The sequence below is a fragment of the Wolbachia endosymbiont of Aedes albopictus genome (assembly GCF_024804185.1).
GTDB lineage: Bacteria > Pseudomonadota > Alphaproteobacteria > Rickettsiales > Anaplasmataceae > Wolbachia > Wolbachia pipientis_B.
In genome coordinates this window covers 807400-1038085 of sequence record NZ_CP101657.1, presented here as the reverse complement: position 1 = coordinate 1038085, position 230686 = coordinate 807400, and the positions used below count along the sequence as shown (strand labels likewise).

Genomic DNA, 230686 nt, shown 5'->3' with positions numbered 1-230686 from the left:
AGTGACAACACGCGATCTTTCACTTTCTGCTCAATTTGAACATACGCTCGGAGTAACTAAAGATGGTGCTGAAATATTCACATTATCACCTAAAAATTGGCACTTCCCACCATATAATTAGATTTTTTTAAACTCTGCTATACTGCAACTATACTTGGATCTTGAAGAAAGCTAATCCTTAATTTGCGATATAGCAACTAGTCCAATTAATGCACAGAAAATCATGTAAAAACTAGCTGAAGTTTCCTGTCCTGTAACCTTGATAATTGTTGTGCATATAAATGGTGCAAGGCCACCAAAAAATCCCGAAGCTATATTTCTTGATAAACCAAATCCACTGTATCGTACCCTTGTTGGGAATAATTCACACATAAATGCACTAACAGGCCCAAGCGATGCAGCTATTGGGATTATAAAAAGAACGTGCGCCATTATGGTGAGCAAATTATCACCACTTAGTATCATTGAAAAAACTGGATAACTTACTACTATAAAAGTCACAAATGCAAATTTCATGACTTTTGCTCTTCCTATTTTATCAGAAAGCATTGCAAACAGTATTGTTAACCCTCCAAGTGCGACCTGATTCAATATTTCCACTGTGTGATTAAATTGAGTGTTTATTGTTGATGTAAGCACATTGAAAAACACTAGATATATATAAAGAGATGAATTTTCAACTATATCGACTCCTACTGATATCAGAAAAGGTTTTCTATAGCCATTTAATAGTTCTTTTAACGGCAATTCAGATCGTTTTTCTTGTCTTTTATACTCTGGGCTTTCATCAAGTATATATCTCATATATATGCTGATTAATCCCATTGCTAAACTAAAAATGAAAGGTAATCTCCACCCCCAAGATTCAAAATCAGATACTTTCTTGCATATGAGTACCGCTATCAGGCTTAATATTGAACCAAGAATTGCACTTAATACCTCAATGCTGCCAAAAAATCCTTTTTTGTTTTTAGGAGCGTGTTCTATTAAAAATGGTGCATTTCCTGCTTCTCCTCCAAGAGATATACCCTGCAATAACCTTAAACAAACTACCAGCATTGACGCTAGTATTCCAATGCTTTGATAACCTGGAACAAAAGCAATTAATACGGTTGACAGAGTCATCAATATAATAGAAAGAAATAGGGCAATTTTTCTGCCATATTTATCACCGATGTAACCAAATATAGCAGCACCTATTGGTCTTATCAAGAAACCTACTGCAAAAACTCCAAAAGCCTTAAGTATGCTGACTAATTTATCATCTGATGGAAAAAACACATCTCCGATTATGCTTATTAGGTGACTGAAAAGCATGTGGTCATACCACAATAAAGTGTTACAAATCAAACTTGAAAATATTACTTTTGTTATTTGCTGCATAATTTTCTGTAGTTTGTTTAGTATTTAGTAATATACATTACTTTTTTTTATATAATAGAAAAATTTAAACATTATATTAGTAATAGTATCTTATTAAATCTTAATATTTTTATATCATTGACTATATTCAAGTATTTTTATATTATTGCCTATATATTTCCATATGTTTTAGTGGGAAGCCATTTTTATTTGTATGCACAGAGTCTCTTGATGGAGCACTATGACACACACTCCAGTTTTGTTAAAAGAGATGCTATCACAACTTTCACCACAAGATGGTGGTATATACGTGGATGCCACATTTGGAGCTGGAGGATATAGCAAAGCAATATTGGAGTCAGCTGATTGCAAAGTACATGCAATTGATAGAGATGAAACGGTAACTAAGTTTTATGATGATTTAAGTGTTAGATATCCCGATAGAATAAAACTATTCATTGAGAAGTTTAGTAATATTAAAAGTATACTAAGCAGCGTTGAGCCATCTCCTGTCATCCCAGTACTTGATACTGGAAAAAATAACTGGTCACGCGCTGGAATGACATCAAACGGAGTGGATGGGGTGGTCTTTGACATCGGAGTTTCATCTATGCAGCTTGATAACGGAGATAGAGGGTTCTCATTTTTACATAATGGTCCACTCGATATGAGCATGGATAATTCTTCTTATATAAACGCTTCAACGTTTGTTAACGCTTTACGCGAAGAAGAAATTGCAAATACTATATATAACTACGGAGGAGAGCATCATTCTCGCAAAATTGCAAGAGCAATAATAAATGCACGGAAGAAGAAAACTATCAAAACTACATTTGAACTTGCGGATATTGTACGTTCCGTGGTATTTCGTGGAAAAAGCAAAATTGATCCTGCAACCAGAACATTTCAGGCAATCAGAATATGGGTAAACGATGAGCTGGGAGAACTTGAAAAGGGTATTAAAGCTGCATCTGAGATTTTAAGTGAGAATGGCAAATTAATTGTCGTCACCTTTCATTCCTTAGAAGATCGTATAGTCAAAACTTTTTTTAAAGATTTATGTGCTACTGATTGCAAGACATTCTCTCTTCTAAATAAAAAAGTGATCAAAGCAAGTATAGAAGAAGTAAGTGCAAATCCGCGTTCACGCTCAGCAAAACTAAGAGCTATACAGAAGTTGTCATGAGAACTTTCTGCATCATCTCAATAGTTATGTTTTTTCTTAGCATTGTAGGACTATTTAAGATAAAACTACATGTTCAGTCATTAAATAGAGAGCTAATAAAAATAAAAAGTGAAATTAGTTTAGTACAAAGTGATATAAAAGTTTTACAAGCAGAGTGGAGCTATTTGAATAATCCAAAAAGACTTGCAAGCCTTGTAAAGAAATACCTAAAAAATAACTCTTTAATACTGGCTAGCCAGGTTAAAAATCTTGACTCTTTAAATGGCCGCAGTGTGTTAGCACAACTTAAAACCCAGAGTTAAATTGGTTATACTAAGCTTTATCTTTTACAGATAAGCACACCACAATAAACTTTACTTTAGTATGAAATTGCTTGCGTAAGATTTTGGCAGCCTCTTAACATTTTTTGGCATTTCAATTACGTATTTAACGTTGCGTTTTTTTGCGTAGAATATTGCTTTTTCAAGAGAATCAAACTTTAATACAATCTGTTTTTTTGGATCTTTTGAGCCAATCCATCCCATTAAAGGTTCAATGTAGTAAGAACCAGATTCAATTTTCAGGTGCCAGAGATTTGTATTACCTAAACCAGATTGTGTTGCAGTTTTTGTTGGTTTATAAATCCTAAAAACTACTTTATCATCAATGCCCATAGTTCTTGTTAAATAAGCTTAAATATATATCTAAATAAATCCTTTCACAAACAATTAGTATGAAAGAATGAAGTTTGAAATAAATATTTTTATGTTATATTATTATTAAATTACATTAAAAGGATTAGCTGAATAGGAGTAATCGATGACACAACAAGAAATAGTAACAATTAATGCAGAGTTACGTGATATAACAAAAACAAAAGCGATGCATTCTCTAAGGAAGAAAGGAAACATCCCTGGAATCATATATGGAAAGGGCCATGATAATATAAATTTAACATTGTCTGCAAAGGAATTCACGAAGCAATATAAATCAGGCTCTCTTTCTGCACATTTGATAGAGCTGAATGTTTCGGGCAAAAAGGAATATGCTCTTGTTCGCGATATCCAATTGCATGTAGTAAAGGATACTGTGCAACATGTTGATTTTCAATTTGTTGATAAAGGCAGCGAAATTAAAATAGACATACCTCTATCATTTGTGAATGAAAGTAAAGCTCCAGGGATCAAGTTAGGTGGAGTGCTTAATGTTTTGTGTCGTTCTATTGCTGTTAAATGCTCTCCTGATAAAATACCTCAGGTTATTGAAGTTGATTTATCTGGTAAAATGATTGGCCAGTCTATACATATTAATGATGTAAAATTACCAGAAGGTGTTAAGTTTGTAGCTCATGAAGAAGAAAATTTTACTATTGTTACAATTTCTGCTGCCGATAGTGACGTTGAAAAACCTCAAGCAGAAACAGAGGAATAGTGCATCTGATAGTTGGACTTGGTAACCCTGGTAGTCAATATGAGTTAACTCATCATAATACCGGCTTCATCGTAGTTGATAAAATTTACAAATATTGGAATTTCCAGTCGTTTTCTAAAAAAGCCGATTATCTAATAACCTCTGGCATAATTAATGATAATAAAATCATGTTAATAAAGCCTTATTCATTTATGAATAATTCAGGCATCCCTGTTGCAAAAATACGAAACTTTTACAAATTATCGCTAGATAATATCGTTGTCATACACGATGACGCTGATTTGGAAATTGGAAGAATAAAAATAAAGAAAGGTGGTAGCTCTGCTGGCCATAATGGACTTAAATCCATAGATAGTTTTATTGGCAACGATTATTGGCGCTTGAGATTTGGAGTGGGTAGACCTGAAGATGAAAAAAGCTTAGCAGATTATGTATTATCAAAATTTTCAAATTTTGATAACGTTACTCCCTTAGTGGAAAAAATAGCAAAAAATATACACTTAATGCTGCAAGGAGATAATACAGCTTTTATCAATTTGATTGCATAATATTACGAAACACAAAACTAAATTTCGCACAATTAAAATAACAGACTTCTTGCACAAGCCACAACTGTCATTCAGTAGAAACGAAAAAACTTGCTTGACAAACTCCGCCAGCCCCCTTATTATAACAATAAGGGTATTTATGACTCAAAACTTGTTTTTGACCTGCAGGCTCAATGACAAAATTCAGTAAAAAACTCAGAGTATTTATTGGCGGATTACATAAAATTATAGCGGCTGCATGTCTTTTTTATTTTTTCTAAATTCAGCCAAATCGCGCTTATTTTAAGCGTTAGCACATTATTACAGCGCCACTTACAGTAATATAGAGTCAAAACTCGCACCACGGGGCTTCTTTTGCCTTTTTTTTTTGTTTGGTAAATTTCTTAAACATTTATAGCTAAACGACAACCGTCATCCCGCAGCGGGATCTCTTGTTAGCACCGCGGCGGTATGACGGTTCGTGGCGGAATGACGGTTAAGCAATTCGTCATCCCGCAGCGGGATCTCTTGTTAGCGCCGCGGCGGTATGACGGTTCGCGGTGGCATGACGATAACTTCGTCATCCCGCTACTTGTTAGCGGGATCTCTTGTTAGCGGATGAGATACCGCGAATGAATCGCAGTATGACGGTTCACGGTGGTATGACGGTTAAGCAATTCGTCATACCGCTACTTGTTAGCAGGATCTATGCTAAGAGATACCGCGAATGAACCGCGGTATGACGGTCTGCTGCTTGTTAGCGGCTAAGAGATACCGCGGCGGAATGACGGTTCGTGGTGGTATAGCAATTCGTCATCCCGCTACTTGTTAGCGGGATCTATGCTAAGAGATACCGCGAATGAACCGCGGTATGACGGTCTGCGGTGGAATGACGGTTCGCGGCGGAATGACGGTTAAGCAATTCGTCATCCCGCAGCGGGATCTCTTGTTAGCGGATGAGATACCGCGAATGAATCGCGGTATGACGGTCTGCTGCTTGTTAGCGGCTAAGAGATACCGTGGCGGAATGACGGTTCGTGGTGGTATAGCAATTCGTCATCCCGCTACTTGTTAGCGGGATCTATGCTAAGAGATACCGCGAATGAACCGCGGTATGACGGTTTGCGGTGGAATGACGGTTCGCGGCGGTATGACGGTTAAGCAATTCGTCATACCGCTACTTGTTAGCAGGATCTATGCTAAGAGATACCGCGGCGATATGACGTAGGGAAACGTCTTATTTTACCCTAATCGTTTATAACCTTTGGCACTACAAAATACCCATGTTCAGGTTTTGTATTGGACAATATCTCTTCTTTAATGTTTTGAGAATTTATAACATCATCGCGTACATGAATGTCCTTGTCTATACTGCCATAACGCATAGGAGAAACACCTTCGGTATTAACTTGCAATAAAGTATCATGTATCCAATCCAGCATTGTCAGTTCTTTGGAGTAGTGATCAATCTCGTCATTTGATAACTTAATCCTTACAAGCTGTACAATTTTAAGCATTTCTTCCTTGGTAATTGTTATTTTTCTCTTATTTGCAAATTCTATTAGTGAAGTAATAACGTCTTCTGTTGACTTAGCTGGCATCTTTACCTCCTTGGATGAAGTGAGTTAAAATATCTACGACCGAAACAACTTCTATTTTACCAGTTTTTTCAAGTTTGTGAAGTATAGTATCCGTAATCACTAATTTATCTAAAGAAGAGGAAGAAATTTTTTCAGCTGCACTTCCTGAAAGCACGCCATGTGTGATGCATGAAATTACGGACTTTGCTCCGCAATTTTTTAAAGCAAGGGCTGCATTACACAATGTTCCACCAGAGTCAACTATATCATCAACAATGACACAATTTTTATTCGCAACTTCTCCTATTATGTTCATTACTTGAGATGTGCCTGCTTTCTCCCTATATTTATCTACTACAATAATCTTATCACTTAACCCTATCTTGTACTTTTCCTCTAAAGTCTTTGCAAAAGCACGTGCTCTGCCAATTGCTCCAACATCAGGTGCAACAATTGCTAAATTTTCCGTGTGTATACAGTCAACAAATGCTTCAAAGCAGTTCAAATTAGTTATCGGTACATCAAAGAATCCTTCAATTTGACTTGAGTGCAAATCAATCACTGCAACACTACTTGCGCCTGCAGTTTGAATAAGATTTGCAACTAATTTGGCACTTAAAGCAGATTGCATATTATTGTTTTTGATAATTCTATCTTGCCTGCTATATCCATAATAAGGAATAATTACTACTATCCTTTTGGCTCCTAATCTATTTACTGCATCAATTATAAGCAGAAGCTCCATAAGGTTATCATTCACAGGGGGAGAAAGAGATTGTACTATGTATACTTCTTGATTATATAGATCATTTGCTACTTCCACATTTGCCTCGCCATCGGTAAACTTTGATATCCAAGCAGAGGATGGTTGAGCATCTAGCCGGTTAACTACTGATTCCCCTAATTCTTTACTAGCGTTACCTATTATTATCTTCATAACACACTAATTGAGTTTTTAAGATTATACAGAAATTATGAAATAATTGAAATGTAAGTTTCTTTATTTAGCATTCTTGTCGGCAAATTAGGTACCTATTGTACAATGACCTGTCATTTTCACGCATTGTTTCAATGTATGTTCCACCTGAAGTAAGTAAAATAGCGAGGTTTAAATGGCATTAAGATCAAAATTATTGGATGAAAAAGTGATTCACTAATAATGAGAATTGGTATTAGCTATAGAAAACTTGTATAGATTTTTTCTACTTCTGTGATATCATAAGCCTGTAATAATAAAATAAGCAAATATGGATAAGTCAGCGTATGAGATCATAGAACATGAGTATGATGTGGTAGTAGTAGGTGCAGGTGGAGCAGGGCTCAGAGCAACGCTTGGGATGGCTGCAACTAATTTTTCAGTTGCCTGCATTTCTAAAATTTTCCCTACACGAAGTCATACAGTTGCAGCACAAGGCGGAATTAGTGCAGCTTTAGGTAATATTGGTGAAGACGATTGGCGCTGGCATGCATATGACACAATAAAAGGTTCAGACTGGCTTGGTGATCAAGATGCAATAGAATATATGTGTAAAAACGCTGCTAAAGCTGTTATTGAACTTGAAAATTTTGGCGTACCTTTTTCTCGTACAGAAGATGGCAAAATATACCAGCGCTCTTTTGGTGGAATGACAACTCACTTTGGTAAAGGAAAATCAGCGCAGCGCACTTGTGCGGCAGCAGACAAAACTGGGCACGCAATCCTTCACACTCTATATCAGCAGTGTCTTAAATTCAACGCTGAATTTTTTGTTGAATACTTTGTGATTGATTTAATTATGGATAGCGAAACCGGAGCATGCTGCGGAGTTCTTGCTTGGTCGCTATGCGACGGTACATTACATAAATTTCGCGCACATTCGGTGGTGCTAGCAACAGGTGGATATGGACGTGTTTATTTTTCTGCAACAAGTGCGCATACCTGCACAGGCGATGGTAATGGCATGGTGGTGAGAGCTGGGTTACCACTTGAAGATATGGAATTTGTACAATTTCATCCAACAGGAATATATGGCTCAGGGTGCTTGATGACAGAAGGGTGCCGTGGAGAAGGGGGGTACCTCGTTAATTCTCAGGGCGAAAAGTTTATGGAACGTTACGCACCAAAAGCAAAAGATTTAGCTTCCCGTGATGTGGTAAGTCGTGCAATAACAATTGAAATTAGAGAGGGAAGGGGGGTTGGACCGAAAAAAGATCATATGTATTTAACTATAGCACATCTTGATCCGGAAGTAATAAAACTCAGATTGCCTGGCATCAGCGAAACCGCAAGAACTTTTGCTGGAGTTGATGTCACTAAAGATCCAATACCGGTCATTCCGACTGTTCACTATAACATGGGTGGCATTCTAACCAATTATTATGGAGAAGTGATCACGCTGAAGCAAGGTAAGGAAGAAGTGGTAGATGGACTATTTGCAATTGGAGAAGCTGCGTGTGTCTCTGTGCACGGTGCAAATCGACTTGGTTCTAACTCGCTTCTTGATCTTGTGGTTTTTGGTAGAGCTGCAGCACTCAAAGCAAAAGAGAAATTAAAATCCTGTACATCACATAAAAAATTGAGCTCAGATTGTACAGATTGGATAATAGATAGGTTTAATAAAATGCGATTTGCTTCTGGGAAACTCAAAGTAGCAAAAATACGCAGCGAAATGCAGAACACTATGCAAAAGTACGCATCAGTGTTCCGTGTTGCTGAAGTTTTAGAAGAAGGTAAAAAAGCTATAAAAAAGGTAGCAAAAATGATGCCTGATATTTCACTTGAAGATCGCAGTATGATATGGAACAGTGATTTAGTTGAAGCACTGGAGCTTGCTAACATGATCCAACAAGCGGTTATTACCATGGAATGCGCAGCTAATCGAGAGGAGAGTAGAGGTGCTCATGCTCGTGAAGATTTTCCTGAGCGTGATGACAAAAACTGGATGAAACACACCATAGCGTGGCTTGAAGAAAAGAAAGGGCAGATCAATGTAAAAATTGATTATAAAAAAGTGGCTGAAAAAACTCTTAGCGATGAAATTGACTTCATCGCTCCAGAAAAGAGGGTTTACTAGTTACACTATCCCTACACAATTTTTCAACGAGTTCATTATTGATATGGCACTCATTTAGTGCCTGGAGGACTCTCAGTATGTTCTGGTTGATTTGACGGCTCTTGTACTCTAGCATTAAAAGCATTTTCCAACTTTAAGTAAACAGGGTAACACATTGCACAAACCGCTATGGTCACTGATAAAGCGGCTGCAGCTATCATGTTTCCTGCTAAAGCACTAAATACTGTTGCAAAAATCAAACCTCCGAGTATCCATTTTACTGGGAGACTTATATTCTTACGAGCATTCTTCTTAGAAAAATGCTCTTCAAGTTCTTCCTGTGTTTCCGTGCCAGGGCTAACACCTGTTATATCTTTGATTCTTTTTGTAGTCTGATAATATTTTTGCTTATGATGCTCTTTAGGTATTGTTATATGGTCACTTTTATTCTCAGCACCATTTTGTAACAATTCTGCACAAAATTCAGCAGTATAATAATGTTTTGTAGGCCTTGATCTAACCCACCTAGAAAAGTCTTTTAACTTACTAGGTATCTTCTCTGTTTGTCTAATTAAAGCAACTTGCACTGGATATTTATCATCTTTATTTTGGGCGTTTATAGCCTTATGCAATTCTTCTGAAGATATTACTCCTTTTTTTTCAAAATCTAATATTAACTTCAAATATTTGATTTTATATTCCCCTTTAAGTAAAGCAATGTGGTGTAAGGCATTATTTTTATTTGCACCTTCAAGGCTAATATCTGCCCCTTTTTGCAATAACTCTTCAAAACGTTCTTTATCATTATCTTTAATTGCTAAATGTAACGGATAATCACTATTACTATTTGGAGTGTTTACAGTATGTGCTACAATTTCTTTAACTTTTGCTTCTGTCTTAGTTTTTATTTCCTGCTTTAGCTCAGCCTTTTCAGCTAATTTCTCTAAAAATTTACGATAGTATTTATTTTGCCCCTTAGACAATTTTTTTAAGCTTTCCTCAGGTAATTCTAACTGATCATGGCTGGCTCCATGCTCTAACAATTTTGTAAGAAACTTAAGTGTGTTATCGTTACTTCGAATTGTATGAGATTCATGTTTTTCTTTTGTTATCTTGTCAATTAGTGCCACCTGAAGAGCGTCCTGATTTTTACTGTCAACAAGTTGTGCTAGATCTTCCTCGGTGACCGTTTTTATTAGGGTACCCAGAAACTTGCATTTCTGTTTCTTTTTGAGCGATGCAATAAGGTGTAAAATATTATTTCCTTTTTTATCTTTTATGCTGCTAATATCTGTGCAATCTTTGAGATATTTTTTAAATTTCCTGTTATTTCCATTTTTGATCGCTTTTAGTAATAGAGCATTGTTATTTGTTATTTCGTTGCTTATTTCTACTTTATGATCACCTTCAACATCGCTACCGTAGCCACTTTCTGCTTCACTATCTTCACTATTCCTACGATCATTTTGGTTGTGGGTAAAACAATATCTGCTATTATAAGTAATTTCTGAAATTACTTGTCCTATTTCCTCTTTTTTTATAGGGTCTAGTTCTTTCGATATTTTTCTATTCAATACCGGAAGAAAGCATTGGACATAATACCTATAATATTTTTCTTGTTCTCTAAGTGATTCTTCTAATTTAGTTAATACTTCAGAGCTAGCACCTTCCTTGAATAACCTTTTACACTCCTTGAGAGCTCCATCTTGACCTCTTGGTTTTTCACGCTTATGCTCTTCTTTTTTTACCTTTCTCTCTATAATGCCATACAATTGCTCGTCTTTTCTATCCTGCTCTCGCTTTTTATTTTTATCTATGCATTCGTCTAATTTATCTGCATTAGTAGCTAGTGCGCTTAGATCTATACCCATACTAAAACCTCAATATTAAAAGCTATTTAAGTTGTCAGCACTAAACTAACAACCAAGAAGTTTGACTTTTAAATTGAGCTAAACGTTGTATATGTGATCAAAATATAGGTGGAAAGGCAGAAAACTAGTTTCTATTAGAAAATCTGTTATCATAGTCAAATCCTCACTTGAACAGTTGTCTACTATTTTAACCATTTTGTCTTAAAAAATAATAAATATAGCTAAACTGCAAAACGTGCTACTGGCTAAAATATAGCTAAACTGACTGAGATTTACCGACAATTTGAAAAACCGTAATCCCGCTACTTGTTAGCGGGATCTAGAGATACCGCGAATGAATCGCGGTATGACGTGTTAGCTATAGGATAAGAAACTATAGCTGCAAATATCCAAATTGATGTTTTTATCAGTCTTCCAGACTTGGTTTTTCTTTTAGTTTTTTAAGTCTTTCTTTATTTAGTATGGAGCTTATCTCTTCTACACTTTTATCAATATCATCATTGATTATTACATAATCATATTTATCACGTTTGCTTATCTCTTTTTGAGCTTCGGCTAATCTGCGCTCTATTTCGCTCGCATCATCACTATTACGCTTTTGCAAACGCAACCTAAGCTCTTCCATTGAAGGGGGAAGTATAAAAACACTCACAACTTTTTTTCTCATGAGCTTGAATAAGTGAAATGCTCCTTGCCAGTCTATGCTTAGTAAAACGCTTATTCCACTGCTCAGGTTTTGCTCTATAAAATCTTTTGGTATACCATAAAAATTCTCAAAAACTTTGGCGTATTCAAGCATCTGACCAGCTTCGCATAACTCGTGAAATTTTTCTTCGGTAACGAAAAAATAGTCTTTTCCATTTATTTCGCCGGAGCGAGGCTTGCGCGTAGTCATAGAAACAGACCTAACTAAATTAGTTGATCGCTCAAGTAATTTTGCTGATATAGTAGTTTTTCCAGCTCCAGAAGGGGAGGATAGAACCAATAATACGCCCTCACTTTTTACGGTCATTTTTCTTTGCATTTTTTAACATGGCGCTTTTTTGATCAGAGTTTAAAAAGCTAGAACCTTCTAAATTAGAATTTGATAAGTTGGTGCCAATGAGAGAAGAGTTATCAAAGACAGTATAGCGCAAATCGGTCTTTTCAAAATTTGCCTTATTCAAATTAACGTTTACAAACTTTGCTCTACTCAATGTTGAATTAGAAAAATCAGCATTTTCCAAATTCATATTCTTAAATTCAAAGTAAGAATAATTTACATCAAATTTTTCACCCTGTGATATTTTCTCTTGCAAATCTCCAATTGAAGTTATAGCGTTTTCTAACCCTGCAAGTTTTTTCTGCCCTTGATTGTCAATCAAAATTGAATTATCAAACTTGCAATCTGTTAAATGAGCATCAGCAACTGAACTTTTATATATGCTTGAAGAGTGAAAAGACATATCACTAATTGTTAAATTGCTCAAATTGCTAAGAAAAAAGCTAGTTTTCCTAAAGGCATTAGCGTGAAGCAAAGAAGATCTGAAATCGCTTTCAATAAAATTTGAATTAGTTACTTTTAAATTGGACCAGCTCGAATTATCAGCTAATAAATTAAAGAATGTTGAATTTTCTATTTCACTGGAATCAATATTATGGTGAGAAAGTGTACTGTTATAAACTTGAGAGTCTTGGATTTTTATCTTATACATTGAAGTTGTAGAAAGGTTTGAATCTTCTATCTTTGCAGAAGTGAATAGTGAATGGTCAAAAAATGAGCCATTCATGTTAGAATTCGCAACTTTAGTATTATGAAACTTTCCGTGACGAATGTCAGCATTAGAGACATTAACTTGATGCAGTTCACTAAAACTAAAATCAATATTGGATAAATCAGCATCCTGAAGACTTGCTTCAGAAACATATACATGTTTTATCTTGGAACCATTTAGTATAGATTGAACAAAACTTGAATTATCGTCATTCACATAGGAAATTTGTGTGTTGCTTAAATTAGCTTCGTCGAAGTTACTGTTAATTATGATAGAAGAATTAAGGCAGGCATCGGAAAGATTGCTACCTGTAAAGTCTGATTCTTTTAACTCTGCACCATATATGTTAGCATTTTTTAATGAAGAAAATTGTATCTTTAATTTATATGCATCCACTCCAAAGAAACTTGCATTATCAAGGTTATTTTTCTGCATAACAGTATCGTTTATTTCACTATCATTAAAATTTACGTAGCTAACATTCGAGTTTGATAAGTTGGAGAGATTCATTTTCACATTCGAGAAATTAGTATGCAAACCAATTACGTTGTGCATACTTACTTTTTTGAGATCGGAACTGATAAAATCAGCATAACTAACATTAGACTGATCAAATACGATATCTGTTAAGTTTGCAGAAACAAATTTTGTAAAACTTAAATTTGTACCCTTTATTTTAATGCCATGTAAATTAGCATTGGAGAAATTAGCACCACGTAAATCAACATCAATGAAAGACACGTCGGATAAATCAGTATTAGAAAAATCAGCACCAATCAGACTTACTCCATCAAAAACAGATCCACTTAGGTACAATTGGCTAAAATTAGCTCCATTTAAGTTAGAGCCAAAACCTTTCTTAAAATCTTCTGGCACGCACTCTTTGTGGCACTGCACCAAAAATTCAGCAAAGTCTTTTTTACTGTAAGATACGTATTTTGCATCATGTAGAGCGTTTAAAAAATCACTAATCTGATTCTTTTCATCATTTGTTTCATTTCCATAACATAAATGACCAACTAAAATTAATATCAAAAATCTAATCATCTTGCTTATCGCACTGCGACTCATTGTTTTCTTTCGTTTTCACAGCCCAATCGTACATTGCTGAGCTTTCTTTATTGTCTATTTTTCTATCCTCCAAAAGGTGTGGCATCATTTCGGCAATCGCATTTATTATATTGATCTGCTTTTTTTCGATTGCTATATCAATTGGGGATTGAAAATTATTATTAACTACTCTAAGATCAGCACCTTGTAATAAGAGAAAGCGCACTATTTCTACCTCACCTTGTTTAACTGAATAAATGAGAGGAGTATCACCCAATTTATTTCTAAACCTTAGTATCTCTTGAGTTGTTAATCCAATTTTTTCTAGCTTACTCATTATTCCTCTTAAGCAAGGTAAGTTATTTTTCTTAATACAGTAAAAAAATTGCTTACTGTAATCATCAATAAATACAGTTGTAGGAAGATGCTCATTAAGGCTATCATATTGTCGTTTATATATTGACTTGCTTTGTATATCTTTATGACCCCATTCTTTTATTGTTTCTCTGTTTAGCTTTGTCCATTTTTGTAAATTTTTCTTTTCACTTTGCTCTTCTTCATCTTTTTTAGTTATAGGTTTTACTCTATTGCGGTTCTTAGAATTATTGTTTGTTTCTTTCACTTTTTTTTCTTCAAACTGATTCTCTACTTTTTCTTTTTTTCCCTCTAATAATTGACTTGCATCACTTTTTGAAAGTTCATTATCTTTTATATCAATCTTCTGATCAGCTTGTAGATTTTTTTCCGGGTCAGTTGTATTCTCATTTAAATCAGCACTTAAAGGCAAAGGCTCTGGTTTCAAATCTTTATTCACTTCTTTATTGGCCACATTTGGTAAATTTCGAGCAAATTCGCCTGTACTTTCTTCTAGCTGGTCATTTGGCAAATCTTTATCAATCCTTTCACCTTCACTTATAGTTTTTTCAACCACGGAAGCTTTGTTCTCATTTTGTTTCAGCTTCTCTTTATCGGTTACTCTTTTGCTCTCAGCCTCCTGTGTTTGTTTAGCATCGACGTTGCTTTTCAACTCATCTTTTTGATTTGTGCTATCTTGCTTCCTTACACCTACATTTTCGTTTTTATGAACTGATTCAATTTTCTTTTCTTCAAATTGCTCTACAGCAAATAGGCTCAGTGATCCCAATACAACAACTAATAATACAAAGTATAAAATACTCTTCATAAATATTCCAAAGCATAAGCTTAATTAAGATGATACTATAATCAAATGATTAATCTACAGTAAAAAATGCCTTAGATAAAAAACCAATAGATTTCTTGCATTACTTTTTCTGGGTAAGATCAATTGTTTCTTAAACCTCTCCCCTAAAAGAATACACTGTAGAAGGAGGAGTTTCTTCTCCCAAGAAAGCTACACATTAAACCTAAAGTGCATTATATCACCATCTTGTACGATATAATCTCTGCCTTCGAAGCGAATTTTTCCTGCGTCTTTGCAAGCTAATTCACTTCCATACTTTATGTAGTCTGCAAAGCTTATCGTCTCTGCTTTTATAAAGCCTTTCTCAAAATCAGTGTGGATTACACCTGCTGCCTTATCAGCTGTTGATCCTATTTTTACTGGCCATGCCCGTGCTTCTTTGGGGCCCACAGTAAAGAAAGTTATCATACTCAGCACTTCATACATAATATGCGCTACTCCATCAAGGCCTGATTCTTGTAAGCCAAATTCTGATAAAAAACTCTGTTTTTCCTCTTCACTATCAAGATTTGCAATATCTGCTTCAAGTTTTGCTGAAATGCAATAAAATTTGCTTTTATTTTCCTCCGCCATTCTCTCTACCTTTTTAGATAATTCATTGCCAGTTATAACATTTGTATCTTCAACATTGCAAACGTACATAACGGGCTTTGTTGTCAGCAATTGAAGCGATTTCATCTCATCTCCATCGATATGTCTTGCAGGTTTACCTGACTTTAAAGTAGCTAAAACTTCCTGCATTAAATCAAGTTGTCTCTTTAGCTCTTTATCACCTTGCTTTGCTTTCTTTTCCAATTGAGGAAGCCTTTTTTCTATGCTATCAATATCAGCTAGGATTAATTCCATTTCTACCACTTCAGCATCTGATATTGGATCTATTTTACTGTGTACATGGCTGATATCGTCATCCGTAAAGCACCTGAGTAGATGAACGATGGCATCAACTTCTCTGATATGGCTTAAAAATTTATTGCCGAGCCCTTCACCTTTGCTCGCACCCTTTACCAGGCCTGCAATATCCACAACTTCTAATTGGTTATAGATTGTCTTCTCTGAACCGGCAATTGCTGCGATTTGTTTCAAACGCTGATCCTTTATCGAAATCCTGCCTATATTTGGCTCGATTGTGCAAAAAGGATAATTTGCAGCTTCGGCTGCACTTGACTCTGTAAGTGCATTAAATAAGGTTGATTTTCCTATGTTTGGTAACCCAACTATACCGCAGTTAAAGCTCATATTTGCTATTTAAAGCCATAATTATTGCATAATTTAAAAATTTTTGCTATACTTAATTAGTTACTTATTAATAATTTCATTGATATAGTAATATATAGCTTAAGTAAGGTAAAAATTATGGCTGCATCTAGGAAACGGAAACTACCAAGTGATTTTCATTATGTTGAAAATACAAAAAGGTTCAAGATCTCAGAGCAAGAAATAGCTCCTTTGAGTAGCAAGCCTTACCCTGGCAACTTTCACATAGGGCGAGCAATTGGTAATGGAAGCTGTTTTTTTGACTCGTTCAGACAAAGTCTAGAACAACAGACAGGAGAGCAAGTTACTGTCGAAAAATTAAGAAATGATTGTAAAGAATTTGCGCAAAACAACCCGCCAGAGTGGTTCATAAATGCAATTACCAATAGTTATGATAATAGTGGCCAGCGCCGTAGTGAAACTGTAGATAATTATACAGCAAACATTATGCATAACGATAGGTGGGGTGATCCTGAAGTTGAAGGCAGAATACTTTGCGGGAAGTATGATGTAAAATTGCATGTTATAGAGAACCAGACTGTTGATAACCAAGATCTGTCTTTGCATCAATTAATAGATGATTCAGGCTCAAAAAATGCAGGTGAATACAATAAAGTTAATTATGACGACAGTAGTGTTTTGCATGTAATAAACAAAGGCTATGCTCATTTCGAGCCATTGCTTGATATAAACAAAAGTTTAGCAAAACAAGAACAAGAAGATTTCCTATTAGCAAAAAAACTTCAGGTAGATGAGATCTTGGAATATTGTAACCTTTCAAAGGATATCTCTGAGAGAGCAGAGGTTGAGAAGAGACTTGATGAGTTATTGGCAGAAAATGCTGATGGAAAAATTTGTGATGTTGTAGAACAGTGCGTTAGTGATATAAAGCAGCACATAGAGCGTTCTGAAGAGCAAAACCCTTCAAGTTTACTAAGTTCAAGATGTGGTACGGAATCGATGGCAGAACAACCATTTCATCCACAACAAATACTTGTAAAATAAATCTTCATAGCCCTGTATATTTTTATATAGGGCTTTTTGCTTGCATTTCATATAATATGAACTGCAGCATATACTAACTAAATGCAAGTTGACCATGAAACTAGTTTAATTATCGATGCCATAGAGGAATTTGGTGGTGAGGCTAGGCTTGTCGGCGGGTGTGTGAGAGACTCAATTTTGCAGCGTGACATTCACGACATTGACCTCGCTACCAATCTTCTGCCTGATCAAGCAATTAAAGCATTAAAACTCCGTAATATAAAAACTATTCCAACTGGCTTAAAACATGGAACTATCACTGCAATCTTAAATCAGAGGTCTTTTGAAATTACAACACTAAGACATGATGTGAAATGTGATGGCAGGCATGCGAGAGTAGAATTTACTAATAATTGGCAAACAGATGCTTCAAGGCGTGACTTTACATTTAACGCTCTATATGCAGATAAGCATGGCCATATATATGACTACTTTGGTGGTACCCAGGACTTAAAAGCGCAAAGATTAAACTTTATAGGCAACGCTGAAGATAGAATTAAAGAAGACTATCTACGTATTTTAAGAGCATTTCGTTTTCATGCAAAAATATGTGTCGGAGATTTGAGTGATGAAATACTAAGCGTATGCAAAAAGCATTCGCATATGATCCAAAACCTCTCTGGAGAGAGAATAAGAGATGAAATACTTAAATTGCTGGAGTGCAATGATCCTTTTCCAACACTTAAGAGTATGCAAGAATCTGATGTTTTGCAAAAGATTATCCCAAAAGAAGTAAAATGCGAAATTCTATCTTCGTCATTTCTTTTCGGCACTGATGCGCTAGTAAAATTAGCGTTACTCCTTAGGACTACTAAAAAAAATGACAGGCTAAGTCTTGGAGAATATGTAAGCAAGTTTCTACGTCTTTCGAAAAAGCAAAAGAAAAAGCTGTCGTTTTTACTATCCAACAATATCAAAACAGAACTCTCAGAAAAAGAGCAAAAAAAATACATATCTTTATTTGGTAGAGAATTATATTGTGATTTAGTGAAAATTTGTGGTGTTGAATCTGGAACAAATGTTGATGAATACATCTCATTTGCTAAGGTGTTTGATATCACGAAATTTCCTTTATCTGGCAATGATTTAATAAGTATAGGTCACCAGCCAGGAAAAAGTTTAGGTAGGAGCTTGGAGTTGCTAAAACAACATTGGGAAGACAGCTCCTACACTTTAACAAAAGAGGAGCTGGTGCTTTATATTAAGAGCCTACTCTAACTTGCTTTCCGACTGTTCAATGAATGTATGCTTACAGTATTAGTGTGACTCATCGAGAAATTAGGTGTGTATTCTTTTTTAGCTTTTTCTGTTAATTGGTATTCGTTTACTCCTCCTTGAGTTTGATTACACATTCCCTGATCTGTAGATAAAAATTTATCTCTTATGCTTGATGTCAGTTGTAACTCTTGAATCTTATCTGAAAAAAATCTCATTCTAGCTTCTATTAGCTTTTTCACAACAATTTCTTTAAGTAATTTTACTGAGTCGTTATTATTATTATTTTCGCTATTAAAGCTGTGCAAAATAGAGTTTACAATCTTATCTACCCCTTGTTTGTTAAGTTCTAATTCTTTTGCGCATTTTCTAACAGAAGGTGACAACTTGGTTTTTAACGTATAATGTTTATTGACAACTTCTTTAACCTTGGCTTCTATGATCTCCCTTGCGGATTGTTTCAAATTACTTTCTAATAATTCAAGCAGCTTACTGCTTTTAAATTTGCCATCATCTTGATTTGATAGAGACTTTATAGTTTCATTAAGCACGTTATGGCAAAAGTGTTTCTCTTTAAATTCAGGAAAACCTTTTTTTAACTCCTCGTTTTTCCCAGATAAAAAGTTATTGAGACCCTTATCCCTAGAAAGCTTATTGGGCAAGTTTCGTAATTTTGAAAGAGTTGATTCAGTAGTTGATTTTGCAGTAGATACTGTACTCACTGCACCTGCCTTTTTAGCCAATTGACCTCCTTTTGCTTCCTGTAGTTTCTTAGTGTCAGCTTTCAATTGACCTTCTAAATCAATCTCAAATTGTTGTTTAGATTCCTGAGCACTTTGTAATTGCTTCCCCAAGTTCTCCATTTCACCCAATTGAGCAGTCAATGTATTCACTCTTAATCGTAGAGCTTCGTTTTCATGACCTAAGCCACTGACTTTATTTTCTAATTCAGTATTTTTGTCTTTAGCCTGCCACAATTTATCAGTCTGTGATTTAAGTAAAGCCACTAATTTGCTAGCTTGCCATTGTTGATTCAATTCAATTAATTTATCCTCCTTGTCCTTTAACCTACTCTTAAGTTCTATTATTTGTGCTTGCAGACTTTCATTATCTTTCCTAGTAGCTTCAATTTCGTCTCCTTGCTCTCTTATTATCATGTATTGATCAAATATAGTTTTCTGTTGTTCATCAACTTTATCCTGCATTGCTTTTTTATCTTGTTTGTATTTGGTTAGTTCCTCTTCTCGTTCGCCTGCATCTTCTGTAAGTCCCTTATAACTCTTTTCAAATCCTTCAATTGCAGATTGTAATTCTCTATTTTCTTCTTTTAAGGAAGCATTTTGTAAACGTTCAAGTTCTAATTCCTGATTTATGCCCTCCAGCTGTTCTTTTAATGCTTCATCATCTTCCTCTGTTATCAATGCTACTCCATCAGTCTGAACCCCTCCATCTTTGTTTATCACTACACTTTGGCTCTCTTTCTCTACAACTTCAGGTTTTAAGTCAACTTGAACACTTCCATCTATTGTCTTAAAAGCATCAGTTTGAACTTCATTGTTTGCAGTAGTTTTATCGTAGTACAAAATATTTTCTGCCCATCTGTTCCATCTCTTGGGCAATATTCGTCCAATCGTTTTTAGGTATAACCAAGCAAATACAGTAGACCAGCTGTATTTTTTTTTCCTTTCGTTTAATATTAATTTCATAATTAACCTTATTATTAATATTTAGCATAAAGTTACCTTATTTTTTAACTTTAATTTACAGAAAATTTTAACAGTAATAAAGTTATATATATTAGTATAAATGTTAAACAAATGCTAACGCAGGTGTCAAATTATGGTAAAGTCTTTGCCCGCCTAATACACTTTAAGCAGAAATGTACATGTCTGCAAGTACAGCATTTGCTTTTTCTATCGCTCTTGCTAACATTTCCTGTTCATTGTTCTGATTTTTCACATTGATTACCTGAGCAGCTAAGTTTGCAGGAAAAGTGACCAAACTGACTTCCCATAATTCTACTTGTTTTAACACTCTAGCTCCGCTTTTATGATCAACATCATACTCTATAGGTATATAGCCGATGGAAAGTCCATTGATTACTCCAGTTTTGAGCATTAAGTACGCTTCCTTTGCTTTTTGGATGCCCAAAAGTAAGTGTGCAGTTATATACAGGCCAACATCATTTTCGCAAATATCTATAATATTACCTATAGGTTCACCAGGATTGTGCTGCCAAAGGAGTTTTATTTTATTTCTGTTTAAATTTTCCTTAAATGCTCCGGGTAAGATCAGGTCATTTTGTTTATCAACTATATTAAAAACGCTAGCATAACCAGAAAATACACCGTTTTCTCCTATGCTTTTTATTGACAATGGTGAATAGAGAAATTTCTTATTCATAAAGCCTCCTGTAATATTGGGAATTTTGTTTGCATAATGCACTGCAATGTCAAATCTATTATATGCAGTTCTCTAAAAAGGGGAAGCACTTTTCTTAGTTACTAAAAACGCTAATAACTGGAATCCAGATTGGACACTGGGTTATAAAATTCTACGTCATACCGCCACGAACCGTCATTCCGCCGCAGACCGTCATTCCGCGATTCATTCGCGGTATCTCATCCGCTAACAAGTAGAGGGATGACGAATTGCTTAACCGTCATGCCAACGCGAACCGTCATACCGCCGCGGTATCTCATCCGCTAATACATAGCGGAACGACGGTTGTCGTTTAGCTACAAATATTAAGAAATTTACCAAACGAAAAAAAAGGCAAAAGAAGCCCCGTGGTGCGAGTTTTGACCCTATATTACTGTAAGTGGCGCTGTAATAATGTGCTAACGCTTAAAATAAGCGCGATTTGGCTGAACGTAGAAAAAATAAAAAAGACATGCAGCCGCTATAATTTTATGTAATCCGCCAATAAATACTCTGAGTTTTTTACTGAATTTTATCATTGAGCCTGCAGGTCAAAAACAAGTTTTGAGTCATAAATACCCTTAATACTACAATAAGGGGGCTGGCGGAGTTTGTCAAGTAAGTTTTTTAGCCCTGTCTCCTTGCTATAATGTTCATATCGATAGAAAAGCAAAAGAATAGAATGAAATATCAAGCGATATCCTCTATAATTAAATTTTTTGAATGAAGAGATGACGATTCGTGTAGGAATTAATGGTCTGGGTAGAATAGGCAGAGGCGTATTGCGTGCTATTTTCGAAATAGAAGAATATAGCAAACAAATAGAAGTTGTAGCTGTGAATGGATCGCTCAGTGCAAAGCAGCATGCACATTTGATTAAATATGATTCTGTTCATGGCAAATTCAGTGGTGATATTGACTTTAATGAGTCTCAAAATTGGCTATCTATAAATGGCAGAAAATTTTCTTTATATAGAGAACGGAGCCCTGAAAATATTCCTTGGAATGTTGATGTAATACTTGAATGTACTGGTGCATTTAACAAGCGTGAAGAAGCAATAAGGCACAATGCAGAGAAAGTGATTGTCTCTGCTCCAGTTCCAGATGCTGATGTAACTATAGTTTATGGTGTGAATAATGATATGCTCAAAAAAGAGCATAAAGTAATATCAGCAGGTTCTTGCACTACAAATTGCCTGGCTCCAATTGTGAAAGTCCTACACTCTAATCTAGGTATAAAAAGTGGCTTTATGACTACTATACACGCCTATACGAATGATCAAAATATTCTTGATGGTAATCATAAAGATTTGCGCAGAGCAAGGGCTTGCGGATTATCTATGGTGCCAACTACAACTGGGGCAGCAAAAACAATTGGTTCTATAATTCCTGAATTAAAGGGAAAGCTAGATGGCACTGCCGTCAGAGTTCCGGTTAGCAATGTTTCTATGGTTGATTTTAAATTTACGACTGATAAGAAAGTGACTGTTAAAGAAATAAATGAAATGTTTAAGGATGCAGCTCTCTCCTCTACGTCATTCCAGCGCGTGACGCTGGAATCTAATTTCTGGATCCCAGTGTCAGCTACTCGGATGACATCAGAGGGTACTAGGATGACAGAGGGTTATCCAATGTCAAATGTACTTTCTATATGCACGGAACCTTTAGTTTCAATAGACTTTGTGCATAACCCTTATAGCGCAGTTGTGGATTTAGCTGGTACATATGTTACAGGCGACATCTGTAGAGTTGCAGCGTGGTATGACAATGAGTGGGCTTTTTCGCTGAGAATGTTAGACATAGCATTATTGAGTCATAGTAAAGTATGAATGGAAACCCAAACAAATATGCTTCATTTTTTGAGCACTTTGCGGAACTCAGAAAAAGAGTTATCTTTTGCTTTCTATTTTTTTGCGTTGCTTTTGGTTTTTGTTATTACTTTAAGGAAAATATATACCGTTTTTTACTTGCACCTTTAATAGAAGCAACAAAAGATAGCGAAGGTTTCTCTTTAATTTACACAGACTTAACAGAGGCATTTTTTGTGTATCTTAGAGTTGCTGTAATGAGTGCACTTTTGCTCTCTTTTCCTGTGTTTGCATGGCAATTCTATATGTTCTTAGCACCTGGGTTATATAAAAGTGAAAGGGCAGTGTTGTTGCCATACTTAATTGCAACACCGGTTTTATTTGTAACGGGAGCTACTGTAGTTTATTACTATATATTTCCTTTAGCCTGGAAGTTTTTTATCAACTTCGAACACAGTGGTAAATCCTTCGATATACCGATAGAGTTTATGCCATCAGTTAGCGAATATTTAGACCTCGTTCTCCAATTTATGTTTGCATTTGGCACTGCATTTCAAATTCCAGTCATACTCACATTGATGGTGAGAGTAGGGTTACTCACTACACAAAGTTTGTCAAATAAACGCAGAATCGCGATAGTAGTAATTTTTATTATCGCTGCAATCTTAACTCCACCTGATGTGTTAAGCCAAGTAGGGCTTGCAATACCAATGCTGATTTTATATGAATTGTCCATTCTAATATGTAGGTATATTGAGAAGAAGGCAAAGGATTCTGATAAATAAAAAGCCATTATAGCTGTCATTCTAAGAAAATTACATAATATATATTATGGAAAATAAAATCACATAATATAAGAAGCAAGGTTTTCCTACGTCATACCGCGATTCATTCGCGGTATCTCGGCATAGATTCCGCTAACTAGTAGCGGAATGACGAATTTGTCGTTTTTCAAATTGTCGGTAAATCTAAGTCAGTTTAGCTATATAAAACATAGTATAAAAAGAGCTATTTCAGCAAAGTTTCAAACAAATAAAGTTCATTAGCCTCACAATTGGCGCTTTACAAGTTAACGAATTATTATAACTTCTACCAAGATAATAATATAAGTAAGGTTTGGTAGTGAGGTATCAAAATGGGAAAATACACCAACGCATGGTTTTATGAGAAGACTGACCCAAATCATCACGATTGTGCAAATGATGGCACTTGCGGGCAATCTATAACGGATTTTAGGATTGGTAATTCTGATATTTCTCTACGATAACTATAGAAGAACGATCGCACAGATACCTAAGTTGCCTGACGGAAACTCTATTACATACTATAATAATTTATATAAAACTGCACAATCAAAAAACTTTGGTGAGAATACAAAATACGTAAGATTACAAGATGTGCTGCCTAATCAATTTAATTTTGAACACGGAAAGTTGAATTGCGTAATACATTATGACAATGTATCGCAACAAGAGCAGGAGCAAATGAAGCTCGATATTAAAAATGCTTATGAAGCATATAAAGCAAAGTTTTGTATTGCTAGTAATATTCAAGTTACTGTGCATACCTATATTTTTAATAATAGAGATGATTATAGGAGCTATGGCACTTTGGTTCCTGGGTTTTCACGGAGTCAATCTTCGTTCAATATTTCTGGTGGGATGACGAACGGAGAAAGCGTATTACTCTATAAAAGTGTTCATACGGACAACACTTTAGCCCATGAATTCGGTCATGTGTTTCAATTTAAGCTTTCCGAAGCAAAAGTAAGAAAATTGGACTTTGTAAATGATCAGCTGATGGCAAATGCAATTGGACTTGAGGTAGAAGAAAAAAATTATAAAGCTATTTGCAAGCAGATGGGTGTAGATGAATATGAAGATCGTGGATGGATATTTATATTTAAATACAAAGGCACCACTTATAGAGCGGAACACAGAGGTTACCTTTCAGCAGAAGAAGAAAAACTTCAATTTATCAAAGACATTAAGAACTCTCATGAATCGCTCGTTAGTGAATGTGATGGATTGGGGAGTGAGAATACAACTTTAGTGATTTACGTTGATAAAAATAAGGAGACAAGTCAAATGCTTTTTCGTAATCCAGACAAGAATATATCAAAATGGTTAGATAAGACACTCATAAGCAGAAGTAAACCTGAAGAAGATGTGGATGACACAGCAGGAAAAGAGCCTGAACCAGAATCAGCCGAAGAGGATACTCAGCAACCCAGTAATTTCTTATCCAATATTTTTTCAGCAATTAAATCCATTATTGATTCTATCTCGTTACTCTTTTCATGGCTATTTGGGTCTAAAGAGGAAAAATCTGATGACAATCTTTCTTTGTTTAAGCTCGATGCTAATGAGTTAGATCACGATGTCAAGCCTGATGCCAATGAGTTAGGTCACGATGTTAGAGATCACTTATCAGACAATTATAACCATTACAACTCATCTGATGGGCTAATGTAATATAGCTAATTTACAACCACTCCCCTACCCTTTTTAGTTGTTCATCAAATATAGAGAGGTTAAAGGAAGTGGTATTACTTAAATAATTAGATAAAAAATTAGGTGGATCATTCTGAAATTCTTGCATTTTTGTCCATAATTTTGTTAAACAACTTCCCTTTTGGTCATGTCGAACCAAATTTCTTTTTCACACCACCTTTTAAGCCACCGATGACAGCTTCGTTGGTTTTTGTCATAATGCGATCAAACACTCCCAATAACCTCTTTAATAGGTTTGGAGTTAGCGAAGAGATAAGATCAACAGATACGTTATTGTTTTTGTCATCACCACTTGCTTTATAGTCTATTGAAACGATTCCCCTACTTTTCCCGCCAGTAAGAAATTTCCCAATTATAGGAATTTTTAACAAAGATTTATTAATTGAATATGCTGGTATTACCTGTCCTTTAACTTGGAATTTATAATTTCTAATGTCGAGCTTACCGCTAGTGCTAATGCCTAATTCCGCCCCTTCAAGCCAAGATTCTTCAATTTCGACAGAGCCATCTTTGTATGAGAAAGGTACATTACATTTATAAAAGTATACACCTTCATCCTTTATAGCATTCACAATACCAGGAAGCGAAGACATCGATAATAAAGTAGTGAGTAGTGGAGCATCTTTGATATAAAAATTACTAATAGATAACATGCCATAATGTTCTTCATTTTCTCTTTGAGGAGATAGATAAAGAGAAAGTTTACCATTTTTGACTGATTTACTAATGCCTAAGGAACGCGAAAGTATACCTGCATTATCCGCATATATTTCGAGCCCTATTCCACTGTGTTCCGCTAGTATGTTGCTGCTATCTTCTAGAAACTGTCCTGTAAATTGACTTCCATTGCAATTACCTTTAGTACAGGTTACATTCAGCTTAGCATTTTTGATAACGACGCCTTCTTTCATAATTACATTGTCAACATTCATACTAATTTCTATATCTTTGTTTAATCCATTATTGTTTTTGCCAAGCAAGCCTAAAATATCACTCAAATTGATTTTCTCACCATAAATAGTTATGGCATTTTTTTCTTTATCTGATTCAATTTCTATACTAAAATCATTATCAGGCAATTTAAAATTACTAGAATTTAAATATAAATTTCCATTTCCTACTCTTCCGCTGAATTTTATATCTAGGTCATCTCCTATAACATCTAATCTGTCTATTAACAATTCATCGGCACCTTTTAATTTTACAGAGAACAAAACTTTATTGTGATCTTCAAAACGATTTTTCCACCCAAAATAACTTGAACGTGATTCAAGCTCTAATAAATCCATATTACCATTAACATATCCCGTCTTATCTTGATTTATCACCGATTCTATATTTGTATTGACATAGCCACCTATATTTTCATCAAAATCAAGTATTTGAGCGGGTAAATCTCCGGTCAAATTCCAGGCAAAACTTTCATTCCTATTGCTACTTTTCAGGTCAAATAATAGCTGTGTGTTATTCACCATACCACTACCATTTAAATCTATAAAGTCACTGCCAAAACTAAGCTTAATGTCATATTTACCAAGACTTGCATTATAGACGGCCAAATTGTCAATTTCAGAATGAAAATTTGCTGAGAAGTCTACTTTTTTGTCATCAGCATTTAGATTAAAAATGCGAAAATTAAATATAGATTTTGCCATTCCACTTACTTTATCCCTTTCAATCTTCACCACATCATCCAGCTTAAATCTTATAGGCTCATATAAACCATACGCATCACTTACAGCTTGGCCATTAATGGTTAGAACTGAATTTTCCTTATTGAGAGATTTCATTTCAATATCACCACCATTAATAGTGAAATTTTGAAACTTAGCGCTATTTACAGTAATCTCAAGATCGTTATTCTTGATAATCAAATCACCCTTTAGTTCCTTTACTTGCTCAAAATCTTCATCAAATTTTACGCTACCATTTTCTATATCAGCAACAATTACAATGTCTGACAGATCGTCATTAACCAAATTGTTAATTTTGCCATTGAAACTTACAATGGTATTTGAAACATCCCCATTAATATTATCACAATACCAGCTTTTAAATTTACTATTCACTACACCATCTGGTACATAAGTACATAAATCCTTTGCAGCAAACTTGCTAATATTAATTCTAAGCAAAGCATGACTTGTACTAAAGTTCATCTTGCCTATTAAAGAGAGATACGTATCATTTAACTTAAAATGGAAGTTTTTTACACTAATAATTCCATCACTATATGTTAAATTTATATTTACATTAGTTAAGGCCAAATTTTTGTTCAAATAATTTTCTGTATTCAATACGTATATATTTCCATCTACAATTTCATCCTTTTTATTAATTTTCACTGAGAAGCTTCCTTTGAATCCTATATTTTTGTCCAAATTGTAGCTTTTAACTAATGTAGAAAACTCGCTCAATAGTCCCAATTTTAGATCATAAAATGTCCCGTACACATTTAACAAATTGTTGCGATTTTTTACCGTAATTGATAAATCGTCCAACAATCCCTTTCCATCTTTTGTATTCACATGAATATCTAAAACATTAAAATCTTCCCCCTTCCCTATATATAATTTATCAATAAAAAATTCATCTTCTGTGCTTTTATCAATAGCGATGTTAGTAAATTCAATTTTTGAATCCGCATTTAAGTCAAAAAAAAATTCCCTTATTGTTTTTACTGAGTTTTGCAGATTAAAATTTACTGCTTTAAAGTCAGCTTCTTTCTGATTGATACATACATGCACATTATCAGCTGAAACCTGAGAGAGATTTGTGCTGGCTTTAAATAAGGAACTTAACTTAAAATGTACAAAAAGCTCAGGAACTTTTATAGTAAAATTAGGGTTTGCTATTGCCAAATCTGTAATGACTAAGTACGGATCCTTGCCATCTTTCTGCCAAACAACTGAGGTATTCTCCATATTAACGCTTGAGCCAACAAATATTTTTGATATTTTATGTTTAACATAAAAATTAATATAATTAATATTGATTTCTAAAGGCTTAAAAAAAATAAAGAAGCACAATATGAACAATAAAACTACGGAAAATAATATAGTAATTTTTTTAAGCATCGATTATTGCTTTTCTTGCTAAACTATCAGCCTCCTCATTATATTTATTGCCACTGTGTGCTTTAACCCACTTCCAATCAATTTCGTGTTGTGAAGCAACGTTATCTAGCTCTTTCCACAATTCCATATTTTTTACTGATTTTTTATTACTTGTTTTCCAGCCATTCACTTTCCACTTATTTATCCACTCTGTTATGCCATGCTTAATATAAAGACTATCCGTATATAAATTAATATTACAAGAAAATTTTAACGCTTTCAGCCCATTGATCACCGCTGTTAACTCCATTTTATTGTTTGTGGTATTTTCTTCTTTACCATAAATGTCCTTTCTATAATCTTGAAATAATATGATAGCTGCCCATCCTCCCGCTCCAGGATTACCAGAACACGCTCCATCCGTGTATATTATCACTTCCTTTTTGCTCATCTTTAACTGTAATGAATTAATAAAGTATATAGTTGCTTCTATGAAAGCACAATTTCTAAAGGTAGTTTAAGCTGCACCTTTAAATTTTATTATAGAAACAAAAAAAAGTGTGACAACGAGCATTACTAAAAGGAAAAGTAAAAAATAGTTTTTATGCTTCTGCCGTTCTTTCATAACTAAAATAAATCAATAGAACAAAAAATAATACTGGCGAATAGGGAAAATAGATAAGAAATTGAATAAGAAAACATTTGTTTCTGTGAGTTGTGGTTCTTGAATCTGAGAATTGATATAGCGTACCAAATAAAGATGCAACCTGCAAAAATTGCCATGCTTAGATAAAGTAAAGCCTTTTTCAAAAATAGAGCTGGAAGCAAGCTGGTTAATACCAGCAACACACTATAAATTAATATATATTTTCTTGTTTTTTCCGGACCATAAACAATATTGAACATTGGAATCGATGCACTTGCATAGTCTTCAGACTTATTTAAAGATAGGGCCCAAAAGTGTGGTGGAGTCCACATAAAAATTACTAAAAATAAAATGAAACTTTCCCAACTGACAGAATTAGTCACAGCTGCCCAGCCAATCATTGGAGGAAAAGCACCCGCTGCACCACCGATAACGATATTCTGCGGAGTACGCCTTTTTAGCCAAATTGTATATACGAAAACGTAAAATAATATGCTAACTGCAAGCAAAGCAGCAGAAATATAGTTTACTGCTATTGCCATGATAAATACTGACAATATTCCAAGAGTTATACCAAATTCAAGCGCACTTTCTGCAAGAACTCTGCCTGAGGGTATAGGGCGGTTTTTTGTCCTTTTCATGAGCAGATCTATGTCTCTGTCATACCACATATTTATAGCACCTGCAGATCCTGAGCCAAGAGCAACACATATAATAGATATTAGTGCTAGAAAAGGGTGCATACTACCTGGTGCAGTAACCATACCAGCAACTGCAGTAAATACCACAAGGTACATTATCCTTGGCTTCAGCAAACGCCAAAAATCCAGTATTGTTGATTCAACATTTAGCAAAACACTTGTGTACATTCTATTTTATCACTGGTGGTTTTTCGAAAGTATGAAAAGGTGGTGGTGAAGATACCGTCCATTCCAAGGTGTCACCTTCGCAAGGATTATCTCCAGCTTTTTTGCCCCATTTAAAGAGATGTATAACTATAAACACAAAAAACATAACTGAAACAAAGGACATATATGAGCCAATTGAGGATATATAATTCCAAGGGATAAACGCATCAGGATAATCAGGTATACGCCTTGGCATGCCAGCTAATCCTAAGAAATGTTGAGGTAAAAAAGTGATATTGGTACTAATAAAAGTAAGCCAAAAGTGGATTTGACCTAAGCGCTCATTATATTGTTTACCCGACATTTTACCAATCCAATAATAAAAGCCAGCAAAAGCTCCAAATAATGCAGCAAGTGACATGACATAATGGAAGTGAGAAACAACATAGTAGGTATCATGCAGAAGCTTATCTATTCCACCATGAGAAAGAATTATTCCCGTTATGCCACCGCCAACAAACATGAAAATAAAACCTAGTGCAAATAGCATAGGGGTCTTAAACTCAATTGCTCCACCCCACATAGTTGCAATCCAGCTAAAGACTTTTACACCAGTTATAACACCGATAAAAATTGTGGTAGTGCTAAAAAATGCAGCAGCGTCAGCACTAAGCCCAACAGTGAACATATGATGAGCCCAAACCATAAAGCCAAATACTGCTATACCTATCATTGCATAAACCATCCCTATGTAACCAAATACAGGTCTGTGAGAAAAAGTTGATACAACCTGACTTATGATGCCAAATGCAGGAAAAATAATTACGTAAACTTCTGGATGACCAAAAAACCAAAATAGATGTTGAAATAACACAGGATCTCCGCCACCGGCAGGATCAAAAAAGGAAGTACCAACATTGCGATCAGTAAGAAGCATAGTTATAGCACCGGCAAGCACTGGTAAAGCAACAATCAACATAAATGCTGTTAGCAAGACAGACCAAACAAACAGTGGCATCTTAGTTAATGACATGCCTTTTGCGCGCATGTTAAATATAGTAACTATAAAGTTGATCGCCCCAACAATTGACGACATACCAGCAACATGAAGTGCAAGTATAGCAATGTCAACTCCTGCACTTGGATGGGACATTACCTGTGATAAAGGTGGATATAAGGTCCAACCTGTACCTGGGCCTTCACCAATAAACACTGAGAGAATGAGCAAAATAAAAGATGACACTAATAACCAAAAACTTAAATTATTCATACGAGGAAATGCCATATCTGGTGCGCCAATCATAAGAGGTACAAACCAGTTACCAAATCCTCCCATGAGGGCTGGCATTATCATAAAAAACACCATTATCAACGCATGCCCTGTAACCATTACGTTATATAATTGATAATTATTGTTAAGTATATTAATGTGCATTAGCTGAGTGCGAATAATCACCGATAATAATCCACCAATAATTCCAGCTAATATGGAAAAAATAATGTACAGTGTCCCTATGTCTTTATGATTAGTGGAAAATAACCAACGCTTTATGCCCTTTGGTACGTCACTCATATCTATACTCCAAATTTAACTCACTAATTTTCTATTTTCAATCCACTTATTAAAATCTTCTTTGCTTACTGCTTCAACAACAATTGGCATAAATCCATGGCCTTGACCACACAATTCATAGCACTGCCCGTAATAAATACCAGACTTTTTGATATTAAACCACGCCTCATTCAGCCTACCTGGTATCGCATCAATTTTTACACCAAAAGCCGGTACTCCCCAGCTGTGTATCACATCTCCTGCTGTAACTTGTAAACGAACATTAGTATTAATGGGTAAAACGATGTTGTTATCAACAGAGAATAGCTTTAAATCTCTTTCGATAAAGTCTTCTTTTCCCTTAATATAACTATCAAATGACACACCTTGATATTCTGGATATTGGTAACTCCAATACCATTGATGGCCAATAACTTTCAGTGTTATATCAGCTTTCGGTATTTCTTCCTGTAGCTTCAGTAATTTAGCGTTTTCAAAAGCTAATATACCAACAATAATCGTTGGTATAACAAACCAAACAATTTCTAAAAGGACATTATGGTTAGTTTGGCTTACGTTTGCCACTTTGCTTTTACGAAAGCGAAATACTACATAAGCAAGCAGCGCCCACACAAAAAGCATTATTGCAACCATCACAACCATTACAAACGAATGTGACCTAACTACAGCCTCCATTACTTCAGTTGCAGGAGCAGGAAATCCAAATTGCCAGGAAGTAGGAGCAGAGGCAACAGATATATTTGAGTAAAATATTATCAATAGTGCAAATAACTTCACCATATCTTTTGTTTGTTTGCTATAAAACTAAATGATATACTGTATAATAGTATATATAAACTTACTATGCAAATAGAGATTAGTGATGGTTAATAATTTTTTAGCATTCAATAAGTATAATAGTACAATACTAATTTGAGGGAAAAGCATTTACATAAATCTATTGTAAGTAAAAATATTATAATATTTTAAATTAAGTATTTACTTTAAGTAAATTCTATAATAAGTTTAATAGTGTCTGTTACTGCTAATAACCCTCTAGCCTCACACCTAAAAGCAGTAACAGACACTATTAAACTTTATGACAAGTTTATAATTTGCAAGATCAAAATCTTACAAGTTCCTTTATTTTATTATACATTGCAGTTTGTTAATTAACTTTTAATGCCTATGGTAGCATTACAGCTTGGACCAAAAGTTTATGCATTATAGAAAATAATTATAAAAAACACACTATATTTGTATACCATACAAACTTTTTTCATTCTGCATAGCTAAGTTACTAGATTCTGTAAACAAAATCTTTAGAGAAGCCAAATGGGCAAAGTTTCATGAAGGTCTTTCGCCAAAACAAGGCAAAATACGCTAAAATTCCTGATTTGACAAAAAAATATTCAATTATGGACATTTTATAAATATGTTCACCTTCTTTTCTATTACATTTTTGCCCACAGAACCTAGAAAATTTTGAAATTTATATGCATAATTAGACAAGTAGTTTTTAACACATAACTCAAAAGACGGCGTGGTGTATGTTGCAAAGAGTTAGGGAATCATGGACAATAGAAAATTTTATGTTTCTAGGAGAAATAGGAATCAACAATGATTATGGAGATTATTAGGTTTAGGAAATTGTACTTATGAAAGTGCTAGGCATTCTGCCGGTAAATATGTTAAACAATAAGCAAGCACTGATGGAGTGGAAAGTTTTTGGTTTGTTCTAAAGCATGGTACATTTTATCACTTCAGTGTTAAATATTTAAATCGCTACGTAGATGAATTTTCAACCGGCATAATACGTTTACATGGACTTTAATGAATGTTTTAACACATATGGTCCGAAGTTCGGAAAAGGACCACATATTTTGAGCCAACTATATGAATGAAAAGAAAGTTAAAATAAATGCTTCTTTTAACGAATTAATGCTTGCTAGTGTAGGGAAAAAACCAAATAAAGAAGAAGAAACAAATAAAGTTGTTTTGCCTGTAAAGTCTCCTCTTCGTTATCCTGGTGGTAAGAGTCGTGCTGTTTCCCAAATCATTAATAAATATATTCCAAAAGGGTTACCTAAGCTTTGCTCTCCTTTTATAGGCGGAGGATCAATAGAGTTAGCGTTAGCCAGCATAGGAACAAAAGTTTATGGTTATGACGCCTTTGAACCATTAGTAAGATTTTGGCAGGTGCTTTTAAAAGATGCTTCTTACCTTGCAGAGGTGGTGCGGAAGTATCAAAATATGACATCCATCATGTTTTATAACTTACAAAAAACATTTTTCACCTTGAAAGATAGAGTTGAAATTGCTGCAGCATTTTTTGCATTAAATCGCTCATCTTTCAGCGGTACAACATTGTCGGGCGGTATGTCCCCAGGACAGCCACGTTTTACACCAAGTTCAATAGAAAGATTGGCAAAGTTCTCAATTAAAAATCTTACTGTGAATTCAGCTGACTTTAAAAAAAGTATTCCTAAACACGCAAATGATTTTTTATATTGTGATCCTCCCTATCTAATTGATCAAAAACTATATGGAAAAAGAGGTGATCAACACACAGATTTTGATCATAAAGGACTTGCCAAACTTTTAGCGACTCGTGATGGATGGATTTTGTCGTACAATGATTGCGAAGAAATACGGGATATGTATACAGGGTATCGTATTATTACACCCAAGTGGACTTATGGGATGGGTAACTCTAAAAAATCAAATGAGGTTTTAATCTTGAGCAAAGACTATAGGAAGATAGCATGAAGCAAAACATAAACGGAAAGGCGTTTGAGTATACATTAGCTACAGCATTTTATCAAATAACAAAAGCAAAGATTCAAGAAAATTCTTCTTTTGAGGTAGCTAAAAATTGCTATAGAAGTTTAGAAGATTTACATAAATATATATTAGAAAAAGCCTCCAGTGAGGCAGCAATGTTTTTGCAAGCGCATGATGCTAGAGTAACAAATGCACGTTTTATTTTGCTTCAAGATGACGGTGTTGGAATACAGGGTGATGTTCGAGATATTGTGATTGAAGTCCCTAAAGGTCAAATTGGAATTTCAGCTAAATACAATCACGCTGCAATAAAACATTCTCGACTTTCAGATAAAATTGATTTTGGTGAAGAATGGACAGATCATCCATGTGGCGAAAAATATTTTAAGACTATTCAGCCTGTATTTATGCAATTAAGAGAAATGCGTGCTCAGAATATGCTATTTAGAGATATTCAAGGAAAAGAAACAAGAATTTATTTGCCAGTTTTAACAGCGTTTGAGGATGAGCTTAAACGGCTATGTGAAAGTTTTAGAGGTGTATTTGTTGAAAAATTTTTCAGATATTTACTTGGGCGTCATGATTTTTATAAGATTATGTTAAAAATAGCATGTAAAAGAAAAACAGTCTCTTTGCAGTCCGTCAATATTGGCGGCACATTAGAATACGGTTCAAAATGGAAAATACCTGAAAGAATAAGAGTAATAAAAAGAAAGTCTGGCTCGTCAAGTACAATAGAAGTAATGTTTGAGGGTGGATGGACTATTTCTTTTAGGCTTCATAATGCAAGTAGCAAAACAGAGCCTTCTTTAAAATTCGATATTCAATTTATAGGGATTGCAAGTAGTGTAGGGCTACATATTATTGATATTGTCTAACCATATACCTAAATTTTATTACGGCACTTTCACTACTACTTTAACGAGTGAGCTACCTTTCTATAAAAGACCTATCAACTGTTGCAATTATAGGCGTAAACAAGAATGATAAAAGAGTACGGGATTGAGTAACTATGTACACTTCTGCTGGCATACCAGGGTATAGGTATACATTTTTAAATTGAGCAAGCTCTGACTTTGGTATCACTACACGCACTGAATAATAACGCCCTAGTCTTGGATCATCAAGAGCATCAGGAGAAATATGGCTTACTATACCACTAATTAAACTTAAACGACGTGCACTGTAAGCACTCAGCCGGACTTTAACCTTTAGCCCTTCTAGCCCATCAATAGAGACTATGTTGCTATCTTTCTTTTGTGCTGACAGTACCTCTTCTATGTTTCTAGTTTGAATTTTAGCATCTATTATTAAGTCATCATCCGATGGCACTACGCTCATGATTGGAACTCCAGATTGTATAACACCACCTTCAGTATGGTATCTTATATCTGTGACTATCCCATCTTGAGGCGATTTAATTATTGTACGTGCTAATGAATCTTCAGCAACCATCAGCCTCTCTTTCAAGTCTGCAATAGACGTACTAACTTCCTTAAGTTCAGCGTTTGCTCTTTCTTGAGAATCATTTCTCACGTTTATAATTTCTAATTCGTTCTCTCCAATTTTTTGCTGCGCTTGAGATATTGCAGAACGGTAATGTCCAACTCTGCCTTCAATTTCAGCAAACTGTTTTTCTAAAGCTAAAATGTGTGGTTTGCTTATATGACCACTATCAAGTAATTGTCTTTTTGTTTCCAACTCCTCAGTTATCAAGTCATATTGCTTATGAGCTGCATTTAGTTGAAAGTTTAGCCCCGCTAATTCATCATTTAACTGCTTTATACGTTGTTGCAGTATGTCTGTTTTTCCCAATATGCTCTTTCTCTGAGAGTTGAATAACTTTACTTGATTCTTTATCACTTTATTTACAAGTTCATCGTGAGATAATTTTTTAACCTCATCAGGAAACTCGAGCGTGTCTAAATCTCCTCTGATTGCAATAAGCCTTGCTTCTGTTGCTAAAAATGATAAGAGCTTCTCTTTGATAATACTTAAATTCGCCTTCTCGTTAACATCAATCAACAAAACTAGAGGCTCATCTTTTTTAACTGCTTGGCTCTCTTTGACTAAAATTTTGCTTATTATTCCTCCGCCCAAGTGTTGAACTATTTTTCTATTTGAAGATACAATAACTTCTCCACTTGCATGCACCGCACCGTCAATTGGAGCTATAGCCGACCAAATACCACCTATCCCAAAAAAGATGAGTATTACTACCAGACCAAAAAATAGTGGTCCCCATGTTACTCTCAGAACTTCATTTACGTTATTACTTTCGCGTTTTAAAATAAAATTTATCACCGCATCAATCAATGCAAACGTCTTATCCAAAAATTTTGGGTACTTCTTCTTTTTATTTCTTGCTCCTTGCATATTTATATTATCACTATGGCCAATCAGGCCTGTCAAAGAAAATCCAGCGCTAAGCTTTTTCAACTTACTTATCATAATACTACTGTGAATTTGTGTTAACTCAAGATAACACACAAAAACAAAGAATCTATAATTTAGGCATTCCATTTAGACTGCAGAGCACCAGAATAAACTATTTAGTAACAATTCCTGCATCAACTATGTTTTTAAAATTTTTTGACGTTTAACTTTATTATAACTTTTCCTTTATTTTGTGAATACCTGAGTTACTTATATTATGTAAGAAATCTATTGCCAACCAGTCAATATTCTGTTAGGAATTAAGATGATATAAAGTTATTATGTTTAAATTGGAAAGCAGAAAGTTCCTGATTACTGGCGCATCAGGCGGAATAGGGCAAGCAATTGTAAAAATTATGCACAAAGCCAGAGCAACTTTATGTATTTCTGGCACAAAAAAAGAAGTGCTCGAAGAAGTTGCTAAACAATATGAAAAAAATATGCATATACTCCCTTGTGACTTATCAAACGCTGAGGAAGTAAATCAACTAGTAAATAGAGCAAGTGAGTTGATGGAAGGCTTTGACGGGCTTGTATGCAATGCGGGCATTACGCGAGACAGTTTATTATTGAGGATGACAGATGAAGCATGGCAAAAAGTAATTGATATTAACTTGAGCTCTACATTTAAGCTGAGTAGAGAAGCATGTAAGAGACTAATTAAGAATAATTGGGGAAGAATTATAAATATTTCCTCAATAATAGGGCTGACAGGAAACGCCGGGCAAGCAAATTATGCAGCGTCTAAAGCTGGAATAATAGCTATGAGCAAATCTATAGCAAAAGAAGTTGCAAGTCGTAATATAACAGTAAATTGTATTGCTCCTGGGTTTATAGATACTAAAATGACTGAAGTTTTAAATGAAGGACAAAAGGGAAAAATATTAGATAATATTCCAATGAAAAGAATGGGAACAGGGGAAGAAATAGCAGCAGGGGTCTTATTTTTAGCAAGTGATGAAGCAAAATATATAACAGGGCATGTGCTTAACATTAATGGTGGGTTATTTATGTAGCAACACTTATGTATGGACAAATTATAATTTTTACTTTAAAATAAAAATATGTGTAGGTTTGCGTTTGCGTTAATTTATTATTTAAAGGCAAGAAAATGAGCTCTATAATAAAAAGATTTTTTAGTGTTTTTTGTGTAGTATTACTTTTCTCTTTCTCAGGTTATGCAGCTACCACTGATCCTGATATGGATGACACAACTAAAGTAATATGCAATATTATTGGTTACGTTTGGGGAATAGGCGGTCCACTTATGACGGTAGTAATAATCGGTGCAGCTTTGCTTGCAATATTTGGCAGGATGCCGTGGCCAGCCCTCTTTGCTCTAGGCATGTTCTGTGGTGTATTTTTTGGTGCTAAAACTATCATAATGAAAATTATGCCCAACGTAAGTAATGAAGCAAAAGCTATGTTAGAAAAGTGTGGAAAATAATCCATAAAAGTACGGAAATGCTTTTTTGTTATCCATTAAATCGCTTCATATCTTCAACTTGCAACAAATAAGGGCTATCTTTTGGTAAAGTTTTAACAGCTAGCTCAGCATATTTTGTAAATTGCTTTAAGTCACCTTCAATACAAGCCTTTTTTGTTAAGGCAAAATAATGCATTGCCGTATCAGCTTCACATTTATATGCAATGCTTAAATATTTCCAGACAAAAGCGTTATTTGGTTCTACATTCAAAATCTGCTCCAGGTAAAAAATCGCCTTTTTTGCATCACCGTGTAATAATAAAGTATGAGATAATGCAAGTTTCACTAAATAACTGTTTTTCTCAGATAAATACCTAAGCGATTCCTCATACATTTTTATTGCTTCACTTAAATTTCCGGCCTTGTATAGCATTTCTGCTTTTAATTCATATAGGTATGGGTCATTGCGTGATTCTTGAATCAATGAATTAACTTTAGCAATAGCCTCTTCTATCTTTCCTTGCCTATAGCAAACTATAGCATTTACATACTCAGAATTATTTTCATATTTATTAGATAACACATGAATAGGAGCAAAGAAAGAGTCTAGCTTTGCAACCACACGCTCAAACTTTAGTAACTTATCCGCAAAAATTGGTTTTACGTTGTTTTTGACCTTATAATTTCGTACAGCAAATATGCGTTTCTCACTAAGTGGGTGAGTGCGGAAATATTCCTCGGTGTTCTCATGCTCAATACTTTTAAAATAATCAAAAATCTCTTTCATACCTGAATTATCATAGCCAGATTCATCAAGGTACCTTAAAGCATAGCTATCTGCTACACTTTCTTGCTCTTGAGAATAGTTAAAAAATAGCCTTGAGCTGAGTGCTACACCACTAAGCAAAATTGCACCAGCAACCTGAGGGTTAATGATAATACTAGAAACTAATCCTACCATATAACTAATCATTGCTATCGATTGAAAATAACCCATAGCACTACTCATTTGCAATATATGACCAGCAGATATGTGAGCAATCTCATGTGCTAATATACCAAGCAGGACATAAGGTTTAGCCGAGTATTGTAAAAGTCCTAAATGAATGAAAATACTGTTATTGTTAATTACAAAAGCATTAATCGAATTATCATTAATTATAAAAACTTTCATTCGGTCACTATCAATGTTTGCAGCAAAAAATAAAGGTTGCGCTAGCTCTTTCACTATTGCTTCCACTTCACTATCTCTAATAATGTTAATAGAGTAAGCATTATTATAATATGCAAAAAAGAACAATAAGGTCAAAAACTTAGCAATTCTAAACATGGAAATTCTGTGCTTGCATAATTTATAGGAATTCTATATTTTAACACTTAAATTATACAAATTTATAAACGCTAGTTTAATTTTTTAACGTAACTAATAAGTTTGTCGATGGTAGTTAACTTAATTTTATGTTGTTCAGCAAATTTAAGTAACTGAGGTAAGCGCATCATAGAGCCATCATCATTCACTAATTCACAAATAACTGCTGAATGATCAAACCCTACTAACTTCGCCATTTCAACACTCGCTTCAGTATGACCAGCACGTTGTGCCACCCCACCTTTATGTGCAATTACAGGAAAAACATGACCTGGAGTTATGATGTCATCCTGAGTGCCATCCTTGTTGATAGCAGCATGTATAGTTTTCGTTCTATCCTCTGCTGAAACACCGGTTGTAATACCATAACGTGCATCAATTGATGTAGTAAATGCGGTATGATTTTCACCAATATTTTTCTTTTCCATGAAATTAAGGCCCAACCTCTTCATGTGAAATTTAGTCATTGCTAAGCACACAACCCCTGTACCGTATCTAACCATAAAAGCCACATGTTCTGGTTTTACTTTTTCAGCTAAGACAACCAAATCACCTTCATTTTCTCTACTTTCATCATCAACTAAAATGAATAATTTACCGGAACGAGCATCCTCTAATACATCTTCCATAGAAGAAATACCGGGTAGACTCATTGAAGCATAAGTGGCCTGTACCATAATAATTTACTTAAATTCAATCTTAGCTATTTTATACAATTTCTCTCCATTTGGCACTGTCACTTCCACATACTCACCTACTTTTTTGCCGATTAAGGCACTCCCGAGTGGTGAACTAGTAGATATTAACTGCTTTGAAACATCAGCTTCATATTCGCCTACAACCTTATAAACATATTCCACTTCACCGTTATTATCACTTAACATGCTTAATGTCACAGTTGCACCAAACATTACTAAATCACCAGACAAATTTTTTACTTCTATTACTTCCGCATGTGAGAGCTTACTTTCTATCTCCATTATACGGCCTTCAATAAAACCTAACCTTTCCCGTGCTGCATGATACTCTGCGTTTTCAGACAAATCACCTTGATCACGAGCATCAGAAATAGCCTGTATCACAGAAGGTTTTTCTTCCTTTAATTTTTCAAGTTCGGCTTGCATATTCTCAAAACCTTCCCTCGTCATAGGAAATTTATTAATAATGGATGAAGCCATAATCACCGCCTAAATGCAATTAAATTGAGTAACGAAATTACTCACAATGTTAAAAATATCATCTTTTATATCATCTCTCATGTCATTTGACAACTTTTTTAAAACCCCAGGGTGTACAGTATGAAAATAATTAATAAGATCATGTTCAAATTTATTAATGTAACTTATTTGTATTTTACTTAACTGATTATATAGGTTAGAAAAAATATACATCAGCACTACTTGCTCTTCTATTGACATAGGTAAATGTTGTTTTTGCTTTAATAACTCGACAAGATATTTACCCTTATTCAAGGATAATTGAACACTAGCATCAAGATCAGAACCAAATTTTGCAAAATCTTCTAATTCCCTATACTGAGCTAAGCTTAGCTTTATAGAACTAGCAACTTTCTTCACAGACTTTAGTTGTGCAGCAGAACCAACCCGTGAAACTGACAAACCTATATTTACTGCAGGTCGAAATCCTTTATAAAATAATTCAGACTCAAGAAAGATCTGCCCATCGGTAATTGAAATAACATTTGTTGGCACATATGCAGATACATCACCAGCTTGAGTTTCGACAATTGGCAAAGCAGTTAAAGACCCCTGCCCTTTTTTATCAGACATTTTAGCAGCTCTTTCAAGCAAACGAGAATGTACATAGAATATATCCCCAGGGTAAGCTTCACGACCAGGAGGACGTCTGAGCAATAAAGACATCTGCCTGTATGCCACAGCATGCTTAGATAAATCATCATATATAATCAAACAATGCATTCCATTGTCACGGAAAAATTCCCCAATAGTGCAACCAGCATAAGGTGCTAAAAATTGCATAGGCGCGCAGTCAGATGCACTAGCCACAACTACAGTTGTATACTCTAATGCTCCGCTTTCTTTCAGCTTATTTACCACTTTTGCTACTGTTGAAATTTTTTGTCCAATAGCAACATAAACACAGTAGATTTTTTGATTTTCGTTTACCTCATCGTTAATCTTCTTCTGATTGATAATAGTATCAAGCGCAATAGTAGTTTTACCAATTTGTCTATCGCCAATAATTAATTCACGCTGCCCTCTACCTATTGGAATTAGCAAATCTATAATTTTAATTCCTGTTTGCAGTGGCTCATGCACAGACTTACGATCAATAATGCCTGGGGCTTTAGATTCTATATCCATTCTGTTTTTGGCTCTAATTTCCCCACCGTTGTCTATAGGATGGCCCAACGCATTTACAACTCTCCCTAACAATTCATGCCCTACAGGCACCTGCACAACATCACCACTACATTTTACAACGTCCCCTTCTTTCACATCACGGTCACTACCAAGCACAACTATTCCAGCCGTATCATGATCTAAATCAAGAACTATTCCTTCTACACCGCTTGCAAAAAATACCTTTTCACCGAATTTTGCTTTTTCCAGTCCATAAACCAATGCAATACCATCTGTTACTGAAATTACTTCACCTATATTTTCCCGCTTTATAGGATTATCAAACGTCTCAACTTTTTCCCTTATTACACTTGCTATCTCAGAAACATTCATACTGTTCTTCATACAAAATTCCTTACTTTTAATATTTCCATTTTACTTAAGTCAACTAACCTATCCAAGTAACTTTTTAGCGAAGCATCGATCAAATTAAAACCATACCTAACTACGAAGCCACCTAGTATAGAAGGGTCAACCACATTGCTTACTTTTATTATTTTACCAAGAAAGCTCAAAGATTCAGTAATTATTTTTATATCAGATTCCTTTAAAGCTTCTGCTGACTTTATAGTAATTTCGAATTCATTTTCATTTTCTTTTGCAAGACTTAAGAATTTTTCTAATATAAGGATCAATAAACTAGAGCGTTTGTTTGCAAATATAACCATAATAAATTTTACTAAATTTTCACTCAAGTGCTCATTTATAGAAAGCATCACTTCTTTTTTGTGTGCAAAAGAAATCATAGGATGAGATAGGTACACAAAAATATCATGTTGATCCTTAAAAAAAGCCAATAAAAATTCTACTTCTTTCCTTATAATACCTAACCTGCTTTCTGAGACATGAAATAGCACTCTAGCGTAAGATGAAACTAAATTATTGTATTGGGTCTTTTTCATATTAAATCCAGTAAATCTAAATTAATTCAGCTACAAATCTTTCATTCTTCAATCCAAGCATTTTTTATATAAACAGGTCTTCTCTTTAAGGAAAGAAAATATAAATCATATCTGACTGAATAATCTAAAAAACTAAGGTTTTTACTTAAGAAATACTTAGAAGAATTTATAATAGACTGACATTGAAGATGAGATATCGGTATTTCTTTTCCAAGTAAACTTGTTTTAACTTCTATAAAAATCAGCTCCTTTTTTTTAGATACAATTAAGTCAATTTCACCGAACTTACAATGGTAACGGCGTTTTATAACATTATACCATTTCAGTTTTAAATATACTAAAACTAATAACTCGCCAAAGTAACCTACAAAGTAGCGTAACCTACTTACCACAAGAAGAACAATTATGACAACAATTAACTTTGTGTAACTACTTTGCCTCCTTCTTTATTTTTACTATAAACCTTACCTCTTGCTGCAATATCCCTATCAACCAGTTCTATCACTGCCATTGAAGCGCAATCACCCTTTCGAGTGCTAAATTTTATTATTCTAGAATACCCACCTTTACGATCTTGATAACGGCTGGCTAAGACGTTTAATAACTTATCAACTGCTAACTTACTATTATGAAGGCGTGAAAGCAAAAGTCTTCTACCATGTAAAGTATTCTTATTCTTAGCAATTGTAATAAACTTTTCGACATATGGACGAAGTTCCTTAGCTTTTGGTAAAGTAGTTACAATCTGCTCATGGTTAATTAATGAGACAGATAGATTCTTTAACGTCGATAATCTATGTTCAGTGCAACGAGATAGTTTACGTTTTTTTATTCCATGTTTCATATATCACCTAATCTTCATCAGTATGTTGTTTAGCCAACTCATCTATATCCTTAGGCGGCCAGTTTAGCACATTCATACCCAAAGACAAACCAAAATTAGCCAAAACTGCCTTAATCTCATTCAAAGACTTCCTGCCAAAATTAGCAGTTCTTAACATTTCACCTTCTGTCTTTTGCACAAGATCACCTATATAAGTGATGTTTTCGTTTTTCAGACAGTTATGAGACCTGACAGATAATTCCATTTCATCTACCTTACGCAATAAGACAGGATCATAACCCAAATCTTTAGCACCACTAGACGAAGAAACCTGCGATTTTTTATAACTTACATCAGAACTAATAAAGGGCTGAAGTTGCTCCTGTAATATTCTTGCAGCAGAATCAACAGCTTGACTCGGAGAGATTGTACCATCAGTTTCAATTGACAATATCAGCTTATCCTTATCAGTCACTTGGCCAACACGACTATTCTCTACCCTGCATGAAACCCTGTTGACAGGGCTATACAAAGCATTAACTGGAATAAAACCAATTAAATCCTGTTCACTCATAAGCTTCAAAAGTTCATTTTCTTTATACTTAGTTACAGGAAGATAACCTTTTCCGCTAGCCACATATATGGTCATGTTAAGCTCTACATTTTGCCCCAGCGTACATATTAACAAATCTTTATTAATAATAGAGCATTGATCATCAGTTTCTATCATCCCAGCTACTACCTGGCAAGGCCCTTTAGCGTTTAAATTTAAGCATTTATTAGAAGCACCATTTAATTTACACCTCAACATGCCCATATTTAATACTATATCAGTTACATCTTCTCTTACCCCTTGAATTGAAGTAAACTCATGAGTTATACCTTCAATTTTCATTCCATAAACAGCACTACCTTTAAGAGAAGATAACATTACACGTCTTAATGCATTACCTAATGTTAAAGCAAAACCACTTTCCAACGGTTCTAGGATTATATCACTTTTTTCACTTGAATCATCTGATATTACCTTAACTGAACTAGGTTTAATCAATTTATCTAAATTGCTACAGAGAGAAACATCATTATTATAATACATAAAACAACCTTTTCAAATATCCTATACTCTTCTTTTTTTTCTTAACCTGCACCCATTATGAGGAATTGCGGTTTTATCTGCAATTGAAGTCACAGTCAACCCACAGCTCTGAAGTGCTTTAACCGCAGCTTCGGTACCAAAGCCAGGACCACGAATTATTACAGAGACAACCTTCATACCAAATCTCTCCATTGCATTCTTCGCAGCAGCCTCCGCAGCCTTACCTGCAGCATAAGGTGTTGATTTTCTCGAACCTGAAAAACCACATGCACCCACAGAAGTTTGACATAGCGTATTACCATGAACATCAGTTACATTTGCAAAAGTATTATTAAAAGTTGCACGAATATGAACAACACCAGTAATAAACTCCTTTGTACTCTTACCAACCGTTTTGACTTTTTTCATTAAAACTCACAATAATAAATTTTATTTTTTCCCAGCAATAGGCAACCGAGATCTACCTTTACGAGTCTTAGCATTAGTATGAGTCCTTTGCCCTCTCACAGGTAAACCTTTTCTATGTCTCACTCCTCTATAGCATCCCATTTCCACTAAAGATTTTATGTTCATAGCCACTTCTTTTCTGAGCTCACCTTCTATAACATAATTTTGTCTAATGAAACTGCTGATCTTTTCTATATCTTCATCTCGTAATTCTGAAACACGTTTGCGCTTATCAACTTCGCAAGCGTGACAAATTACATTCGCAGTAGCAATACCTATACCATATATATAAGTTAATGCAAAAGGAACACATTTCCTCACTGGAATATTTATGCCTGCAATACGTGCCACTGGTACCTCGATACTTTATTAATAACAACTCTTAATTTATACCATAAAACAACTCAGAGTCAAACCAAATTACAAGAAATTTTACTTTCAATCTCTTGCGTTACCTCATCAACACTTAAATTAGCGTCAATTGTTAATAATTTGCCTTTATAATACTCGCGTAAACCTTTCATTTGAAGGTGATATTCACTTATTCTCTTATTAATTACAGACATATCAGCATCATCAATTCTTTTCTCTAACCTCGTACTTTTACATTTAGCACAAGTAGTACTCTTAAAAGAAGATACACTATATATGCTTTTACAGTCCAAACACGCGAGACGATTTTTTAATCTATCGATTGCAATATTATCGTCAAGCTGCAGCTCAATTACAATATCAACATCCCTATTATATTTTTCTTGCAAAACTTGAGTCAAAAAATGAGCCTGGTTTAAATTTCTCGGAAAACCATCTAATAAGCAATTATCATCCATTAATGCAAGCTGGTCACGCAATAATCCACATATAATTCCATCTTGAATTAAATTACCAGATTCCACGGTACCCTTTATTTTTTTACCTAACTCACTGCCATCAGATATAATATTCCTTAATAAATCCCCCACTGAAATTAATTTAAAATTATATTTTGCTATTAACAAGCTTGACTGAGTACCTTTACCAGAACCTGGAGGACCAAAAATCGTAATGATCATCTTACTTTCCTCGTTTTAGACTCATATTTCTTTATCCAGCTATCGTACCTATTCGAAAAAATATAAGATTGTATTTGCATAATAGTATCAGTAATAACGTTCACTATAATCAGTAAACTCGTCCCACCAAAAATAAATGGTATATCATAATAATATCTCATAATTTCAGGTACAGTACATATGACTACCAAATACGCAGAGCCAATGAATGTCAACTTAAAAACTATATCTTGAAGGTAATCAGAAGTATGTTTCCCAGGCCTTCTACCAGGTATAAAACCACCATTTTTTTTAAGAAAATCTGCGTTTTCCTCTGGATTAAATATAAAATTGGTATAGAAAAAATTAAAAAATACTATCAGCACCAAATAGGCTACAATATATACTACTTTATTTGCCATAAAGTAATTTAAAATAAAATCAGAAAAAGCGTGCCCCTTATAGAAATTTGCAATTGAAATAGGTGTCAATAAAATTGCATTAGCAAAAATGGTTGGTACTACACCAGATAAATTAATCTTCAATGGAATATAAGTAAAATCGTCATTATGTAATCTTTTAAATTGCTTTTTAGGATGTTGAACAATAACCTTTCTATAAGAAGACTCTACAAAAATGACTAAGACTAGCAGCAAAAAAAACAATACCAAAACAAAAAGGATAATAAATAACGATACGCTACCGTTTTTATTTAACGTTAACAGAGATGACAAAGCGCTGTGTAACTCTGATATTATGCCCGTGAAAATGATCAATGAGATACCATTGCCTATACCGCTAGCACTGATTCGTTCACCAAGCCATATTAAAAGCATAGTTCCACCTAAAAGGCTGAAAACACCTATTATACGAAACATAACACCAGGTTCGATTACAACCAATACCCCTTCCCTATTCATCCCTTCCAATCCAACCAAAATTGGAATTGATTGAAACACACAAATTACTATGGTCAGATAGCGTATATAAGAATTCATCTTTCTACGGCCTGATTCTCCATCATTCTTAACTTCCTTCATTCCTTTAATGGCAGAAGAAAGCAACTGAATAATGATAGAAGCCATTATATATGGCATAACGTTTAATGCTAGAATTGTCATTCTAGCTAATGCACCACCAGAAAATAAATTAAATACTCCAAAAACACCTGAGCCCTCTTTGGGAAATATATCATTAATTATATCAAGATTAATTCCAGGAATAGGCACATAAGTACCCAAGCGATAGCAAATTAAAGCTATTAGCGTAAAAAATATACGTTTTAATAAATGTCCTTTATATAACAACGTAGGATCCAAGCTATTAAATGCGGATTTATTGCCCATGATTTACGATAGTATTTCCACACTACCACCAACTGAAGCTACAGATTTTTTTGCAGCTTCTGACGCAAAATCAACATGAAACACAAATTTTTCGCTCAACTTACCTTTATTAAGAAGTTTAATTTTATCCTTAATAGACTTTATAAAACCTAATCTATACAGCCTCTCCTTATCTATAACAGAGTCTTTCACTATTTTTTTAGCTTCCATTAAGCGCTGTATATCGCCAACATTAATTATAGAGTATATGTTCCTACGTATAGGCTTAAAACCTCTTTTAGGCAAACGAGTATATATAGACTGTTGTCCACCCTCAAAACCATTTATGGAAACTCCACTTCTAGCCTTCTGCCCTTTATGCCCTCTACCGGATGTTTTACCTTTACCACAACCGATACCTCTACCCAGCAACTTAGGCTTCTTTTTCTTAGATAACTTAGTAAATATAGAGTTTAATTTTACAGCATTATTCATACTTTACCTGTTTCCAACTATCTCGCTAATCTTTTTGCCTCTTTTGCTTGCTACCTGACGAGGAGATAACATGCTATCAAAAGCCTTAAATACCGCACATATAACGTTATGAGGATTATTTGATCTAGTGGATTTAGCTACCACATCCTTTATACCTAACACCTCAAAAACTGATCTAATCGCTCCACCAGCAATAATACCTGTTCCAGCTCTTGCGGTTCTTAAAACTATCTCACCAGAACAAAATTTAGCTTTAATATCATGATGCAAAGTTCTACCTTCACGCAAGTACACTCTAATCATCGATTTCTTTGCAGCATTTACAGCTTTGTCTCTTGCTTCAGCAACTTCTGCGTGCTTACCTATTCCACATCCTACTCTACCCTTTTCGTCGCCAACAACAACCAAAATTGAAAATGAAAATCTTCTACCACCTTTGGTAACCGTTGTCACCCTTCGTACCGAGACTAAAAGCTCTGATAAATCATTATTATTTTGTAAATTCTTTATAGCCATATATTCAAAACCTTCTAAAATTCAAATCCAGAACTTCTTAAAGCCTCAGCAAATTGAGAAACTAACCCTGTATATTTATACGCTCCACGATCAAACGTAAGCTGCTGCTCTAATCTCATGCCAGACAGACGCTCAACCACTAAAGAAGAAACCTGTTTTATAGTTTCAGCGTTGACTTTCCCTTTAAATATATCCTTAATTTTAGCATCCAAAGTAGAAGCCGAAGTGAGAGTTACTCCTTTTACATCATTAATTAACTGGACATAAAAATGCCTATTAGATTTAAATATGGATATACGTAAACGTTCAGCGCTCTTATAAAGCTTTGCTCTATTACGTAACTTCCTTTTTTCAGAATTACTTAAAAAATTATACGATCTTTTCATTTTAATTACTTCTTTTTACTTACAACCTTACGCAGCATAAATTTGCCTTTTATTACAACACCCTTACCTTTATAAGGATCGTACTTCCTAATCCTGCATATATCGGATGCCACCATATAGACTTTTTGCTTATCCATACCACTCACTACTAAATGAGTTGGCTTTATGCACTTAATCTCAACATCTTTAGGCACTTTATATTTAACATTATGGCTATAACCAAGATACAAAGTCAAATACTTACCATCATACTCTGCCTTATACCCCACACCGTTAATCTCAAGATTAACAGAAAAACCATCAACCATGCCGTTAATGATATTATTAATATTACTCCTATAAGTGCCCCACATAGGCTTTATTTCATCATAATCATCTTTATCTTGATCCACAGAAAGGAGTAGCTGATTATCAACAATTCGGCACACAACATCACTGATTAAGCTAACTTCTTTTTCAGCCTTAGCGCTCTTTATTAACATCCTACCATTATTATATTCAACTGAAACACCAGCAGGAATATTGATAGGAGCAGCACCTATACGAGACATGAATTTCTCCTATTATTTAAAACACACGACACAAAACTTCTCCACCAACCTTTAACTTATGTGCATTATAATCAGTCATCACTCCTTTGGGTGTCGATATAATAAAAATACCAAGACCATTATATGCTTTAGAAATGTCCTTATACTTAGAATAACAACGACAACCAGGCTTTGACACCCTAACTATGTCACTAATTACAGGTAACTTCTCATAATACTTCAATTTTACAATGAAAGAAGGTAAATTACCTACAACTTGCTTTTCATAATCAAGGATATACCCTTCCTCTTTTAAAATCTCCAATATAGAAGAATTCATCTTAGAAAATAATACCCTTGTTGTTCTATGCATTGCCAATTGAGCATTACGTATCCTTGTTAAAAAATCACCAATACTATCAGATAACGCCACAATATACTCCTTATAGTTATATTTACCAACTAGACTTTGTAACTCCTGGAACTTGCCCAAAAGAACATAAATCACGCAAAATAATTCTACATAAACCAAATTTTCTATATACTCCTCTTGGTCTCCCAGTTAAAGCACACCTATTTCTAATTTTGGTTTTAGAAGAATTTCTAGGCAATTTTTTAATTAATTTATTTTGAGCTGTAAACCTTTCTACAATAGATAAATTCTTATCATTTATTATAGATTTCAATTTCTCTCTTTTTTCTTTATATTGATCGCACAGCTTTATTCTGCGAAGATTTCTTTCTATCATAGATTTTTTTGCCATATATTTCTCCTCTCAATTAATCAAAAAAAGGAAATTTAAGAGCCAGTAATAATTCCTTTGCTTCCTTATCACTAACTGCACTTGTTATAATATTAATATCCATACCTCTAATTTTACTTATTTTATCATAGTCTATTTCTAAAAACGAGATATGTTCCTTTATACCAAAGGAAAAATTACCATTACCGTCAAATTGCTTCACACTAAATCCTCTAAAATCTTTTTCCCTTGGCAAAGCAATATATATCAATCTTTCTAAAAACTCATACATTTTATCTCTACGCAAAGTTACTTTGCAACCTACTGTAGCACCTTTTCTGATCTTGAAGCCAGAAATAGATTTTTTTGCAAAAGTTGATAAAGGCTTCTGCCCAGCAATCGAATATAGGCTATCAAGTGGTTCATTTATTGCTTTACTATCTGTAGCAGCATCTCCAACGCCCATATTGATACACACCTTGACAAGTTTAGGCACTTGCATTATATTGCCGTAATTAAACTTATCCTTTAAGGACTTTGCTATGCTATCTTTATACAATTCTTTAAACATATCAACCTAATCTATCACTTCTCCAGAAACTTTTGCAAAACGCACTTTTCTACCGTCTATAACCTTAAACCCCACTCTAGTTGGAGTTTTATATTTAGGGTCCAATGTTGCAACGTTGGATATATCAATAGCTAACTCTTTATTTAATATACCACCACTACTACCAGCTTTTGGTTTAGTGTGTCTCTTATGTACATTTACCCCAGAAACAATTATTTTCTTTTTAGCATCACATGCCACAACTTTAATCACTTTACCAATTTTTCCCTTATCTCTACCAGTTAAAACTATAACGTCGTCACCACTTTTTATTTTAGCACTCATTATAAAACCTCAACAGCTAATGACATTATCTTCATAAAAGAACCAGATGATAACTTTTTTACCGGACCAAATACCCGAGTGCCAAGTGGTTCACCTTGATCGTTAATCAAAACTACAGCATTGCTAGAAAAACGAATTACAGAACCATCAGATTTTCTAATAGGGCTTTTCACCCTCACCACAACTGCTCTATATACTTTTCCCTTCTCAACCTTTCCTCTTGGAATAATAGATTTAGTAGATACAATAACTGTGTCACCTATAGATGCAGACTTTCTACCACCCAATAAACCAATACAAAGCACTGCACGCGCACCGGAATTATCAGCTACTTCCAACAATGTATTTTTTTGAATCATATAAATATCCTATTCAATGTGAGCTATTAACAACAACCCATTTTTTAGTAGTAGAAATAGGCTTGTGTTCTTGTATTAAAACCTTATCCCCTTCTTTACAACTATTATTCTTATCATGTGCTGTATACTTCTTGTATTTTTTTATAACCTTTTTATATAGCTCATCCTTATACACTTGTAATACCGAAACCTTTACAGTCTTATCACACTTAGCCTTAGTTACAGTACCACAAAAAACCTTTTTAGGCATTCTTTTCCTCTCTTCTTCTTTTATTTAATGTAGTTAGAATACGAGCTATGCTCTTTCTTATTAAGCTAAAACGCGAAATATTGTTGCACTGCCCCAACTTCTTTTGAAAAACCAAATTAACAAACTCTTTTCTCAAACTCACAAGAATTTCATGCAATTCTTGTGAAGACCTTAATTCAATGTCAGCTATATCCATTGCAACTCCATTTAATTATGATTAGATACAAATTTACACTTCATAGGAAGCTTAGCGGTTGCCTTTTCAAGCGCCAATCTTGCTAAATGCATGGGAACATCACTGCTAATTTCAAACAACATTCTACCGGGCTTAGCTTTAAACACCCAAAATTCAACACTACCTTTTCCCTTACCCATACGTACATCCGCTGGCTTTTTACTAACAGGAGTGTCAGGAAAAATCCTTATCCAGACTTTACCAGAACGTTTTAAAGTTCTAGATATTACACGCCTTGCAGTTTCAATATGTTTAGATTGAATCCTACCAGCTTCTATAGCCTTTAGACCATAATCTCCAAAAGATAGCGTACTACCACCTTTCGTGTTACCCTTAATTCGTCCTTTAAATACTTTTTTATATTTACTTTTTTTGGGAACAAACATCTCAATATACCTTAATTACCAATATAAACCCAAACCTTAACTCCTATAATACCATATATAGTTTTTGCTTCACAAAAAGCATAATCTATATTAGCACGTAAAGTATGTAAAGGCAAACGACCTTCTTTATACCATTCAGTACGAGCTATCTCAGCTCCGCCAAGGCGCCCAGAACAACTTACTTTAATACCTCTAGCACCCATCCTTAAACAACTTTGAATAGCTTTTTTCATCGCTCTTCTAAATGAACCCCTTTTTTCTAACTGCTGCGCAATGCTGTTTGATATTAAAGTTGCATCTATTTCAGACCTTTTAACTCCTACTACATTCACTTCCACATTATTTTTTACTTTTTCAGCTATTTTTTGCTTTATCTTCTCAATATCTGAGCCTTTCTTACCTATTATCACTCCAGGTCTAGAAGAATGTATTATTACAGACACCAAATCAATCGTACGCTCTATAATTACTTTAGAAACACCAGCATGCTTAAAAGATTCATTGATATAACTGCGAATAGATAAATCTTGATGCAACCCTTGTTTATAACCCTTCTCAGCATACCAAACAGATGACCAAGTATTAATTATTTTTAACCTAAATCCTTTAGGATTAACGTTTCCCATACTTTTGCACTTTCCTTATTAATTTTCTATTTTTATGAATCATATAATTTCCCCCAATTTTACAGTTATATTACTATAACGTTTACTAACTCTATTAGCTCTACCCATAGCTTTTGGACACACCCTGCGCAAAGTAAGAGACTTACCTATTGAAATTTCTTTTATATATAAATTATCGATATCCAATCCATAATTATATTGAGCATTAGCAATCGCAGAATTTAATACCTTCCTTATAAGACCCGCAGCCTTCTTTTCACAAAATCTTAATTGCACAGTGGCAAAAGAAACTTTTTTATTACGTACTAAACCAGCAACCAAATTCAATTTACGAGGAGTTGATTTTAAAACCCTAGAACCAGCTTTAACTATTACATCTCTGTTTTTCATATCAATTACCTTCTTGTCGCCTTTTTATCACCACTATGCCCAGTAAATTTACGAGTGGGCGAAAATTCACCAAACTTATGACCTATCATATTCTGATCATTAACATTAACAGGAATGTAATCCTTACCATTATAAACAGCAAACTTTAAACCTAAACAATTAGGAAGAATTACAGAAGCCCTGGAATGAACTTTTATAGCCATGTTAACAAACCCCTTGTTTAAAGCATTATTCACCGACTTTAATATAGAAGGATGACAAAAAGGAGGCTTCCACGCAGATCTACTCATAAACTAACCTTTCAATTGTTTTATATACTTATCACTAGATTTATTTTTCCTCCGAGTTTTCTTTCCTTTTGTTGCAACACCCCAAGGAGTAACAGGATGACGACCACCAGAGGTTTTTCCTTCCCCACCTCCATGAGGATGGTCAACCGGATTCATTGCAACCCCACGCACAGTAGGTCTAATTCCAAGCCACCTACTTCTTCCAGCTTTACCCAGCTTTCTATTCTTATGATCAGGGTTAGATACTACACCAATAGTAGCCTTGCAAGAAGATAAAATCAACCTAATTTGACCAGACCTAAGTCGTAATAAAACATATTGGCCATCACGACCAACGATTTGTGCATAACAACCAGCAGCTCTAGCAATCGCAGCACCATTACCTGGCTTCAGCTCAACATTATGAACGAAAGAACCAACAGGTATATACTTGAGTAGCAAACAATTACCTGGCAAAATATCAGCATCATTTCCAGCTGTAACAATATCACCAGGTTTCATACCTTGAGGAGCTAATATATAAGATTTAATATCATCTTCCTTATATGATATTAACGCTAAAAACCCACTTCTATTTGGATCATACTCTATTTTTTCAACTATACCCTGACCACTTCTATTACGCTTAAAATCTATAACTCTATACTTCTTTTTGTGACCACCACCCCTATGACGAGTTGTAATCCTACCATAATTATTTCTTCCACCACTGGACTTTTTACCGGATGTAAGAGACTTTTCTGGCTCATCTTTTGATAAACCAACTTTACTTACTAACACAGTCCCACGAGAAGACGGAGTAACAGGATTAAAAAATTTCATACCCATATTAAACGCTCATTATATCTAATTTTTGACCATCTATCAAAGAAAAATAAACTTTCTTTTTCTGTTTTTCACAACCAATCACACCCCTGAAACGCCTATATTTAGGCTTAATTCTAACAACATTTATAGAAGAAATTTTAACATCAAATAGAGACTCTATTGCCAACTTTATTTGACGCTTATTTACATTTATAAAAACATACAAAGAATATTTATTAAACTTCTCCCTTAAAAAAGAGGCCTTTTCTGTAATTATAGGAGATTTTATTATATTATTATATTTGATCATAACAATCTACCTTCAAGATGCTTTAAAGTATCCTTTGTCAACATTACACATTCGTGATTCAATATATCAAAAACATTTAACCCAATAGGTTTGATTAAGTCTACATAATGCAAGTTTCTAACAACACGCAACAAATCATCTCCATAATCACCAACTATCAAAAAGGAGGAAAATTTAAAATTTTTAATACATTTACACATTTCAGACGTTTTCTTCACATCAATATTTAAATTATCCAGAATAATTACTTGATTATTTAAATACTTTAAAGATAAAGCAATTTTTAAACCAAATTTGCGTACCTTCTTATTAAGAGAATAACTATGACTCCTCACAACAGGGCCAAAAATAACCCCACCACCTCTAAATTGAGGAGATCGCAAGCTCCCTTGTCTTGCCCTACCGGTACGTTTTTGACCATAAGGCTTAGCTGTTGTACCAGAGACATCACTGATACCTTTTGTTTTATGAGTACCAGCTCTTCTCTTCGCTAATTGCCATCTCACTATATCATGCAAAACACTCAATTTTTGCTTAGCAGAAAATATCAAAGGATTGAGCTGAGCAGTACCTACATTATTATTAGATAGATTAACTAAATTACATTCCATAACTAACTTACCAAATTACTAGCATCATCATTTACATCTAGAAGTAACCCTACCGGAAAAGGAACATCTTTATGTAAAGGTTTTTTAACTGCATCTCTTACAAAAACATAGGAATTTTTAAACCCAGGAACATTATTACCCTTCACAGCAATTATACTATTTTCATAATCAATGGATAATATCTTCATATTTTGTACAGTTATTCTGCTGTTACCTAAATGACCAGCCATTTTCTTTCCTTTGAATACTCTACCAGGATCCTGACATTGACCAGTGGAACCTTGTGATCTGTGAGCAATAGAAACACCATGAGATGCCCTAAGACCACTGAAGTTATGCCGCTTCATCACACCAGCAAATCCTTTACCTATAGAATAACCTGTAATATCAAGATATTGACCAACCACAAAATGATTGATTCCCACTTTTTTACCACATTCTATTCCCGACAGGTCATTTAATCTACTTTCGTATAACTTACACTTATTATTTACACCCTTTTTCTTTAAATATTCCAACTGAGGTTTTGCTATATTTTTAAAATCTCCTGTGCCTAAAATGACTGAATTATAGCCACATTTATCTTGTCCTTTTATATCAACAATATGAGTTTCGCTGAGATGCAATAAAGTTACAGCCATGCGTCTATTGTCAGAGTATATAGCAGTATGACCAATATTCGTCATTAATAAACCAATTCTCCTCAGTGAATTTACTCTCTTCATTTCCTTCTCCTAAACCTTAACTTCCTTGACTTTTAAATCCACTTCTACGCCAGCAGAAAAAGATAAACCTGTAAGCATCTGCATCATAGTAGGAGTAAGATCATGTAAAACAATCAAACGCCTAGAAGTCCTCATTTCAAACTGTTCACGAGATTTTTTATCAACGTGAGGAGATCTATTAACAATAAATTTAGAATCTTTTCTTGGCAACGCAATCGGACCAGATAATTTTGCATTGGACCGCTTTAATTCATCAACAAATTTTCGAACACACTCCTCCAACAAAGAACAATCGAAAGCCTTAATGTTAATATATATATCTTGCTTCATCTTAGTTACTACACTCACTCCAAAATTTCAGAAACAACACCAGAACCAACAGTTCTACCGCCTTCTCTTATCGCAAAACGCAATCCCTTATCCATTGCTATCGGTACTTGCAATTCTACTTCTACACTCACATTATCTCCTGGCATTACCATCTCCTTCCCTTCTAGCAATTTTATGCTCCCAGTTACATCCGTTGTCCTTAAATAAAACTGTGGCTGGTAATTCGCAAAAAATGGTGTATGCCTTCCTCCTTCCTCTTTCTTTAATATATAAACCTCCGCCCTAAACTTTCTATGCGGCGTTATCGTCCCCGGTTTTGCTAATACTTGCCCTCTCTCCACTTCTTCTCTTTTTGTTCCTCTGAGCAATATTCCTACATTGAGTCCTGCACTCCCCTTATCTAGCAACTTCTTAAACATTTCTACACCTGTGCATATCGTCTTTTGCGTCGCTTTCAGACCTATTATCTCTATCTCTTCTCCCGTCTTTATCTCCCCCTTCTCTATCCTTCCTGTTACCACCGTTCCTCGCCCCGATATCGAAAATACATCCTCGATTGGCAATAAAAATGGTAAATCCACAGGCCTTGGTGGAACTGCCACATATTCATCTAACTTTTCCATCAATTTATCTATTGATTTCTTTCCATATTCGCTGCTGTCATCCTCCAGCGCTTTCAATGCAGACCCCACTACCACAGGCACTTCATCCCCTGGAAATCCGTATTTATTCAGCAATTCCCTCACTTCCATCTCTACCAAATCTATCATATCAGCATCAGCAACATCAGCTTTATTTATATACACCACGATATATCCAACACCTACCTGCTTCGCTAGCAATATATGCTCTCTCGTTTGTGGCATTGGCCCATCAACCCCCGACACTACCAATATTGCCGCATCCATCTGTGCTGCACCTACTATCATGTTCTTTACATAGTCAGCATGTCCAGGACAATCAACGTGTGCATAATGCCTTTTTTCCGTCTGATACTCAACATGCGCTGTTGCTATCGTTATCCCCCTTTTCCTTTCTTCTGGCGCCTTATCTATCTGATCGTACGCTACAAAATTTCCATAATGCTTTGTTATCGCCGCTGTTAACGTCGTCTTCCCATGATCCACATGTCCTATTGTTCCCACATTTACATGCGGCTTTCCAAATGCTTCCACTACTGCTGTCATAATTTAAACTTTTCTACCTAAAATACAAATACATCAATAAATAGTATGTTGATTTTATAAAAATACAACAAAAAAAAAGAGCGGATAGTGGGAATCGAACCCACGTCACTAGCTTGGAAGGCTAGAGCTCTACCATTGAGCTATACCCGCACAATGGAGGAGGTAGGATTCGAACCTACGTACGCTCACGCGGACAGATTTACAGTCTGTTACCTTTAACCACTCGGTCACTCCTCCACAAAAATTTGTTAAGAGAACGCTATTTTAGTACCTTAACTCAAGCCTTTATTGTATTTAATACTAAACACCTAAAATTAAAAAATCAAGCAATAAAACCTGCCTTAATTAAAATCATGCAGATTTCATTTTATACAACACAATATTGTCAATAAAACGTCTAAACAAATAATGCGAATCATGCGTACCTGGCGCTTCTTCTGGATGATATTGCACAGAAAAGACTGAGTAATCCTTCATCACTATTCCCTCTACACTATTATCGAATAGAGAAATGTGAGTAATTTCAACATTACTTGGAAGAGAAGCTGAATCAACAACAAAACCATGATTTTGGCTAGTGATCTCAACTTTTCCACTAATTACATCATAAACTGGATGGTTACTCCCTCGGTGACCAATATCCATCTTGATGGTCTTTGCTCCCAAAGTAATCGCAAGTAATTGATGACCCATGCATATGCCAAAAATTGGTATTTCAGATTTTATAATAATGTCTATTTCTGAAACTACACTTTCTCCTATTTCTTGCGGATCACCAGGACCATTTGAAAGCACTATACCATCTGGATTCATACTCAACACTTTTTGAGCAAAACCTGTGCTTGGTCTGATTAATTCAACTGTACAACCAAGTTCTGTTAAGCGTGAAACTATACTGATTTTTACGCCAAAATCAACGATTACAACCCTATATTTTGCATTAAGGTCACCTTTAAAATTACTATGCAAGCTGACTTTATTGGTTATTTCTATCCCATTTACAGATTTGTATTCCTTCAATTTGTCCAACGCATGCGCCTTACTCGATGAGCATATCATTCCATTTTTAGATCCATGTTTTCTCAAATGTCTCGTTAAAGCTCTAGTATCAACTCCTGATATCCCAATCACGTTATTTTTCTCTAACCAATCATTTAAACTGATATATGAAGAAGGGTGGGACATAGAAGAAAGTTCACACATAACCACACCACTTGCAAAAATTTTCTCTCCTTCATTATCTTTATGATTTATTCCAATGTTACCAATATGAGGAAAAGTGAACGTTATAATTTGATCGGCAAAAGAAGGATCAGTTATAGTATGCTGATAACCGGTCATACCAGTGGTAAAACAGACCTCACCTATGCACTTGCCTTTTTTACCCACTGATTTTCCCCAAAAGCATTTACCATCTTGTAAAATTAAAACTGCGTCCTGCACTTCATTATCTATTTAACTGATTCAAAACAGTATACAAGAATTTTAAATAATACGTAACTCTTTCTAAAATTCCAAATTTAACCACGAGGTAGCGAAGAATAACATAAAAAAACTTTTAACGCGCCCTTTCATATGTTGACTCTCTCTGTATTTTATATTAGATGTAGGTAAATCATAAGTAAAGTGGAGGGTAACAATGAACACTAGTACAAATCAACCTAAAAAAATAAATGAGAAGTGGCTATTTATAGGAGTTGGCTCATTGTTCCTTGCAGTAATGCTACCATCAATTTTTCTTTTAGCAAAAATAGCTACAATATTTATTATGATCTCAACTGCAACAATAGCAATAAAAATTGCCTCAAAAGCAATATCAAATGTCTTAGAGAATAAAGATAATCAATCAACACAAAATAAAATTATAAATCTAGCTATTGGAGCAGTGTCCGTACTTGCAGGTGGGCTATCATTACTTATTACAGCAAAAGCTGGCGTAATTGCATTATGTTCAACTATAGCTATTTTAGCTCTATATGAATATGCTAAAGATGAAAAAATAGGTAAGTATATAAATAATAAACTAGATGAAATAGCTAACAATACGACTGAGTTCATTGTGAGCGGCATTGAAAAACTTATTCCAACAAAGCCGCCAGGGATAGATAACAGCCTAAACTGTCTCCGTTCAGCAGAGTGATTTAAGAAACAATAGATAGAGGGTTTTGAAAAGGGTTTAGCCTTCTTTTTATGTCCGTCTTGAAGAACTTCTTGTACAATTAGTTTCTCTTGAGAAAATGAATCTAACATTTTAACACTCCCTTTAACTCTTACATAATATATTGAAAAATAATTAACCTAACTTATAACTTGCAGCTTTATCAGCCTATTAGGCAGAATTATTAAAGAATTAGTTGAATAGGTATTATGATTCAATTTAACTCCATCCACAAGTTCTCCGTTTGTTACTCCAGTTGCAATAAACACTGATTCACCTTTTGCCATATCTTTTACGGTGTAGACTTTTTCTGGGTCATCAATATTCAAATTTTTTGCTCTTTCTCTTAACTGATCTGTGTCAAATATTAATCTTCCCTCCATCTGTCCGCCGATTGAGCTTAGCGCTGCAGCCGCAAGCACTCCCTCTGGTGCCCCTCCTATTCCGATATACATGTCGTGATTGCCATTTACTAGTGAAACTACAGCCGCAACATCGCCATCATCTATTAGTTTAATTTTTGCTCCTAACTTCCTGATTTTTACTATTAATTCATTGTGCCTTTCACGTTTAAGTATAGTTACTGTAAGATCATTTACTTTACATCCTTTTGCCTTGGCTAAATTGTCTAGATTCTTCTCAATGCTATTTTTTAGTGAGACTACACCCTCTGGAAGATTTTTTCCCACTGCTATCTTTTCCATATAAACATCAGGTGCATGTAAAAAATTACCTTCTTTCGTTGCAGCAAGAACGGACATTGCCCCTGATTTGTAATGAGCACAAATCGTAGTGCCCTCAAGTGGGTCAACAGCGATGTCAATCTCAGGACCATTTCCTGTACCAACCTTTTCCCCAATATATAGCATAGGAGCTTCGTCTCTCTCCCCCTCGCCAATTACGATAGTACCATTTATTTCCATTGAACTTAATACTGTACGCATTGCATCAACTGCAACCTGATCGGCCTTTTTTTCATCACCGAAGCCTGCTAGTTTATATGCAGCAAGTGCTGCAGCTTCAGTCACTTTCACTAATTTATAAGCTAAATCTTCCATCATTTGCTCGAGAATCATAAATAAAGAATCCAATATATATCATGCCACTTTAGACTGCAATATGTCTTGACTGGTTGTGGGAAAGTTGCTGTAATAAACTAACATGTAGTAGTAGGTTTAGTTATGGTATATAGTAATGATGATATTAGAGAGTTGTATCGAAAGATAGCTACAATTGTAAAATATGATGATAAGGGAATTGCTAGTCTTAAAGATTTGCAAAAGGAACTAAAGTGGAAAGAAGTTAATTTCCAAGATGAATGTGAAGGAGGCAATTTATTAGGAGACTTACTTCTAAAAGATGCAACCAAAAATAACAACATACGCGTTAAGGATTTTCTCCTCCAAAATGGGTGTAAACCCCTTCAACAAGAGCAAATAACCGCAGCAATAAACAAGGAAGAAGAAGGGCAAAATACACCTGATATAGGAGAAAATAAAGCAGACAGCAATGAAGTAGATTCTAGTAACTCCAGAGATGCTCAATTTTCTGTGCCAAATGAAAAAGAAGCTAAATATAAAAAAAGCAAGGACAATTTTTACACCTCATTAACAAAAGATGTTATTGGAGTTGTTATTACAGGATTATTCATTGCTGCTGCTGTAATGGTTCCATTTGTGGCTGGTGCAGCAATTTGCGGTATTATAGCTGCTTTGGTTGCAGTATGTACCGGATTGCATATAAACAATTCTACATTACCAAGCTATAGAGAAATGGAAAAAAATAAAGTTGAACACGTAAGTTCAAAAATTGCACAAACATTGTGATTTGAGAAAAATCTCCACTAGGAAGGGTGTCATGCCAGTGCTCCTTTTTTTGTCATCCGAGTAGCCCCTTTTTTGTCATTCCAGTGCCTATTTCTTTGTCATCCCAGTGCCCAGACACTGGGATCCAGGTTGCTCACAAGCAAACTAGCATAGAAAGTGGTTACAACGTTTTCGATGAGATTATATGGAAAACTGGATTCCAGACTGGAATGACACCCTACTTAACCGTTATTCCGCCGCAGACCGTCATACCGCGATTCATTCGCGGTATCTCTCAACATAGATCCCGCTAACACGTAGCGGGATGACGATTGTCATCCCAGCGCCTCTATGATGTCATCCAAGTGCCCTGACTACTTGGATCCAGGAAACTTAACTTTAAATAAGTGGCTGCATAATAAAGACTAGATTCCAGCGTCACGCGCTGGAATGACACCCTACTTAACCGTCATACCGCGATTCATTCGCGGTATCTCTTAGCCGCTAACACGTAGCGGGATGACGAAGATGCCACCGCGAACCGTCATTCCGCCGCAGCGCTAACAAGAGATACCGCTGCGGGATGACGAATTGCTTAACCGTCATGCCGCCACGAACCGTCATACCGCGATTCATTCGCGGTATCTCATCCGCTAACAAGAGATCCCGCTGCGGGATGACGGTTGTCGTTTAGTTATAAATATTAAGAAATTTACCAAATAAAAAAAAAGGCAAAAGAAGCCCCGAGTAGCGAGTTTTGACTCTATATTACTGTAAGTGGCGCTGCAATAATGTGCTGACGCTTAGTTTAAGCGCGATTTGGCTGAATGTAGAAAAAATAAAAAAGACATGCAGCCGCTATAATTTTATGTAATCCGCCAATAAATACTCTGAGTTTTTTACTGAATTTTGTCATTGAGCCTGCAGGTCAAAAACAAGTTTTGAGTCATAAATACCCTTAATACTACAATAAGGGGGCTGGCGGAGTTTGTCAAGTAAGTTTTTCGTTTAATTTTTCGTCCTGTTTCTACGGGTTGCATACCACTTAGCTAACATGAGTTTTGTTTTGACTTTTTGTGTTAATTTTGCAGAATATTAAGATTATCATTTAAATAAAATACATGACGAAAGAGGATTGGGAAGCGGTAATTGGGCTTGAGGTGCATGCTCAAGTTTCTTCTAATACGAAGCTATTTTCTAGCTCATCAACGGAGTTTGGTGCTGAGCATAACACTCAAGTTTCTCTAGTTGATGCGGCAATGCCAGGTACGCTGCCAATACTAAATTATTACTGCATAGAGCAAACAATACGCACCGGTCTTGCACTTTCTGCAGAAATTAATAAGTGTTCTTACTTTGATCGGAAAAATTATTTTTATCCTGATTTACCGCAAGGTTACCAGATAACCCAATTTTTTGAGCCAATAGTTAAAAATGGTAGAGTATTTATCAACGACAATGAAAAGGAAATAAGAATTGCGAGAATTCATTTAGAGCAAGATGCAGGAAAGAGCGTTCATGAGGAAAGCAAAACTTATGTGGATTTAAATCGTGCAGGGGTTGCTTTAATGGAAATTGTTTCAGAACCAGATCTCCGTTCATCTGCAGAAGCTGCAGAATGCATGAAAAAATTGAGGCAGATTTTGCGTTACACTGGTTCGTGTGATGGTGATATGGAAAAGGGATCACTTCGTTGTGATGCAAATGTTTCTGTTCGCCTAAAAGGCAGTAGTACATTTGGCACTCGTTGTGAAATAAAAAATCTGAACTCGATACGTTATATTGTGCAAGCTATAGACTATGAAATACAAAGACAAATTGAAATTTTAGAAAGTGGAGAAGAAATAAGTCAAGATACCTTATTGTTTGATGTCGCTTTGGGAAAAACAAAAGTGATGAGAAGCAAAGAGGATGCAAGCGACTATAGATACTTCCCTGAGCCTGATTTATTACCTGTTGAGGTAAGCCAGGAGAAAATTGATTTAATTCAATCATCTTTGCCCGAGTTGCCAGATCAAAAAAAGCTGCGATACATTGAGGAATTAGGTATCAATGAATACGATGCAAACGTCATTACTTCCGATAAGGCGATTGCTGATTACTTTGAGGAATTGATAAAAAAACATGATTCAAAGCTCGCGGTCACCTGGTTAACTGTAGAGCTTTTCGGTCGTTTAAATAAAGCAAATATTGATATTGTGAGCTCCCCAATCAAAGCAAATGCTTTGTCCGAACTCTTGGATTTTATCGTTGATGAAACAATCTCTGCTAAACTTGGTAAACAAGTTTTTGATATTATGTTTGAAACTGGAAAGCCTGCATCCCTTATTATAGAAGAGCAGGATCTCAAGCAAATAACTGACAAATGTCAAATTTCAGAGGTAATAGATAAAATCATCAATAGTAACCAAGATAAAGTTCAAGAATACAAAAGCGGTAAAACAAGATTATACGGATTCTTTGTTGGCGAAGTTATGAAATCCACTAAGGGAAAAGCCAGCCCTGATATTGTGAACTTGGTTTTGAGTGAAAGATTAGGATAAAAACAGGGGTAATGTATCTAGAAGATGATTCTATTTGGGGGGTCAAACGCATTTACCATGGTATTACCTTTCAAGAGTTATTGATCGTAATATCTCTAATGTCTAAGATGGGTAAAGAATGTTCTTTCTCTATAGACACAGAGAAAAAATCAGCTAAGGATTTTGATGATATTGTTCTTCGGTATGAACAAGATGGGAAAATAGTACATAGATTCATACAAGTCAAGCATAAGAAAGGTAGGCACAAAAAAATCAGCATAGGTGACTTATTAACACCGGGAAAGAATGGTGCTTTTGGCTTAATAAAATATCTCATTGCTTATTTAAAGATCAAAAGTAGTGGAGAGTTTGAGGGTGAAATAGAAGATTTTGTTGTTGTTACAAATGCTGATTTTGATTTCATAGATTTGACGCAATGCGGAGTGAGAAAACTCAGGATGATGTCGAGTGGAAAGAATAAAGAAAAGGAAATCTCAGTTATAAGGATAGACACACAAGATGAGTTTCTGGATATAGGTAATGGTGCAAGATATAAATTTGATAGTAGTATTATCCCATACTTGCAGGAGAATAAGAATTTTATAAAGCGTGAGGTAGGTAGAGAAGTCAGCGATAAAGAAATAGAAGACTTTTTAAATAAATTAGTATTTGCAGTCAATTTGCCAAGCGGAACTGAACTTAGTGAAATTATTAAGAGTGAATTGGGCAAGGAATTCAGCAATACTGATGCAAGTCACTTCTACAGCCGTTACCAGGAAGAAGTGCTGATTTTGCTGGAAAAAGAAGAAGAGGAGTTTCTATCATATGAGAAAGCAAAAGCTCTTCTTGAAGAAATAAGAGAGGAAGTCTTAAAAACACCTATTTGGCATAATGTGATGGACCCAATAGATAATTTTGTTGGGAGGGGTGACAAATTAAATGCTGTACATTGTGGACTTCAAAAAAGTGCGAGACAGATAATTGTTATTAGAGGTCCAAGTGGGGTAGGTAAAACTGAATTTGTAAAAAAATATGCTTACGACCATAAGGAATGTTATGATGGCAATGTTATATTTATAGATGCTAGGGACTCTAAAAGTATAAAAGAGTCTTTCTTGGAGCTAGCTGAAGATAAAAGGCTAGGGATTTCTGCTACAGATGAGCGTGGAAGCACAAAGGCGATAAAAAATATTGTTGAAGAGATATATACTTTTTTTGCGGGAAGAAGGAGCCTGTTTATTTTTGATAATGCTAGAGGATATAAGGATATTAGTAAGTTTTTACCACCCTTTTTGTATTCACAGCATCCTAATTGGAGAAAACCTTATATTTTAATCACTTCCTGCAGTGAAAAGTGGAAAGTAAGTAAAGCAGCAGGAAAGATAGAAGAAATATGGTTAGATAAATTCGAGGAAACAGAGGCTTTACAATTTGTTGAGAGGGCCTTGAATGTAGAAAGTGATTTCTGTGGTGGAAAAGAAAAAAGGTTAATAGAAGAGTCTTTTCCATTGGCTTTGGGACTAGCGGTTGCATATATTCAAAATGAAGATGGGGAGTTCCAATCAAAGAAACTAAGTAATTACTTAGAAGAGTATCAGCAGCAAAGAAGAAAATCGTTCGAAGAAGCAAAAGAGTTATTTATAAGGGAAAAAATTACAAAAGTGACACTAGTCATATTCGAGAAGCTTTAGCAACATGGAATATGACACGTAACAAGATAGAGAACAACAGGAGATATGAAAAACAATCTACAGACGTTTGGGATATCATGGCTTATTTTGCTCCTGACAAGATTCGTATAGAAGAAATTTTTTCCAAATTAATAGCAGATGATAAAGAAAAGTTATGGAGTGCTGTTGAGCTACTCAATAAATATAAAATGGTTAATTTGGAAGCAGGTATAGCGAATATTCACGAACTAGTGCAGGAAATAACTAGATTAAAGCTACAAAAGGCAGGCAAAGAAGAAGAAATTTTAAGAAGAGCTCTAGAATTGATAAATAGTGGTAGAGTAGTGAAGAGTACAAGCCATGTTACATCTGTTTGGGGATATGCAAGCAACCATGGTAGGTTGATTGATGATTTTTACTTTAACTCATCTTATATACATAGAGAAACGTTTTTTATAAAGGAAAGCACACCTTTACACTTGCTTGCTGAAAGTGGTGATTGTAAAGCAATTAATGCAATAATAGCACATATAGAAAAACATTACCCGAATAAACTGGGAGAAATTGTTAATGTTGAGAACAATCACGGTCAAACTCCATTACATATCGCTGCTGAAAATGGAAAATTGGATGTAACACAGCACCTGGTTAGCAAAGGTGCTGATATTAATGCTAAAGATAGTGTTTATGGTTCGACTCCATTCCACGCAGCTGCTAAGTGTGGAAGTGTGAACATAATAAAGTATTTTATTGGTAAGGGTATTAATATTAACGTTAAGAGCGGGTATGGGTATACACCGTTACACTTTGCTGCTGAGGCTGGTAGTTTTGACGCAGTAAAATATCTAATCAGAATAGGTGCTGATATTAATGCTGAAAACAAATTTAACAGAACTCCATTACATATCGCTGCTGAAGCTGGAAAATTGGCTGTAGTGGAATATCTAATCAAAGAAAGCACTTATGTTAATGCTAAAGACGAATATTGCAATACTCCGTTACACCTTGCTGCTTATAGTGGGGAATTGGGTATAGTGAAGCACCTTATTAGTAATGGTGCTGATGTTAATGCTAAAGACAAATATGGCAGGACTCCATTACACCTTGCTGCTATGATGAGAAAAGTTGATATAGTGAAAACACTGCTAAAACACAATGCAGACATTAACGCTAGAGATGATGATAAACTGACAGCATTACATTATGCTGGTTATCGTAACAAACTTGTGGAATTGCTTTTAGCTCATGGTGCATCCTTATAACTATTGAAATTTTGCATTTAATTTATAGCTCAGCCTCTGTCAGGGCATAGGATGACAAAAGTGGGCTTTAATAGCTGTAGTACTATAGCTGTTATACTCCAAAAGTAAGTATTAGATATAATAAATAGAAGAAATTAGATAGAATGATTAAAGGGGCAAGGATATAAAGGTTTAACTTGAAATAACCTGATAAAATTTGAATCACACTTCCAAGTGCTGGCACCCACGAAAGTAATAAAGTTGCAAAAATTAGCAAATTTTTTGTAACTTTTGGCATTGTATATTCGTTTTCTAATTTGTGGTATGATTTTCGTATAGAGATTGTTATTCTACCTAAATACCAGTTAACTATTCCACCAAGGCTTGATCCTAGTACTCCAAAGAACAACATCAGTAGTAGATTGTGATGTGATCTAAAGTACAGCATAGCTTCAAACATAAAGCCTTGGTGTATAGGCAAGATTAACGATGATAATAGGCTGTCTTTAAACAGCAGAAAGTAATCTTCCATATAAGTTTACCAAGTTGTTGTACCATCTTCATTGTCAGAAATTGTAATCCCCTTTTGTTTCAACTGATCCCTTATTTTGTCTGCAGTATCGTAATTTTTATTTTTTTTTGCAATTTTTCTTAAATCTATCAATCTTTCTATTTCTTGATGACTCACACCAGCAGCAAACCACTCTTGATAACTTGACTCAAGAAGACCAATAAATCTGGCACTCTTAACAAAACTCTCAGTTAATTTAAGCTTTTCACTTTCATTACTCATTTTGTTGATTTTTGCAGCCATTTCATGTAATATAGCTAGAGCTTCAGGAATGTTTAAGTCGTTTTTTAAAGCGTCTATAAAATCTTTAGAAATCTCTGCGTTACTTTCATCAATATTTGTTGTATCTAAACCACGTGATAATCGATAAAATTTATTTAAGGTTTCCTGTGCATCAGAAATAACGTTTTCTGTCCAATCAAGTGGTTTTCTGTAGTGAGTTTTGAGCAGTGCATAGCGTATTACTTCACCCTTTATTCCACTATCTAGCAAATCCCTTACTTTGACTATATTAAATAAGGACTTGCTCATTTTTTCTTCGTTTATTGTAAGGAAGCCGTTATGTATCCAGTATTTTGCAAACATTGATCCAGCAAATGCAGACTTACTCTGTGCAATTTCATTTTCATGGTGAGGAAATTGTAAATCTATGCCGCCACCATGAATATCAAAATCTTTGCCAAGATAAGCATATGACATTGCTGAGCATTCTATATGCCATCCAGGCCTGCCCTCTCCCCATGGGCTATCCCAATAACTTGAAAGTTTGTAGTCAATATCACTTGCAGGCTTCCACAGTACAAAATCTCCAGGGTGCTTTTTATTTTCATTAACTTCAACTCTGCTACCTGGAACCAATTCATCAGTTTTTTCTCCTGATAAAGCACCATATTCATGGTAAGATTCTATATTAAAATACACGTGTTTGTCAGATTCGTAAGCGTGGCCTGATTGCAGTAAATGTTCAATTAATTCTATAATATAATCTACGTTTTCTGTTGCTTTTGGCTCGTGTGTTGGCTCTTTACAATTTATACTTTCCATATCATCATGAAAAGCTTTAATGTAATATGTCGTTATACTTTCTGTGTTGCTATTTTTCTCGCTTGCTGCATTAATTATCTTATCATCAATGTCGGTTATGTTACGCACATAGGTAACTTTGCCATAACAAAACTTAAGTAGCTGAAATAACACATCATACACAACAACAGACCGTGCATTGCCTATATGTGCTGTGTCATATACTGTTGGTCCGCAAACATACATTTTCACATGATCTTTATCGATTGGTGTAAAAAGTTCCTTTTTTTTTGTTAAGGTGTTGTAAAGCCTAACCATATACGAAGCTTTTGAGAAAAGAAAATGCCCCAATGATAAGTTGTGGCCCTTTGACTACTACAACAAGAGTAAGCAATAGTCCACACAATGATATTAAAATTCCCAATATGGATAGAAAACCATCTTTACTCATAATACCAAGTGAAATAAGAGTCGTACCAATTGCAGGAATAAAGTTGGTAAGAGGTAATGGAAGAGCTATTGATAATGCACAAAGCAACATTACAAAAGCTAAAATTTTTTCGCCAGGCCCATAGAAAATAAAAGACATTCTTGGTTTCATGAACTTTTCTATTTTTTTTAATGCTGGAGAAGTTTTCTCCACCACAAGAGCTAGTGTTGAACGCTGAAAAGATCTTCTTTCCAACCAATGCGGCATCCAAGGAGAATCAAATCCAAATAAAAGCTGCAGCGAGAATAAGATTAAAGGTATAGAAAGAATAGTTGTATAACCAGGTGGAACCGGTATAGGCACCGATAGCGGCAAGGAGAAGATGATTATTAAAATACCAAAACCTCGCTCATGCAAAGCTGTTTTAATGTCAAATAAAGTTACTTTATCGCTATCATTGTTATTGGTATCTGCAACCTCTTTTAGAATATCAGAAGCTAGTTTATCACTTTTAGTCAACTTATCATTTTTTGACATGAAAAACCCTTGATAAAAATAATTCTTAACACAATTATTGTTTTATTTCAATATGCATTACTCATTTCGCGCTAGTACTTCATTCTTTTGTTAAAGTGTTGTAAAACTTTTAAGAAGAGAAAGTGCTCCGGTTATAAGTTGTGGTCCTTTGACTATTACAACAAGGGTAAGCAACAACGCACACAATGATACTAAAACTCCCAATATGGATAGAAACCCGTCTTTACTCATAATACCAAGTGAAATAAGAGTTGTGCCAATTGCAGGAAGGAAGTGAGTAAAAGGTAATGGAAGAGCTATTATGATTGCACAAAGCAACATCATAAAAGCCAAAATCTTCTCACCAGGCCCATAGAAAATGAAAGACATTCTTGGCTTCATGAATTTTTCTATTTTTTCTAATACAGAGGAAGTTTTCTCTACCACAAGAGCTAGTGTTGAACGCTGAAAAGACTTTCTTTCTAGCCAACTGGGCATCCAAGGAGAATCAAATCCAAATAAAAGCTGCAGCGAGAATAAGATTAAAGGTATAGAAAGAATAGTTGTATAACCAGGTGGAACCGGTATAGGCACCGATAGCGGCAAGGAGAAGATGATTATCAAAATACCAAAACCTCGCTCATGCAAAGCTGTTTTAATGTCAAACAAAGTTACTTTATCGCTATCATTGTTATTGGTATCTGCAACCTCTTTTAGAATATCAGAAGCTAGTTTTTTATCTTTAGTTAGTTTCTCACTTTTTTGCACAATTATCCTTTAATAAAATATTCCTCCTAAGCTAACATAGTTGTTGCTGTATTTCAATATTTGTTATTTATTTCATACCAACACTTCATCTCTTTCATTTTTTAACCTGACTAAGTTTTTAAACAGATGACATGCACTAAGGTGCATGTCACGAAGTATGAGGACGCTAACGATCCGGTTCATTAGACGATAATTTTTCTGAGTCCTTAAGCTCCTGTTTAAGGTTTTTGATGCCTTTTCCTAAATCACCCATAACTTGCGGTAATCTGCCTGCACCAAACAGAACTAAAATTATTATTAAGACTAGAAACAATTGCCATGGTCCTAAACTCATTTTCACCTCCATTTAAAATATTGACCTTTAAATGTTAAAACTTGACTGAAGTCAAGCAACACATAGATTATATCACCTTTATTTAATTATAAATCAAGGTTTTTTAATTATTTTATAACAACTCCAAACTAGATTGTTTTCTTGCAGCGAATAAGTGGAAACTTTTCGCTTAACTATAGAGTAGAGGAGAGCTCACTAAAAAACTTTGCTAGCGTATCATCTCTAGGCCTATGGTATATATCGCTAGAAACCCCTGATTGAATAATTTTACCATTTTTCATTACATAGATAAAATCTGCAACTTTCAATGCTTCTTGCGGGTCATGAGTTACCATTAGCACAGGGATATTTTTACTTCTAAAAAGGGACAATATATGTTGTCTTATTCGGCACTTGAGCAGTATATCCAAATTAGAAAATGGTTCATCTAACAACACAACATCAGGGTTTTGTGCCATCACTCTTGCTATTGCAACTAATTGTTGTTGTCCTCCAGATAAGGCGTTAGGGTACATATTTTCATATTTTTCTATATTGAGTAACTTCAAGATTTCCAATGCAATTAGGTGCTTTTCTCTCTTGGAAGAGCTGCGGATAGCAAAGGTTATATTTTCTACTACTGTTTTGTGAGGAAATAATGCAGAATGCTGAAAAATCAATCCGATATTTCTATGCTCTATAGCGACTGATGCCTTATTGCTTGCAACTAACCTATCATTTATAAAAATAATTCCAGATTTTGGATTTTCTATCCCTGCAATTAATTTCAAAATTGTTGACTTGCCACAGCCAGAATGCCCCAATAAACATGCAACACTTCCTTTTTTTACTTTAATGTTTATATTGCTTAAAGCAAAGTCGTCTTGATTGTTATAGAAATAACCAATATTGTTAACTAGCATTAATCTTACTTAAACCATGTTATTAAATATAATAGCATTATACTCAAGAAGTACAGAAATGTTTTTTGTCGTCATAAATTGGTTATGCAAGAAATCTAGAAAAGAGAAGGATTTTTTGCTATAACTTTACATAAATGGTAGGAAACACGGGACTATAGCTCAGCAGGATAGAGCGTTGGACTCCTAATCCGAAGGTCGTGCGTTCGAATCGCACTAGTCCCACCACATTAAATTTCATGGAGATTTTTTTTCACAAATACACACACCTATCCAGTGTCAAGCACTGGAATCTCGGTAACCCATACGTCATACCGCCGCGGTATCTCGGCAATAGATCCCGCTGCGGGATGACGAATTGCTTAACCTTCATACCGCCACGAACCGTCATATCAACTATGTTTTTTTTAAATTTTTTGAATTTAGTTTTATTACAACTCTTGTTTATAATTTTGTATTTTTATTCAATTAGAAAATGCATTTTTGACAATAAACACCCTAATTTATCATAGAAAAATTTTATATCAAACAACAGTTACTGCTTAGATTTTATGGTTAACGAATATGTGCTTTAAGTGTGTGTGGACGCACATATTCGTTAACTTATTTTCTATGCAGATTTTTTAATTCACATTAACTGCTTCTTTAAGCCTGGCATTAGCAATAACCATAATTTTACGCATTAGAGCTTACCATCTTCTTCTTACCACTTTCAATGAGCTTGGAATAAAAGGCACCAAGTGCAGATTTGGACTTTGCAGCAGCCATTGCAGCCGTAAAAAGCTTAGTACGAACATTGCTTCTACCGCCTGTTATTCTTCGATAACCAATAGCTTTTCCACTTTCTTTTGGATGCGGTGCAACTCCAGCAAGACTTGCTACTTCTTTTCTGTTTAAGTAGCCAAGCTCCGGCATCAGACACACAAAATCTTGTGATAACTTTGGACCTATTCCTGGCACTGTTCTCAGAATTTTTTGGCGCTTCTGTAACTCTAGATTTTTATCAATGATTTTTTGTATGGCATTATTGAGCTTATTTATCTGACTGTTAAAAAAGTCAATGGTTTTTTGGCAACTTTTTTTTGTGTAGTCATTTTCAGGTGCTTCCAACCTACATTTCTCTTGGGCTCTCATTTGTGTAAGGTCATCACGACGTTGACAAAGTGCAATCAAAGTTGATTGTTCTTTAGAAGTAGGGAGAAAGAGTTCTATGGCGCATACTGAGCAAGAGCCATTGCATCTGATTTATCAGACTTTGCTAAAGTTCCGTGAGACAAGATAAAGCTTTTTACTTTACGGGTATTAGCTCGATGTACAGCGATATTCTTGTCAATAAGAAAATGCGATAAACCAAGCTCATATTTTCCTGTATTTTCTAAAGTTACTAAAGAATTAGGTAAGATACCTGAAAACTTTTTAAACAATTGTTGCCAACCAGAAGCATTATTATCAAATTCGACAACACTCTTCTGTGTGTGAACCGCAACAACATTTTTAAATTTTCCGATGTCAATACCAATAAAGTTTTGATAAGATGTAACCATATTAACAACCTCGATAGTTTATTGATTTAAGATTGTAAACGGGTGCATACATATGTCCCATGCAACTATTCAAACGTATCGAGGGATAGGGCTAGTGTACCTTGATATAGACGGTTGTTATAACACCAACGCCGCGCACACGCCCGTGATAGCTCTATTCCTATAGTGAGTAGAGTTATCTTCCCTCTTGTTTCTTTTATAACATATTTTTAACTTACAACCGCCGCGGCGCTAACACGTAGCGGGATGACGGCAGTCCTACGTCATACCGTCACGGTATCTCATCCGCTAACACATAGCGGGATGATGGTTTCTCAAATCGTCGTTAGCTATATGTAATTTATTCGGGAGATTTGCTAAGCGGTAAGATTTCTCCTGATACGCTGCAATCTTCAGAAGCTAACTCCACAAATTTGTCTGTTAGTTTATCAGGTGACACCAATTCAGATCCAGGAAATGCTTGCTCACTACCCACAGGTCCTTTCGTGTATACAGCATTTACACATAATTTTGTATGTTTTGTCTCAGATGCATATATCTGCACCATTATTTCTAGTGCAACTTTACTTGCAGCATACGGCATCCAATATGGATAAGAGGAAGGAGAAAGTGTCACCTCTGAGGTCATGAATATCACTCTTCCAGCATTAGACTTCTTTAGCATTGGATCTAAGTTTTTTAGTAAGTACCAATTGGCAGTAAAATTTGTATTCATTACGTTCTGTAGCTCTTCAATCTCACAGTCGTGAATGGGGTTCAGTTTGCCTGAAATTCCAGTACACGCAACTAATATATCAAGTGCTCCAGATTCTGATAATTTCAGGCTTTCTATCATGTTTGTCAGTATCTTTACATTCTCAAAGTCTAAAAGATCAAGCTGAATTAGTTTCACAGAGCCTTCTTTAAATTCTTCAAGCTCTTCAATTTCATTATATAGTGGCTTGAGATTATCAAGAGATCTTGAAATCAGAATCACACATGCACCTTCTCTTATAAACCTTTTTGCAACAGCAGAACCTATCTTACCTGAAGCTCCGGTGATTAAAGCTACTTTACCTTCTAACTTACCCATTTCTTTCTCCTTAGCGAGATTCATTGAAATATTTGAGCTGAAAATTAAATTTTGCTCCATATATAAAAATCAAACTTAGCATATAAAAAAATAATAATGACACTACCATACCACCTAAACTCCCATATATCAAATTCAGTTGGTCAAAGGAAGCTTTTAAATATTGCTTGAAAGCTGAAGCGGAAATTGTCCAAAGAATAACAGCCACACAAGATCCAGGAAAGACGTCTGATAAATTTTGTTTTATGTTTGGCAACATAAAATATAGCCAAGAGACTACTGTGAAAAGTACAAATTCAATGAGGAGATATTTAGTATAACTAATCCCCTGATAGGAAAAATCAATTAGCATTGGCACTAATGTAGAGAACACTATAGTTAGAGTTACAATAAGTGTGATCACTAAAAATTGTAATATACTGAGCACTCTTCTCAAGATATAAGGTGGAGAAACCGGAACTTTATAGGCTTTATTCAATATCGTTCTAAATCCTTCAATTGTCGATGAAGCGGTCCAAACAGCACCTACAATTGCTAAAGTTAGTAAGCTTTGTGGCGGGCCTGATATTATCTCCCTAATGCGCGGCATTAAAGATGCTAGGATATCCTGTGGCATGTTATCAACAATAAATGCCCAGCCGACGTTATATTGGTCTAAGAAATTTGCGAATGTTGATGCCACAGCCATTAAAACGATGAGAAAAGGAAATATTGATAACAGAATTAAAAATGATAAATACCCTGCATGCTCCACTCCATCATTATGAATTGTGTCAATCAAAGCACGATAAAGGCAATAAACGATGCTGTAAAATTTCTGTAGCACTGTAATATAAACGAACCAAGAAAAGTATTCTAAATGAAATAAAGGATACTTTTAAGCAAAAAATCCTCACCATTTACTTAAATTTAATCAAAGTGAACGTTGTATGCATCATGGGTTTTAAAATTAGTTGTTTTAGATGTTAATCTTGCTGCTATAATCCCTAATCCTTCGGTCTTTTTATGATTTTTATATGAAATATAACTCGTGTCCTGGATAGCTAATACCAATTCTCACTGCACAACAAACAGATAGACAATAATGGAAAAAAAGCCATACTAAACTAAGTGTAATAGCGAGGTATAAATGGCATTAAGATCAAAATTATTGGATGAAAAAGTAGTGGAATCCTTACTTTTACCCACAAATGTAAAAAGTGAGTAAGCTAAATAATTTAGGATCAAAATGATAGAAACAAGTACAAGCGTGCAATATACAGATGGCTTAGGGGATAAATGGCTGGAAAGAGAGTTAAAACACATTAATTTGGGAGATATAAGGCTTAAAAAAAGACTTATAAAAACAAGTTATTGCATAGAGGGTAAGGCATCTGGTTCAATTAATCAAAGCTGTAGTGGATGGAAAGAAGCTAAGGGTGCATATAGATTATTTAGCAATGAAAAGCTTGAAGATAAGGAAATTTATTCTTCCCATTGTAAAGAAACTAAGGAAAGAATAAAAGGAAACCAGTTGGTCTTTTCAGTTCAAGATACAAGTTATTTGGATTTTGACTCTCATATAAAGACCAAGAGACTAGGGAGTATTTCTAAAGCTTATACAAAGCATAAAATGGGTTTACTGTTGCATAGTGCCTTAATAGTCAGCAAAGAAGGATTACCTTTAGGTCTATCTTCCCAACAATGTTGGGCGCGTTCTATTAGGGAAGAAGAAACGGCACAAGAAAAAGCAAACAGAAAATACCGTACCTCCATAGAAGAAAAAGAAAGTTATAAGTGGATAACAGCTCTCAAAGAAACTATAAACAACCTTCCTCCAAATGTACAACTTGTTACCCTTGGTGATAGGGAAGCAGACATCTTCAAATTTTTATGGGTGGCTGAGACGTTAGGTAGTTTTTATGTAATCCGCAATCGAGCTAATAGAAGATTTATCTGTACTGAAGTCGGAAAAACAGATTTGCAAACACGCATCACTCAACTGCCAGTAAAAAAGAAAATTTCTCTAGAAGTTACTAAAGGTGGAAACCAGAGATCAAGGAAAGCTAATATTGAAGTTAAGTATATGAAAGCCTATCAGATCTTCTTCCATTTATGGGTCAAAAGATACAATACATAAAATAAGTCCCTGTATATGTGGTAAGTGCAAAAGCTCCTGATGGATTGGAAGCTGTCGACTGGACTCTACTAACTAATGTACCATACTTTAGATGCCATAGAAAAGATAAATTGGTATAAGCTAAGATGGAAAATTGAAGAGTATTTTAGGATTTTAAAATCAGGATGTAAGATAGAAAGCTCTCGCTTAGCTACAAAAGAAAGATTACAGAAGTTAATTGCTATAAAAAGTATAATCGCGTTTAAAATTTTATATTTGACAAAAGTGGCTTTATCAAATCCCATGGAAATTTGTACTAAAATTTTAAGCAACGAAGAGTGGAAGGTCCTTTACATGCGTGAGTATTGGGTAGCAACATTACCCGAAGAACCTCCAAACATAAAACAAGCTATTATTTGGTTAGGAAAATTGGGTGGATTTATGAATAGAAAAAGTGATAATTTACCAGGGTCTATGACTCTATGGCGGGGCTATGAAAACCTTAAGGAGAGCATAGTTATGCTTCACATAATGACCTCTCAAAATTGTGGGTAAAAGTAAGAGCTCAATCCTGTTGAGAGGTTTTGGTTATATATAAAACAGAACATTTTGTGCAATAAAATATACGATACAATTACCCTGCTTGAGCGCACTTTGTGTAAATTTGTTACCTCTCTTACCCACTCCATAATTAAACAACTCTGCAATGTCTCCTATTTGTCCTCCTAATAATGAGAATTGGTATAAGATAGTTGAGTATTCTTTAGCTCTTTCAACAGTTTTAATTATATGACTGTCTAATATCTTTCTTTCAGAAATGGCATCGTTTTGGAAAAATCTATAAGCTGCTTTACTTTGATGCCAATCTTCACAAGCTTGATTTATTGAACGCTCAGGCGATTCAGCAAAACTATTGACTATTTTTAGAAGCCTTTTACTTAATCTTATATCACCAAAATTAACAATTCCAAATTCACTTTCTGCCCATTCGCCAGTTGAAGTATTTATAGTTCTTTTCATCATATATTCCATTTTTAGACCACAGATCTATTTATAATAGAAAGTTGAACTAGTAAAATAGCAGCTTTTTCCCCATTTTAGATTTATGGGTAATAGTAAGTTGTTAGCGGGATCTAGAGATACCGCGGCGGTATGACGTAGGACTGCTGTCATGCAAGTAGCTGACACTGGAATCCAGAAAAAAAGGATGATGTCATCCCAGTGCTTGACACTGGGATCCAGCCTTTATCATGCAATTTCATCATATAAATCTTTCCATTCCTGATGTGTCTGTATATAAACATAATAACTTTTCATATATAGGAAATAAATTTACTGGATCCCAGTGTCTGGGCACTGGGATGACACCATTTGCTGTGCAATTTACCTTCAAAAATGGTATCCGTTCAGCGGAGTGGCAGAATCAGGTAGACAAGGTGATCTAAAAAGATAATCATAGAGCAAAAGTGAGATAATATGGTAAACCTTTTAGAACTTTGCAAAAATTTACAGCAAAAAATAGAAAGGTTAGAAGCAAAAATAGAAAGATTGGAAAAAGAGAATGAAAGTTTAAAAGCAGAAAATAAGGCTTTAAAGATAGAAAATGCTGAGTTGAGAGAAAGACTAGGTTTAAGCTCAAAAAATTCATCAATACCAAGTTCCAAAGAGTTGTATAAAATAAAAAAGAATAAGCCAAAAAGCGAAAGGAATGTTGGCGTTCAGGTTGGACACGATGGCAATTATCGCGCTAAAATGAACGCGGATGAGGTGATAAAAGTAGAGTTGTCATCTACTTGCGAATGTGGAGGGGAGATTGCAATATGCAAAAAACCATATATTCACCAAAAAGTTGATCTTCCGGACATTAAGCCTTATGTAGTAGAGTATCAGCTAGAGCATGGCCGTTGTCGGAAGTGCGGAAAAAGAAGAAGCAGCAAATTACCAGAAGGTGTTACATCAGATACGTTTGGACCAAGGGTTAAGTCAATAATTGCAGCGTTCAGCGGGTTTTACAAAAATTCAAAACGCGAAATAGCGAGTATCGTAAATGATATCTTCAATTTGAATATAAGTGTTGGCAGCATATCAAACAGTGAACACAGAGTTGCATCAAAATGCGAAAAAACATATGAGCAAATCGAACAAGAAATAAGCAAAAGTGAGGTTTTGCATATCGATTAAACCATTCACTATTACAAAGGAAAACTTGGCTGGGTTTGCAAGCAACACGGCAAGTTTTGTAAAATTCAAGAGGAATGAAAGTTTTACAAAATAGTAAATTCTGCAATCGCAATAGCTTAGTAGTGACCGACAGATATGCAGCATATAATTATTTTGCTGATAAATATAGGCAAATCTTCTGGGCACATTTATCAAGAGATTTTGAAAGGTTAGCACATAGTTGGAACATTGAAGTCAAAGTTCTAGGCTGTTACTTAAGAAATGTAGCTACTGAATTATTTGCACTGAAAAAAGCTTTACTAAAAAATGAGATAGACGTTTTAAGATTTGCCAGACGCGCAAGAAAATTGCGAAAGCGTACACGATGTTACTTGAAGGAAATATCACGTTTACCTGAAGCAATTGGAGCTTCTCGAGTTGCAAAAAATATTTTGAAATCTGAAAGAATGATGTGGAAATTTTTAGATGACGCAGAAAACATTCCGCTGACAAATAACCATGCTGAACAACAGATACGACATTATTTCGCTTACCGTAAAAATTCATATTTTACACAATCACAGCGAGGAAACACATTCCTCGAGCGAATAATTTCGTTATACTTAACATGGAAACAAAAGGAGCTAAATCCTTTCCAAAACCTTCTATCTATTGTTTCTTAAACCACTCTCCTGAACGGATACCAAAAATGAATGTTCGTACAGCTATGTGTCAGCTACTTGCATGACACCCTCTGTTGTATGTCACGTACTGGAATAACAGGAAAGTCTAATGATGCTTGGTAAGTCTAAGTTAGGTTCTTAGTTTCTCAAAAAAATCCTTTAACAAAAAAGAGCATTCTGTTTCTAATATCCCACCATAAACTTCAGGTATATGGCTGCAAAATTGAAATATTTTAGCACCATTTTCAATTCCTCCACCTTTTGGATTATAAGCTCCAAAGTACAATCGTTTAATCCTGGCAAAGGAAATGGCTTGAGCACACATCGGACATGGTTCTAATGTTACGTACATCTCAACATCACAAAGCATAGAAGTTGAGAGCAACTCACATGCCTGCTTGATCGCTAACATCTCTGCATGTGCAGTTGGATCATTGGATATATTGTGTGCAGAAGAAACAACATTGCTTCCACTAACTATTACAGCACCTATGGGAACCTCATCATTTTTCTGAGCAAGTTTGGCTTGCTCTATGGCAAGCTCCATATATTGATACTTAAACACTTGTTATTTATAACAGATACAATTTTCTTTTTTTAATTTTTCTATCCCCCGTAAGTCGTAAATTTTACTACTTGGGTTTGACTCAACAACTTCCTCACAAGGCGATATATAGCCTTCATCACTTAGCTCATTACATTCATAAGGAGTAACGTTAGTCAAAGATGTATTATGTGAGCCTGTATAATTATGCTCACTTTGAATTCTAGTTAATTGCTTTGAATGATAATTATCTGTTCCCCGTTTTAAATGTTCTTTTATTTCTTCTACTGATTTGAATTGATTTGCTTCTCTTACACCATATTTTTCTTCTATATCCAGTATTACATCTACTATTGTTTTATCCTCCAGTTTATCTAGTTCTTCTTCGCTGACATTGTCAACACCTATGTATTCTAATAATTCTTTTACATACTCATATAAAGATACAAAATCCTTTAACACCTAACCTTCTCTATTAGTTTTATTTATCAAATTTTTATGTTTTTACCAACCGCTGCTTCAATAAATGATACAAAAAGAGGATGAGGAGAAAACGGCTTTGATTGAAACTCTGGATGAAACTGCACACCAATAAACCACGGATGACTTTCTAACTCCACTGCCTCTATACATGTTCCATCTTCTGATATGCCACTGCATAGCAGCCCATTTTTTTCCAAATCATCTTTATAATCTGAATTGATTATGTATCTATGCCTGTGTCTTTCTGAAATAGTAGTGTTACTATATGCATCCATCATTTTAGAGCTTGCATTTATATTACATTTGTATGCTCCAAGTCTCATGGTTCCACCAAGATCGTCATCTTGATCGCCAGCTAACTTAACGATTGGATGTTTACAGTTATGAAATTCTTCAGAGTGTGCATCTTCAAGCTTAACAACATTACGAGCAAACTCAATAATTGCAAGCTGCATACCAAGGCAAATTCCGAAAAATGGGATATTATTTGTACGGGCATAATTTATTGCTAATATTTTACCCTCTACTCCGTCATCACCAAACCCCCCTGGGACAAGAATTGCATGAGAATTCTGTAACTTCTCCCCTATAAGCTTTTCATTTATAGGTTTTTCTTCCTTCTCTCTTGAGTTAACCCAATTTATCCTTACTTTGACTTTATTACTAATCGCACCATGATTTAATGCTTCAACCAGTGATTTATACGCATCAGGGAATTCGGTGTATTTTCCCACTATAGACACAGTAACTTCCTGTGTTGGTTGCCTTATGGAATGCACTATTTGATCCCATTCAATCAAGCTTGGTTTTGGCTCACTTAAATGAAAGTGCTCCAAAATTTGCGTATCAAGCCCACATTGGCTATACAACACCGGTAACTCATATATATGACTCACATCAGGAGCAGGTATCACATTGGACAAAGAAACATTGCAAAGCTTAGCTATTTTCTCTCTCTGATTATCGAAAATTTCTTTCTCACTGCGGCATAATATAATATCTGGTTGCAACCCCGCGGAATTTAACTCTCGAACTGAATGCTGCGTTGGTTTTGTCTTTAATTCTTGCGCTGCGGTAAGATATGGTATTAAAGTTAAGTGAATAAGGATAACTCTTTGTTTTCCTAATGTATAGTTAACTTGGCGTATAGCCTCCAAAAATGGTTGGCTTTCAATATCACCTACAGTTCCGCCTATTTCACATATTACAAAATCCAAACCTTCCGTACCATTAAAAATGAACGATTTAATTAAGTCTGTCACATGAGGAATGACTTGCACAGTTTTGCCCAGATAATCACCACGCCTCTCTTTCTTCAACAACTCATGATATATCTTACCAGTTGTTATATTGTCATCTTTTGTTGCTTTAATTCCAGTAAAACGCTCATAATGCCCAAGATCCAAATCAGTTTCAGCACCATCCTCGGTAACAAATACCTCTCCGTGCTGAGTTGGGTTCATTGTCCCAGGATCAATGTTGAGATACGGGTCAAGTTTTCTGATACGGATCTTAAAACCATAAGCTTGAAGAAGCGCACCAACGCTTGAAGCAACTAAGCCTTTACCAAGCGACGATACAACTCCACCTGTGACAAAGATAAATTTAGCTTCCTTCATTAATTTTCAAATGGAACAGAAGTAGGTTCACTTTCTTGCTTTTTTTCTAATATAATTTTCTCTGCAATCGATTTTTTATGTACGTCTTTTGAATATAATCCTGACAATAGCAATGTGTTTATAATAAACAATCCAGCAACAATAGCCGTTATTCTGCTGAGCGGGTTTTCAGAAGATTTCACTGGAATCATCGAATTGACTCCCTGTTGTACATTACTAAAACCACTTAACGAACTACTCCCAGGCGGCTGCAAGAGCACTAAAATTACTAACACAACAACCAATATTATTTGAAATATACTTAATACCGCTACTGACATTATAGATAGGGCTGAAAATAAAAATCTTAGCAGTACAAAGTACGTAAGTCAAGAACATCTGTCACCCAAGTAGCTTGAAATCTAAGTATGTATTTACTGCCTACCTTATTTTGATTAACATATGTATAAGACTTTGGGCTTAATATGTATCACATTTTAAAATACAAAGATTATGAACCAAAAATAGATGAAAGTGTTTTCATCGCAGGTGGTTCGCATATCATAGGCAAGGTTGAAATAGGAAGAAATGCGAGCATCTGGTTTAATTGTGTGGTCAGAGGGGATGTTGGATCAATAAAAATAGGTGATGGAACAAATATTCAAGATGGAACGGTAATTCATGTGGATAGAAACCCAGGTGGTGACACAATTATTGGCAGCATGGTAACAGTGGGACATTTTTGTATGTTACACGCATGCACGGTGCATGATAAAGCGTTTATTGGTATGGACTCTACCGTGATGGACCATGCAGTTGTGGAGTCTGAAGCTATGGTAGCTGCTGGCTCACTAGTGACACATGGAAAAGTAATAAAAAGTGGGGAAATATGGGCTGGTAGGCCAGCAAAATTCTTCAAAAAAATGTCAAATGAAGAAATTAAACATATTACACAATCAGCACAAAATTATATTATGCTAATGAAAGAATATAAAAATTAAAGTTCGCGTGAGGCTAATTTATACTACCAACCCTATTGAGGAACTGCATAGACAGATTAGAAAATTCACTAAAACTAAGTACTAGCTTGTACAAACAGGTATATTGTGCTACAAAAAAGGCAGAGCAAAATGGACTATCCTAATTGGGCTTTAGCTATATATCAACTTGATATTTTCTTTCCTGGTAGATTGAAAATTGAGTTGAGTTAAAAATGCGGTTTGACACACTTTTTTGAACATTCCCTTATTGCCTGTTTTTATAATTTTGAATTGATTCCTTAGGTTATGCAAGAGGTCTATTGAGCAAATCCAATAATATCCTTGATTTCTTTTATATTATGGGTTGCAATTTCTGCTGCTTTCTCTGTGCCTTTTTTTAATATTTCATGTAAATGGAATTGGTCTTTTAAAAGATCATTCATCCCCTCACGTATGGGTGATATAACACTGATAATTAAATCAGCTAACTCTTTTTTAAAGTGTTTCATGTCATGTTTGTTCACTTCTTCACACACTTTTTCCATATTTAAATTACTAAGCACTGAATAAATGTTTATCAAATTGCTTATTTCTGGTCGGCACTCTAAAGTAGCAAAGCCTAGAATTGAATCTGTTTTTGCTTTTTCTATTTTTTTAACAATTAAGTCATCTGTATCATCAAGGTTAATGCACGAATGTTCTGAAGGGTCAGATTTACTCATCTTGCTTGTACCATCTCTTAAGCTCATTATTCTTGATGTGCAATCCAAAGTTAAGATTTCAGGTACGATGAAATAGTCCAGTTTATAATGATTGTTAAAAGCTGATGCAATATCACGTGCAAGCTCCAAATGCTGTTTTTGATCATCACCAACAGGAACGTATTTAGTTTGATACAACAATATATCTGCAGCCATAAGTACTGGATAACTATATAATCCAAGAGAGGCTTTTTGTTTATCGCCGCCAGCTTTATCTTTAAATTGAGTCATGCGATTAAGCCAACCAATTGGTGTATAGCACCCAAGCAGCCAGCCCAGTTCTGCATGACCACTAACCGTGGACTGATTAAAAATAATGGACTTTTCTGGATCTATTCCACATGCAATATAAGCTGCTGCTGTTTTGAAAATATTACTTTTTAATTCACTTGCGGGAAGCTTATTTGCTGTGATTGCATGCAGGTCGACAATACAAAAAAGAGATTTGTATTTATCCTGTAAGTCTATCCACTGTTTGATTGCACCAAGATAATTACCTAAATGTAGTACGCCACTTGGCTGGATACCTGAAAAAACAACAGACTCATTATATAGTTTCCTGTCATCCAAGTAGCTGACACTGGGATCCATATTTCTTTTTTTCTCGATTTCAGCGTCATGCGCTGGAATGACACCAAAGTTGGTTGTTGGTTTTTTGCTTAAACAATGGTTATGTAAAAAATCTAACCTCTGACGTTTACGCATTTCCATCAGATTTCTTAGAAAGAATAACCATTGCAGGACGAAGCAACCTATTTTTGATAGTATAACCAGTTTGTAGTATTTCTACAATGGTGCCAGGCTCTTTTTCATTGTCTTCTCTTTCCACAACAGCTTGGTGTAAATTACTATCAAAAAGCTCACCAAGTGGATCTACTTCCTCTATTCCATGTTTTTTTAGATCATTTATAATTTTTTGATAAGCTACTTTAATCCCCTCATGAACAGGATCACCATCTTTCAAGTTTTCCATTACTTTTTTTAAATTGTCGCACGAGTCGATCATATCACGTGCAAATTTTGTGACTGCATAGTCACTTGCATCGCTAATTTGCTTTTGCATTATACGTTTGACGTTTTCATTATCTGCAACAGCACGGCGTAAATGATCTTCAAGCTGAGCTGCACGTTCTTTTAATGTATTGAGATCTTCATTTAAATCATCAGTTTGCTTATGGTTATCACTTTGTTGGTCGTCACCTTTCTGCCTACTTACCATATCAGCAAACTTCTTCTTTTTCTCTTTACTGCTATCTGACATATTATTACCCTTAAGAATCTAATAAATATATAGCAATTAATTCGAAAATATCAAGCGCCAGCTACATTCGTCTTTCTATGCTCGCATTTAAAAAGTCAATTAAAGTAGTTTTATAAAAAGAATCAGAAAAAGTACTAATATCATTTTGTGCCATATTAATGTAGTGTCTAGCTTTTTCCATAGAAAGCTGAATGGCATTATGGTGATTAATATAGTGTAATGCTTGATCAAAATTGTGTCTAGCTGAAGAAAAGCATTTTTCCCAGAATTTTTGCTCTGCTGGACTGCCCTTTTCGTATGCTATAATAGCAGGTAAGGTGACTTTACCTTCGAAAAAGTCCTTTCCGACTTGTTTTCCAGAAGTGCCTTGATTAGCAGTATAATCGAGCATATCATCAACTATTTGAAATGCCATACCAAAATTAAAACCAAAATTCTTTAGCCTCTCTGTTTCGTCATTTGTTGCACCAGATACTGTAGATGCAGCTTCACAGCATGCAGAAAATAAAGATGCTGTCTTTTCTCCAATGATATCAAAATAATTTTCTCTGACTGTGTAGGGGTCAAAATGTGTTGTCATCTGCTTTATTTCACCCTTCACAAGTAAATGCGATGCTTTAGATAAAATAGAGAGGATATTTAAATTTCCACACTCTATAAGCCATCCAAATGCTAGAGTCAACAATAGATCACCAACTAAAATGCTTGATTTATTTCCCCAAATCTTATTCGCTGTTTTAACTCCATGGCGTGCCTCACTTTCATCGAGCACATCATCATGAAGTAAAGTAGCATTGTGTATAAACTCTACCGATGCAGCAATGTTGATCCTATCCTCCCCAGAATAGTTTAGCATTTTACATATAATAAAAACTAGTTTAGGCCTTATTTTTTTTCCACCTGAACTAACAAGATGAGATATAATATCAGTAGCAAGCTTAGCACCTTCACCATTGATATTTTTAAAGATAAAGTCCTTCATAGCTGATAAATCAGAAGATACGACATCGTCTAATTTACCATTATTTGTTAAATCAGTATTTAGCATTTTAAAGAGACTTATGCTTCTTATCCCTGTGCTTTCTCGTTCTCTACTTTCTTCTTTTCTGTTTTCTTTGGTTCTGTTTCTAAAGTTACTATGCCTTTTTTGATGAACCATAGTACTCTTTCAGTTGCTTGCGCGCCTACGCTTAGCCAATGTTTTAATCTATCAGCCTTCACCACAACACGATTTTTATTGTCTTTTGGTAACATTGGATCATATTGTCCTATTTTCTCAATAAAACGCCCATCTCTTGGTGCTCGTGAATCAGCTACAACTATCCTATAAAAAGGGCGTTTCTTTGCGCCAAACCTTGCCAACCTTATTTTAACTGCCATATTAACCTTTATTCATATATTAGTCACAATTTTATACAATGAGCCGTTTTAAGTCAAATGAATTATACAACTTTTGCACCTTATAATATAATTACCAATAATGTAGGGCAGCACCGGGCACTGGAATCTAGTTTGCATCATGCAGCCACTTAGTAAGTTTCTGTGTCCAAGTTCGGAGCACTGGATGCGTTAAACAGGTTCTTATAAGGATTTAATTCTTATCCGGCTATATATCATCAAGTATAGCGTGATTAACTTCGACTTTATACTTTGATTCCAGATAGCTAATTAATTGCTCTTTTAGCGATATCATCACACGTTTTCCGATGTCAAGCGTGTTTAATTTACCATTTGATGAATGCATTTCTTTTAGAACACCTATTATAATTTCATTATTGTATTGAATAGGGTCTGTCACTGAACCAGTTGTTTTCATATTGAAAATCTCTTCTACAAAAGAAAAGGGGTAGTTTTGTTCATTGCGGTGCATCTGCTGACCTTTAACTAATTCCATACCTTGAATTTCTTCCAAATCTGTTTTTTCTCTTAGTTGAACTACAACCTCTTGCCCAATTTTAAACATTCTTTCTTTTATAAACTCACTACGCCAAAGCTCTACCGCTAATGCCCTGCCTTCTTCAAAACTTTGCAATTTGGGTGGAACGATATCAATGATTTTTACACTAACAACAGCGTCCCCAACGCCCTTGAAATAACCTTTCTGATCCTTTTCTCGCGAAAAAATGAAAGAAATCAAATCACTAGAATTTCCTACGTTATTACTGCTTTGATCTTTTCCACTCGCATCTACTGGACCAATAGTTTGTATAGGTAAACTATATTCACTCAATATTTCTTCAATTGCTGAACCATTGTATATCTTATAGTTCACTTGGTTTATGAAATCATTGACTCTTTCAAAAGACTTTTGGTTAGTTAGAACTGACTTTATGTCTTTTTTTAAATCAACTAAGTCTTCATCAGAGATTTGATGCGCACTTTCCACTTTTATTATGTGCCAACCAAAACTGCTTGCTAAAACTTCACTTACCTCACCTACTTTAAGAGCAAACACCTTCTCTCTCACGTCTTCTGGTAAAAAATCCTTAGTTATATTATTTACTCTAGTTTCCTCAAGTTTTGCTTTGCCAAACTCTCCTACTATCTGTTCAAAGCTTGTTTTACCCTCCTCAAATGCTCTTCTTGCTGTCTCAGCTTCTTCTTTGGTAGAAAATATTACATTGAATACATCTCTTTGATCTTTTAGTTCCTGTTGTTCTATTATACCATCAACTTCTTCATTTGAGATCTTGATTTGATCTTCAAAATACTTTTGGCCTAGGGAAATATATTGCGCAGTTCGATACTCAGGATAATAAAAATGGGATTTATTTCTTTCGTACAAATCAAGTAAGGCTTGATCATCTGGTTCAGGAATGTTTGTAACTGCATCTTCAGTTATTTTAACAATATCAACCACTCTAGTTTGGTAGCGACTTTTGTATATCTGCTCATCAACTCTCTCGCCAAAAGTTACCGGATAATTATCTTTAAATAACGAAGTCATGAACATCATTGCAGGCAGAACTTTCTCTAGCTTTGCTATATACTCTTTCTCTGTCATATGCAGGTCATTTAGCGTTTCATGGAATTTATTTTTGTCAAATTCGCCTTTATCATTTTGAAAGTATTTGGTATTTTTAATATGGTTTTTTATAGACTCTTCTCCAACTGTCAATCCCAGCTCACTAATTAGGTTAAACAATAGTTTTTGCTCTATAAGTGCGTTAAGCAAATCATATTTCAGCTTTTTTACTTGTTCTCTACTCGCATCAGATCCAGAAATTCGCCTTTCATAATTTTGATATAGTGATTTATACTCATCTGACGTTATAACTTCTTTTCCAACCCTAGCTACCTCTTCTTTTTCATCATCACCTGATAAAAGGTTGCCAATTCCCATGAAGACTAACAAGCAAGCTAAAAGGACAACGGTTACTTTAGTGAAAAAATTTTTAACATTCATTTTAAACTCAGTTAATTAATGGTTAATTATAGAATAGTGATAATTTAATTCTTGTAAACCTGTTGCTTTATTAGCTAATATATATAATATTACAATATATTAACTTAAAATTTAACTCTTTTCTTAAATAGAAACATATGTTTGATTGAGTTATACTATACCTTAAGAAAGGAAAATATTTTTTTGAATCGTTTAAAATATGCTTAAACGTAAGCGCATTTAATTAACTTAAGAGGTGGGAAGTGACAAACAAAAAGTTATTGAATGACAAAATTAATGCTTTTTTAGTTTTAATAGCTTATATTTTAGCTCTGTATAACAGTAAGGGATACTTTAAATGGGAGATGCTTTTTTGATGTCAATGGAATCTTCTAAGGGCAATAACGATAGAAATAAACAGTTTCTAATGCAAATAGCTGCTTGGTTAGTAGACAACACTGGTTTAACTTTTAATCAAATAGCACAATGCTGTAGGTTGGCCCTTGAAGAAGTGCAAGACATAGCTGATGAGGAAATAGAAGTTGAAAAATATAACCCTATTATTTCTGGGGTAATTACTGAAAAAGAAATCGATGATTGCAAAAAAAATTCAAACCGTGTACCAAATTTGATTATAAAAAATATAAAAAAAAGGAGTAAAGCGATTGGTAGCATTTTTGGCTTTACCTCTACGGCAAGGCATAGAGATAAACCTGATACGATTTATTATTTAGTAAAAAAATTTCCTATCTTAGACAATAACGTTATAGCTAAATTAATTAGTACAACAAATTACACAGTTGAGCAGGTAAGAGATGGATCTCATCATAACATGCAAAATATAAAACCCCAAGATCCTGTACTACTTGGCTTATGTAGTCAAGAAAATTTAGAAGCAGAAGTGGAAAAAGCAAAAGTAGAAGAAGAGAAGCAAGAAAGGTTAAAAAATATAAAGAATAGCTATTGAAAATCCTTAAATTTTTGTGCTTTGTTAACATTAAATTAACTTGACTTGCTAGTGTTTATTAGTATAATGTAAGTAAAGTACGGGGTTTAATGATAATTAAGCTTAATACGCACTAAAACTAGTTCAGCCTAATTTATTATCTTATAGTCACATTTTAGGTTAGTAAGCATCAATTAAAATTTTTGGAGGATTATGACAACAATCAATGAAGATGTTTTGGCAAAAGGAAAGGTTACAGCTCAACCTGAAAAAAGTGAGCAAATTCACAATAACGATACAGTAAAACAGATGGTCAATGAAGGTACTGAGAAAAACAGAAAAACATTAGATCTGAGCGAATTAAAAGAGAAAACAGCAGAAGAATTGTTAGAGTTAGCTGAAGAAAGAAAAATTTCAACTAACGGTAAAAGCAATGGTAGAATGCTAAAGCAGGAAATGATATTCAGTTTAATGAAGAAAATGAGCGAAGAAGGAGGCATAACCACAGGGAGTGGAATAGTGGAAATATTGCCTGATGGTTTCGGTTTCTTACGTTCAGCAAGTGCAAATTATGCTCCAAGTACCGATGATGTTTATATTTCTAACGGGCAAATAAAGAAGTTTAATTTACGTACAGGAGATATGGCATGTGGAGAAATAAGGCCACCTGGTGATAAAGAAAGATATTTTACTTTAACTAAGGTTCAAAGTATAAACTCTACTGAAGTCAATGAATTAAGAAAGTACGTCCATTTTGATAATTTGCTTCCTCTTTATCCTGAGGAAAGCATAGTACTTGAGTGTAATAGTGGTGATGATAAAAAAGGCTTAAGCATGCGTGCTATAGATATAGTAGCTCCTCTTGGAAAAGGGCAAAGAGCGTTAGTAGTTGCTCCACCTCGCACAGGAAAAACTGTATTGCTTCAGCAAATGGCTAACTCTATAGCTATAAATCACCCTGAAATAGAATTAATAGTGTTGCTTATAGATGAAAGGCCTGAAGAAGTAACAGATATGATACGTTCTGTAAAAGGTGAGGTAGTAAGTTCTACGTTTGATGAGCCTGCTTACCGTCACGTACAGCTTGCTGAAATAGTAATAGAGAAAGCTAAAAGAATGGTTGAGCATAAAAAAGATGTGGTAATTCTACTTGACAATATTACTAGACTTGCACGTGCTTATAATGCTGTTATTCCTTCATCTGGAAAAGTTCTAACTGGCGGTGTAGATTCAAACGCACTGCAGAGACCAAAACGCTTTTTTGGAGCAGCTCGTAATATTGAGAATGGGGGTTCTTTAACTATAATCGCCACAGCTCTTATAGAGACTGGCTCAAAAATGGATGAAGTTATTTTTGAAGAGTTTAAAGGTACAGGAAATGCTGAGATCATACTTGATAGAAAACTTTCTGATAAACGTATATTTCCAGCTATTGATATTACAAAATCCGGAACAAGGAAGGAAGAGCTATTAGTTGATAAGGCTATACTAAATAAAATATGGGTGTTGCGTAGAATACTTAATCCTATGGGACCTGTTGAAGCAATGGAATTTTTACGTGACAAACTACTTTTAACAAAGAACAATGCTGACTTTTTTAACTCCATGAATCACTAAAAGTAAGCCAGTTATGATGGATATGCTGAGTAAAAAGTAAAACGCTCTTATAGCTAAAATAATTGTATCCGTTCAGGCAATGGCAAACTTAGGGAGCGTTAAATAAACCATACGCGTCAAGTTAAGAAGCAAAGGTAAGAAAATTCAATGAACTTAAGGTGGATACTCTAGTCTTTCTATATCTGCCTTTCACAGAAAATTGTGACCAGTTTGTGATAAGTTTTTTCAGGAAAATTCTCAAATTATTAATTTTGCTGCTTAACGCTAAAAACAAGTAACCGTTCACGGATTGTGAGAATGAATAAAGAACTAAGCAGTCGTAACTTTTGGAAGGGATTTTGGCCATTGAGACGTGATGTCAAAAATATCGACAACATTCTTTCCATAAATCTTTCTCCACGTTCCAACCAGGTGAAAAAGCTGTTTTTACGATAGCCGTCTAATTTGCCGTTCTGCAAGGTTGTTGATTGACTTCAGGCTTTCGTAAAAACTTCCACACCATATCCTCGGCCTTAACATCTTAATGGCCATTCTCAAACCATTCTCATCATTTCATGAAAAAACCCTTCTTTCGCATTAGTTGTGTAGCATCTTTTAATATTAACAAGGCCTATAATAGTGCAGCACTGCCTTACGTATTGCCAATCCAAATTCTACTTGCTGTAAAATAACACAATCTGCTACATCGCTGCTAATCTCAATCCCTCTATTTATTGGCCCTGGGTGCATAACAATCCCATCTGGTTTTGCGTATGATAGTTTTTGTGAATCAAGTCCATACAAATGAAAATATTCTTTCTCTGAAGGAACAAAACAACTATTATTCATGCGCTCTTTCTGTAGCCTCAAAAGTATAATTACGTCAGCATCCTTTATACCTTCAATTAATGAATAATGGACTGAATCCACTTCAGGAAAATGCTTACAAATCAAAGTTGGTGGTGCGACCAAGCTTATCTCTGCTCCAAACATTTTTAGCAACCTTATATTTGACCTTGCAACTCTGCTGTGCAGAATATCTCCACATATCACAACTTTGAGATCCTTTATTTGCTTTTTATGACTGCTAACTACAAGATAATCTGCAAGAGCTTGAGTTGGGTGTTCACTGCTTCCATCGCCTGCGTTGATTAGCGAGCAGCTAACATTCTTAGCCAGCATATTAACAATACCGCTATTTTTTTGCCTGATTATTATATAGTCAGGATTCATTGCATTTAATGTTTTGATCATGTCTTTTAGATCTTCTCCCTTGTTAATAGAAGAAGATCTTATTGGCAAAGTTACAACATTTGCTCCAAGGCTTTTTGCTGCTATTTCAAAAGACGCAAGTGTACGCGTTGAATCTTCAAAGAATAAATTTATTACTGTCTTATTTTCCAAGATATGACTATTTGCAGCTTCTTTTTTAAGGTACTGGTTAGCCAACTTAGTTATATTTTCTACATCATCAACTGTAAGGTCTGAGATGTTTAACAAATTCCTTCTCTTGTGCATAGTTTCCTTTTCAACTACTTGAACCTATTCTACTTTCTTATTATTGTTTTTCAATAGACCTCTTGTGCAGCAATTGTTTTGGTGAAAGAACAGAAAAAGATAGTAAAGTCAAAATTAAGTTAGAAAGAAGAAAAAGTTCAGCGAGTCAAGAGTAAGGTATATTAGCATAAATCTTTCATCCCAGTGTTCAGTGGCACTGGGGATTACTTCCACTTACACTCATCCGCTATCATAACAGCCTCAAGGAGGTGTTTTTCAAGTTCACTTAGAGGCAAATCACTTTGTAAATAATTCCCCCAAGACTTTAGTATATCGGAAGTTTCAACGCCTTCAATAATAGGGTATTCTTGGTTTTTTTTAGCGTATAGCTCTTGAGCCTGTTTGCTTACTAAAAATTCCAGCAAAGCTATAGCATTTTCTCTGTTTTTTGTGTTTTTTGTTACTGCTGCGCCGCTAACGTTCACCATTACGCCATGATCGTTACGATTAGGAAAAAAAGCCCCTAGTTTGTCTGCAACATTCTTTTTATTTTTATGTTCTAATGAAAGAATTCTTGCAAAATAATAACTATTTACTATTGCAACATCTCCTTCACCAGCAGCTACAGCATAAACTTGGTCAGTATCACCACCACTTGGTTTTCTTGCCATATTACTCACAATTCCACTTACCCATTCTTTCGTCTTTTCAAAACCATTATTTGCAATCATAAAAGCAATCAATGACCGGTTATATGGACTTGTAGAAGAACGCACTAATATTTTTCCTTTCCATTTTTCATTTGCTAAATCTTCATAAGTACTTAAGTCCTTAGGATCTACTGACTCTTTATTGTAAACCAATATCCTAGCTCTTTTTGTAAGACCAAACCAATAATCTTCACTGTCTCTAAATTTTGCAGGTATAACACTTTTTAAAACCTCTGAATCCACTTGAGATAAAAGCCCTCTTTTTTTTGCTAGAATTAAGTTCACTGCATCTGCAGTTAAAAATAAGTCCGCTTCACCGCCATTTTCCATGCGTGAAAGTAGCTGAGAATAATCATCAATGATGTAACGTACTTTAATGCCTGTATTTTTTGTAAATTCATCAAATAAAGTACGTACTAATTCTTCTTTGCGCGATGAATAGACATTCACTACTTGTGAATTGTCAGTTCCGCTGTTTTTATACAAAAAAGTAATGACTATTAATACAACTGCTATTAAGGATGTGAATATAAAGGCTTTTTTCATATTGGATAAAAAATAACTTCTTTCAGTTAAAGATACTCAAATAGCGCAATCTTAGCAAGTGTAAAATTCGTTAGATGTAGCTAATATAATTTGGATTTACCGAAGTCAATGTATGAAATAATCGAAATTGTCATTCCAGCGTGTGACGCTAGGCCATAAAATCTACTTGACAAGCCTCGCCAGCCCCCTTATTATGATAGTGAAGGTATTCAGTTATCTTCATCTGTGCAGATTAAACAGCAAGAAAACAACGTAGTTGGCGTCTTATTTTTAATTTTTTGCACTATGTGCACCTTATGTCTTCACAACATTTCTAGGTTTTTACCTATATAAGCTGAAACGCGCTTATAAGTCGTTTAAGACAGTATAGTACGCCAATTTGCAGGATTAGAGAGTGACAACTAGCTAACGCGGGGTTTCTTTTGCCTTTTTTTCTGCTTAGTAAATTTCTTAAACATTTAAACTAAGGTGAGTTGCGTTTAAAAGCAGCTAAATTGGAGTGTTTAAGATTTAAAAAACGCCAAATACTGAAAATAGACAATGAACAGGTCTTCTTTTGCCTTTTTTTCTGCTTAGTAAATTTCTTAAACATTTATAGCTAAACGACAACCGTCATCCCTGTAAAGGTCAAGTATCCCGCTACGTGTTAGCGGATGAGATACCGCGGCGGTATGACGGTCTGCGGTGGAACGACGGTTCGTGGCGGTATGACGGTTAAGCAATTCGTCATCCCGCTACTCGTTAGCTGGATCTCTTGTTAGCGGATGAGATACCGCGAATGAATCGCGGTATGACGGTTCGTGATGGTATAACGGTTGGCGGTGGAATGACGGTTAAGCAATTCGTCATCCCGCTACTTGTTAGCGGCTAAGAGATACCGTGAATAAATCACGGTATGACGGTCTGTGGCGGTATGACGGTTAAGTAGGGTGTCATTCCTGTCTGGAATCCAGAAATTTTGCTTATAACTGAGCTGATGAGCTAAAGGTAGTTGTCTTACGCTAAAACAAACGTTTTTCATTAAGTTGCATAGAAGCTGGATCCAAGTAGTCAGGGCACTGGGATGACACTCTCTTGGATGGAAAGCTACTTTCATGACATCATTCTTTTTCCTGGATCCAAGTAGTCAGGCTACTCGGATGACATCTTTCAACATTATATTATGAACTTTCTAAAATTCATTGAGTTATGCTTTAAAACGGTAATGCCGGGGTGTGAGTATAACAATTATCAGTATATAAAAGTCATAGCAGATAGGCTTGAAGCAGCAAGTGCTGGTGAAGTGAGGCGAATAATATTCAATATGCCCCCACGTTCAATGAAGTCCATGTGTGTGAGTGTTGCGTGGCCTGCATGGATACTGGGAAACCAACCAACTGCGAGAATAATAGTTGCAAGTTATTCTCAGCGGCTCAGCGAAAAGCACTCGCTCGACACCAGGTGCGTGATGCATTCTAGTTGGTATAGAGTGCTATTTCCAGAGGTAGAACTATCCAAAGACCAGAACACCAAATATAAATTTCAAACAGTGCAGAGAGGGTACAGAATCGCAACATCAGTTGGTGGAACACTAACTGGTGAAGGTGGTGATTTTATCATCGTTGATGATCCGCTTAGTTCTACTCAAGCTTTGAGCGAAACGTTTAGAAAATGTGCAATAAACTGGTTCGATCAGACTTTAGTAACTAGGCTCAATGACAGGAAAAAAGGAGTCATTGTTCTTGTAATGCACAGACTACATCAGGAGGATTTAACTGAGCATCTTCTCTCAAAACCGAGAAACATATGGCACCATATTTGTTTGCCAATGGTGTCTGAAAATAACGAGATTATCTACTCAATCAGAAAGCCAATACCTCTTGTCCCCGTCATCCGAGTAACTGCAAATAAGTACACCAGTACAGCATCACGCGCTGCATCTGCAAGGATTTTATATTTAAGAAAGGAAGGTCAGTTGCTATATCCCCTAGATGAAGGAAAAGAAGAAATTGAGATGATAAAGGCTGAGCTTGGTAGTTACGCTTTTGCTGCCCAATATCAACAAAACCCTCTGCCACTTTCAAGTGGTATAATTAAACGAGAGTGGCTGAAGCGCTATAAAAATGTTCCTGATAATCTCTCGCATGTAACACAAAGTTGGGACACTGCGGTTTCAATAAGCGATTCTAGCGGCTTTAGCGTTTGTACCACCTGGGCAAAAGCGGATAATAAATTCTATTTACTTGATGTATATCGTGCAAAGCTTGAGTATCCAAAACTTAAAGAACAAGTTCTGTCACTAGCTGTAAGGTGGAAGCCACATGCAATTTTAATCGAAGCAAAAACGAGTGGTCAGCAATTGATTCAAGAGCTAAAGACAAATAGTGACCTACCTGTTATCGAGATAGTGCCACATAGCGGTAAACTTGCTCGATTCTACCAAATTGTGCCAATAATAGAGTCTGGTAAGGTTTTTCTGCCACACCAAGCAGTATGGCTCAACGATTTTGAGTATGAAATTTTTATGTTTCCGGAAGCTCGCCACGACGACCAAGTGGATAGTACCGTGCAATATCTGCAGTGGGTGAGAGATAGTAGCTCTAGGGTCGCAGCTTTACGGGCATTGTGATTTGAGCCTAAATTCTCAATGGTAAATCAAGAAGCAACTGCAATAACGTTAGGGATATAATTGTTCCACTTTCCAATTGCTTTCTTCAATAAGAGTATATCTAAACCTAGTGTGTCTCCTATATTCACCTTCTTGCCAAAATTCAATTACTTTTGGGACTACGCAAAATCCCACCCAAAAGTTAGGACGAGGAACTTGTGTGTTGTAAAATTCCTTCTCCTTCAATTTGATGGCTTGCTCAAAATCTTGCCAATTTTTCAGAACGCTCGATTGTTTTGAGCACCATGCGCTAATTTGACTATCGCGCGCTCGAGAAGAGAAGTATTCGTTAGTTCTTTCATCGTTTAGAAGTTTAACATCTCCTTCAATTCGTACTTGCCTAGCAAATTCTATCCAATGAAACACTAACGCAGCTTTGGGGTTCTCAGTCAATTCTTTCCCTTTTTTACTGTTTACGTTAGTGAAAAACACAAAACCTTCTTTACTATATTCCTTTAGTAATACTACTCTTGCAGATGGAATGCAGTCTTTGCTACAAGTTGCTAGCGTCATTGCAGTTGATGAAACTGCTTTATACCACTTTGAAAATAAATCAAACGGATCTTTTTCAGGTGAGAATGTCATATCTAAAAATAAAATCTTAATTCTGGCACGCATTGCAAAAATAAGTGCTACGGCCATTTTGTCGTATAAGTGTTATGATATTGTTGCAGATCTTGCAAGGTTTTTGAACTTTACCATATACGTAAAAGTTATTTTGAAAGTATCCAGCAGATCCAGATGGCTGTGCATAATCTTTCAGTGTTGAACCGCCTGCAGCAATTGCATCACTCAGAGTATTTTTTATTTCAGCAGCAAGTTTTTCGCACTCTCTATAGGTCAAGTCTTTTGCTGACCTGAGTGGTGATATGCGGGCTCTAAACAAACTTTCAGAAGCATATATATTGCCTACGCCAACTATTAATTTATTATCTATTAATGCTGATTTGATATTCACTTTTTTGTTTTTCAGTAACTCCTGTAAATAGTTTCCACTGAATTCATCCGTGAGGGGCTCTATTCCGAAACCGTCAAAAAAATTTATTTCTTGTTCTTTGCTTAAAATAATAACTAGTCCAAATCTTCTTGGATCATTAAAGATTATTGAAGTATTATCGGAAAATAAAAATACCACGTGATCGTGCTTATTCCGGGCTTGAGCATATATAAGCTTTCCGCTCATGCCAAGATGTATGATGACAGCCATACTATCATCTGTATTCCAGATTATATACTTACCTCTACGCTTGATATCGTTTATAACTTTGCCCTTTAGCAAATCATCAATATTTTTTGTTATTGGTACACGTAAATTCCAATTATTGACTGTAACATTGCTAATTTGCTTGTTTTTGATTTTATCAAGCAAAAAGTTAGAGATTACTTCCACTTCCGGTAGTTCTGGCATCTTGTCTACTCTGTTGCTGTTTTTTTCTTTTTACAATATTTTGCTTTAAAGCATTTGCCAATCTTTTTCTCTCTTCTTCTTTTTCCTTATTCCTTTTTGTGTTATTCATTATCATAATATATAAGACTGCCGTTGTAGCTCAGGTGGTAGAGTACGTCATTGGTAATGACGAGGTCCCAAGTTCGAATCTTGGTAACGGCACACTCTTACAATATCGCATGCCGCATAAAGAAAACGTAACCGTTCACAGATTTTCGCTTAACTCTTTAATCTCACTAATGGAAAGACCAGTGCACTCAACAATAATGTTGATGTCAACACTATTAGCCAGCATTGCTTTTGCGATTTCAATTTTTCCTTCTTTTCTACCTTCTTCTCTACCTTTCTCCATACCTTTCTCCATACCTTCTTCAAGTTTGTATTCAAGAATGGCTTCCTCTTTGTACAGATCCATTATTCTTTCTTCATATGCCGTTAGATCTTTTTCACTCCAGTGAAACTTGTCTAATTCATCATATGCTCGCTTTATTATTGGTGCTTCTTTCGCAATCTTTTTTAGATCTTTTTCAGTGGTCTCTTCTGCATGTTTAAAAAAGAAACACCAACGCTCTACTGTGCTTGTTAATTGCTCTACTTTATTTTTAGGGAATTTGGGCAGTTCAATAAATACAAACTGAAAATCCTGTAAGTCATGCTCATTAGTCTCCTCATCTCTTATGGTATGGCTAGATATGTAATTGGACTTGTCAGGAAATAAAACACAATTTGATATTGCAATAAAGAAAATCTTTTGTAAATTAGCGTACTTACCAACTTGTCTTGAGTAAGCTTTTGCAGCGTAATATTGAGCGCGCTTTTCAAAACCTTTATCACGAGTGAGATGCATTTCAACCACAAATCTGTTGCCAACAGAGTCCTGACAGAGAACATCAACTATACTTTGTCTCTCGGAGGCAATTTCAGGATTCAAAATGGTGCTGATAAATTCTATTTCTTGTATAGTATTAACTTCAGTACAGCCTAAAATATCGTTCAAAAAATGGATAAGAATGTTCTTATTTTTTTCAGTGCCAAAGATTTTCTTGAATGTTAGGTCCAATTTTGGATCGAGGAATTTAGAAAAAGCCATAATAAATTAACTTAAAAAGTATTAAAAATTATACACTATTACTAACAATTATTCAACCATATTTTTAAAGACTGCTAGTTCAAGCAATTTTCTATATTTATTTTAAATTAAAAAAGCTCAAGTGAAAGAACGTGCTCTTCCTAAAGTTACAAAGGAAGATTATCATGCTTTTTCCATATCCTTTCTACTTTCTTGTTTTTGAGTAGCTCTAATGCTTTGTGAAAGTGATGCCTTGTTTTACTTGGCACTATAATGTCATCAATGTATCCATGTGATGCAGCAAAAAATGGATTAGCAAATTTCTCTTTATATTCTTTGATTAATGTTTGCTGGTCTTTTTCATGCCTAAATATAATTTCAACTGCACTTTCAGGGCCCATTACAGCTATTTCAGCAGTTGGCCAAGCATAATTTATGTCACCTTTTAGATGCTTTGAATTCATAACAATGTACGCACCACCATACGCTTTTCTGGTGATCAAACTAATTTTCGGCACGGTTGCTTCAGCGTAAGCGTAAAGTAGTTTCGCTCCGTGTTGTATTATATTATTGTATTCTTGATTTGTACCCGGCAGAAATCCTGGAACATCAATAAGTGTGATGATCGGAATGTTAAATGCGTCACAAAACCTCACAAACCTTGCAGCTTTTCTTGAAGAATCAATATCCAAACATCCTGCAAGGTGCATAGGTTGATTTGCAACAATACCAACAGTGTTTCCTTCAATCCTACTAAAACCAATTATAATATTACGAGCAAAATCAGGTTTTAGTTCAAAGAATTTCTTCTCATCGCACACCTTTTCAATAAGTTCATACATATCATAAGGAGTATTAGGATTGCTAGGAATCAGAGTATTTAAAGATACATCAATATCATTAACTGAATCACAGGTTGATTTAGGTTTCGGTGATTCTTGATTATTTGCTGGTAAGAAAGTAAAGAATTCACGCATTTTTAGCAGCATTTCAACATCATTATTGAATGCAAAATCCGCTACTCCTGTTTTGCTTGTATGAATTTTTGCTCCACCAAGGTCTTCGAAACTTACATCTTCGTAGGTAACCTTTTTTACTACATCTGGTCCGGTTATAAACATATATGAACTGTTTTTCACCATGAAAGTAAAGTCAGTTAATGCTGGGGAATAAACTGCACCACCAGCACATGGCCCCATGATTAAAGAGATTTGTGGTATAACACCCGATGCATTTACGTTTCTTTGAAAAATTTCTCCATAACCAGCAAGAGAATTTACTCCCTCCTGAATTCTAGCTCCACCAGAGTCATTTAGCCCAATGACAGGAACTCTAGCATTAATTGCCATATCCATAATTTTGCATATTTTTTTTGCATGTGACGCACCAAGTGACCCACCAAAGACAGTAAAATCTTGCGAGTAAACGAAAACTTTTCTGCCATAAATAGTACCATGACCAATCACTACTCCATCACCTAAAAAATTAGCATTTTGCATGCCAAAATCAGCTGCGTGATGCTTCACGAATTTATCGTATTCCTCAAACGAACCTTCATCGAGTAATACACTGAGCCTTTCTCTAGCAGTTAATTTCCCTTTTTCGTGTTGTTTATTGATTCTGTTAGAACCGCCTCCTTTTTCAGCTTCTAGTGCTTTGGTTTTTAGATTTTCTAGTATTTCAAAGTCTTGCATACAATAAAGTAGTTTTCAAATTAGTTGTAGACTTTATTAAGTTTACAAACTCTACTACTATACACATACACTATTGCATGTGGCAACAGTGTATGTGTATAACAATTATTAAAACTTTAACCTTAACGTTGGTGATTAAAATGAGAACACTTTGATATACTAACTTCCTCCAGAACACTAAATGGCTCACTTTGTTTCCCTTTTCTCTCTTCGACAAAACTTTTAGCAGCTTCAACAACCTTGCTTATACGAGGTTCTTTTTCTAGCTCTTTTAGGTACTTTGAGAAGATTTCACAACTTTTATCATCCATATGTACTATTATTTTGCCAAAGCTTGAGGCATTTTCTGGTTTGTCAGCCTTTTCAGAAGATAGAGTCATTACAATCTTTTCACTGTTGCTTATTGGAAAAGTCATCTGTAAGCTGCCCTTTATATCATGATATTTTCCATCTTGTATTCGTATTACATCATCTCCTTCCCCGATCTTTAATACTCCATCTAAATTTTGAAATTCTGGATTACTCAGGAATTTTGCAGGAGTCACAATGCTTGCTTCTGGACACTGTATACAATAAAGTTTATTATCTCTTTCTACTATAATATCTTTTATCACATTTTCTTCTCCATCTTTTTCAATGCTGTCACATACAATTTGTTTTAGGCTCGATAAATAGTTGCTACGTTTTTCTATCAAATCTGGTGGTAAGAATTGCAAAGGTTCCTCACTCACATAAGTGCCTGTTAAAACTAGATCGGATATTTTTGATGAAAGAAGATCTAGTTGATATCTCCCATCAGTGGACAACTCGCACTTCTTTTGCCCGTTCATATAATATACCAGAGTATCTATTATTGATAAATCTTCGAAGAATATATATTCCGGCATGCCAAACATGATCTTTTGACTTTCTCCAAGTTCTACAGATTTTATCCATTCCTCTATCATTTGTTCCCTAGTCAGTTGCTTAGCAATAAATAACCTAGAAGCTTGATATATAGCTTCCAATACATTCGAGATATTTTCTTTCATACGTTCATCAACTTGTTCATATATTGTTCCATCTAATGGAAGTTCCGACATTACTTCTGAACCTTCAAGTTCATCTTCTATATCCTGTTCACCTTGGCACGTTTCGTATAATTCACTATTCTCTTCTGTTATAGGCAATTCAGGTAATGAAGTTGTATCAAGCATATCATCTTCAAGATGAGTACGATTAATAGGAGTAGAAGCACGAGTATGATACCCCTCATCTGTCACATTATGCTTTTGTATATCTTGAACTTTCATATATCCCCCTACCTGACATAATAAAACAAGAAATTCTAATTATAGTATGCTCGCGTGATCTATAAAGTCAATAGTTAAATTGAAAAATTTTAGTTATAATCTACTTTACATAGAAGATGCCCTTAAATTATGCTAAAAATCGCTATAGTAGGTCTACCAAATGCTGGAAAATCGACCCTTTTTAACAGATTGGTGGGAAGAAAAGCGGCAGTGGTAAGTAATATTCCAGGAGTGACAAGGGATAGACGTGAGGGAATAGGGAGAATTAGCGATTTGGAGTTTAAAGTTATAGATACAGGAGGATGGAACGACCAAACTAATTTTTCACTACAAGTTATTGAACAAATAGAATTTTCTCTATCCAATTCAAACATCATTTTCTTTCTTGTTGATGCAAAAGTGCAAAATGAGCGAAACAAAGAATTTGCAAAGTGGCTAAAGAGAAAAATGAATAAACCTGTAATCCTCATAGCAAATAAATGTGAGAGTCATAAATCCGAAAATGTTGATTATTTGCAGTTTTTTGATTTTCTTGGCCCGGTGTATATCTCTGCCGAACATAATCTTGGTATGGTTGATCTTTATGATGCGTTGGCTAGTGTTATTGAAAATATCAGTGCAAATAGTCCTCCTTTCGGTGTCATTCCAGTGCTTGACACTGGAATCCAGAAAAAAAATAGTATGGATCCCAGTGTCAAACACTGGGATGACAATAAGAGCTCTAATGAGTCCGGTAAATTAAGAATTTCGATAATCGGTCGCCCAAACGTAGGCAAGTCAACTTTTTTAAACAGCTTACTTACAGAAAACAGACTAATAACAAGTTCAGAGCCAGGCACCACACGTGATTCTGTAGATATTATATATGATCATAATGGGGAGCTAATTACTCTCATTGATACTGCAGGAATCCGCAGAAAGGCGAATGTTATAGATAACTTAGAATCAAGATTTGTTGAAAAAAGCTTAGAATCAATCAAGCGCTCTCATGTGGTAGTTTTAATGCTAGACTCCTTAGTTGGTATTGAGCAGCAGGATTTATCAATTGGTGAAGCTGCAATTAAGGGAGGGAAAGGGACTATTGTTGTTTTAAATAAGTGGGATTTAATAGGTAAGGATGACAGAAGTAAGTTAATAAAATTTGTCAAACAACAGGAAGTGACTCGGTTATTCTTGGAAGTGCCAATTGTAACAATTTCTGCATTGAAAGGCATGCGCTGCGGCGATGTGATAGATAAGTGTCTTGAAGTGAGTGAATCTTTAAACAAGAAAGTCAGCACTGCAAAACTGAATAAGTGGCTAATTGATGCTTTAGATAGGCACTCTCACCCGCTTGTAAAAGGCAAAGCAGTTAAAATGAAGTATATCGCTCAAATTGGTACTAAACCTCCAGCTTTTTCTTTGATATGTAACATACCTGAAAGTGTTGATGAAAGTTACAAACGCTATTTAATTAATGACCTTAGAAAAAATTTCTTTGCTGAAGGCGTGCCAGTCAGATTACTTTTGAAAAAAAATAAAAATCCCTATGCAAAATGAATATTCTACTTTATACTTTCAGGGATAATTTACTTAAAGTCGTGTGTGATAACTCGAGAATTCCTACAATCTTTCTGCTATCAAGTGTTTTTGCTCTAATTTTTGCATATGTGCTAGAATATTTTTTCAACATGCTGCCATGCAAGTTATGTACATACGAGCGGGTAGTTTACTATGTTGCAGGGTTACTTGCAGTAATATGCATGCTTAAAGACAACAAAATTCTAATCTATGCAATGTTTTGTAGCTACCTCATAGGTGCAGTAATATCTTTTTATCATGTAGGCCTTGAACTCCACTTATTTCATGATGTTTTAGGTTGTACAGAGCAAGCAAGTGGTAACGTTAGTATAGAAGAGCTCAGAAATAATCTACTAAATCCTAATTACTCTCCATCTTGTGACATACCTCATTACGTTCTAGGTGTTTCCTTAGCAACATGGAATTTAATTTATCTCATAGCAGCTCTGTTCGTATCAGGTAAGGTGTATTGTGGAGAAAGAAAGAAATCTAAATAATTTAAGGTGCAGCAACAATCAGTTCTTGCAACAGGCAATTAGAGTAAATCATGCTGGGGAATATGGAGCTATTTGCATTTATTCTGGTCAAAAATTTATTCTTAAAAAATCTTCTATAATCAATGAAATAATTGAAATGGAAGAGCAGGAAAAAAAGCATTTTCACTATTTTAATGAGAAAATTAAAGAGCAAAAAGTTCGTCCTACTGTTTTGTTGCCAGTTTGGCGTGTTTTAGGAGTATCACTTGGCGTTGCAACTGCCATTATGGGCAAAAAAGCTGCTATGGCTTGCACTGCTGCAGTTGAAGAAGTTATAGGGGAGCACTACAAAGAGCAAGTTTCACATTTAGAAGATGGGGAATTAAGAGAAACTATAAGTAAATTCCGCGATGAGGAGCTAGAACACAGAGATATTGCAATTCAGCACAATGCTGAAAGCGCATTTGGCTACAACATTTTATCTTCATTCATAAAAACAGGCTGCAAAGCTGCTATTTACTTGTCCAAGTTAATTTAACTAAGCAGCTTTCTTAAAGTGTTTTTAATGTTATGATGACAACAGAAACCAGAAAGAAATTCAAGTGTAACAATTATTTTATAACTATATTACTGAGTTGATAAGTATAAAAAGTAGCTAGAAAATAAACATTTTTGATGAGATTATATGGAAAACTGGATTCCAGACTGGGATGACAAGAAGAGGGTACTTGGATAAGAGGCATTGCCCTTCTGGTAGCACAATGTTCGTACAGTTGTGGGTCAGGCTATAGGATGACAGAAGTTGACTTTATTAGCTATAGGTGGTATGACACTTAGTCAATTTAAGTAAGCAGATGATCTTAGCTACAAAAGTATTTTTTACCTCATTTGTTTTTGGATTTATTCTTTTTCCCTATTTTATAAAGCTTCTAAAAAAAATAAGTAAAGATGGGCAACCAATTAGATCATGTGGACCAGAAAGTCATTTAATAACAAAAAAGAATGTACCACCTATGGGAGGAATAATAATACTGATTTCTTCTTTATTACCAATTTTACTCTGGGCTCAGTTAACACCAGAAATTTTGCTGCTGATATTGATAACTCTATTTTTTGCTCTACTTGGATTTATTGATGATTATTTAAAATTGAAGACAAATCACTATCGAGGTTTAAGTGCAAAAACCAAAATACTTATTCAGTTTATTGTAACTCTGGTTAGTATGTCTATACTTAAGCTATACTCTGCTGAAGGTTTTACAAAAACGTCCCTATTTAAAGGAGTAATAATTGATTTTGGCTATCTATATGTCCCATTTGCTGCGTTTGTAATTGTCGGCTCTGCTAATGCTGTGAATCTCACAGATGGTTTGGATGGCCTTGCTGCAACTCAAGTCATCACTTCCTTTGCTTTTTTGGGGCTAATTGCATATATAACTCAAGCAGATATGAATATTACTTTATTCTGCATTGCATTTATAGGAGCTATTTTAAGTTTCTTGTGGTTTAACACACATCCAGCAAAAATATTTATGGGTGATGTTGGTAGCTTGTCGGTAGGTGCAGCTTTAGGATTAACTAGTGTCCTAATTAAAAGAGAAATGCTTTTTGCCGTTATTGGAATAATCTTTGTAATAGAGACTCTATCTGTTATTATTCAGATATCACATTTTAAATATACAAAGTTTAAATATGGAGAAGGAAAAAGAGTTTTTCTTATGGCACCAATACACCATCACTTTGAGAAAAAGGGATGGTCAGAAAATGTAATCGTTATGAAACTTTGGATAATTTCTATTATCTGTTCAGTTTTTACTATAACTTTCTTATTATAAAAACCTATGAAATACCCAGACTTTACATTAGAAAATAAATTATCAGGAGTGATAGCAGGAGTGGATGAAGTTGGAAGAGGCCCGCTAGCTGGTCCAGTAATATCCGCAGCCGTAGTGTTTATTGATAGAAATACAACTATTGATGGAATCAACGACTCGAAAAAGTTGACTCCTCAATGTAGGCAAGTCCTATATGAAAAAATAACATCCGTTGCAAAATTTGGTATAGGAATGGCAAGCGTAGAAGAAGTAAATTCATACAATATCTTGCAAGCAACAAAACTTTCAATGAAACGTGCGTTGATAGATCTGGACCTAGAATTAGATTATGTGCTAGTTGATGGTAATCAACCACCTGAAGTGAAATGGCAAGTGAAATCCATAGTAAATGGTGATAATTTGAGTACATCAATTGCAGCAGCTTCAATCGTTGCAAAAGTTACAAGAGATCGGCTTATGCAAGAATTGCACAATAAGCATCCTGAATATAATTGGTATAAAAATAAAGGATATGGGACAAAAGAGCACCTTAACGCTATTGGCCTTTATGGAATTACAGAACATCATAGAAAAAACTTTGCACCCATATCTCGGGCATTATAGCCTTTAATCACTTACCTTTTTTGAAAGGCATGTTTTCATTAAATAGGCAAACTGTACTTGATCCGTTCCTTAAGGTAAACACTGAACTCACCCTTTCGATTATCAGGTAGTTGTCAGCTGTACGGAAGTTTACTAAAGACTCATACCCTGCGGAATCAACCATAAAAACTGCCGGGAAATCAGAGTTTATTTTATTGAATTGTAAATATGTAAATTTTCCGTCATCAAAAACCTTAATAGGTACTATTGACTGACTGCCTTTAACGTGCGAGATGGAATAATTAAAATTTAAGCCCTTCTTTACAATTTCAATGTCGTTTGTATCAGGAATAATGGTATGACTAGCTTGTTCGAAGATATCGCCGTTATTTGTTGTGTAAATCTCATCACTGCTAAATAGTGGATAAAGAAACCTTACTTCATATGCTAATTTTGGATCATCTAGTCCAGTTGCTTCTTCAGCATGAAGTTCAAAGTAATAAACTCTTTTATTGGTAATTATAGTTGCGTTAGTATCGGCAATATCATCTATAGGCTTAATAAACAATCTGTTACCTTGAGGAAGGAGTTGCCAACCAGTTGAATCACCCATTGAAAGGTTTTGTATTACCTCCCCTGGTTCAAACAATATGCTGGATTGATAACCATAAAAACCCGTATACTTATGTATAGCTTGTGGGTTATAATTTATTACCTTTATGTGATTATCTCCAGCTATTGAACGTGGCTCCTGTTTTGCAAGTGCATCACTACCACAAAAAAACAACAGTACGGCAAACAGTAAACCAATCATAATATCGAAATAAATTAATCTTCATTTTATCATTGATAGACATACACTGCAACTGTTAAGCTGTACTATAAACCCCAATTATAGGTTAGCAAGGGGTAGAAAAGGCAAGAAATAAGGGAAACTCCTTAAATACTTTAGAACTACAGGAGGCTTCACCTGAACGGATATACTTGGAATCCTGCTATTTTCACTTCGTAAACATACCAAGAATTCTGTCCATTATTCCACCCATATTTGCTTCAGCTTGAGTATACTCTATTTTACCACCGTGCAAGATTAGTTTAATATCTGATCCAGGTGATATATTAACAAATTTACTGCCAACAACTCCACTGCTAGTGATCAGAGCTGAGCTATCAACTGGCAACTTTATATCCCGGCTTACGCACATATCGATTCGTGCTATGTAGGTAGCTTTGTCAAGTGACACACCAGTTATGCTTCCAACGTCCACACCAGAGATCTTGACACTATCACCAACTCCTATACCGTTAGCGTTAGCAAAAAGACCATATATTTTATAGCAATCCTTATAGTTTTTCTTTATGTAAGATAGCTTATCAATAGCAAAGAAAATCAGAAAAATAGTAAAAATTAATACAAATAATCCAGCGGTTATTTCAAGTATATTTGACCTTCGCATCTTTAGTTATCAGGACTCCAGCTTTTATAGTAATTTTTCACTTTTTGGTTTGGATAGTATGCATCTTTTGTACCCGTTAAATTAGGAGTATGTTTTACTTTTCTTTTTTTATTATTAACTGGTACTACATTATCAGTATAGTGAAGCCATATATGCCATTCCGGAGGCACTGTTGTAGGCTCAGAAACACTGCTATACATAACCCACCTTTTTCCTTTACTTGATTCATAGTAAGAATTTCCATTTTCATCTCTTCCTACAAATTTATCTTCTCTTCGTAATAGGCGTTTTATTGCGTTACAAATTTTAGATAACATAAGAGTATTAAAACAAAAAGTATTATATATACTAATACTTTAACGATATATTAACAACAATTTAATGCAATTACCAATTTTACAAGTTATTATACCAATAATTGCATCAATGTTTTGCTTTCTTACCAAGAAACACAAGGTATCTTGGTTTATTTCTTTTATTGCAACAACAATCACTCTTATCATTTCATCGATACTACTCGTTAAAACATATAAAGGCGAGATTATAACTTATCACCTTGGAAATTGGGCTCCTCCGCATGGAATAGAGTTAAGAATCGACGTGTTAAACTCCTTGATTCTAACTTTGGTGAATTTTATAGCGCTGATTAGCGTGCTTTATAGCTTTTATATTAACGAAAAAGAAATTAGCAAAAACAAAATCACTGGTTTTTACTCTCTATTTCTACTGTGCTTAAGCGGACTGCTCGGGATTCTAGTAACAAACGACATATTCAATCTTTATGTTTTTTTGGAAATTTCATCTCTTTCTTCTTATGTATTAGTTTCAATGGGGAGAGATAAAAAAGCCTTGGTTGCAGCATTTGAATATCTAATTAGTGGCACTATAGGGGCAACGTTTTACTTGTTTGGTGTTGGGCTTTTGTACTCCATGACAGGAACGCTCAATATGTCTGACATGGCTGAAAGAATAGTTCCATTATACGATAACAACATCATAAAACTTGGTACATTGTTCATTTTTGTTGGTCTCTCAATTAAAATGGCACTGTTTCCATTAAGCAGGTGGCTGATTAATGCATATAGTGAGGCGCCAAGTTTCATTAGCATATTCTTTTCAGGCACAGTGACAAAAGTGATGATATATGTTTTCATTAGGATCTTCTATACTGTTTTCCATCAGAATTTCTTCTTATTTAAACCATCACTAAGCAACGTGATAATTATCCTCGCACTTTGCGCTGTTATATTTGGGTCAATATCTGCAATAACTGCAAAAGATATAAGAAGACTGCTTGCTAATTCTAGTGTCAGCCAAATTGGTTATATAATTTTAGCACTGAGTTTTAACTCAAAAACAGGCGTATTTGCAGCAATTCTTCACATAGTAAACCACAGCATAATAAAAACATCTTTATTCATGGCTGCAGGATGTGCTTCTTACAAATTTGATACAACAAAAATAGAGAATTTATCGGGACTCAAGAAATCAATGCCTTATACAGCACTTGCGTTTATTCTACTTAGTTTAGCATTAGTCGGTGTGCCGCTAACAAATGGCTTTGTAAGCAAATGGTATATAATGAAAGCAGTTATAGAATCTCGCGCGTGGATTTCCCTGATAGCTTTTGCTGCCGGTTCTTTTCTTGCACTAATATACATGTGGAAGATGGTAGAGAAAATGTATTTTGAAAATAGTGCAGCATCAAGCGCTGGAATGACACTAGGCAAAATTAATGATGTGCCATTTCCTATGCTTTTCTGTCTATTGTTCATGGCAGCTTTAACAATAGTAACTGGAATATATAGCACTCCAATTCGGTTAGTAGTTGAGAAGTTGGTTTTTTGATTTTTATCTTTGTTTCATATTTTACTATACTTTAAGGTTATAAGTGTGGATAGGCTGAAGAAGATTCATTGGTTATTAGTCATTAACGTGATAGCGCTGTTTTGCATTGGCATTGCTGTTCAATACTCTTCTGCTGGAGGGAAGTGGGTACCATTTGCAATTCACCAAATAGTCATATTTTCCTTCTTTTTCCTACTCGCTATAGCTATGTCATTCATAGAGTTAGATTTTTATTTGGAGCACGCCTACTTTTTTTATATAGCAGCAGCGATTTCGCTATTAGCAGTAAATTTTTTTGGCTCGCACATAATGGGTGCGACGAGGTGGATAAGAATTGGATCAATTAGTTTGCAACCATCAGAATTTGCAAAAGTAGGCTTAATACTTGCACTTGCTCGTTATTTTGATAAGCAAAGTGTGTATAAAATGATGGAATTTAAAAGATTGCTTAAGGCGGTAATAATTATTTTCTTGCCTGTATTCTTGGTGTTAAAGCAACCTAATTTAGGCACAGCTGTGATAATGTTGTTTATAGGAGCATCAATTATATTCACAGCAGTAATAAAAAGAGCTCATTTAGTAATTTGTGGGACGCTTGGCATTTTTGCAGTACCTGCTATTTGGCCTTTTTTACGTCCTTATCACAAGCAAAGGATATTGTCGTTTTTGGATTCATCAGTGGATCCACTTGGAATAGGTTATAATGCACAGCAATCTCAGATAGCTATTGGTTCAGGAGGTTTGCTTGGTAAGGGCTTTGTTAACGGAAGTCAAACTCAACTTGGATTTTTGCCGGAAAAGCGTACAGATTTTGCTTTTGCAGTGCTGAGTGAGGAGTGGGGCTTTTTAGGTAGCATGGCTTTAATTTTGCTTTATACCTCATTACTTGGCATAATTTTCTCTACCGCTTATAGGTCGAAAAATTATTTTTCTAAGTCAGTATCTATCGGCATTTTCGCCTTTTTTAGCGCTCATTTTTTTATAAACATTGGAATGTCAATAGGCCTCTTGCCTGTGATAGGAGATCCACTGCCATTTCTTTCCTATGGAGGAAGTACAACTGCTGCAAGCTTGATATGCATAGGATTATTGCTGGCAATAAAAGCAGATGAACAACAAAATGCTTGTATTTTACCTATGCTAAAGTAAAATTAAACTTTACTTAATAGTTTTTATGCTAGATGAAATGCGTGAGGAATGTGGGGTATTTGGCATAAGTTGCAACCAAAGTGCTGCTTTTAACTCTATACTTGCTCTCCACGCTTTGCAGCATAGAGGTCAAGAGTCTTTTGGCGTAGTAACCAGTAACAACGATAAGCTGCACTCTTATCACTTTCAAGGTCAAGTGAGCAGCGTATTTGATGATATAGATGAAATAAAGAAATCCTTACCTGGAGATTGTGCAATAGGTCATGTTCGATACTCAACAAGTGGTAATAAATTTGGAGTGCAGCCCATGTTTAGCAAAAGTGGCAAATTTGGGGATTTCGCCATAGCACATAATGGTAATTTAATTAATATTTCTCCGATACGCGAACAATTGATTAAACAAGAGTGCGTTTTTCAGTCAGATATTGATACAGAAGTAGTAGTGCATCTGACAGCAAGAGGTGAAAAAGATAGCTTTTTAGAGAGTTTTATATATGCATTAAAGCAAATACAAGGTGCTTATTCTTTTGTGGCAATCAATCAAGAAGTAGTTATTGGAGTACGTGATCCATCTGGAATCAGGCCTCTTGTTTTAGGAAAGTTAAACGGTTCTTACGTTCTTGCATCTGAAACTTGTGCTCTTGATATAATAAATGCAGAGTTTGTTAGAGAAATAGAACCAGGCGAATTAGTTACCATCAGTTCGGATAGTAAGCTAGCCTCAATGTTTCCTTTCCCAGAGCAAAAATCAAGTTTTTGTATTTTTGAATACGTTTACTTTTCGAGACCAGACAGCATAATGGAGAATAGGTCCATATATGATATAAGAAAAGAAATAGGAAGAATACTTGCAGAAGAGAGCCCACCAAAAAACAATGTAGATATGGTTGTACCAATACCTGATTCTGGAATACCTGCAGCTATTGGATATGCAAAGCATTCAGGATTACCTATGGAACTGGGGATAATTCGTAATCATTACATAGGAAGAACTTTTATACAACCAACCGCTGAAGTACGTAAAGTTAGAATAAAATTAAAATTCAATGCTAATAAGCACACTTTGAAAGGTAAAAACATAATTTTAATAGATGATAGTATAGTCCGTGGTAGTACGTTAACAAATATAATAGTTATGCTAAAGGATGCAGGAGTAAAAGAGATTCACCTCAAAATTTCAAGCCCACCAATTAAGCATTCTTGTTTTTATGGAATAGATACGCCAGAGTGCAAAGATTTAATTGCTGCAAATAAATCTGTAGAGGAAATTAAGGAAGTTATAGGAGTAGATAGCCTAGCCTTCTTGAGTATTGATGGACTATATCAGGCTGTTAAAGGAGAGGTGCGTAACAATGCTACACCACAATATTGCGATGCTTGTTTCACTGGTGATTATCCGATTGGCAAATAGTCTACGCAAGATCTTAAATTTGGAAAATCTTAAACCGCCAAAATTTCTCTTGGCCTTTACTAATTCCGATTCTCGGAGTGCAAACATAATCTGGTTTAAGGTGAGATTCATAAACACAAAATTCGTGCCTTATAGTAAGGTCTTGCTTATTATGTTCTTTTGTAATGTTTAATCTTTTGCACAATATTCCTGGTCCGCCTAAGTTTGCTTCAAGCGGTTCAATGAGCTTTAATCCCCGTATTAACACTGCCGCTGGGAACTCTTCTGCTTCTGTTACAATATTTAAACAGTAATACATTCCATATATAAAATACACGTATGAAAACCCCGGCATACCAAACATTACTGAGGTTCGGTTAGTATAGCCTCTTGCCGCGTGACAAGCTGGGTCATTCATTCCTATATAGGCTTCAACTTCGGTTATTATTCCACTAAAGTTAGAAAATTTAAGGACTTTTCCCAATAACTCTCCAGCTACAGTTAAGGTCGGCCGCTCGTAGAAATTTCTTGGTAGTATTATGTTGCTCATTATAAGAGTATAAGTTACTTGCAGGTGCAAGCAACTTATACTAATTATTACTTTTGTTTTTTCTTACTTACTCATTTGAGCAGCAGGAGCTTGATGCTTTTGTGTTGTGCTCTCTGTTACATCTGTTGAAAGTTGCTCCAAGATTTTACTTCTTCAGAACTTTGTTGTAATTGTGTTTGTGGCAATTGTGATGCTAATGCTTCATATAAAGGCTGTGCTTCATATTGCCTTCCTATTTTCACATTGTTTGCAGTTAGCTGCTCTTTAGTAACACCATTACTCTCAATCAGGTCTATCTGAGCATTATCGTGAATATTAATTTTACATTCTTTTCCATCAACATACCACTTTAAAGTCATTTCATATAATTCACTAATTACTTCATAAACTCTTTCCCCATTATCATTAATATAGCAACATGCCCCTCTCTTTTTTTCTTGATTAGGATGACAAAATGTAATTGTTTTGACCTTATACTTTTTACATATATCACCACTTAGAAGTTTAGCTATATCTACCCCTTCTTTACTAACATTCAACACAACTCTCACGGAAGGGTAAACAACATTCCCTTCTTATATGTTAAGAACAAGTCTTTATAAATATCAAAATAGTGATATTAAAGACACACAGAGAAGAGGAGCCGTTTCCCTTCTTGGTCATAAGGACCGCGGTGGAGCAAGGTTCTCTTCTCTGTTTATTATACTGAAGTTCCGAACAACTGATTGAGTTTTTAGGCTCGTATATAAGGGTGGAAAATACAGTATATATTGTTTATCAACATCTACGGAGGAATTATGAATTCATCAAACATTATTGCTGGCATTGATGTTAGCAAAAGTAAATTAGATATCCACATTCACCCACTTGAGCATTATAAAATATTTGAAAACAATGTACAATCCATTGATGAAATACTGGACTTTTTACGTTTGCATAATGTAACCAAAGTTGGTCTTGAGGCAACTGGTGGATACGAAAAATTATGTGCCTATACTTTACTAAGCAATGGTTTTGAGGTGTACGTCATTCAACCAAGGTGGGTGAGAGACTATGCTAAAAGCCTTGGTATTACTACAAAAACTGATAAAATAGACTGCAGTATCATTTTACGTTATATTAATAATACAGACATGCGTGTTATTCCTTTAAAAGTTAGTAATATTGACTGTTTAAAGCAAAAATTATCTCGCAGAAATCAACTAGTGGAAATGGCAAAGATACAAAAAACTCAAGCTCATCAGATAACTGATGTATCCATCATTAAACAAATAGAAGAGTTGCTTGTAATTTTACAAAATCAAATTCAAATCTTGGAAGATGAAATGATGGCATTAGTTGATCAAAGTCAAGAGCTTAAAAAAAATACATATCAATAACTAGTATACCAGGTGCCGGTAAAACCTTGGCTATTACTATGATCTGTTACATGCCAGAACTAGGAACTCTTAAGCATAAAGAAATATCTAGCCTTTCTGGAGTTGCGCCATTTAATCGAGACAGCGGTTTTAGTAAAGGAAAAAGGTGTATTCAAGGCGGTAGATCGCAAATTAGAACAGTTTTGTATATGTGTATTCTTAGTGCACAAAGGTACAATTCTTATATAAAAATCTTCTTTGATAGGCTATGTGATCAATACAAAAAACCATATAAAGTTGCTTCTACTGCTGCCATGAGAAAATTACTTATTCTTGCTAACTCTTTAGTAAGAGATGGTAGAGTGTTCACTGAGGAATATAGTCCTAATTCTACTTTTATCTAGTACTAGCGTAGCTGTGAATAAATACGTCCACACAAACTTTAAGTATTTATTCACAGCTACATCAATTTTTCTATTGACTTTTAACACAACTGCTCTTTTGCCCTCTTTTATCATTATGGCCCCTATGGTATTATTTTTCATACCTTCAGATATCTCTGATTTAATTTGGTCAGCAATTTTGCCTACAATCTCTTTGCAGTGATACTGAGATTCTCCTTTCTTCGGAGAAAAAGGTTTTTGATTTGTGGTATTGGTAGAAGGGTTGTTCTGTAATGCAAAAAACTTATTACATTCTTCATCGCTTTCTAACTCGACATTTTACGCTTATTCTTGTCTGGTGTTGATTTAGGTATATCCTGAGTGCTCAAATCGCTAGAAAGTCCTTTTGTTTCATCAGAATTACCGCTCTCCTTTGCTTTATTACTTAGAAGGGTAATATGCTCTTCTGGCTTTTTCTTATCCGGTTTTAAAGTTGTATCATCAGAAGGAAGTTTCTCCACCATAGGTAAATGAGGACTTTTAACTTTATCCTTATTGCGAAAAACTGGAATGCTTTCCCAGAGCTTTTTCCAGAGTTCTGTAATCTTGCCTAACATATACCCTCCATTATTGTTAACACATAATGCTAGCGTACGAGCATTATATCAATTAGTCAACATAAATTATGGCAAAGCTTCTAATGTTGAAAGTTCAAATGCTCCTTTGCTTGATCAGTTAAAACGCGCCCTCTTGGTGTCCGCTTTACAAAACTAATTTTGATTAAATAAGGTTCCACTGTTTCCTCGATATTGCCGGCATCTTCAGATAGCGCAATAGATATAGTGTCAATCCCAACAGGGCCTGAAGTGTTGAATAAAAATCTTAGATAATGCATATCTAATTTATTTAATCCCATTTTATCTACACCCAATTTTAGCAATACAGAATCAGCGACTTCATAAGTGATTTTTTTATCGTCTTTTACTTCAACAAAATCCCTTATTCTCCTAAGTAATCTCAAAGCAATTCTTGGAGTGCCACGCGCACGGCAGGCAATTTCCTGTGCGGCATTCTCTTCAATTGCAGCAGAAAGAACTCTTGCACCTCTTTTTATAATATTAACCAGCTCCTCAAAAGAATAAAATTCAAGATGCAAAGGGATACCAAAACGATCCCTCAGCGGCGCGGAAAGTAATCCAAGCCGTGTTGTTGCTCCGATTAATGTAAATGGTGGTAGATCTATCCTTAAAGTGCGAGTAGATGGCCCTTCACCTAATAATATGTCCAGGCAAAAATCTTCCATAGCGGTATATAAAACTTCTTCAATGTTGCGATTTAATCTATGGATTTCGTCGATAAATAGGACATCTTTTGCATTTAAAGTGGTAAGCACTGCAGCCAAGTCCCCAGCTTTACTAAGTAAAGGACCAGAAGTTGCGCGGAAGCTGACCCTTAATTCTTTAGAAACAATTTGTGCTAAAGTTGTTTTGCCAAGTCCTGGGGGACCATACAATAAAACGTGATCTAAAGCTTCAGTTCTCGTCTTTGCAGCATTTATAAATACTTTTAAATTTTGTATTAAGTCTTTTTGTCCGACAAAATCATCAAGTTGCTCAGGCCTGATGTTGATATTGCGCGCATCTTCAGCATATTCTTTACTGCACGATATTGATTTCATAATGTTGAGAGCTCCTTAAGCGCCATGCGAATAATATCCTTGGTGTCCAGATTTGACGATTCGTCTTGTATTTTTTTTATCGTATCATAAGCTTTCATTTTTTCATACCCAAGATTGATCAATGCTGAAAGGGCATCTTCATTCATTGGATGAAAATTATTGTTATTTATTTCTAATTTACTCACTTTGCCACTTAATTCAGTGATGATTCGATTTATGAGTTTTTGGCCCAGGCCACTCATCTTGAGTGCTACTTTATCCTCATTCATAATTGCCAAAAACAGCTGTTCTGGAGTTAATTTACTCAAAATTGACATTGCAGTTTTATAGCTAACACCGCTCACTTTAACAAGCAACCTCAAGCACTGCTGTTCTTCTTTGCTTATAAAACCATATAGCTGAGCGACATTTTCTCTGTTATTTGCATAGGTTTCGATAAGTAATTTAACTCTACTTCCGATGGAACATGCATTTAAAGTTTTGGCTGAAAGATACACCATATAGCCAACATCATTCACATTCAGGATTATGTGGTCACTGCGCACTTCATCAACTATTCCGCTTAGATTTCCTATCATTTTTAGCACTGTATAGGGTTCAGTTTAAATACTCCTGGATCTTAGGTCAAGCAAACTGACCTTACCCAGAAAAAGTGGAGAGAAAGTTTGAATATTTTTTTTACGAAAAGAATAAAAAGTTCAGGAAAGCAATAGTTAATAGTAGAAAGTCTACGTTGTTTGTTATAAAAAATTTCTATATATTCAAATATAGCAGTTCTAATATACTGTTTAGAGTGCTTAGAAGTCTATTGGTAACTCCCTTTTTAAAGAACTGAAAAAGCTTTCTACAACAGAATTGTCGTAACAACAACCCTTATGACTCATCTATGTTTTTTATGGTTAGGAGATATTGGTAACTTTGTGAAGTATATTGTAAACCTTGGTCACTATGTAACATTAGATTTTTGGCAGGTTTACGCTTGTTAACAGCCATACCAATTGCTTATTTATTGAGCTACTCATTAACTATCATACGTGAATATAGATCCTGCCAAATATAGCCATCCCTCCTTGGTTCTTATATAAGTGATATCAGTTGCCCATACTTTATTTGGCTGATCAACAATAAAATTCTGGTCTAATATGTTGGGTACTACAATTCTATTATCTGTCTGCTGTTTCTTAGTTTTAAATTTTCTTCTTAGCATAGCCCTCATGCCGTTCTTTCGCATGATACTTTGCACTGTTTTCAAGTTACAACTTTTACCTAAAGCTTTTAATTCAGCATGAATTTTAGGAGCTCCATATCTACATTTAGAAGCTTTGTTTGAATATCTGCTTTTATTTGCTAATTCTCTGCTGCTTATTTTTCTTGCAGCCCACTTATAGTAGCCACTAGCAGATACATTCAAAACCCTACATAATTCCTGTACTTTATAACGTTTGCTGTGCTCTTTTATAAAAAAGTATTTTACTCTTTGTGACTGGCAAAATATCCCAGGGCTTTTTTTAAAATGTCTCTTTCCCTTGTTACTCTTGCTAACTCTCTTTGTAAATCAAATCTCTCTTTGTTGTAAGGAGATATGTTGCTTCTACCTGGAAATGCATCTGCTGCCGACTTTTTTTCGTTGTGTTTCTTCATCCATTTTCCTAATAAACTATCCTTTATTCCTAGATCCCTTGCTACTTTTTTGTAATTGTTTGACCTGCCTTTCTTTGTTCATTTGCCAGTTTAACAGCTTCTAATTTGAATTCTGCCGTATATTCTCTTGCCATCTCCAAAATTTTATTTTACCAGAAAAAAACTCCTTTCTCTCCACTTTTTCTGGGTAAGGTCAAATAAGGTTTAGTGATAAAAAGGTTGAACATTCCTTCAGAATTGTGTATAATTATTAATGCTTTTTAGGTACTCTTACTATGGCTCTTTCCAAGTTTCTCGATCCCAAAAATGATGTCGCCTTTCGCCGTATCTTTGGTACTGAAAAGAATAAAGATATTCTCATTCACTTTCTCAATGATATTCTGGGCTTTACTGGCAAAAATGCAATACAGGATATAGAGTTTTTAAGTACTATTCAAGACCCTGATATTGCCTCTAAAAAATAAAGTATTGTTGATGTTCTCTGTAGAGATTCTTCAGGTATTCAGTACGTTTGCGAGATGCAGGTCGCTAAAACCAAAGGCTTCGAAAAACGTGCCTAATACTATGCAGCTAAAGCCTATTCAAGACAAGCTGATAAAGGTGATCAATACTAAGGAAATTATCTTCATTGCTATAGCAGATTGTATCCTGTTTCCGGATAAGTCTGAGTATAAATCAAAGCATACTATTCGCGACGAAGACACTAATGAGCATGATCTAAAAGATTTTTACTTTATATTTATTGAATTGCCAAAATTTTCAAAAACCAAAGAAGATCAGCTTTCAAATATAGTCGAAAAATGGATATACTTCTTTAAGTATGCAGATGAGACTAGTGAAGAAGAGCTGGAAAAAATAATAGGTAGTGATGTAATAATTAAAAAGGCCTATGAAGAGCTAAATAGATTTAACTGGTCAGAAAAAGAATTTATTGCCTATGAACAGGAAATAAAACGTATTCTTGATGAACAGGCTGTTCTCGCTCAAAAACTTGATGATGCTACTGAAAAAGGTAGAGAAGAAGGCATTCAAATCGGTCATGAAAAAGGCAGAGCGGAAGGCAAGGAGGAAGGCATCCAAATTGGTCAAGAAAAAGGCAGAAAAGAGAGGGAAATTGAAGTTGCAAAGAATTTACTTAAAGCAGGAGTTTCTATTGATATCATAGCTCAAACTACTGGTCTTATGTTTGATGAAGTTAAAGACTTAAGCTTTTAGATGAACATCTTTGTACTAGATAAAGACCCAGCAATTGCAGCACAAATGTTATGCGATAAGCACATAGTGAAAATGCCATTAGAAACTGCTCAATTGCTTAGTAGTGTTTTTTCAATCGCATTAGAAGCGCCAAATCCTTTTGTCAGTATCACAAACCAAAATATAGAAGTTCCATATAAACTTACTCACAAAAACCATCCTTGCTCTTTATGGGCTAGACAGTCGAAAGGGAATTTTTATTGGTTGATAGGATATGGAAAAGAATTGTGTAAAGAGTATACGTGGCGATACAAAAGAAAACATAAGTCAAAGAAAGTAATAGATTGGTGTAATAATAACAAGGATTTACTCATTTTTCAATCAGCTGATATACAAACTTTTACACAAGCACTGCCTGATCGATATAAATGCAGTAGTCCTATACAAGCCTATAGAGAGTATTACCTAAAGGAAAAGATAAGGTTTGCTAAGTGGGAAAAGGGCAGAGAAGCACCGGATTGGATAATAGGGAATCATTGCACTACGGTTATCAGCCAATAACCACAGAAGTCATCCTCATCGGACATGAAAAAAGCAGCGAAGAGGGCGAAAAACAGGCTAAAATAGCTGTGGCAAAGGAAATGCTTGCTGATAAAATGAGTATTAATACTATTGCTAGATTAACAGGATTGCCCATCAGCGAAGTTGAAAAATTGAAAAAGTAATTCAAGTATCTTAATAAATAATTAGTCTGCTAATGTTATCCTTTATCCTTAATTTATAAGGATTAGAGGCAAAGGTATGGCTAAAGGAAATAGTGCTCTATTAATATTTGACTTCGATAACACTATTACTAATGGGCACATGCATGGTACTTTTTCTGGTAGACATTTCGGAGTTAAAAAAAGTGATTATAATTCTGCTGCGGAAGGTGCAGTGACTGATGCCGATATAAGAAAATTTATAGAGAATGAAGGTGGAATAAAAAATAAAGAGAAGCTAAAATCTGTATTACAATCTGCACTTTCAAAGGGAATAGAAGTGAGTATTGCATCATTCACAGGATATCCAAATGCTGTGAAAAGGGTTGTAGAGAATCATTTGGGTTTATCTAAAGAACAAGCAGACAGTGTTTCTATATTTGGCCACTTTCCAAAACATTATGATTTCCAGCTACCAGAGAGAGGGCAGCGAGACCAATTCGGAAAAAATTTGCATATCTGTAAAGCAATTGTAAAGTACAAAGATAAAAATGGTAGGTTGCCAAAAACTGTCATGCTGGTTGATGATGATAAAACAAATATTGAAAAGATTAATGAGTTTGTTGAATCAGTGAGCAAAAGAGAGGGATGGCTTAAAGAAAATGGGCTGAGTATTGAAGATATAAACAATATTAAATTTAAAGGTGTTCAAGTACCTCAACAAGACAAAGATGCTCATTATCTAGAAAGAGTACAGAAGTTTGTCAATGCTAACTTAGTACAAGAACCAATTTATGAAAATTTGAAGAAAGAAGAACCTATATACCAAAATCTTCAAGATATTCAGAAACAATTATCTGAAGAAAAGCCACCACAATTACCTCCTAAACCTGGGTTTAATACAAAAACCGCACCTCCATTGCCTCCTAAACCTGAGAATTCAAAAGCTAAACCAGCATTACCTCCTAAAAAAAGGAAGCTAAACAAAGTACATACTGCTAATGGTGTAGCTGCCAATAGTAAAAATGAAGAACAAATATATACTCAAAACATCTCCGTACCCGTAGTAAAGGAAACCGAAGTACATTTTCCTTACTGTAGCGAACTAGATCTAGAAACTCCTATGCAAAGACTGCGTGACTCTTTTCAAAAAGATGATTTGCCTGAAAAGGCAATACATGCCATTTACAGTTTATTTAAAGAGAAAGTAATTAAGGCAATAAGAGAACGAGGCGATAGGGTAATTGAAAAAAGTGAAGTTCTTTATATTGAATCACGTCATCGTCACAACAATGATAACAAAATAACCGATGACTCTTTCACTCAAATTATGGCCCAAATTCAGGAAAAAAAGAAAGAAATCAAAGATCTTGCTAGTAATTATCAAGGAGAAGATATCCAGCTAAGGAAAGAAATATCAGAGTTATTAAATGTTAATCTGCAAAAGACGAATATAAACCCAAATTACGTAACCATAAACCAGTCTGAAGTGCAACAAGCAGCTGCATCTCCTAGAAGGTATATAAAAATTACACAAGATAAAAATACAGGAAATAATACTTCTGAAAGAGATAAAAGAGAAAAAGGTAAAAAAACTGATTTAGGAAGCACAATATTAAATTATATACCATATAGAAACAATAATAGAACTGAAAACTCTACTGCCACAAAGGAAAATAGAACAGAAAGTGCAAAACCAAGTCTCACAAAGGAATTCTTGTTTAGAGTTGGTACTATTGCAATTGGTTTCCTTTTTGGAGGGCCAATTGGTGTTGCAATTGCTTTAGGTATTGTAGCTGTTGATATCATATCAAATGGTAAACTTATTCAAGGGGCAGAAAAAGTACTGGGTGCAGGCTATGATGCATTAAGTGCTGTGGGGAAAAAAATGTTAAATGTAGGGAAGGCAACATTCTCAAAGATTAAGGAAGCTCAAGGGCTGTCAAAAAGAGATATAGAAGTAAGTGACCCTAACCATTCTCCCAAATCTCATGTAACTTCGGAAGGTGAACCAAAAGCTAAAAGTCAAGTCAAAGCTGAGTTAAAAAGAAGAGCAAGTGCAGCAAGTCAAGAGCAAAGTGCTAAGCAGCAGATAAGCCAGTATAGATAGGTAAATCCATGTTAGAGAAAGCTAACCACACTGACAGAAAAGGTCTATTTTGCTATAAATTTACCATGAGTTTTTCCAATTACTCTCAAATGAATTAGTGTTAATTTAATATAAAATATTACTAAAAACTTAAATTATATAACCATCTCCAACAACCAAAACCAGCAAGCTTTTATTCTGACATCGGCTGTGAATATGCACAAAGATTCAAAACTTTCAATGATCTTACCTCTTATGAATTCAGGAGCTTTGACTTGAACGGACACGGAACAGATAGCTCAGAAAGGATTATATCGTTCAGAAAGGATGAAACTTCTTGTTCAAATATATCATCGCATTCTAATCTATCATAGTATTCTACGTTTAATCTATTACTGTACTCTCCTTTTTCAATTTTATTTAGAATCTTTTTATTATCAAAAAAAGCAATATTATTGAATTTATCTTTAACTTCCTTATTAGCTATATCAAAGCTACTGGTTAAAGCAATAGATGCTTGATGAGTTGTTAACCCTTCAAGAAATCCAACATTAGGGCCAAAAAAATTAAACTCGTCTTCTGCAGTTTTACAAATCATCACAGAATGTCCAGGTTTATATTCCATATTTTCTTTTGATTCTTCTCCCACATACCTACATGAAACTAATTTCAATCTCCCTCTTACTGATTTTCTTGAAGATTTTCTTTTTAAATGAAGCATCCATATTTTTCTCTCGTCTCCAACGTTCATATTATTCAGAACTTTTTTTAACCTCTCTTGATTTATGCTACACTGTCCAGTACTGGTGTCTCTTTTAAGAATATTTTTATGATCTTTGATTGATAAAGTGCTAAAAGGAAGACGTTTATATAGATCACAACCTTGTAGTTGTATAGTATTTGAATGATTAAGTAATGTGATAGGACTGCCTGTTGATGGTGTTGACTCTAGTTTATTTAATAATCCTATAGATTTCTCACTTAGTTTTCCTTTCTCTTTTTCGTACTGCTCTGAATTAGGGTTAAAATTAGGGAACACACGAAGAAAGTTTTTTTGACTTGAAACAGCGTTTGTCAAAGTAGCAATATTACACAAGTAATCACATACTCCTTTATCAATCGAAGAACCAATTTTATTAGCTAGCCCTTTATAAATTTCTTCATATCTTTCTTTATCGGTTATATAGCTGCCTTTTATTAAATCACCCTGGCTAAAGTGAACTGCTTCTCTTATTTCGCTAAAATCATAATTCATATCTTTTAAACTTAGTCCATAACGTTGTTGAAAGTCTTCTTCGATTGAACGAATATAGCTCATCATTTCTTGTACATAATCTATGATTTTGGCCGTCTCAACTGTGCTTTGAGGGTAAAACTTTGGGATATGCTTTTCTTGAACAAACTTTCTTAACGCGACATCACTTTTGTCATCTAAGCTGAAAAATTCCTTAGCTATATAACTAGTTTGTTCATTATCTCTAATACGGGTCACTGTACTCAAATCATAACCAACATCTTTTAAATTTCGTCCATAACATTGTTGAAAGTCTTCTTCGATTGAATGAATATAGCTTATCATTTTTTGTACATAATCTATGATTTTGGCCGTCTCAACTGTGTTTTGAGGGTAAAACTTTGGGATGTACTTTTCTTGAACAAACTTTCTTAACGCGACATCACTTTTGTCATCTAAGCTGAAAAATTCCTTAGCTACATAATTTTTCATTTCATCATTACTCATACTACCAATCTCACTCAAATGCTACATAATCAACAGTAACATCAACATATTAAAATACACTAAAGTGACTTTCTTGGAAAAAGTAGAGAGAAATCTCGAGAAACTCAATTTTAAAGCTAACCATGTACCGAATAGGTATATTTTTATTATGAATCTTCCATTATTTTTCTTCTATTGCCAAACAGATTATTATTGATTTCTTAGTTAATTATATTGAAATATCAAATAATATAACTACCTTCGGCAACGCAAAACCACCGGCCGCGAGAACAGTTTGTCTTGGAATCAGTTGGTCTCTTGTGCTACTCTAAATCTGTGTTCATTGTATCATAGTCCAATAAATCCGATGTAGATAAAGAAACATCAGATTGTGAGTTAGATTCATCAGCTTCTTCTCCGTTAGACCCAAACAACCATGAAAAAAACCCACCGAAAAATGATATAATTAATGAAAAAGGCTTTGTAATTATACTAAATAAATTACCAAAAAAGGAGCTCGGCTGTTCTTCCTCCTCTGAATTTCCTTCATTACTATCTGGGTGTAATTGAACATTATCTCCTTGCCCTTCCTTCTGTTGCGTACCAGCATCTTTCTGTAGACCTTTTGCATTACCTGAAGAGCTCGGCTGTTCTTCTGTTTGTGTAGGCTCTTTGGAAGCAGGCTCCACACTTGTTCCTTCTCCCGCACCCCCTTTTTTATTATCATCTGGCTGTTGCGCACCAGCATCTTTCTGTGGATCTCCTTCATTACCTGTCGATGACTCACCACCATCATCAGTTCTTTCTACGGCTTCTTTTAGTAGAGTTTTTATTTCTTCTGTTCTAGCCAAATCTAAAGGAGTATTTCCATCTCTATCTTTTGCATTAATATCAATTCCTTCTACTTTTATTAAAGCACTTACTATCTCTGTATGACCATTTTGAACAGCTAAATGTAAAGGAGTATCTTTTCTATCATTTTGTGCATTAACATTTGCCCCTTTTTCTAATAGATCTTTTACTTCTCTCAACTTGCCAAGCCTAGCAGCCAGATGTAGAGAACTCTTGCAATATTCAGCTTCTTTTTTTTGTAATAGAGCTAATACACCGCGTTCTCGAGAATAATCGCCATTATCAATATGTGCTCCATTATCTAATAGAATTTCGACTATACTAAAATGTTTATTTTCAGCAGCCCAGTATAAAGGAGTAAAAAAATCTTCAACTACATTAACATCTGCTCCTTCACTTACTAGATGTTTTACTTCACTAATGTTGCCACTTTTAACAGCCTCAAGTAAAGCAGCATTTCTTAATAGAGCTTTTATTTCTTCGTTAGTAGTTAAATTGAAAGGAGTATCTCCATGGTGATCTTTTACGCTAATATCTGCTCTATTACTTAACAGAACTTTTACTAACTATGCGTGATTTTCTTTAGCAGCCAAGTGTAAAGGAGCCTTTCCATTTTTATCTTGTGCATTAACGTTAACTTTTGCCTCTAATAGAATTTGTGTTACCTCTATACTGCCTACGTCGGCAGCCCAATGTAAAGGAATCCTTCCATATTCATCTTCAGCATTAATATCTGCTCCTGCTTTTATTAAAGCATTTGCTACACCCTTATTACGTTCTATGGCAGCCCAATGTAAAGATGTTCTTCCATCTTGATCTTTTATGTTAATATCTGCTCCTGCCTTTATTAAAGCATTTGCTACACCCTTATTACGTTCTATGGCAGCCCAATGTAAAGGTGTTCTTCCATCTTGATCTTTTATGTTAATATCTCCTCCTGCCTTTATTAAAGCATTTGCTATATCTTCATTGTGTTTTTTGGCAGCATAATGTAAAGGAGTCATTCCATCTTGATCTATTACATTGACGTTTACTCCTTGATTTATTAAATCGTCTACTTCCTTAACCTTAACATCTTTAATAGCTAAACACAAATCTTCTATTTCATTTTGTGTTTTTGTCAGAGCAATCATCAATGTAGTGTGACTTCCTTTGTGATCTCTATAATGAGCAAGATCTAAAGGAGTCTTTCCTGAACTATCTTTTGCATAAACATTAATTCCTCTTGCTTTTAGTAGCGCATCTACTGCTTTTTCATTATTCTTTTCAACAGCTAAATGTAAAGGAGTCTGTCCATCTTTATTTTTCTCGTTAACATTGACTCCATCATTTATCAGGCGCCTTACTTCATCAATTTTACCATTTTCAATAGATATAAATAAATCAGTATTGCTCATTCCATACTTCCTTGTAAAATCTATTGTTACAGTAAAATTACTAACGTTTTATGAATGATTTTATCAAGAAAAAGTATTGGAAAAATTAAGAATGTTTTTTGCAAAAAGGACAAAGAGCTTTATTCTATTAAAAATATACAATTATCATAAATTCCCCTGTTATTTCCAAATGGATTGCTATTAATTTAGAAAAATATATTATTAAAAATCGAAATAATCTAACCATTTCCAGCGCTCAAAACCAAGGACGGTGAGAGCTTTTTGTTTTGGAATGGGTTGGTCCGCGCTATTACCATCAATTTTTCTCAAGAGTTACTGCAGCTACAATAAGTACGTTTATCATCACAGTGTGGCGTTAAATCCGGATAGAATGTAATTATAGCGTTACGTTCTCTTACAAATACTGATTGATATCTGCCACCTTCCATCTCATATAAGCACCCTCCGTCTTTTCGTAATTCTTTAAACGCTTTGGTTGCATAAACTAAAATATCATCAGCATGAAGGTTATATGCATATCCCTTCTCACAATTAACTTTTATATTTCCACCTCTACCTAAATATTTTACCCCCAATGTATAAACTGGCGGCTCAATATCCGTTTTATTGCATGGGGCATCATACCAAATTGCTCCTGCCCACTTATTCCCCTGAGCTTCAAGATACCTTCCAACAAAATGCATACCTCCTAACTTGGATTTGTCTGGCTCATCACAAAAAACATGTCTAAACCCTACAGTCTCTCCGTTTTCTCCTCTTCTAGCAAATTTACTTCCTTTGCCAGCAAACCAAATTTGAGTTAGCTCGTCTTTAAATAGCCCTAGGTCCGCATTCGGTGTAATCACTTGATGATCAAGCTTATCATATATTCCTTTCACTACTCCTTGATATTCTGGAGAGTCAAGTAAAGATCTGAAATCCTTTTCGCTTGGATATGATCCCCAATCTCCGCAAATTTTCAATACATCTCTATCAAACTCAGTCAATTTCGGAGGATCAGGAATATACTTTGGTTGTGAAGGATTCGTTCTGAAAAATGGTTCAAAATCGTCCTCAACGCTCTTTTGTATATGGCTATCAGTAAAGTAATGACCATTAACATAAGAAGTCAACCCTATTATCGGTATCATCAAGCATAAGACTATTTTAGATTTTCTTGATATCATGCAATACGACTCCACAAAAAAAAACAGAATACTAGCAATAACTTAACAAAGCTTAAACCAAGTGTCAAATAGTACCTCCTATCATTCAGTCAGCTAAAGCCCCTTACCAGCAGAAACATATATAAAATCTACCAGTACTGTTCTTAAGAAAATATGCTCATAATTATACTAGCTAATTGCGAAAAAGACTTTAAGTGGAAGTATATAAGTAAGATATTAACTACTAATAAAGATATACAAATATATAAAAGTTGTTCCTGTTTCTTTTGCCAGTTAGCAAAAAGCTTATCCAGTAAATCGCTGTTCTTGTTTTTTAGCTCCACCAGCCCATCAATTGCGGCATTACTGCTTTTGTTATCATTTTTCAGAGAATTAATTAGAACATCTATCATAAAAGAAAAATTACTTTTATACTCATCAAGTTCCATACTTAATCTGCTTCCAAAAATGAACTCTATCACCTTAGTAAAAATGCTCTTGAAACCCATACTATAGTATACAAAATATTTTTGTATACAGAATAAATTTAAAGTTGACAAATACTTAAATGAATATCACTGTGGCAAAAAAGGGCTCATGAATAATTGAATGTGTATAATAACGTGAGTATAATCAGTTCTGTCGCATTTATAAATCCTGGCAGTAGCAATAATAGCCTTAGCAGAACCGCGCTTCTTTTTCACATGCTCGTAAAAACTTCTCAGGTAAAGACTATACCGTATAGCAACCCAGGTACACTGCATTAAAGAAGTACGTGCCATTTTTGGTCCATGTTTGGTAATTTTTCCAATAGTACATTGCTGATTGGATTGGGAAACTGATGGCACAACTCCAAAATAAGCAGTGAGCTTTTCAGGATTGCCACAATACTTGTATCTCTGCAGGACTACCATGCTTGAAGTTTTGTGTAAGGAAAAAGGTAGAAACATTAAAAATATGGTTGAATAATTGATAGTAATGGTGTATAATTATTAATACTTTTAAGCATTTTGACCATGGCTCTTTCGAAGTTTCTCGATCCAAAATTGGCCCTGACCTTTAAAAAAATCTTCGGTACTGAAAAAAATAAGAATATTCTTATCCATTTTCTCAATGATATCTTGGCCTTCACTGGTGTTAACACAATACAAGAAGTTCAGTTTCTCAGCACCATCATGAATCCTGAAATTGCCTCTGATAAACAAAGTATAGTCGATGTTCTCTGCAAAGATTCCCATGGAAATAAATATATCGCGGAAATGCAGCTCGCTAAGGACAAGAACTTTGAAAAGCGTGCTCAACTATATGCTGCCAAAGCTTACTCAAGACAATCAGGCAATTACATTGATTTTAAGAAAGTATTCTTTATCGCTATTTCTAATAGTACGCTATTTCCCTCCCTCTCTCTATTCTCCTTCTAATCCATAGTTAGCGTTCATAGCTGTACGAACATTCATTTTTGAAGACAGCAAATGGTCAGTGCTTGACACTGGAATCCAGGGAAAAGAATGATGTCATTCCAGTGCTCCTTTCTCGTCATCCCAGTAGCCTTCTTTTCCTGTCATCCCAGTGCCTTGACTACTTGGATCCAGAAAACTTAACTTTAAATAAGTGGCTGCATAATAAAGACTAGATTCCAGACTGGAATGACACCCTACTTAACCGTCATACCACGATTCATTCGCGGTATCTCATCCGCTAACAAGAGATCCCGCTGCGGGATGACGAATTGCTTAACCGTCATACCACCGCAGACCGTCATACCGCCACGAACCGTCATTCCGCCACAGACCGTCATACCGCGATTCATTCGCGGTATCTCTTAACATAGATCCCGCTAACACGTAGCGGGATGACGGTTGTCGGTGAACCTAAGTTACTTTAGCTGTAAACATTAAGAAATTTACCAAGCGAAAAAAAGGCAAAAGAAGCCCCGTGGTGCGAGTTTTGACCCTATATTACTGTAAGTGGCGCTGTAATAATGTGCTAACGCTTAAAATAAGCGCGATTTGGCTGAATGTAGAAAAAATAAAAAAGACATGCAGCCGCTATAATTTTATGTAATCCGCCAATAAATACTCTGAGTTTTTTACTGAATTTTGTCATTGAGCCTGCAGGTCAAAAACAAGTTTTGAGTCATAAATACCCTTACTATCATAATAAGGGGGCTGGTGAAGTTTGTCAAGCAAGTTTTTTCGTTTCTGCGGGCTACTTGAATAACGGCTACAATGTTCGTACAATTGTGCGTCATGCGCTGACCCATTTGTTGTGCTTAACAAAAACAAATGTTCGTACAGTACACTGCTACGAACATTACCTATAAAGAGAAACCTCTACTCCTTATTCTTTGCTCTTCCTGCACGCTTACGTTCATTTGGATCAAGGAATTTCTTGCGTAAACGTATAGATTTTGGAGTTACTTCCACCAATTCATCATCATCTATATACGCTATCATATCCTCCAGTGTCATTATCTTTGGAGGAGTGAGTTTTATGGCTTCATCACTACCTGAAGCTCTTACGTTTGTTAATTGCTTACCTTTTAACACGTTTATCTCCAAATCATTGTCACGGCTATGCTGGCCGACAACCATGCCACAATATACCTTATCCTGTGGCTTGATAAACATAATTCCCCTGTCTTGCAAATTGAAAATTGCATACGCCACAGCCTCACCCTTATCTGTAGAAATTAAAACTCCATTGCGCCTTCCAGAAATTGAACCTTTATGTGGAGCATAACTATGAAATAAACGGTTAATTATGCCTGTGCCCCGAGAATCAGTTAAAAACTCTCCTTGATAACCAATTAATCCTCTTGATGGCACTAAAAACGTTAATCTTGTCCTGCCATTACCAGAAGGTCTCATGTCAGTCACTTCACCTTTTCGGAAGCTGAGTTTTTCCATGATGATTCCACTATATTCATCATCTACATCAATTACTACTTCCTCTATAGGTTCAAGTTTTTTGCCATCTTCTTCCTTAAATAGCACGCGAGGACGTGAAACCGAAAGCTCAAAACCTTCTCTCCTCATATTTTCAATTAACACTCCAAGCTGCAACTCACCACGTCCACCCACTTCAAATGCTTCGCCACTTGGTGCCAAAGTTACAGTAATTGCAACGTTTGTTTCTGCTTCTGCATATAAACGATCTTTTATAACAGTTGAGGTAAGTTTTGTTCCCTCTTGCCCAGCAAAAGGTGAGTCATTAACGCTTATAGTAATTGCCATTGTTGGCGGATCAACTGGAGTTGAGCTCACTGCAGTTGTAACCTCTGGTGCTGCTATAGTGTCAGAAACTGAAGCTTTCTCAAGTCCTGCAATTGCAATTATGTCTCCCGCCACAGCTTGTTCTACTGGGATACGTTTCAAGCCAGAAAATGAGAGCAACTTAGTTAATCTCCCTCGTTCAATTACTTTACCGTCCAGATCAAGTACCTTAAGATCTGAATTGACTTTTGCAACGCCCTGATAAACCTTTCCTGTCAATATTCTGCCAAGAAACTTATCAGACTCAAGTAGAGTGACCAACATAGCAAAAGGGGCATTTTGATCATAAACAGAAGGTTTTATATAATCTATAACCGTTGAAAATAATGGGCTTAAATCTTTCCTTTCATCAGAAAGCTCCTTAGCACACCAGCCATTTCTACCTGAAGCATACAACACTGGAAAATCTAGCTGCTCGTTGGTTGCATCAAGGTTAAAAAATAACTCATATATTTCATTTAATACTTCATCAATTCTGCTGTCTGGTCGGTCGACCTTATTGATTATCACAATTGGCTTCAAATTTGCTTTTAGTGCTTTTGACAACACAAATTTAGTTTGTGGCATTGGCCCTTCTGCAGCGTCAACCAGCAGCAACACACCATCTGCCATGCACAATACCCTTTCTACTTCTCCGCCAAAGTCCGCGTGCCCTGGCGTATCAATAATATTGATCTTTTCATCGCCCCACATTATTGATGTGCATTTTGCAAGTATTGTAATTCCGCGTTCACGCTCTTGGTCACCACTATCCATCACTCGTTCTTGAACTTCTTGATTCTCACGAAACGTGCCACTTTGTTTTAACATGTTATCGAGTAAAGTAGTTTTCCCGTGGTCAACGTGTGCGATTATTGCTATATTTCGGATCGATTTAAATTCGTTCATTTTCTATCATTTCAAAATTAATTTAGTAATAAGTATACATAAAATACACTTGGAGTAAATAACTAAAGCTGTGCTGTGTTTCCAAGATATTATAGGATTACTTTGTTAAATATTCTCTACTCCCAGGTTTTGTTATGGGTAGTTGTTTTAATTCACTTGGAAGTTCTTCCTCGCTGTAGTTTTTGATGTTCAGTTCAATCAAAGGTATGACAGGAAAAGGCAGTTTCGTTTCACTATTCCTCTTTATTAGAGAAGCTTCAGCAATAACTTTACCTCCCTCCCCTTCTACACATTTCACTGCTTCAAGTGAAGATTTACCTGTGGTTATCACATCCTCGATAAGTAATATTTTCTCACCCTTTTTGATCTTAAATCCACGGCGTAATTCAAACTTGCCATTAACGCGCTCACAAAACATTGTCTTTATTCCAAGCTGCCTGCCAATCTCATAACCCACAATTATTCCACCAATTGCAGGAGATAGTATTAAATCTATGGAGCTATTTAATTCTTTTTTTATTTTATCTGCTAATAATGCACAAACTTTCATGGCTCTGCTTGGATTTTCAAAAATCTTCGCACACTGTATGTATGTGTCACTATGCAGTCCGGATGATAAAACAAAATGCCCATGCAAAATTGCCTCTGCTTCTTTAAATTCTTTTATTATTAGGTTATTTTCGTCTAATATCATTTTTTAAGTTCACTATTACATTCTTTATTAATTATCTGAGTGATACAAATATCAGACCACACGTTTATTGCAGTTTCAAACATATCGATGATTGTATAAATAGGCAAAATCAGTCCCATAATATGCAGAGGAACATTCATCGATATGAGATAACTAGTTGCCATAAAATAGCACCCCATCGGCACTCCAGCGTTACCAATTGCTGCACTAGTTGCTAAAAAAATCCATATCAACATTTCGCTTAAGGAAAATACGTATCCGTTCATTTCTGCAACAAACATCACAGTGATTAGTATAAATGCAGCACATGCATTCATATTAATTGTTGTGCATATTGGTAAAATAAAAGACGATAATTTCTTTGGCACCTTTAGCTTGTTCTGCACACAGTCTATGGTTGTAGGCAGCGTTGCACTGGATGATTTAGAAAAAAACGCAAGTGTAAGTGCCGGCATAACCCCTTTCAGCGTTTGAATTGGTGATATGCCTTTATACCACATAAGTAGAGGTAAAATCAGAAATGCCTGCACAAAATTTGCAGACATTATGCAAGTAAAGTACCAAAAAAGACTATAGAACTTGCTACCACCTTTTAATTCGTGCAAAAAACATGTAATAAAAGACCACACAGCAAGTGGAACAAGCTTTAGTAACCCCTGAGCAATTTTAAGTAACGTATCGAAAAGTGCAGAGAATATTTGATGTAATATGTCCTGCTTTTCTTTTGAAAGTGAAACAATAGCTCCACCCATCAAAAAAGCAATCAATATGCTACCAATAACGTTATTTTCAAGAAAAACTTGCACAAAATTCGAAGGAATGAGTGATTTTAAGTATGAAAAGTAACTGTAATTGTTATTATCCAAACTTCCTATCGTGTTACATATGAAATTTTTTTTCACTGGGTCTATTAGCAGGTAAAACAATAATGCAACAAACGCAGCTATAATAGTTGTAAGCAGCGTATAAAATAGTGTTTTCTTAACTAAGGTTTTAATTTCGATTGAGTCTTTGAGCCCGGAAATTGTGGAAACTATTGATAAAAAAACTAAAGGTAAGCTTATTAATTTCAACAAACTAACAAATATGTCACTAAACAGCTTTGCTATTTCAAATATAATCTCACTGTTTAAATAGTAAGCAATTATTGCAAACAGCATAGAAAAGAGTATTGCAAACTTGCGCATTGAAAATAAAACTTCAAAGTAACATTATACAACAATTTTGCTATTTGGGAATCAGGTTGATATACAAAGTCTTGCAAGTTAGACAAATTGACTGAGACTTCTTAATTTAAATTTAGGTGCACTTAGCCCATTCTGGTGATAATAAATTGGAATAGATAAGGTATGATAACTAACTTTTCTGTGAGTATATAGTTTTGCCAGACACAACAGTACGTACCACGTGCCCTTTTACTTTGCGCCCATCGAAAGGGGAATTCTTTGATTTACTAGCAAAGTTGTCAGTTTTAATTTCCCATTCATGATTGAGGTCAACTAAAATTAAATCTGCAGCAAGGTTTTTTTGTATACGACCACGTGGTATGTCTATTATATCTGCAGGCTTATATGTCAATTTTGCAAGCACATCAAGTAGACCGATTTGCCCACTGTGGTAAAGTTCAAGTGAAAGGGGCAGCATTGTTTCAAGGCCAACAATACCAAATGCAGCATTTTCAAGTGGAAGATCTTTAGAATTACGATCATGCGGAGCGTGATCGGTTGCAATGCAATCAATCACACCTGTCTTTAAACCTTCAATCATAGCTAAACGATCTTCTTCAGTGCGAAGCGGCGGGTTCATTTTTGCAATTGCTCCATGTTGTTTTACTATATTTTCAGTCAAAGTGAAGTGATGAGGGGTTACTTCACATGTAACATTTAATCCCAAATCTTTCGCACGTTTAATAGCATCAAGTGAATCTTTTGAAGAGACATGTAAAATATGGTAGTGCACATTTTCCATATCTTTCATGAGCAGTATATCGCGACTTACTATAACCGATTCTGACGCACTCAAGATTCCCTTTACTCCCAATTCTTCAGAAATTTTACCTTCATTGATTGCACCACCTGCTGATAAATTTAAATCTTCTGCATGTTGAGCAATAGGAACACCCAGCATACTTGAATAAAGCAGCGCCTGTCTCATAATCATTGGGTTCATAACTGGCATGCCATCATCAGTGAACCCAACCGCACCTGCTTCCTTTAAAAGTGCCATTTCAGTCAATTTTTCTTCCGAAGTGGTGATTTTAGCGTAAAATTCAACGTTTACATGTGAAGTTTCAAGTGCTCTATATTTCAAATATTTAGCCAAAACAACGCTATCAATTGCTGGAATAGTGTTCGGCTGACAAACTACAGTTGTAACGCCTCCCGCAGCTGCAGATTTGCTGCCTGTATATATAGTTTCTTTATGTTCTTGGCCTGGTTCACGAAAATGTACGTGAATGTCAATAAGGCCTGGCATTAGAACAAGCCCTTTACAGTCTATTGTTTCATCGACCCCACTTGTTGAAAATAATGATTCACCAAAGTCAATAATTTTATCCCCTTCAGTCAATAATGAACCTTTTATATCAAGTTTAGTTTCCGTGTCGATAATACGAGCATTAGTATACGCAATTTTATAGCCCTCCCTTTGCCCTGTTTGCAATAAATTCCAAGTTTGAGTCATTATATTTGAGTATCGATTATAAAATAAATCTAAAGTTTTTTTAACAAAACACAACCAAATAAAAACGCAGACTAAAGTTGCGAGAGCTGTCTTGAATTAAAATTGTCCCAAAAATTTGGCTCTTATAACCGAGTTACTTCAGTTTTAACGTTAATGTGTGAAACTCTTAGCTCTGTTGGAGGATTTTCTAGCTGAACATCTAACTTATTCTGTATGTTAAATAAACAAATCAAAGCTGAATCAAAATTTTCATCACACTGCTTCGCTTCATGCATACCATCGATTATTTCCTCTAATTCTTCCACATCATCCATTTCTTGCGGCGCACTTTTTAATATCGCTTTTATTTGGTTTAAATTTTGACGAATTTTCTCCTGATATCCAGCAATTCTCTCTTGATATATATCAATCATTTTTTGACATGCGTTGCCTCTAAATGGATGTTCTTTTTTCTCTTTTATGTAAGAACTTTGAAAGTCTTTACAGTTAAGGATTGCTTCTCTATGTTTTTTTATGTCATTAATTGCGCTGACTATCGACTTATCTATTTTCTTCAAATTTTCTTCCCGTTCTTCTCTTTTAACTATACTTTTGGATTCATTTTTCATTTGGTTCATTTTGTCATACAGGTTTCTGCATTCTTTGTAAGATACCATTGGTTGTAATATTCCTTCTTCTACACCTTTATTGTAAAAATTTTTCAACTCATTACTTGATAGTATTGTTATAGCATCTTCCCTTTTACCTTGTGATTTAGGATACTTTTTATTCAATGAACTAACATGATTTAACAAGAAATCTTTAACTAGCCCTTCTCTTTTTACTTCGGATAATTTTTCTAGTGTTTCTATATATTTCAGAACTTCCGCAAAGAGCTGTCCACCAGATGGAGCAAATCCTTGAAGTGGTTTACTCTGAGCTTTATAAAAATCGGTTTGTAAAAAATCTTCAGCTTGTTTTTTTATTACTGAAAGTTCATTGAAGGCTTTTTCTGGATTGATTTTTCTCAAAATGCTAATAGTTTTTCTAATCGCTTTTTCTCTCTTTTTATTATCTTGCTTTTCATTTAATATCAGATGTTCAGTTTTGGTAAAAGCATCACCTTGATCACTCTTTGCAATGTTACAAACGATGTTTTTTACAACTTTTTCAGTTGCTGCATAATCTATTTCTTTTGCAAAGCAGTCAACAAATGATTGCCAAACTTTTTTATTAACAAGCTTACTTGTCTTATTTTCAAAATCTTCTCTACTTTTGAATCCTAAAATAGTATAGAGATTTTTTTCAACTATTGGTTCGGCATGTTGTTTTGCCACTTTACCTTTTATATTGAATGGAAATTTACTAATCTTAGTTGTACCCATAATGTTACCTCAATATTAACGCCATCTATAAAAGTATAAAGATTTAATATTTAATTTTTAATTAATGCCAGCATTACTAGCACAGCTAACTACGGGGGCATTATGCTATAGCTGACCCAAGAAAGATTTCCCTACGTCATACCGCGATTCATTCGCGGTATCTCAGCATAGATTCCGCTAACGAGTAGCGGAATGACGAATTTGTTGTTTTTCAAATTGTAGGTAAACCTAAGCCACTTTAGCTATAGCATCAATAGTAAGCGTCAATTAACACTTTAACTTCTTACTTGTCATCAGTAATATTGTTTATATAAAAAATATAATTTTTTATGCCTGAACTTGGGAATATATTGCTATTGGTAGCCTGCTTATTGTCTTTGACATATTTGTTTTTACCTCTTAGTTCTTGTCGGTTTATTACCACTGCCATATTTTTTTGTGTATCAACATCAATGGCTATTTTGATCTACTGCCACATTACAAATGATTTCTCACTCGAAAACGTATTTTACCACTCACACACAACAAAACCTTTGATCTATAAGATTTGTGGAGTTTGGGGAAATAAAGAAGGGTCTATGTTGCTTTGGACATTAGTGCTTACCTTTTACCTATTTCTGATGGGTATTTTTACTGATAACGATAGTAAATTGAAGAAAGTATCCTTGATCACCCAAGGCTTGATTTGCTTTTGTTTTTTACTGTTCACTTTACTTGAATCCAGCCCCTTCACTAAAATGCCAAGCGTTGAAAAAGATGGATTGGGTTTTAATCCGATATTGCAAGATATAGGCCTTGCTATTCATCCACCGATATTATATTTGGGGTACCTTGGATTTAGCGTTCCTTTTTCGCTCTCTATAGCTGGATTAATTGCAAATACTGAAGGAAATGTTTGGGCTAAAATTGTCAGGCCTTGGGTACTTATTTCTTGGTCGCTGCTCACTTTAGGCATCAGCTTGGGTAGCTGGTGGGCATATCGCGAACTTGGGTGGGGTGGATTTTGGTTTTGGGATCCAGTGGAAAACGTTTCTTTGATGCCGTGGCTAATTGCAGTGGCGCTGACACATTTGTTGCTCGTTGTACGAAATTTCAATACTTTAAGGAATTTCGCTATCTTACTTACGCTTATAACTTTTATATTGAGTGTAACTGGAACATTTCTAGTCCGCTCAGGAATACTCACCTCAGTGCACACGTTTGCAGATGACCCAAGGTATGGACTATATATATTAGCTCTACTTGGTATAATCACAGCCAGTAGCTTAGTAATATTTGTAGTGTTTACGAGAAAGAATCACACATCTGCGATGTCATTCCAATGCTTGACACTGGAATCCAGAAAGAAATCTGCTACTCAAGTGACAGAGGGTAGAAGATTCTTTTCACGCCTTACGATGATGCTGATGAACAATTTATTATTCATCACTGCCTTTTTCATCGTGTTCGTTGGCACTTTATACCCTACAGTGCTTGGGTATTTAACCGGTGAATTAATTTCAGTTGGAGCACCATATTACAATTCTTTATTTAATCCTATCGCACTGGCTATTCTAGTGCTCACCATAATCGGGCAATACTGCCGTTGGCAGGGAAATAGTCTATTGCCAATATTCCGCGAATATAGATTTTCATTCTGCAGTGCTGCAGCTATTTTGCCGTTTATCTTTCACATGGAGCTAATAATTGTGCTATCAATTACTATCTCCATAGCATTATTAATCTTTGTTTTAGAAGCATACAGTAAAAGAATTCGTTTATTTAAGAGCGAATCAATTTTATTAGCAAGAAGAGTTTCTAAATCCTACTATGCAATGATGCTCGCTCATGCTGGAGTGGCAATTCTAGTGCTTGGTATAGCTTATTCAGTTGGTTGGCAGGAGAAAAAAGAAAATTACTTAAAAATAGGGGATAGCATAACAGTCAATAAATTTAAAGTTACTTTGCAAAATATTGAGCTAATAAAAGAAAAAAATTTCCATGCAGTGAGAGGTATAATGGATATCAGGAATTTGCTGAATAACAAGATATTGGGTGAAGTAACTCCTGAATATAGATTTTACCTTGCGGAAGGTCAAAAAAATGTTGAAAGCAGTATCTACCACAATTTGCTTTCTGATATTTATGTTGTAATTGGAGAGATTGATAAGAGTAAGAGCAAAATTGCAGCTAAAGTGCACTATAAACCTGGAATGTCTATAATCTGGCTTGGATCCTTTCTCATCGCTTTTGGTTCGCTCCTTGCCGCTTTTCCTTTATTGAGAAGATTTTCATAGGACTCCTTTATACTATAACGAAAAAACTTCCTTGACAAACTCTACCAACCCCCTTATTGTAGTATTAAGGGTATTTATGACTCAAAACTTGTTTTTGATCCGCGCGGGTTCAATGACAAAATTCAGTAAAAAACTCAGAGTATTTATTGGCGGATTACATAAAATTATAGCGGCTGCATGTCTTTTTTATTTTTTCTACATTCAGCCAAATCGCGCTTATTTTAAGCGTTAGCACATTATTACAGCGCCACTTACAGTAATATAGAGTCAAAACTCGCACCACGGGGCTTCTTTTGCCTTTTTTTTCGTTTGGTAAATTTCTTAAACATTTATAGCTAAACGACAACCGTCATCCCTGTAAAGGTCAAGTATCCCGCTACGTGTTAGCGGATGAGATACCGCGGCGGTATGACGGTTCGCGGTGGAATGACGGTTCGTGGCGGTATGAAGGTTAAGCAATTCGTCATCCCGCTGGTTGTTAGCGGCTAAGAGATACCGCGGCGGTATGACGTAGAATTTTATACACTCACCAATTCAGTGCACAATCAATTTTTCTGGATCCCAGTGTCACGCACTGGGATGACACCATTATAGAACGAAACAGTGTCAGCTACTTGGATGACAGAGAAGTCCAACCACAAAATAAACTAGTGAATTTTTTGAAAAGTATATAAAATTCAAGTTTAAGTAAATAGCATGGCACTTAGACTCATTCCAGATAACCTCAATATCAAGTTTAGTAAATATAGGGATTTGACTGCATTAATTAGCATTATTCTTATCATCTTTTCAATGCTCATTGTTGTGTTACGTGGAGTGAACTTAGGCATAGACTTTGCAGGCGGAATTTTGATAGAGATAAAATCTTCAGATGAGAATCACTCTATTCTCGATGCATTAAAAGAAAATGGTTTTACAGTGCAGAGTTCAAAAGCGGGTGATAATTTAGTCATGCATTTTAAAGATGAAGGAGATGAAGATAAAATCAAAAAGATAAAAAGCATACTAGAAGAAAAGCTGGGGAGCTCAATAAGTTATCGTAAAATAGACTATGTTGGCCCACAAATAAGCTCAACACAAATATTTGAAGGAATGTTATCCATGTTGATCGCGATTGTTGGAATATTTTTTTATGTTTGGTTTAGATTTAATTGGCAATGTGGATTCAGTGGAATAACAGCACTGATTCATGACGTGGTTTTAACTGTTGGTTTTATTAGCCTAACTGGCATTGAGTTTAATATTTCATCAGTTGCAGCTCTCCTCACTGTCATTGGTTATTCAATCAATAACTCAGTAATTATATATGATCGGATTCGAGAGTATTGCAAAAGTGGTAAAAGTGGGCAGATGAGTGAGATGGTAGATGCAAGTATCAACGCTACATTATTTCGCACTATATTAACCTCGGGTACAACCCTTCTTGCTGCTCTTCCTTTGGCATTAATCTGCACAGATGCAGTGAAAGACTTCAGCTTGATCATTTTTTTTGGTATTTTGATTGGCACTTGTTCTGCAATATTTATTTCTGCTCCTATATTGACCTACAGAGCTTTAGATTGTAGAAGTGTTTAGTCGCGGTATAATATCAACTTATTATCTCTTATAGTGAAATGAAAATACCTTAAAAAGCTCATTCCAAGTAGTGAATGAGACATAGAATGAGTGTTAACGCTCGCCTGTACATCATTAACTAAAAAATTTCCTATTTTAACCTGAGGAATGTGAATAACACCAGCTTTTATTTGACCTTTCGCAGTTTCATATATTTTAAAATCCTGAACGTTTTGTAAGTTAATACCAACATGTAATGCGTCTTTTTGTGATAGAACAATATCGGTTGCTCCGGTATCAAGCAAAAACGTTATATTGCGATCATTGACCTGAGCCTGAATATAAAAGTGTCCATCGTATGATTTCGTAAATTCGATACTTCCACTATTCTGACCACTATTTTGAATTCTCCCTTTATATGGTAAAAAAGTACTGAGAAATCTGTCGCTTAGTTTGTCCCTTTGCGAATCAATAAGCATTGAAGTGGCGGCTATTATTAGTAACCAAATAACTAGATTTTTCACCGCGTTCATATTGTTAAAATTTGAAGCTATTAAAATAAATTTTAAAGATTAGCGTTAAAAGTTATTATTAAAAGTAAGTAAATTTTATTGTTTTAGTACAATATTTAATATACACTTTAAAAAGATATGTTTGATTTAATTTCATGTCAGAAGCAAAAAGTTTAATTTTAGCAGCTATCCTTTCCATGTTGATCATGGTATCTTGGCGCATTATTTATGATAATTTTTTTAGTACAAACCAAAACCAGCCATTGATTGAAAATATTGAACATATCGAATCTTTTAACGACCTTGCTCCTATAATATACCAAAATTGTTCTGAAATTATTAATTCTACTCGAGAACAGAGAGTTAGTTTAACTAATAACATGATTAAAGGATCAATTCCTTTGAAAGGTGCAAGGTTTGATGACTTAATCTTAACTAACTACCACTTAGAACCGAGTTCTTCTTCTCCACAAGTGGTGTTACTGTCACCTGCAGAATCAAAAGATGTATATTTCGCAGAATTTGGGTGGCTCGATCCGAATGAAAAGATTAAAGTTCCAGATTCTAAAACAGTCTGGCAAGCAGATAAACTCAATCAAAAAGAGGTCAATTTATTTTGGGATAATGAAAATGGCATTTTATTTAGAATGAAAATTAGCCTTGACGATAACTACATGTTTAAAGTTGAGCAAATTATTGAAAACAATACAAAAGATAATGTAGCTTTGGTTCCTTATGGTAGAATTAACCGTAAACGTGACAATATCAACGAATCTTATTGGATATCCCATGAAGGAGTACTGGGTGCATTTGATAATAAACTAGAGGAGTGGACATATAAGGATATTTCCAAAAAACATTTAATAAAAGCAAGCACGAGTGAAAAAAATTGGTTTGGTTTTGCTGATAAATACTGGCTTACAGCCATCATACCTGAGAAATCTGATAAAATAAATGTAAGCATTAAACACACGAACGTTAATAATACTGATAAATTCCAAGTAGATTTTGTCAAACCTTACAAGAGCATACTTCCTGGCGCAAGTGTTTCTAATGTGAATTATTTTTTTGCTGGAGCAAAAAAGTTGAATTTACTGGATTCTTATAAGGATACTCTCAATATACCTTTATTTGATAAAGCTGTAGATTTTGGTGTTCTTTATTTTATAACCAAGCCAGTGTTTTTACTGCTTGAATATTTTAACTTCGTTTTAAAAAATTTTGGCTTAGCAATATTATTGCTGACTTTAGTAATCAAAATTTTGATGCTTCCCTTATCTAATAGATCATATATTTCGATGTTCAAGGTGAAAAGCCTGCAGCCTGAATTAACTCGTATAAAAGAGTTGTATAAAAATGACAGCTTAAAGCAGCACAAAGAGACAATTGCGTTGTTCAAGAGAAACAATGTAAACCCAATGTCGAGCATTTTTCCCATGCTAATACAAATACCGGTATTTTTTGCTCTATATAAAGTATTATTTGTTACTATAGAGATGAGGCATGCTCCTTTTTTTTTATGGATTAAGGATCTTTCAGCTCCTGACCCAACGAACATCTTTACATTATTTGGGTTGTTTAATTATAACTTTCCTATTTCTATAGGCATTTTACCTATAATTTTCGGTGCCACCATGATAATTCAGCAGAAGCTAAGTGAGAAAGATCAAACCAGTAAAGATGATATTCAAGTAAATGTTATGAAGTTTTTACCTTACATTTCTGTCTTTATTTTTTCTTCTTTTCCTGCCGGCCTGGTAATATATTGGATATTTAGTAATATTATAACTTTGATTCAACAATCATTAATAAAGTTGCTTTTAACAAGAAAAGTGGGGATGAATGTCGAAAATACTAATAGTTAATTCAATTTACCACACTGAAATAGCGAACCTTTTGCTTGAAGGTGCAGTCGATAGATTAAAAGAAAGTCATGCAAGCTATGACATAATTGAAGTTCCTGGTGCATTTGAGATACCAGCTACAATTCTCTTTGCAGTAAAAAGCAAGAATGCTAATTATAACGGTTATTTAGCTCTTGGGTGCGTGATTCGCGGTGAAACTGATCATTATAAATACGTTTGTAAAGGAGTAATCGAAGGCTTAAATGAAGTTATTATGCATTATGCAATACCCCTTGGTATGGGCGTAATTACCGCTGACAGCAAAGATAAAGCACTAATTAGAGCTTACAAAAACAAAAAGAACATTGGTGGCCATGCAGCCTCAACTGTTTTGCATATGATAGATCTACACAATAAATTAAAATAATGGAGGAAAAACCAGTAGATAAAAAGTGGCGCATAAAAAGAAGTACGGCAAGATTTCTTGCTGTACAAATTGCTTATTCAAATATTTTTGTAAGTTACAACAAAAGCACTTTTAAATTGGAAAATTGTGAGCTTAAGGACTACATAAGTAAGTTGAAAGATATATTTGAATGTGAAGAATTTGAACATCAATTCTTAGAAAACTTGTTATATAAGGTTATAAAAAGCAGTGAAGAATATGATAAAATAATAGAGTCTTATTTACATCCAAGCTGGTCCCTCTCACGGTTAAATCTTATAAGCTTATCTATCTTGCGTGTTGCAATATGTGAGCTAGCTAATTGTGATACGCCAGTCCCAGTTGTCATTAATGAATATACTAATATTGCATCTGATTTACTTGATAAACCAAGCGAAATTGGCTTTATTAATGGGTTATTGGATAAGGCAAAAGATGCAGTTAAATTAAATAAAAATCCTTAGCAATTATAGCCAGCAAACACAGGGTGTCATCCGAGTAGCTGACACATAGCTGTATGAACATTGTCTACCAGGAGGGTGTCATCCCAGTGCTTGACACTGGGATCCAGCTTTTGATAATTTCATCGAAAATGTTGTATAGTGCACAATCAATTTTTCTGGATCCCAGTGTCAAGCACTGGGATGACACCATTTGTTGTACACTCACTTTTTCTTGATTTTTTGGTTTATCTTGTCTACCTACTTTGCCACTCTGCTGAACGGATACATTTCCATAATGAATGATGTCATTTAAGTAACTGACATTAAAAAATAAAGAGGCAGACTTAACCTACCTCTTTTATACTTAACTGTCTAGTTTTTTGCTTTTTGTTCAGAAGCAACTTGTTCAACAATAAGTGAGCCCAAATAAGTGTTAACCCCTTTATTCTCCCCTTTGTTTAAGCCTAATTCTTCCAATTGCTTTTCGTTATCACTTATTGAAACATATTCACCTTTATCGTTTTTCTTTGCTAGTGAGTTTATACCTAAGAACACAGTATCACCAAACGCCGCTTTACCATCACCAATTTCACCAGTAACATATTAATCTTTGCCTTCTAAGCTGAAGTATATACGATATTCATCTTTTATAACTTCACCTTTTTCATTCTTGTTTTGGTTATTTGCTTTTATCTCTTCATGCACCTCTTTTGTTACTTGTAACATTACTTTATCATCCTTAACAACAATCTTCGAAGCTTTCAACTCAGATATTTCATTGTTTTTGCTGATAGCATATATTGCTAAACCAACCAGTGCAATAGCAACAGTTGCTAATACACCGATTCCAAGTGGTGTAGCTGCAAAAGCTGCAAGTGGAGCAAGCGTGCAAGTTGAAGACACCCAATATGGTGATGAAAGTGCTACTGCTGCGCCTATAACATACAGAGCAGTAAGTGCAACAAGTGCAGTGTTTGTTTTGTGGAGCTGACCACAGTGATTTTTGAAAGTTAGCATAAAAGACCTCATTTAATAAAATATTAATATGCTTAAATTGTGTATAAAAGAACTGTCATAGTCAAGCTTTTTCGTAAGTTACCTACCACTTGAGCCAAAGCCCCCTGCATTGCGGACGGTTTCTTCTGTGCAAAATTCTTCTCTGTCATCCCAAATTACCTGAGATACAGGAGAAATAAGGATTTGTGCAATCCTATCTCCTCTTTTTATCTCATACGACTGATTACTTAGATTAATTAGGCAAATTTTAACCTCACCTCGATAATCAGAGTCTATAGTGCCTGGAGAATTTAAGACAGTGATTCCATATTTTGCAGCAAGACCAGAACGTGGGCGGATTTGCCCCTCAAAACCGTTTGGTATTGCAATCACAATTCCAGTTGGAACAAGTAATCTCTCAAGTGGATTTAAAACAGCAGAGTCATTCAATGCAGCATAAAGATCCATACCAGCACTCTGCGTAGTTGCATAACATGGAAGAGACAAGTCTTCTCCGTGTGATAATCTTTTTATTTCTACTTTAATTTTACTTCTTTGCACTCCAATTTACCAACTATGAAGATTCAATTATAGCATGTAAATTGTATCTGCAAAAGTAATAAATGTTACATCGTAAATGATGTCATTCTAGTGCGTGACGCCAGGCCATAAAATAAGTTTTTCGTTTCTATATGCGCTACCTTAAGACTTCAACGTCTTAATGCACTTAACCCCATCGACATATAAATTTGCATGACTTTTTTGAGTATTAAGCAATGCAAGTCCAATGTTGTCTACACTAGAGCGCAGTTCCCCTATTTCCTCATTATTTTCATTTGTCACTTTAGTGCCAATATCTGGAAGTGTGTTATCCCCCTCAATAAGATAAAGTTTTCTTCTGAATATTTCTTGTCTGCTCATTCGATTTACGACTTCCTGACCTACGTAACACCCCTTATTAAAGCTTATACCGTTTGCCTTATCGATTAAATATTGCAATGGGAATGATGAATTTTGTACCATATCTTTTGCTCCATCTGGGACAAGGTTTTTAATTCTAACTTTTTCATACTGAATAAAATCTCCAACCGGTTCTTTTATTTCATCTTTATGTATGATCCTCATTCCTAGCAGCTTGTGCCTTGGATCTTGAAAAATAACTTGTGACTTACTACTACACTCCGCCAACTTAGTATCAAACAAAACTCCAACCTTATATAGTGCACTAATGTCTTTAATTTTCACTCTCAAATAAGTTTTAAGTAAATCTAGTTTCTCGATTATTTGCTGTAAGTGCACATTTTCGCACTCTAAGAAAATATATCTACCATATTCAATAAGAAAAAAATCATATAGGTATTTTCCCTGAGGGCTAAGCAATAAAGAGTAAATGGCTTTTTGGCTATCCAACTTATTAATATCATTGGTTATAATGCCTTGCAGAAAATCTCTAGTGTCAGGCCCATATAGCACTATTACACCACGACTCAAGAATGGTATATAACTCATGAAATCTCTATAAATAAACCTAAATTTTATTATATAACATTAGGCTCTTTATAGAAACTGCTTTTGGTGTGCATATTTTACAAACTCCAGCCCTTGAAATCTAACTTACGAGTATATATATAAAGTTATAGGTTAATTTGTTGAGAGGAAAAGCAAATGTCAAGTATAAGTTTAAATGTATTGGATGATAGCGTGCTGATCAAGCCTATTAGCGAGGAAAAGCAGGGTGGAATTATGCTTCCATCAAGTGCTGAAAAGAAACCTACTAAAGGTGAAATTGTAGCAACTGGTGAAGGTTCACGCAACTCAAATGGCGAACGTGTAGCTTTAACTGTAAAGGCTGGTGATAAAGTGTTCTATCGTCAATGGGCTGGTACAGAAATAGAACATAATGATGAAAAGCTTATCGTGATGAAAGAGTCCGATATACTTGCTGTCATTAAATAGCAGTCTTTATTTTACTAAACTGAAACAAAGCGCAACATGGCGCATTGTAAATGGTTTTATTATAATTTTCTAAGTTTTTTATTAACAAGAGGTGATAAAAATGACTAATGTAGTAGTATCAGGTGAGCAGTTGCAAGAAGCCTTTCGTGAAGTCGCAGCAATAGTGGATTCAACGGTAGCAATAACTGCGGGGCCTAGAGGAAAAACAGTAGGGATTAATAAGCCCTATGGAGCACCAGAAATTACAAAAGATGGTTATAAGGTAATGAAGGGTATCAAGCCTGAAAAACCACTAAATGCTGCAATAGCAAGCATCTTTGCCCAAAGTTGTTCTCAATGTAATGACAAAGTTGGTGATGGTACAACGACGTGCTCAATATTAACTAGCAACATGATAATGGAAGCTTCAAAATCAATTGCTGCTGGAAACGATCGTGTTGGTATTAAAAACGGAATACAGAAGGCGAAAGACGTAATATTAAAGGAAATTACGTCAATGTCTCGTACAATTTCTCTAGAGAAAATGGATGAAGTAGCGCAAGTTGCGATAATCTCTGCAAATGGTGATAAGGATATAGGTAACAGTATTGCTGATTCCGTGAAAAAAGTTGGAAAAGAGGGTGTAATAACTGTTGAAGAAAGTAAAGGTTCAAAAGAGTTAGAAGTTGAGCTGACTACTGGCATGCAATTTGATCGCGGTTATCTCTCTCCGTATTTTATTACAAATAATGAAAAAATGATCGTGGAGCTTGATAATCCTTATCTATTAATTACAGAGAAAAAATTAAATATTATTCAACCTTTACTTCCTATTCTTGAAGCTGTTGTTAAATCTGGTAAACCTTTGGTTATTATTGCAGAGGATATCGAAGGTGAAGCATTAAGCACTTTAGTTATCAATAAATTGCGTGGTGGTTTAAAAGTTGCTGCAGTAAAAGCTCCAGGTTTTGGTGACAGAAGAAAGGAGATGCTCGAAGACATAGCAACTTTGACTGGTGCTAAGTACGTCATAAAAGATGAACTTGGAATCAAGATGGAAGATCTGACACTTGATCATCTTGGTACTGCTAAAAATGTTAAAATTACTAAAGATAATACCACAGTTGTCAGCGAAAATAGCGATTCTGACAGTGTAAAAGCTAGAATCGAGCAGATCAAATCTCAAATTGAAACTTCAACTTCTGATTATGATAAAGAAAAGTTAAGAGAACGTTTAGCGAAATTATCAGGTGGTGTTGCTGTGCTAAAAGTTGGTGGAGCAACTGAAGTGGAAGTTAAAGAACGTAGAGATAGAGTTGAAGATGCGCTGCATGCAACAAGAGCTGCAATTGAAGAAGGCATAGTTCCAGGTGGTGGAATTGCACTTCTTTATGCTTCATCTGTTCTCGACAAATTAAAAGGTGCAAGTGACGAAGAGCAAATAGGTATAAACATTATCAAGAAAGTTCTCAGTGCTCCAATTAGAAGGTTAGTTAAAAATGCTGGTCTCGAATCTGCTGTTATCATTGACTATTTGATTAAGCAGAATGATAAAGAGCTTATATACAACGTTGAGGCTATGGATTACGCTAATGCATTTACAGCTGGTGTGATTGATCCAGCAAAAGTGGTGCGTATTGCTTTTGAAACAGCGATATCTGTTGCGAGTGTGCTGATTACTACTGAATCTATGATAGTTGATGTACCAAGCAAAGAAAATGCTTCATCTCCTATGGGTGCAGGAGAAATGGGTGGCATGGGTGGATTCTGAGTAGAGTGAAGCCGTGGAGCAATTGCTCCACGGTAGTTCCAAAAAATCTCACATTTTACTATTCATTAAAGGTAATGCGTTTGGTGCAGAAAGACACTGCTGTTTGCATCCGTTTTATCCCTTTATATTGTGGTTGTCTAATAACAAAAAGGCAGCATAAGAAAACTATAACCCCTGGTGTATTTATACTATAGCTGACCCAAACAACACGTCATACCGCGATTCATTCACGGTATCTCTTGGCATAGATCCCGCTAACACGTAGCGGGATGACGAGCTTATTGTCATGCTGCCGCGAACCGTCATACCGCCGCGGTATCTCATCCGCTAACACGTAGCAGGACGACAGCAATCCTACGTCATACCGCGATTCATTCGCGGTATCTCGGCATAGATTCCGCTAACAAGTAGCGGAATGATGAATTTGTCGTTTTTCAGATTGTCGTAAGTCAGTTTAGCTATAGCATAACGCTATATTAATAAATAATCTATATAATGCTATTAAATATAATACTTAAAATCTAAATCATTTTCTCTATAAAAGAAGAAATTTGCCTTAATGAGAATACATATATATTTAATATTGTTTTTATTTTTCTCTTGCACCCAACTATATGCTGACGAGGAAATTGCAAAATTTGATTTACTTATTGGCGAGATAAATGAAGCAAGCCTCACTCTTAAAGGTGCAATAAAGGTTACAGTAGAACCAGGCTGGCACATATATTATAAAGATCCTGGAGATTTCGGTCTTCCCACTTCTTTTGATTGTAAGGGTAACACATTAAACATAGATATTTACTGGCCTACTCCAAAGGAACATAGAGATAAAGTAGGAAGAGAGATATTTATCAGTAACGTATATAAGGATATGGTATTATTTCCCTTTAAGATGAATGTGTTTTCAAATCAAGGGTATATTGACCTTAACTTCCATATAAATTATGCGATATGTAAAGATAGGTGCATCCCTAAAAATGTTGAGATAAAAACCAGGCAACCACTGAAGGATTTTATAGATTATGATATCAATAAACTTATAAATGAGTGGTATGAAAAATAGGTTCTCATGGGGTAGGTGTCATTCCAGTGCGTGACACTGAAATCTCATTTACTTTTTTGTTCACTATGTGAGGAACTTGGACCTATAAGTATATAAACATAATGGTTTCACATAAAAAATTTAGATCCCAGTGTCACGCACTGGGATGACAAGAAAGGAGCGCTAGGATGACAGAAAGAGGTGCTAGGATGGCAGAAAGGAGCGCTAGGATGACAGGAACGAAGTCATACGAACTCTAATAGAAAATAGGTTAGGTATTTTCAATTTTTGTTGTATACTTAAATAAAAATCTCACTTTTACAGATGGATACAGTAAAGTTTGTTTTATTACTGCCAACAATATTACTCATGCTAGTTGCTGGTGTTTACCTATCGGTTAAACTAAAATGGCTACAGATATTTAGATTGCCGTACGCCCTTTCACTCATTGGAGTTAAAAGAGGGGAAAATAAATTTTCCTCTATAGCCGCCCTGTTTACAATCTTAGGGGGAAATTTAGGAGTAGGAAACATTTCAGGAACTGCTGTTGCTCTAAAAACCGGAGGACCGGGCTCTATCTTATGGATGGCAATAATTATTGTTATCACTTCTGTGATAAAATATGTCACTTGTTATCTAAGTATAAAAACCAGAAAGGAAAAGAACGGACGGTTTATAGGTGGCCCTGTAGCCTACATGGCTGATGCATTTAATTCTAGAAAAGCTACAATTGTGTTTCTGGTTGTTATGATGATGGTTTCAATAACAGTTGGTAACCTTGTTCAGGTAAATTCTCTATCAATACCACTTAACATGATAGATGTGCCTGTAGTCATTGGTGGCATTGTAATGGCCATAATATTTTTTGTTGTTACAGTTCTCAGCTTAAAAAAAATTAAAATTTTTATATCGGCTATGATACCAATAATGACGGTAAGTTACCTCATACTTTGCGGTATCATATTATTTAAGTTTAGTGAAAATATCCTTCCTTCTCTAAAATTAATAACAGGCAGTTTTTTTACAACTAGTAGCTTTAACTCTGGTTTATCTCTAGGTTTGATTTTAGAAATGTTGACTATTATTCAAGTCGGAACTTTGCGAGGTATTTTTGCAACAGATATAGGGCTTGGCCTCGAAGGAATCGTGCACTCTTCAATTGTTCCTAAGAAAAATAATAATAAATTTATTATTGAACAGAGCCTAATCACAATAATATCGCCTTTTATAGTTGCATTCATAGTGTTTATTACAACAATGGTACTGCTTGTCACAGATTCTTGGGTCACTGATTTAGAGAGTACTAACATGTGCATATTTGCTTTTAGAAAAGCTATGAATTGGCCCTATATTGACTATTTAATCATGGCCATAATGTTTTGTTTTGCCTTTACTACTATTTTTACTTGGTTTTTTTGCTCAAAACAGACAATACGCTATGTGTCTATGGATAATAAATACACTAAAATCTGGATTGTAATTTTTACCATGATCATTCCGCTTGGTGCGATGGGTAAAATCCGATTGCTATGGGATGTTGCTGATATCTCGATTGCTGCTTTGTTATTTATCAACATACTCGCTATACTCAAGCTAACTTCTAAAGATCCAGAAGTGTTTACTGTGAGCAACAGATATTTAAAATTAGGCGCCAACTAAAAGTTGCCATCTGAGTAACAATACAACCTTCCTTAATAAAAATTCAACCAATGCTCATAATAATTATATTAGCTAGTATTAGCTAGAACTAAAGGCAGAGGGTTATTAGTGAGGGGTATATGGATACACAACAAGAACACATTTATAATGAGCGCATTCAAGAATTTTTTCCTTTATTTGATAAAAAGGACGATCAAATTTATAATGCTAGAGTTGATTTTAACACAGTAAAGTTTTTAACAGAATGCACCAATTGGGATTGGAACGAAGATAAAGACAAAAATAAAGCATGTGGAGTTATTCTTCAGGAATGCAACAAGATAAAGAAAGCCGAACAAAAGCTCGAAAGTGAAGTTAAAAAAAGGTTGAAAGAGTATGTTGATGATGTTGCAGGAGTTTCAATATACGGTAATCACGCAAGTATTACGCTGGGAGATAACAAAAAAGAGTTTAAAATCAGCGAATTTTTAAATAGTGATTTTTGTCAGAAGAATGGAATCTCGGGGTTTTCAACATTGCATAGCGATGGAAAGAGCGGAATGCATGGTTTTGTTGCCGAGGAAGGAGGGAAAAAAATAAGACATTATGTCGTAACTGATGGTTCATATGAAATGACTTTAAAGTGGTATGCGGAGGGGAAAGAATGTGAGATCAAAATTAAGATTGATGCTAACGGTGTAGACCTTATTAAAGGTGATGATTTTTCTCTAGAACGGTTAGAAGCAAACAGAGATGTAAAAATAGGTGGTTTATTCTTGCATGAAATAGAATTCAGGGAAAAAGGACAAGGAAAATCGAATGAAGTGGAACACGACGGACAAGATAATCAAGCCCTTAAAAAGTCATTTGAAACTTTCATAGGAAGTGATATTAGTAGAGGTGTTGGCATTCAAGCTACTGATACAACTCGAGGAATTGGTTCTCAAACTACTATACCACGATCTGATAGTGAAAATGATTTAGGCTACGAAAGTCAAGGGGAGAGTTCTCAGAACAAAAAAACCCCTCCACCAGTGCCAACTGGAACTAGTTCGCTTCCACCTAAAAAAGATGTTTTCGATGAGCAAGGGGGAAGCAAACTTGGAAGCCGAAAACCAGATAGAAGTGAGCAAATACCTAATAATCAGCAACAACCTGAAATCCCGCAACAAAAAGGAAATAGCAGAAGCGCTCTATTACAAGAGATCAGGAATTTCAAGAAAAACAACTTAAGGCACACTGATGTTGATGATAGAGAAGCATCAATGGAAGGAGGCAGGAAAAATGAATCAACGTCTTCTATATTAGAAACATTAAAGGACAAAGTTCCTTACTTGCCTTATTCAAATATACATGAACATGACAGTGATAACCGTGGTGCTAGTGATGCTGAGTGGGAAGAAAGTAAACAGCCACTTTCTGTTCCAAAACCCAATAGCAAAAGTGACTCGGGCTATTCACCTCAAATTCATGCTCAATCTCAAGTAGATCCTGAGCAGTCAAAGAGGAGCTTAGAGAACATTCAACAAAGTAACCAAACTCCACCTGAAAATCTTCTTAAAGAAATCAGAGATAGATCACAGAAAGATAATAGAGGATTAAGGCAAGTTGATTCTACTGATAAACTGCCACAAGATAGAGAAGATGGGTTGCAAAAAAACGATTTAGCAGATGTAAAAACAGTAGAAGGTCCAACTGTTAGTGTCTCTGCTTCAACACCAAATAGTATAAGTGATTCAGGCTATTCATCTCCAACTCATGCTAATCATGAACAATCTCGAGTAAATTCTGGACAGTTAAAAGCGAGCCTAATGAATGTTGAACAAAGAGATGACACTCTACTTACGGAATTTACCAGTAAGTTGGATAAAGAAACTCAGAAGTTCCCACTAAAACCGGTGGATCAGAAAGAAATGAGCGAACAAACCAAAGAACATTTATTAGCAACTGGATTGCTAAAAGGAAATGCAGCGGAGACAAAAATAAACGATTCAGGCTACTCATCTCCAACTTATACTAGCCACTATAATTTTCAGGTAAGTCCTGAACAACTAGGGAAGAGATTAGAAACCATTGAATCAAAAAAAGAAGATACATTGGAAAAATTGAATAAAGGTTTGAAAGAACCTTCACAACAGGCTACTAAAACTAAAGATTTATCCTTAGACAGTATGTTGGAAAAAATAAAAGAAGGTAAACAATATGATCCTGTACGTAAGTTATTAGAAAGAAAAGTGGCAGAACAAGAAAATGATAATACTAATCTGACTATAGACAAAAATAGCGAACTATATAAATTGCTAGAAAAAGATGCAGCACAATTGAAAGTTGGAGTAATAGAAGAAGAAAGAAAAGATACTTTAACAGAACACACTTATGGTTATGATCGCAATAGAATTGCATTAGCTAACAGAAATAAAAGGCCACTTGGTTGGGCTAAACGTATTGCTGAGTCACAAGAAAAAGATACTAATAAAAGTATTTTGATGTAAATTGAGGTTAGGGAATGTTCAAAAAAGTGTGTCAAACCGCATTTTTAACTCAACTCAATTTTCAATAGACTTCTTTCAAAATTCATGTAAGGAGCTCAAAATTGTGGATAGCAGCAATCAAATTAAATCTTAAACCAAAACGTTTTCGTCGCTTTCTATATCTATCGGAAATGATTTTAAACCTTTTCAATAAGCCAATTACGTTTTCAAGTATTGCCCTGTGGCTCATAAGTGTCCTGTTCTCTTTTTTTTGTTCTTTGCTTAACGGATTCTTTTTCTTTTTCCTGTGCGATAATACAACATTTTTGTGTATCTTCTGCATTCCCCTGTAGCCAGCATCAGCTAAGATTTTAGTTTGCTGCTACTTTTGATTCTCTAAACATCCGAAAATCGTGTTTTCTGCCATTCGAGAAAGATGTGCATATGACTTTTCTTCTCTGTTACTATTTGTGTTTTTATAGTATGCCTTTTTTTCTTTCCAGAGTAGAAGGGCTTTTGCTTTTTTTTGGCCTCTCTACTGGCGTCTCAGTTCCGTCTATTACTAAAACTTCATATTCTACATCACTCTTTAATAGTTCTTTTTTTCCTGGTAATGCAAAATCTGGATATTTTATTAATGTGTCTTCTACCCATCTTATTATTTTAAAACAATTACTTTCACTCATGCCATAACTTTGTCCAATATGAAAATATGTGCGGTTATATATTCTAGTGCCATCAGTAGCCTGTCTTCTACGCAAAGTTTGCTTTTTCTTCCACTTCTAGCTTTTTTTCTTTCTCATCCATAATTTCTACCATTCGCTCAAATGTTGCTTTTTTTACCCCTGTTAAACGTCGAAACTTTTCTCCTTCTAACTTTGTATCCGTTCAGCGGAGTGGCAGAATCAGGTAGACAAGGTGATCTAAAAAGATAATCATAGAGCAAAAGTGAGATAATATGGTAAACCTTTTAGAACTTTGCAAAAATTTACAGCAAAAAATAGAAAGGTTAGAAGCAAAAATAGAAAGATTGGAAAAAGAGAATGAAAGTTTAAAAGCAGAAAATAAGGCTTTAAAGATAGAAAATGCTGAGTTGAGAGAAAGACTAGGTTTAAGCTCAAAAAATTCATCAATACCAAGTTCCAAAGAGTTGTATAAAATAAAAAAGAATAAGCCAAAAAGCGAAAGGAATGTTGGCGTTCAGGTTGGACACGATGGCAATTATCGCGCTAAAATGAACGCGGATGAGGTGATAAAAGTAGAGTTGTCATCTACTTGCGAATGTGGAGGGGAGATTGCAATATGCAAAAAACCATATATTCACCAAAAAGTTGATCTTCCGGACATTAAGCCTTATGTAGTAGAGTATCAGCTAGAGCATGGCCGTTGTCGGAAGTGCGGAAAAAGAAGAAGCAGCAAATTACCAGAAGGTGTTACATCAGATACGTTTGGACCAAGGGTTAAGTCAATAATTGCAGCGTTCAGCGGGTTTTACAAAAATTCAAAACGCGAAATAGCGAGTATCGTAAATGATATCTTCAATTTGAATATAAGTGTTGGCAGCATATCAAACAGTGAACACAGAGTTGCATCAAAATGCGAAAAAACATATGAGCAAATCGAACAAGAAATAAGCAAAAGTGAGGTTTTGCATATCGATTAAACCATTCACTATTACAAAGGAAAACTTGGCTGGGTTTGCAAGCAACACGGCAAGTTTTGTAAAATTCAAGAGGAATGAAAGTTTTACAAAATAGTAAATTCTGCAATCGCAATAGCTTAGTAGTGACCGACAGATATGCAGCATATAATTATTTTGCTGATAAATATAGGCAAATCTTCTGGGCACATTTATCAAGAGATTTTGAAAGGTTAGCACATAGTTGGAACATTGAAGTCAAAGTTCTAGGCTGTTACTTAAGAAATGTAGCTACTGAATTATTTGCACTGAAAAAAGCTTTACTAAAAAATGAGATAGACGTTTTAAGATTTGCCAGACGCGCAAGAAAATTGCGAAAGCGTACACGATGTTACTTGAAGGAAATATCACGTTTACCTGAAGCAATTGGAGCTTCTCGAGTTGCAAAAAATATTTTGAAATCTGAAAGAATGATGTGGAAATTTTTAGATGACGCAGAAAACATTCCGCTGACAAATAACCATGCTGAACAACAGATACGACATTATTTCGCTTACCGTAAAAATTCATATTTTACACAATCACAGCGAGGAAACACATTCCTCGAGCGAATAATTTCGTTATACTTAACATGGAAACAAAAGGAGCTAAATCCTTTCCAAAACCTTCTATCTATTGTTTCTTAAACCACTCTCCTGAACGGATACACTTCAGAAATGATTAGGACTCTGATGTTCCTTAAAGATAGATACAGCACGTGCAAACGACTCCTGTTGTTTCTTGTGGTCACCTAAGGTACCATAAACTTCACATAAGTCTGCCAGTAGTTTGGCAACTTCCGGATGATCAGGGCCGTAATGTTCTTCAAAAATAGGAAAGGCCTGTTCAAGCAGCTCCTTTTTTTCCTTATGGTCACCTAAATCCCCATGAGTGCCACCGTGGCTTACCAGTAGCTTAGCAACTTGAATATGACCAGAACCATAGTGTTTCTCAAAAACAGGTAAAACCCGCTCAAACAACTCTTTAGCTTTCTGAGGATTACCTAAATCCCTGTAAACATTACCTAGATTTGCTAGTGTTCTAGCAACTTCAAAATGATCAGGCCCATAATGCTTCTTTTGAATCGCTAGAGCCCTTTCAAGCAGCTCTTTAGCTTTATGAGGGTTACATAAATCCTTGTAAGCGTTACCGAGACTCACTCGTACTTTAGCAACTTTAAAATGATCACGGCCATAATATTTCTCAAAAACAGGCAAAGCTTGCTCAAGAAATTTTTGTGCCTTCTGGGGACTGCCTGAAGCCCCATAAGCGGGGCCTAGAATTTCCCATAGTTCAACAACTTTAGAAGTAATCATGGACATGATGCTTCTCAAGAATAAATGAGGCCTGCTCAAGCAACTCCTTTGCTTTCTGAGGGTTACCTAAATCCCCATAGGTAATACTTAGGTTTGCCAATAGTTTAGCAACTTCAAGATGATCAGGACCGTAATGTTTCTCAAAAATAGGTAAAGCCCGTTCAAACAACTCTTTAGCTTTTTGGGAATCACCTAAGTCTCCATAAGTTCCGCCTAGGTTTTTTAGTATTATAGCAACTGTAAAATGGTTAGGCTCATAATGTTTCTCTTGAATTGCTAAAGCCCGTTCAAGCAACTCTTTTGCTTTCTGAAGATTGCCTAAATCTCCATGAGCGTTACTTAAGTTTGTCAATGTGATAGCAACTTGGAAATGATCGGAGCCATAATGTTTCTCTTGAATTGCTAAAGCCTGTTCAAGTAACTCTTTTGCTTTCTGAGGATCACCTAAAGTCCTATAAGTGGTACCGAAGCTCACTAATGTTCTAGCAACTTCGAAATGATCAGGTCCATAATGTTTTTCTTGAATTGCTAAAGCCCGTTCAAGCAACTCTTTTGCTTTCCGAGAATTACCTAAATTTCCATAGGCATCACCTAGATTGGCCAATGCAATGGCAACCTGAAAATGATCAGAACCATAGTATTCTTCAAGAATAGGTAAAGCCTGTTCAAGCAACTCCTTTTGCCTACTAGGATTACCTGAATCCCCATAAGCATTACCTAGATTTGTCAGTGCAATGGCAACTTGAAAATGATCAGAGCCATAGTGTTTCTCAAGAATAGGTAAAGCCTGTTCAAGCAACTCCCTTTGTTTCTGAGGATCACCTGAGGTACCGTAAACAATACCGAGGTTTATCAATGCAATGGCAATTTGAAAATGATCAGAGCCATAATGTTTTTCTTGAATTGCTAAAGCCCGTCCAAGTAACTCTTTTGCTTTCTGAGAATCACCTAAAGCTCTATAAGAGGTACCTAGACCTACTAATGTGCTAGCAACTTGGGAATGATCAGGCTCATAATGTTTCTCTTGAATTGCTAAAGCCCGTTCAAGCAACTCCTTTTTTTCTTCATAGTTACCTAAATTCCCATAAATGATACCGAGGTTTGTCAATATAACAGCAACTTGGGAATGATCAGGCCCATAATGTTCCTCTTGAATTGCTAGAGCCCGTTCAAGTAACTCTTTTGCTTTCTGAGGGTTACCCAGACCCCCATAAGCGTTGCTTAGGTTTGTCAGTATAATAGCAACCTGGAAATGGTCAGAGCCATAATGTTTCTCAAGAATAGGTAAAGCCTGTTTAAGTAACTCCTTTTGTCTCCTATGATTACCCAGATCCCCATAAGCGATACCTAGATTTGCCAGCGCTATAGCAACTTGAAAATTATAAGGCCCATAATATTTCTTAAAGATAGATAAAGCCTGTTCAAGCAGCTCCTTTTGTCTTCTGGGATTACCCAAGTCATGGTATCCATCGTTCATCCATATTAACAAATACACAAGATAATCCTTTTCTATTGTTTGTTTTTCTGAAGGATTTTTTGCTAGCCAATTATCTATATGTGATAAAAACGCTTCTAAGTGCGGCAATAATTGTCGCTTCTTAGCATAATCTTCTAATTTATCACTGTCGTCAGGGAAGCTTTCTTTTAGTAATTCAAAAGTCTTTTTCACAACTTTGTTTTTGCCTTGTTTTTCTAACTCTATCCTTATTACTTGCTGTACTAACCTGTGAATATTGACTAAATTTTGCTCTTCTCCTGAGTTGATCATTGAATATTGCTTAAGTAGTTGGATAGCATCACCTAACTTTTCTCTATTGCGTTCTAATCCTAAAAACATTTCTACAGGAATATTGTCAGAGGCAATATAGGCGATAATATCTAAAATTTCTTTGGCTTGCTGGCCATACTCTGCGTTGTCTTTGATTTTATTAATAGTAATTCTCCAGGTTATAAAAGTTGTCTCGGTGTAACTATCATTGCTGTCTTCAGGAAACTTGAAATCAAGCAATTTTTTTGCTTCCTCTTTATACCTTTTTAAATAATCACTGATTTCAAACCTCAAGCCTACATTCTTTAATGCTATATCCCTTTCTTTTATGTATGCAACTGCCTGCTGCAGGGCTAAAGGAAAATGCTGTAATGTCTCTGCTAAATTCTTTATTTCATTTTCTTGTGATCCATCCTTTATATCCAATGCTTTTCTAATGAAGTCTATGGACTCTTTAAATATATCCAATGTTAATACTTCTATATCTCCCCACTTTTGATTACGCGAGGTAATCAAAACACTAGGTTTATTATCATCAGATGATAAAAAGTGGGACGGTAAAAATTGACTAATACCAGCATCTTGACCTTCACTTCTATATTTTTCTGCATTATCGAAAACAAAGAGACTTTTTCTCTTGGCAAAAAAAGCATATATATCTCTTACAATAGATTCAATATCCCTATCTTCTGAAAGACTGCACTATAGTTTCATAGGTTGCAGCATTTATCCATATAATATTGTTGTCATAATCTTTACTGTGCTTTTCAATATATTTTCTGGCTAGTTCAGTTTTACCTATTCCTCCCAAACCACAGATAGAAACTAGTTGTGATATTACTGTGGCTACACCTTGACTTTTTTGTATTAATTTGTGTAGTTCTCGTAATTCTTCTGTCCTTCCAGTGAACGATCCTACTGGATTTCTCACCTCAAATCGAAAGCCTCCTAAGATTTCTTCTTTCATCTTGCGAAAGAATTCTCTTCCGTCTTCATGTGTAAGAAAACGTCTCCCTTTTTCTTTCAACCAATCTAGCATTTTTTCTTGGAAGCGAGCGTAAACATTCTGTCTATCAATATCATTAAATTGCTCGCCTAGCTCACTTTTGATAATATCCGCTAGTTTTATTTCATTGGGCTGATTTACTGCAAATACTAACTTATCAAAAAATTCTTTTATATTGTCTTCCAACCTACCTTCATTCATCATTCGTCCAAATTCACGTTGCCACGTCTGATTTCTTTCCAATTTCCTTTTTGAGTTCTGATCTGGCTTGTTTTGGAGTTTTTTTATCTCCTCTTCTAATTCTTCCATCGCTTCTTCTACAGCACTTTCAAATGCTGGTTGCACTACTGAAATCATGTTATTGTGAATATAAGAGAACTTATATCTAGTGCCACCATCTTTAAAAAAGACATCACTAGTGTCGATTACTTCAACTAAAATTTCTATTTCCTCGTTTGGTCCTAAAGTTTTTACCCTCAACTTCTTCACTGTGTTTCGTGCTGTGCTTTGATCCAGATCAAAATCGATATTAGTACAGATAATAAAATCTTTCAGGTTACCATCTGCAAAATCTTGATTATTTTTGATCTTTAGGTAAGAAACAAAATACTTTGCTAATCCAAACTCACCACTTTTATCTTTTGTAAGTAAGTTCCCTACTCCAATTTTCTTGTTATCTTCATCTTGTGTGTGTTTAGCCTGCAAAAAACGGTATACTTTCTTACTACCTTGGGTACATTCAAATACTAAATAATCGAACTTTCTGGCCTCTTCTATTTCTGTACCTAAGCGAAAAGAGTGCTGATAGAGCACTCCTCGATGCAAAAATAGCATCAATACCTTTAGCTGGTAGATATTACCGTGCATAACTAGTTACCTCATACAGGCTGCTATAAATTTGTTTGATCTAGAATTAAAGATTACCAAACACCTAAAATAATGCAATAGAGTCTTTACATGTTGATAGAAGGCCTTCAAGAATAGGAATTGCTTGTAATTCTTGATTTAAAAAAGACTTTCCAAAGATTTCCCGAATTTAATATGTAATTGCTGTAGGGTGCATTTAGTAATATAATCTCATATTAAATAAGACGTTACTTAAGTTTATGCTAGATTCTCCGCTAATTTTGACAGCCATTCTTATATTTTTCATTTTTACGTTATCATTCTTTTTTATAAGAAAGATATTTGGGTCAACAAACAAGAAGATAATAAAATCCTTTAGGAAAATTGTTCAGCAAATAAATACATTAGAAACAGAAATGCAGAGCTTATCTGATGAGGAGCTTGCTGGTAAAACTCAAGAATTCAAACGAGAATTGAAAAATGGAAAAACGTTAAATGATCTTCTCGTACCTGCATTTGCAGTTGTGCGCGAAGCCTCTCGACGATTCCTTAATATGAGACATTTTGATGTCCAGCTAATCGGTGGAATGGTGCTTCATAATGGCATGATATCAGAAATGAAAACAGGAGAGGGAAAGACACTCGTTGCAACTTTAGCTGCATACCTTAATTCTTTAGAAGGGAAAGGCGTGCACGTCGTAACTGTTAACGATTATCTTGCAAAACGAGACACAGAGTGGATGAGCAAATTATATAATTCTCTTGGGGTTTCTGTTGCGTTTATCACGAATAACTTGACAGACGAAGAGAGAAAAGAGGCTTACAGTGCAGATATCGTGTATTCCACAAATAACGAGCTTGCCTTTGATTACCTGCGAGACAATATGAAATTTTCTCAAGAAGACATGGTTCAGAGAGGATTTCACTACGGAATAGTTGATGAAGTAGACTCAATACTCATTGATGAAGCTCGCACTCCGCTTATTATTTCTGGCCCGGTTGAGGAAAACAATCAGATATATAAGCATATCAATAAAATAGTAACCAAATTAGTTGACTCCGATTATGAAGTAGATGAAAAAGGTAGAACGGTATTCTTGACTGAAGATGGTATTTCACGAGTAGAAGAACTACTCAGGTCATACAATCTCATTCCTGAAAATTCCTCGCTCTATGATACTGACAGCATGATAATGACTCATTATATAGACCAAGCATTACGTGCACATAAGCTGTTTACTGCTGATAAAGATTATATAGTAAAGGATGGCAAGGTAGTGATTATTGATGAATTTACTGGGCGTATGATGGAGGGCAGGAGATATTCCGATGGTCTTCATCAGGCACTTGAAGCGAAGGAGAATCTTGAAATTCAGCATGAAAACCAAACTTTAGCATCGGTCACATTTCAGAATTACTTTCGTATGTATAATAAACTTTCCGGAATGACTGGAACAGCAGCAACAGAGGCAGAAGAGTTTCGTGATATATACAGACTAAATGTAGTAAAAATTCCAACTAATGTACCTGTAAAAAGAATAGACATCGATGATGAGATTTATGGCACAGGAAAAGAAAAATTTAATGCTGTGTTGAAGTTTATAGAAGAATGCCACAAGCGCCTTCAACCAGTCCTTGTTGGCACGGTAAGCATCGAAAACTCTGAGAAGCTTTCTGCGCTTTTGCAAAGCCATTCTCTTAAGCATTCAGTATTGAATGCTCGTTATCATGAACAAGAGGCGTACATAATAGCACAAGCTGGAGTGCCAGGTAGTATCACTATAGCAACTAACATGGCAGGACGTGGAACTGATATTCAACTTGGTGGAAACGCTGAAATGATCGCAAAGGTAGAGCTAAAGAAGATAAAAAATGCTGATGAAAGAGAAAAAAAATACCAAGAAATAGTCGAAAGAGTAAAAAAAGATAAGGAAATTGCTATAAAAGCTGGTGGTTTATGCGTGGTTGGAACCGAAAGACATGAAAGCAGGAGAATAGATGATCAATTACGCGGCCGTTCTGGTCGTCAGGGGGATCCTGGACTTTCTAAGTTCTTTTTATCGCTTGAAGATGACCTAATGAGAATATTTGGTTCTGATAGAATGAGAAGCTTTTTACAAAAAGTAGGGTTAAAGAATAACGAAGCTATTCATCATCCATGGATCAATAAGGCACTTGAGAAGGCGCAGAAGAAAGTTGAAGCTAGAAATTATGATGTGCGGAAGTCTTTGCTTAAGTTTGATGACGTAATCAACAACCAACGTAAAGTTATTTTTAAGCAGAGAAACAATATCTTAGGCAACGAAATTAATGATTTACTTGAAGTATATAGCGAAGTAAATGAGAGCATAGTAGAAGGTATAATCCAAAGTGGTTATTATGAGGATTATATTGAAGATATAGTCAAAGAATTCCATACAAGGTATGGAATAACGCTTGATAAAGAAGATTTAGCAAAGTTTTTAAACAAACAAGAAGCTTTGAATTATATAAATGATAAGATACAAGAATTTTTTACTGAGAAAGAAAAATATTTCAACAGTCAGCACACTACAGATTTGTGGAATACGATCGTGAAGCAAATGATGATAATGGCACTTGATCATTTATGGAGGGAACACCTTTCAGTTCTAGAGAGCCTAAGACAAAGCATAAGCTTACGTGCCATGGGGCAGAAAGATCCACTGAATGAATTTAAACGCGAAGCTTTCTTGATGTTTGAGTCAATGCTTGAAAAATGGAAGGAACTCACCATTCACCGCCTAGCGCACTTTAAGTTGGCAGACAACCAAGAGATAGGCAATAGGTTACATTCTACTAGAAATAGCAGACTTCCCAAAGTCTCAAGAAACGACAAATGCCCTTGCAACTCAGGAAAAAAATACAAACACTGCCACGGTGCGGTTACTGTGGTGAACTAAAAATTATGGTTATACAGTTTGTTTATTTCCATCAACATTACTGCAGCTAACCTCACTTAGCTTACTGTTTAATGAATGCTCTGATGACTTATACGCAACCCCATAGGAAATTCCACCAACGATCAGTGCAGATGCCACAGTAATTCCAACTATTGCTAGTGCAGGTAATGCAGTGGCATAGGCAAGTACTAGTGGAACTACAACAGCAGATATAACACCCACAGTAATTCCTGCTGTCATAGCTTTAGGTCTATGGATGCATGATGGATCTGCACCATAATTTAGTAGAAGTTTTGCTACTTTTGGATGTTGATAATTTAGTCTTGGATATTCACCATGAGTGTAATAAACAGCATAATATAAAGGAGTCCTTCCGTCTTTATCTTGTACATCAACACCTGCCCCTCCTTTTAATAGAGCCTCTGCTATTTGTGTATACCCGTTCTCAGCAGTATAATGCAAAGGAGTTTTTCCATCTTTACCTTGTAGATTAACATCTGCTCCTTTTTCTAGCAAAACTTCTACTACTTGTGTGTGCCCATGTCCGGCAGCATAATGCAAAGGAGTTCTTCCTTTTTTATCTCGCGCATTAACATCTGTCCTTCCTTCTTTTAGTAGGATTTCCACCATTTGTACATATCCACACTCAGCAGTATGATGCAAAGGAGTAAATCCACATCCATTTTGTACATTAGTAGCTCCTGCCCTTAACAGAAGCCTTACCATTTCTATCTTATTCCCAAGGTGAACAGCATAATCTAAGGGAGTGAATCCCTTTCGGTCCTGCATGCTAACGTCTGCTTTTTCTGCAAGTAAGATTTCCGCTACTTGTGTATGTCCGTGCTGAGCAGCACAATGCAAAGGAAAGCCGTCATTAATATCAAAACCATTTGCCACCAAATGCTCTGCTAATTTTGCACAATTAAATTTAGCTGCGAATTGTAGTAAATCACCACATGGAAATTTCTTTAGATCAAAATTATTTTTTTCCCACCGTTTAAGAAATTTTTCTATAGTTCCTAAATTTCTTTCATTGGACTTAGCCTCTATTTCAGCTTTTATTTTATCGGCTATATTATCCTTGTTCAGACCTTGGCTACAATTGATTGCTACTAGTATTTCCTGCATTTTTTTCTCCAAGATATAAAATTTTATTATGGCATATGAAGTGGATTATGTCAATGAAAACCTAAGAAACTGGTTCTTCTTTTTTTCTATAGCTTTGTTTACCTAAAATTTGAAAAACAACAAATTCGTCATTCCGCCGCGAACCGTCATACCGCTGCAGTATCTCTAGATCCCGCTAACACGTAGCGGGATGACGAGTTACTTAACATCATACCGTGATTTATTCACAGTATCTCAACCGCTAACAAAGCGGGATGACATCAATCCTACGTCATACCGTGATTTATTCACGGTATCTCAACCGCTAACAAAGCGGGATGACATCAATCCTACGTCATACCGTGATTTATTCATGGTATCTCTAGATCCCGCTGCGGTATGACTAGACTTTTTGATTTACTCCCACTCAATGGTTGCTGGTGGTTTAGAAGTTAAGTCATAGACAACTCTATTTACTCCAGAAACGTTATTAACAATTATACTGCCAACATTCTGTAAAAAGTCCCAAAACACTAGCGAATGCTGATCCTTATCCTCAAATGGAAATGCATCAGCCGTCATACCATCGGACGATGTTACAGCCCTTAAAGCACAAACATATCCGTATGTACGACCATCTCCCATGACGCCTACAGTTTTTATTGGTAATAATACAGCAAAAGCTTGCCATATCTTATCGTATAGATCGTAATTTTTCATCGTATTAATATATATTTCATCTACTTCTTGCAATATTCGCACCTTTTCTTCATCGACTTCACTTATAATCCTCACTGCAAGTCCGGGTCCAGGAAATGGATGTTGAAATATTATCTCGTCTGAAAGCCCAATTTCTTTTCCAAGTAGCCTTACCTCATCTTTAAAGAGGTAGCGTAAAGGCTCTACTAGCTTCAGGTTCATCTTTTCTGGCAACCCACCAACATTATGGTGTGACTTAATTGTACTAGTGTTGTCTGAGGCATGCCCTGATTCAACTACATCAGAGTAGATGGTACCTTGCATCAAAAAATCCACACCACCTATTTTTTTTGCTTCTTCTTCAAACACTTCAATGAAAGCGTTACCGATAATTTTTCGCTTTTCTTCTGGATCAGTTATCCCCTTCAACCTACTCAAAAATAAATTTGATTTATCAACGTAGTTTATCGGAATCTCTTTTAACATAGTAATGGTCTGGTTCTTGCGTAACAACCCAGTATCGATAAAAATACAGTTCAATTGTTTTCCTATAGCTTTATGTGTGAGAGCCGCTGCAACACTTGAATCAACCCCACCACTTACTGCAGCGATTACTTTTTTCTCTCCTACTACATTTTTGATTTTTTCCTTCTGCTTTTCAATAAACGATTTTATTGTCCAGTCTCTCTCGCAATTTGTAATATCCAAGAAGTTAGAGAGCAATTTACTGCCATTTGTTGTAGGCTTAACTTCAGGATGGAACTGAGTACAGTAAATCTTCCGCTGTTCGTTAACAATCATTGCAATTGTTTGATTTATCACACCTGATGCGATAACAGTAAATCCCTGTGGTATAGTATCAACACTGTCCGCATGGTTCATTAATACATCCACTTCAGAATTAACATCCCAGGTATCCTTTATAATGGGGGATTCTTTTAGTATCTTGATTTTAGTTCTGCCAAACTCCTGTTTGAAACTCTCTTTTACTTTTGCTCCAAAATAATGACAAATGAGTTGCTGTCCATAGCATATTCCAAGTATAGGAACGTTTGTTGCCTTATTAAGTTTTATAATTTCATCTACTACTCTACTTGTTTCAGAACAATCATCATTTACAGATTGTGGTCCTCCAGAGAGAATAAACCCATTGAATTTTGATATTGTTTCAAAACTGATGTTGCTTGGAAATATTTCGCAATACACACCCATTTCTCTGACTTGTCTTGCGATAAGCTGTGTAAACTGTGAACCAAAATCAATAATGGCAATTGCTGACAATTTTCTCCTCCATATTATTTAAAAGTGATATCTGATAATAAAGAAAATAAAGAAGTAAGTAAACTGTAGCTAAAGTGACTTAGGTTTACCTACAATTTGAAAAACAACACACTACGTTTTCTTTATTTTGCTTATAACTTCCACAAGCAGTGCAAACATAAATGAAGAATACAAATATCCTTTTGGTAATTCTATATGAAATCCATGAAGTATGAGGTACACACCGACAAGTAAAACAAATAAGATAGCAATTACTTTTAAACCTGGATTAGATTTGATTAACTGGGCGGTATAACTTGATAAAAACAGCATTGCTAGCATGGAAAATGTAAACGCTGTGGCAATTATTATCATGTTATAAGTTAGTGCTATAGCAGTTAATATCGAATCAACTGAAAAAACTAAATCTATTAATATAATTTGTAGCACAACTAAAAAAAATTTTGATTTAACGTTTGCTTTCTTTTTATTTTTCTTACATACAAAGATGTCATCTCGTAACTCCATAGAGCTTTTAACAATAAGGAATAATCCCCCTGCAATCATAAGTAAATCCCTTGCTGAAATATTTAGCGATGCAGTGTGAAATATAGGTTTTTGCATTGACAATATAGATGATGTAAAAAATAGTATTACAAAACGCATTATTAGCGCTAATCCAAGGCCCATAAGGCGCACTCTTTCTCTCAGCACATTTGGTACCTTATCTATTGCTAGAGAAATAAAGATTAAATTGTCTACACTAAGTATAGTTTCAAGTAGTGTAAGTGTCAGTAAAGTCCAAGCATCAGCTAGCATTTTTGTCCCAAATTCAGCTCTTCTTACTCTACAATAGATGTGTAAAAATTAAGTGACTTTACTCAGAAGTTTTATAGCAGCTCTCCAGAAAAACAGGATATATAAAGTTCAGCAGCTTCTTCTATTTTCGTTTTTGAGTAAAATCAATAATAAGAGAGTTTCTTATTTTCATACACGCAAATAAGATAAAGCCTTATTTGCGTTTTTGACTTTATTTGAAAATAATACATATACTATGAACATTGTGTGCTGGGTTGAATGATAAGATAAAGCCTTATTTTCATTTTTGACTTTATTTGAAAATAATATATACTGTAAAAATAGTGTGCTGGGTTGAATGAATGGATATTAAAGAATCACCTCCGGGTAAAGTTGTTAGAGCATTCGCTGGTTATCAGGCATTTCCCTTGCCACCAAAATTTGAATGGGACAATGATTTAGTTAATAGTCTTTCCAGAGCAGATCGTATTTTGGGTATGTTATCCAGGGAAGGAGCTAAATTGCCTAACCCTCATCTTCTCATGCGACCCTTTATAGTACGTGAAGCAGTTCTTTCAAGTAGAATCGAGGGAACTCAAGCAACTCTTGGTGAAATTTTGGCTCAAGAAGCAGGTGCTAATGTAGATCGCAATCCCGATGATTTACAAGAAGTACGCAATTATATATCAGCGCTTGATTATGGCCTAAAACGTTTACAATCTCTTCCGCTATCGCTCCGATTAATTAAGGAAATTCACGGGAGGCTGATGCAAAGTGCAAGGCCAGGGGAATTTCGTCTAGTACAAAACTGGATTGGAAGGCCAGGGTGTACAATAAATACGGCAAAATATGTCCCGCCAGCACCAAATGAATTGATAAGTTGCTTGCGCTCTTTTGAAAAGTTTCTACATGATAGAACATTACCCCCACTTATACATATAGCTCTATGTCATTATCAATTTGAAGCGATTCACCCATTCTTGAACGGTAATGGACGTATTGGACGTTTATTAATAACATTACTTCTGATCGAAAGAAAATTATTACCATCACCTCTGTTATACTTAAGTGCATTTTTTGAAGCTACAAGAAGTGAGTATTATGACCAACTTTACAATATAAGCAACAGAGGCACGTGGCATGATTGGTTCTCTTATTTCTTAAATGGTGTAGTACTGCAATCATTGGATGCATTGTCAAGAGCAGAACGAATTAACATTTTGATTGCAAATTGGCAAACTGAAGTTAGTTCTAAAACTGAAGGAGTTGCGAGTGGTATTGTAAGGTATCTCGCTGTAAACCCTTACTTTACTATAAGGAAAGTAGTTGAAAACTTAGGTGTCGTATTTACAACAGCCCAAAGAGCAATCGTAAAGCTTGAAGACTTAGGCATCGTTTCACAAACTTCTCAAGGAAAGAGAGATCGGGTTTTTTGTGCAACTGATATTTTGAATATTCTAGAAGAACCAACTAAGATTACAGAGAACTTCGATAGCACATTATAGCTATTGTGATGAATAAATTCAGCAAACAGCAAGCTCAAAGAGTCTGATCCAATGGACATGCTGAACAAAAAGTAAGGAGCTCCTTTTGGAGGATTATATTAACTTATTAATCAATTGCTTGACTTTTAGCAGGATTTATTATATTATTTATTAATGAGCAATGCAATCAAACCAAGGAGGATAGCATGACTGGTGACGATAACAGAAAAACTTTACAATCGATAATTACTGGCAAAAATAACAGTATAAATATAATTGAGAAGTTAAAAGATTTTCTTGGAAAAAACAAAGAAATAACTATTAATAAAGACACATTTGCATGTGCTTTACGATGCCCAAAAACTACAAAGGAAGCGATAGTACACAAAATTCTGCTTCATTTTATACAAAATCCTGGCGAGCAATCACTAGAACAAGTAATACAATACTTAGATGAAGCAATAAAACCTAGGATATATGCAAAAAACAACCCAGTAAGAAATCTAGATGAGGAACTTCGTACTCATATAAACTTTAAAGATGAAAAGGGAAATACATTACTACATCATGCAGTTATAGGTAATAAAACTGAAGAAATAATCACCCTTCTTGTTACATATAGTGCAAATCCTTTGATACAAAACGCGGATAATAAAATTCCTTTAGATTTAGCTCAAGGAAAAACAAAAGAAGTGCTTATTAAAAGTATGAAAAAACAAGCTCATACGAAAAAAGAAAGCGCTATGATAGGCAGTTTAGTGCCTGGCATGATAATTGGTGGTTTTCTTAGTGTTGTACTTGGAGCTGGTGTGTGTGTTGCAGTAAGTCTTTCTGGTGGTATGATACTAGGTGTAATGATAGCACTTGTTCTTGTTGCTAGTATAGCTGTTGGACTGGCCATGTATTTTTTGAGTCAAGACTATGAACAGGCTAAAGCGATAGAAAAAACTGTTAGCACTGTTAGTTCTGAAATATCTGTTGATGGTGCAACAAAGCCGGATGACACCCTCCTGATGGGCCAAAATCACAATGTTCGTACAGCTATGCGCGGTATAGATTCCGCTAACTAGTAGCGGAATGAAGGTTTTTCAAATTGTTGGTAAATCTAGGTCAGCTTAGCTACAGAAAAAGCTATAGTATTTTTCAAACTAAATAATAAACTTTGTAATTAGGATATTCTGGATTCCAGCGTCACGGGCTGGAATGACAATTGCATTTTTTGCTTTTTTGTCATCGAATACTCCTACTCTTTATATCATCCAAGTGTCCTGACTACTTGGATCCAGGAAATTTAATTGTTTTAAATTTTGCTCAACGTCCTTCTATACACCTATTTAAATTTTATGTATGTGTAATATAATCTATAATAACGTTTATCAATACAATATATTAAAAAATATTATGAGCTTTATGAAAGAAAGAAACACCCCTGTGATGGAACAATATTTGAACCTGAAAGCTCAATACAAGGATCATCTGCTATTTTATAGGCTAGGAGATTTTTATGAGTTGTTTTTCGATGATGCTATTAAAGCTGCGAAATTGCTGAATATAGTGCTAACCAAGAGGGGCAATTCAAATGGGCAAGAAATACCAATGTGTGGAGTGCCAGCACACAGTAGCGAATCTTACCTACACAAGCTAATAGATTTAGGATTCAAAGTAGCAATCTGTGACCAATTAGAAACTGCTGATGAAGCAAAAAAAAGGGGCTATAAATCCATAGTAAAACGTGATGTAGTACGAGTTGTAACTCCAGGTACAATTATAGAAGATTCGCTACTGGAGGATAAAAGCAATAATTATCTCGCGTCCATAGTTGAACAAAATGACGAATATGCTATTAGTTGGCTTGAATTATCAACGGGAAAATTTTTTCACACTTTAACGAATTTGAAAGCTCTAGATAGTGATTTATTGCGTATATCACCAAGAGAATTATTAATTTCTGAAAAATTCATTGAGGACGAAAAAATTAGATCGATTTTAAAAAATTATAAAATATCAATTACACAACACGCCCAGAGTTTTTTTGAGTATAGTAAATCTCACAGAACGTTATGCGAGTTTTATAAAATCAGGGAACTTGGGAGTATAGGAAATTTCAGCAAAGTAGAAATCATAGCGTGCGGTGCACTGCTTGAATATGTCAGAGTAACACAAAGGGGCTCCATTCCAAGGCTTGAATTCCCAAAAACCTATAAGCAACAAAATTTCATGCTTATTGATGCTTCAGCAAGGAGAAATCTTGAGTTGTTTACAACTCAATTTGGTGAAAAGAAAGGTTCACTAATTTCAGTTATTGATCACACAGTTACAGCCTCTGGTGGACGCCTGCTCAAACAAATACTCGCTTCACCACTTGCTTGCTCCAAGGCAATCAATTTGAGGCTCAGCACCACTCAATTTTTTGTAAATAATCATGAGCCACGCAGAAAAATACGAGAGATATTATCTAACATTCCGGATATTGAGAGGTCTTTATCGCGCTTAATACTAGGGCGTGGTTCACCAAAGGATATGAATCTATTAAAAATAGGCCTAGGAAAAACTTTAGAGTTATCTGAGTTCTTATGTAAAATTGAATCAGGTGAAAATGGATCTCTCCCACAACAATATGTCATCCAAACTGGAATCCAGCCAGCGTCACGCGCTGGAATGACAGTAAAATCAGACGAGAGTGAACTAAGCACAATACATAAAAGTCTTGGTAATCATAAAGATCTATTCGAGCTTCTAAACAGCGCTATACTTGATAACAACCTCAGTTCTGTAAAAGAAGGAGGATTTATCAATCCAAAATACAACTCAGAATTATCTGAGTTATCTTATATATTGAACAACAGTAACAAGTTGGTAACCAAGCTCCGTGAGTCTTATCGCGACCTAACTGGCATTGCCGCACTCAAAATATTACACAACAATATACTTGGTTATTACGTTGAAGTGTCAGCAAATCACAAAATAACTTCGGACATATTTATTCATAGGCAAAGCTTAGCAAATAGCATGCGCTACACTACTAATGAATTGGAAGAACTAGAAAATAAAATTCTTACGGCACGTGATGCTGCAATCGGCTTAGAAGTGAAAATTTTTAGTGAACTGTGTAGTGAAGTCGCTAAAGAATCTGAAAAAATTGCTCTTGCTGCAAATGCTTTGGCAAAACTTGATATTAGAGCCACGTTTGCGGAGCTTGCAGTGCAAAATAATTACGTAAAACCCATTATCGATAACACTAAAGAGTTCAATATTCGCAATGGAAGACATCCAGTGGTTGAAGTTAACGATAAATTCATTGCAAATAGCATCAATTTAGCTGGTATACATCTAATTACTGGGCCTAATATGGCTGGAAAAAGCACTTTCTTGAGGCAAAACGCTCTCATTGCAGTTTTAGCTCACATGGGGTCATTTGTGCCAGCAGAGAGTGCGCATATTGGAGTGATTGACAAGATATTTAGTAGGGTTGGTGCAACAGATAATATAACAGCTGGTTATTCTACCTTCATGGTAGAGATGATCGAAACAGCAACGATAGTAAATCAGGCAACAGATCGTTCCTTGGTGATACTTGATGAAATTGGTAGGGGCACAGGAGTGTATGATGGATTATCTATTGCACAGGCAGTGATTGAACATATTCACAATGTAAATAAGTGCCGCGCCATTTTTGCAACTCATTATCATGAATTAACTGAAGTAAGCAAATACTTGAAGAACGTGAAATGTTTTTGTGTAAAAATAAGAGAGTGGAACGGAGAGGTTATCTTTCTACATGAAGTAATTGAAGGCATTGCAGATGAGTCATATGGAATACATGTAGCAAAACTTGCTGGTTTTCCTGATTCTGTTTTAAATAGAGCAAGTGAAGTATTTGAGGAGCTAAAGGCTTAAGAGGAAATTCTGACCTTACCCAGAAAAAATGGAGAGAACCCTATGATATTATTTTTTGTAACATTGTTATACACGTCATGATAAGGGGGCTGGCAAAATATGTCAAGTAAGTTTTTCGTTTCTATGTTACCCGCTACTTGGATGACAGAAAAGAGTGCTGGGATGACAGGAGACAATGTAACCTCATTAAAAACTTAATTTCAGTCCAGTCAAGAGCACATAACCAGAGTTGCTATTTTCTACTTCAGGCTCTTTGGTACTAAATTTTACAATATCGAAATAGTATGAAGTGCCCATAAAAAATGGATATTCAAGGCTTAAAGCATATGATATTAACTCGTTTGTACCTTTGCTTGCAATGTTCCTACCACTATTGAAATATGTTAAACTCAATTTGCGAGAATCAGAGTGGTAAGCGATACCTGCATTCATATAATACGTATTATTTATTCCAGGATTACGCTTCTCGCCTGATTTACCACCATTACCATATGAAAAAATGCAATCAAGATCGAACAATTTTAGCTTCAAACCAAAATTCCAGTGCAGTAATTGATTATGACATCCATAACCTTCAGGAGTTCCATCTAAGCAACCAGTTAAATTTTCTCTTGCAAATTCACCAGTTAAGGCAGTAGTAAAATTTATATCGTCTGATAGGCCATTTTTATAGGAAAGGCCAGCAGCAATTAGATTGCTATATTGTAAGTTATTTTTTCCTGGGACATAACTGAACCCGAGTTGAAAGTTATAGATTTCAGGGGAGATGTAGTTAATTGATGGTTGTTTTAACCCTAGTTCGAGTCCATTATAATCGCTATAAATATTGGGCTTGACCCAGAACACCTTGTCTTTATCATATCCAGGGTCATTATCTCTGTTTTTGTTACCATGCAAATTTGCATAATTTGTCCAATGACCATTTACTCCTCCAGCAGCTGCATAAATTTTTGAAGTGTTAATTAACATGCTCTGACTAACTAAACTTCTTTTACCATATTCAATTGATCCAAGCACCTGATTTTTAATGATGAAATACCATTCCTCCATGTCTAACTTTTCTATGTCTAACGCTTTTAGGTTTGCAATACCAGAAACTCCTGCCTTAACATTAAACCCCATTTGAGTATTTGGATAAACTTGCTGTAAATAAAGAAAGCGCAAGTATGAATAACTTGAAGTTTTATCCTTAGCATTAGCACTGAAAGAATCTCTGTTGAAGGCGTAGCCGAATCTCAAATCTATTTTTCCGTCTAGTTCTACATAAAATATTTCCTTATCCAAAATTGTTCTAGAGCTAGCACTACTCTGCAAAAATAATGATGAAAGCAGTGCTACCAGGTAGTGCCTTAACTTCATAAATAAACTCAATATAAATAAAAAACAACTTTTCAGAAGGTGCCGCTGGTAGATTTTGCTGCCCGTTTTTGAGCTATATTCCCATAAATTATTGATACACTTGGTAATTTTCGCTTTAATAACTGCTTATTAATGGCAGAATGTATACGATTAATTATTTTAGACGTACTTTTTACATCGCAGTTAATCAAAACAAAAAGCACTTTATTCTCATCAATATACCCTAGAAAATCATCACTACGGCAATTTTTATAAAAATGTTCTATGATAACTTTCAGTGCATCATTTATCTCACTACAGCTACTATTTAAGCCAATCACTCCTATAGCTGCATTAATTTGATGTTGAAAGGCAAAATTTAATATAACGTATAACTCTAGAATAGTAGACTCATTGTTTGGTATATCAAATAAGTTATGGTTTTTATATTTTTTACCCATTAGATATTCATCTCTAAAGATTCCTAATTTATGAGACAAGCTGATATCACGTATCAATAGCTCATAATTTATTTTATTACTAGCAAATTGTGTAGTGCGGAAAACTTTTACTTTTGTCTTTATATCTTCTCCTTTAGCATCAGTTAAGGAAAAATCTATCACTTTAGGTAATACGTCAAGTAAATCGTGTCCATTTTCGGTATACTCCAAATAATTCTTCATGTCGTCAGCTGCTCTTGCACTTAAAATATTGATTAACGGCTTATTAAGTAAATTCCCTTCCTCGTATTTTAACAAATTCCTTGCGGTTTGATTAAGCCCTAAAATTAATACGTTTTTTTTCTTATTATCCTGACAAACAGATACCACAGCATCATCTTTCCTTCTTGCAGTTATGAAATCATCCATACTTTCATTCTATACAGCATATTTATAAGTATAATAAGATTATATTAAAATTTGCTTACTTATTAATATGCTTGATTAGATATAGATAAAATGCCATACGGGATGGCTTTGTTAGCTATTTTAGGTGGTAATAAATGGATAAGTCAAGCAAAATTACATTTGTAACTTTGCTTGACTTATCCGTTTTTTTTGAGCTTGACCATAAAATGATTCTTAAGAAAACAAATGCAATTTTTTGCAGGTTTCACGTATGATAAAAATTAACAGTTTTATTTTTAGCCAAATTAATTGAATCAAGCTACAAAACCTGCTAAAGTTAACTTTATGAAAGCACCCTTAGCTCAGTTGGATTAGAGCATTTGACTACGGATCAAAAGGTCGGGCGTTCAAGTCGCTCAGGGTGCACCACATTTTATAGGAAACAGAAGTCACACTTGAAATTAATATATGCAATACCTATCTTTAAAGTTTAAACACTAAACTATTATATATGAGCAAAAAAGACTACTATGATCTGCTGGAAGTAGGAAGAAATGCCAGTACTGATGAGATAAAAAAAGCGTATAAAAAATTAGCGTTAAAATATCATCCTGATAGAAATCCTGGCAATCAAGAAGCAGAGGAAAAATTTAAAGAAGCAACAGGTGCATATGAAGTTCTATCTGACTCTGAGAAAAGGGCAAGCTATGACCGTTATGGCCACGAAGGTGCTTCTGGTGGGTTTCAAGGCTTTAGCTCTGCAGGAGATTTTAGCGACATATTCAATGACTTCTTTGGTGGAGGATTCGGTGGTGGTGCAAGTAGATCAAGAGCAAAGAGGAGCACAACAGGAGTGTCTGGAGCAGACCTACGTTATGATCTTGAAATTACCTTAGAAGATGCATTTAAAGGAATACAAGCGCCTATACATTATGTGACAAATGTAAAATGTGATACATGCCAAGGCACAGGTAGCGAAGGAGCAATTAAACCAGTTCAGTGCCCCACATGCCAGGGAAGCGGTAGGATTAGAACTCAGCAAGGCTTTTTTACCATCGAAAGAACATGTACTACATGCTATGGGGAAGGAGAAGTAATACAAAATAAATGTAAGAAATGTGGTGGAAGTGGACGTAGAAGAGATGAAGTAAATATATCCGTTTCAATTCCAAAAGGCATAGAAGAAGGAGCTAAGGTAAGGATAAGTGGTAAAGGAGAAGCTGGAACAAGAGGTGGAAAAAGTGGAGATTTATACGTATACGTGAAAATAATTTCCCATAAAATCTTTGCTAGAAATAAAGCAGATTTACACTGTAAAATGCCTATAAGAATGACACTAGCAGTGCTTGGTGGCGAAATCGATGTCCAATCAATTGATGGAGCTAAAATAAAAGTAAAGGTCCCTGAAGGCACTCAAACTGGTACCAAATTACGTTGTAGAGAAAAGGGTATGCCATATATGAACTCACATGTTCGTGGTGATTTATATGTACAGGTAATAGTTGAGACTTTAAATCCAAAAAATTTAACTAAAAAGCAAATTGAACTATTAAAAGCACTTGAAGAAGAGGAAAATGCAAGTGTACAACAGCAATCTGAAGGGTTTTTTAGTAAAGTAAAAAAAAAATAAGAAATCTGCTAAATGACATGAAGGAGTAACTGTTTACACTTAATCCTACAATTCTTTGACCTTATTAATGAAAAACTTAACAATAGTGTTGATATCAACATTATTAGTCAACAGAAACTTCTTAGTTCCTTAAAACTATGTAAAAGCAATAAATTTCTTTATTTAAGGTCGAAGTTTTGCTATTCTCAGGTTTTAATAATTTAAATTTAATGAATATAAACAAAAATGAGTTTTTATTTCTTCCGCTTGGGGGAGTAGGAAGAATCGGGATGAATGTTAGCCTATATCATTATCAAGGTAAGTGGATTATGATCGACCTTGGTGTTGGTTTTGCAGATGAAACTATGCCAGGTGTTGAGCTGCTCATTGCTGATGTAGATTTTATTGCTCAAAGGAAAAAAGATTTGCTTGGAATAATAATTACACATGCACATGAGGACCACTGCGGTGCAGTGCCCCACTTGTGGGAAGAGTTGCAGTGCCCCATATATACAACAAAGTTTACGGTTAATTTTCTTAAGGAGAAACTAAAGGAGTTTCGATTAGAAGGTACAGTACCTGTGAAAGAGGTGGACATAAATGGCAGCACAAATTTGGGTCCTTTTACCGTCGAGTTTATAAATATAACTCATTCAATTCCTGAGGCAAATTCAATATTAATTAGCACTGAAATGGGTAGTGCACTCCATACCGGAGACTGGAAATTTGATCCAAAACCTGTTGTTGGATTAACTTCTAATATAGAGCGTCTAAAAGAAATTGGCGATAAAGGTGACCTGCTTGCAGCAATTTGCGATTCAACCAATATATTAAGCAAGCATTACCCTGAGTCAGAAGGTGAAATTTATAATAATATTTATAACATAATAAAGCGGTCTAAAAAATTAGTTGCTGTATCGCTATTTGCTTCAAATGTGGCACGAATTGAAACGATAAGCCAAGCTGCAAAAGCACTAAATAGAAAAGTAGTTTTACTTGGTAGATCTTTATGGAGAATCGTAAAAGTTGCACAAGATAGTGGGTATTTAACCGATTCTCCTCAGTTTCTTGAAGCAAAGGAAGCAGTAAATTTTCCAAGGGAAAAACTGGTGCTACTTTGCACAGGTTGTCAAGGTGAGCCACTGGCAGCAACTTCAAGGCTTGCTAATAAGAGTCATCAAGCATTTAAAATGCAGCAAGGTGATACCATGATCTTTTCGTCAAAAATCATTCCTGGAAATGAAATTCGTGCGCACAACATGCTCAATGCCTTTATTGAGATGGGGGTAGAAGTTGTTACTGAAAAAACAGAGCATGTTCATGCTTCTGGGCATCCAACAAGAGAAGAGTTAAAGGAAATGTATTCTTTAATAAAACCGAAGATGTCTATTCCAGTTCACGGCGAATATATTCACACGCATGCACATGTAAAATTTGCTAAAGAGTGCGGTGTGGCAAAAGCAATAATGGTTGCACCAGGTGATATTGTTAATTTGGAGAACGGAGAAAAAGTTGATTCAATCAGTGTTGACTACTTTGGTATTGATGGTATGCTGCTACGTCATCCGGAGAGCAGTGTTATAAAAATGCGTAAAAGAATGAGAGATGCCGGAGTTATTGTGGTAACAGCAGTTGTAAACAAGAAAAATAAATTGCTTACTAAACCGAAAGTATTTGTACCTGGTGTTTTTGAAGTGCTAGAAGATGCAGCTATTATACAGAAAATTGTCAAGAAAGTTGAGTCGTTGTTTGGTTTGCAGCCAACAAAAAAAATTAAAAATAAGATTGAAAGTTCAATATTGATTATCTTAAAGGAATATTCACTAAAAAGACCTATAATTGAAGTCCAGATAGAACAGGTATGAAATGAAAGAATGAAGTTATTCGTTCAATTAATATTGCTTGTTTCGTTATTTATTCCTTATTTTACAAAAGCTGCTTTATATGTTGATATAAAAAAAAGCAGTGTTGGTAACATTGGTCTTGTTGTATCTAAATGTACATGTAAAACAGCGCTGGAAAGCGAATTAAGCGAAAATATTGCAAAGGTAATAGGAACAGATTTATCTAATTGTGGCTTATTTAATGTAAAACGTGGCGCGGAAGCTGAATTTAAATCTTGGAAAAGCGATACTGTAGTCACAGTAAGTTTAAGCGAAGTATCTGGTAGTGCATTAGAGCTATCATTTCGTTTATTTGACACTTTTACAAAAAGAGAATTACTTACTCAGTCAGTTGTTTTTCTGGCAAAAGACTGGAGAAAAATTGGTCACCTCGTTTCGGATGTGATACATGATAGACTGATTGGTGAGAAAGGGCACTTCAACACAAAAATCACGTATATTGCTGAAGAAAAAGATAGCAATTATAAATCCGTACGTAAAATTGCTGTGATGAATCAAGATGGAAGTAATATAAAATACTTAACAAATGGCGATAGATTTGTGTCAACACCGAGATTCTCACCAAATGGAAAGGGTATTGTTTATATCTCATACGCAAATGGTAAAAGTTATATAGTATTAAAAAATTTAAAAGACCACACTGAATCAATAATCAGCGCATTTGAAGGAGTTATTTCTGCACCAAGATTTTCTCCTAATGGTAAATCTCTTTTAATTTCCCACTCATTGGGTGGTGAAACGAATATATTATCTTTGGATTTAAGTAGTAAACGAACAAAAAAAATTACTAAAGGTTCAGCTATAAGCACTTCTCCCTCCTTCTCTCCAGATCAAAAATATATGGTTTTTAGTTCTGATATAAGTGGAAGTCAGCAACTATACGTTATCGATTTCACTAACAAAAGTAAAAAACCTAAGAGAATTAGTTTTGGAAGTGGAAGATATGCTACGCCTGTTTGGTCGCCAAAAGGAGATCTGATAGCTTTCACAAAGATTCAGTCAGGAAAATTTTACATAGGAGTTATGAAGCCAGATGGCAAAGAAGAACGTCTACTTTCAGAAGGGCATAAAATTGAATCTCCGGCATGGCTACCAAATGGTAGAGAAATCATTTTCACAAGAACAGAATCACCAAGCAACTCTAAACTATATTTAGTAGACTTAGTAAAGAAAAATCAAAAAATGGTTTCCACTCCCACAAATGCTTCTTTACCGGATTGGTCTTATTCTTGAACTACTGAGCTGCATGCTCCACAGCATTGATTTATTGCCACATTAACAAGATATCCCGCTACACCACCTACTATAGTACCAGCGATTCCTGATAACACAACAGTTGCAATTACTCCAATAGCAGCAATTTCAGGTATAATCCCATTGATAGGTATGCGGTTTACAACTACTTCAGTGACGAAAAAAAACAGATTTGTTGGGCACATTTGTTAAGGAAAGGCTATCTACCCACTTTAAATGGTGCTATATTGGGCCTTAACTTGACGCATATGGTTTATTTAACACCCCCGGTTAAAATAATTACTTAGCAAACAATAGGTTTCATGTAATGGTAACCCTATAACGGAAAAGTAGGAGCCGCGTAAGAACAATACGAACATCCCAGCTAGGCCTTGTATATTGCATCCCCCTGCCCTATTTTTCCACTCTTCTGATGCTAAATAATACTTAATTTCTTGTTCACTGAGACGTTTAAATTTCACTATCGTAACCACAGTTCTAATATGTTGTTTAGATTGATCGGGAGTTAATAGACACACACTAGTATATACTCTATGCCTTCTTCCTGATAACAAGCGGATGCATTTTTCTGCTTGCTCAACGTTTTCAGCTTTAAGCAATATCCTTCTACCACACGCAACAACTGTATCAACACCAAGCACAAAGTAATTTGGATTTGAACTTTGTATTTTCTCAGCTTTACTCTTTGCCATACGGATTGAGTAATCCTTCGGAAGTTCCTTTTTCAAAGGAGTTTCGTCTATATCTGCTGACAAAATCAAGCCTGGTTTAATATTGATTTGTTTTAGTAAAGCTATACGCCTTTTCGATGATGAAGCAAGAATAAGATTATTTAGAGATCGTTCTGTCACTTGTACCTTTAAGCCTTCTAATGATCCGACCTTTTTTCGCATTCCTATCGTAAATGCTCATCTCAACTAACACCCTATCCCCTATAATGATGCGTATTTTACTTCTTCTCACTTTCCATGACACATGACAGATAATCTCATGTTCATTATCCAGTTTCACTCTAAATTCTGCTGCAGGTAGTAAAGCAGTTACTGCCCCTTCCACTTCAAAAATTGTTTTCGATTTCTCGTCTTTTATCATATGTTATATTATAATTTAATAATCTTTTTCAGTCTACTATAGATTTTAAATTATTATCAACACAAAAGACCTTTTGCACCCACTTAAGTTGCTACTTAACCCCAACCATCTTCACAATAATGCCTTACCTACGTTTCTACTCTCTGCCACCTTCTCAACAGAACTTATAGAACTTATGTTTGAAGATAAATCATCATCACAATTTTCCTTATCGCTACCATATCCACCATCAAAGCTTAAAGATCTGCGTAATGTTGTTTTTTCTTTCAGTGGAACACAAGACTCATTATCAAGCTCATTAGAAACGCCCTCTTTTAGGATATAAAATTGATCGTTGAGGCTCCTTTGTCCATCAGCACGAATTTCTTCTTTTAGTCCATTAAGCATTTCTATAATGTCATCATTATTGCATGCATTATCTTTAGTGAGTTCAAGTGTAAGCATCATATCTTCTGGAAATTCTTCATACTTGTTTTCTGACTCTTCAATGTCGAACTTTAGTATCTCTTCTTCAAGTTCATCTTTCAAATTGCTACCCCGCCTCTCTAACCTTACAATTGCTTGATTAGTTTCTGCTTCTATTTCTTGCTTCAATTCAACGTTTTCTTCGGACAGCATCTGATTATTTAAAATCAATTCATCCATTTGTTGTGAATTAATTTCTGTCTGAGTTGCAATCTGTTGTAATTTAACTTTTGTTTGAGTTGATGCATTGCTATTAATAGAAGGAGGAAGGCTATTGTCAGCATCAACTTTATGATCTAACTTTTCCTCTGGTTCCTTATTTTGATAGGCCACTATAGATTCATTATGAAAATTAATAGGTACAACATCAGCAGCTTTACCCTTTTCTAGTGATTTCATTACAGCATTATACAAGGAGAGACCTTGAATATATAATTCATCGTTTTGCTTTATTAATTCTAGGATCTCCTCCGATGAAACAAAATCTTCACCATTAAATTTTAGTACTTCAGTTATGCGATCGCTACTCACATTCATAATCATGGTACAAATTGAAACATTCCCGAACTCATCCTTTATAGGCCAAGTGCTTGTCATTTCATAACATGCGCCTTCTTTAAATTCATAATATCTTTTCTTATCTTCTTGATAAGCGTATATTTCATGTTTTTTATTGCAATAGATATTCAATTTTTTAATATCTTTCTCTTGCTGTAAAATGTCACTAATTCTTGTTGGCTCACTTCTATTGTAATTAATAAAGTTAACATTCAAAACTCTATGAGCGTTATCAGTTTCTGTGTAATAAGCTTGAAGCTCTACGTCTTTCCTCTCAAAATATTTACTTGCAGTTTTTTTTCCCTGCTCTGCCAACTCTATGCATTTATCTATATCTTCCTTAAAGCTCTTATTAGCAGACTCTGTTACTGCTTTATCTATGTACGTTTGTTTAAAATCTCTATCGTTTATTAGGTCATAAAAACTCCACCCATCCCCAAAAGCCCCCTGCACGCAAGTGAAATTCTTTTTTTCCTTTAGTTTTCTTAAGAACCACACCTTTTCTTTCAGATTTTTCAGTTGAAAGCTTATCCTTGCCTTTACACTAGAGTTTTTGGCAGGAATATTCATTTCTTCTAATTCTTTAAATAATTTATTATCTTTTATAATTGAGTAGCAAAACTTTACAATAGCAGAATTTGCAAACAAAGGATCTTTTTTTATACCTTCATCAAGAATTTCTTTAAAATGTGCAAATTGAGGTAGAACATAAAAATCGATTATTTCTTTTTCTGATCCCGTTTTATTAGCATAAGAGATATCACCTAATTGTGAATATAACTCTTTCAATGTATGGTAGATAAGCGTAGAGTAATAAACTTCCCTATTCAGTGAAGTTGGTCCTATACAAAAATGCTTTTCAAATTGATCACCTGCCTCTGCTGCTTTGTCTCCCTTAGTCAAACCTGCAATCATAATATACCCCTTATAACTATATTTATATTATAACATACATTTAAGAAAAATCACACTGCTCACTGTATGTTTACACTGCTACTTTGTATAATAGATTGCTTGAATTCACACAAGTATCTTTCTTTATTGGATAAAAGTTAACAAGACGTTTTCATATATTTTTAAGCTTAATAACATCTTCCCTATTTGGACTAGTTGAAATTAGATGAATTGGTACGCCTATTAATTTTTCTAACCTGTCTATATATTTTATTAAATTAGTAGGCAATGCTTTAATCAACCTTTTACCTTGAGTGTTTTCTTTCCAGCCAGGAAATTCTTCATACACTGGCTCTAGTTCTTCTTGTATTGAATGTGATGCAGGTAAATAATCATACATTTTCCCGCTGTACTTGTAACCAATGCATATTTTAATTGTATCAAAAGAATCAAGCACATCTAATTTGGTTAATACAATACTTGAAACTCCAGAGAGTTGCACAGCCTGGCGGACTAAAGCTGCATCAAACCATCCACAGCGCCTTCTTCTATTGCTCACTGTTCCAAGTTCCTTGCCTATAGAAAATAAGCTGTCTCCAATCTCGTTCTTTTGCTCAGTAGGAAATGGACCATTGCCCACTCTTGTTGTATAAGCTTTTACCACACCAATAATGTGAGCATTGGAGGATAATCCTGAGCCTGTTATTGCTTGCGATGCTACGGTATTACTTGAAGTAACAAAAGGGTAAGTTCCGTGGTCGATATCTAAAAATGCGCCTTGGGCACCTTCAAATATTATTTTCTTACCTTCTTTCATCAAGTCATTTAATATCTTCCATACAGGTTTTTTATATGGAAGAATTTTTTCTGAAATCTCTTGAATTTCCTTTAATATTTCTTCTTTTTTAACCACCTGGTAGTTAAGGCCTTTTCTGATAGCATTGTGGTAATTCAGAAGAGTATCTACTCTTTTGTTGAGCTCATCTACGTTTTCTAAGTCACAAAGGCGTATAGCTCTCCTGCCAACTTTATCTTCATAACATGGCCCTATCCCTTTGTTTGTTGTACCAATTTTGTGATTTCCGTTTAAATCTTCAAATAGCTTTTCCTTGTCCTTATGTACGCTAAGTATTAATGGACAGCTCTCGGATACCATCAAGTTGTTATAGTTTATGTCCACTCCTTTAACTTTCAATGACTCTATTTCTGAGACTAGAGCATGCGAATCAAGAGCAACACCGTTTCCTATAATAGATATTTTGCCCGTTCTCAAAACAGCAGAGGGCAGTAAATTTAATTTATAAACCTCATCATCTATTACTATAGTGTGCCCTGCATTATTTCCTCCCTGAAATCTCACAACTACATCTGCATTCTCAGAAAGATAATCTACTATTTTACCCTTGCCTTCGTCACCCCATTGCAGACCAATAATTACAATGTTATTCATCATTATTTTCTAAATTAATACATAAATATTAATGCAGTACGCTACAAATGAAAAGAGAAATCTACGCCTTTCCCACACCTCTTAAATAAAGAAATATACTGTCGATTTTCTTAATATATTACCAAATTATTCATCATTATATGATATAACTTACAGCATATTTACAGTAAGGTGTTATTTATGAAAGAGACAAAAGGAAAAAATAATAAGAGTCCAGTAGTTAGATTAAAGGCCACAGCTAAAGAGTTCAATTTTAGTAAATTAAGAGCAGATCAAGATAATAAATTAGCGAATTCCGGTGAAACAATGTTCTTAGATTTTCAAAGGATGAATTTTATTATTAACGGAAAAGAAATAGATAAAAATCTTATTATTGCATTTAAGGAAGGAGCTAAGCACCGCAAAAGCGAACTTTTTAATAGTGATGATATATATAATGACGAAATATTTAACAAAAAAGGAATAAGAGAAATAGATACGGATCATGGCAAAGCTTTTGTTGCTTCAGTACTCGAAGATATTGAGAAAGAGCTTGTAAGTAATGCATTGGGTGAGCTATGGAAAAATCACTGTGAAAATCTCACAACTGCCAATCATCAAAAAACCGATTCATATAAGAAAGAATTTGAAGAATTTTACAATGCTGGCCACGGGTATATCCATCTATTACCTACAGAGAGAGATAAAAACAAGGATTACCGTTCCTTTGCAAAAGAAGTTTTCAAAAAAATGTTCAGATACGCTGGGGCAGAAGTTCCAAGTAATGCTATTTTAGAAGAGCTAGTTACCAATTGTAATCAAGCAGGGTATGAGGCTGCTCCATTTATACAAACCCAACTTGCACTTGGACAGTCATTCATAGTAGAAAATCCTAAAAAAGTAATCAATATTGATTGTGCTAACCAAAATAATGTAAGAATTAGATCTGACATGAGGCTACCAATACTCTCTGTTAAAAATCAAGTTATGCATGGTGATAAGATATGTGATCTGTCTAACTCATTAGAATTTACACTTGAGTCTCAAGATGGTGAAGACCTTGTAAAATATCGAGATGGTAAATTATCACTCACTATTCCTGAAGAGTTAAAAAATTATAAAGATAATGGCAAGAGCTTGTTTGACATTATTAAAGAATATTTTCAGAAATTCTGTGCAAAATTAGGATTTAAACCTGAGACAAAAATACAAATAGAGCATGGCTTCGGTACTCAAAGTAACTATTTAGATGGTACAATATCTACTACAGGATCGGATGTAAATGAAGAGTTTATTAATCTTTTAAGCGAAAATCTCAGAGAGAGGTTATTGGGGTCGGGAGTTGCTTTAGGAAATGAAGATGTTGATGGTATTGTTGAAGTCAGAGTATCTACAGTTATGGATCTATTGAGTGATTATGCTAAATTGGAAGATAATAAAGAAAACAGAGAGTTATTAATAAGTGAAGTAGCAGATAATTTAGGGCTTTCCTTTCAAGGTAAAATAGCATCAGAAGTATTGAAAGAGTTTGATGATGAAATGTTAATGCATACAGAAGGTATAGATAATAACATAGGTCAACATATAATGGAATTAGGCTCTTTACCTTCTTTGATAAAAGGTCAGGTTAATCATAATCAAGTGCAGTCTGTTGTAAATACTTTTATTAAGTTAATTATTGAAGGGAAAAGCGAAGTATACAAAGAAAAAAATGCAATTAATGCAATTGATGCAATTCATCAGAAGATAGATAAGGCAATTGTTGAGCAAGAAAAAAGAGCAACCAACAAACAAGATATAGAAAATGATAAATGGACAGATAGAATCAAAAAACAGAAATTATCTGTGGAATCACATGAACATTTACTTTAAAAATACTGGTAGGCTCTCTAGCATACTCTTCTATAGAGTTGCAAGACTATCTAATACCGCACACTAATTTCTCTCTTTATCTTATATAAATTAATTAAGTAAAGCGAATACAGTATCCACACTACTAAAAAAAATGTGATACAAAACATAAACATTACAATGAGTGGCAACAGCAAAGAACTTTCTATTGCTACTCCACCTCTTCTTAGAATACTTGCTGGCTGGTGGAGAGTAGACCATAAATTTACGGAAAATTTTACTATAGGAATATTTATAGCACTAAAAATAGCAAATACTGCTGCTGATTTTTCTGCCCTCGCTTCATTATCAAAAGCGCTCCACAATGAAAGGTAGCCAACATATAGGAAAAATAAAATTAGCATTGAAGTAAGCCTTGCATCCCATACCCACCAAGTGCCCCAGGTTCCTTTTCCCCAGATGCTACCTGTGATTAAGCATATTGCAGAAAAGACTGTCCCTGCAGGAGCAGCAGCATGCGCTAAAACACCAGCAATGCTATTGCTCCATACCAACGAAATGAAACTGAGTAATGCAATTAATCCATATATTCCAAGTGCAAGCCATGCAGAAGGCACATGAATGTACATAATTCGTACAATTTCTCCTTGTTTATAATCTTCTGGGGAGAAGAATAACGCCAAAGACATTCCAATTAAAAAACATGCGAAACAAATAATCCCAATCCAAGGTAGTGCTTTTTTAGAAAAAGAAGTGAAATTTGTAGGCTTTAATAAAAACATTCGTTTTGAGAATAATTGTGTTAAGAATTTATCAATTAGTTTGAGTTTTATCAACAAGATAGTTTTTCTATATTTACGTAGTATAATAAATTAGCACAATTTCAGTAGCAGATCGCTTGCTATTATTTTTAGTATAACGTTGATGACCCTTAAAAAGCTTAATCTACACTTAGTATCAGATTCAAGTGGTGAAACTGTTATATCAGTTGCAAAATCAGCTCTGAAACACTTTCGTTCTGTAGAAACAATCGAATATGTTTGGTCTTTTGTGAAAGGAGAAGAGCAGGTTGATAAAATTTTGGAGGAAATTAATAAGAAAAGTGATGAGCATAACTTTGTTATATGCACTATTACTGATGATGAGCTAAGAAAATATCTAAAAGATAACTGTATAAAGTTGAAAATTCCCTATAGAGCAATATTATCACATATTATTAGAGAAATTTCCTCCTATCTTGAAATTGAAAAAGACGAAAAGCTTGACTTGCATACTGAGATAAATAACGAATATTTCCAGCGCATTGAGGCAATAAACTACACTATTAATCATGATGATGGACAAAGTATTCAAGATATTGATAAAGCAGATATAATTTTGGTTGGAGTTTCACGTACATCAAAATCTCCCACCAGTACGTATTTAGCTTACCGAGGCTATAAGGTTGCAAATATTCCTTTTGTTAGTGGAGTACCCTTTTATGTCGACTTGGCAAAATTAAAAAATAAACTAACGATAGGGGTAACAATAGACGTAAGTAGACTAATAGAAATACGCAAAAATAGACTTACTTCAATTAACAACGAAGATAACAATATATATGCTAATCCTGAGAAAGTAGAAAAGGAAATTAAAGAAGCAGAGGAACTATTTAAGCAGAATAACTGGCCAATTATTGATGTCACGCAAAAGTCAATCGAAGAAGTATCAGCAACAATTATACAGTATTTTAATAAAATGTGAAAAATTTATCAATTGACTAACTCTCTGTAAGTGATCATAATGTAAGGTAATTTAATTCTTACTATAGATATGAAAGTCAAAGGGTCGCTAAAATCTCATCGTAACAGAGATAAAAATTGTAAAGTTGTGAAAAGGGTTGGTAAGATTTACATTATAAACAAGGTAAAGCCAAGATGTAAAGCACGTCAAGGTTCTTAGCTTTTTGTTCACCTTTTCATATTATACATTTCTTGTATGTGAAAGTACGGTGCTTATATCTAAAAAGAAGCAAAAGTTACTGTGTTTAAGCGCAGCCCTGCTCATTTCTTCTCTTACATTATATTTCAGCATTAGCACAATTACAGGTAAACGCGGCTTATTGACACTAATAGACTTAAAAAAACAAATCGAGTACAATAAACTTTTGCTAAAGGATGTCTCTTCTGAAAAGAAAAAGTTGGACAACAAAGTATTTGGCTTATATGAAAAAAGCTTAGATTTAGATCTGCTTGATGAGCAAGCAAAAAATGCTTTAGGTTATGTGAACCCTAATGAACTTATGGTTGTCCTTGACGTGGAATAGCAGTAGACTTCTTGCGTTACCTACTGTCATCCCAGTACTCCTTTCTTGTCATTCCAGTCTGGGATCCAGGTTGCTCACAAGCAAACTAGCATAGAAAGTGGTTACAATGTTTTCGATGAGATTGCAGGAAGGCTGGATTCCAGCGTCACGCGCTGGAATGACAAAAGAGTGGGCTGTTGGTTTTTCATATGGTCATGCAAGCACTTAAATTTTTGATCAAAAAGGAACAAGTTTAGAGAAAAATAATGATATTATTAGTGGAACATAAAATAGTCCCACTGCAGTACTGATTAGAAGCAACAGAGTAGCTTTATCTGGTTGATAATTCAAAATATTAGCAAGTATTATACTGGACCCAGAAACTGGAATAATAGCTAGCAACATCAGTGCTTTATATATACTCTCGTCGTATACACCTATAACATGTTTGTCTATAAGAACGATTCCTAAAACAAATAATGGCCAGAATACGTACTTTGCTGTAATAGTGATCAAAGCAAGCTTCCAATCTACTTTAAAGCTTGTAATATTCGCAATGCTCACTCCAAGTAGCACCATTCCTAGTGTAACAAATGTACTTCTAATATTCATCATAACATCTGTTAAAAAAGTAGGTATTTGTATATCGTATATACTTAAAAAGAAGCCCAGAACCATCGCATAAAGCGAAGGAAGTTTGAACAACTTTAATATGCATTCTTTTGCAGTATAAATACCATTTGCGGCTATGTAAAATCCTAAGCTATTTTCAAACAACGCCATTCCTATATAACAAACAACATATACAGATACTGAATCTTCATCAAATAAAGCCATGGCAATCGGCAGGCCAAAATAACCCATACTTGTGCTGCCCGAGCTAAACGCTAATATGTTTCTCGTGTTATCCTTAAATAAAAAAGAAGAAAGATAATACACTGATAAAGACATAGTGCTACTTATAAACCATATCAAAACCGGCAGAAAAATTACTTTTAAATTAACTTCTGTATGAGAGACTCCATATAAAATCACTATTGGATTAGCTATATAAAAGAGTATTTGAGATATAGTGTTTCTGTCAATTTTAAGACATTTTCCTGCTAAATAACCAATAAATATTGTAATATAAATAGGTAATATTTTGAGAAAAAGAGTAAGGAACATACTAGCCTATTGTGATACTTTTGACTGATAAAGTGATATTAGATCTTAAGGTATTATAAAAGTAAACAAAATTTATTTTCCAATTTATCCAGCTCATAGTTAATTAAAAAAGATTCACTTAGTGCCAAAATTTGTTTTTACATAGGACTTAAGGATGACATTTTTATGATAAAATTATGTTAAGTTTCTATAAAGCTTCTTGCTATTTTTTAATAATGACATATTTACTAAAAATTAAACTGCTTGTAGTAATTTAGACGGACTGTTGAAAAAGTAAGAGGAAATAAATAGCTTCACATGAGGCGTTTCTAACCATCTTAATAACAGTAAAAAATGTCCTTCTTTCAACGCTTTAAATGTGATATTTTTATTCATTAATTAAAAATCTCAAATGTTACTACCATTTCTGTTAATCCTGTCTCTAATTGCCAAGTTCATTGAAATTGACATTTCCGTACCTAGTTTTCCTGATATGATGCACTATTTTAACGTATCAGAAGGCACAATTCAATTTACAGATGTGAGCGATTAACTTTCCCCGGCCAATCTTTCTGCTTCATTACGTGAGATTAGTGCCTCAATAAATTCATCTAGTTCACCTTCTTTTATAATCTGCTCTAGCCGATGTGAAGTTAGATTAATTCTGTGGTCTGTTATTCTTGATTGTGGAAAATTATATGTTCTTATGCGCTCGGAACGATCACCAGAGCCAATCTGACTTTTTCTCATTGTTGACCTTTCCATTTCTTTTTTTTGTCTTTCAATTTCGTATAGCCTTGCCCTCAATACTTTAAGCGCTTTAGCTTTATTTTTGTGCTGCGATTTTTCATCTTGCTGTATTACAATTATCCCTGTTGGCAAGTGGGTGACCCTTACTGCGCTGTCAGTTGTATTCACTGATTGCCCTCCAGGACCACTGGATCTATAAACATCTATTCGTAAGTCTTTTTCTTCTATTTTAAAATCAACTTCTTCTACTTCAGGTAATATCGCAACAGTAGCGGCAGAGGTATGTAACCTTCCTGAGGATTCAGTTTCTGGCACTCTCTGTACTCTGTGCGCTCCTGATTCAAATTTCAACCTTGCAAAAACTTCTGTTCCATTAATGAGTGCAGAAGCTTCTTTATAGCCACCTATACCTGTATTAGAAATGCTTATTGGCTCGAACTTCCAATTTCTTCTTTCTGCATATTTTTGATACATACGAAATAACATTGCTGCAAATAATGCTGCTTCTTCTCCGCCTGTACCTGCTCTAATTTCTAATATTGCATTTCTTGAGTCATCTTCATCTTTGGGCAATAATGCTAACTTTAATTTTGCTTTTATTTTTGGTAATAATACCTTGTGCTTTTCGAAAAATTCTTCTTTTGCTAACTCTTTTATACCACCTTCGCTATTTTCATCTTTCATTATTTCTTCTAAGTCTGAAATTTCCTCTTTCAGCGTGTTATATTCATCAATTATCCTGATTATTGGCCTGAGCTCAGAGTATTCCTTTGAAAGGGTAATGAATTCTTTTTGACTTAAATTGGTAGGGTTTTCCAAGTTCCTTTCTATATCACTAAATTTTTTCTTTAAGTCTTGTAAATTATTCTCTATATTCATATAGTACAGATCTAGCTAAGTAATATATACTGAAATAAAAAATTTCTTATATCAAGCAATAACACTATAACATACCTTCTACTTGAATATAATGGCAAGACAGATAACATCAAGCTGCAATTTCATATTTGGAGCTTCGGACATGAAATCATTACCAGATGAGTCGGCTCCAGAGATTGCGTTTGCTGGTAGATCAAATGTAGGAAAATCCAGTCTGATCAACTTACTGATAAACAGCAAAAAAGCTGCCAGAGTTTCCTCTAAACCTGGATGCACTAGACAAATAAATTTTTATTCTATGTACAATGATAAGTTCAGACTTGTTGACCTACCAGGGTATGGTTATTCTCATGCAGGTAAGGAAGAAATTATACAATATTTAAACTTAATTGAGTATTATCTAATTCAAAGAAAAAATCTAAGAAGAGTGTTTGTATTGATAGATAGCAAGGTAGGATTAAAAGAAATAGACAAAGACTTCATTTATTGGTTAATATATAATAATATTAACTTTAACGTTGTGCTAACAAAAATAGATAAAGTGAGTCAAAAAATCCTAGGTGCCATTCTAGAAGATACTCAAAAATGGATTAATAATGAAAATGTGTCAATTCATCAAATAAGCATTCGTGTTAAGCATAAAATAATCAAGGTAAGAGATGAGTTTTTCAAGTTTACAAGATAAAAAAATGAAAAGTAGTGAATTTTTAAAGGGTGAGGTATCATTTGAACAAAAAGCAGAAATATTACTTAAAGTGCTGTCTAGCATACCTAGCTTTGTAGGTGAAACTTTTGTCATTAAATGTGGCAGCGTAACGATCTCAGATGAAACACTATTCTATACTTTTGTGCATAATGTTGTCTTATTAAAGCAGCTTGGTATAAATCCAGTGATAGTTCATGACGGAGAATATGAAATTAACTCAGTGTTAAAAATGCTGGGTATGGACAGTAATTTTGTGAATGGTATCAGACTTACAGACAAAGACACTATGAAAATCATTGAAATGGCACTGTGTGGTTCAGTTAATAAAAAAATTGTTCAGCATATAAATTCTGCTGGTGGTTCAGCCATTGGATTATGTGGAAAAGACGGCAACTTAATAAAAGCTGAAAAGATAAGCACTACGCTTAAGGAAGACAGATCAAATAACATCGAAAAAATATTAGACATGGGATTCATCGGTAAGCCCACTGAAATCAATCCCGATATATTATTTTTTATTGAAGAATCAGATTTTATACCAGTTATTGCACCTATCGGTCATGGAAAAAATGGGGAAACATATCATATTGATGCCGATAGCACTGCAAGCACAATTGCAATTGCAGTTTCTGCATCTAAAATGATAACCTTTAGCGATACAGGTGAAGAAATAGATAAAATTGGTGGCAGGAAGATATCTGTTAAAAATTTAAATGCATCGATTGATTGTGGCAAAATTCAAGGAGAAAAATTTATTGGAAGGCTTATGGCATATACTAAAATGATAAAGGAATGTGCTGGAGTTGTTCACATAGTTGATGGTAGAATACCTAACATTATGCTTGATTTATTTACTGAGAATAATTCGAGCATATCAATTGTGAGTGATTTATAACTAGACAACTACACGAATAGACTTCTTGCATAACTATATAACGAACTTTTCTTGGAAATAGAAACGAAAAAACTTGCTTGACAAACTCCGCTAGCCCTCTTATTATGATAATAAGGGTATTTCTGACTCAAAACTTGTTTTTGATCCGCGCGGGTTCAATGACAAAATTCAGTAAAAAACTCAGAGTATTTATTGGCGGATTACATAAAATTATAGCGGCTGCATGTCTTTTTTATTTTTTCTACATTCAGCCAAATCGCGCTTATTTTAAGCGTTAGCACATTATTACAGCGCCACTTACAGTAATATAGAGTCAAAACTCGCACCACGGGGTTTCTTTTGCCTTTTTTTTCGTTTGGTAAATTTCTTAATGTTTGTAACTAAACGACAACCGTCATCCCTGTAAAGGTCAAGTATCCCGCTGCGTGTTAGCGGATGAGATACCGCGAATGAATCGCGGGATGACGGTTAAGCAATTCGTCATCCCGCAGCGGGATCTCTTGTCAGCGGATAAGATACCGCGAATGAATCGCGGTATGACGTAGGGCTACAGGTGTCATGCCAGTGCTCCTTTTTTTGTCATCCCAGTGCCCAGACACTGGGATCTAGCCTTTATTATTTGGTTGAAATTAAGTCTTCTGGATCCCAGTGTCACGCACTGGGATGACAAAAAAGGGGCTACTCGGATGACAAAGAAATAGGCACTGAGATGACGAGAAAGGAGTACTGGGATGACACCTACGCACGCTCTCTTTGTCATTCCAGCGTGTAAAACATAGACCCCAAGTGTCAGCTACTTGAACAACATCACTTTGCTTAAAAATTGCAACGTTTGTACACAGTATGACGTTAGCCGTACCTTTCTTCTTTCTCCTGAAACTAAAATCTATATACTTAACTCCAGAAACTTCAAAATACGATGCGATCTAATATTAGAGAGTTATTTTGCTATATAAAGCCTAATCTATCTTATTTCATCATAGCTTTTATTGCAGTTTTATTTTCAGCCTTAACGATCCTCCTCTTTGGCAGAGGCTTAAGCAATATAATTGATTCTGGCACAGAGCACGATTTTACTACCAAACTATTAGTTGCAATACTTATAGTTTTAGCCATTTCTCTCACTGCATTTACTCGGTTATATTTCATTGGCATTGGCAGCGAGAAAGTTATCGCACGAATCAGATACAACTTATATAGCAGTATTACCGATTTACAACCAAGCTTCTTTGAGAACACAGGCGTACAAGATGTTATCTCAGCACTCATTACTGATACCTCTGTGCTGCAATCAATAATAAACAGCAGCTTACTAACCATATTACGAAATTTTGTGATTCTGATTGGTAGTGTTGCCATGTTATTATATACAAATATACAACTAACTGCGTATGCAGCCGCAATAATACCTATACTACTCATTATCATGACCTCACTTGGAAAAAAAGTGCGTAGCCATGCACGCTTTGCCCAGGATAAATTAAGTGAGCTTGCATCACTTAGTGAGGAAAATTTTCGGTCTATCGTAACCATCAAATCGTTTGTACTCGAAGAAAACGAAAAAATCCGTTTTAAGGAACATTTAAACTCAGTATCAAAATCATACGTAAAATTAGTACTCTTGCGTGCTATTTTAGTAACTCTAGTTATCACGTGTGTGATAGGTTCACTAGTTGTTTTGCTCTTCTTCGGTATTAAAGAAGTCTTAAGCAATAATATAACTATTGGAGAACTCTCCTCATTTGTGTTTTATTCAGCGCTTGCGGCAGGAGCTATAAATAATTTGAGCGATAATATCAGTGATTTACAACGAGGTCTTGGAATAGTAGAGCGTTTATTTGAATTTACAAATATGAAAAGCTCTATAGCAGATGCCGATGATCCTATAAAAATTTGTAGTGTTCAAAAAGGAATTTCGTTTAATGGCGTAACATTTTTTTATGAATCTCATTCTGATAAGCCAGCGTTAAATAACGTATCATTTTCTATAGAGGCAGGTCAAGCAGTGTCAATTGTTGGCCCATCTGGCAGTGGTAAAAGCACCATTTTAAAGCTTCTGCTCCGTTTTCATGATCCAAACAAAGGTAGCATTACTATCGATGGGCACAATATTAAGTCAATTGCACTCAATGGCCTCAGATCGTTGTTTGGCTTAGTGCCACAAGATCACATGATATTTTCTTGCTCAATAATGGAAAATATACTATATGGTAAACCAGATGCTGAATATGAGGAAGTGAAGCAAGCAGCTATCAGTGCTTATGCGATGGAATTTATTGATAAGCTGCCTGATAAATTTGATACATTTGTAGGAAAAAGAGGATTAAAACTTTCTGAAGGACAAAAACAACGTATTATAATAGCAAGAGCCATACTCAAAAACCCTCAGGTTTTAATACTGGATGAAGCAACCTCTGCCCTTGATTATAAAAGTGAAAACCTCGTGCAACAAGCATTGAGCAAGTTAATGCAAAACAGAACAACGATCGTAATTACACATAGGTTATCAACTGCACTTAAAACTGACAAGATTATAGTGATTAACCATGGGAAAGTAGAAGAAGTAGGAACTCATAACTCTCTAATGAGTAAAGACGGGCTGTATACAAAACTGGCGAAGATACAGTGGAATTGAAAGAAAATTTAAATCATATCGTTAGTTGATATGCTAGATTTATAATTAAAATTATTAAATTTTTAATCATTTTGATTTATAATCATCTCATAGTATTTTTTAGAGGATTATTATGACCCATAATTTTTTCATCTTCATGCACTCCTGTAGATACAGCTTGCGTAACGGTAAACTTATGGGCAGCTGTGAAAACAGTTCTTCATGTGTGATGCATGTGTAGAAGTAATAAACTCTTCTGTGTTAGATTTAAAAGAGGTTAAAACCTATTTTTCTTTCCATCAGTACCAGAGGGTACTGTTGATATTATATCAAAGTGATGAAGTGTGTACATTTTCAGTACACACTTTCACTTTGTGGTTAATTTTTTAATAATTTCATTTACCAATGGAGGTACTTTATGCTAGTAAAAAATCTTTCTTGTCCGAATCAGGAAAATACAAATTATATGTGTCCTTTGCCATTTAATACGTGCTGTACCAGTGATACATTAGGAGTTAATATTATTATAGATCCATATGATGATAAGACTAAGAATGAATTGAAGGAAAATATTAAGAATGAATTGAAGAAAAATATAAAAATTGAACTAGAGAAAGATCATAAGTGTGAAATTGATGATAAGACTAAGAATGAACTGAAGAAAAATATTAAGAGTGGATTAGAGAAAGATCATAAGTGCGAAATTGATGATAAGACTAAGGAGGAAATAAAAAATAAAATAAAAGATGAGATAGATTGTAAGTGTGATCAGAATAAGACTTCTAATGAGGAAAAAGATAAAGGGAAAGGTGAAGTTGATGATGGAAGTAAAGGAGCCATAGAAAGTATGCTGATAACTGATAAACATGCTACTGATAAGGATAACTGTTCAAGTTATGCAGGATATTATAAATCACGCGGTGAGGTCGGTCAGCCTGGTTGGTTTACAAAAGATCTTTTGAAGCAGTTTCTTCCTGACTTAATGAGCAATAAAAAGATTGTAGATCATTTTTATACGAAAGATGGTAAACAGTACCATGCAGACAATTTTGCTATAACTTTTAAATCCGAAGAAAATACCAAGTGTGGAAGCAACATAAACTACACGTGGGCTGCGCCAAGCAATATGTGGTGTAATAAAGGAGGTAAAACAGGGGATGCTTCGTTAAGATGTCCAGAGGACTTTCAGAGTGATAAAACGAGTGTTTGTTGTCCTTCCACTGCACCGTATTATGATTATATATACAGTAAAAATTTCTTTCTCAATGATAGGTGTCCTAATTTAGTATTAAACCTTAAGGGAAAGGAATTAGAAGAATGTGCAGGTAAAACTATAGTTGCAGAATTAAAATCACCATTGATAATTCTTGATCGTTCTAACAAAATAATAGACAAGGATGGTAACAACACTGGAATATACTACTCTCAATTAAAACCTCACTTAAATCGTGATGGTACAATGAAAGACTGTGGAAGTAATGCAAAATGTCAGGAATACGCTAAAATCATAGATAAAATTCTATGGACTTCTAACAAGGAAGTAACGTTGAAAATTCCTGATAATTCTGTAGAAAAAAGGTCTTATTCCCCTAGTGTTGATAACAATCAAGATGAGACTTTCTCTTACCATGATTCCGACAATATCTTAATATAAACTATAACTTTTCTGGGTCTTTCAACCCAGAAAAGTTCGCCTTACACCAAGTAAAAAGTAGATATAAGATAAACCTTCAACTAGCCCCACTTATTCGCTATACTGCTATAGGTTTTCATAATTTTTCTAGTTGATGAACATTTTCAAACAGGTTTCCTCTCTAATTTCCAGCAAATTAAATGAGTTGAAGCAAAGGGGTGTCATAAATACAAGTGCGGCAAATTTTATTGTAGAGCCTCCAAGCAATAGAGCACATGGTGATATCTATACAAATGTTGCTATGGTGCTTGCAAAGCATGAAAAGAAGAATTCAGTCGAGATTGCAGGGATGTTAGCAAGAGAATTTAAAGCTTTTGATGAAGTTGCAAAAGTGGAAATAGCAGGTCCTGGTTTCATCAACATGCACTTAAAAATAGAAGTATGGCATGGAATTTTAAAACAAATAAATGAGCTGAAAACAGAGTTTGGCACCCTAGATATAGGGAACAATCAGGCCATCAATGTTGAGTTTGTATCTGCAAACCCAACTGGTCCACTGCATATTGGTCACGCAAGAGGAGCAGTATTTGGTGATGTTCTGGCAAATTTATTGAAAAAAGTTGGTTATAAAGTTACTAAGGAATACTATATTAATGATGCTGGAGCGCAGATAGATACACTAATAAAGTCAGTATATTTGCGGTATAAGGAAGCTCTGGGAGAAAAAATCAGCATCGAAAAAGGTTTATACCCAGGTGAATATTTAAAACCGATAGGGAATGGGCTGGCCAAAAAATATGGCAAGGAGCTTCTAGAAAAGCAAGATAATCAGGTGATTAGGGAATATACTTTAAGTTCCATCTTAGGAATCATAAAGGAAGACATGAACTTACTTGGGGTAAGTCATGATGTCTTTACTTCAGAGTATGAGCTACAAAAAAGTGGCAAAATTGAAGAGAGTATAAAGATATTATCTGACAAGGGTCTAGTGTATGAAGGGTACCTGGAGAAACCAAAAGGTAAAGAAAGCGAAAATTGGACTCCCAGAAAAGAGATGTTATTTCGCTCTACAAAATTTGGTGATGACGTTGACCGCGCATTGAAGAAAGAGGACGGCAGTTGGACTTATTTTGCCTCGGAAATTGCTTATAATTTTGATAAAATATCACGTGGTTTTAATTATTTGGTATTAGAGCTTGGTAATGATCACTATGGTTATGTTAAAAGATTAAAAGCAACAGCTTATGCATTAAGTAATAATCAAGTAAAAATAGACGTAAAATTGCATAATATTGTAAACCTTTTTGAAAATAGAAAACCCATTAAAATGTCCAAAAGATCAGGAAACTTCCTTACAGCAAGAGATGTAGTGGAAGAAGTTGGCAAGGACATAATTCGTTTTATAATGTTAACACGCAAGAATGATATGGTCTTGGACTTTGATTTTGCTAAAGTTAAAGAACAGTCAAAAGACAACCCTATTTTTTACGTGCAATATGCGCATGCTCGTGCTCATTCGTTAATGCGTAATGCTCCAAAAGAGCTCCCAATAGCAGATCCTTCACTTTTAAAGACCGATGGGGAGCTATTCCTCATAAAAACCTTAGCAAAGTGGCCAGATGTAGTAGAAACTGCAGCAAGGCTTTATGAGCCACACAGAATTACTTTCTACTTACTTGAAGTTGCAGAAGCGTTTCACGTTTTATGGGGGTATGGCAAGAGTGATTTAAACATGCGGTTCATACTGGAAGACAACTTAAACCTCACCGCTGCAAGAATGTTCCTTGTACAAGCCTTAGCACATGTCATCGCTTCTGGACTTTCCATCTTTAATATAGAACCTTTGGAAGAGATGAGTTGATTTTTTTTGTGCAAGATTGTTTTTTCAACGAATAGAGAAGTTGACAAAATTAAGTAAAAATGTTATAGTTTATAGTAGTATTTTTTGGTTAATATATGGCTCACAGTCAAAAAAAGCTCAATGTTAATGTAAGTTTTGACAGTAAATTGGCTCAGTATCTTACAGAAATGGCAGAGATTCAAAATAAAACTATCCCTGAAGTTTTAGTAGGTTTAGTGGAAGAAGAGTTCAAAGAAGATGTAGAGCTACCCGAAATAGCTGACGATCGCCTCTCTGAAGGTGAAGAAGAAGTAGAGGATGATGAAAACATCTGGAAATAAAACTTACACTATAAAATTCTTAAAAAATGTTATTGAAAAAGAAATTCCAGCTCTTCCGGCAAAGATTAAATTAATGGTTCAGGAGGCCATAAAGAAACGCCTTACAGTTGATCCTTTTAATCTAGGAAACTGTACGAACGTTGTAGTTTGGGCCACCAGTGCCCAGACACTGGTTCTATGCAACTTAATTAAAAACGTTTGTTTTAGCGTAAGACAACTACCTTTAGCTCATCAGCTCAGTTATAAGCAAAATTTCTGGATTCCAGACTGGAATGACACCATTTGCTGTCTTCAAAAATGAATGTTCGTACAGCTATGCATAACTCTTTCAGATTTCATAATATCTCTTGCCACTCATCTGAACAGATACTCATTTTGGAGGGATACCAATAATAGTTGTGAGCGGCTAGTCCACAAGCATAACACGCTCACGAAACTTTAATGCGATAGCTTGATTTCTACTGAAAGACAGCATTATGCCAAGTGCAATGCTCGAAGATAAAAGAGAAGAACCACCATAGCTAAGTAGTGGCAGGGTTATGCCGGTGGTGGGAAAAACACTTAATGTTACCCCTGTGTTTATTATGAATTGTGTGATGAATTGAATTGAGATACCAAGAATCACCAATAGATTGAATAATTCATTTTCCCTATATGCAACGTAAAGCAAGCGGGCAGAAATGATGCCAAATAACATCAATGTGGCTAAGCACGTAATCAAACCAAATTCTTCTGCTAAAACAGAAAACACAAAATCTGTATGACAATCAGGAAGAGAGGTTTTTACGCTACCTTCACCAGGTCCAACTCCAGTTAATTGACCTCTTTTGAATGCTTCTAATGATTTTATGACTTGAAAGTTATCGCGTTGCGTAAAAAAGACAAAATTGTAAATCCTTTGCTTTATATGTGGGAGACATAAGTAAGCTATTGTAGTTCCAGTTGTAGCCATTCCTATTATGCATAGAAAGTATAAAAGTGGTATACATGCAATAAACATTTGACCAATAAAAGAATATGTTAAAAGCATGGACATACTGAAATCAGGTTGCAAAAGTAACAACACAAAAACTAACAGAAATATTATGATTGATATGTGCATTTTAAACTTCATTCCGCTGGCTAAGATACTAGCTATGACAACAGAAAAAAATGGCCTTACGAACTCAGATGGTTGAACTGAAATTTTGACAATATGTAACCATCGTTTCGCACCTTTTACCTCTATACCAAGTATTATCGCAGCTGCCACTAAAATAGTAAATAAAATGAAACCTGCGAATGAGAGGTTAAGTATAGTTCTTGTATTGAGAAAAGAAAATGTCACCATGGTAATTAGTGACAGGACTATATAAATTGTATGGCGCCGTATAAAATAATCTTGTGGTAAAGAAAGACGCTGCGCAATTACAGGGCTTGCTGAATAAACAAGAATGAAGCTTATAGTGAGCAAAAAAAGCACTGGAAGGATGAGATAATAATCCAGCGTTCTATACCAGAATTTAATATTCATTTTGTTCCAATGTGTAATGCCACTATTCCATAGCTCATATTATGAAACTCAACATTCTTAAAGCCTACCTCTTTAATTTCCATTTTAAAATCAGCCTGAGTTGGAAACTCTCTAATGCTCTTCACTAAATATTCATAAGAACTTCTGTCTTTAGCAATTATGCTGCCAATTTTAGGAATTACTTTAAATGAATATAAGTCATAAAGTTTGGTAAATATCTCATTTTGATAGTGCATAGGGGCAAATTCTAAGCAGATAAATTTCCCATGTGGTTTTAATACCCTGTGCGCCTCATTTAAAGCCTTCTTGCGGTCAGAAACGTTTCGAATGCCAAAAGCTATTGTGCAATAATCAAATTCGGAGTCTTCAAATGGTAAACTTTCTGCACTTGCACATACCCAATCAAAATTAATTTGGTTTGAATTTATAGCTTTATCACGTCCTCTGCTTAGCATATTTTGATTTATGTCACATACTGTAACCTTAGCACTTGGCTCTTTTCTTGCTATTCTTATTGCTATATCTCCAGTTCCTCCAGCAACATCTAAAACCTTAGAGTTTTTTGTAAAATGCACACTATTTACCATCTTATCTTTCCATAATCTGTGCATTCCTAGGCTCATTATATCATTCATGGTATCGTAGCGACTTGCCACGGAATCGAATACCTCTTTAACTAATTGTGATTTCTTCTCGATTTTTATAGTAGACATTACGTAAAGTCGCTTAACTCCTTTATAATGAGTAAAAATTAATTTGAATTAACATCAGCGGCAGGCCTTGAGCCTGTTAAAATCTTCTTCAGCATGGTATGATGACCTAGTCAGTGGGCTTGACGCAACCACTAAGAAACCTTTGGAGTAAGCAACGTATTTATAATGCTCAAATTCCTCTGGGGTAACATACCTATCAAGTTTTGCATGTTTTGGAGTTGGTTGTAGATATTGACCAATTGTAATAAAATCAACCTCAGCACTGCGCAAATCGTCCATAATCTGAAGTATTTCCTCTTTTGTTTCTCCAAGACCAACCATAAGCCCTGACTTTGTGAAAACTTTAGGATTAATCTGCTTTACCATCTTCAACAAATATAGTGAATGAAAATAGCGAGCTCGTGGTCTTATTTTTGCATACAATCTCGGCACTGTTTCAATATTGTGGTTATAGACATCAGGTGATGCAACAGCAATTGCTTCAAATGCTCCTTTCTTATTTAAAAAATCAGGAGTTAAAATCTCTATTGTTGTTTCTGAAGTTATCTTTCTAATTTCTTCTATGCACTGTATAAACTGATTTGCACCACCATCTGGTAAATCATCACGATCAACAGAAGTAATGACAACATGTTTTAAGTTTAACTTTTTTATTGCTTTTGCTAAATTTTCTGGTTCATGAGGGTCTAACTTATCAGGAATGCCAGTTGCAACATTGCAAAATGCACAAGCACGAGTGCAAACAGAACCGAGAATCATCACAGTAGCGTGACGTTTATTCCAACATTCACCAATATTTGGACATGCAGCTTCTTCACATACCGTATGTAAGTTATGCAGTTTAACGATGTTTAAGGTTTCATTGAATACTTCACCGGTCGGAGCTTTTGCTCTGAGCCATTGAGGTTTGTTATGCATCTGAAACGGCTAACTCTACCTCTTGCTTTACTAAAACTTTTTTCAACCTTCTTTTTATCTTCTGCGCTTTCTCACTTAGTTTAATCGTTCTTGTGTTGAGCAAAAAAGCATCTAAATCACCTTTGTAATCTATAGTTCTCAAAGTTCTTGTTGCCACACGAAATCTAAACTTTTTATTCAATATATCACTTGTCAACGTAACCTTATGTAAATTTAAAAGAAAGGTACGCTTTGTTTTACGATTCGAATGTGATACCTTATTACCAAAAGATTTTTTTCTATTTGTTAATTCACAAACTCTACTCACTTCAATATACCAAATTATTCTATGTACTTAGATTACCTTATATAGTCAAATAGTCAATACTCTCTTGCTTAATTTTTATACCATATACTGCTTTGTAGCCAAAAAATATCGTAATTTTTTCTATTATAAGAGAAATCATATGCTGAATTTCTAATGCTTTACTGCCATTTGTTACTACTAGATGCAATACACCAGAATTTACATTCTGTGCATATGAGATCTTTTTCGGTTTTGTACACTCTGCTATTTCTTTCCCTACTATATTTCGCCAGTTTAAAATCAAGCGTATTTCATTTTTGCTAATCTTATTTTTCATGCATTTTAATGCATAATTTTCAATTATAGACTTTAATTTCTTTGGCCCGCTGTGTTTGAGCATTTTTCTGTTTTTTTAGTAGGTAGATAATATAAAAGTATACATATAACTTGAGATTTTGTCATTACTGCTACATGTTTGTGAGATACCGTGACGGTATGACCATAATCGTCACTCCGCAACGCATATTGCATAGTCGTCATTCCGCGGCGTGTTCGCGGAATCTAGCTCTGGTCACGCTACTTAGATGACAACCTTCTAACTGCTTTACAAAGGCTCTACCCTCTGGCCCCACACCGTAAAAGCAGTATTTTATGTAAAACTTATTTCAACGTAGCACTTGTCAAGTAAGTCGTTCCATTCAAAAATCTTTGTGCTGTCATCTTTGCCTCATAATTAACCTTATAGCTGTTTTAATTGTAATTGGTTAAATTATTATTAACTTGCCAGGCTAGATCCAAAAAATAGCATAAACAATATGCAAATTGCAATAGAAATCACATTTGCGTATGGTTTATTGCTATGTGGTCAATCTTTCCTCAATCCAAGCTGCTTGAATGGCCTCGAGTATTTTCTCGTTACAGCGTTTTTCATCATCATCAAATTCCTCTAAACTCAAGACCTTTTTTTTAAGCTCAGTGAATCTGATATTAATTATATTCTCATCTGGAAATTTTTCCTCTAGAGCCTCTACAATATCTTCTATATCAAGCCATTTCATACTTTTTTGTATTTATCCACTAAGTTAAATTGGTGCCCATGGGGAGACTTGAACTCCCAAGGTCGCAAAACCCACGGATTTTAAGTCCGCTGCGTCTACCGATTCCGCCACACGGGCTTTTTTTATCTATCTAGAGTAAAACTCTACTACTAAATTTACTTCCATGTCTGCTGAATAAGGAACCTCAGAATATTGAGGTGACCTCAAATACTTCACTGAATGCTCTTTACTATCTGTCTCTAAATAATCCGGAGCCTTGCGCTCTTGTTTTTGTTCAGCCTCTACTACTACAGGGATTTTTGCTGCCCTTTCTCTTATTTTTATTATATCACCTGGTTTCACCCGATAACTCGATATGTTAACCACCTTATCATTAACTGTAACGTGCTTATGAGATATGAGCTGCTTCGCTGCATAAATTGTTGGCACAAGACTAGAGTGGTATAAAACAGAACTGAGCCTTGATTCTAAAATACCGATAAAATTATCAGCCGTATAACCCCTTCTGTTATAAGCATCTAAAAATGTACGTCTGAGCTGCTTACTTGAAATCGCATAGTAAAACTTAAATTTCTTATGCGCAGCAAACTGCTTACCAAAGTCGGATAACTTCTTGAATCCAAGAATACCATGTTGACCTGGAGGGTATTTCCTTTTGTTTACTGGGTCTTTAGCTCTACCCCATAAATTTACACCAAGTCTACGGCTAATCCTATACTTTCTAGTGATAACAGTTGTCATATAAAAACTCTCACGATTTAACTTTAGATTATTAAGGATTTTAGCACTCAGTGTCAACTTGTTTTTGCTGGTATAATCTTTTATACTTTATTTTTAAGTTTTTCTATGAATCATCTATCTTTGGAATCTATGGCAAACGCCATCCGTTTTTTATCAATTGATGCAGTACAAAAAGCGAACTCTGGACACCCAGGTATGCCACTTGGAATGGCAGATGTTGCAACTATTTTGTTTGCTAAATATCTGAATCATAATCCTGATGATTCTAAATGGTTCAATAGAGATCGCTTTGTTTTATCAAACGGTCATGGGTCAATGTTACTATACTCAATATTATATTTGACAGGTTATATTAGCATAGATGAGCTAAAAAATTTCAGGCAGTTAGGTTCAAAAACCCCTGGCCATCCAGAGTTTGGCTTGACTTCCGGGGTAGAGGCAACAACAGGCCCGCTCGGTCAGGGGTTTGCCGCTGCTGTTGGCATGGCACTTGCTGAATCAATCCTTAAAAAGCAATTCAGAATCAATCACTACACTTACGTAATGCTAGGGGATGGCTGTCTTATGGAAGGAATAAGCCATGAAGCAGCATCACTTGCTGGGCATCTTAAATTGAATAAATTAATAGCCCTTTTCGATGACAATGATATTTCTATAGATGGCACTACTTGCCTTTCCTGCTCTGATGATGTGAAAAAGCGTTTTTCAGCGTATGGATGGAATGTTGACAAAATTGATGGCCATGATTTTGATGCCATATCCCTGGCAATAGAGCGAGCACAAAAATCAGAAAAGCCATCGCTTATTTGCTGCAAAACCATTATCGGAAAATTCTCAAGTCGTGCTGGCACATCCTCTGCTCATAGTGGTGCTTTTACGGAGGAAGATATAAAAAAGATGAGAGAGAAATTAAATTGGAATTACGAGCCATTTCATGTGCCAGAAGATGTGAAAAATGCCTGGAAGAAAACTGTTGAGAGAGCAAGGCAAAATTACAGTTCGGTGTCCTTGACTAGTGAGAATAAAGAACTTCACAGAAGACTTGATGAGCGTTCACCAGATTCGGTGTCATTCCAGCGCGTAACACTGGAATCTAGGAAAGAAGGAAAAGAATGGATCCCAGTGTCAAGCACTGGGATGACAGAAGAGAATGCTGGGATGACAGGATATCATGCAGAACTTCAAAGGCGACTAGATGAGCGTCTGCCAGATAACAGCAATTTGGTGTCATTCCAGTGCTTGACACTGGAATCCAGTGAAAATAAAGAACTTCAAAGACGGTTAGATAAACGTCTACCAGACAATATCGATAATGTTTTGGCTAACTTGAAGAAACAAATATGTGAGCTAATGCCAAACGAAGCTACACGTTCTTCTTTCGGCATGGTAATGGAACTTTTAACACAACATATGCCGGAATTAATCGGCGGATCTGCTGATCTTACTGGGTCAAATTGCACTAAATATAAGCACATGCAGGTAATAGATAGTAATAATTATAGTGGTTCTTATGTCCACTATGGAGTGAGAGAACACGCTATGGCAGCATGTATGAATGGCATGGCTCTTCACGGCGCGATTCTTCCTTATGGTGGTACTTTTTTGGTATTTTCCGACTATTGCCGCCCTGCTATACGTCTTTCAGCTTTGATGAAGCAGCAGGTTATATATGTAATGACTCATGATTCAATTGGAGTAGGAGAAGATGGCCCAACTCACCAACCAATAGAGCATTTAGTTTCTTTGCGTGCTATACCAAATCTATACGTTTTTAGGCCAGCCGATGCAGTTGAAACTCTAGAGTGTGTTAGCATTGCACTCGAAAAAAAAGAATCACCTGCACTGTTTGCGCTCTCAAGGCAAAATGTCAATTACATGCATTCTGATATCGATCAATCTGCTAATCTATCGAAGTTTGGTGCATATATTTTGTGTGAATGTTCAAAAGAATTAAAAGTGACAATATTTGCTACGGGGTCCGAGGTTGAAATTGCAGTTGAAGCAAGGAAGAAATTGCAGGAAAAAGGCATAGGTACAAGGGTTGTTTCTATGCCATGCTGGAGGCTTTTTGATGAGCAAAGTGATGAATATAAAGCAGCGATATTAAATAATGACAGCATCAAAGTTGCAATTGAAGCTGGAAGTGAAATGGGTTGGCATAAATATATAGGTTCAAACGGTATATTTATTGGCATGAAAAGCTTCGGAGAATCAGCACCTTATAAAACACTTTATGAGCATTTTAATATCAGCGCCGATCATGTAGTAAAATGTGTGTGTGATTCCACTGTAATAGAAACTACTTGACAAACTCCGCCAGCCCCCTTATCATAATATTGAAGGTATTCAGTTATCTTCATCTGTGCAGATTAAACAGCAAGAAAACAACGTAGTTGGCGTCTTATTTTTAATTTTTTGCACTACGTGCACCTTATGTCTTCACAACATTTCTGGGTTTTTACCTATATAAGCTGAAACGCGCTTATAAAGCGTTTAAGACAGTATAGTACGCCAATTTGCAGGATTAGAGAGTGACAACTAGCTAACACGGGGTTTCTTTTGCCTTTTTTTCTGCTTAGTAAATTTCTTAAACATTTTAGCTAAGGTTAGTTGCACTTAAAAGCAGCTAAATTGCAGTGTTTAAGACTTAAAGAACGCCAATACTGAAAATAGACAATGACTAGGGCTTCTTTTGCCTTTTTTTTCGTTTGGTAAATTTCTTAATGTCTATAGCTAAACGACAACCGTCATCCCGCTACTTGTTAGCGAGATCTATGCTAAGAGATACCGTGAATAAATCACGGTATGACGTAGGGCTACAGGTGTCATGCCAGTGCTCCTTTTTTTGTCATCCGAGTAGCTGACACTGGGATCTAATTTTTTATGCAAAATTACTATATTTATATATTTGCAAATAGATACGATTTGAAATAATTTATACTATGAAGTTACGAAATGAGATCCCAGTGTCACGCACTGGGATGAAGGGAGGCACTGCCGTCTTGGATGGAAACCAGTGTCTGGGCACTGGGATGACACCCTTCCTTGTAGAGATCTCTTGCGTTACCCTACTCATCTTTCGTTACATCGTAATCGCAACTACTACTCTCTCCTTCGCATCCAGCATCGGTTTGTGATGTAGATTCATCAATTTTTTCTTCGTTAGACCCAAACAACCATGAAAAAAACCCACCAAAAAATGATGCAATTAATGAAAAAGGCTTTATAAGTATACTAAACAAACTACCAAAAAAAGAGCTCGGCTGTTCTTCTGTTTGTGCAGGTTCTATGGGAGCAACAGCCTTCACACCTTCAGCTTTTATATCAGTTCCTTTTTCTGCATTGATGGTGTTGGTTTTTTCCTCTTCTTTGTTATTATCTGGTTGTGGTTGAGTATTATCTGAATTTTGTCCTGTAATGTCTGATCCTGGTTGAACATTACCTTCTTGCTTTTCTTTCTGTTGTGTACCAGCATCTTCCTCTTGATCCCCTTTACTATCCGTCGATGATTCATCCACTGGATCAGTTTTTTCTGCGTTTTGCAATAGAGTTTTTATTTCTTTGTTAGTAGTTAAATCTAAGGGAGTATTTCTATCTTCATCTTTTATATTAACGTTTGCCTTTGCTTTTATTAGAGCCTCTACTATTTCTTTGTTGTTATTTTTAGCAGCCAAATGTAAAGGAGTCCTACCACGGCTATCTACTACATCAACCTCTGCCTTTTTATTTAATAGCATTTTTACCATGCCTTCTCTGCCATATTTTACAGCTAAATGTAAAGGAGTCTTGCCATTTGCGTTTACTGCATTAATACTATCATCATTATAAATGTGCAAGTTAAACATATGTTTCATAACAGCTTCTTTGTTCTCATAAACGTATGAATGTAACGAATTCCCCCCTATATCATCCTTAACAAATGCTTCTTCTATCAGTTTGTTATGAATGTCATCAGATCTGTTGGTGTAGGATACATCAGTAAAATTCTTTACATTGTTTTCATCAATACCAGCCTTTATATGTATGTAACCTTTACCGTTTTTAACAAAATCTTTTCCTAATGATTGGTAATGATCAATAATTTTCTTTTCTATTGATTGATGAGATTCTTTGATATCTTCTATAATTTGACTTATTTCTGTTGGTGAGAAGATAAAAACTTCAGGTTTATAGTAATCAAAAGCTTCCCCATGATCAAGGCTAAAAAATGGAGGATATACACGATAATTAAAACCTTTACATTTGAATTGGAGTACACCAGTTCCAATAAATCCTAGATTGTGGTTCTCTTCCAGCTGTAATAAAAAATTATTCCATTTATTCTCATCGAACTGATGGTAATGAGGCCACGAGTAAACTAATACTTGATTTCCAGAATCAAAATTCACATGAATACTGTTCGGATTTTCAAAGTCATTTCTATTTTGTTTCAAGTTATCTTTAGCAAGAACTGTGACTGACATCTTATCGACATTATCGTTGATGCATTCTGAAAAGATTGTTCTAACATTATGAATATTTTGATCTAATGAAGCTCTGTTCACTATGAGTGAGGACTCACTAAACCATATTTTAATTTCCTTTAGACTGTCCGAGTAATCATGTTCACTATTGAGGGAATTTCCTTTATTATAATTCTGTACTCTGTCCTTGTCACCACTTACTTTAACAACAGTTTTAGGTCTATTATTACCTATTGAATCACTCATCCCACACCTCACTGTAAAATTATATTATCACGGCAAAATCATTAATAACCCATGAACTCTATGTTCCTGGATCACGCAAATAATGCCCGTGTTTTTCAGTACATTTGAGCAGGCTGTACATAAGAATCGCAATTGTAGAGCATATTATTGTTAATAGTAAATTTGGTAAAATGCCATAGCGAAAAAATTTTCCTACTATATATATTCCAATAGCCCCAAACATCATATTGCAGAATGAGAGGACTGCACTACCAAGCCCTATACCTTTGATCGTTTCTAAAGCAGAAGTTACGTTATTGCTGATTACTAATGCAAGCCCAATATTGGCTGGAATCCAGGCAACTTGAAGAATTAATATATTTAACTTGTCCGCGAAATAAAAATATACCAATAAACTATCGGATATTATCGGTAACACCAAACCTATTATTAGCATTTTGCTAACCCCTACTTTTGGTACATACCTTCTATTAATTAAAGTTCCAATTATGTAAAATATGACTATGATCGATATGAGGTAGCCAAAATACTGTACTTCAATGCCCATCGATTCAAATATGAACGGGTAGTTAGCAATGTATGCCCAAAGCCACATGAAAGTTAATCCATGAATGGCTGAAAACCCAAGGAAACGATAATTTCTAAATATTGATATATATTGCTTGAAGATATTAGTAGTTATGTTAGTTATACTGGTTTCATTTTTATTTACAGTGAGTGTTTCTTGTAACTTAAAGTAGATAAAAATAAGTATAGCAATTGCTGCAAGTGATATAATAAAAAACAAAAATTTCCAACTATACCCATGTGAAATTATATAACTGCCCACCACTGGAGCTATTCCAGGTGAGAGTGCCACAACCATATTTAATTTTGAAATGACTCTCGAGTATTCACTACCCGAGTACATATCCCTTATTGCTGCATACCCAACAACACCTGCAACACCAGCCCCTGTTCCTTGTATGAAGCGAATTAGTATCAAGAGCGCAATACTGTCGGCTATATAACACATCACACTTGCCAAAGTAAAAATTGTCATACCAATCAGCATCATTGGACGCCTACCATAACAGTCTGACAATGGCCCATAAATTAAGCCAGATACCGCAAATCCAACTAGATTTAAGCTAATTGTAAGCTGCACTACACTGCCTTCTACTTTAAAATAATTGGCAATGTTTGGTAGTGCAACTGAGTATAGGTCAGTTGCCATATCGACAATTGCTACAGACAATATTATAATAAGAGAGATGATATTTTGCGAAAGAGCTGTTTTCACTTAATGATTTATTGGTAAATATGCTTAATTATAATGTATTTTTTTCATTAGTATATTAATTTAACTACTGAAATTAAGAGTAGCTATTCGAGAAAAAGCCTGTGAAGGCTCTATTCAGTAGGGTCAGTGCCCAGACACTGGGATCTAGTCTTTATTATGCATGCAGCCACTTATTTAAAGTTAAATTTTCTGGATCCAAGTAGTCAGGGCACTGGGATGACAGGAGAAGGAGGCTACTTGTATGACATCCTCCCTTGTGGATTCAAATCACAATGTTCGTACAGTTGTGTGCTTTGACACTGGAATCTTAAGCTAAAATCACAAAAAGCCTGAATTTCAATATCTTATCTTTAATTATTCAGATTTAAGTTTAAACACTGAGCATCAGTTGTTCAGGACCTTTGCTTCCGTATTTTCCAGCGAGTTACCGTAAGTAACTGCTTTTAGGTAAAACTTTTTTCCCCTTTGCACTTCGAAAGATATTATTGAATCATCAAGTAGAACAAATTTTTCACCTGCAGTCTCTTTAGTGCCTTCTTGCCCTCTAATTAGATTGCTAAGCTTATATTTATTTTTATCTATAAGTTCGGCACTCTGAAATTTTACTATCTCTTTTCCAACCAGTGCTAAATTGCTTACATTTATAGTACTAACGTTAGTGCTTGTAAAACCCTCTTCTGTCATCTCAGTGCCCAGACACTGGGATCCAGGAGAAATATGGTCAAGCGCTGGAATGACACCATCACTTAAATAATGGTTATATGAAGAACTCAATACACCAAAACGTAGCACTACTATAAGCCCCTCGTCGGTAGATTCCATTACATGTCCGTAAGTGGACTGCTTATTTGTGCTTGCGATAGGTTTATAATCCTTATCGTTGTACGAAATAAAGAGTGTTGCTCCTTTCCAATTCTTTTCCTCATTAATTAAAGTAAAGCTTGCGCTATTACCTTTAACATGCGGTAAATCTATCATTTCTATGATGGTTTTGCTGATGTGAGAAGGAGGGTATTCCTTCAGCATAAGTGACCTTGTTGAAGGAAAAGAGAGCTTATATATAGAGCGATCATAACTAACACCACTTACTTGAATGGCCATGCTTTCAAATTTTGTTTTTATAATTCTCACCGTATGCTTTTTCTCACCGTCTAAAATCGTTATTACATCACTTGGCACAAGCCATGCATATTTTATCGGCAGCTTGAAATTGTATATATTTCTCTCTTGCCACGAAGAATAAAGTAAAACCTCAGCTATATTTTGCGCCTCTCCCTCCTCCATAATGAGCGGTATTTCAACTGTTATAGCAGTGCCTTGCTTTGGCAACTCAGCATATTTAACATCAATTGGATAGCCAAAATTGCGATTAAAATAAACGACGTTAACTTTATTATTTAAATCCAGTTGACTAATATTAACAAGTTGCATTTGCTTTGAATTGTTACTGAAAACCGTTTCACCAATTGGCATTACAGTTGTAACTCCCCTGCCCTTTTGAACAAATTTCAGTTTAGAGTCCTGTTCAACCACATCAAAAAAATAGCAACTTTGCAGCATTTTAATAATTGAACGTACGGGTTGCTGGTCGTTTATCACATATCCAGACAATAACCCTTTGACGTTGCTTGTATCGAACTGATTGCTTTTTAAACCTGTTTTTTGTAACAGATCCGATAAAACATCAGAAATATTAAGCTGTGAAAGCTTTCCCTGAATCCAATGGCCTGTTTGCCAGTTATGGCAGTCAGCCCACACATCACATAAATTGGGAAAGTAAGGAAATGGCCTTGCATCCCATGCCCAGAGAAACATTTTTTCTACCATTTCTGAGCTTTGCCACTTTTTTAGCGTTCCTTCAATTGCAATTTTTTGCGAAAGAAAGCTCACCTCTCCGTTTGAATATCGTGGATATTTGCTCTCTATGCTGCCTTTGTCAACAAACACATTTGGCTCATTAGTGCAGCTGTTCATACTGGGAAATCCATATTCAGTAAACCATATTTTTTTTCATTTTTGGTTGCCATTTTGTTTTACTACCGCCAGGGTTTATGTGAGTTTCACTCCACCATTTCTCTATATTTTTCCACGCATACCTGCTGTCGTTATACTTTACTTTTTCAGGCTCACTCTTTGAGTAATCATAGAAATAATCATACCCTACCCCACTGCTCCAACCACCCATTACATCTTCCGCGAAATAACCAAAAGGAGGCTCTGGCCCATCAGTCAGTGGAAAATAAGCATCTATGCCAACAACGTCGATGTACTCTGAAGACCACAGTTCATCCATATTATACCAACCATCATATGAGTGGTATTCGCTCCAATCCGCAGCGTAAGTTACTGTTACTTCTTTTCCAAGATCAAGTTTTATCTGCTTTGCAAGCTTAACTAGCTCTGCCACTGCAGGGTAATTACCTTTTTCATCTCTGATTTTGGTAAGTTCAACAAATTCAGAACCAATGATAAACCCTTCCACTTTAGTTTGTTTGGCAATGCTTGCATAATGCTCTATAAATTTGTTGTACTGATTCTTAAAAAAATCACTTATATCTTCAGGAGTCCCGCTCAACCTTCCTCGCCACTCTTTATTTTCTGTGTCAAGCAAGGGCATTGGATAGAGCATCACCTTGTAGCCTCTGCTGTGTAGCTCTTCTATATATCTTATTAGCGCTGAATCACTAACTGTGCCACCATATCTTGGGTTTCCATTATCATCTTTTGAAATTAGCTGAGCATCATCTCTGGTACTACTTCCTACTTGCCAATCATCAGGTAATATTGCGGAATCATCTTGAAATTCAACTGCAGGGTATATTTTACAATCTTTAATGTTCAGATCATTCACAAACCAATTGACTACTACCGATACCCACTCAACATTTGGTAAATCTCCCTTTAATTGATCCAAAGAAAGCACTGCATCGCTCTTTTTAGTGTGGTTGTTATGATTTACCCTTTGTGCCAGCCCATATGGGATATATTGGTTGCTGCTTATTTTCTCTTGCGCGATTTTCTTCTGTATTTTTGTATCATACACAAATTCTCCTGAGCCTGGTATAATATTGATATTTCGAATATTTTCTGCTATTGAAAATCCACTGGGCTTTAATGCAGTTTGCACTTCAAATGTAAATACCGGAACGCGGTTATTATAGTCTGCTAAAGGAAAATTCTTGATGACTATGTAAGATATTCCCCTGTAAGCCGGCACATTTCTCTCTCCTTCAATTGATGATATAAATGGATCGGGATCTTGGTCTTCTGTACCGCGGTAAAAAGTATAATCTATTTCATCAAAGCTAAGTGATGTTGTATCTGCCCAGATTCTGTTTAATTTTTCTACTTTCCCATTGCAGATCGCAATTGCAAGCGTTGCATAGTAATTATACTCAACATTCATACCTCTTCCAATTTTGCTTTTGGTGGTTATCGCCTCTTCTTTTATTGGCTGTGACCAAATAATGTTCCCTGCAATGCGAGCAGTACCATAGATAATCGGAATTGTCCTGCCGTAGGTTGAGGTTTGAACTTGCAGATTTTTTAGTCTCGCTCCATGCGTTACTTTCTGTTCTGCATCCAAACCAAATATTGCACCATCGAGCTGTGCACCAAGAAGAGCACCGAGCTCTGAACCGATAATCTGGCCAATTGGCCCAAAAATGCTGCCTGCTTGACCAAAAATTGATGATAAAATTATTGTAGACATGGTAATCCTCCTTTTTGTTTCTATAGCTAATGTAGGCTCTACGTCATGCCGCCGCGCCGCTAACAAGCAGCGGGATGACGAGCTTATCGTTATGCCGCCGCGAACCGTCATACCGCCGCGGTATCTCTTAGCATAGATTCCGCTAACTAGTAGCGGAATGACGAATTTGTCATTTTACAGCCACTTGGATGACAATTTGCTACTAAATAGTAGGAAATTCAATAATTTACAATAAATAATTGAAGTTTTTAATTAAGAAAAGCACATGATGTAGCTATAATCATTGTAAGCAACAATGAAAAAGTGCGGAAGTAAAAAATTACCACTCTCATGGCAATCACTTCACCAGCGGCAAAGTAATACCATGCTGATTCATATATTTTCCTTTCATATCATCATATGATTTTTCACACTCACTTTCGCCGCTTAAAAATACGAATTGGCATGCGCCTTCATTAGCGTAAATTTTTGCAGGAAGTGGGGTGGTGTTTGAGAATTCGAGTGTGACATGACCTTCCCATCCAGGTTCTAAGGGAGTAACGTTTACTATAATTCCACACCTTGCGTAAGTTGATTTACCAACACAAATGACCAGTACATTTCTTGGTATACGAAAATATTCCACTGTGCTTGCAAGCACAAAGCTATTTGGTGGAATTATGCATACGTCTGTTTCTTTATCTATAAAACTATTCTCAGAGAAATTTTTAGGGTCCACGATGGCTGAATTAACGTTAGTAAAAATTTTAAATTTATTATCCACTCTTGCATCGTAACCGTAAGATGATAGTCCGAAAGATATGACACCTTTACTGCTTTTGTGATCTACAAAAGGCTCTATCATTCCAAAATTTTCAGCTTTTTCTCTTATCCATTTATCTGGCATAACTGCCATAATTGCCCCTTAAAGTTGTGTAATACTTACAATAATATAAAATAAAATTTAAATGTAAACTGTAGCTTTTGTCATGCAATTAAAGCTTTTCAGTTTGATGTTTTGTTACAATAATTAGATTTATGTTCTTAACTAAAAATAATGCTTAGAAACTTTCTCCTGATTTTTGTATTCGTATTATTCACGCCGCTGTCAAATGCTGATGCCAGGAAATACATCAGAATTGTTGGATCTTCAACCGTTTTTCCTTTTATCTCATTTGTAGCCGAGGAGTTCAATCGTGTATTCTCTTTTAAGACTCCAGTTGTGGAATCGATAGGAAGTGGATCAGGGTTCAAAATGTTTTGCTCAGGAATAGAGGAAGACACGCCAGATATCACCACTTCATCTCGCCCTATGAAGGAAGTAGAAAGAGAACTATGTAAAAGGAATAAAATTAATGAAGTGATAGAGATCATCATTGGCTATGATGGAATTGTCATTGCAAATTCAAATCAAAGCCATAGATTTGATTTCACAAAGAAGGACTTATTTGAAACTTTATCTGCATATTCTCAAGAAAATGATAAATTAGTAAAAAATAATAAGAAGTTTTGGTCTGATATAAATCAAGCCTTACCAAAAACAGAAATTGAAATTTATGGTCCACATCAAAATACAGGCACATACGAAACTTTGGTTAATTCTATTATGTTCGATCAATATTCATGCATGAACTCGAGAATTTTCAAAGAGAATTATAAAGATCAGGAAGAAAGAAAGAAAGCATGTGGTAATATAAGGGATGACGGAAGGTATATAGAAGTTGGAATTAATGAAAACATAATAATACAAAAATTGAAAAGTAACAAAAACGCTTTAGGGATATTTAGTTTTAGCTTTTTAATGAGGAATCAAGATAAAATACAAGGGAGCACAATTGCAGGAATTGAACCAACTTACGAAAATATATCATCGGGAAAATATATATTAGCAAGACCTCTATACCTTTACATAAAGAAAGAACACCTGGATACTGTTGATGGATTAAGAGAATTCATAAAAGAAATTATAGATTCGATCGGCATTGAAGATGGGTACCTATCTAGGCTTGGTTTAATCCTACTTTCAAGTGAAGATATAAAAAAAGCTTCAGCAAAGGTTTATGATATAACGTGATGGTCTTTTATATTCTTGATACTGTTCAGGAGCACGGCTAATGCGCAAATATTGAGCAAAAGTGGTGTCATGAAAGTAGCTGACACTGAAATCCAGACTTTAATTATTATACTCGTAAATAAGTGTAATAGATTATGCATCTGAATCTGGTAATAATTGACTTTTTATTGCTTCAATTATGTTATTTTGATTCAGACTGCTGTTAGCACTTGCGGACTTTAATGCTTTGTATATTGTTGAAAACTGTTCATACTCCATATTTTACCTTCATTTTTTTAACAAGTTTAATTATCACACATATTTACAAGTAATCCAAGTATATTGTTAATAAAGGCCAACAAAGTGCTTGACGTTAGAGTAGCTTTTATGGCTTTGTATAGCGAGGAAATAACTCTATGAAAAATCATCAACGTTTACAAACTTTACGTTCAATTGTATTTATTGTGGGAATATTCCTATTGTTACTTAGCTTAGCAATGCTTATTCCTGCTATTACTAATAAATATCTCAGCTACGAATGGAAAAATTTTCTCGCTGGGTTCATAATTACCTGCACATCTGGCGTAATTTTTATTTTACTCGGTAAATTAAATGGCATGCCGGCAATTTTTGCAATTACTAGTTGCACCTGGATTGCCTTGTCTTTGTTTGCAGCTACTCCTTTCTATTTTGATAATCTGAGCTATGTTGATGCATTATTTGAAACGATATCTGGCATCACAACCACAGGGGCAACTATATTTAATGATATTGAAAAACAATCTCCGGGAATACTGCTATGGAGAGCAATGCTACACGGCATGGGGGATTTTGGTGTAATCACTTTAGGAATTGCAGTTTTTCCTATGTTTAAGATTCTCAGCCTAAATAATTTACTTTATTCTGAATATTCAGATGCTACAAAAAGGAAGTTACCGAACACGCGAAGCGTAGTAATTCATATTACAGCAATATATTATGGCCTAATTTTATTATGTATATTTTCCTATTATCTGGCTGGTATGCCACTATTTGACGCAATATGTCACGGAATGTCCGCTGTATCAACTGGTGGATTTGCTAACTATAATGATTCTATAGGGCACTACAATAACCCTATGTTAGAAGTCATAACGATCATTTTTATGATTTTGGGTTCTCTGCCTTTTCTTAGCTATTTAAAAATCATAAGACGGTTAGACATTTGCTATGATGAACAGGTCTCTTACTTTGTTAAGATAGCTATTGTTTCATCTTTATTTGCTTGTTTTTGGTTGTATCAAAATGTTGATTTAGGAGTGTCATTATCATTTAGATGCAGCATATTTACCATCACCTCCTTGATTACGTCAACTGGTTATGCAATCTGTAATCATATAGATTGGAGCTTCATTTCAGTCTTAACTTTTTTTCTAACCTTTGTTGGTGGATGTAGTGGTTCTTCAAGTGGTGGCATCAAAATCTTTCGTTTGATCATTTTTCTAAAGTCTATAGGAAATCACTTTCGCCTTTTATTAAACCCAGGTGCAGGTAATAGGGTAAAATTCAACGGAAAAACCCTGGAGAATGATGAAGTTCACTCTGTCTTTATATTTTTTGCAATTTTCATGTTAACGTTTACCATTTCATCAATAGTGATGTCTTACTTAAGCAATGCAGACTTTATAACTAGCATCAGCTCAGTCTCTGCAACGCTTACAAATTCTGGCCCGGGATTTAGTAATTTAATAGGCCCTTCAGGTAACTATTCTTCTTTCAGTAATGAAGTAAAATTATTTTTGTCATTTTTGATGCTGCTTGGTAGACTTGAAATATTGCCAATCTATTTTTGTATAGGTAATTTATTCTTATTTAATAGAAAGAAATAGTTGGTGAAGTTGTGAAATTTGATATTATAGCTAAACTGACTTACGACAATTTGAAAAACCGTCATTCCGCTACTCGTTAGCGGAATCTATACCGCGAATAAATCTACAGATGTACGAACATTGTGATTTGGGCACACCAGGAAGAATGTCATCCAAGTAGCCCCTTTCTCGTCATCCCGCTACTTGTTAGCGGGATCTATGCTAAGAGATACCGCAAATGAATCTACAACTGTACGAACATTGTGATTTTGGCCCATCAGATCCCAGTGCTTGACACTGGGATCCAGGAATTTTATTAAGTTGGTAAGCATAAAAGTAGCCATTTTATGTAAAAATACAACATTTTGATGATTATGAAAAAGCTGGATCCCAGTGTCACGCACTGGGATGACATCATAGAGGCACTGGAATGACACCTTCCTAGTGGAAATTGCTCTCAAATCATAATGTTCGTACAGTTGTGGAATAAATTGCGGTATAGCTATAGATAGTATCAGCTATTTAATAAAAAGATCGTAGCTAAACCAAGAAATATAAGAGCTGAGAGAATATCAGTTGTTGCCGATGTTAGGATTGAAGAAGAAACGGCAGGGTCAGACTTTAAACGGTGAAGCATTATAGGAATGAAAGTTCCGATAAACGTTGCAATAATTGACATCATAATCATGGAAACCACAAAAATCATCTCCACTTTGAAGCTGTGAAATCTTATTGCTAATACTATTAATGAAATAGTAGATAAGATCACCCCGTTTATAAGACCTATTAAAAATTCTTTCATCAGTACTCTTTTTGCATTTTGCTCAGTTAGATATTTTGTTGCGATTGCCCGGATGGTTAGCGTTACTGTTTGGGATCCTGCATTTCCGCTCATTGATGCAATTATCGGCATGATTATTGGCAGTACTATAAAACTTTTTATTACATCATCGAAAAAGCCAACTACTATGGAACACACTGTTGCAGCTAAGAGGTTAAACAGTAACCAAGGTAGCCTTTTAATTATAGTTTTATGTATAGGGGCATTTATATCGGCTTTAGAAGATACACCGCTTATTTTGAGTACATCCTCTTCTGTTTCTTGTTGAACAACTTTTATCACATCTTCAATTAAGATCACACCAATAATTTTACCATTCTTATTTACTACCGGAGCCGATAATAGAGAGTAATCTTTAAATACTCTTGCTACTTCCTCTTGGTCTACTCCAGTTTTAATGATTTTTATGTCATGATCCATTATCTCTTTTATTATTGTGTCTCCTGAGTGAGATATTACCTTATTTAAATTAACACTGCCTATAGGCTCTAATTTTGAGTTGATAATGAATATCTGGTGAAATCTTTCTGGTATTTTTTTATAGTTGCACACAAATTCTGTCAGCTGATTTATTGTCCAACAATATGGAGCTATAACCATATCTTTATGTATTAACCTTCCTGCACTTTCTTCTGGGTATGATAGCAACTCCTCTACTGATTTCTGAGTCTTGCCGGGCAAATAGTAAAGTATATTTTCTACAGACTTTCTATCCAAATCTTTCATTATGGTTACTACATCTTCTACATCAAGGAGCATTAGTAACTTTGCTGTATTTTCTATTCCCAACGTTTCTATGATCTCTATTTGTAAATCTGGCACTACATGCACTAGGGCATCACTTAACAAATGTTGATCGAGGATATTAACTAATTTCTCCCTGTGATCACTGATCGAAGTAGATAAAAAATAAGCTAACTGAACGCTATCTATCGTTTTTACAATATTAAGAACATTTTCTAGCTCATCGTTATCAAGTGACTCTATTAAGTCATCAATAGCCTTTTTGTCTAAACCATAATGAGAACTTACTTTAATATTCATTATTTTACCTTATTTCTTAATAAATATACACACTTGATTTCCTTAAACATTAAAGTATAATGAAATTATTTTGAATTAACTATCATATGGTTAAATTTCTATTTTGTTTGCTGTTATTGTTAGTAATAGTAAATATATTAAAATCTAAAGTATAATGAAAACTTATTTAGAAATTCTTGAATACTTTCAAGGCTTAAATAAAAGTATTTCTCTTATCAGGAGGTGTCTTTGACATAGAAAAATTAAAGTTGCGTCTTGAAGAGCTGGACTCCCAAGCGTCGAATGATGATCTGTGGCAAGATAACCAAAAAGCACAAGAAATTTTAAAAGAACGTTCTAAAATTAAGAATGACGTAGAGTCGTTTTTAAAGCTGGAAAGCGATTACAACGATGCCATTAGCTTAATGAAGTCTGCTATTGATGAAAATGATGAAGAATTTTTCTCTGAAGTTGAAAGTGAATTAGCTAAGTTAGAGAAATTAATCAAACTTAAAGAGACAGAATCCTTATTTACTGGTGAAGCAGATAACAATAACTGCTTTTTAGAAATCCACTCAGGAGCTGGTGGAACAGAGAGCAATGATTGGGCTGAAATGCTGATGCGCATGTATATAAGGTGGGCAGAAATTTATCACAACTTTAAAGTTGAAGTTGTAGAAAAATTAGAAGGAGAGTCGGTTGGTATAAAGTCTGCAATGATAAAAATCGTTGGAGAAAAAGCTTATGGGTGGGCAAAAAGTGAAAGTGGAATTCACAGGCTGGTTAGAATATCGCCGTTTGATGCAAATGGTAAACGTCATACCAGTTTTGCAAGTGTAGGAGTAACTCCAGTGATAGAAGATTTAATTGATATTGCTGTGGATGAAAAGGATCTAAAGATCGACACCTACCGTGCTTCCGGAGCAGGCGGTCAGCACGTGAACAAGACTGAAAGTGCGGTACGCATTACACATACTCCAACTGGTGTTGTAGTTCAATGCCAAAATGGTCGTTCTCAACACAGAAATAAAGATGAGGCATTAAAATTACTTAAAGGCCGTTTATACCAAATTGAACTGGAAAAGAAAGAACAAAAGATGGCTGAAGAATATGGTAAAAAATGCGATATAGGTTGGGGCAATCAGATCAGATCGTACGTTATGCATCCGTATCAAATGGTGAAGGATTTAAGAACTGGACATGAAGTGGGCAATATAAATTCTGTTTTCGATGGTAATATAGATTGTTTCATAGTTAGTGTGCTTACTAAGCAAAATTAGGGTTGACTTTCTTGCCATAATATATAATAATAAAATATTATAAAAGTCAGAGATAAAGTTATGGCGATAAAATATGACCAGTGGAAAAGAATATTAAGTGCAGTTAATGCTGACAAAATTTAAGTAAAGATAACGTAATTGAGAAGATAAAAGAGAAATTATCACAATATTCAGATGAATATACTCAGTTGAGCGAAGCTGGTTTTGATGCAGTAAATAAAGGCGGATGGACTCCTTTACACATAGCTGCTTCATCTCACTTCAGTGGAGAGATTGTGAAAACTCTGATAAAAGGAGGTGCGAATATTAATGCGGCAGATAAATATGGAGATACTCCTTTACATTTGGCTATAAATATTTGCAGTGACACAAATATTGAAATTCTAATGGAAAATGGAGTAGATTCTTCATTAAAGAATAAAGATGGCAAAACTTCAATAGGTCTTGACACAAGTGGATATGTGGCACAGCTTGCAAGGGAAAAAGAGCAAAAAAAAGCTGAAAAAAATACAAGAGAGAAAGGAATTTTTGCAGGTTGTTCAACTGCATTATTAGGCGCTGCTATAGCAGTGACACTTTTTGCAACCGGGACAGTTGCAGTTGAATTGATGTCTATGATGATAGCAGCAGCTATAGTTACAGCAGCGGCACTAGCAGTTGGTGGTATTACATATAGCATATTAAAACCTAGTACTAAAATGGATGAAACGAAAGAAGCGCAAAACGTAAATGGAAATGTGCCAGGAGGTGGCAAGGAGGGGCAAGGCAGCGACTTGACACAGTTTATAGTATCAAGTTAAGCTTAAAATATGATTGAATAGTTGTTAATAATAGTGTATAATTATTAATCTTTTCTAAGCACTTTAGCTATGGCTATTTCTAAGTTTCTCGATCCTAAGAACGACTTTGCCTTTCGGCGTATTTTTGGCTCTGTAAATAATAAGGACATTCTTATTCACTTTCTTAATGATATGCTAGGCCTTACTGGTGTTGATCAGATAGAAGATGTTTCTTTTTTAAGCCCCATTCAGGATCCTGATATTGCTTCTCAAAAGCAGAGCATTGTTGATGTTCTCTGTACTGATTCTGCTGGAACCCAGCTAATTATTGAAATGCAAGTTGTTAAAACTACAGGCTTTGAGAAACGCGCTCAATACTATGCTGCTAAAGCTTATTCAAGTCAAGCCCACAAAGGTGATCAATATCAAGATCTTAAAGGAGTTATTTTTATTGCTATCGCCGATTTTATCTTATTTCCCAACAAGCTGGCTTACAAATCTGATCACGTTACTTTTGATAAAATTACCTATGAACATGATCTCAAAGATTTTAGTTTCACTTTCATCGAGCTACCAAAGTTTAATAAGACAAAAGAAGATCAGCTTTCAAATATTGTTGAAAAATGGATTTATTTTTTTAAGTACGCCGATGAAACTAGCGAAGAAGATCTACAGAAAATAATAGGTAGTGATGTTATTATTGGTAGAGCTTACGATGTGTTAAATCAATATAACTGGAGTAAAGAAGAACGTTTTGCTTATGATCAAACTAAGAAACATATTGATGATTATCTTTCTTCTATTCAACAAGGAAAAATTGAAGGAAAAATTGAAGGCATCAAAATTGGTGAAGAGAAAGGTAGGAAAGAAGGTAGAGAAGAAGGAAAAATTGAAGTTGCAAAAACAATGCTAGCCAATAATATTGATATTAACACTATTGTCAAGTGTACCGGCCTGTCCATTAGTGAAATTGAAGAATTGCAGAATTAAGTGTAACGGTTACGGTTTCTCGTCTCCACCATGCTGTATAGAAAAAAGTCTGGATTCCAATTTGCATGACAATGTGGAGTATCTGCTTCTGTCATCCCAGTAGGATCTCTTATTCCATTTTATCAACAGTTTGTTTTGCAGTATCAAACAATTTTAATCCTATAATCCCGAATGTAACTAAAATAAAGCATATTACTTCGAATAAATTAACTGGTTCATTAAATAGGTAAACTCCAAGTATCGAAGCTCCTATAGCACCTACTCCAGTCCAAATTGCATAGCATACTCCGATAGGTATAGAACGTATAGCGAGCGAAAGTAAATACGTACTAAGAGCCATGGAGAATATGCTAATTATTGATGGTACGAGATGAGTAAATCCACAACTATGCTTAAGTGTTATGACCCAGAACACTTCAATTAGTGACGATAAGAGTAAATATATCCAATTCATGCATAAACTTTTAGGTTTAAATAGAGAGCTTTAGCCCTATGGTTCCTATTACAATTAAAATGATACATAAAACTTGAGATAAATTAATATTCTCTGTGAAAGCGGTTGCACCAATTATAGTTATTCCAATTGTGCATATTCCAGAGGAGACTGCATAGCATACTCTAATAGGTAGAAAACATGCTGCAAGAGATAAAAAGTAAATGCTAATGATCATAATTACCAATGTTGCAATCGAAGGCACAACTTTAGTAAAACTGTTACTAAACTTTAATGTTACAGCCCACAGTATCTCTAGGATACTGGACAGCAACAAATATAACCAGCACATTTTCGTAACATTTCAATCTTGTATTGTAACAGAAATTGTTAGTTAAAACTACACTAAAGTGCAATAGATCTCTCTTTCGAAATTGTTTTGAAAGCCAATATATTAAACTTAAAATAATATTCTAAAAAACTTTTCTACAAAATTCAATTCCTGTACGTCATTTGCTGCATAAAGAGGTGTAGTTTGTTTCTCAATACCTGGTATTTCTACAAAAACTTTGCCCACTTCTTGACCACTTTTAATGGGTGCAGGTATCATATCTTTATATTCAATACGCACCTTAATTTGGTCATGCAATTTGCGGTTGTAAGTTATGGTAACATCGTTTGCAACTGTAATAGGCACTTTTTTATCTTTTCCATAGAGAACATTTACTTCCTCAACTACACTGTCTTTAGCAAATATTTTCTTAGTATTAAAATGATTTAAGGAGTATTGTATCAGCCTTTTTGCTTCTTCTATTCGCTCTTTCTCAGTGTTTAAACCATTGACAACAGCAAAAATTCTCCTATCGTTTCGTTTTGCAGATGCTACAATGCCATAACCACCAGCATTTGTATAACCGGTCTTTAAGCCGTCAACCCCAATGTCGTGAAAAAGTAGAAGATTTTTATTCTTTTGTGCGATTTCGTTATATGTCAGATATTGTTCAGAAAATAAATCGTAATATTCAGGAAAATCAGTGAAAATCCTTTTTGCCAGCATTACCAAGTCTTTTGCACTCATAAAATGATCTCCATCTGGCCACCCGCTTGAGTTGACAAAATGACTGTCATTCAGGTTCAAATTTTGTGCAACCTCATTCATTTCAGCCACAAAATTCTCTTCTGATCCTGCAATACCTTCGGCTAGTGTTATGCAGGCATCATTACCCGAGACTATTGTAATTCCTTCGAGTAATTCCCTCACCTTAACGGATTGACCTTCTTTCAAAAACATAGAAGAGCCTTTTCTTTCCCACGCTTTTCTGCTTACTCGAAATTTATCCTCCATATTTATTATTCCAGCTTTTAGATAATCGAAGGCTATATATAAAGTCATTAACTTGCTCATTGAAGATGGGGCCATTTTTTCATCGGAATTATGGTCAAAAATGAACGAGTCTGAAGCTAAATCTAAGACTACTGCTTGCTTTGCTTTGGTTCTAAACTGGTATGAGTATGAAGAAAAAGGAAGTATAAAAACTAATAGCAAAATTACCAATCTGCTTAACATATCTATAATTTTAAATTTACAGTGCACTAATTAATAGTATGATTTTACAGGGGCATTTCAATAGATCTCTTGCATAAAAATTCCTTGACAAACTCCGCCAGCCCCTTTATTGTAGTATTAAGGGTATTTATGACTCAAAACTTGTTTTTGACCTGCAGGCTCAATGACAAAATTCAGTAAAAAACTCAGAGTATTTATTGGCGGATTACATAAAATTATAGCGGCTGCATGTCTTTTTTATTTTTTCTACATTCAGCCAAATCGCGCTTAAACTAAGCGTCAGCACATTATTACAGCGCCACTTACAGTAATATAGAGTCAAAACTCGCACCACGGGGCTTCTTTTGCCTTTTTTTTCGTTTGGTAAATTTCTTAATGTTTGTAGCTAAACGACAACCGTCATCTCGCTACGTGTTAGCGGCTAAGAGATACCGCGAATGAACCGCGGTATGACGAGGGAGAACAGTCAATGGCGTCAACTTAAGGGATGTTAAGGAGTAAAATACTACAAGAAACAGCACTTTTGTTTCTATTTTATTTCAACAAAAAAGTTTAAAATGTGTCCTTTTTAGAGGATGCATGCAGAAAGGAAAAAATCTTATCTTACAAATTAAAAATATAATATACTCGAAAACTTTTCAGAAACTCCACTGTATTGGAAAAAATAGTTTCACACGAACAAGAAAACTTCCTTTTACGACAGTATTTTCTATGATTTTAAAGTTAATTAAGAAAAGTTTAGGAATAGAATGTGAGCTTATGGATCCATTGACTTGTAAAGTTCCACCCTCAAAGCAAGCTTTTTCTAAAGCAAGATATAAGATTTGTCATACAGGTTTTAAAGAATTATTAGAGCTAAGCATCCAAACAGCCTATCAAGATGAGCCTGAGTATGGAACTTGGAGAGGCTATAGGCTTATTGCAGCAGATGGTTCTGGTATTCGATTACCGAGCTCTGAAGAAATTGTATCCGAGTTTGGCCGTTTTAAACCAAATGGAACAACAGGTATAATGCCACCATTAGCAAGGGTTTCTTTGTTTGTTGATTTATGTACTTCGCTGATTTGCAGTGCTCGCCTTGCGGCTTGGAATGTGGGTGAGCAAACATTAGCAGAAGAACAATTACCTGAAGTCGTTACTCAAATGCGTTCATTAAATCAAGATAGATTATTATTTATCTACGACCGTGGCTATCCTTCACTAAAATTCATTCAGCAGCATTATGAATTGAAAGTAGACTTTATTTTTCGCTTGCAAAAAAGAAATTATAGCAAGCTATGGAAACGAATTTCATCTGATGAATTAGATTTTGATTTTATACTAGAAAATAAAAAGCTAGAAAATAAAATGAAAGGACAAAAAGTCAGGGTTATAGTACTTACATTAGCCAATGGAGAAACAGAAGTGCTGATTACCTCACTTTTTGACCGAGACTTTGGAAGATATCAGCAAAGCTTATGTATTAAGGTGGCACATAGAGGAAACGACTCAAAATAGGTGCAGAATTAGAGAATTTTTCTGGAGTAAATTTAGAGGCTGTATTACAAGAATTTTGGGCGAACTTAGTTATGTGCAATATATTGTCGCTTCATATGTGTGATGCACAAGGGCCTTGGAACCCAGATCAAATCGCTGAATATCGTTTAAATTTTTCAGTTTTATTTGGTGTAATGAGACAGAAACTCTATCAAGTGCTGGTCGGAAATTGTTCGCCAAAAGATTTTCAAGCTCTTTTTGATAGAGCAAGTATACGTGCTAAAGTTAAGATCCGACCAGGAAGATTGTATAGCCGCAATAAAGTAGATAAGCCTAAACGCCATCATGTCTTTAGGAGAGTTTGCTGATGGAGGCTCTTAAGTTGACGCCATTGGGAGAACAGTTGCCACTTGTTAGCGCCGCGGTGGTATGATAATAAGCTCGTCATCCCGCAGCGGGATCTCTTGTTAGCGCCGCGGCGGTATGACGGTTCACGGTGGTATGACGGTTAAGCAATTCGTCATCCCGCTGCTTGTTAGCGGGATCTGTTGAGATACCGCGGCGGTATGACGTAGAGCTCGCGTTAGCTACTTTCATGACACTATTTGCTGTCTTTAAAAATGAATGTTCTTACAATTGTACGTCATGCGCTTTATTAAATATTTTACTTAAAAATCTAATTTCTTATTATACAAGAGATAAGCAATTCATTAATGATGAAAAATTACAAAAAGGGGCATAGAAAGCGCCTAAGAGAGAAAATTATTTTAGATAATGGACAATCATTACTTGATTATGAAGTTTTAGAGCACATTTTATATTCAGCATACAGTAGAATTGATGTGAAACCGATAGCAAAGAGTTTGATAGAAAATTTTGGCAGTTTGAATAAAGTTTTTAATGCTGACCTGGAAGCGCTGCAAAACGTTGATGGTGTCAGCAATACAGCAATATCTGCCATCTTTTGTGTGAAACAAGCCTTTGTTCGTTCTGCAAGAGAAGAAATAAAAGACCTGCCTATAATCGATAACTGGGAAAAATTGCTTGATTATTTAAGAATAAGTATAGGAAGCCTCAATAAGGAAAATTTTCGCGTCATCTACATGAATAAAAAGTATCGTCTAATAGCGGAAGACCTGCAAAATATTGGTACAGTAGATCAAACTCCTCTTTATGTCAGAGAGATCATCAAGCGCGCACTTTTGATTGGTTCAACATCCATTGTAATATCTCACAATCATCCAAGCGGAGATACACAACCTTCAAATAGCGATATATCTCTCACTAGGCAACTAGCAGAAGCTTGCCAAAGTATAGGAATAGAATTAATAGACCACATTATTATTACATTCAGTAGCTATTTTAGTTTCAAGGAAAATAGGTTGTTGTGAAAGCCTTTATAACTACAGTAACTTAGATTTACCGACAATCGTCATTCCGCTACGTGTTAGCGGCTAAGAGATACCGTGACGGGATGACAGTTCGCGGCGGCATGACGATAAGCTTGTCATCCCGCTACTTGTTAGCGTGGTCTGCTGAGATACCGCGAATGAATCGCGGTATGACGGTTAAGTAAGGGATCTATGCTAAGAGATACTGCGGCGGCATGACGATAAGCTCGTCATCCCGCTACGTGTTAGCGGGATCTATCTGCGGCGGGATGACGGTAAGTTTTATTGTGGCACGATGGTGTAGTATAATGTTGGTAAATCTAAGTTACTTTAGCTATAAACGATTAAGATGAAGTTATCATATATCTATATACTTACAAATAAAGCTAATAGCACATTATATATTGGTGTAACTGCAAATTTGATCAAGAGGATTTGGGAACACAAAAACAAAATTGTTTCAGGTTTCACATCAAGATATAATGTAAATAAACTTGTATATTTTGAAGAGTTTGAAGATATAAGTTTAGATATTGCAAGAGAAAGGTGCCTGAAAGAATGGCCAAGGCAATGGAAGATTAATTTGATCAATCAAAAGAATCCTAGCTGGGTTGACTTATATTACTTAGCTTTAAGATAGCTATGCTGAGATCCCGCTGCGGGATGACGAAAAAGGAGCAGCAGGATAACGGTTGAGTAATTCGTCATTCCGCTACGTGTTAGTGGCTGAGATACCGCGGCGGTATGACGGTCTGCGGCGGTATGACGGTTAAGCAATTCGTCATCCCGCTACTTGTTAGCGGGATCTATGTATGACGTAGGACTGCTGTCATTCCGCTACGTGTTAGTGGCTGAGATACCGTGACGGGATGACGTAGGGGTTGCCGAGAACTTGTCATTCCAGTGCTTGACACTGGAATCTAGTTTCCTTTACAAATTCACCAAAAGTGCTTCATTCTATAACGCAAAACCCATACTCACCAAACTCAATGTATTACTTGCAATTAAGTTTTCTGGATCCCAGTGCCACGCACTGGGATGACAAGAAAGAGGGCACTGGAATAATAGGAGAAGAAGGCACTGGAATGACGAATTTGTCGTTTCTTAAATTGGTTGCTAAACCAGAATTACTTTAGCTATAGATTCTTTTACCGCACTCTTGCAATCAAGTTTCGTTAAAAGTCAGATTGAATGGTTAAATCTTCCACCCAAATAACCACACACTCTACTTGCTTGTTTGGATATATTTCTTGTACTAAGGTTTTATAGGTCAGCATTTGCTTTTTTATTTCATTTAATAAGGAAACAGAAACGTTACGGTGTGATTTGTAGTCAATTATGATTGCTTTATCTTGCGTTATGCATAGCCTATCTAGTCGTACTAATACTGGTTCGCCATCGATTATTCCACTCAGTGTAATCTCTGATTTGCCTCCTAAGTCAAACAAATAGCCATATTTTTCATTAAAGGCCAATATTTTACTGTAAATTTCATCCTTATCTTCACTGGTGTTTATATTGTCAAGATATTTTCTGACCCAATTTTTTCTCCTTTCTTTTTCTATCTTGGGCATATATTGTAATATGCTGTGGATTATTAAGCCTCTTGTATAACCATCTGTCATCCAAGTAGCTGATGCTGATTTTCCTTCTTTTTTACTGGATCCCAGTGTCAAGCACTGGGATGACAGGGGAGGACGCTGGGATGACAAGGAAGGATGTTGGAATGACGAAAGAGAGTGCTGGAATGAAACCGGAGAGCGAGTAGCTGATGCTGGTTCTCCTTCTTTTTTACTGGATTCCAGTGTCAAGCACTGGAACGACATTGATAGGTTTGGCGGAAGCGAAATCACTGGAACGTCAAAATAATCACGTTTTTTATAAATGTAAGGGTAGTTTGCGTTCACACATAGTACTTCAACTTTTTCTTTAAATATTGGCTGTAAGTATGTTTGTTTCTTTTCATATGGTTCTCCATACTGAGTGATTAGATCATACCAAGAGCCCTTTTGCACTGGCTCTTTACTTAAGATGTATAACTCATCTTCAGCACGTGTGAGTGCTACGTATAATAAACGCAAATATTCATTATAATCCTCCAGTTTTTTCTCTCTTTTTACTTGATCGCAATAAGCGTTGTTGTTTTTTCCACACCAAAATGGCACTTCTGTTCCATCAAAGATAATGCTTTCACTGTTTCTTGGCACTGTGTTTGTATCAACCAAAAATACTATGGGAGCTTGCAGACCTTTTGATTTGTGAATTGTCATTATTCGCACAGCATTGCGTTCTGATTGCATATCATTCTTAATCTCCGGATTATTCTCCTTGATCCATTGAACAAATGCTTGAAGAGATGGATTTTCAAATTGCAACACAAGGTTCATAAATTCGTCTAGAACCTCGAAGCACTCAAGACCTAGCCTTGCAGCAAATTTCTTCTTACCTGTACGCAATATATGTGTAAATAGTGTAAGAGGAGATTCTATGCGAGATAAGTTAATGAGATAGTTTAATTCACTATAGATAACCTTATGATAATCTTGAAGTTTTTCCCATAACAACTGTTCTTTGCGGTCGTATGCAATATTGAATAAATCATCCTCGGTAAAATTGAATAACGGTGATTTTAAAGCATTTGCAAGAGCTAGATTATTTGCCTGGAGGAGTAAAAATTCGGCCAAAGCTATTAAGTCCTGCACGGCTATATAGTCCATAATTCTAAAATAATCTCGGCCTACAACTGGCACGCTTGCTTTTTTAAGTTCGCTTATTATGTAATCAACTAACACGTTTCGTTGCCGTACCAGAATCACAATGTCCCTTGGTTCTATATGGCGATCTTTAGCAACTAAAATTCGCCCTTCATTTAACCAGTTGTGAATTTTGTGGGCTATTGCCTGAGCAAGTAATCGATCTGCTATTGTATAACCTTCCTTGCATGTCAGAGGAATTTGTAAAGCTCGCTGTTCTTTCTCTTTACACTTTGGTAACGCTGGCCAAATTTCAATATATCCTTGATCATTTTCTCTATGTGGAACATGTTTTATTTCATTATCAACAAAAGATATTTCTGCGCGGAAGTTGTTAAATATTCTATCTACAAGCATCAAAACTTCTGGAGTTGAACGAAATGACTTTTCAAGTTGGCATGATACCCAATCTCTGCCACCAGTTTTCGTATGAAAGTATTGTTGCATGTAGTTGAATAGATGGGGATTTGCTCCTTGAAATCTGTATATGGATTGTTTTACGTCACCAACTACAAATAAGGTTCGCTTTTCATCATTACCGGCAAAAAATTCATCGCAGAGATTTGTTATAATTTTCCACTGGCTGATGCTATTGTCTTGTGCCTCGTCAACAAGGATGTGATCTATTTTTTGATCCAAGTTAAACAATATCCAATCTTTGTAGTTTGGATTGCTGAGAAGATTTGTTGCTAAGCCAATTATATCATTGTAGTCAAGCAGTGCGTTTTTTGATTTTTCGCTACTGTATAGATCAACATATACTTTAAATATACCAAGTAAGCTACTGGTTCTCTTGAATATTTGATAAGAGTTCATGTCTTTTATATGAGTAAATACTACATTCTGAACGCTCTCTATTATTTGCTCTGCATCTCTAAATTTTTCCAAAGTACTTTTTGTTGCAATGGATGATATGCTCTTTTTTTCGTGCGATTCTGATTTGAGAAATACCTTGGCTAAATCTTCTATTCTGGTGTCTTTCTGTTCCATTCCGGTGTCATCCGAGTAGCTGACACTGGGATCTACTAGGCCTGGTGTCATGAAAGTAGCTGACACTGGAATCCACATATTTTCTTTCTGGATCCCAGCTGGGATGACAGTAGAATAAAGTATTTCACTATAACTCTGATCTCTTTTACTGCCTTCACTTAATATCTCGGCTAATCTTTTTATGTGCTCAGTCGTTTCACTCTGTAAGTCATGAATTTCATCTGGGGCGCTCAATTTATCTTTGATATATTTCGAATCATTTGCTGATATCGATCTTTTTATACATAAAGTATAAAGCAAATCGCGTAATTTATTTTCATCAATTTCAGTTGCAATAAGGTTGATATCATCCTGCACAGTTTCGTTATAAAGCACTTTATTGAATATGATGGAATGTAATTCTTTACATTCACTCAGCGTACAATTTGGGGCGATGCCAGCTTCTATGGGAAATCTGGAAATTAATTTGTAACAGAAAGCGTGTATGGTTTGTATGGTTAGACCAAGATTTTCCAGTTCAGAGAAAAGCCTTCTTGCTCTTGTTAAATAATCTTTATTTTCTCTGGATCCCAGTGTCACGCGTGACAAGTAGGGGTGCTGGGATCCCAGTGTTGTGCTACTTGGATGACAAAAAAGGGAACTCTGGGATGGTATCGGAAAGAAATCTAATTGTTCTAAATCTGCAACCAATACACTCTCTGAACATATTGCCCACCTACTAAGTGTACTGTGAATGCGGTTCTCCATCTCATTTGCTGCAGCATTGGTGAACGTTAAGCAGAGAATATTTCTTTTGTTTTCTAATAAAAGTCTCAATACTCTGTCTATTAAGATCTTTGTTTTGCCTGTACCAGCGGACGCATTTACCCATACAGAGAAATTAGGATTTATGGCATTTTTTCTCATCAGAAGTGCAAAAACCTTATAGACGTTGACTAAAATAGCATTATACATATAATGTAAAAATAGTCTTAGTGAAGATATATAATGAAAAGTTTTTGTGTAAAGGCGC

At 35.1% G+C, this 230686-nt stretch carries 228 protein-coding genes, 6 tRNA genes and 16 pseudogenes (2 of these 250 running past the window's edge); 99 read left to right on the top strand and 151 right to left on the bottom strand.

Going from position 1 to position 230686, the window contains the following annotated elements:
• Window positions 1-121 carry the 3' portion of a type I methionyl aminopeptidase gene (gene map, locus NHG98_RS05395; RefSeq protein WP_096617873.1) on the top strand. 662 nt of this gene lie to the left of the window's left edge, so 121 of the gene's 783 nt are visible here — the last part of the coding sequence; the start codon falls outside the window, past its left edge; its stop codon occupies window positions 119-121.
• Window positions 122-171: 50 nt separating this feature from the next.
• Here map and NHG98_RS05390 read toward each other — a convergent pair whose 3' ends face one another.
• Entirely contained in the window at window positions 172-1383 is a 1212-nt protein-coding gene (locus NHG98_RS05390; RefSeq protein ID WP_096617861.1) for an MFS transporter, read from the bottom strand.
• A 220-nt stretch (window positions 1384-1603) separates the two neighbouring features.
• On the opposite strand from NHG98_RS05390, the gene rsmH reads away from it, so the two are divergent.
• Window positions 1604-2548, top strand: coding sequence for a 16S rRNA (cytosine(1402)-N(4))-methyltransferase RsmH (gene rsmH, locus NHG98_RS05385; RefSeq protein ID WP_096617863.1), 945 nt, complete (start codon window positions 1604-1606; stop codon window positions 2546-2548).
• Entirely contained in the window at window positions 2545-2850 is a 306-nt protein-coding gene (ftsL, locus tag NHG98_RS05380) for a cell division protein FtsL (protein WP_096617865.1), read from the top strand. Before rsmH ends, ftsL begins: the two co-directional genes overlap by 4 nt.
• A 51-nt stretch (window positions 2851-2901) precedes the next feature.
• Here the strand turns inward: ftsL and NHG98_RS05375 are convergent, their stop codons facing one another.
• Window positions 2902-3201: an ETC complex I subunit gene (locus NHG98_RS05375; RefSeq protein WP_096617867.1), complete on the bottom strand. Its 300-nt coding sequence runs from the start codon at window positions 3199-3201 to the stop codon at window positions 2902-2904.
• Between the two features lie 145 nt (window positions 3202-3346).
• On the opposite strand from NHG98_RS05375, the gene NHG98_RS05370 reads away from it, so the two are divergent.
• The 5 genes from NHG98_RS05370 to NHG98_RS05350 all read left to right on the top strand — a co-directional run bounded on the left by NHG98_RS05370 (window position 3347) and on the right by NHG98_RS05350 (window position 5713).
• Window positions 3347-3958 carry a 50S ribosomal protein L25/general stress protein Ctc gene (locus NHG98_RS05370; RefSeq protein WP_096617869.1) on the top strand — a complete coding sequence of 204 codons (612 nt, stop codon included), beginning with the start codon at window positions 3347-3349 and terminating at the stop codon, window positions 3956-3958.
• Window positions 3958-4506 carry an aminoacyl-tRNA hydrolase gene (pth, locus tag NHG98_RS05365; RefSeq protein ID WP_096617871.1) on the top strand — a complete coding sequence of 183 codons (549 nt, stop codon included), beginning with the start codon at window positions 3958-3960 and terminating at the stop codon, window positions 4504-4506. Before NHG98_RS05370 ends, pth begins: the two co-directional genes overlap by 1 nt.
• A 450-nt stretch (window positions 4507-4956) precedes the next feature.
• A complete protein-coding gene (locus NHG98_RS05360) occupies window positions 4957-5100 on the top strand; it encodes a hypothetical protein (RefSeq protein WP_259245361.1) in 144 nt (47 codons plus the stop codon).
• 244 nt (window positions 5101-5344) lie between these two features.
• Window positions 5345-5560: a hypothetical protein gene (locus NHG98_RS05355; protein WP_259245360.1), complete on the top strand. Its 216-nt coding sequence runs from the start codon at window positions 5345-5347 to the stop codon at window positions 5558-5560.
• A gap of 27 nt (window positions 5561-5587) precedes the next feature.
• Window positions 5588-5713, top strand: a complete 126-nt coding sequence (locus NHG98_RS05350; RefSeq protein ID WP_259245359.1) for a hypothetical protein — start codon at window positions 5588-5590, stop codon at window positions 5711-5713.
• A 19-nt stretch (window positions 5714-5732) separates the two neighbouring features.
• On the opposite strand, the gene NHG98_RS05345 is transcribed toward NHG98_RS05350, so the two are convergent.
• Window positions 5733-6086 carry an Asp-tRNA(Asn)/Glu-tRNA(Gln) amidotransferase subunit GatC gene (locus NHG98_RS05345; RefSeq protein WP_096616013.1) on the bottom strand — a complete coding sequence of 118 codons (354 nt, stop codon included), beginning with the start codon at window positions 6084-6086 and terminating at the stop codon, window positions 5733-5735.
• On the bottom strand, window positions 6076-7002 hold the full coding sequence (locus NHG98_RS05340) for a ribose-phosphate diphosphokinase (protein WP_096616015.1): 927 nt from the start codon (window positions 7000-7002) through the stop codon (window positions 6076-6078). The genes NHG98_RS05345 and NHG98_RS05340 overlap by 11 nt, the downstream gene beginning before the upstream one ends.
• Window positions 7003-7312: 310 nt before the next feature.
• Here NHG98_RS05340 and sdhA point away from each other — a divergent pair, with 310 nt between their 5' ends.
• Window positions 7313-9118 (top strand): succinate dehydrogenase flavoprotein subunit, encoded by a 1806-nt coding sequence (sdhA, locus tag NHG98_RS05335; protein ID WP_096616017.1) that lies wholly within the window; start codon window positions 7313-7315, stop codon window positions 9116-9118.
• 50 nt (window positions 9119-9168) lie between these two features.
• Here sdhA and NHG98_RS05330 read toward each other — a convergent pair whose 3' ends face one another.
• The 5 genes from NHG98_RS05330 to ychF all read right to left on the bottom strand — a co-directional run bounded on the left by NHG98_RS05330 (window position 9169) and on the right by ychF (window position 16230).
• On the bottom strand, window positions 9169-10968 hold the full coding sequence (locus NHG98_RS05330; protein WP_259245358.1) for an ankyrin repeat domain-containing protein: 1800 nt from the start codon (window positions 10966-10968) through the stop codon (window positions 9169-9171).
• A 406-nt stretch (window positions 10969-11374) separates the two neighbouring features.
• On the bottom strand, window positions 11375-11980 hold the full coding sequence (gene gmk, locus NHG98_RS05325) for a guanylate kinase (protein WP_096616033.1): 606 nt from the start codon (window positions 11978-11980) through the stop codon (window positions 11375-11377).
• Window positions 11964-13769, bottom strand: a complete 1806-nt coding sequence (locus tag NHG98_RS05320; protein WP_096616019.1) for a pentapeptide repeat-containing protein — start codon at window positions 13767-13769, stop codon at window positions 11964-11966. The genes gmk and NHG98_RS05320 overlap by 17 nt, the downstream gene beginning before the upstream one ends.
• Entirely contained in the window at window positions 13762-14955 is a 1194-nt protein-coding gene (locus NHG98_RS05315) for an ankyrin repeat domain-containing protein (protein WP_096616021.1), read from the bottom strand. The genes NHG98_RS05320 and NHG98_RS05315 overlap by 8 nt, the downstream gene beginning before the upstream one ends.
• A 189-nt stretch (window positions 14956-15144) precedes the next feature.
• Window positions 15145-16230, bottom strand: a complete 1086-nt coding sequence (gene ychF, locus NHG98_RS05310) for a redox-regulated ATPase YchF (RefSeq protein WP_096616023.1) — start codon at window positions 16228-16230, stop codon at window positions 15145-15147.
• A 117-nt stretch (window positions 16231-16347) separates the two neighbouring features.
• On the opposite strand from ychF, the gene NHG98_RS05305 reads away from it, so the two are divergent.
• Window positions 16348-17253: an OTU domain-containing protein gene (locus NHG98_RS05305; RefSeq protein ID WP_096616025.1), complete on the top strand. Its 906-nt coding sequence runs from the start codon at window positions 16348-16350 to the stop codon at window positions 17251-17253.
• An 81-nt stretch (window positions 17254-17334) separates the two neighbouring features.
• On the top strand, window positions 17335-18510 hold the full coding sequence (locus NHG98_RS05300; protein ID WP_096616027.1) for a CCA tRNA nucleotidyltransferase: 1176 nt from the start codon (window positions 17335-17337) through the stop codon (window positions 18508-18510).
• On the opposite strand, the gene NHG98_RS05295 is transcribed toward NHG98_RS05300, so the two are convergent.
• Both NHG98_RS05295 and NHG98_RS05290 read right to left on the bottom strand, forming a co-directional pair.
• Window positions 18507-20213: a coiled-coil domain-containing protein gene (locus NHG98_RS05295; RefSeq protein WP_096616029.1), complete on the bottom strand. Its 1707-nt coding sequence runs from the start codon at window positions 20211-20213 to the stop codon at window positions 18507-18509. The two genes, NHG98_RS05300 and NHG98_RS05295, sit on opposite strands and share 4 nt — an antisense overlap.
• Window positions 20214-20376: 163 nt before the next feature.
• Window positions 20377-20910: an HK97 family phage prohead protease gene (locus tag NHG98_RS05290; RefSeq protein ID WP_096616031.1), complete on the bottom strand. Its 534-nt coding sequence runs from the start codon at window positions 20908-20910 to the stop codon at window positions 20377-20379.
• A 749-nt stretch (window positions 20911-21659) separates the two neighbouring features.
• On the opposite strand from NHG98_RS05290, the gene NHG98_RS05285 reads away from it, so the two are divergent.
• From NHG98_RS05285 to NHG98_RS05275, 3 genes are all read left to right on the top strand, one after another.
• Window positions 21660-22757 carry a type I glyceraldehyde-3-phosphate dehydrogenase gene (locus NHG98_RS05285; protein ID WP_096616848.1) on the top strand — a complete coding sequence of 366 codons (1098 nt, stop codon included), beginning with the start codon at window positions 21660-21662 and terminating at the stop codon, window positions 22755-22757.
• Window positions 22754-23521 carry a twin-arginine translocase subunit TatC gene (gene tatC / locus NHG98_RS05280; RefSeq protein WP_096616774.1) on the top strand — a complete coding sequence of 256 codons (768 nt, stop codon included), beginning with the start codon at window positions 22754-22756 and terminating at the stop codon, window positions 23519-23521. Before NHG98_RS05285 ends, tatC begins: the two co-directional genes overlap by 4 nt.
• A 513-nt stretch (window positions 23522-24034) precedes the next feature.
• On the top strand, window positions 24035-25210 hold the full coding sequence (locus NHG98_RS05275; RefSeq protein WP_259245356.1) for a hypothetical protein: 1176 nt from the start codon (window positions 24035-24037) through the stop codon (window positions 25208-25210).
• A 164-nt stretch (window positions 25211-25374) separates the two neighbouring features.
• On the opposite strand, the gene NHG98_RS05270 is transcribed toward NHG98_RS05275, so the two are convergent.
• From NHG98_RS05270 to coxB, 5 genes are all read right to left on the bottom strand, one after another.
• Entirely contained in the window at window positions 25375-28326 is a 2952-nt protein-coding gene (locus NHG98_RS05270) for a YhdP family protein (protein ID WP_096616778.1), read from the bottom strand.
• The gene (rnhA, locus tag NHG98_RS05265) at window positions 28319-28756 is read right to left on the bottom strand and encodes a ribonuclease HI (RefSeq protein WP_096616780.1); all 438 of its coding nucleotides are present in this window, start codon (window positions 28754-28756) and stop codon (window positions 28319-28321) included. The genes NHG98_RS05270 and rnhA overlap by 8 nt, the downstream gene beginning before the upstream one ends.
• Before the next feature lie 176 nt (window positions 28757-28932).
• Complete coding sequence (locus NHG98_RS05260) at window positions 28933-29820, bottom strand: heme o synthase (protein WP_096616782.1); 888 nt, start codon at window positions 29818-29820, stop codon at window positions 28933-28935.
• 1 nt (window position 29821) lies between these two features.
• Window positions 29822-31372 carry a cytochrome c oxidase subunit I gene (ctaD, locus tag NHG98_RS05255; RefSeq protein ID WP_259245355.1) on the bottom strand — a complete coding sequence of 517 codons (1551 nt, stop codon included), beginning with the start codon at window positions 31370-31372 and terminating at the stop codon, window positions 29822-29824.
• Between the two features lie 15 nt (window positions 31373-31387).
• Window positions 31388-32152, bottom strand: coding sequence for a cytochrome c oxidase subunit II (gene coxB, locus NHG98_RS05250; RefSeq protein WP_096616784.1), 765 nt, complete (start codon window positions 32150-32152; stop codon window positions 31388-31390).
• 1095 nt (window positions 32153-33247) lie between these two features.
• On the opposite strand from coxB, the gene NHG98_RS05245 reads away from it, so the two are divergent.
• The gene (locus NHG98_RS05245; RefSeq protein ID WP_259245354.1) at window positions 33248-34120 is read left to right on the top strand and encodes a DNA adenine methylase; all 873 of its coding nucleotides are present in this window, start codon (window positions 33248-33250) and stop codon (window positions 34118-34120) included.
• The gene (locus tag NHG98_RS05240; RefSeq protein WP_096616786.1) at window positions 34117-35013 is read left to right on the top strand and encodes a HaeIII family restriction endonuclease; all 897 of its coding nucleotides are present in this window, start codon (window positions 34117-34119) and stop codon (window positions 35011-35013) included. Before NHG98_RS05245 ends, NHG98_RS05240 begins: the two co-directional genes overlap by 4 nt.
• 52 nt (window positions 35014-35065) lie before the next feature.
• On the opposite strand, the gene NHG98_RS05235 is transcribed toward NHG98_RS05240, so the two are convergent.
• Window positions 35066-36586, bottom strand: coding sequence for an HlyD family type I secretion periplasmic adaptor subunit (locus NHG98_RS05235; protein WP_259245353.1), 1521 nt, complete (start codon window positions 36584-36586; stop codon window positions 35066-35068).
• Window positions 36587-36852: 266 nt separating this feature from the next.
• Here NHG98_RS05235 and fabG point away from each other — a divergent pair, with 266 nt between their 5' ends.
• Together fabG and NHG98_RS05225 are read left to right on the top strand one after the other, a co-directional pair.
• Window positions 36853-37587 (top strand): 3-oxoacyl-[acyl-carrier-protein] reductase, encoded by a 735-nt coding sequence (gene fabG, locus NHG98_RS05230; protein WP_096616788.1) that lies wholly within the window; start codon window positions 36853-36855, stop codon window positions 37585-37587.
• A gap of 95 nt (window positions 37588-37682) precedes the next feature.
• The gene (locus NHG98_RS05225) at window positions 37683-38018 is read left to right on the top strand and encodes a TrbC/VirB2 family protein (RefSeq protein WP_096616790.1); all 336 of its coding nucleotides are present in this window, start codon (window positions 37683-37685) and stop codon (window positions 38016-38018) included.
• Window positions 38019-38046: 28 nt separating this feature from the next.
• Here the strand turns inward: NHG98_RS05225 and NHG98_RS05220 are convergent, their stop codons facing one another.
• From NHG98_RS05220 to carA, 36 genes are all read right to left on the bottom strand, one after another.
• Window positions 38047-39327, bottom strand: a complete 1281-nt coding sequence (locus tag NHG98_RS05220; RefSeq protein WP_096616792.1) for a M48 family metalloprotease — start codon at window positions 39325-39327, stop codon at window positions 38047-38049.
• Between the two features lie 71 nt (window positions 39328-39398).
• Complete coding sequence (ribB, locus tag NHG98_RS05215) at window positions 39399-40043, bottom strand: 3,4-dihydroxy-2-butanone-4-phosphate synthase (protein WP_096616794.1); 645 nt, start codon at window positions 40041-40043, stop codon at window positions 39399-39401.
• Window positions 40044-40049: 6 nt separating this feature from the next.
• A complete protein-coding gene (greA, locus tag NHG98_RS05210) occupies window positions 40050-40544 on the bottom strand; it encodes a transcription elongation factor GreA (RefSeq protein WP_096616796.1) in 495 nt (164 codons plus the stop codon).
• 9 nt (window positions 40545-40553) lie between these two features.
• Window positions 40554-42095, bottom strand: coding sequence for a F0F1 ATP synthase subunit alpha (gene atpA / locus NHG98_RS05205; RefSeq protein ID WP_096616797.1), 1542 nt, complete (start codon window positions 42093-42095; stop codon window positions 40554-40556).
• Window positions 42092-42652, bottom strand: coding sequence for an ATP synthase F1 subunit delta (gene atpH / locus NHG98_RS05200; RefSeq protein WP_096616798.1), 561 nt, complete (start codon window positions 42650-42652; stop codon window positions 42092-42094). Before atpH ends, atpA begins: the two co-directional genes overlap by 4 nt.
• A 41-nt stretch (window positions 42653-42693) precedes the next feature.
• Window positions 42694-43044: a YraN family protein gene (locus NHG98_RS05195; RefSeq protein WP_096616800.1), complete on the bottom strand. Its 351-nt coding sequence runs from the start codon at window positions 43042-43044 to the stop codon at window positions 42694-42696.
• A gap of 23 nt (window positions 43045-43067) precedes the next feature.
• Window positions 43068-43496: a 50S ribosomal protein L17 gene (rplQ, locus tag NHG98_RS05190; RefSeq protein WP_096616802.1), complete on the bottom strand. Its 429-nt coding sequence runs from the start codon at window positions 43494-43496 to the stop codon at window positions 43068-43070.
• A 7-nt stretch (window positions 43497-43503) separates the two neighbouring features.
• On the bottom strand, window positions 43504-44571 hold the full coding sequence (locus NHG98_RS05185; protein ID WP_096616804.1) for a DNA-directed RNA polymerase subunit alpha: 1068 nt from the start codon (window positions 44569-44571) through the stop codon (window positions 43504-43506).
• Window positions 44572-44592: 21 nt separating this feature from the next.
• Window positions 44593-44979 (bottom strand): 30S ribosomal protein S11, encoded by a 387-nt coding sequence (rpsK, locus tag NHG98_RS05180; RefSeq protein WP_096616806.1) that lies wholly within the window; start codon window positions 44977-44979, stop codon window positions 44593-44595.
• A 21-nt stretch (window positions 44980-45000) separates the two neighbouring features.
• The gene (gene rpsM / locus NHG98_RS05175; RefSeq protein WP_007550179.1) at window positions 45001-45369 is read right to left on the bottom strand and encodes a 30S ribosomal protein S13; all 369 of its coding nucleotides are present in this window, start codon (window positions 45367-45369) and stop codon (window positions 45001-45003) included.
• A 59-nt stretch (window positions 45370-45428) separates the two neighbouring features.
• Complete coding sequence (locus NHG98_RS05170) at window positions 45429-46070, bottom strand: adenylate kinase family protein (RefSeq protein WP_096616808.1); 642 nt, start codon at window positions 46068-46070, stop codon at window positions 45429-45431.
• Complete coding sequence (gene secY, locus NHG98_RS05165; protein WP_096616810.1) at window positions 46067-47395, bottom strand: preprotein translocase subunit SecY; 1329 nt, start codon at window positions 47393-47395, stop codon at window positions 46067-46069. The genes NHG98_RS05170 and secY overlap by 4 nt, the downstream gene beginning before the upstream one ends.
• A gap of 3 nt (window positions 47396-47398) precedes the next feature.
• On the bottom strand, window positions 47399-47869 hold the full coding sequence (gene rplO, locus NHG98_RS05160) for a 50S ribosomal protein L15 (protein ID WP_096616812.1): 471 nt from the start codon (window positions 47867-47869) through the stop codon (window positions 47399-47401).
• 3 nt (window positions 47870-47872) lie between these two features.
• Entirely contained in the window at window positions 47873-48385 is a 513-nt protein-coding gene (rpsE, locus tag NHG98_RS05155) for a 30S ribosomal protein S5 (RefSeq protein ID WP_096616814.1), read from the bottom strand.
• A gap of 14 nt (window positions 48386-48399) precedes the next feature.
• On the bottom strand, window positions 48400-48771 hold the full coding sequence (gene rplR / locus NHG98_RS05150) for a 50S ribosomal protein L18 (protein WP_096616816.1): 372 nt from the start codon (window positions 48769-48771) through the stop codon (window positions 48400-48402).
• A gap of 5 nt (window positions 48772-48776) precedes the next feature.
• Window positions 48777-49322 (bottom strand): 50S ribosomal protein L6, encoded by a 546-nt coding sequence (gene rplF, locus NHG98_RS05145; protein WP_096616818.1) that lies wholly within the window; start codon window positions 49320-49322, stop codon window positions 48777-48779.
• Between the two features lie 16 nt (window positions 49323-49338).
• On the bottom strand, window positions 49339-49734 hold the full coding sequence (rpsH, locus tag NHG98_RS05140; RefSeq protein ID WP_096616820.1) for a 30S ribosomal protein S8: 396 nt from the start codon (window positions 49732-49734) through the stop codon (window positions 49339-49341).
• 22 nt (window positions 49735-49756) lie between these two features.
• On the bottom strand, window positions 49757-50065 hold the full coding sequence (gene rpsN, locus NHG98_RS05135; protein WP_096616822.1) for a 30S ribosomal protein S14: 309 nt from the start codon (window positions 50063-50065) through the stop codon (window positions 49757-49759).
• 16 nt (window positions 50066-50081) lie between these two features.
• Window positions 50082-50615, bottom strand: coding sequence for a 50S ribosomal protein L5 (gene rplE / locus NHG98_RS05130; RefSeq protein WP_096616824.1), 534 nt, complete (start codon window positions 50613-50615; stop codon window positions 50082-50084).
• Window positions 50616-50621: 6 nt separating this feature from the next.
• The gene (gene rplX, locus NHG98_RS05125; RefSeq protein ID WP_096616826.1) at window positions 50622-50939 is read right to left on the bottom strand and encodes a 50S ribosomal protein L24; all 318 of its coding nucleotides are present in this window, start codon (window positions 50937-50939) and stop codon (window positions 50622-50624) included.
• Complete coding sequence (gene rplN, locus NHG98_RS05120) at window positions 50939-51298, bottom strand: 50S ribosomal protein L14 (RefSeq protein ID WP_096616828.1); 360 nt, start codon at window positions 51296-51298, stop codon at window positions 50939-50941. Before rplN ends, rplX begins: the two co-directional genes overlap by 1 nt.
• Window positions 51299-51311: 13 nt before the next feature.
• Window positions 51312-51548 (bottom strand): 30S ribosomal protein S17, encoded by a 237-nt coding sequence (gene rpsQ / locus NHG98_RS05115; protein ID WP_096616830.1) that lies wholly within the window; start codon window positions 51546-51548, stop codon window positions 51312-51314.
• Window positions 51541-51744, bottom strand: a complete 204-nt coding sequence (gene rpmC / locus NHG98_RS05110) for a 50S ribosomal protein L29 (protein WP_096616832.1) — start codon at window positions 51742-51744, stop codon at window positions 51541-51543. Before rpmC ends, rpsQ begins: the two co-directional genes overlap by 8 nt.
• Before the next feature lie 11 nt (window positions 51745-51755).
• Window positions 51756-52169: a 50S ribosomal protein L16 gene (gene rplP / locus NHG98_RS05105; protein WP_096616834.1), complete on the bottom strand. Its 414-nt coding sequence runs from the start codon at window positions 52167-52169 to the stop codon at window positions 51756-51758.
• Window positions 52170-52180: 11 nt separating this feature from the next.
• Window positions 52181-52795, bottom strand: a complete 615-nt coding sequence (rpsC, locus tag NHG98_RS05100; RefSeq protein ID WP_096616836.1) for a 30S ribosomal protein S3 — start codon at window positions 52793-52795, stop codon at window positions 52181-52183.
• Window positions 52796-52834: 39 nt separating this feature from the next.
• The gene (rplV, locus tag NHG98_RS05095; RefSeq protein WP_096616838.1) at window positions 52835-53185 is read right to left on the bottom strand and encodes a 50S ribosomal protein L22; all 351 of its coding nucleotides are present in this window, start codon (window positions 53183-53185) and stop codon (window positions 52835-52837) included.
• A 5-nt stretch (window positions 53186-53190) separates the two neighbouring features.
• Window positions 53191-53475 (bottom strand): 30S ribosomal protein S19, encoded by a 285-nt coding sequence (gene rpsS, locus NHG98_RS05090; RefSeq protein WP_006279181.1) that lies wholly within the window; start codon window positions 53473-53475, stop codon window positions 53191-53193.
• A 3-nt stretch (window positions 53476-53478) separates the two neighbouring features.
• Complete coding sequence (gene rplB, locus NHG98_RS05085; protein ID WP_253309089.1) at window positions 53479-54303, bottom strand: 50S ribosomal protein L2; 825 nt, start codon at window positions 54301-54303, stop codon at window positions 53479-53481.
• A 1-nt stretch (window position 54304) separates the two neighbouring features.
• Window positions 54305-54592, bottom strand: a complete 288-nt coding sequence (locus NHG98_RS05080) for a 50S ribosomal protein L23 (RefSeq protein WP_096616840.1) — start codon at window positions 54590-54592, stop codon at window positions 54305-54307.
• Window positions 54589-55203 (bottom strand): 50S ribosomal protein L4, encoded by a 615-nt coding sequence (gene rplD / locus NHG98_RS05075; RefSeq protein WP_096616842.1) that lies wholly within the window; start codon window positions 55201-55203, stop codon window positions 54589-54591. Before rplD ends, NHG98_RS05080 begins: the two co-directional genes overlap by 4 nt.
• Before the next feature lie 2 nt (window positions 55204-55205).
• Window positions 55206-55928: a 50S ribosomal protein L3 gene (gene rplC, locus NHG98_RS05070; RefSeq protein ID WP_096616844.1), complete on the bottom strand. Its 723-nt coding sequence runs from the start codon at window positions 55926-55928 to the stop codon at window positions 55206-55208.
• Window positions 55929-55937: 9 nt separating this feature from the next.
• Window positions 55938-56258 (bottom strand): 30S ribosomal protein S10, encoded by a 321-nt coding sequence (gene rpsJ / locus NHG98_RS05065; protein WP_096616846.1) that lies wholly within the window; start codon window positions 56256-56258, stop codon window positions 55938-55940.
• A gap of 14 nt (window positions 56259-56272) precedes the next feature.
• Complete coding sequence (tuf, locus tag NHG98_RS05060) at window positions 56273-57445, bottom strand: elongation factor Tu (RefSeq protein WP_096617024.1); 1173 nt, start codon at window positions 57443-57445, stop codon at window positions 56273-56275.
• 79 nt (window positions 57446-57524) lie between these two features.
• A tRNA-Gly gene (locus tag NHG98_RS05055) sits at window positions 57525-57595 on the bottom strand.
• A gap of 4 nt (window positions 57596-57599) precedes the next feature.
• Window positions 57600-57682 (bottom strand) — tRNA-Tyr (locus NHG98_RS05050).
• Between the two features lie 114 nt (window positions 57683-57796).
• Complete coding sequence (gene carA, locus NHG98_RS05045; protein ID WP_096617877.1) at window positions 57797-58888, bottom strand: glutamine-hydrolyzing carbamoyl-phosphate synthase small subunit; 1092 nt, start codon at window positions 58886-58888, stop codon at window positions 57797-57799.
• 196 nt (window positions 58889-59084) lie between these two features.
• Here carA and NHG98_RS05040 point away from each other — a divergent pair, with 196 nt between their 5' ends.
• Window positions 59085-59585, top strand: a complete 501-nt coding sequence (locus NHG98_RS05040; protein ID WP_096617879.1) for a hypothetical protein — start codon at window positions 59085-59087, stop codon at window positions 59583-59585.
• Between the two features lie 158 nt (window positions 59586-59743).
• Here NHG98_RS05040 and glpX read toward each other — a convergent pair whose 3' ends face one another.
• A complete protein-coding gene (glpX, locus tag NHG98_RS05035) occupies window positions 59744-60661 on the bottom strand; it encodes a class II fructose-bisphosphatase (protein WP_096617881.1) in 918 nt (305 codons plus the stop codon).
• A gap of 123 nt (window positions 60662-60784) precedes the next feature.
• Between glpX and NHG98_RS05030 the strand changes: the two genes are divergently transcribed.
• Together NHG98_RS05030 and NHG98_RS05025 are read left to right on the top strand one after the other, a co-directional pair.
• Window positions 60785-61429 carry a hypothetical protein gene (locus tag NHG98_RS05030; protein WP_096617883.1) on the top strand — a complete coding sequence of 215 codons (645 nt, stop codon included), beginning with the start codon at window positions 60785-60787 and terminating at the stop codon, window positions 61427-61429.
• A 26-nt stretch (window positions 61430-61455) separates the two neighbouring features.
• On the top strand, window positions 61456-61722 hold the full coding sequence (locus NHG98_RS05025) for a hypothetical protein (RefSeq protein WP_259245352.1): 267 nt from the start codon (window positions 61456-61458) through the stop codon (window positions 61720-61722).
• A gap of 190 nt (window positions 61723-61912) precedes the next feature.
• On the opposite strand, the gene NHG98_RS05020 is transcribed toward NHG98_RS05025, so the two are convergent.
• Window positions 61913-62044 carry a hypothetical protein gene (locus NHG98_RS05020; RefSeq protein ID WP_259245351.1) on the bottom strand — a complete coding sequence of 44 codons (132 nt, stop codon included), beginning with the start codon at window positions 62042-62044 and terminating at the stop codon, window positions 61913-61915.
• A 485-nt stretch (window positions 62045-62529) separates the two neighbouring features.
• Between NHG98_RS05020 and gatB the strand changes: the two genes are divergently transcribed.
• From gatB to NHG98_RS05005, 3 genes are read left to right on the top strand one after another with little or no spacing between them, the layout of a single operon-like run.
• Window positions 62530-63951, top strand: a complete 1422-nt coding sequence (gatB, locus tag NHG98_RS05015) for an Asp-tRNA(Asn)/Glu-tRNA(Gln) amidotransferase subunit GatB (RefSeq protein WP_096560636.1) — start codon at window positions 62530-62532, stop codon at window positions 63949-63951.
• Between the two features lie 11 nt (window positions 63952-63962).
• Window positions 63963-65621: an ATP-binding protein gene (locus tag NHG98_RS05010; protein WP_259245350.1), complete on the top strand. Its 1659-nt coding sequence runs from the start codon at window positions 63963-63965 to the stop codon at window positions 65619-65621.
• 11 nt (window positions 65622-65632) lie between these two features.
• Window positions 65633-66862, top strand: coding sequence for an ankyrin repeat domain-containing protein (locus NHG98_RS05005; protein ID WP_259245349.1), 1230 nt, complete (start codon window positions 65633-65635; stop codon window positions 66860-66862).
• Between the two features lie 91 nt (window positions 66863-66953).
• On the opposite strand, the gene NHG98_RS05000 is transcribed toward NHG98_RS05005, so the two are convergent.
• The 6 genes from NHG98_RS05000 to NHG98_RS04975 all read right to left on the bottom strand — a co-directional run bounded on the left by NHG98_RS05000 (window position 66954) and on the right by NHG98_RS04975 (window position 71385).
• Entirely contained in the window at window positions 66954-67373 is a 420-nt protein-coding gene (locus NHG98_RS05000) for a YqaA family protein (protein WP_096560637.1), read from the bottom strand.
• A 6-nt stretch (window positions 67374-67379) separates the two neighbouring features.
• The gene (gene cysS / locus NHG98_RS04995; protein ID WP_096560638.1) at window positions 67380-68753 is read right to left on the bottom strand and encodes a cysteine--tRNA ligase; all 1374 of its coding nucleotides are present in this window, start codon (window positions 68751-68753) and stop codon (window positions 67380-67382) included.
• Window positions 68746-69402: an exopolysaccharide biosynthesis protein gene (locus NHG98_RS04990; protein ID WP_096560639.1), complete on the bottom strand. Its 657-nt coding sequence runs from the start codon at window positions 69400-69402 to the stop codon at window positions 68746-68748. The genes cysS and NHG98_RS04990 overlap by 8 nt, the downstream gene beginning before the upstream one ends.
• A 90-nt stretch (window positions 69403-69492) precedes the next feature.
• Window positions 69493-70149 (bottom strand): exopolysaccharide biosynthesis protein, encoded by a 657-nt coding sequence (locus NHG98_RS04985; protein WP_096560640.1) that lies wholly within the window; start codon window positions 70147-70149, stop codon window positions 69493-69495.
• 166 nt (window positions 70150-70315) lie between these two features.
• Window positions 70316-70483 carry a twin-arginine translocase TatA gene (tatA, locus tag NHG98_RS04980; RefSeq protein WP_006013840.1) on the bottom strand — a complete coding sequence of 56 codons (168 nt, stop codon included), beginning with the start codon at window positions 70481-70483 and terminating at the stop codon, window positions 70316-70318.
• A gap of 173 nt (window positions 70484-70656) precedes the next feature.
• The gene (locus tag NHG98_RS04975) at window positions 70657-71385 is read right to left on the bottom strand and encodes an ABC transporter ATP-binding protein (RefSeq protein WP_096560641.1); all 729 of its coding nucleotides are present in this window, start codon (window positions 71383-71385) and stop codon (window positions 70657-70659) included.
• Between the two features lie 148 nt (window positions 71386-71533).
• On the opposite strand from NHG98_RS04975, the gene NHG98_RS04970 reads away from it, so the two are divergent.
• Window positions 71534-71610: transfer RNA gene (locus NHG98_RS04970), tRNA-Arg, on the top strand.
• 25 nt (window positions 71611-71635) lie between these two features.
• Here the strand turns inward: NHG98_RS04970 and NHG98_RS04965 are convergent.
• The 4 genes and pseudogenes from NHG98_RS04965 to NHG98_RS04950 all read right to left on the bottom strand — a co-directional run bounded on the left by NHG98_RS04965 (window position 71636) and on the right by NHG98_RS04950 (window position 74824).
• Entirely contained in the window at window positions 71636-71773 is a 138-nt protein-coding gene (locus NHG98_RS04965; RefSeq protein ID WP_259245347.1) for a hypothetical protein, read from the bottom strand.
• A 232-nt stretch (window positions 71774-72005) separates the two neighbouring features.
• Window positions 72006-72926: pseudogene (locus NHG98_RS04960) on the bottom strand (IS110 family RNA-guided transposase).
• Between the two features lie 340 nt (window positions 72927-73266).
• Window positions 73267-74022, bottom strand: a complete 756-nt coding sequence (locus NHG98_RS04955; protein ID WP_096617875.1) for an SDR family oxidoreductase — start codon at window positions 74020-74022, stop codon at window positions 73267-73269.
• The gene (locus NHG98_RS04950) at window positions 74009-74824 is read right to left on the bottom strand and encodes a YihY/virulence factor BrkB family protein (protein ID WP_096617874.1); all 816 of its coding nucleotides are present in this window, start codon (window positions 74822-74824) and stop codon (window positions 74009-74011) included. The genes NHG98_RS04955 and NHG98_RS04950 overlap by 14 nt, the downstream gene beginning before the upstream one ends.
• A 402-nt stretch (window positions 74825-75226) precedes the next feature.
• Between NHG98_RS04950 and NHG98_RS04945 the strand changes: the two genes are divergently transcribed.
• Window positions 75227-76117 carry an IS4 family transposase gene (locus NHG98_RS04945; protein WP_096617923.1) on the top strand — a complete coding sequence of 297 codons (891 nt, stop codon included), beginning with the start codon at window positions 75227-75229 and terminating at the stop codon, window positions 76115-76117.
• Between the two features lie 75 nt (window positions 76118-76192).
• Window positions 76193-76651: a transposase gene (locus NHG98_RS04940; RefSeq protein WP_096617925.1), complete on the top strand. Its 459-nt coding sequence runs from the start codon at window positions 76193-76195 to the stop codon at window positions 76649-76651.
• Between the two features lie 189 nt (window positions 76652-76840).
• On the opposite strand, the pseudogene NHG98_RS04930 reads toward NHG98_RS04940, so the two are convergent.
• Window positions 76841-77119, bottom strand: a pseudogene (locus NHG98_RS04930) (IS4/Tn5 family transposase DNA-binding protein); the annotation flags it as partial.
• A 263-nt stretch (window positions 77120-77382) separates the two neighbouring features.
• On the opposite strand from NHG98_RS04930, the gene NHG98_RS04925 reads away from it, so the two are divergent.
• Both NHG98_RS04925 and tnpC (NHG98_RS04920) read left to right on the top strand, forming a co-directional pair.
• Entirely contained in the window at window positions 77383-77541 is a 159-nt protein-coding gene (locus NHG98_RS04925) for a hypothetical protein (protein WP_259245346.1), read from the top strand.
• Between the two features lie 31 nt (window positions 77542-77572).
• Window positions 77573-78939: pseudogene (gene tnpC / locus NHG98_RS04920) on the top strand (IS66 family transposase).
• A gap of 130 nt (window positions 78940-79069) precedes the next feature.
• On the opposite strand, the gene NHG98_RS04915 reads toward tnpC (NHG98_RS04920), so the two are convergent.
• The 4 genes from NHG98_RS04915 to secG are packed head-to-tail and all read right to left on the bottom strand — an operon-like array spanning window position 79070 to window position 81905.
• Window positions 79070-79486, bottom strand: coding sequence for a nucleoside deaminase (locus NHG98_RS04915; RefSeq protein WP_096617989.1), 417 nt, complete (start codon window positions 79484-79486; stop codon window positions 79070-79072).
• A gap of 21 nt (window positions 79487-79507) precedes the next feature.
• A complete protein-coding gene (locus NHG98_RS04910; protein ID WP_096617991.1) occupies window positions 79508-79945 on the bottom strand; it encodes a hypothetical protein in 438 nt (145 codons plus the stop codon).
• 26 nt (window positions 79946-79971) lie between these two features.
• The gene (locus NHG98_RS04905) at window positions 79972-81585 is read right to left on the bottom strand and encodes a CTP synthase (RefSeq protein ID WP_259245345.1); all 1614 of its coding nucleotides are present in this window, start codon (window positions 81583-81585) and stop codon (window positions 79972-79974) included.
• Window positions 81585-81905, bottom strand: a complete 321-nt coding sequence (gene secG / locus NHG98_RS04900) for a preprotein translocase subunit SecG (RefSeq protein ID WP_096616055.1) — start codon at window positions 81903-81905, stop codon at window positions 81585-81587. The genes NHG98_RS04905 and secG overlap by 1 nt, the downstream gene beginning before the upstream one ends.
• 144 nt (window positions 81906-82049) lie before the next feature.
• On the opposite strand from secG, the gene NHG98_RS04895 reads away from it, so the two are divergent.
• Complete coding sequence (locus NHG98_RS04895; protein ID WP_096616057.1) at window positions 82050-82565, top strand: gamma carbonic anhydrase family protein; 516 nt, start codon at window positions 82050-82052, stop codon at window positions 82563-82565.
• 10 nt (window positions 82566-82575) lie between these two features.
• Window positions 82576-82775, top strand: a pseudogene (locus NHG98_RS04890) (IS256 family transposase); the annotation flags it as partial.
• 86 nt (window positions 82776-82861) lie between these two features.
• Here NHG98_RS04890 and trpS read toward each other — a convergent pair.
• From trpS to NHG98_RS04865, 5 genes are all read right to left on the bottom strand, one after another.
• Window positions 82862-83896 carry a tryptophan--tRNA ligase gene (gene trpS, locus NHG98_RS04885; RefSeq protein ID WP_096616075.1) on the bottom strand — a complete coding sequence of 345 codons (1035 nt, stop codon included), beginning with the start codon at window positions 83894-83896 and terminating at the stop codon, window positions 82862-82864.
• A 106-nt stretch (window positions 83897-84002) separates the two neighbouring features.
• The gene (locus NHG98_RS04880; protein WP_096616059.1) at window positions 84003-84566 is read right to left on the bottom strand and encodes a nucleotide exchange factor GrpE; all 564 of its coding nucleotides are present in this window, start codon (window positions 84564-84566) and stop codon (window positions 84003-84005) included.
• A gap of 61 nt (window positions 84567-84627) precedes the next feature.
• Entirely contained in the window at window positions 84628-85614 is a 987-nt protein-coding gene (locus tag NHG98_RS04875) for a polyprenyl synthetase family protein (protein ID WP_096616061.1), read from the bottom strand.
• Window positions 85615-85634: 20 nt separating this feature from the next.
• Window positions 85635-85946, bottom strand: a complete 312-nt coding sequence (gene rpsP, locus NHG98_RS04870) for a 30S ribosomal protein S16 (protein WP_096616063.1) — start codon at window positions 85944-85946, stop codon at window positions 85635-85637.
• 226 nt (window positions 85947-86172) lie between these two features.
• Complete coding sequence (locus NHG98_RS04865) at window positions 86173-87972, bottom strand: peptidylprolyl isomerase (RefSeq protein ID WP_096616065.1); 1800 nt, start codon at window positions 87970-87972, stop codon at window positions 86173-86175.
• A gap of 337 nt (window positions 87973-88309) precedes the next feature.
• Between NHG98_RS04865 and NHG98_RS04860 the strand changes: the two genes are divergently transcribed.
• A complete protein-coding gene (locus tag NHG98_RS04860; protein WP_096616067.1) occupies window positions 88310-88918 on the top strand; it encodes a cell cycle transcriptional regulator TrcR in 609 nt (202 codons plus the stop codon).
• A 192-nt stretch (window positions 88919-89110) separates the two neighbouring features.
• A complete protein-coding gene (gene rho / locus NHG98_RS04855; RefSeq protein ID WP_096616069.1) occupies window positions 89111-90514 on the top strand; it encodes a transcription termination factor Rho in 1404 nt (467 codons plus the stop codon).
• A gap of 121 nt (window positions 90515-90635) precedes the next feature.
• Here rho and NHG98_RS04850 read toward each other — a convergent pair.
• From NHG98_RS04850 to NHG98_RS04840, 3 genes and pseudogenes are all read right to left on the bottom strand, one after another.
• Window positions 90636-90788, bottom strand: a pseudogene (locus tag NHG98_RS04850) (IS4 family transposase); the annotation flags it as partial.
• A gap of 326 nt (window positions 90789-91114) precedes the next feature.
• Window positions 91115-92011 carry an aspartate carbamoyltransferase catalytic subunit gene (locus NHG98_RS04845; protein WP_096616071.1) on the bottom strand — a complete coding sequence of 299 codons (897 nt, stop codon included), beginning with the start codon at window positions 92009-92011 and terminating at the stop codon, window positions 91115-91117.
• Between the two features lie 203 nt (window positions 92012-92214).
• Window positions 92215-93246, bottom strand: coding sequence for an extracellular solute-binding protein (locus NHG98_RS04840; protein WP_096616073.1), 1032 nt, complete (start codon window positions 93244-93246; stop codon window positions 92215-92217).
• A gap of 1162 nt (window positions 93247-94408) precedes the next feature.
• Between NHG98_RS04840 and terL the strand changes: the two genes are divergently transcribed.
• Window positions 94409-95854 carry a phage terminase large subunit gene (gene terL / locus NHG98_RS04835; RefSeq protein ID WP_096641473.1) on the top strand — a complete coding sequence of 482 codons (1446 nt, stop codon included), beginning with the start codon at window positions 94409-94411 and terminating at the stop codon, window positions 95852-95854.
• A gap of 48 nt (window positions 95855-95902) precedes the next feature.
• Here the strand turns inward: terL and pdxH are convergent, their stop codons facing one another.
• From pdxH to NHG98_RS04820, 3 genes are read right to left on the bottom strand one after another with little or no spacing between them, the layout of a single operon-like run.
• Complete coding sequence (gene pdxH, locus NHG98_RS04830) at window positions 95903-96478, bottom strand: pyridoxamine 5'-phosphate oxidase (RefSeq protein ID WP_096641490.1); 576 nt, start codon at window positions 96476-96478, stop codon at window positions 95903-95905.
• 16 nt (window positions 96479-96494) lie between these two features.
• Window positions 96495-97301: a bifunctional DNA-formamidopyrimidine glycosylase/DNA-(apurinic or apyrimidinic site) lyase gene (gene mutM, locus NHG98_RS04825; protein WP_096641474.1), complete on the bottom strand. Its 807-nt coding sequence runs from the start codon at window positions 97299-97301 to the stop codon at window positions 96495-96497.
• Window positions 97267-97410 carry a hypothetical protein gene (locus NHG98_RS04820; protein ID WP_259245342.1) on the bottom strand — a complete coding sequence of 48 codons (144 nt, stop codon included), beginning with the start codon at window positions 97408-97410 and terminating at the stop codon, window positions 97267-97269. The genes mutM and NHG98_RS04820 overlap by 35 nt, the downstream gene beginning before the upstream one ends.
• Before the next feature lie 19 nt (window positions 97411-97429).
• On the opposite strand from NHG98_RS04820, the gene NHG98_RS04815 reads away from it, so the two are divergent.
• Window positions 97430-97502: transfer RNA gene (locus NHG98_RS04815), tRNA-Thr, on the top strand.
• 43 nt (window positions 97503-97545) lie between these two features.
• On the opposite strand, the gene NHG98_RS04810 is transcribed toward NHG98_RS04815, so the two are convergent.
• From NHG98_RS04810 to NHG98_RS04800, 3 genes are all read right to left on the bottom strand, one after another.
• Window positions 97546-98430, bottom strand: a complete 885-nt coding sequence (locus NHG98_RS04810) for an Rpn family recombination-promoting nuclease/putative transposase (RefSeq protein ID WP_096676695.1) — start codon at window positions 98428-98430, stop codon at window positions 97546-97548.
• Window positions 98431-98576: 146 nt separating this feature from the next.
• A complete protein-coding gene (locus NHG98_RS04805; protein ID WP_096641476.1) occupies window positions 98577-100103 on the bottom strand; it encodes an acyl-CoA carboxylase subunit beta in 1527 nt (508 codons plus the stop codon).
• A gap of 122 nt (window positions 100104-100225) precedes the next feature.
• Window positions 100226-101395 carry a hypothetical protein gene (locus NHG98_RS04800; protein ID WP_096641477.1) on the bottom strand — a complete coding sequence of 390 codons (1170 nt, stop codon included), beginning with the start codon at window positions 101393-101395 and terminating at the stop codon, window positions 100226-100228.
• A 129-nt stretch (window positions 101396-101524) separates the two neighbouring features.
• On the opposite strand from NHG98_RS04800, the gene der reads away from it, so the two are divergent.
• The 5 genes from der to NHG98_RS04775 all read left to right on the top strand — a co-directional run bounded on the left by der (window position 101525) and on the right by NHG98_RS04775 (window position 105869).
• The gene (gene der / locus NHG98_RS04795; protein WP_096641478.1) at window positions 101525-102934 is read left to right on the top strand and encodes a ribosome biogenesis GTPase Der; all 1410 of its coding nucleotides are present in this window, start codon (window positions 101525-101527) and stop codon (window positions 102932-102934) included.
• Window positions 102931-103452 carry a disulfide bond formation protein B gene (locus NHG98_RS04790; protein ID WP_259245341.1) on the top strand — a complete coding sequence of 174 codons (522 nt, stop codon included), beginning with the start codon at window positions 102931-102933 and terminating at the stop codon, window positions 103450-103452. Before der ends, NHG98_RS04790 begins: the two co-directional genes overlap by 4 nt.
• Window positions 103427-103969 carry a demethoxyubiquinone hydroxylase family protein gene (locus tag NHG98_RS04785; RefSeq protein ID WP_096641479.1) on the top strand — a complete coding sequence of 181 codons (543 nt, stop codon included), beginning with the start codon at window positions 103427-103429 and terminating at the stop codon, window positions 103967-103969. Before NHG98_RS04790 ends, NHG98_RS04785 begins: the two co-directional genes overlap by 26 nt.
• Before the next feature lie 316 nt (window positions 103970-104285).
• Window positions 104286-105266, top strand: coding sequence for a phospho-N-acetylmuramoyl-pentapeptide-transferase (gene mraY, locus NHG98_RS04780; protein WP_096641480.1), 981 nt, complete (start codon window positions 104286-104288; stop codon window positions 105264-105266).
• Between the two features lie 6 nt (window positions 105267-105272).
• Window positions 105273-105869, top strand: a complete 597-nt coding sequence (locus tag NHG98_RS04775) for a ribonuclease HII (RefSeq protein ID WP_096676798.1) — start codon at window positions 105273-105275, stop codon at window positions 105867-105869.
• A 7-nt stretch (window positions 105870-105876) separates the two neighbouring features.
• On the opposite strand, the gene virB9 is transcribed toward NHG98_RS04775, so the two are convergent.
• From virB9 to NHG98_RS04760, 3 genes are all read right to left on the bottom strand, one after another.
• A complete protein-coding gene (virB9, locus tag NHG98_RS04770) occupies window positions 105877-106662 on the bottom strand; it encodes a P-type conjugative transfer protein VirB9 (protein WP_096641481.1) in 786 nt (261 codons plus the stop codon).
• 187 nt (window positions 106663-106849) lie between these two features.
• Window positions 106850-107305: an outer membrane lipid asymmetry maintenance protein MlaD gene (gene mlaD / locus NHG98_RS04765; RefSeq protein ID WP_096676800.1), complete on the bottom strand. Its 456-nt coding sequence runs from the start codon at window positions 107303-107305 to the stop codon at window positions 106850-106852.
• A 2-nt stretch (window positions 107306-107307) separates the two neighbouring features.
• Window positions 107308-107622, bottom strand: a complete 315-nt coding sequence (locus NHG98_RS04760; RefSeq protein ID WP_007548590.1) for an NADH-ubiquinone oxidoreductase subunit NDUFA12 family protein — start codon at window positions 107620-107622, stop codon at window positions 107308-107310.
• 64 nt (window positions 107623-107686) lie between these two features.
• Here NHG98_RS04760 and NHG98_RS04755 point away from each other — a divergent pair, with 64 nt between their 5' ends.
• Genes NHG98_RS04755 through purF form a run of 3 tightly spaced genes read left to right on the top strand, consistent with a single transcriptional unit; the run spans window position 107687 to window position 111713 of the window.
• Window positions 107687-109153 (top strand): proton-conducting transporter transmembrane domain-containing protein, encoded by a 1467-nt coding sequence (locus NHG98_RS04755; RefSeq protein ID WP_096641483.1) that lies wholly within the window; start codon window positions 107687-107689, stop codon window positions 109151-109153.
• 45 nt (window positions 109154-109198) lie between these two features.
• Complete coding sequence (gene rodA / locus NHG98_RS04750) at window positions 109199-110302, top strand: rod shape-determining protein RodA (RefSeq protein WP_096641484.1); 1104 nt, start codon at window positions 109199-109201, stop codon at window positions 110300-110302.
• A gap of 25 nt (window positions 110303-110327) precedes the next feature.
• Complete coding sequence (gene purF / locus NHG98_RS04745) at window positions 110328-111713, top strand: amidophosphoribosyltransferase (RefSeq protein WP_096641485.1); 1386 nt, start codon at window positions 110328-110330, stop codon at window positions 111711-111713.
• A 13-nt stretch (window positions 111714-111726) separates the two neighbouring features.
• On the opposite strand, the gene NHG98_RS04740 is transcribed toward purF, so the two are convergent.
• Together NHG98_RS04740 and NHG98_RS04735 are read right to left on the bottom strand one after the other, a co-directional pair.
• Window positions 111727-112242, bottom strand: a complete 516-nt coding sequence (locus tag NHG98_RS04740; protein WP_096560620.1) for a DNA-3-methyladenine glycosylase — start codon at window positions 112240-112242, stop codon at window positions 111727-111729.
• A 116-nt stretch (window positions 112243-112358) separates the two neighbouring features.
• Window positions 112359-112781, bottom strand: a complete 423-nt coding sequence (locus tag NHG98_RS04735; RefSeq protein WP_259245340.1) for a hypothetical protein — start codon at window positions 112779-112781, stop codon at window positions 112359-112361.
• 258 nt (window positions 112782-113039) lie between these two features.
• Between NHG98_RS04735 and NHG98_RS04730 the strand changes: the two genes are divergently transcribed.
• Window positions 113040-113621: an IS110 family transposase gene (locus tag NHG98_RS04730; protein ID WP_259245339.1), complete on the top strand. Its 582-nt coding sequence runs from the start codon at window positions 113040-113042 to the stop codon at window positions 113619-113621.
• A 26-nt stretch (window positions 113622-113647) separates the two neighbouring features.
• Window positions 113648-114004, top strand: a complete 357-nt coding sequence (locus tag NHG98_RS04725; protein WP_259245338.1) for a transposase — start codon at window positions 113648-113650, stop codon at window positions 114002-114004.
• Window positions 114005-114309: 305 nt separating this feature from the next.
• Here the strand turns inward: NHG98_RS04725 and NHG98_RS04720 are convergent, their stop codons facing one another.
• The 4 genes and pseudogenes from NHG98_RS04720 to NHG98_RS06550 form a co-directional block, all read right to left on the bottom strand.
• Complete coding sequence (locus tag NHG98_RS04720) at window positions 114310-114600, bottom strand: hypothetical protein (protein ID WP_096560618.1); 291 nt, start codon at window positions 114598-114600, stop codon at window positions 114310-114312.
• An 80-nt stretch (window positions 114601-114680) separates the two neighbouring features.
• Window positions 114681-115661: a Holliday junction branch migration DNA helicase RuvB gene (gene ruvB / locus NHG98_RS04715; RefSeq protein ID WP_096560617.1), complete on the bottom strand. Its 981-nt coding sequence runs from the start codon at window positions 115659-115661 to the stop codon at window positions 114681-114683.
• Complete coding sequence (ruvA, locus tag NHG98_RS04710) at window positions 115658-116239, bottom strand: Holliday junction branch migration protein RuvA (RefSeq protein ID WP_096560616.1); 582 nt, start codon at window positions 116237-116239, stop codon at window positions 115658-115660. The genes ruvB and ruvA overlap by 4 nt, the downstream gene beginning before the upstream one ends.
• Before the next feature lie 41 nt (window positions 116240-116280).
• A pseudogene (locus tag NHG98_RS06550) lies at window positions 116281-117442 on the bottom strand (IS3 family transposase).
• Window positions 117443-117577: 135 nt separating this feature from the next.
• Between NHG98_RS06550 and NHG98_RS04695 the strand changes: the two are divergent.
• The 4 genes and pseudogenes from NHG98_RS04695 to NHG98_RS04680 all read left to right on the top strand — a co-directional run bounded on the left by NHG98_RS04695 (window position 117578) and on the right by NHG98_RS04680 (window position 121307).
• Window positions 117578-118517 (top strand): annotated as a pseudogene (locus NHG98_RS04695) (Rpn family recombination-promoting nuclease/putative transposase).
• Window positions 118518-119057: a pyrimidine dimer DNA glycosylase/endonuclease V gene (locus NHG98_RS04690; protein ID WP_096560615.1), complete on the top strand. Its 540-nt coding sequence runs from the start codon at window positions 118518-118520 to the stop codon at window positions 119055-119057.
• Entirely contained in the window at window positions 119033-119221 is a 189-nt protein-coding gene (locus tag NHG98_RS04685) for a hypothetical protein (RefSeq protein ID WP_096560614.1), read from the top strand. The genes NHG98_RS04690 and NHG98_RS04685 overlap by 25 nt, the downstream gene beginning before the upstream one ends.
• 76 nt (window positions 119222-119297) lie before the next feature.
• Entirely contained in the window at window positions 119298-121307 is a 2010-nt protein-coding gene (locus NHG98_RS04680; RefSeq protein WP_096560613.1) for a hypothetical protein, read from the top strand.
• A gap of 232 nt (window positions 121308-121539) precedes the next feature.
• On the opposite strand, the gene NHG98_RS04675 is transcribed toward NHG98_RS04680, so the two are convergent.
• From NHG98_RS04675 to NHG98_RS04650, 7 genes and pseudogenes are all read right to left on the bottom strand, one after another.
• The gene (locus tag NHG98_RS04675) at window positions 121540-123027 is read right to left on the bottom strand and encodes a hypothetical protein (protein WP_096641488.1); all 1488 of its coding nucleotides are present in this window, start codon (window positions 123025-123027) and stop codon (window positions 121540-121542) included.
• A gap of 302 nt (window positions 123028-123329) precedes the next feature.
• A complete protein-coding gene (locus NHG98_RS04670; protein WP_096560611.1) occupies window positions 123330-124037 on the bottom strand; it encodes an ankyrin repeat domain-containing protein in 708 nt (235 codons plus the stop codon).
• Window positions 124038-124175: 138 nt separating this feature from the next.
• A pseudogene (locus tag NHG98_RS06445) lies at window positions 124176-124391 on the bottom strand (ankyrin repeat domain-containing protein); the annotation flags it as partial.
• Window positions 124392-124424: 33 nt separating this feature from the next.
• On the bottom strand, window positions 124425-125255 hold the full coding sequence (locus NHG98_RS04665; RefSeq protein ID WP_096560610.1) for an ankyrin repeat domain-containing protein: 831 nt from the start codon (window positions 125253-125255) through the stop codon (window positions 124425-124427).
• Window positions 125256-125560: 305 nt separating this feature from the next.
• Window positions 125561-126418, bottom strand: a complete 858-nt coding sequence (locus NHG98_RS04660; RefSeq protein ID WP_458694703.1) for an EndoU domain-containing protein — start codon at window positions 126416-126418, stop codon at window positions 125561-125563.
• Between the two features lie 146 nt (window positions 126419-126564).
• Entirely contained in the window at window positions 126565-126909 is a 345-nt protein-coding gene (locus NHG98_RS04655) for a hypothetical protein (protein WP_096560608.1), read from the bottom strand.
• Window positions 126910-127056: 147 nt separating this feature from the next.
• A pseudogene (locus tag NHG98_RS04650) lies at window positions 127057-127281 on the bottom strand (transposase); the annotation flags it as partial.
• A 135-nt stretch (window positions 127282-127416) separates the two neighbouring features.
• On the opposite strand from NHG98_RS04650, the pseudogene NHG98_RS04645 reads away from it, so the two are divergent.
• Both NHG98_RS04645 and NHG98_RS04640 read left to right on the top strand, forming a co-directional pair.
• Window positions 127417-127797 (top strand): annotated as a pseudogene (locus NHG98_RS04645) (Rpn family recombination-promoting nuclease/putative transposase); the annotation flags it as partial.
• A gap of 62 nt (window positions 127798-127859) precedes the next feature.
• Entirely contained in the window at window positions 127860-128033 is a 174-nt protein-coding gene (locus NHG98_RS04640) for a hypothetical protein (RefSeq protein ID WP_259245334.1), read from the top strand.
• A 21-nt stretch (window positions 128034-128054) separates the two neighbouring features.
• On the opposite strand, the gene NHG98_RS04635 is transcribed toward NHG98_RS04640, so the two are convergent.
• The 6 genes from NHG98_RS04635 to NHG98_RS04610 form a co-directional block, all read right to left on the bottom strand.
• The gene (locus tag NHG98_RS04635) at window positions 128055-128210 is read right to left on the bottom strand and encodes a hypothetical protein (RefSeq protein WP_259245333.1); all 156 of its coding nucleotides are present in this window, start codon (window positions 128208-128210) and stop codon (window positions 128055-128057) included.
• Window positions 128211-128733: 523 nt separating this feature from the next.
• Window positions 128734-130563: a translational GTPase TypA gene (gene typA / locus NHG98_RS04630; RefSeq protein ID WP_096676796.1), complete on the bottom strand. Its 1830-nt coding sequence runs from the start codon at window positions 130561-130563 to the stop codon at window positions 128734-128736.
• Between the two features lie 97 nt (window positions 130564-130660).
• The gene (pyrE, locus tag NHG98_RS04625; protein ID WP_096617365.1) at window positions 130661-131257 is read right to left on the bottom strand and encodes an orotate phosphoribosyltransferase; all 597 of its coding nucleotides are present in this window, start codon (window positions 131255-131257) and stop codon (window positions 130661-130663) included.
• Window positions 131254-132444 (bottom strand): dicarboxylate/amino acid:cation symporter, encoded by a 1191-nt coding sequence (locus NHG98_RS04620; protein WP_096617367.1) that lies wholly within the window; start codon window positions 132442-132444, stop codon window positions 131254-131256. Before NHG98_RS04620 ends, pyrE begins: the two co-directional genes overlap by 4 nt.
• A 169-nt stretch (window positions 132445-132613) precedes the next feature.
• The gene (locus tag NHG98_RS04615; RefSeq protein ID WP_096617369.1) at window positions 132614-133939 is read right to left on the bottom strand and encodes a dihydroorotase; all 1326 of its coding nucleotides are present in this window, start codon (window positions 133937-133939) and stop codon (window positions 132614-132616) included.
• A gap of 122 nt (window positions 133940-134061) precedes the next feature.
• Window positions 134062-135303, bottom strand: a complete 1242-nt coding sequence (locus tag NHG98_RS04610) for a hypothetical protein (protein WP_096617371.1) — start codon at window positions 135301-135303, stop codon at window positions 134062-134064.
• 329 nt (window positions 135304-135632) lie between these two features.
• Here NHG98_RS04610 and NHG98_RS04605 point away from each other — a divergent pair, with 329 nt between their 5' ends.
• Both NHG98_RS04605 and secF read left to right on the top strand, forming a co-directional pair.
• On the top strand, window positions 135633-137579 hold the full coding sequence (locus NHG98_RS04605) for a heme lyase CcmF/NrfE family subunit (RefSeq protein ID WP_096617373.1): 1947 nt from the start codon (window positions 135633-135635) through the stop codon (window positions 137577-137579).
• Between the two features lie 696 nt (window positions 137580-138275).
• Entirely contained in the window at window positions 138276-139154 is an 879-nt protein-coding gene (gene secF / locus NHG98_RS04600) for a protein translocase subunit SecF (protein WP_096641445.1), read from the top strand.
• On the opposite strand, the gene NHG98_RS04595 is transcribed toward secF, so the two are convergent.
• The gene (locus NHG98_RS04595; protein ID WP_096641446.1) at window positions 139151-139666 is read right to left on the bottom strand and encodes a TIGR02281 family clan AA aspartic protease; all 516 of its coding nucleotides are present in this window, start codon (window positions 139664-139666) and stop codon (window positions 139151-139153) included. The two genes, secF and NHG98_RS04595, sit on opposite strands and share 4 nt — an antisense overlap.
• Before the next feature lie 134 nt (window positions 139667-139800).
• Between NHG98_RS04595 and yidC the strand changes: the two genes are divergently transcribed.
• From yidC to nusB, 3 genes are read left to right on the top strand one after another with little or no spacing between them, the layout of a single operon-like run.
• On the top strand, window positions 139801-141510 hold the full coding sequence (gene yidC / locus NHG98_RS04590; protein ID WP_096641447.1) for a membrane protein insertase YidC: 1710 nt from the start codon (window positions 139801-139803) through the stop codon (window positions 141508-141510).
• Window positions 141488-141916, top strand: a complete 429-nt coding sequence (locus tag NHG98_RS04585) for a 6,7-dimethyl-8-ribityllumazine synthase (RefSeq protein WP_259245332.1) — start codon at window positions 141488-141490, stop codon at window positions 141914-141916. Before yidC ends, NHG98_RS04585 begins: the two co-directional genes overlap by 23 nt.
• Window positions 141916-142398, top strand: a complete 483-nt coding sequence (nusB, locus tag NHG98_RS04580) for a transcription antitermination factor NusB (RefSeq protein ID WP_096641449.1) — start codon at window positions 141916-141918, stop codon at window positions 142396-142398. Before NHG98_RS04585 ends, nusB begins: the two co-directional genes overlap by 1 nt.
• A gap of 64 nt (window positions 142399-142462) precedes the next feature.
• Here nusB and NHG98_RS04575 read toward each other — a convergent pair whose 3' ends face one another.
• From NHG98_RS04575 to ygfZ, 5 genes are all read right to left on the bottom strand, one after another.
• Window positions 142463-142603 (bottom strand): hypothetical protein, encoded by a 141-nt coding sequence (locus NHG98_RS04575; protein ID WP_259245331.1) that lies wholly within the window; start codon window positions 142601-142603, stop codon window positions 142463-142465.
• 146 nt (window positions 142604-142749) lie between these two features.
• Window positions 142750-142932, bottom strand: a complete 183-nt coding sequence (locus NHG98_RS04570; protein ID WP_259245330.1) for a hypothetical protein — start codon at window positions 142930-142932, stop codon at window positions 142750-142752.
• A 48-nt stretch (window positions 142933-142980) separates the two neighbouring features.
• A complete protein-coding gene (locus NHG98_RS04565) occupies window positions 142981-143394 on the bottom strand; it encodes a hypothetical protein (RefSeq protein WP_259245329.1) in 414 nt (137 codons plus the stop codon).
• Window positions 143395-143472: 78 nt separating this feature from the next.
• Window positions 143473-143934 (bottom strand): dUTP diphosphatase, encoded by a 462-nt coding sequence (dut, locus tag NHG98_RS04560; RefSeq protein ID WP_096641450.1) that lies wholly within the window; start codon window positions 143932-143934, stop codon window positions 143473-143475.
• 141 nt (window positions 143935-144075) lie between these two features.
• The gene (gene ygfZ / locus NHG98_RS04555) at window positions 144076-144882 is read right to left on the bottom strand and encodes a CAF17-like 4Fe-4S cluster assembly/insertion protein YgfZ (RefSeq protein ID WP_096641451.1); all 807 of its coding nucleotides are present in this window, start codon (window positions 144880-144882) and stop codon (window positions 144076-144078) included.
• Window positions 144883-145038: 156 nt separating this feature from the next.
• On the opposite strand from ygfZ, the gene NHG98_RS04550 reads away from it, so the two are divergent.
• The 5 genes from NHG98_RS04550 (at window position 145039) to NHG98_RS04530 (ending at window position 152251) form a co-directional block, all read left to right on the top strand.
• A complete protein-coding gene (locus NHG98_RS04550; RefSeq protein WP_096641452.1) occupies window positions 145039-145329 on the top strand; it encodes a co-chaperone GroES in 291 nt (96 codons plus the stop codon).
• A gap of 100 nt (window positions 145330-145429) precedes the next feature.
• On the top strand, window positions 145430-147079 hold the full coding sequence (gene groL / locus NHG98_RS04545; RefSeq protein WP_096641453.1) for a chaperonin GroEL: 1650 nt from the start codon (window positions 145430-145432) through the stop codon (window positions 147077-147079).
• Between the two features lie 559 nt (window positions 147080-147638).
• The gene (locus NHG98_RS04540; protein WP_096676742.1) at window positions 147639-148142 is read left to right on the top strand and encodes a protein-disulfide reductase DsbD domain-containing protein; all 504 of its coding nucleotides are present in this window, start codon (window positions 147639-147641) and stop codon (window positions 148140-148142) included.
• 303 nt (window positions 148143-148445) lie between these two features.
• Window positions 148446-149780, top strand: coding sequence for an alanine/glycine:cation symporter family protein (locus NHG98_RS04535; protein WP_096641455.1), 1335 nt, complete (start codon window positions 148446-148448; stop codon window positions 149778-149780).
• A 119-nt stretch (window positions 149781-149899) separates the two neighbouring features.
• Window positions 149900-152251 (top strand): WH2 domain-containing protein, encoded by a 2352-nt coding sequence (locus NHG98_RS04530; protein ID WP_096641456.1) that lies wholly within the window; start codon window positions 149900-149902, stop codon window positions 152249-152251.
• 82 nt (window positions 152252-152333) lie between these two features.
• Here the strand turns inward: NHG98_RS04530 and NHG98_RS04525 are convergent.
• A pseudogene (locus NHG98_RS04525) lies at window positions 152334-153109 on the bottom strand (IS5 family transposase); the annotation flags it as partial.
• Between the two features lie 79 nt (window positions 153110-153188).
• Between NHG98_RS04525 and tnpC (NHG98_RS04520) the strand changes: the two are divergent.
• Window positions 153189-154555 (top strand): annotated as a pseudogene (tnpC, locus tag NHG98_RS04520) (IS66 family transposase).
• Between the two features lie 24 nt (window positions 154556-154579).
• On the opposite strand, the gene NHG98_RS04515 reads toward tnpC (NHG98_RS04520), so the two are convergent.
• From NHG98_RS04515 to NHG98_RS04505, 3 genes are all read right to left on the bottom strand, one after another.
• Window positions 154580-155224 (bottom strand): tetratricopeptide repeat protein, encoded by a 645-nt coding sequence (locus tag NHG98_RS04515; protein ID WP_259245327.1) that lies wholly within the window; start codon window positions 155222-155224, stop codon window positions 154580-154582.
• A complete protein-coding gene (locus tag NHG98_RS04510; protein WP_259245326.1) occupies window positions 155211-157508 on the bottom strand; it encodes a tetratricopeptide repeat protein in 2298 nt (765 codons plus the stop codon). Before NHG98_RS04510 ends, NHG98_RS04515 begins: the two co-directional genes overlap by 14 nt.
• A gap of 166 nt (window positions 157509-157674) precedes the next feature.
• Window positions 157675-158865 carry a hypothetical protein gene (locus tag NHG98_RS04505; protein ID WP_096616706.1) on the bottom strand — a complete coding sequence of 397 codons (1191 nt, stop codon included), beginning with the start codon at window positions 158863-158865 and terminating at the stop codon, window positions 157675-157677.
• Between the two features lie 239 nt (window positions 158866-159104).
• Here NHG98_RS04505 and secA point away from each other — a divergent pair, with 239 nt between their 5' ends.
• A complete protein-coding gene (gene secA, locus NHG98_RS04500; protein WP_096616704.1) occupies window positions 159105-161765 on the top strand; it encodes a preprotein translocase subunit SecA in 2661 nt (886 codons plus the stop codon).
• A 9-nt stretch (window positions 161766-161774) separates the two neighbouring features.
• On the opposite strand, the gene NHG98_RS04495 is transcribed toward secA, so the two are convergent.
• On the bottom strand, window positions 161775-162893 hold the full coding sequence (locus NHG98_RS04495; RefSeq protein ID WP_096616702.1) for an ankyrin repeat domain-containing protein: 1119 nt from the start codon (window positions 162891-162893) through the stop codon (window positions 161775-161777).
• Between the two features lie 190 nt (window positions 162894-163083).
• On the opposite strand from NHG98_RS04495, the gene NHG98_RS04490 reads away from it, so the two are divergent.
• Complete coding sequence (locus NHG98_RS04490) at window positions 163084-163275, top strand: hypothetical protein (protein ID WP_259245325.1); 192 nt, start codon at window positions 163084-163086, stop codon at window positions 163273-163275.
• A 14-nt stretch (window positions 163276-163289) separates the two neighbouring features.
• Here the strand turns inward: NHG98_RS04490 and guaA are convergent, their stop codons facing one another.
• Together guaA and NHG98_RS04480 are read right to left on the bottom strand one after the other, a co-directional pair.
• A complete protein-coding gene (gene guaA / locus NHG98_RS04485) occupies window positions 163290-164852 on the bottom strand; it encodes a glutamine-hydrolyzing GMP synthase (RefSeq protein ID WP_096616700.1) in 1563 nt (520 codons plus the stop codon).
• Between the two features lie 111 nt (window positions 164853-164963).
• Window positions 164964-165650: a TerC family protein gene (locus NHG98_RS04480; RefSeq protein WP_096616698.1), complete on the bottom strand. Its 687-nt coding sequence runs from the start codon at window positions 165648-165650 to the stop codon at window positions 164964-164966.
• A gap of 341 nt (window positions 165651-165991) precedes the next feature.
• Between NHG98_RS04480 and NHG98_RS04475 the strand changes: the two genes are divergently transcribed.
• The 3 genes from NHG98_RS04475 to mutS all read left to right on the top strand — a co-directional run bounded on the left by NHG98_RS04475 (window position 165992) and on the right by mutS (window position 171010).
• Window positions 165992-167134, top strand: coding sequence for a Fic family protein (locus tag NHG98_RS04475; protein ID WP_096616696.1), 1143 nt, complete (start codon window positions 165992-165994; stop codon window positions 167132-167134).
• Between the two features lie 185 nt (window positions 167135-167319).
• Window positions 167320-168183: an ankyrin repeat domain-containing protein gene (locus NHG98_RS04470; RefSeq protein ID WP_259245324.1), complete on the top strand. Its 864-nt coding sequence runs from the start codon at window positions 167320-167322 to the stop codon at window positions 168181-168183.
• A 331-nt stretch (window positions 168184-168514) separates the two neighbouring features.
• Window positions 168515-171010: a DNA mismatch repair protein MutS gene (gene mutS, locus NHG98_RS04465; RefSeq protein WP_096676684.1), complete on the top strand. Its 2496-nt coding sequence runs from the start codon at window positions 168515-168517 to the stop codon at window positions 171008-171010.
• 186 nt (window positions 171011-171196) lie between these two features.
• Here mutS and NHG98_RS04460 read toward each other — a convergent pair whose 3' ends face one another.
• Complete coding sequence (locus tag NHG98_RS04460) at window positions 171197-172369, bottom strand: porin (protein ID WP_096617206.1); 1173 nt, start codon at window positions 172367-172369, stop codon at window positions 171197-171199.
• Between the two features lie 32 nt (window positions 172370-172401).
• A complete protein-coding gene (locus NHG98_RS04455; protein WP_096617204.1) occupies window positions 172402-173217 on the bottom strand; it encodes a hypothetical protein in 816 nt (271 codons plus the stop codon).
• Window positions 173218-173547: 330 nt separating this feature from the next.
• Between NHG98_RS04455 and NHG98_RS04450 the strand changes: the two genes are divergently transcribed.
• The 4 genes from NHG98_RS04450 to NHG98_RS04435 all read left to right on the top strand — a co-directional run bounded on the left by NHG98_RS04450 (window position 173548) and on the right by NHG98_RS04435 (window position 177942).
• Window positions 173548-173625: transfer RNA gene (locus NHG98_RS04450), tRNA-Arg, on the top strand.
• 82 nt (window positions 173626-173707) lie between these two features.
• Window positions 173708-174826: a molecular chaperone DnaJ gene (dnaJ, locus tag NHG98_RS04445; RefSeq protein WP_096617202.1), complete on the top strand. Its 1119-nt coding sequence runs from the start codon at window positions 173708-173710 to the stop codon at window positions 174824-174826.
• Between the two features lie 209 nt (window positions 174827-175035).
• Complete coding sequence (locus NHG98_RS04440; RefSeq protein ID WP_096617200.1) at window positions 175036-176670, top strand: ribonuclease J; 1635 nt, start codon at window positions 175036-175038, stop codon at window positions 176668-176670.
• A gap of 9 nt (window positions 176671-176679) precedes the next feature.
• The gene (locus NHG98_RS04435; protein ID WP_096617198.1) at window positions 176680-177942 is read left to right on the top strand and encodes a Tol-Pal system protein TolB; all 1263 of its coding nucleotides are present in this window, start codon (window positions 176680-176682) and stop codon (window positions 177940-177942) included.
• On the opposite strand, the gene NHG98_RS04430 is transcribed toward NHG98_RS04435, so the two are convergent.
• The 5 genes from NHG98_RS04430 to NHG98_RS04410 all read right to left on the bottom strand — a co-directional run bounded on the left by NHG98_RS04430 (window position 177933) and on the right by NHG98_RS04410 (window position 182422).
• A complete protein-coding gene (locus NHG98_RS04430) occupies window positions 177933-178148 on the bottom strand; it encodes a hypothetical protein (protein ID WP_096617196.1) in 216 nt (71 codons plus the stop codon). The genes NHG98_RS04435 and NHG98_RS04430 overlap by 10 nt on opposite strands.
• Before the next feature lie 72 nt (window positions 178149-178220).
• Window positions 178221-178814 carry a Maf family nucleotide pyrophosphatase gene (locus NHG98_RS04425; RefSeq protein WP_096617194.1) on the bottom strand — a complete coding sequence of 198 codons (594 nt, stop codon included), beginning with the start codon at window positions 178812-178814 and terminating at the stop codon, window positions 178221-178223.
• Window positions 178792-179055, bottom strand: coding sequence for a translation initiation factor IF-1 (infA, locus tag NHG98_RS04420; RefSeq protein WP_096617193.1), 264 nt, complete (start codon window positions 179053-179055; stop codon window positions 178792-178794). Before infA ends, NHG98_RS04425 begins: the two co-directional genes overlap by 23 nt.
• Window positions 179056-179166: 111 nt before the next feature.
• Window positions 179167-180993: a hypothetical protein gene (locus tag NHG98_RS04415; RefSeq protein ID WP_096617191.1), complete on the bottom strand. Its 1827-nt coding sequence runs from the start codon at window positions 180991-180993 to the stop codon at window positions 179167-179169.
• Window positions 180994-181144: 151 nt separating this feature from the next.
• A complete protein-coding gene (locus NHG98_RS04410) occupies window positions 181145-182422 on the bottom strand; it encodes an adenylosuccinate synthase (RefSeq protein ID WP_096617210.1) in 1278 nt (425 codons plus the stop codon).
• A 180-nt stretch (window positions 182423-182602) separates the two neighbouring features.
• Here NHG98_RS04410 and NHG98_RS04405 point away from each other — a divergent pair, with 180 nt between their 5' ends.
• The gene (locus NHG98_RS04405) at window positions 182603-184273 is read left to right on the top strand and encodes a hypothetical protein (RefSeq protein ID WP_096617189.1); all 1671 of its coding nucleotides are present in this window, start codon (window positions 182603-182605) and stop codon (window positions 184271-184273) included.
• Window positions 184274-184323: 50 nt separating this feature from the next.
• Here the strand turns inward: NHG98_RS04405 and ccmC are convergent, their stop codons facing one another.
• Window positions 184324-185034 (bottom strand): heme ABC transporter permease CcmC, encoded by a 711-nt coding sequence (ccmC, locus tag NHG98_RS04400; RefSeq protein WP_096617187.1) that lies wholly within the window; start codon window positions 185032-185034, stop codon window positions 184324-184326.
• A gap of 142 nt (window positions 185035-185176) precedes the next feature.
• Between ccmC and NHG98_RS04395 the strand changes: the two genes are divergently transcribed.
• From NHG98_RS04395 to NHG98_RS04380, 4 genes are all read left to right on the top strand, one after another.
• Window positions 185177-185995 carry a pyruvate, water dikinase regulatory protein gene (locus tag NHG98_RS04395; RefSeq protein ID WP_096617185.1) on the top strand — a complete coding sequence of 273 codons (819 nt, stop codon included), beginning with the start codon at window positions 185177-185179 and terminating at the stop codon, window positions 185993-185995.
• Window positions 185996-186064: 69 nt separating this feature from the next.
• Window positions 186065-186193, top strand: a complete 129-nt coding sequence (ykgO, locus tag NHG98_RS04390) for a type B 50S ribosomal protein L36 (protein ID WP_096617183.1) — start codon at window positions 186065-186067, stop codon at window positions 186191-186193.
• Window positions 186194-186242: 49 nt separating this feature from the next.
• Window positions 186243-186557, top strand: a complete 315-nt coding sequence (locus NHG98_RS04385) for an FtsB family cell division protein (RefSeq protein WP_096617181.1) — start codon at window positions 186243-186245, stop codon at window positions 186555-186557.
• A 45-nt stretch (window positions 186558-186602) separates the two neighbouring features.
• Window positions 186603-186773 (top strand): hypothetical protein, encoded by a 171-nt coding sequence (locus tag NHG98_RS04380; protein ID WP_259245322.1) that lies wholly within the window; start codon window positions 186603-186605, stop codon window positions 186771-186773.
• On the opposite strand, the gene NHG98_RS04375 is transcribed toward NHG98_RS04380, so the two are convergent.
• Window positions 186774-187703, bottom strand: coding sequence for an AEC family transporter (locus tag NHG98_RS04375; RefSeq protein ID WP_096617179.1), 930 nt, complete (start codon window positions 187701-187703; stop codon window positions 186774-186776).
• Window positions 187704-187994: 291 nt separating this feature from the next.
• Window positions 187995-188078 (bottom strand): annotated as a pseudogene (locus NHG98_RS06545) (N-acetyltransferase); the annotation flags it as partial.
• A gap of 16 nt (window positions 188079-188094) precedes the next feature.
• On the opposite strand from NHG98_RS06545, the pseudogene NHG98_RS06415 reads away from it, so the two are divergent.
• A pseudogene (locus NHG98_RS06415) lies at window positions 188095-188220 on the top strand (multidrug effflux MFS transporter); the annotation flags it as partial.
• 11 nt (window positions 188221-188231) lie between these two features.
• Here NHG98_RS06415 and prfA read toward each other — a convergent pair.
• Complete coding sequence (gene prfA, locus NHG98_RS04370) at window positions 188232-189311, bottom strand: peptide chain release factor 1 (RefSeq protein WP_096617177.1); 1080 nt, start codon at window positions 189309-189311, stop codon at window positions 188232-188234.
• 91 nt (window positions 189312-189402) lie between these two features.
• On the opposite strand from prfA, the gene yihA reads away from it, so the two are divergent.
• Together yihA and argB are read left to right on the top strand one after the other, a co-directional pair.
• Window positions 189403-189996, top strand: a complete 594-nt coding sequence (gene yihA / locus NHG98_RS04365) for a ribosome biogenesis GTP-binding protein YihA/YsxC (protein ID WP_096617175.1) — start codon at window positions 189403-189405, stop codon at window positions 189994-189996.
• Between the two features lie 4 nt (window positions 189997-190000).
• Window positions 190001-190912 carry an acetylglutamate kinase gene (argB, locus tag NHG98_RS04360; RefSeq protein ID WP_096617208.1) on the top strand — a complete coding sequence of 304 codons (912 nt, stop codon included), beginning with the start codon at window positions 190001-190003 and terminating at the stop codon, window positions 190910-190912.
• Between the two features lie 556 nt (window positions 190913-191468).
• Here argB and NHG98_RS04355 read toward each other — a convergent pair.
• Window positions 191469-191672, bottom strand: a complete 204-nt coding sequence (locus NHG98_RS04355) for a hypothetical protein (protein ID WP_259245320.1) — start codon at window positions 191670-191672, stop codon at window positions 191469-191471.
• A gap of 159 nt (window positions 191673-191831) precedes the next feature.
• On the opposite strand from NHG98_RS04355, the gene NHG98_RS04350 reads away from it, so the two are divergent.
• The 5 genes from NHG98_RS04350 (at window position 191832) to NHG98_RS04330 (ending at window position 197641) form a co-directional block, all read left to right on the top strand.
• Window positions 191832-193547 (top strand): ABC transporter ATP-binding protein, encoded by a 1716-nt coding sequence (locus NHG98_RS04350; protein WP_096616951.1) that lies wholly within the window; start codon window positions 191832-191834, stop codon window positions 193545-193547.
• 397 nt (window positions 193548-193944) lie between these two features.
• A complete protein-coding gene (locus NHG98_RS04345) occupies window positions 193945-195180 on the top strand; it encodes a hypothetical protein (RefSeq protein ID WP_096616953.1) in 1236 nt (411 codons plus the stop codon).
• A gap of 133 nt (window positions 195181-195313) precedes the next feature.
• Window positions 195314-197020 (top strand): arginine--tRNA ligase, encoded by a 1707-nt coding sequence (argS, locus tag NHG98_RS04340; RefSeq protein ID WP_096616955.1) that lies wholly within the window; start codon window positions 195314-195316, stop codon window positions 197018-197020.
• 95 nt (window positions 197021-197115) lie between these two features.
• On the top strand, window positions 197116-197340 hold the full coding sequence (locus NHG98_RS04335) for a hypothetical protein (protein WP_096616957.1): 225 nt from the start codon (window positions 197116-197118) through the stop codon (window positions 197338-197340).
• On the top strand, window positions 197318-197641 hold the full coding sequence (locus NHG98_RS04330) for a hypothetical protein (RefSeq protein ID WP_259245319.1): 324 nt from the start codon (window positions 197318-197320) through the stop codon (window positions 197639-197641). Before NHG98_RS04335 ends, NHG98_RS04330 begins: the two co-directional genes overlap by 23 nt.
• A 105-nt stretch (window positions 197642-197746) precedes the next feature.
• Here NHG98_RS04330 and NHG98_RS04325 read toward each other — a convergent pair whose 3' ends face one another.
• From NHG98_RS04325 to rpsD, 8 genes are all read right to left on the bottom strand, one after another.
• On the bottom strand, window positions 197747-198853 hold the full coding sequence (locus NHG98_RS04325; protein ID WP_096616959.1) for an FtsW/RodA/SpoVE family cell cycle protein: 1107 nt from the start codon (window positions 198851-198853) through the stop codon (window positions 197747-197749).
• Entirely contained in the window at window positions 198850-199566 is a 717-nt protein-coding gene (gene ubiE / locus NHG98_RS04320) for a bifunctional demethylmenaquinone methyltransferase/2-methoxy-6-polyprenyl-1,4-benzoquinol methylase UbiE (protein ID WP_096616961.1), read from the bottom strand. Before ubiE ends, NHG98_RS04325 begins: the two co-directional genes overlap by 4 nt.
• Window positions 199567-199620: 54 nt before the next feature.
• Window positions 199621-200484: a lipoyl synthase gene (gene lipA, locus NHG98_RS04315; protein ID WP_096616963.1), complete on the bottom strand. Its 864-nt coding sequence runs from the start codon at window positions 200482-200484 to the stop codon at window positions 199621-199623.
• Window positions 200477-200791 (bottom strand): 50S ribosomal protein L28, encoded by a 315-nt coding sequence (gene rpmB, locus NHG98_RS04310; RefSeq protein WP_006279619.1) that lies wholly within the window; start codon window positions 200789-200791, stop codon window positions 200477-200479. Before rpmB ends, lipA begins: the two co-directional genes overlap by 8 nt.
• Window positions 200792-200828: 37 nt before the next feature.
• The gene (locus NHG98_RS04305) at window positions 200829-201170 is read right to left on the bottom strand and encodes a DUF721 domain-containing protein (protein ID WP_096616965.1); all 342 of its coding nucleotides are present in this window, start codon (window positions 201168-201170) and stop codon (window positions 200829-200831) included.
• Between the two features lie 457 nt (window positions 201171-201627).
• Window positions 201628-201828 carry a Fe-S cluster assembly protein IscX gene (gene iscX, locus NHG98_RS04300; RefSeq protein WP_064125440.1) on the bottom strand — a complete coding sequence of 67 codons (201 nt, stop codon included), beginning with the start codon at window positions 201826-201828 and terminating at the stop codon, window positions 201628-201630.
• 30 nt (window positions 201829-201858) lie between these two features.
• Window positions 201859-201945, bottom strand: a tRNA-Leu gene (locus NHG98_RS04295).
• A 9-nt stretch (window positions 201946-201954) separates the two neighbouring features.
• Window positions 201955-202569: a 30S ribosomal protein S4 gene (gene rpsD, locus NHG98_RS04290; protein WP_096616967.1), complete on the bottom strand. Its 615-nt coding sequence runs from the start codon at window positions 202567-202569 to the stop codon at window positions 201955-201957.
• Between the two features lie 105 nt (window positions 202570-202674).
• On the opposite strand from rpsD, the gene NHG98_RS04285 reads away from it, so the two are divergent.
• Window positions 202675-204876 (top strand): transketolase family protein, encoded by a 2202-nt coding sequence (locus NHG98_RS04285; RefSeq protein WP_096616969.1) that lies wholly within the window; start codon window positions 202675-202677, stop codon window positions 204874-204876.
• A gap of 628 nt (window positions 204877-205504) precedes the next feature.
• Here NHG98_RS04285 and NHG98_RS04280 read toward each other — a convergent pair.
• Genes NHG98_RS04280 through NHG98_RS04270 form a run of 3 tightly spaced genes read right to left on the bottom strand, consistent with a single transcriptional unit; the run spans window position 205505 to window position 208560 of the window.
• On the bottom strand, window positions 205505-205645 hold the full coding sequence (locus tag NHG98_RS04280; RefSeq protein WP_259245318.1) for a splicing factor 3B subunit 2: 141 nt from the start codon (window positions 205643-205645) through the stop codon (window positions 205505-205507).
• On the bottom strand, window positions 205638-207278 hold the full coding sequence (locus NHG98_RS04275) for an ankyrin repeat domain-containing protein (RefSeq protein WP_096617887.1): 1641 nt from the start codon (window positions 207276-207278) through the stop codon (window positions 205638-205640). Before NHG98_RS04275 ends, NHG98_RS04280 begins: the two co-directional genes overlap by 8 nt.
• A gap of 58 nt (window positions 207279-207336) precedes the next feature.
• Window positions 207337-208560 carry a multidrug effflux MFS transporter gene (locus tag NHG98_RS04270; RefSeq protein ID WP_458694701.1) on the bottom strand — a complete coding sequence of 408 codons (1224 nt, stop codon included), beginning with the start codon at window positions 208558-208560 and terminating at the stop codon, window positions 207337-207339.
• Window positions 208561-208716: 156 nt separating this feature from the next.
• On the opposite strand from NHG98_RS04270, the gene NHG98_RS04265 reads away from it, so the two are divergent.
• The gene (locus tag NHG98_RS04265) at window positions 208717-208857 is read left to right on the top strand and encodes a hypothetical protein (RefSeq protein ID WP_259245317.1); all 141 of its coding nucleotides are present in this window, start codon (window positions 208717-208719) and stop codon (window positions 208855-208857) included.
• A gap of 87 nt (window positions 208858-208944) precedes the next feature.
• On the opposite strand, the pseudogene NHG98_RS06475 reads toward NHG98_RS04265, so the two are convergent.
• Both NHG98_RS06475 and dcd read right to left on the bottom strand, forming a co-directional pair.
• Window positions 208945-212272 (bottom strand): annotated as a pseudogene (locus NHG98_RS06475) (glycoside hydrolase/phage tail family protein).
• A gap of 337 nt (window positions 212273-212609) precedes the next feature.
• Complete coding sequence (gene dcd / locus NHG98_RS04250) at window positions 212610-213167, bottom strand: dCTP deaminase (protein ID WP_064125494.1); 558 nt, start codon at window positions 213165-213167, stop codon at window positions 212610-212612.
• A gap of 141 nt (window positions 213168-213308) precedes the next feature.
• On the opposite strand from dcd, the gene NHG98_RS04245 reads away from it, so the two are divergent.
• On the top strand, window positions 213309-214325 hold the full coding sequence (locus tag NHG98_RS04245; protein WP_096617927.1) for a substrate-binding domain-containing protein: 1017 nt from the start codon (window positions 213309-213311) through the stop codon (window positions 214323-214325).
• Between the two features lie 132 nt (window positions 214326-214457).
• On the opposite strand, the gene NHG98_RS04240 is transcribed toward NHG98_RS04245, so the two are convergent.
• Entirely contained in the window at window positions 214458-214583 is a 126-nt protein-coding gene (locus NHG98_RS04240) for a hypothetical protein (RefSeq protein ID WP_259245314.1), read from the bottom strand.
• A 137-nt stretch (window positions 214584-214720) separates the two neighbouring features.
• Here NHG98_RS04240 and NHG98_RS04235 point away from each other — a divergent pair, with 137 nt between their 5' ends.
• Window positions 214721-216172 carry a TrkH family potassium uptake protein gene (locus NHG98_RS04235; RefSeq protein WP_096617929.1) on the top strand — a complete coding sequence of 484 codons (1452 nt, stop codon included), beginning with the start codon at window positions 214721-214723 and terminating at the stop codon, window positions 216170-216172.
• A gap of 179 nt (window positions 216173-216351) precedes the next feature.
• On the opposite strand, the gene NHG98_RS04230 is transcribed toward NHG98_RS04235, so the two are convergent.
• Together NHG98_RS04230 and mgtE are read right to left on the bottom strand one after the other, a co-directional pair.
• The gene (locus NHG98_RS04230; protein ID WP_259245313.1) at window positions 216352-216612 is read right to left on the bottom strand and encodes a hypothetical protein; all 261 of its coding nucleotides are present in this window, start codon (window positions 216610-216612) and stop codon (window positions 216352-216354) included.
• Window positions 216613-216665: 53 nt separating this feature from the next.
• Complete coding sequence (gene mgtE, locus NHG98_RS04225; RefSeq protein ID WP_096616933.1) at window positions 216666-218036, bottom strand: magnesium transporter; 1371 nt, start codon at window positions 218034-218036, stop codon at window positions 216666-216668.
• 154 nt (window positions 218037-218190) lie between these two features.
• Here mgtE and prfB point away from each other — a divergent pair.
• The 3 genes from prfB to NHG98_RS04210 all read left to right on the top strand — a co-directional run bounded on the left by prfB (window position 218191) and on the right by NHG98_RS04210 (window position 221064).
• A protein-coding gene (gene prfB, locus NHG98_RS04220) for a peptide chain release factor 2 (RefSeq protein ID WP_096616931.1) occupies window positions 218191-219295 on the top strand; the annotation gives its coding sequence in 2 pieces (ribosomal slippage) (window positions 218191-218265 and window positions 218267-219295; 1104 coding nt in all).
• Window positions 219296-219483: 188 nt separating this feature from the next.
• Window positions 219484-220095, top strand: a complete 612-nt coding sequence (locus NHG98_RS04215) for an ankyrin repeat domain-containing protein (protein ID WP_259245312.1) — start codon at window positions 219484-219486, stop codon at window positions 220093-220095.
• A gap of 69 nt (window positions 220096-220164) precedes the next feature.
• Window positions 220165-221064 (top strand): Rpn family recombination-promoting nuclease/putative transposase, encoded by a 900-nt coding sequence (locus NHG98_RS04210; RefSeq protein ID WP_096616927.1) that lies wholly within the window; start codon window positions 220165-220167, stop codon window positions 221062-221064.
• 109 nt (window positions 221065-221173) lie between these two features.
• Here NHG98_RS04210 and NHG98_RS04205 read toward each other — a convergent pair whose 3' ends face one another.
• The 3 genes from NHG98_RS04205 to NHG98_RS04195 form a co-directional block, all read right to left on the bottom strand.
• Window positions 221174-221518: a DMT family transporter gene (locus NHG98_RS04205; protein ID WP_096616925.1), complete on the bottom strand. Its 345-nt coding sequence runs from the start codon at window positions 221516-221518 to the stop codon at window positions 221174-221176.
• Between the two features lie 16 nt (window positions 221519-221534).
• Window positions 221535-221849: a DMT family transporter gene (locus NHG98_RS04200; RefSeq protein WP_064124961.1), complete on the bottom strand. Its 315-nt coding sequence runs from the start codon at window positions 221847-221849 to the stop codon at window positions 221535-221537.
• Between the two features lie 108 nt (window positions 221850-221957).
• Entirely contained in the window at window positions 221958-223064 is a 1107-nt protein-coding gene (locus NHG98_RS04195; protein ID WP_096616923.1) for a D-alanyl-D-alanine carboxypeptidase family protein, read from the bottom strand.
• Window positions 223065-223643: 579 nt separating this feature from the next.
• Between NHG98_RS04195 and NHG98_RS04190 the strand changes: the two are divergent.
• The 7 genes and pseudogenes from NHG98_RS04190 (at window position 223644) to NHG98_RS04160 (ending at window position 227067) form a co-directional block, all read left to right on the top strand.
• Window positions 223644-224908: pseudogene (locus NHG98_RS04190) on the top strand (IS4 family transposase).
• A gap of 164 nt (window positions 224909-225072) precedes the next feature.
• Window positions 225073-225282 carry a hypothetical protein gene (locus NHG98_RS04185; protein WP_259245311.1) on the top strand — a complete coding sequence of 70 codons (210 nt, stop codon included), beginning with the start codon at window positions 225073-225075 and terminating at the stop codon, window positions 225280-225282.
• A complete protein-coding gene (radC, locus tag NHG98_RS04180) occupies window positions 225257-225931 on the top strand; it encodes a RadC family protein (RefSeq protein ID WP_096617632.1) in 675 nt (224 codons plus the stop codon). The genes NHG98_RS04185 and radC overlap by 26 nt, the downstream gene beginning before the upstream one ends.
• A 53-nt stretch (window positions 225932-225984) precedes the next feature.
• Window positions 225985-226116: a hypothetical protein gene (locus NHG98_RS04175; protein ID WP_259245310.1), complete on the top strand. Its 132-nt coding sequence runs from the start codon at window positions 225985-225987 to the stop codon at window positions 226114-226116.
• Window positions 226117-226280: 164 nt separating this feature from the next.
• Complete coding sequence (locus NHG98_RS04170; RefSeq protein WP_096617630.1) at window positions 226281-226571, top strand: GIY-YIG nuclease family protein; 291 nt, start codon at window positions 226281-226283, stop codon at window positions 226569-226571.
• A 267-nt stretch (window positions 226572-226838) separates the two neighbouring features.
• Window positions 226839-226973 carry a hypothetical protein gene (locus NHG98_RS04165; RefSeq protein WP_259245309.1) on the top strand — a complete coding sequence of 45 codons (135 nt, stop codon included), beginning with the start codon at window positions 226839-226841 and terminating at the stop codon, window positions 226971-226973.
• Window positions 226930-227067 carry a hypothetical protein gene (locus NHG98_RS04160; protein ID WP_259245308.1) on the top strand — a complete coding sequence of 46 codons (138 nt, stop codon included), beginning with the start codon at window positions 226930-226932 and terminating at the stop codon, window positions 227065-227067. The genes NHG98_RS04165 and NHG98_RS04160 overlap by 44 nt, the downstream gene beginning before the upstream one ends.
• A 39-nt stretch (window positions 227068-227106) precedes the next feature.
• Here the strand turns inward: NHG98_RS04160 and NHG98_RS04155 are convergent, their stop codons facing one another.
• Complete coding sequence (locus tag NHG98_RS04155; protein WP_259245584.1) at window positions 227107-230580, bottom strand: UvrD-helicase domain-containing protein; 3474 nt, start codon at window positions 230578-230580, stop codon at window positions 227107-227109.
• 81 nt (window positions 230581-230661) lie between these two features.
• On the opposite strand from NHG98_RS04155, the gene NHG98_RS04150 reads away from it, so the two are divergent.
• Window positions 230662-230686, top strand: partial view of a 4-(cytidine 5'-diphospho)-2-C-methyl-D-erythritol kinase gene (locus tag NHG98_RS04150; protein ID WP_096618001.1) — the 5' end (the start) only. 842 nt of this gene lie beyond the right edge of the window; only the first 25 of its 867 coding nucleotides appear in the window; its start codon is at window positions 230662-230664; its stop codon lies off the right edge, out of view.

Coding starts and splice junctions, on each gene's coding strand:
- atpA (WP_096616797.1), bottom strand. CDS start 42,095: ATGAAGAACAGTATGAATGTTTCTGAGATAGCAAGTGTAATAAGGGAA.
- infA (WP_096617193.1), bottom strand. CDS start 179,055: ATGATAAAAGACGAGAAATCGAAAACAATTTTTGAAGTGGAAGGGGCA.
- NHG98_RS04415 (WP_096617191.1), bottom strand. CDS start 180,993: ATGATTGCAGGTTTGACTAAGGGAGACAAAGCAGCAGAGGCAGGTGAT.
- NHG98_RS04535 (WP_096641455.1), top strand. CDS start 148,446: ATGGATACAGTAAAGTTTGTTTTATTACTGCCAACAATATTACTCATG.
- ribB (WP_096616794.1), bottom strand. CDS start 40,043: ATGGTACAGGCCACTTATGCTTCAATGAGTCTACCCGGTATTTCTTCT.
- NHG98_RS04345 (WP_096616953.1), top strand. CDS start 193,945: ATGCTAGTAAAAAATCTTTCTTGTCCGAATCAGGAAAATACAAATTAT.
- NHG98_RS04805 (WP_096641476.1), bottom strand. CDS start 100,103: ATGCAAGACTTTGAAATACTAGAAAATCTAAAAACCAAAGCACTAGAA.
- typA (WP_096676796.1), bottom strand. CDS start 130,563: ATGAACGAATTTAAATCGATCCGAAATATAGCAATAATCGCACACGTT.
- NHG98_RS04330 (WP_259245319.1), top strand. CDS start 197,318: ATGATGAAAACATCTGGAAATAAAACTTACACTATAAAATTCTTAAAA.
- NHG98_RS04965 (WP_259245347.1), bottom strand. CDS start 71,773: ATGACGGTTCGTGGCGGTATGAAGGTTAAGCAATTCGTCATCCCGCAG.
- NHG98_RS04820 (WP_259245342.1), bottom strand. CDS start 97,410: ATGAATAACACAAAAAGGAATAAGGAAAAAGAAGAAGAGAGAAAAAGA.
- radC (WP_096617632.1), top strand. CDS start 225,257: ATGAAAAATTACAAAAAGGGGCATAGAAAGCGCCTAAGAGAGAAAATT.
- NHG98_RS04265 (WP_259245317.1), top strand. CDS start 208,717: ATGCATGCAGCCACTTATTTAAAGTTAAATTTTCTGGATCCAAGTAGT.
- rplV (WP_096616838.1), bottom strand. CDS start 53,185: ATGAAAAACAGAGATGTAATAGTTAAAGCTGGTTCTAGGGTTTTAAAA.
- NHG98_RS04760 (WP_007548590.1), bottom strand. CDS start 107,622: ATGTTATCTAAAATTTGTAACGCAATAAAACGCCTATTACGAAGAGAA.
- rsmH (WP_096617863.1), top strand. CDS start 1,604: ATGACACACACTCCAGTTTTGTTAAAAGAGATGCTATCACAACTTTCA.
- NHG98_RS04280 (WP_259245318.1), bottom strand. CDS start 205,645: ATGAGTAGGGTAACGCAAGAGATCTCTACAAGGAAGGGTGTCATCCCA.
- mgtE (WP_096616933.1), bottom strand. CDS start 218,036: ATGAATATTAAAGTAAGTTCTCATTATGGTTTAGACAAAAAGGCTATT.
- rplX (WP_096616826.1), bottom strand. CDS start 50,939: ATGAGTGCTAAAATAAAAAGTGGTGACGACGTTATAGTTTTAACTGGT.
- NHG98_RS04810 (WP_096676695.1), bottom strand. CDS start 98,430: ATGGCTTTTTCTAAATTCCTCGATCCAAAATTGGACCTAACATTCAAG.
- rplR (WP_096616816.1), bottom strand. CDS start 48,771: ATGAAAAGATCGTATAATTTTTTAAGTAATTCTGAAAAAAGGAAGTTA.
- groL (WP_096641453.1), top strand. CDS start 145,430: ATGACTAATGTAGTAGTATCAGGTGAGCAGTTGCAAGAAGCCTTTCGT.
- NHG98_RS04880 (WP_096616059.1), bottom strand. CDS start 84,566: ATGTCAGATAGCAGTAAAGAGAAAAAGAAGAAGTTTGCTGATATGGTA.
- NHG98_RS04495 (WP_096616702.1), bottom strand. CDS start 162,893: ATGCAGGAAATACTAGTAGCAATCAATTGTAGCCAAGGTCTGAACAAG.
- coxB (WP_096616784.1), bottom strand. CDS start 32,152: ATGGTGAAGTTATTTGCACTATTGATAATATTTTACTCAAATATATCT.
- secG (WP_096616055.1), bottom strand. CDS start 81,905: ATGTCAGTAGCGGTATTAAGTATATTTCAAATAATATTGGTTGTTGTG.
- NHG98_RS04845 (WP_096616071.1), bottom strand. CDS start 92,011: ATGCACAAGAGAAGGAATTTGTTAAACATCTCAGACCTTACAGTTGAT.
- NHG98_RS05020 (WP_259245351.1), bottom strand. CDS start 62,044: ATGAATCGCGGTATGACGGTTCGTGGCGGCATGACGGTTAAGCAATTC.
- gatB (WP_096560636.1), top strand. CDS start 62,530: ATGACGAAAGAGGATTGGGAAGCGGTAATTGGGCTTGAGGTGCATGCT.
- ctaD (WP_259245355.1), bottom strand. CDS start 31,372: ATGAGTGACGTACCAAAGGGCATAAAGCGTTGGTTATTTTCCACTAAT.
- NHG98_RS04515 (WP_259245327.1), bottom strand. CDS start 155,224: ATGATTACTTCTAAAGTTGTTGAACTATGGGAAATTCTAGGCCCCGCT.
- der (WP_096641478.1), top strand. CDS start 101,525: ATGCTAAAAATCGCTATAGTAGGTCTACCAAATGCTGGAAAATCGACC.
- NHG98_RS05185 (WP_096616804.1), bottom strand. CDS start 44,571: ATGTATTATAATAATGATGTTTCTCTCTGTAGCAATTTAGATAAATTG.
- glpX (WP_096617881.1), bottom strand. CDS start 60,661: ATGGAAGATTTAGCTTATAAATTAGTGAAAGTGACTGAAGCTGCAGCA.
- NHG98_RS04755 (WP_096641483.1), top strand. CDS start 107,687: ATGCAATTACCAATTTTACAAGTTATTATACCAATAATTGCATCAATG.
- NHG98_RS05315 (WP_096616021.1), bottom strand. CDS start 14,955: ATGAAGAGTATTTTATACTTTGTATTATTAGTTGTTGTATTGGGATCA.
- ruvA (WP_096560616.1), bottom strand. CDS start 116,239: ATGATAGGAAATCTAAGCGGAATAGTTGATGAAGTGCGCAGTGACCAC.
- NHG98_RS04350 (WP_096616951.1), top strand. CDS start 191,832: ATGCGATCTAATATTAGAGAGTTATTTTGCTATATAAAGCCTAATCTA.
- rpsP (WP_096616063.1), bottom strand. CDS start 85,946: ATGGCAGTTAAAATAAGGTTGGCAAGGTTTGGCGCAAAGAAACGCCCT.
- pdxH (WP_096641490.1), bottom strand. CDS start 96,478: ATGACATTCTCACCTGAAAAAGATCCGTTTGATTTATTTTCAAAGTGG.
- NHG98_RS05300 (WP_096616027.1), top strand. CDS start 17,335: ATGCAAGTTGACCATGAAACTAGTTTAATTATCGATGCCATAGAGGAA.
- rplP (WP_096616834.1), bottom strand. CDS start 52,169: ATGTTTGTTCCCAAAAAAAGTAAATATAAAAAAGTATTTAAAGGACGA.
- gmk (WP_096616033.1), bottom strand. CDS start 11,980: ATGACCGTAAAAAGTGAGGGCGTATTATTGGTTCTATCCTCCCCTTCT.
- NHG98_RS04435 (WP_096617198.1), top strand. CDS start 176,680: ATGAAGTTATTCGTTCAATTAATATTGCTTGTTTCGTTATTTATTCCT.
- rpsS (WP_006279181.1), bottom strand. CDS start 53,475: ATGAGTAGATCTGCGTGGAAGCCTCCTTTTTGTCATCCTTCTATATTA.
- NHG98_RS04440 (WP_096617200.1), top strand. CDS start 175,036: ATGAATATAAACAAAAATGAGTTTTTATTTCTTCCGCTTGGGGGAGTA.
- NHG98_RS04585 (WP_259245332.1), top strand. CDS start 141,488: ATGTCGAAAATACTAATAGTTAATTCAATTTACCACACTGAAATAGCG.
- NHG98_RS04665 (WP_096560610.1), bottom strand. CDS start 125,255: ATGAGCAATACTGATTTATTTATATCTATTGAAAATGGTAAAATTGAT.
- dnaJ (WP_096617202.1), top strand. CDS start 173,708: ATGAGCAAAAAAGACTACTATGATCTGCTGGAAGTAGGAAGAAATGCC.
- trpS (WP_096616075.1), bottom strand. CDS start 83,896: ATGGATCCCAGTGTCAGCTACTTGGATGACAGGAAACTATATAATGAG.
- rpsN (WP_096616822.1), bottom strand. CDS start 50,065: ATGGCAAAAAAATCTATGATAGAAAGAAATCTTCGCAGAATAAAGCTG.
- NHG98_RS04675 (WP_096641488.1), bottom strand. CDS start 123,027: ATGAGTAATGATGAAATGAAAAATTATGTAGCTAAGGAATTTTTCAGC.
- greA (WP_096616796.1), bottom strand. CDS start 40,544: ATGGCTTCATCCATTATTAATAAATTTCCTATGACGAGGGAAGGTTTT.
- NHG98_RS04205 (WP_096616925.1), bottom strand. CDS start 221,518: ATGAATTGGATATATTTACTCTTATCGTCACTAATTGAAGTGTTCTGG.
- rpsD (WP_096616967.1), bottom strand. CDS start 202,569: ATGACAACTGTTATCACTAGAAAGTATAGGATTAGCCGTAGACTTGGT.
- NHG98_RS04480 (WP_096616698.1), bottom strand. CDS start 165,650: ATGCTAGCTGATGCTTGGACTTTACTGACACTTACACTACTTGAAACT.
- NHG98_RS04775 (WP_096676798.1), top strand. CDS start 105,273: ATGAAATACCCAGACTTTACATTAGAAAATAAATTATCAGGAGTGATA.
- NHG98_RS04860 (WP_096616067.1), top strand. CDS start 88,310: ATGGGAGATGCTTTTTTGATGTCAATGGAATCTTCTAAGGGCAATAAC.
- mutM (WP_096641474.1), bottom strand. CDS start 97,301: ATGCCAGAACTACCGGAAGTGGAAGTAATCTCTAACTTTTTGCTTGAT.
- rplF (WP_096616818.1), bottom strand. CDS start 49,322: ATGTCTCGTATAGGTGCTGCTCCTATCAATATTCCTGCTGGTGTTTCA.
- NHG98_RS04940 (WP_096617925.1), top strand. CDS start 76,193: ATGTACCATACTTTAGATGCCATAGAAAAGATAAATTGGTATAAGCTA.
- NHG98_RS05345 (WP_096616013.1), bottom strand. CDS start 6,086: ATGCCAGCTAAGTCAACAGAAGACGTTATTACTTCACTAATAGAATTT.
- NHG98_RS05355 (WP_259245360.1), top strand. CDS start 5,345: ATGAACCGCGGTATGACGGTCTGCGGTGGAATGACGGTTCGCGGCGGA.
- argS (WP_096616955.1), top strand. CDS start 195,314: ATGAACATTTTCAAACAGGTTTCCTCTCTAATTTCCAGCAAATTAAAT.
- lipA (WP_096616963.1), bottom strand. CDS start 200,484: ATGCATAACAAACCTCAATGGCTCAGAGCAAAAGCTCCGACCGGTGAA.
- rnhA (WP_096616780.1), bottom strand. CDS start 28,756: ATGAGCAAAAAGGAAGTGATAATATACACGGATGGAGCGTGTTCTGGT.
- NHG98_RS05245 (WP_259245354.1), top strand. CDS start 33,248: ATGAATGAAAAGAAAGTTAAAATAAATGCTTCTTTTAACGAATTAATG.
- rpsC (WP_096616836.1), bottom strand. CDS start 52,795: ATGGGAAACGTTAATCCTAAAGGATTTAGGTTAAAAATAATTAATACT.
- NHG98_RS04275 (WP_096617887.1), bottom strand. CDS start 207,278: ATGAGTGATTCAATAGGTAATAATAGACCTAAAACTGTTGTTAAAGTA.
- NHG98_RS04210 (WP_096616927.1), top strand. CDS start 220,165: ATGGCTATTTCTAAGTTTCTCGATCCTAAGAACGACTTTGCCTTTCGG.
- NHG98_RS04155 (WP_259245584.1), bottom strand. CDS start 230,580: ATGAGAAAAAATGCCATAAATCCTAATTTCTCTGTATGGGTAAATGCG.
- ccmC (WP_096617187.1), bottom strand. CDS start 185,034: ATGTTTTTATTAAAGCCTACAAATTTCACTTCTTTTTCTAAAAAAGCA.
- NHG98_RS04540 (WP_096676742.1), top strand. CDS start 147,639: ATGAGAATACATATATATTTAATATTGTTTTTATTTTTCTCTTGCACC.
- NHG98_RS05305 (WP_096616025.1), top strand. CDS start 16,348: ATGGCTGCATCTAGGAAACGGAAACTACCAAGTGATTTTCATTATGTT.
- NHG98_RS04460 (WP_096617206.1), bottom strand. CDS start 172,369: ATGAAGTTAAGGCACTACCTGGTAGCACTGCTTTCATCATTATTTTTG.
- NHG98_RS04405 (WP_096617189.1), top strand. CDS start 182,603: ATGAAAGAGACAAAAGGAAAAAATAATAAGAGTCCAGTAGTTAGATTA.
- NHG98_RS04620 (WP_096617367.1), bottom strand. CDS start 132,444: ATGCGCAAGTTTGCAATACTCTTTTCTATGCTGTTTGCAATAATTGCT.
- NHG98_RS04240 (WP_259245314.1), bottom strand. CDS start 214,583: ATGGAGTATGAACAGTTTTCAACAATATACAAAGCATTAAAGTCCGCA.
- rplD (WP_096616842.1), bottom strand. CDS start 55,203: ATGGAATGTAATTTAGTTAATCTATCTAATAATAATGTAGGTACTGCT.
- NHG98_RS04605 (WP_096617373.1), top strand. CDS start 135,633: ATGCCTGAACTTGGGAATATATTGCTATTGGTAGCCTGCTTATTGTCT.
- NHG98_RS04875 (WP_096616061.1), bottom strand. CDS start 85,614: ATGCTAAATACTGATTTAACAAATAATGGTAAATTAGACGATGTCGTA.
- NHG98_RS04455 (WP_096617204.1), bottom strand. CDS start 173,217: ATGGATGATTTCATAACTGCAAGAAGGAAAGATGATGCTGTGGTATCT.
- NHG98_RS05320 (WP_096616019.1), bottom strand. CDS start 13,769: ATGATTAGATTTTTGATATTAATTTTAGTTGGTCATTTATGTTATGGA.
- secF (WP_096641445.1), top strand. CDS start 138,276: ATGGCACTTAGACTCATTCCAGATAACCTCAATATCAAGTTTAGTAAA.
- tatA (WP_006013840.1), bottom strand. CDS start 70,483: ATGAGTTTAGGACCATGGCAATTGTTTCTAGTCTTAATAATAATTTTA.
- NHG98_RS05285 (WP_096616848.1), top strand. CDS start 21,660: ATGACGATTCGTGTAGGAATTAATGGTCTGGGTAGAATAGGCAGAGGC.
- NHG98_RS05290 (WP_096616031.1), bottom strand. CDS start 20,910: ATGAATAAGAAATTTCTCTATTCACCATTGTCAATAAAAAGCATAGGA.
- secY (WP_096616810.1), bottom strand. CDS start 47,395: ATGGGCAATAAATCCGCATTTAATAGCTTGGATCCTACGTTGTTATAT.
- NHG98_RS04635 (WP_259245333.1), bottom strand. CDS start 128,210: ATGAATCGCGGTATGACGGTCTGTGGCGGAATGACGGTTCGTGGCGGT.
- NHG98_RS04430 (WP_096617196.1), bottom strand. CDS start 178,148: ATGTGCCCAACAAATCTGTTTTTTTTCGTCACTGAAGTAGTTGTAAAC.
- rho (WP_096616069.1), top strand. CDS start 89,111: ATGACAACAATCAATGAAGATGTTTTGGCAAAAGGAAAGGTTACAGCT.
- nusB (WP_096641449.1), top strand. CDS start 141,916: ATGGAGGAAAAACCAGTAGATAAAAAGTGGCGCATAAAAAGAAGTACG.
- NHG98_RS04615 (WP_096617369.1), bottom strand. CDS start 133,939: ATGACTCAAACTTGGAATTTATTGCAAACAGGGCAAAGGGAGGGCTAT.
- NHG98_RS04790 (WP_259245341.1), top strand. CDS start 102,931: ATGAATATTCTACTTTATACTTTCAGGGATAATTTACTTAAAGTCGTG.
- rplO (WP_096616812.1), bottom strand. CDS start 47,869: ATGAATAATGCTGTAAAATTAAACTCTATATTTACTAAGTTATCTAAG.
- NHG98_RS04550 (WP_096641452.1), top strand. CDS start 145,039: ATGTCAAGTATAAGTTTAAATGTATTGGATGATAGCGTGCTGATCAAG.
- NHG98_RS04305 (WP_096616965.1), bottom strand. CDS start 201,170: ATGCTCAAACACAGCGGGCCAAAGAAATTAAAGTCTATAATTGAAAAT.
- fabG (WP_096616788.1), top strand. CDS start 36,853: ATGTTTAAATTGGAAAGCAGAAAGTTCCTGATTACTGGCGCATCAGGC.
- NHG98_RS05040 (WP_096617879.1), top strand. CDS start 59,085: ATGAACACTAGTACAAATCAACCTAAAAAAATAAATGAGAAGTGGCTA.
- NHG98_RS05225 (WP_096616790.1), top strand. CDS start 37,683: ATGAGCTCTATAATAAAAAGATTTTTTAGTGTTTTTTGTGTAGTATTA.
- ftsL (WP_096617865.1), top strand. CDS start 2,545: ATGAGAACTTTCTGCATCATCTCAATAGTTATGTTTTTTCTTAGCATT.
- NHG98_RS04990 (WP_096560639.1), bottom strand. CDS start 69,402: ATGTCAAAAAATGATAAGTTGACTAAAAGTGATAAACTAGCTTCTGAT.
- NHG98_RS04655 (WP_096560608.1), bottom strand. CDS start 126,909: ATGGGTTTCAAGAGCATTTTTACTAAGGTGATAGAGTTCATTTTTGGA.
- NHG98_RS05270 (WP_096616778.1), bottom strand. CDS start 28,326: ATGCTTAAAAAAATTACTATATTATTTTCCGTAGTTTTATTGTTCATA.
- NHG98_RS04740 (WP_096560620.1), bottom strand. CDS start 112,242: ATGAGCAACATAATACTACCAAGAAATTTCTACGAGCGGCCGACCTTA.
- rplQ (WP_096616802.1), bottom strand. CDS start 43,496: ATGAAACATGGAATAAAAAAACGTAAACTATCTCGTTGCACTGAACAT.
- yihA (WP_096617175.1), top strand. CDS start 189,403: ATGGCAAGACAGATAACATCAAGCTGCAATTTCATATTTGGAGCTTCG.
- NHG98_RS04375 (WP_096617179.1), bottom strand. CDS start 187,703: ATGTTCCTTACTCTTTTTCTCAAAATATTACCTATTTATATTACAATA.
- tatC (WP_096616774.1), top strand. CDS start 22,754: ATGAATGGAAACCCAAACAAATATGCTTCATTTTTTGAGCACTTTGCG.
- NHG98_RS04865 (WP_096616065.1), bottom strand. CDS start 87,972: ATGAATGTTAAAAATTTTTTCACTAAAGTAACCGTTGTCCTTTTAGCT.
- NHG98_RS04285 (WP_096616969.1), top strand. CDS start 202,675: ATGAATCATCTATCTTTGGAATCTATGGCAAACGCCATCCGTTTTTTA.
- NHG98_RS04840 (WP_096616073.1), bottom strand. CDS start 93,246: ATGAAAAAAGCCTTTATATTCACATCCTTAATAGCAGTTGTATTAATA.
- mutS (WP_096676684.1), top strand. CDS start 168,515: ATGAGCTTTATGAAAGAAAGAAACACCCCTGTGATGGAACAATATTTG.
- NHG98_RS04680 (WP_096560613.1), top strand. CDS start 119,298: ATGGCTAAAGGAAATAGTGCTCTATTAATATTTGACTTCGATAACACT.
- NHG98_RS04235 (WP_096617929.1), top strand. CDS start 214,721: ATGAAAAATCATCAACGTTTACAAACTTTACGTTCAATTGTATTTATT.
- argB (WP_096617208.1), top strand. CDS start 190,001: ATGAAAAGTAGTGAATTTTTAAAGGGTGAGGTATCATTTGAACAAAAA.
- rpsK (WP_096616806.1), bottom strand. CDS start 44,979: ATGAAAAAAGTCAAAACGGTTGGTAAGAGTACAAAGGAGTTTATTACT.
- rplE (WP_096616824.1), bottom strand. CDS start 50,615: ATGTTTAAAGAATTGTATAAAGATAGCATAGCAAAGTCCTTAAAGGAT.
- NHG98_RS04945 (WP_096617923.1), top strand. CDS start 75,227: ATGATAGAAACAAGTACAAGCGTGCAATATACAGATGGCTTAGGGGAT.
- NHG98_RS05240 (WP_096616786.1), top strand. CDS start 34,117: ATGAAGCAAAACATAAACGGAAAGGCGTTTGAGTATACATTAGCTACA.
- NHG98_RS04975 (WP_096560641.1), bottom strand. CDS start 71,385: ATGCTAGTTAACAATATTGGTTATTTCTATAACAATCAAGACGACTTT.
- NHG98_RS05220 (WP_096616792.1), bottom strand. CDS start 39,327: ATGTTTAGAATTGCTAAGTTTTTGACCTTATTGTTCTTTTTTGCATAT.
- NHG98_RS04595 (WP_096641446.1), bottom strand. CDS start 139,666: ATGAACGCGGTGAAAAATCTAGTTATTTGGTTACTAATAATAGCCGCC.
- NHG98_RS05170 (WP_096616808.1), bottom strand. CDS start 46,070: ATGATCATTACGATTTTTGGTCCTCCAGGTTCTGGTAAAGGTACTCAG.
- NHG98_RS05330 (WP_259245358.1), bottom strand. CDS start 10,968: ATGGGTATAGATCTAAGCGCACTAGCTACTAATGCAGATAAATTAGAC.
- NHG98_RS04565 (WP_259245329.1), bottom strand. CDS start 143,394: ATGCTAACTTTCAAAAATCACTGTGGTCAGCTCCACAAAACAAACACT.
- NHG98_RS05390 (WP_096617861.1), bottom strand. CDS start 1,383: ATGCAGCAAATAACAAAAGTAATATTTTCAAGTTTGATTTGTAACACT.
- NHG98_RS04245 (WP_096617927.1), top strand. CDS start 213,309: ATGCTTAGAAACTTTCTCCTGATTTTTGTATTCGTATTATTCACGCCG.
- NHG98_RS05260 (WP_096616782.1), bottom strand. CDS start 29,820: ATGTACACAAGTGTTTTGCTAAATGTTGAATCAACAATACTGGATTTT.
- NHG98_RS04690 (WP_096560615.1), top strand. CDS start 118,518: ATGAACATCTTTGTACTAGATAAAGACCCAGCAATTGCAGCACAAATG.
- secA (WP_096616704.1), top strand. CDS start 159,105: ATGCTAGATTCTCCGCTAATTTTGACAGCCATTCTTATATTTTTCATT.
- rpsE (WP_096616814.1), bottom strand. CDS start 48,385: ATGGCTATAAAGAATTTACAAAATAATAATGATTTATCAGAGCTTTTA.
- NHG98_RS04325 (WP_096616959.1), bottom strand. CDS start 198,853: ATGAATATTAAATTCTGGTATAGAACGCTGGATTATTATCTCATCCTT.
- cysS (WP_096560638.1), bottom strand. CDS start 68,753: ATGGTTAGGCTTTACAACACCTTAACAAAAAAAAAGGAACTTTTTACA.
- NHG98_RS04730 (WP_259245339.1), top strand. CDS start 113,040: ATGAATTCATCAAACATTATTGCTGGCATTGATGTTAGCAAAAGTAAA.
- NHG98_RS04505 (WP_096616706.1), bottom strand. CDS start 158,865: ATGCACGGTAATATCTACCAGCTAAAGGTATTGATGCTATTTTTGCAT.
- NHG98_RS05030 (WP_096617883.1), top strand. CDS start 60,785: ATGGTATATAGTAATGATGATATTAGAGAGTTGTATCGAAAGATAGCT.
- mlaD (WP_096676800.1), bottom strand. CDS start 107,305: ATGCGAAGGTCAAATATACTTGAAATAACCGCTGGATTATTTGTATTA.
- rplC (WP_096616844.1), bottom strand. CDS start 55,928: ATGAAGAGAGTAAATTCACTGAGGAGAATTGGTTTATTAATGACGAAT.
- NHG98_RS05080 (WP_096616840.1), bottom strand. CDS start 54,592: ATGATCAAATATAATAATATAATAAAATCTCCTATAATTACAGAAAAG.
- yidC (WP_096641447.1), top strand. CDS start 139,801: ATGTCAGAAGCAAAAAGTTTAATTTTAGCAGCTATCCTTTCCATGTTG.
- tuf (WP_096617024.1), bottom strand. CDS start 57,445: ATGACAGCAGTAGTGGAAGCATTTGGAAAGCCGCATGTAAATGTGGGA.
- NHG98_RS04800 (WP_096641477.1), bottom strand. CDS start 101,395: ATGAAAGTTCAAGATATACAAAAGCATAATGTGACAGATGAGGGGTAT.
- NHG98_RS04895 (WP_096616057.1), top strand. CDS start 82,050: ATGTATCACATTTTAAAATACAAAGATTATGAACCAAAAATAGATGAA.
- ychF (WP_096616023.1), bottom strand. CDS start 16,230: ATGAGCTTTAACTGCGGTATAGTTGGGTTACCAAACATAGGAAAATCA.
- NHG98_RS04905 (WP_259245345.1), bottom strand. CDS start 81,585: ATGAAGGAAGCTAAATTTATCTTTGTCACAGGTGGAGTTGTATCGTCG.
- pyrE (WP_096617365.1), bottom strand. CDS start 131,257: ATGATATTAGACGAAAATAACCTAATAATAAAAGAATTTAAAGAAGCA.
- rplN (WP_096616828.1), bottom strand. CDS start 51,298: ATGATTCAAAAAAATACATTGTTGGAAGTAGCTGATAATTCCGGTGCG.
- NHG98_RS04355 (WP_259245320.1), bottom strand. CDS start 191,672: ATGACAAAGAGAGCGTGCGTAGGTGTCATCCCAGTACTCCTTTCTCGT.
- NHG98_RS04915 (WP_096617989.1), bottom strand. CDS start 79,486: ATGGAGCTTGCCATAGAGCAAGCCAAACTTGCTCAGAAAAATGATGAG.
- NHG98_RS04195 (WP_096616923.1), bottom strand. CDS start 223,064: ATGTTAAGCAGATTGGTAATTTTGCTATTAGTTTTTATACTTCCTTTT.
- NHG98_RS04395 (WP_096617185.1), top strand. CDS start 185,177: ATGACCCTTAAAAAGCTTAATCTACACTTAGTATCAGATTCAAGTGGT.
- NHG98_RS04530 (WP_096641456.1), top strand. CDS start 149,900: ATGGATACACAACAAGAACACATTTATAATGAGCGCATTCAAGAATTT.
- purF (WP_096641485.1), top strand. CDS start 110,328: ATGCTAGATGAAATGCGTGAGGAATGTGGGGTATTTGGCATAAGTTGC.
- NHG98_RS04490 (WP_259245325.1), top strand. CDS start 163,084: ATGACGAGTTACTTAACATCATACCGTGATTTATTCACAGTATCTCAA.
- iscX (WP_064125440.1), bottom strand. CDS start 201,828: ATGAAATGGCTTGATATAGAAGATATTGTAGAGGCTCTAGAGGAAAAA.
- NHG98_RS05005 (WP_259245349.1), top strand. CDS start 65,633: ATGACACGTAACAAGATAGAGAACAACAGGAGATATGAAAAACAATCT.
- NHG98_RS05000 (WP_096560637.1), bottom strand. CDS start 67,373: ATGGAAGATTACTTTCTGCTGTTTAAAGACAGCCTATTATCATCGTTA.
- NHG98_RS04610 (WP_096617371.1), bottom strand. CDS start 135,303: ATGGGTACAACTAAGATTAGTAAATTTCCATTCAATATAAAAGGTAAA.
- NHG98_RS05010 (WP_259245350.1), top strand. CDS start 63,963: ATGTATCTAGAAGATGATTCTATTTGGGGGGTCAAACGCATTTACCAT.
- ruvB (WP_096560617.1), bottom strand. CDS start 115,661: ATGAAATCAATATCGTGCAGTAAAGAATATGCTGAAGATGCGCGCAAT.
- NHG98_RS04955 (WP_096617875.1), bottom strand. CDS start 74,022: ATGAATCTCGCTAAGGAGAAAGAAATGGGTAAGTTAGAAGGTAAAGTA.
- virB9 (WP_096641481.1), bottom strand. CDS start 106,662: ATGATTGGTTTACTGTTTGCCGTACTGTTGTTTTTTTGTGGTAGTGAT.
- NHG98_RS04335 (WP_096616957.1), top strand. CDS start 197,116: ATGGCTCACAGTCAAAAAAAGCTCAATGTTAATGTAAGTTTTGACAGT.
- NHG98_RS04410 (WP_096617210.1), bottom strand. CDS start 182,422: ATGAATAACATTGTAATTATTGGTCTGCAATGGGGTGACGAAGGCAAG.
- prfA (WP_096617177.1), bottom strand. CDS start 189,311: ATGAATATAGAGAATAATTTACAAGACTTAAAGAAAAAATTTAGTGAT.
- NHG98_RS05375 (WP_096617867.1), bottom strand. CDS start 3,201: ATGGGCATTGATGATAAAGTAGTTTTTAGGATTTATAAACCAACAAAA.
- NHG98_RS04170 (WP_096617630.1), top strand. CDS start 226,281: ATGAAGTTATCATATATCTATATACTTACAAATAAAGCTAATAGCACA.
- NHG98_RS04475 (WP_096616696.1), top strand. CDS start 165,992: ATGGATATTAAAGAATCACCTCCGGGTAAAGTTGTTAGAGCATTCGCT.
- atpH (WP_096616798.1), bottom strand. CDS start 42,652: ATGAAAAAGACCCAATACAATAATTTAGTTTCATCTTACGCTAGAGTG.
- mraY (WP_096641480.1), top strand. CDS start 104,286: ATGATCTTAGCTACAAAAGTATTTTTTACCTCATTTGTTTTTGGATTT.
- ygfZ (WP_096641451.1), bottom strand. CDS start 144,882: ATGAGTTATATACCATTCTTGAGTCGTGGTGTAATAGTGCTATATGGG.
- NHG98_RS04720 (WP_096560618.1), bottom strand. CDS start 114,600: ATGTTAGGCAAGATTACAGAACTCTGGAAAAAGCTCTGGGAAAGCATT.
- rpsQ (WP_096616830.1), bottom strand. CDS start 51,548: ATGCCTAAAAAGGTTTTTTGTGGTACTGTAACTAAGGCTAAGTGTGAT.
- NHG98_RS05350 (WP_259245359.1), top strand. CDS start 5,588: ATGAACCGCGGTATGACGGTTTGCGGTGGAATGACGGTTCGCGGCGGT.
- NHG98_RS05370 (WP_096617869.1), top strand. CDS start 3,347: ATGACACAACAAGAAATAGTAACAATTAATGCAGAGTTACGTGATATA.
- NHG98_RS04200 (WP_064124961.1), bottom strand. CDS start 221,849: ATGTGCTGGTTATATTTGTTGCTGTCCAGTATCCTAGAGATACTGTGG.
- rpsJ (WP_096616846.1), bottom strand. CDS start 56,258: ATGAAGCAAGATATATATATTAACATTAAGGCTTTCGATTGTTCTTTG.
- NHG98_RS05235 (WP_259245353.1), bottom strand. CDS start 36,586: ATGATAAGTAAGTTGAAAAAGCTTAGCGCTGGATTTTCTTTGACAGGC.
- terL (WP_096641473.1), top strand. CDS start 94,409: ATGAACTTTCTAAAATTCATTGAGTTATGCTTTAAAACGGTAATGCCG.
- dcd (WP_064125494.1), bottom strand. CDS start 213,167: ATGGCAGTTATGCCAGATAAATGGATAAGAGAAAAAGCTGAAAATTTT.
- rpmC (WP_096616832.1), bottom strand. CDS start 51,744: ATGGATATAGCTGACATTGAATTAAGGTCTTCACAAGAATTGCATGAA.
- NHG98_RS04470 (WP_259245324.1), top strand. CDS start 167,320: ATGACTGGTGACGATAACAGAAAAACTTTACAATCGATAATTACTGGC.
- NHG98_RS05360 (WP_259245361.1), top strand. CDS start 4,957: ATGACGGTTCGTGGCGGAATGACGGTTAAGCAATTCGTCATCCCGCAG.
- rplB (WP_253309089.1), bottom strand. CDS start 54,303: ATGGGTATGAAATTTTTTAATCCTGTTACTCCGTCTTCTCGTGGGACT.
- sdhA (WP_096616017.1), top strand. CDS start 7,313: ATGGATAAGTCAGCGTATGAGATCATAGAACATGAGTATGATGTGGTA.
- ubiE (WP_096616961.1), bottom strand. CDS start 199,566: ATGTCTACTATAAAAATCGAGAAGAAATCACAATTAGTTAAAGAGGTA.
- ykgO (WP_096617183.1), top strand. CDS start 186,065: ATGAAAGTCAAAGGGTCGCTAAAATCTCATCGTAACAGAGATAAAAAT.
- NHG98_RS05295 (WP_096616029.1), bottom strand. CDS start 20,213: ATGAAATTAATATTAAACGAAAGGAAAAAAAAATACAGCTGGTCTACT.
- NHG98_RS05340 (WP_096616015.1), bottom strand. CDS start 7,002: ATGAAGATAATAATAGGTAACGCTAGTAAAGAATTAGGGGAATCAGTA.